At 68.2% G+C, this 230,686-nt stretch carries 206 protein-coding genes, 1 tRNA gene and 3 pseudogenes (2 of these 210 cut by a window edge); 132 read left to right on the top strand and 78 right to left on the bottom strand.

Going from position 1 to position 230,686, the window contains the following annotated elements; genetic code table 11:
- From ACXPWS_RS18240 to ACXPWS_RS18205, 8 genes are all read left to right on the top strand, one after another.
- Window positions 1-1,121: the 3' portion of a primosomal protein N' gene (locus ACXPWS_RS18240; protein WP_458713588.1), read on the top strand. The gene continues 829 nt to the left of window position 1, outside the view; the window shows 1,121 of its 1,950 coding nt (coding positions 830-1,950); its start codon lies beyond the left edge, outside the window; it ends in the stop codon at window positions 1,119-1,121.
- Window positions 1,122-1,148: 27 nt separating this feature from the next.
- The gene (locus ACXPWS_RS18235; protein WP_458708011.1) at window positions 1,149-2,969 is read left to right on the top strand and encodes a DUF2207 domain-containing protein; all 1,821 of its coding nucleotides are present in this window, start codon (window positions 1,149-1,151) and stop codon (window positions 2,967-2,969) included.
- The gene (locus ACXPWS_RS18230; RefSeq protein ID WP_458708010.1) at window positions 2,963-3,499 is read left to right on the top strand and encodes a LemA family protein; all 537 of its coding nucleotides are present in this window, start codon (window positions 2,963-2,965) and stop codon (window positions 3,497-3,499) included. The genes ACXPWS_RS18235 and ACXPWS_RS18230 overlap by 7 nt, the downstream gene beginning before the upstream one ends.
- A gap of 19 nt (window positions 3,500-3,518) precedes the next feature.
- On the top strand, window positions 3,519-4,454 hold the full coding sequence (fmt, locus tag ACXPWS_RS18225) for a methionyl-tRNA formyltransferase (RefSeq protein ID WP_458708009.1): 936 nt from the start codon (window positions 3,519-3,521) through the stop codon (window positions 4,452-4,454).
- Window positions 4,451-5,845, top strand: coding sequence for an RsmB/NOP family class I SAM-dependent RNA methyltransferase (locus tag ACXPWS_RS18220; RefSeq protein ID WP_458708008.1), 1,395 nt, complete (start codon window positions 4,451-4,453; stop codon window positions 5,843-5,845). Before fmt ends, ACXPWS_RS18220 begins: the two co-directional genes overlap by 4 nt.
- Window positions 5,846-5,868: 23 nt before the next feature.
- Window positions 5,869-6,546 (top strand): ribulose-phosphate 3-epimerase, encoded by a 678-nt coding sequence (rpe, locus tag ACXPWS_RS18215; protein WP_458708007.1) that lies wholly within the window; start codon window positions 5,869-5,871, stop codon window positions 6,544-6,546.
- On the top strand, window positions 6,543-7,550 hold the full coding sequence (gene ribD / locus ACXPWS_RS18210) for a bifunctional diaminohydroxyphosphoribosylaminopyrimidine deaminase/5-amino-6-(5-phosphoribosylamino)uracil reductase RibD (protein ID WP_458708006.1): 1,008 nt from the start codon (window positions 6,543-6,545) through the stop codon (window positions 7,548-7,550). Before rpe ends, ribD begins: the two co-directional genes overlap by 4 nt.
- 129 nt (window positions 7,551-7,679) lie before the next feature.
- Window positions 7,680-7,841: a hypothetical protein gene (locus ACXPWS_RS18205; RefSeq protein ID WP_458708005.1), complete on the top strand. Its 162-nt coding sequence runs from the start codon at window positions 7,680-7,682 to the stop codon at window positions 7,839-7,841.
- Window position 7,842: 1 nt separating this feature from the next.
- On the opposite strand, the gene ACXPWS_RS18200 is transcribed toward ACXPWS_RS18205, so the two are convergent.
- Complete coding sequence (locus ACXPWS_RS18200; RefSeq protein WP_458708004.1) at window positions 7,843-9,444, bottom strand: MFS transporter; 1,602 nt, start codon at window positions 9,442-9,444, stop codon at window positions 7,843-7,845.
- Complete coding sequence (locus ACXPWS_RS18195) at window positions 9,444-10,175, bottom strand: LppX_LprAFG lipoprotein (RefSeq protein WP_458708003.1); 732 nt, start codon at window positions 10,173-10,175, stop codon at window positions 9,444-9,446. Before ACXPWS_RS18195 ends, ACXPWS_RS18200 begins: the two co-directional genes overlap by 1 nt.
- Window positions 10,176-10,260: 85 nt before the next feature.
- Here ACXPWS_RS18195 and ACXPWS_RS18190 point away from each other — a divergent pair, with 85 nt between their 5' ends.
- Window positions 10,261-10,935 carry a riboflavin synthase gene (locus ACXPWS_RS18190; protein ID WP_458708002.1) on the top strand — a complete coding sequence of 225 codons (675 nt, stop codon included), beginning with the start codon at window positions 10,261-10,263 and terminating at the stop codon, window positions 10,933-10,935.
- Window positions 10,936-11,168: 233 nt separating this feature from the next.
- On the opposite strand, the gene ACXPWS_RS18185 is transcribed toward ACXPWS_RS18190, so the two are convergent.
- Window positions 11,169-11,933, bottom strand: coding sequence for a hypothetical protein (locus ACXPWS_RS18185; RefSeq protein ID WP_458708001.1), 765 nt, complete (start codon window positions 11,931-11,933; stop codon window positions 11,169-11,171).
- Here ACXPWS_RS18185 and ACXPWS_RS18180 point away from each other — a divergent pair.
- From ACXPWS_RS18180 to ACXPWS_RS18165, 4 genes are all read left to right on the top strand, one after another.
- Window positions 11,893-15,987, top strand: a complete 4,095-nt coding sequence (locus ACXPWS_RS18180) for a beta strand repeat-containing protein (RefSeq protein ID WP_458708000.1) — start codon at window positions 11,893-11,895, stop codon at window positions 15,985-15,987. The two genes, ACXPWS_RS18185 and ACXPWS_RS18180, sit on opposite strands and share 41 nt — an antisense overlap.
- Before the next feature lie 119 nt (window positions 15,988-16,106).
- Window positions 16,107-17,381 (top strand): bifunctional 3,4-dihydroxy-2-butanone-4-phosphate synthase/GTP cyclohydrolase II, encoded by a 1,275-nt coding sequence (locus ACXPWS_RS18175; RefSeq protein ID WP_458707999.1) that lies wholly within the window; start codon window positions 16,107-16,109, stop codon window positions 17,379-17,381.
- Entirely contained in the window at window positions 17,378-17,851 is a 474-nt protein-coding gene (ribH, locus tag ACXPWS_RS18170) for a 6,7-dimethyl-8-ribityllumazine synthase (RefSeq protein ID WP_458707998.1), read from the top strand. Before ACXPWS_RS18175 ends, ribH begins: the two co-directional genes overlap by 4 nt.
- Window positions 17,848-18,324, top strand: coding sequence for a PH domain-containing protein (locus tag ACXPWS_RS18165; protein WP_458707997.1), 477 nt, complete (start codon window positions 17,848-17,850; stop codon window positions 18,322-18,324). The genes ribH and ACXPWS_RS18165 overlap by 4 nt, the downstream gene beginning before the upstream one ends.
- Here ACXPWS_RS18165 and ACXPWS_RS18160 read toward each other — a convergent pair.
- Window positions 18,299-18,805, bottom strand: coding sequence for a GNAT family N-acetyltransferase (locus tag ACXPWS_RS18160; protein WP_458707996.1), 507 nt, complete (start codon window positions 18,803-18,805; stop codon window positions 18,299-18,301). The two genes, ACXPWS_RS18165 and ACXPWS_RS18160, sit on opposite strands and share 26 nt — an antisense overlap.
- Window positions 18,806-18,850: 45 nt before the next feature.
- Between ACXPWS_RS18160 and ACXPWS_RS18155 the strand changes: the two genes are divergently transcribed.
- The 7 genes from ACXPWS_RS18155 to whiA are packed head-to-tail and all read left to right on the top strand — an operon-like array spanning window position 18,851 to window position 27,169.
- Entirely contained in the window at window positions 18,851-19,585 is a 735-nt protein-coding gene (locus ACXPWS_RS18155; protein WP_458707995.1) for a hypothetical protein, read from the top strand.
- Window positions 19,582-20,907, top strand: a complete 1,326-nt coding sequence (locus ACXPWS_RS18150; RefSeq protein WP_458707994.1) for a hypothetical protein — start codon at window positions 19,582-19,584, stop codon at window positions 20,905-20,907. The genes ACXPWS_RS18155 and ACXPWS_RS18150 overlap by 4 nt, the downstream gene beginning before the upstream one ends.
- Entirely contained in the window at window positions 20,900-22,186 is a 1,287-nt protein-coding gene (gene murD, locus ACXPWS_RS18145) for a UDP-N-acetylmuramoyl-L-alanine--D-glutamate ligase (RefSeq protein WP_458707993.1), read from the top strand. The genes ACXPWS_RS18150 and murD overlap by 8 nt, the downstream gene beginning before the upstream one ends.
- A 9-nt stretch (window positions 22,187-22,195) precedes the next feature.
- Entirely contained in the window at window positions 22,196-24,253 is a 2,058-nt protein-coding gene (gene uvrC, locus ACXPWS_RS18140; RefSeq protein WP_458707992.1) for an excinuclease ABC subunit UvrC, read from the top strand.
- A gap of 11 nt (window positions 24,254-24,264) precedes the next feature.
- Window positions 24,265-25,140, top strand: a complete 876-nt coding sequence (gene rapZ / locus ACXPWS_RS18135) for an RNase adapter RapZ (RefSeq protein ID WP_458707991.1) — start codon at window positions 24,265-24,267, stop codon at window positions 25,138-25,140.
- Entirely contained in the window at window positions 25,137-26,195 is a 1,059-nt protein-coding gene (gene yvcK, locus ACXPWS_RS18130; RefSeq protein WP_458707990.1) for a uridine diphosphate-N-acetylglucosamine-binding protein YvcK, read from the top strand. Before rapZ ends, yvcK begins: the two co-directional genes overlap by 4 nt.
- Window positions 26,192-27,169 (top strand): DNA-binding protein WhiA, encoded by a 978-nt coding sequence (whiA, locus tag ACXPWS_RS18125; protein ID WP_458713587.1) that lies wholly within the window; start codon window positions 26,192-26,194, stop codon window positions 27,167-27,169. Before yvcK ends, whiA begins: the two co-directional genes overlap by 4 nt.
- Before the next feature lie 10 nt (window positions 27,170-27,179).
- Here whiA and ACXPWS_RS18120 read toward each other — a convergent pair whose 3' ends face one another.
- Entirely contained in the window at window positions 27,180-28,730 is a 1,551-nt protein-coding gene (locus ACXPWS_RS18120) for a cellulase family glycosylhydrolase (protein WP_458707989.1), read from the bottom strand.
- 238 nt (window positions 28,731-28,968) lie between these two features.
- On the bottom strand, window positions 28,969-29,385 hold the full coding sequence (locus ACXPWS_RS18115) for a hypothetical protein (RefSeq protein WP_458707988.1): 417 nt from the start codon (window positions 29,383-29,385) through the stop codon (window positions 28,969-28,971).
- Window positions 29,386-29,417: 32 nt separating this feature from the next.
- Here ACXPWS_RS18115 and ACXPWS_RS18110 point away from each other — a divergent pair, with 32 nt between their 5' ends.
- From ACXPWS_RS18110 to ppc, 7 genes are all read left to right on the top strand, one after another.
- Window positions 29,418-31,193, top strand: a complete 1,776-nt coding sequence (locus ACXPWS_RS18110; RefSeq protein WP_458707987.1) for an ABC transporter ATP-binding protein — start codon at window positions 29,418-29,420, stop codon at window positions 31,191-31,193.
- Window positions 31,190-32,182: a phospholipase D-like domain-containing protein gene (locus ACXPWS_RS18105; RefSeq protein WP_458707986.1), complete on the top strand. Its 993-nt coding sequence runs from the start codon at window positions 31,190-31,192 to the stop codon at window positions 32,180-32,182. The genes ACXPWS_RS18110 and ACXPWS_RS18105 overlap by 4 nt, the downstream gene beginning before the upstream one ends.
- 135 nt (window positions 32,183-32,317) lie before the next feature.
- Window positions 32,318-33,340 carry a type I glyceraldehyde-3-phosphate dehydrogenase gene (gene gap, locus ACXPWS_RS18100; protein ID WP_458707985.1) on the top strand — a complete coding sequence of 341 codons (1,023 nt, stop codon included), beginning with the start codon at window positions 32,318-32,320 and terminating at the stop codon, window positions 33,338-33,340.
- Between the two features lie 34 nt (window positions 33,341-33,374).
- A complete protein-coding gene (locus tag ACXPWS_RS18095; RefSeq protein WP_458707984.1) occupies window positions 33,375-34,598 on the top strand; it encodes a phosphoglycerate kinase in 1,224 nt (407 codons plus the stop codon).
- 3 nt (window positions 34,599-34,601) lie between these two features.
- Entirely contained in the window at window positions 34,602-35,387 is a 786-nt protein-coding gene (gene tpiA, locus ACXPWS_RS18090; RefSeq protein ID WP_458707983.1) for a triose-phosphate isomerase, read from the top strand.
- A 25-nt stretch (window positions 35,388-35,412) separates the two neighbouring features.
- Entirely contained in the window at window positions 35,413-35,649 is a 237-nt protein-coding gene (secG, locus tag ACXPWS_RS18085) for a preprotein translocase subunit SecG (RefSeq protein WP_458707982.1), read from the top strand.
- Window positions 35,650-35,862: 213 nt separating this feature from the next.
- On the top strand, window positions 35,863-38,679 hold the full coding sequence (ppc, locus tag ACXPWS_RS18080) for a phosphoenolpyruvate carboxylase (protein WP_458707981.1): 2,817 nt from the start codon (window positions 35,863-35,865) through the stop codon (window positions 38,677-38,679).
- Between the two features lie 16 nt (window positions 38,680-38,695).
- On the opposite strand, the gene pgl is transcribed toward ppc, so the two are convergent.
- The 5 genes from pgl to tkt are packed head-to-tail and all read right to left on the bottom strand — an operon-like array spanning window position 38,696 to window position 45,126.
- Entirely contained in the window at window positions 38,696-39,424 is a 729-nt protein-coding gene (pgl, locus tag ACXPWS_RS18075; RefSeq protein WP_458707980.1) for a 6-phosphogluconolactonase, read from the bottom strand.
- Complete coding sequence (gene opcA / locus ACXPWS_RS18070) at window positions 39,417-40,328, bottom strand: glucose-6-phosphate dehydrogenase assembly protein OpcA (protein WP_458707979.1); 912 nt, start codon at window positions 40,326-40,328, stop codon at window positions 39,417-39,419. The genes pgl and opcA overlap by 8 nt, the downstream gene beginning before the upstream one ends.
- A complete protein-coding gene (gene zwf, locus ACXPWS_RS18065; RefSeq protein WP_458707978.1) occupies window positions 40,325-41,869 on the bottom strand; it encodes a glucose-6-phosphate dehydrogenase in 1,545 nt (514 codons plus the stop codon). The genes opcA and zwf overlap by 4 nt, the downstream gene beginning before the upstream one ends.
- 28 nt (window positions 41,870-41,897) lie before the next feature.
- Window positions 41,898-43,016 (bottom strand): transaldolase, encoded by a 1,119-nt coding sequence (gene tal / locus ACXPWS_RS18060; protein ID WP_458713586.1) that lies wholly within the window; start codon window positions 43,014-43,016, stop codon window positions 41,898-41,900.
- 16 nt (window positions 43,017-43,032) lie between these two features.
- Window positions 43,033-45,126 carry a transketolase gene (gene tkt, locus ACXPWS_RS18055; protein WP_458707977.1) on the bottom strand — a complete coding sequence of 698 codons (2,094 nt, stop codon included), beginning with the start codon at window positions 45,124-45,126 and terminating at the stop codon, window positions 43,033-43,035.
- Window positions 45,127-45,330: 204 nt separating this feature from the next.
- Here tkt and ACXPWS_RS18050 point away from each other — a divergent pair, with 204 nt between their 5' ends.
- Window positions 45,331-46,263: a heme o synthase gene (locus ACXPWS_RS18050; protein ID WP_458707976.1), complete on the top strand. Its 933-nt coding sequence runs from the start codon at window positions 45,331-45,333 to the stop codon at window positions 46,261-46,263.
- A gap of 10 nt (window positions 46,264-46,273) precedes the next feature.
- Window positions 46,274-47,215: a DUF1254 domain-containing protein gene (locus tag ACXPWS_RS18045; RefSeq protein ID WP_458707975.1), complete on the top strand. Its 942-nt coding sequence runs from the start codon at window positions 46,274-46,276 to the stop codon at window positions 47,213-47,215.
- A 7-nt stretch (window positions 47,216-47,222) separates the two neighbouring features.
- Here the strand turns inward: ACXPWS_RS18045 and ACXPWS_RS18040 are convergent, their stop codons facing one another.
- Window positions 47,223-48,197: a quinone oxidoreductase family protein gene (locus tag ACXPWS_RS18040; protein WP_458707974.1), complete on the bottom strand. Its 975-nt coding sequence runs from the start codon at window positions 48,195-48,197 to the stop codon at window positions 47,223-47,225.
- 19 nt (window positions 48,198-48,216) lie between these two features.
- On the opposite strand from ACXPWS_RS18040, the gene ACXPWS_RS18035 reads away from it, so the two are divergent.
- The gene (locus ACXPWS_RS18035) at window positions 48,217-49,155 is read left to right on the top strand and encodes an ATP-grasp domain-containing protein (RefSeq protein ID WP_458713585.1); all 939 of its coding nucleotides are present in this window, start codon (window positions 48,217-48,219) and stop codon (window positions 49,153-49,155) included.
- Here the strand turns inward: ACXPWS_RS18035 and ACXPWS_RS18030 are convergent.
- The 5 genes from ACXPWS_RS18030 to mptB form a co-directional block, all read right to left on the bottom strand.
- Entirely contained in the window at window positions 49,105-50,025 is a 921-nt protein-coding gene (locus ACXPWS_RS18030; RefSeq protein ID WP_458713584.1) for a COX15/CtaA family protein, read from the bottom strand. The genes ACXPWS_RS18035 and ACXPWS_RS18030 overlap by 51 nt on opposite strands.
- An 84-nt stretch (window positions 50,026-50,109) precedes the next feature.
- Window positions 50,110-50,787, bottom strand: coding sequence for a DUF429 domain-containing protein (locus ACXPWS_RS18025; protein ID WP_458707973.1), 678 nt, complete (start codon window positions 50,785-50,787; stop codon window positions 50,110-50,112).
- 19 nt (window positions 50,788-50,806) lie between these two features.
- Entirely contained in the window at window positions 50,807-51,580 is a 774-nt protein-coding gene (locus tag ACXPWS_RS18020; protein ID WP_458707972.1) for an ABC transporter permease, read from the bottom strand.
- Window positions 51,577-52,509 carry an ABC transporter ATP-binding protein gene (locus ACXPWS_RS18015; protein WP_458707971.1) on the bottom strand — a complete coding sequence of 311 codons (933 nt, stop codon included), beginning with the start codon at window positions 52,507-52,509 and terminating at the stop codon, window positions 51,577-51,579. Before ACXPWS_RS18015 ends, ACXPWS_RS18020 begins: the two co-directional genes overlap by 4 nt.
- A complete protein-coding gene (gene mptB / locus ACXPWS_RS18010) occupies window positions 52,506-54,125 on the bottom strand; it encodes a polyprenol phosphomannose-dependent alpha 1,6 mannosyltransferase MptB (RefSeq protein WP_458707970.1) in 1,620 nt (539 codons plus the stop codon). The genes ACXPWS_RS18015 and mptB overlap by 4 nt, the downstream gene beginning before the upstream one ends.
- Before the next feature lie 23 nt (window positions 54,126-54,148).
- On the opposite strand from mptB, the gene ACXPWS_RS18005 reads away from it, so the two are divergent.
- The 12 genes from ACXPWS_RS18005 to ACXPWS_RS17950 all read left to right on the top strand — a co-directional run bounded on the left by ACXPWS_RS18005 (window position 54,149) and on the right by ACXPWS_RS17950 (window position 64,770).
- Window positions 54,149-54,991, top strand: a complete 843-nt coding sequence (locus tag ACXPWS_RS18005) for a helix-turn-helix transcriptional regulator (RefSeq protein WP_458707969.1) — start codon at window positions 54,149-54,151, stop codon at window positions 54,989-54,991.
- Window positions 54,988-56,415, top strand: coding sequence for a Fe-S cluster assembly protein SufB (gene sufB / locus ACXPWS_RS18000; protein ID WP_458707968.1), 1,428 nt, complete (start codon window positions 54,988-54,990; stop codon window positions 56,413-56,415). The genes ACXPWS_RS18005 and sufB overlap by 4 nt, the downstream gene beginning before the upstream one ends.
- A complete protein-coding gene (gene sufD / locus ACXPWS_RS17995) occupies window positions 56,415-57,587 on the top strand; it encodes a Fe-S cluster assembly protein SufD (protein ID WP_458707967.1) in 1,173 nt (390 codons plus the stop codon). Before sufB ends, sufD begins: the two co-directional genes overlap by 1 nt.
- A complete protein-coding gene (gene sufC, locus ACXPWS_RS17990; RefSeq protein WP_458707966.1) occupies window positions 57,584-58,366 on the top strand; it encodes a Fe-S cluster assembly ATPase SufC in 783 nt (260 codons plus the stop codon). Before sufD ends, sufC begins: the two co-directional genes overlap by 4 nt.
- A gap of 2 nt (window positions 58,367-58,368) precedes the next feature.
- Window positions 58,369-59,616 (top strand): cysteine desulfurase, encoded by a 1,248-nt coding sequence (locus tag ACXPWS_RS17985; RefSeq protein ID WP_458707965.1) that lies wholly within the window; start codon window positions 58,369-58,371, stop codon window positions 59,614-59,616.
- On the top strand, window positions 59,616-60,080 hold the full coding sequence (gene sufU, locus ACXPWS_RS17980; protein ID WP_458713583.1) for a Fe-S cluster assembly sulfur transfer protein SufU: 465 nt from the start codon (window positions 59,616-59,618) through the stop codon (window positions 60,078-60,080). Before ACXPWS_RS17985 ends, sufU begins: the two co-directional genes overlap by 1 nt.
- Window positions 60,077-60,418, top strand: a complete 342-nt coding sequence (locus ACXPWS_RS17975) for a metal-sulfur cluster assembly factor (RefSeq protein WP_458707964.1) — start codon at window positions 60,077-60,079, stop codon at window positions 60,416-60,418. Before sufU ends, ACXPWS_RS17975 begins: the two co-directional genes overlap by 4 nt.
- Window positions 60,419-60,472: 54 nt before the next feature.
- Window positions 60,473-61,549, top strand: a complete 1,077-nt coding sequence (locus tag ACXPWS_RS17970; RefSeq protein WP_458707963.1) for an NADH:flavin oxidoreductase — start codon at window positions 60,473-60,475, stop codon at window positions 61,547-61,549.
- Window positions 61,550-61,633: 84 nt separating this feature from the next.
- Window positions 61,634-61,981 (top strand): thioredoxin, encoded by a 348-nt coding sequence (gene trxA / locus ACXPWS_RS17965; RefSeq protein ID WP_458707962.1) that lies wholly within the window; start codon window positions 61,634-61,636, stop codon window positions 61,979-61,981.
- A 31-nt stretch (window positions 61,982-62,012) separates the two neighbouring features.
- A complete protein-coding gene (locus ACXPWS_RS17960; protein ID WP_458707961.1) occupies window positions 62,013-62,834 on the top strand; it encodes an enoyl-CoA hydratase in 822 nt (273 codons plus the stop codon).
- Between the two features lie 23 nt (window positions 62,835-62,857).
- Window positions 62,858-64,486, top strand: a complete 1,629-nt coding sequence (locus ACXPWS_RS17955; RefSeq protein WP_458707960.1) for an ABC-F family ATP-binding cassette domain-containing protein — start codon at window positions 62,858-62,860, stop codon at window positions 64,484-64,486.
- A gap of 95 nt (window positions 64,487-64,581) precedes the next feature.
- Window positions 64,582-64,770: a helix-turn-helix domain-containing protein gene (locus tag ACXPWS_RS17950; protein WP_458707959.1), complete on the top strand. Its 189-nt coding sequence runs from the start codon at window positions 64,582-64,584 to the stop codon at window positions 64,768-64,770.
- A 6-nt stretch (window positions 64,771-64,776) separates the two neighbouring features.
- Here ACXPWS_RS17950 and ACXPWS_RS17945 read toward each other — a convergent pair whose 3' ends face one another.
- Together ACXPWS_RS17945 and acnA are read right to left on the bottom strand one after the other, a co-directional pair.
- Window positions 64,777-65,343, bottom strand: a complete 567-nt coding sequence (locus ACXPWS_RS17945) for a TetR/AcrR family transcriptional regulator (RefSeq protein WP_458707958.1) — start codon at window positions 65,341-65,343, stop codon at window positions 64,777-64,779.
- A gap of 15 nt (window positions 65,344-65,358) precedes the next feature.
- Complete coding sequence (gene acnA, locus ACXPWS_RS17940) at window positions 65,359-68,175, bottom strand: aconitate hydratase AcnA (protein ID WP_458707957.1); 2,817 nt, start codon at window positions 68,173-68,175, stop codon at window positions 65,359-65,361.
- 161 nt (window positions 68,176-68,336) lie between these two features.
- Here acnA and ACXPWS_RS17935 point away from each other — a divergent pair, with 161 nt between their 5' ends.
- From ACXPWS_RS17935 to ACXPWS_RS17895, 9 genes are all read left to right on the top strand, one after another.
- Window positions 68,337-68,900, top strand: a complete 564-nt coding sequence (locus ACXPWS_RS17935; RefSeq protein WP_458707956.1) for an Rv1476 family membrane protein — start codon at window positions 68,337-68,339, stop codon at window positions 68,898-68,900.
- A 244-nt stretch (window positions 68,901-69,144) separates the two neighbouring features.
- Window positions 69,145-70,557 carry an NlpC/P60 family peptidoglycan endopeptidase RipA gene (gene ripA / locus ACXPWS_RS17930; RefSeq protein ID WP_458707955.1) on the top strand — a complete coding sequence of 471 codons (1,413 nt, stop codon included), beginning with the start codon at window positions 69,145-69,147 and terminating at the stop codon, window positions 70,555-70,557.
- A gap of 15 nt (window positions 70,558-70,572) precedes the next feature.
- Window positions 70,573-71,283 (top strand): NlpC/P60 family peptidoglycan endopeptidase RipB, encoded by a 711-nt coding sequence (ripB, locus tag ACXPWS_RS17925; RefSeq protein ID WP_458707954.1) that lies wholly within the window; start codon window positions 70,573-70,575, stop codon window positions 71,281-71,283.
- Window positions 71,284-71,479: 196 nt separating this feature from the next.
- Window positions 71,480-72,628, top strand: a complete 1,149-nt coding sequence (gene moxR1 / locus ACXPWS_RS17920; protein ID WP_458707953.1) for a chaperone MoxR1 — start codon at window positions 71,480-71,482, stop codon at window positions 72,626-72,628.
- Window positions 72,625-73,569, top strand: a complete 945-nt coding sequence (locus ACXPWS_RS17915; protein ID WP_458707952.1) for a DUF58 domain-containing protein — start codon at window positions 72,625-72,627, stop codon at window positions 73,567-73,569. Before moxR1 ends, ACXPWS_RS17915 begins: the two co-directional genes overlap by 4 nt.
- 30 nt (window positions 73,570-73,599) lie before the next feature.
- Entirely contained in the window at window positions 73,600-74,607 is a 1,008-nt protein-coding gene (locus ACXPWS_RS17910) for a VWA domain-containing protein (protein WP_458707951.1), read from the top strand.
- A gap of 53 nt (window positions 74,608-74,660) precedes the next feature.
- Window positions 74,661-75,401 (top strand): 3-oxoacyl-ACP reductase FabG1, encoded by a 741-nt coding sequence (fabG1, locus tag ACXPWS_RS17905; RefSeq protein ID WP_458707950.1) that lies wholly within the window; start codon window positions 74,661-74,663, stop codon window positions 75,399-75,401.
- A 37-nt stretch (window positions 75,402-75,438) separates the two neighbouring features.
- Window positions 75,439-76,248 carry an NADH-dependent enoyl-ACP reductase InhA gene (inhA, locus tag ACXPWS_RS17900; protein WP_458707949.1) on the top strand — a complete coding sequence of 270 codons (810 nt, stop codon included), beginning with the start codon at window positions 75,439-75,441 and terminating at the stop codon, window positions 76,246-76,248.
- A 3-nt stretch (window positions 76,249-76,251) separates the two neighbouring features.
- On the top strand, window positions 76,252-77,256 hold the full coding sequence (locus tag ACXPWS_RS17895) for a ferrochelatase (RefSeq protein ID WP_458707948.1): 1,005 nt from the start codon (window positions 76,252-76,254) through the stop codon (window positions 77,254-77,256).
- A gap of 3 nt (window positions 77,257-77,259) precedes the next feature.
- Here the strand turns inward: ACXPWS_RS17895 and ACXPWS_RS17890 are convergent, their stop codons facing one another.
- Window positions 77,260-78,108 (bottom strand): hypothetical protein, encoded by an 849-nt coding sequence (locus tag ACXPWS_RS17890; protein WP_458707947.1) that lies wholly within the window; start codon window positions 78,106-78,108, stop codon window positions 77,260-77,262.
- Window positions 78,109-78,186: 78 nt separating this feature from the next.
- Here ACXPWS_RS17890 and ACXPWS_RS17885 point away from each other — a divergent pair, with 78 nt between their 5' ends.
- The 3 genes from ACXPWS_RS17885 (at window position 78,187) to ACXPWS_RS17875 (ending at window position 81,348) form a co-directional block, all read left to right on the top strand.
- The gene (locus tag ACXPWS_RS17885; RefSeq protein ID WP_458707946.1) at window positions 78,187-78,618 is read left to right on the top strand and encodes an NfeD family protein; all 432 of its coding nucleotides are present in this window, start codon (window positions 78,187-78,189) and stop codon (window positions 78,616-78,618) included.
- Between the two features lie 22 nt (window positions 78,619-78,640).
- A complete protein-coding gene (locus ACXPWS_RS17880) occupies window positions 78,641-79,879 on the top strand; it encodes an SPFH domain-containing protein (protein ID WP_458707945.1) in 1,239 nt (412 codons plus the stop codon).
- Between the two features lie 140 nt (window positions 79,880-80,019).
- Window positions 80,020-81,348: a hypothetical protein gene (locus ACXPWS_RS17875; RefSeq protein WP_458707944.1), complete on the top strand. Its 1,329-nt coding sequence runs from the start codon at window positions 80,020-80,022 to the stop codon at window positions 81,346-81,348.
- 6 nt (window positions 81,349-81,354) lie between these two features.
- Here ACXPWS_RS17875 and ACXPWS_RS17870 read toward each other — a convergent pair whose 3' ends face one another.
- Window positions 81,355-82,095 carry a TVP38/TMEM64 family protein gene (locus tag ACXPWS_RS17870; protein WP_458707943.1) on the bottom strand — a complete coding sequence of 247 codons (741 nt, stop codon included), beginning with the start codon at window positions 82,093-82,095 and terminating at the stop codon, window positions 81,355-81,357.
- A gap of 200 nt (window positions 82,096-82,295) precedes the next feature.
- On the opposite strand from ACXPWS_RS17870, the gene mutA reads away from it, so the two are divergent.
- From mutA to ACXPWS_RS17820, 10 genes are all read left to right on the top strand, one after another.
- Entirely contained in the window at window positions 82,296-84,173 is a 1,878-nt protein-coding gene (gene mutA / locus ACXPWS_RS17865) for a methylmalonyl-CoA mutase small subunit (RefSeq protein WP_458707942.1), read from the top strand.
- Window positions 84,174-84,178: 5 nt separating this feature from the next.
- Complete coding sequence (scpA, locus tag ACXPWS_RS17860) at window positions 84,179-86,428, top strand: methylmalonyl-CoA mutase (RefSeq protein ID WP_458707941.1); 2,250 nt, start codon at window positions 84,179-84,181, stop codon at window positions 86,426-86,428.
- On the top strand, window positions 86,429-87,415 hold the full coding sequence (gene meaB, locus ACXPWS_RS17855; protein WP_458707940.1) for a methylmalonyl Co-A mutase-associated GTPase MeaB: 987 nt from the start codon (window positions 86,429-86,431) through the stop codon (window positions 87,413-87,415).
- A 126-nt stretch (window positions 87,416-87,541) separates the two neighbouring features.
- Window positions 87,542-88,840, top strand: a complete 1,299-nt coding sequence (gene lipL, locus ACXPWS_RS17850) for an esterase/beta-lactamase LipL (protein WP_458707939.1) — start codon at window positions 87,542-87,544, stop codon at window positions 88,838-88,840.
- 790 nt (window positions 88,841-89,630) lie between these two features.
- Window positions 89,631-95,873 (top strand): sulfolipid-1 biosynthesis phthioceranic/hydroxyphthioceranic acid synthase, encoded by a 6,243-nt coding sequence (gene pks2, locus ACXPWS_RS17845; RefSeq protein WP_458713582.1) that lies wholly within the window; start codon window positions 89,631-89,633, stop codon window positions 95,871-95,873.
- A 62-nt stretch (window positions 95,874-95,935) separates the two neighbouring features.
- Window positions 95,936-97,387: a condensation domain-containing protein gene (locus tag ACXPWS_RS17840; protein WP_458707938.1), complete on the top strand. Its 1,452-nt coding sequence runs from the start codon at window positions 95,936-95,938 to the stop codon at window positions 97,385-97,387.
- A 31-nt stretch (window positions 97,388-97,418) separates the two neighbouring features.
- Complete coding sequence (locus ACXPWS_RS17835) at window positions 97,419-98,774, top strand: wax ester/triacylglycerol synthase domain-containing protein (protein ID WP_458707937.1); 1,356 nt, start codon at window positions 97,419-97,421, stop codon at window positions 98,772-98,774.
- A gap of 11 nt (window positions 98,775-98,785) precedes the next feature.
- On the top strand, window positions 98,786-100,111 hold the full coding sequence (locus ACXPWS_RS17830) for a hypothetical protein (protein ID WP_458707936.1): 1,326 nt from the start codon (window positions 98,786-98,788) through the stop codon (window positions 100,109-100,111).
- Between the two features lie 35 nt (window positions 100,112-100,146).
- Window positions 100,147-101,904 carry an AMP-binding protein gene (locus ACXPWS_RS17825; protein ID WP_458707935.1) on the top strand — a complete coding sequence of 586 codons (1,758 nt, stop codon included), beginning with the start codon at window positions 100,147-100,149 and terminating at the stop codon, window positions 101,902-101,904.
- Between the two features lie 11 nt (window positions 101,905-101,915).
- Complete coding sequence (locus ACXPWS_RS17820; protein WP_458707934.1) at window positions 101,916-103,250, top strand: hypothetical protein; 1,335 nt, start codon at window positions 101,916-101,918, stop codon at window positions 103,248-103,250.
- On the opposite strand, the gene ACXPWS_RS17815 is transcribed toward ACXPWS_RS17820, so the two are convergent.
- The 3 genes from ACXPWS_RS17815 to ACXPWS_RS17805 are packed head-to-tail and all read right to left on the bottom strand — an operon-like array spanning window position 103,247 to window position 105,704.
- Window positions 103,247-104,494, bottom strand: a complete 1,248-nt coding sequence (locus ACXPWS_RS17815; protein ID WP_458707933.1) for a glycosyltransferase — start codon at window positions 104,492-104,494, stop codon at window positions 103,247-103,249. The genes ACXPWS_RS17820 and ACXPWS_RS17815 overlap by 4 nt on opposite strands.
- Before the next feature lie 52 nt (window positions 104,495-104,546).
- Window positions 104,547-105,281 (bottom strand): hypothetical protein, encoded by a 735-nt coding sequence (locus ACXPWS_RS17810; RefSeq protein ID WP_458707932.1) that lies wholly within the window; start codon window positions 105,279-105,281, stop codon window positions 104,547-104,549.
- A 45-nt stretch (window positions 105,282-105,326) separates the two neighbouring features.
- A complete protein-coding gene (locus tag ACXPWS_RS17805) occupies window positions 105,327-105,704 on the bottom strand; it encodes an XRE family transcriptional regulator (RefSeq protein WP_458707931.1) in 378 nt (125 codons plus the stop codon).
- Between the two features lie 134 nt (window positions 105,705-105,838).
- On the opposite strand from ACXPWS_RS17805, the gene ACXPWS_RS17800 reads away from it, so the two are divergent.
- Together ACXPWS_RS17800 and ileS are read left to right on the top strand one after the other, a co-directional pair.
- The gene (locus ACXPWS_RS17800) at window positions 105,839-106,504 is read left to right on the top strand and encodes a hypothetical protein (RefSeq protein ID WP_458707930.1); all 666 of its coding nucleotides are present in this window, start codon (window positions 105,839-105,841) and stop codon (window positions 106,502-106,504) included.
- Between the two features lie 223 nt (window positions 106,505-106,727).
- Window positions 106,728-109,871 (top strand): isoleucine--tRNA ligase, encoded by a 3,144-nt coding sequence (gene ileS / locus ACXPWS_RS17795; RefSeq protein ID WP_458707929.1) that lies wholly within the window; start codon window positions 106,728-106,730, stop codon window positions 109,869-109,871.
- Window positions 109,872-109,881: 10 nt separating this feature from the next.
- Here ileS and ACXPWS_RS17790 read toward each other — a convergent pair whose 3' ends face one another.
- Together ACXPWS_RS17790 and ACXPWS_RS17785 are read right to left on the bottom strand one after the other, a co-directional pair.
- Entirely contained in the window at window positions 109,882-110,772 is an 891-nt protein-coding gene (locus ACXPWS_RS17790; protein WP_458707928.1) for an FkbM family methyltransferase, read from the bottom strand.
- 329 nt (window positions 110,773-111,101) lie between these two features.
- Complete coding sequence (locus tag ACXPWS_RS17785) at window positions 111,102-111,314, bottom strand: RNA-binding S4 domain-containing protein (protein ID WP_458707927.1); 213 nt, start codon at window positions 111,312-111,314, stop codon at window positions 111,102-111,104.
- Window positions 111,315-111,389: 75 nt separating this feature from the next.
- Between ACXPWS_RS17785 and ACXPWS_RS17780 the strand changes: the two genes are divergently transcribed.
- Window positions 111,390-112,715, top strand: a complete 1,326-nt coding sequence (locus ACXPWS_RS17780; RefSeq protein ID WP_458713581.1) for a DNA polymerase IV — start codon at window positions 111,390-111,392, stop codon at window positions 112,713-112,715.
- Here the strand turns inward: ACXPWS_RS17780 and ACXPWS_RS17775 are convergent.
- A complete protein-coding gene (locus ACXPWS_RS17775; protein WP_458707926.1) occupies window positions 112,697-113,161 on the bottom strand; it encodes a hypothetical protein in 465 nt (154 codons plus the stop codon). The two genes, ACXPWS_RS17780 and ACXPWS_RS17775, sit on opposite strands and share 19 nt — an antisense overlap.
- A gap of 90 nt (window positions 113,162-113,251) precedes the next feature.
- Here ACXPWS_RS17775 and lspA point away from each other — a divergent pair, with 90 nt between their 5' ends.
- The 5 genes from lspA to ACXPWS_RS17750 all read left to right on the top strand — a co-directional run bounded on the left by lspA (window position 113,252) and on the right by ACXPWS_RS17750 (window position 120,775).
- On the top strand, window positions 113,252-113,896 hold the full coding sequence (gene lspA / locus ACXPWS_RS17770) for a signal peptidase II (protein ID WP_458707925.1): 645 nt from the start codon (window positions 113,252-113,254) through the stop codon (window positions 113,894-113,896).
- A gap of 11 nt (window positions 113,897-113,907) precedes the next feature.
- Window positions 113,908-114,822, top strand: coding sequence for an RluA family pseudouridine synthase (locus ACXPWS_RS17765; protein WP_458713580.1), 915 nt, complete (start codon window positions 113,908-113,910; stop codon window positions 114,820-114,822).
- Window positions 114,823-114,868: 46 nt separating this feature from the next.
- A complete protein-coding gene (rarD, locus tag ACXPWS_RS17760; RefSeq protein WP_458713579.1) occupies window positions 114,869-115,723 on the top strand; it encodes an EamA family transporter RarD in 855 nt (284 codons plus the stop codon).
- A gap of 84 nt (window positions 115,724-115,807) precedes the next feature.
- Complete coding sequence (locus ACXPWS_RS17755; protein ID WP_458707924.1) at window positions 115,808-118,978, top strand: MMPL/RND family transporter; 3,171 nt, start codon at window positions 115,808-115,810, stop codon at window positions 118,976-118,978.
- A gap of 129 nt (window positions 118,979-119,107) precedes the next feature.
- Window positions 119,108-120,775, top strand: coding sequence for a glycosyltransferase family 39 protein (locus ACXPWS_RS17750; RefSeq protein WP_458707923.1), 1,668 nt, complete (start codon window positions 119,108-119,110; stop codon window positions 120,773-120,775).
- An 11-nt stretch (window positions 120,776-120,786) separates the two neighbouring features.
- Here ACXPWS_RS17750 and ACXPWS_RS17745 read toward each other — a convergent pair whose 3' ends face one another.
- Together ACXPWS_RS17745 and ACXPWS_RS17740 are read right to left on the bottom strand one after the other, a co-directional pair.
- Window positions 120,787-121,794 carry a glycosyltransferase gene (locus ACXPWS_RS17745; RefSeq protein WP_458707922.1) on the bottom strand — a complete coding sequence of 336 codons (1,008 nt, stop codon included), beginning with the start codon at window positions 121,792-121,794 and terminating at the stop codon, window positions 120,787-120,789.
- A 332-nt stretch (window positions 121,795-122,126) separates the two neighbouring features.
- Complete coding sequence (locus ACXPWS_RS17740) at window positions 122,127-122,960, bottom strand: glycosyltransferase (protein WP_458707921.1); 834 nt, start codon at window positions 122,958-122,960, stop codon at window positions 122,127-122,129.
- A 339-nt stretch (window positions 122,961-123,299) separates the two neighbouring features.
- Between ACXPWS_RS17740 and ACXPWS_RS17735 the strand changes: the two genes are divergently transcribed.
- Window positions 123,300-124,601: a UDP-glucose dehydrogenase family protein gene (locus ACXPWS_RS17735; protein WP_458707920.1), complete on the top strand. Its 1,302-nt coding sequence runs from the start codon at window positions 123,300-123,302 to the stop codon at window positions 124,599-124,601.
- Between the two features lie 14 nt (window positions 124,602-124,615).
- Here the strand turns inward: ACXPWS_RS17735 and ACXPWS_RS17730 are convergent, their stop codons facing one another.
- The 3 genes from ACXPWS_RS17730 to ACXPWS_RS17720 are packed head-to-tail and all read right to left on the bottom strand — an operon-like array spanning window position 124,616 to window position 127,088.
- Complete coding sequence (locus ACXPWS_RS17730) at window positions 124,616-125,425, bottom strand: ABC transporter permease (RefSeq protein ID WP_458707919.1); 810 nt, start codon at window positions 125,423-125,425, stop codon at window positions 124,616-124,618.
- Window positions 125,422-126,159, bottom strand: coding sequence for an ABC transporter permease (locus tag ACXPWS_RS17725; RefSeq protein WP_458707918.1), 738 nt, complete (start codon window positions 126,157-126,159; stop codon window positions 125,422-125,424). The genes ACXPWS_RS17730 and ACXPWS_RS17725 overlap by 4 nt, the downstream gene beginning before the upstream one ends.
- Complete coding sequence (locus ACXPWS_RS17720; protein ID WP_458707917.1) at window positions 126,156-127,088, bottom strand: ATP-binding cassette domain-containing protein; 933 nt, start codon at window positions 127,086-127,088, stop codon at window positions 126,156-126,158. Before ACXPWS_RS17720 ends, ACXPWS_RS17725 begins: the two co-directional genes overlap by 4 nt.
- Before the next feature lie 150 nt (window positions 127,089-127,238).
- Here ACXPWS_RS17720 and dnaE point away from each other — a divergent pair, with 150 nt between their 5' ends.
- On the top strand, window positions 127,239-130,775 hold the full coding sequence (dnaE, locus tag ACXPWS_RS17715) for a DNA polymerase III subunit alpha (protein WP_458707916.1): 3,537 nt from the start codon (window positions 127,239-127,241) through the stop codon (window positions 130,773-130,775).
- A gap of 2 nt (window positions 130,776-130,777) precedes the next feature.
- Here dnaE and ACXPWS_RS17710 read toward each other — a convergent pair whose 3' ends face one another.
- Together ACXPWS_RS17710 and ACXPWS_RS17705 are read right to left on the bottom strand one after the other, a co-directional pair.
- The gene (locus ACXPWS_RS17710) at window positions 130,778-131,503 is read right to left on the bottom strand and encodes a hypothetical protein (RefSeq protein WP_458707915.1); all 726 of its coding nucleotides are present in this window, start codon (window positions 131,501-131,503) and stop codon (window positions 130,778-130,780) included.
- Between the two features lie 110 nt (window positions 131,504-131,613).
- Complete coding sequence (locus ACXPWS_RS17705) at window positions 131,614-131,802, bottom strand: hypothetical protein (RefSeq protein ID WP_458707914.1); 189 nt, start codon at window positions 131,800-131,802, stop codon at window positions 131,614-131,616.
- Window positions 131,803-131,902: 100 nt separating this feature from the next.
- Here ACXPWS_RS17705 and ilvA point away from each other — a divergent pair, with 100 nt between their 5' ends.
- A complete protein-coding gene (gene ilvA / locus ACXPWS_RS17700; RefSeq protein ID WP_458707913.1) occupies window positions 131,903-133,189 on the top strand; it encodes a threonine ammonia-lyase IlvA in 1,287 nt (428 codons plus the stop codon).
- Between the two features lie 5 nt (window positions 133,190-133,194).
- Here the strand turns inward: ilvA and ACXPWS_RS17695 are convergent, their stop codons facing one another.
- The 5 genes from ACXPWS_RS17695 to ACXPWS_RS17675 all read right to left on the bottom strand — a co-directional run bounded on the left by ACXPWS_RS17695 (window position 133,195) and on the right by ACXPWS_RS17675 (window position 142,348).
- Window positions 133,195-133,965 (bottom strand): methyltransferase domain-containing protein, encoded by a 771-nt coding sequence (locus tag ACXPWS_RS17695; protein WP_458707912.1) that lies wholly within the window; start codon window positions 133,963-133,965, stop codon window positions 133,195-133,197.
- Window positions 133,966-134,048: 83 nt separating this feature from the next.
- Window positions 134,049-135,767, bottom strand: a complete 1,719-nt coding sequence (treZ, locus tag ACXPWS_RS17690) for a malto-oligosyltrehalose trehalohydrolase (protein WP_458707911.1) — start codon at window positions 135,765-135,767, stop codon at window positions 134,049-134,051.
- The gene (gene treY, locus ACXPWS_RS17685; RefSeq protein ID WP_458707910.1) at window positions 135,764-138,061 is read right to left on the bottom strand and encodes a malto-oligosyltrehalose synthase; all 2,298 of its coding nucleotides are present in this window, start codon (window positions 138,059-138,061) and stop codon (window positions 135,764-135,766) included. Before treY ends, treZ begins: the two co-directional genes overlap by 4 nt.
- A gap of 11 nt (window positions 138,062-138,072) precedes the next feature.
- On the bottom strand, window positions 138,073-140,202 hold the full coding sequence (gene glgX / locus ACXPWS_RS17680) for a glycogen debranching protein GlgX (protein ID WP_458707909.1): 2,130 nt from the start codon (window positions 140,200-140,202) through the stop codon (window positions 138,073-138,075).
- 1 nt (window position 140,203) lies between these two features.
- Window positions 140,204-142,348, bottom strand: a complete 2,145-nt coding sequence (locus ACXPWS_RS17675) for an acyltransferase family protein (protein ID WP_458707908.1) — start codon at window positions 142,346-142,348, stop codon at window positions 140,204-140,206.
- 92 nt (window positions 142,349-142,440) lie between these two features.
- On the opposite strand from ACXPWS_RS17675, the gene ACXPWS_RS17670 reads away from it, so the two are divergent.
- Genes ACXPWS_RS17670 through ACXPWS_RS17655 form a run of 4 tightly spaced genes read left to right on the top strand, consistent with a single transcriptional unit; the run spans window position 142,441 to window position 146,113 of the window.
- Window positions 142,441-143,733, top strand: coding sequence for an adenosylmethionine--8-amino-7-oxononanoate transaminase (locus tag ACXPWS_RS17670; RefSeq protein ID WP_458707907.1), 1,293 nt, complete (start codon window positions 142,441-142,443; stop codon window positions 143,731-143,733).
- 31 nt (window positions 143,734-143,764) lie between these two features.
- Window positions 143,765-144,910, top strand: coding sequence for an 8-amino-7-oxononanoate synthase (locus ACXPWS_RS17665; RefSeq protein ID WP_458707906.1), 1,146 nt, complete (start codon window positions 143,765-143,767; stop codon window positions 144,908-144,910).
- Between the two features lie 7 nt (window positions 144,911-144,917).
- Window positions 144,918-145,589 carry a dethiobiotin synthase gene (bioD, locus tag ACXPWS_RS17660; protein ID WP_458707905.1) on the top strand — a complete coding sequence of 224 codons (672 nt, stop codon included), beginning with the start codon at window positions 144,918-144,920 and terminating at the stop codon, window positions 145,587-145,589.
- Window positions 145,590-145,591: 2 nt separating this feature from the next.
- On the top strand, window positions 145,592-146,113 hold the full coding sequence (locus ACXPWS_RS17655) for a 2'-5' RNA ligase family protein (RefSeq protein WP_458707904.1): 522 nt from the start codon (window positions 145,592-145,594) through the stop codon (window positions 146,111-146,113).
- A 6-nt stretch (window positions 146,114-146,119) separates the two neighbouring features.
- Here ACXPWS_RS17655 and ACXPWS_RS17650 read toward each other — a convergent pair whose 3' ends face one another.
- Window positions 146,120-146,431 carry a transcriptional regulator gene (locus ACXPWS_RS17650; protein WP_458707903.1) on the bottom strand — a complete coding sequence of 104 codons (312 nt, stop codon included), beginning with the start codon at window positions 146,429-146,431 and terminating at the stop codon, window positions 146,120-146,122.
- Window positions 146,424-146,888: a hypothetical protein gene (locus ACXPWS_RS17645; protein WP_458707902.1), complete on the bottom strand. Its 465-nt coding sequence runs from the start codon at window positions 146,886-146,888 to the stop codon at window positions 146,424-146,426. The genes ACXPWS_RS17650 and ACXPWS_RS17645 overlap by 8 nt, the downstream gene beginning before the upstream one ends.
- A gap of 79 nt (window positions 146,889-146,967) precedes the next feature.
- Here ACXPWS_RS17645 and ACXPWS_RS17640 point away from each other — a divergent pair, with 79 nt between their 5' ends.
- A complete protein-coding gene (locus ACXPWS_RS17640) occupies window positions 146,968-147,732 on the top strand; it encodes a maleylpyruvate isomerase family mycothiol-dependent enzyme (RefSeq protein ID WP_458707901.1) in 765 nt (254 codons plus the stop codon).
- Here ACXPWS_RS17640 and ACXPWS_RS17635 read toward each other — a convergent pair.
- A complete protein-coding gene (locus ACXPWS_RS17635; RefSeq protein WP_458707900.1) occupies window positions 147,688-148,314 on the bottom strand; it encodes a TetR/AcrR family transcriptional regulator C-terminal domain-containing protein in 627 nt (208 codons plus the stop codon). The two genes, ACXPWS_RS17640 and ACXPWS_RS17635, sit on opposite strands and share 45 nt — an antisense overlap.
- A 50-nt stretch (window positions 148,315-148,364) precedes the next feature.
- Here ACXPWS_RS17635 and bioB point away from each other — a divergent pair, with 50 nt between their 5' ends.
- The 5 genes from bioB to ACXPWS_RS17610 all read left to right on the top strand — a co-directional run bounded on the left by bioB (window position 148,365) and on the right by ACXPWS_RS17610 (window position 152,317).
- Complete coding sequence (gene bioB / locus ACXPWS_RS17630; RefSeq protein ID WP_458707899.1) at window positions 148,365-149,360, top strand: biotin synthase BioB; 996 nt, start codon at window positions 148,365-148,367, stop codon at window positions 149,358-149,360.
- A gap of 11 nt (window positions 149,361-149,371) precedes the next feature.
- Window positions 149,372-149,617 (top strand): biotin synthase auxiliary protein BsaP, encoded by a 246-nt coding sequence (bsaP, locus tag ACXPWS_RS17625; protein ID WP_458707898.1) that lies wholly within the window; start codon window positions 149,372-149,374, stop codon window positions 149,615-149,617.
- A 29-nt stretch (window positions 149,618-149,646) separates the two neighbouring features.
- Window positions 149,647-150,318, top strand: a complete 672-nt coding sequence (locus ACXPWS_RS17620; RefSeq protein ID WP_458707897.1) for a DUF2567 domain-containing protein — start codon at window positions 149,647-149,649, stop codon at window positions 150,316-150,318.
- Between the two features lie 133 nt (window positions 150,319-150,451).
- Window positions 150,452-151,390 carry a methionyl-tRNA formyltransferase gene (locus ACXPWS_RS17615; protein WP_458707896.1) on the top strand — a complete coding sequence of 313 codons (939 nt, stop codon included), beginning with the start codon at window positions 150,452-150,454 and terminating at the stop codon, window positions 151,388-151,390.
- A gap of 3 nt (window positions 151,391-151,393) precedes the next feature.
- Window positions 151,394-152,317 (top strand): ATP-grasp fold amidoligase family protein, encoded by a 924-nt coding sequence (locus tag ACXPWS_RS17610; RefSeq protein WP_458707895.1) that lies wholly within the window; start codon window positions 151,394-151,396, stop codon window positions 152,315-152,317.
- A 19-nt stretch (window positions 152,318-152,336) separates the two neighbouring features.
- Here the strand turns inward: ACXPWS_RS17610 and ACXPWS_RS17605 are convergent, their stop codons facing one another.
- The 3 genes from ACXPWS_RS17605 to ACXPWS_RS17595 form a co-directional block, all read right to left on the bottom strand.
- Window positions 152,337-153,905 carry a hypothetical protein gene (locus ACXPWS_RS17605; RefSeq protein WP_458707894.1) on the bottom strand — a complete coding sequence of 523 codons (1,569 nt, stop codon included), beginning with the start codon at window positions 153,903-153,905 and terminating at the stop codon, window positions 152,337-152,339.
- A 141-nt stretch (window positions 153,906-154,046) separates the two neighbouring features.
- A complete protein-coding gene (locus ACXPWS_RS17600) occupies window positions 154,047-155,402 on the bottom strand; it encodes a lipase family protein (protein ID WP_458713578.1) in 1,356 nt (451 codons plus the stop codon).
- Window positions 155,403-155,441: 39 nt separating this feature from the next.
- Window positions 155,442-156,134: an NUDIX hydrolase gene (locus tag ACXPWS_RS17595; protein WP_458707893.1), complete on the bottom strand. Its 693-nt coding sequence runs from the start codon at window positions 156,132-156,134 to the stop codon at window positions 155,442-155,444.
- 47 nt (window positions 156,135-156,181) lie between these two features.
- On the opposite strand from ACXPWS_RS17595, the gene nadA reads away from it, so the two are divergent.
- From nadA to nadC, 3 genes are read left to right on the top strand one after another with little or no spacing between them, the layout of a single operon-like run.
- The gene (nadA, locus tag ACXPWS_RS17590) at window positions 156,182-157,231 is read left to right on the top strand and encodes a quinolinate synthase NadA (RefSeq protein WP_458707892.1); all 1,050 of its coding nucleotides are present in this window, start codon (window positions 156,182-156,184) and stop codon (window positions 157,229-157,231) included.
- Complete coding sequence (locus ACXPWS_RS17585; RefSeq protein ID WP_458707891.1) at window positions 157,228-158,835, top strand: L-aspartate oxidase; 1,608 nt, start codon at window positions 157,228-157,230, stop codon at window positions 158,833-158,835. The genes nadA and ACXPWS_RS17585 overlap by 4 nt, the downstream gene beginning before the upstream one ends.
- A complete protein-coding gene (nadC, locus tag ACXPWS_RS17580) occupies window positions 158,832-159,689 on the top strand; it encodes a carboxylating nicotinate-nucleotide diphosphorylase (protein ID WP_458707890.1) in 858 nt (285 codons plus the stop codon). The genes ACXPWS_RS17585 and nadC overlap by 4 nt, the downstream gene beginning before the upstream one ends.
- Here nadC and ACXPWS_RS17575 read toward each other — a convergent pair.
- From ACXPWS_RS17575 to ACXPWS_RS17565, 3 genes are read right to left on the bottom strand one after another with little or no spacing between them, the layout of a single operon-like run.
- Window positions 159,686-160,255, bottom strand: a complete 570-nt coding sequence (locus ACXPWS_RS17575) for a TetR/AcrR family transcriptional regulator (RefSeq protein ID WP_458707889.1) — start codon at window positions 160,253-160,255, stop codon at window positions 159,686-159,688. The two genes, nadC and ACXPWS_RS17575, sit on opposite strands and share 4 nt — an antisense overlap.
- Before the next feature lie 50 nt (window positions 160,256-160,305).
- Window positions 160,306-160,950 carry a LysE family transporter gene (locus ACXPWS_RS17570; RefSeq protein WP_458707888.1) on the bottom strand — a complete coding sequence of 215 codons (645 nt, stop codon included), beginning with the start codon at window positions 160,948-160,950 and terminating at the stop codon, window positions 160,306-160,308.
- Between the two features lie 30 nt (window positions 160,951-160,980).
- Window positions 160,981-161,406, bottom strand: a complete 426-nt coding sequence (locus ACXPWS_RS17565; protein ID WP_458707887.1) for a nitroreductase family deazaflavin-dependent oxidoreductase — start codon at window positions 161,404-161,406, stop codon at window positions 160,981-160,983.
- A 68-nt stretch (window positions 161,407-161,474) separates the two neighbouring features.
- Here ACXPWS_RS17565 and hisD point away from each other — a divergent pair, with 68 nt between their 5' ends.
- The 8 genes from hisD to hisI are packed head-to-tail and all read left to right on the top strand — an operon-like array spanning window position 161,475 to window position 167,843.
- Window positions 161,475-162,800, top strand: coding sequence for a histidinol dehydrogenase (gene hisD / locus ACXPWS_RS17560; protein WP_458713577.1), 1,326 nt, complete (start codon window positions 161,475-161,477; stop codon window positions 162,798-162,800).
- On the top strand, window positions 162,797-163,921 hold the full coding sequence (locus ACXPWS_RS17555; protein WP_458707886.1) for a histidinol-phosphate transaminase: 1,125 nt from the start codon (window positions 162,797-162,799) through the stop codon (window positions 163,919-163,921). The genes hisD and ACXPWS_RS17555 overlap by 4 nt, the downstream gene beginning before the upstream one ends.
- Window positions 163,918-164,526, top strand: a complete 609-nt coding sequence (hisB, locus tag ACXPWS_RS17550) for an imidazoleglycerol-phosphate dehydratase HisB (protein WP_458707885.1) — start codon at window positions 163,918-163,920, stop codon at window positions 164,524-164,526. Before ACXPWS_RS17555 ends, hisB begins: the two co-directional genes overlap by 4 nt.
- A gap of 28 nt (window positions 164,527-164,554) precedes the next feature.
- Window positions 164,555-165,175 carry an imidazole glycerol phosphate synthase subunit HisH gene (gene hisH, locus ACXPWS_RS17545; RefSeq protein WP_458707884.1) on the top strand — a complete coding sequence of 207 codons (621 nt, stop codon included), beginning with the start codon at window positions 164,555-164,557 and terminating at the stop codon, window positions 165,173-165,175.
- Complete coding sequence (gene priA / locus ACXPWS_RS17540; protein ID WP_458707883.1) at window positions 165,172-165,906, top strand: bifunctional 1-(5-phosphoribosyl)-5-((5-phosphoribosylamino)methylideneamino)imidazole-4-carboxamide isomerase/phosphoribosylanthranilate isomerase PriA; 735 nt, start codon at window positions 165,172-165,174, stop codon at window positions 165,904-165,906. Before hisH ends, priA begins: the two co-directional genes overlap by 4 nt.
- Before the next feature lie 4 nt (window positions 165,907-165,910).
- Window positions 165,911-166,723 carry an inositol monophosphatase family protein gene (locus ACXPWS_RS17535; RefSeq protein ID WP_458707882.1) on the top strand — a complete coding sequence of 271 codons (813 nt, stop codon included), beginning with the start codon at window positions 165,911-165,913 and terminating at the stop codon, window positions 166,721-166,723.
- Window positions 166,720-167,499: an imidazole glycerol phosphate synthase subunit HisF gene (gene hisF / locus ACXPWS_RS17530; protein WP_458707881.1), complete on the top strand. Its 780-nt coding sequence runs from the start codon at window positions 166,720-166,722 to the stop codon at window positions 167,497-167,499. Before ACXPWS_RS17535 ends, hisF begins: the two co-directional genes overlap by 4 nt.
- Entirely contained in the window at window positions 167,496-167,843 is a 348-nt protein-coding gene (hisI, locus tag ACXPWS_RS17525) for a phosphoribosyl-AMP cyclohydrolase (RefSeq protein ID WP_458707880.1), read from the top strand. The genes hisF and hisI overlap by 4 nt, the downstream gene beginning before the upstream one ends.
- On the opposite strand, the gene ACXPWS_RS17520 is transcribed toward hisI, so the two are convergent.
- Both ACXPWS_RS17520 and ACXPWS_RS17515 read right to left on the bottom strand, forming a co-directional pair.
- A complete protein-coding gene (locus ACXPWS_RS17520; protein ID WP_458707879.1) occupies window positions 167,840-168,829 on the bottom strand; it encodes an IS481 family transposase in 990 nt (329 codons plus the stop codon). The genes hisI and ACXPWS_RS17520 overlap by 4 nt on opposite strands.
- Window positions 168,830-168,987: 158 nt before the next feature.
- Window positions 168,988-169,233, bottom strand: coding sequence for a hypothetical protein (locus tag ACXPWS_RS17515; RefSeq protein WP_458707878.1), 246 nt, complete (start codon window positions 169,231-169,233; stop codon window positions 168,988-168,990).
- Window positions 169,234-169,368: 135 nt separating this feature from the next.
- On the opposite strand from ACXPWS_RS17515, the gene ACXPWS_RS17510 reads away from it, so the two are divergent.
- A complete protein-coding gene (locus tag ACXPWS_RS17510; RefSeq protein WP_458707877.1) occupies window positions 169,369-170,982 on the top strand; it encodes an HsdM family class I SAM-dependent methyltransferase in 1,614 nt (537 codons plus the stop codon).
- Complete coding sequence (locus ACXPWS_RS17505) at window positions 170,972-171,958, top strand: hypothetical protein (protein ID WP_458707876.1); 987 nt, start codon at window positions 170,972-170,974, stop codon at window positions 171,956-171,958. Before ACXPWS_RS17510 ends, ACXPWS_RS17505 begins: the two co-directional genes overlap by 11 nt.
- Here ACXPWS_RS17505 and ACXPWS_RS17500 read toward each other — a convergent pair.
- Together ACXPWS_RS17500 and ACXPWS_RS17495 are read right to left on the bottom strand one after the other, a co-directional pair.
- A complete protein-coding gene (locus ACXPWS_RS17500) occupies window positions 171,955-172,752 on the bottom strand; it encodes an ABC transporter ATP-binding protein (protein WP_458707875.1) in 798 nt (265 codons plus the stop codon). The two genes, ACXPWS_RS17505 and ACXPWS_RS17500, sit on opposite strands and share 4 nt — an antisense overlap.
- Entirely contained in the window at window positions 172,749-173,420 is a 672-nt protein-coding gene (locus ACXPWS_RS17495; protein WP_458707874.1) for a FadR/GntR family transcriptional regulator, read from the bottom strand. Before ACXPWS_RS17495 ends, ACXPWS_RS17500 begins: the two co-directional genes overlap by 4 nt.
- A 188-nt stretch (window positions 173,421-173,608) precedes the next feature.
- On the opposite strand from ACXPWS_RS17495, the gene ACXPWS_RS17490 reads away from it, so the two are divergent.
- The gene (locus ACXPWS_RS17490) at window positions 173,609-175,246 is read left to right on the top strand and encodes a 2-isopropylmalate synthase (RefSeq protein WP_458713576.1); all 1,638 of its coding nucleotides are present in this window, start codon (window positions 173,609-173,611) and stop codon (window positions 175,244-175,246) included.
- Here ACXPWS_RS17490 and ACXPWS_RS17485 read toward each other — a convergent pair.
- Window positions 175,233-175,688 carry a peroxiredoxin gene (locus ACXPWS_RS17485; protein ID WP_458707873.1) on the bottom strand — a complete coding sequence of 152 codons (456 nt, stop codon included), beginning with the start codon at window positions 175,686-175,688 and terminating at the stop codon, window positions 175,233-175,235. The two genes, ACXPWS_RS17490 and ACXPWS_RS17485, sit on opposite strands and share 14 nt — an antisense overlap.
- Window positions 175,689-175,727: 39 nt before the next feature.
- Between ACXPWS_RS17485 and ACXPWS_RS17480 the strand changes: the two genes are divergently transcribed.
- The 6 genes from ACXPWS_RS17480 (at window position 175,728) to lgt (ending at window position 182,733) form a co-directional block, all read left to right on the top strand.
- The gene (locus tag ACXPWS_RS17480) at window positions 175,728-177,323 is read left to right on the top strand and encodes an anthranilate synthase component I (RefSeq protein ID WP_458707872.1); all 1,596 of its coding nucleotides are present in this window, start codon (window positions 175,728-175,730) and stop codon (window positions 177,321-177,323) included.
- Complete coding sequence (locus tag ACXPWS_RS17475; protein ID WP_458713575.1) at window positions 177,320-177,913, top strand: TIGR02234 family membrane protein; 594 nt, start codon at window positions 177,320-177,322, stop codon at window positions 177,911-177,913. Before ACXPWS_RS17480 ends, ACXPWS_RS17475 begins: the two co-directional genes overlap by 4 nt.
- Before the next feature lie 79 nt (window positions 177,914-177,992).
- The gene (gene trpC, locus ACXPWS_RS17470) at window positions 177,993-178,811 is read left to right on the top strand and encodes an indole-3-glycerol phosphate synthase TrpC (RefSeq protein ID WP_458707871.1); all 819 of its coding nucleotides are present in this window, start codon (window positions 177,993-177,995) and stop codon (window positions 178,809-178,811) included.
- Window positions 178,812-180,071, top strand: a complete 1,260-nt coding sequence (trpB, locus tag ACXPWS_RS17465; protein ID WP_458707870.1) for a tryptophan synthase subunit beta — start codon at window positions 178,812-178,814, stop codon at window positions 180,069-180,071. It abuts the gene before it with no gap.
- The gene (gene trpA, locus ACXPWS_RS17460) at window positions 180,068-180,856 is read left to right on the top strand and encodes a tryptophan synthase subunit alpha (protein WP_458707869.1); all 789 of its coding nucleotides are present in this window, start codon (window positions 180,068-180,070) and stop codon (window positions 180,854-180,856) included. Before trpB ends, trpA begins: the two co-directional genes overlap by 4 nt.
- Window positions 180,853-182,733, top strand: coding sequence for a prolipoprotein diacylglyceryl transferase (gene lgt / locus ACXPWS_RS17455; protein ID WP_458707868.1), 1,881 nt, complete (start codon window positions 180,853-180,855; stop codon window positions 182,731-182,733). The genes trpA and lgt overlap by 4 nt, the downstream gene beginning before the upstream one ends.
- Before the next feature lie 9 nt (window positions 182,734-182,742).
- On the opposite strand, the gene ACXPWS_RS17450 is transcribed toward lgt, so the two are convergent.
- The 6 genes and pseudogenes from ACXPWS_RS17450 to ACXPWS_RS17425 all read right to left on the bottom strand — a co-directional run bounded on the left by ACXPWS_RS17450 (window position 182,743) and on the right by ACXPWS_RS17425 (window position 188,664).
- Entirely contained in the window at window positions 182,743-183,864 is a 1,122-nt protein-coding gene (locus ACXPWS_RS17450; RefSeq protein WP_458707867.1) for an ABC transporter substrate-binding protein, read from the bottom strand.
- A gap of 55 nt (window positions 183,865-183,919) precedes the next feature.
- The gene (locus ACXPWS_RS17445; protein WP_458713574.1) at window positions 183,920-184,603 is read right to left on the bottom strand and encodes an HNH endonuclease signature motif containing protein; all 684 of its coding nucleotides are present in this window, start codon (window positions 184,601-184,603) and stop codon (window positions 183,920-183,922) included.
- A gap of 53 nt (window positions 184,604-184,656) precedes the next feature.
- Window positions 184,657-185,115 (bottom strand): annotated as a pseudogene (locus tag ACXPWS_RS17440) (DUF222 domain-containing protein); the annotation flags it as partial.
- A gap of 370 nt (window positions 185,116-185,485) precedes the next feature.
- The gene (locus tag ACXPWS_RS17435; RefSeq protein ID WP_458707866.1) at window positions 185,486-185,782 is read right to left on the bottom strand and encodes a Rieske (2Fe-2S) protein; all 297 of its coding nucleotides are present in this window, start codon (window positions 185,780-185,782) and stop codon (window positions 185,486-185,488) included.
- Between the two features lie 60 nt (window positions 185,783-185,842).
- Window positions 185,843-188,311, bottom strand: a complete 2,469-nt coding sequence (gene nirB / locus ACXPWS_RS17430; protein ID WP_458707865.1) for a nitrite reductase large subunit NirB — start codon at window positions 188,309-188,311, stop codon at window positions 185,843-185,845.
- Complete coding sequence (locus tag ACXPWS_RS17425) at window positions 188,308-188,664, bottom strand: molybdopterin oxidoreductase (RefSeq protein ID WP_458707864.1); 357 nt, start codon at window positions 188,662-188,664, stop codon at window positions 188,308-188,310. Before ACXPWS_RS17425 ends, nirB begins: the two co-directional genes overlap by 4 nt.
- 187 nt (window positions 188,665-188,851) lie before the next feature.
- On the opposite strand from ACXPWS_RS17425, the gene ACXPWS_RS17420 reads away from it, so the two are divergent.
- The 3 genes from ACXPWS_RS17420 to ACXPWS_RS17410 all read left to right on the top strand — a co-directional run bounded on the left by ACXPWS_RS17420 (window position 188,852) and on the right by ACXPWS_RS17410 (window position 194,812).
- Entirely contained in the window at window positions 188,852-190,282 is a 1,431-nt protein-coding gene (locus ACXPWS_RS17420; RefSeq protein ID WP_458707863.1) for a nitrate/nitrite transporter, read from the top strand.
- A gap of 121 nt (window positions 190,283-190,403) precedes the next feature.
- Window positions 190,404-194,429 (top strand): molybdopterin-dependent oxidoreductase, encoded by a 4,026-nt coding sequence (locus ACXPWS_RS17415; protein ID WP_458707862.1) that lies wholly within the window; start codon window positions 190,404-190,406, stop codon window positions 194,427-194,429.
- Window positions 194,430-194,611: 182 nt separating this feature from the next.
- Window positions 194,612-194,812, top strand: coding sequence for a hypothetical protein (locus tag ACXPWS_RS17410; protein WP_458707861.1), 201 nt, complete (start codon window positions 194,612-194,614; stop codon window positions 194,810-194,812).
- Window positions 194,813-194,866: 54 nt separating this feature from the next.
- Here the strand turns inward: ACXPWS_RS17410 and ACXPWS_RS17405 are convergent.
- Window positions 194,867-194,952, bottom strand: a tRNA-Leu gene (locus ACXPWS_RS17405).
- 24 nt (window positions 194,953-194,976) lie between these two features.
- Between ACXPWS_RS17405 and ACXPWS_RS17400 the strand changes: the two genes are divergently transcribed.
- Window positions 194,977-196,356 carry a M20/M25/M40 family metallo-hydrolase gene (locus tag ACXPWS_RS17400; RefSeq protein WP_458707860.1) on the top strand — a complete coding sequence of 460 codons (1,380 nt, stop codon included), beginning with the start codon at window positions 194,977-194,979 and terminating at the stop codon, window positions 196,354-196,356.
- A 13-nt stretch (window positions 196,357-196,369) separates the two neighbouring features.
- The gene (locus tag ACXPWS_RS17395) at window positions 196,370-196,894 is read left to right on the top strand and encodes a YbhB/YbcL family Raf kinase inhibitor-like protein (RefSeq protein ID WP_458707859.1); all 525 of its coding nucleotides are present in this window, start codon (window positions 196,370-196,372) and stop codon (window positions 196,892-196,894) included.
- Here the strand turns inward: ACXPWS_RS17395 and ACXPWS_RS17390 are convergent.
- Genes ACXPWS_RS17390 through ACXPWS_RS17380 form a run of 3 tightly spaced genes read right to left on the bottom strand, consistent with a single transcriptional unit; the run spans window position 196,891 to window position 199,213 of the window.
- Window positions 196,891-197,937 carry a quinone-dependent dihydroorotate dehydrogenase gene (locus ACXPWS_RS17390; protein WP_458713573.1) on the bottom strand — a complete coding sequence of 349 codons (1,047 nt, stop codon included), beginning with the start codon at window positions 197,935-197,937 and terminating at the stop codon, window positions 196,891-196,893. The genes ACXPWS_RS17395 and ACXPWS_RS17390 overlap by 4 nt on opposite strands.
- A 20-nt stretch (window positions 197,938-197,957) precedes the next feature.
- The gene (locus ACXPWS_RS17385) at window positions 197,958-198,203 is read right to left on the bottom strand and encodes a DUF5703 family protein (protein ID WP_458707858.1); all 246 of its coding nucleotides are present in this window, start codon (window positions 198,201-198,203) and stop codon (window positions 197,958-197,960) included.
- Window positions 198,200-199,213, bottom strand: a complete 1,014-nt coding sequence (locus ACXPWS_RS17380) for a YncE family protein (RefSeq protein WP_458707857.1) — start codon at window positions 199,211-199,213, stop codon at window positions 198,200-198,202. The genes ACXPWS_RS17385 and ACXPWS_RS17380 overlap by 4 nt, the downstream gene beginning before the upstream one ends.
- 108 nt (window positions 199,214-199,321) lie before the next feature.
- Between ACXPWS_RS17380 and ACXPWS_RS17375 the strand changes: the two genes are divergently transcribed.
- The 8 genes from ACXPWS_RS17375 (at window position 199,322) to ACXPWS_RS17340 (ending at window position 205,718) form a co-directional block, all read left to right on the top strand.
- The gene (locus tag ACXPWS_RS17375) at window positions 199,322-199,636 is read left to right on the top strand and encodes a hypothetical protein (RefSeq protein WP_458707856.1); all 315 of its coding nucleotides are present in this window, start codon (window positions 199,322-199,324) and stop codon (window positions 199,634-199,636) included.
- Window positions 199,637-199,672: 36 nt separating this feature from the next.
- A complete protein-coding gene (locus tag ACXPWS_RS17370; protein ID WP_458713572.1) occupies window positions 199,673-200,500 on the top strand; it encodes an undecaprenyl-diphosphate phosphatase in 828 nt (275 codons plus the stop codon).
- Between the two features lies 1 nt (window position 200,501).
- Window positions 200,502-201,185 carry a histidine phosphatase family protein gene (locus ACXPWS_RS17365; protein WP_458707855.1) on the top strand — a complete coding sequence of 228 codons (684 nt, stop codon included), beginning with the start codon at window positions 200,502-200,504 and terminating at the stop codon, window positions 201,183-201,185.
- Between the two features lie 33 nt (window positions 201,186-201,218).
- Window positions 201,219-201,806 (top strand): DUF3090 domain-containing protein, encoded by a 588-nt coding sequence (locus tag ACXPWS_RS17360; protein WP_458707854.1) that lies wholly within the window; start codon window positions 201,219-201,221, stop codon window positions 201,804-201,806.
- Window positions 201,790-202,623 (top strand): SCO1664 family protein, encoded by an 834-nt coding sequence (locus tag ACXPWS_RS17355; protein WP_458707853.1) that lies wholly within the window; start codon window positions 201,790-201,792, stop codon window positions 202,621-202,623. Before ACXPWS_RS17360 ends, ACXPWS_RS17355 begins: the two co-directional genes overlap by 17 nt.
- A 49-nt stretch (window positions 202,624-202,672) precedes the next feature.
- Window positions 202,673-203,470 carry a 3'(2'),5'-bisphosphate nucleotidase CysQ gene (locus tag ACXPWS_RS17350; RefSeq protein WP_458707852.1) on the top strand — a complete coding sequence of 266 codons (798 nt, stop codon included), beginning with the start codon at window positions 202,673-202,675 and terminating at the stop codon, window positions 203,468-203,470.
- A 91-nt stretch (window positions 203,471-203,561) separates the two neighbouring features.
- The gene (gene mshC / locus ACXPWS_RS17345; protein ID WP_458707851.1) at window positions 203,562-204,800 is read left to right on the top strand and encodes a cysteine--1-D-myo-inosityl 2-amino-2-deoxy-alpha-D-glucopyranoside ligase; all 1,239 of its coding nucleotides are present in this window, start codon (window positions 203,562-203,564) and stop codon (window positions 204,798-204,800) included.
- Window positions 204,801-204,827: 27 nt separating this feature from the next.
- Complete coding sequence (locus tag ACXPWS_RS17340; protein WP_458707850.1) at window positions 204,828-205,718, top strand: SDR family oxidoreductase; 891 nt, start codon at window positions 204,828-204,830, stop codon at window positions 205,716-205,718.
- Window positions 205,719-205,734: 16 nt separating this feature from the next.
- Here ACXPWS_RS17340 and ACXPWS_RS17335 read toward each other — a convergent pair whose 3' ends face one another.
- A complete protein-coding gene (locus tag ACXPWS_RS17335; protein WP_458707849.1) occupies window positions 205,735-206,592 on the bottom strand; it encodes a PAC2 family protein in 858 nt (285 codons plus the stop codon).
- Between the two features lie 82 nt (window positions 206,593-206,674).
- Between ACXPWS_RS17335 and ACXPWS_RS17330 the strand changes: the two genes are divergently transcribed.
- The 4 genes from ACXPWS_RS17330 (at window position 206,675) to ACXPWS_RS17315 (ending at window position 213,086) form a co-directional block, all read left to right on the top strand.
- Window positions 206,675-206,821: a hypothetical protein gene (locus ACXPWS_RS17330; RefSeq protein ID WP_458707848.1), complete on the top strand. Its 147-nt coding sequence runs from the start codon at window positions 206,675-206,677 to the stop codon at window positions 206,819-206,821.
- A gap of 242 nt (window positions 206,822-207,063) precedes the next feature.
- Window positions 207,064-210,858: a methionine synthase gene (gene metH, locus ACXPWS_RS17325; protein ID WP_458707847.1), complete on the top strand. Its 3,795-nt coding sequence runs from the start codon at window positions 207,064-207,066 to the stop codon at window positions 210,856-210,858.
- A gap of 11 nt (window positions 210,859-210,869) precedes the next feature.
- Window positions 210,870-211,553 carry an HAD family hydrolase gene (locus tag ACXPWS_RS17320; RefSeq protein WP_458707846.1) on the top strand — a complete coding sequence of 228 codons (684 nt, stop codon included), beginning with the start codon at window positions 210,870-210,872 and terminating at the stop codon, window positions 211,551-211,553.
- 66 nt (window positions 211,554-211,619) lie between these two features.
- Window positions 211,620-213,086, top strand: coding sequence for a sugar porter family MFS transporter (locus ACXPWS_RS17315; RefSeq protein ID WP_458707845.1), 1,467 nt, complete (start codon window positions 211,620-211,622; stop codon window positions 213,084-213,086).
- A 7-nt stretch (window positions 213,087-213,093) separates the two neighbouring features.
- On the opposite strand, the gene pth2 is transcribed toward ACXPWS_RS17315, so the two are convergent.
- A complete protein-coding gene (gene pth2, locus ACXPWS_RS17310; RefSeq protein WP_458707844.1) occupies window positions 213,094-213,438 on the bottom strand; it encodes an aminoacyl-tRNA hydrolase in 345 nt (114 codons plus the stop codon).
- A gap of 42 nt (window positions 213,439-213,480) precedes the next feature.
- Between pth2 and ACXPWS_RS17305 the strand changes: the two genes are divergently transcribed.
- The 4 genes from ACXPWS_RS17305 to ACXPWS_RS17290 are packed head-to-tail and all read left to right on the top strand — an operon-like array spanning window position 213,481 to window position 216,550.
- Complete coding sequence (locus ACXPWS_RS17305) at window positions 213,481-213,762, top strand: phosphoribosyl-ATP diphosphatase (protein WP_458707843.1); 282 nt, start codon at window positions 213,481-213,483, stop codon at window positions 213,760-213,762.
- A complete protein-coding gene (gene hisG, locus ACXPWS_RS17300) occupies window positions 213,762-214,613 on the top strand; it encodes an ATP phosphoribosyltransferase (protein ID WP_458707842.1) in 852 nt (283 codons plus the stop codon). Before ACXPWS_RS17305 ends, hisG begins: the two co-directional genes overlap by 1 nt.
- A gap of 42 nt (window positions 214,614-214,655) precedes the next feature.
- Window positions 214,656-215,156 carry a DUF4126 family protein gene (locus ACXPWS_RS17295; protein ID WP_458707841.1) on the top strand — a complete coding sequence of 167 codons (501 nt, stop codon included), beginning with the start codon at window positions 214,656-214,658 and terminating at the stop codon, window positions 215,154-215,156.
- Window positions 215,157-215,170: 14 nt separating this feature from the next.
- Entirely contained in the window at window positions 215,171-216,550 is a 1,380-nt protein-coding gene (locus ACXPWS_RS17290) for an FAD-containing oxidoreductase (protein WP_458707840.1), read from the top strand.
- Here ACXPWS_RS17290 and ACXPWS_RS17285 read toward each other — a convergent pair.
- From ACXPWS_RS17285 to ACXPWS_RS17260, 6 genes are read right to left on the bottom strand one after another with little or no spacing between them, the layout of a single operon-like run.
- Window positions 216,534-217,133 carry a flavodoxin family protein gene (locus tag ACXPWS_RS17285; RefSeq protein ID WP_458707839.1) on the bottom strand — a complete coding sequence of 200 codons (600 nt, stop codon included), beginning with the start codon at window positions 217,131-217,133 and terminating at the stop codon, window positions 216,534-216,536. The genes ACXPWS_RS17290 and ACXPWS_RS17285 overlap by 17 nt on opposite strands.
- Entirely contained in the window at window positions 217,126-217,644 is a 519-nt protein-coding gene (locus ACXPWS_RS17280) for an SRPBCC family protein (protein ID WP_458707838.1), read from the bottom strand. The genes ACXPWS_RS17285 and ACXPWS_RS17280 overlap by 8 nt, the downstream gene beginning before the upstream one ends.
- Entirely contained in the window at window positions 217,641-217,958 is a 318-nt protein-coding gene (locus ACXPWS_RS17275) for an ArsR/SmtB family transcription factor (RefSeq protein ID WP_458707837.1), read from the bottom strand. The genes ACXPWS_RS17280 and ACXPWS_RS17275 overlap by 4 nt, the downstream gene beginning before the upstream one ends.
- Window positions 217,959-218,003: 45 nt before the next feature.
- Window positions 218,004-218,498, bottom strand: a complete 495-nt coding sequence (locus tag ACXPWS_RS17270) for a hypothetical protein (protein ID WP_458707836.1) — start codon at window positions 218,496-218,498, stop codon at window positions 218,004-218,006.
- A 3-nt stretch (window positions 218,499-218,501) separates the two neighbouring features.
- Complete coding sequence (locus tag ACXPWS_RS17265) at window positions 218,502-219,299, bottom strand: thioesterase family protein (RefSeq protein WP_458707835.1); 798 nt, start codon at window positions 219,297-219,299, stop codon at window positions 218,502-218,504.
- Window positions 219,296-220,114, bottom strand: a complete 819-nt coding sequence (locus ACXPWS_RS17260) for a RecB family exonuclease (protein WP_458707834.1) — start codon at window positions 220,112-220,114, stop codon at window positions 219,296-219,298. The genes ACXPWS_RS17265 and ACXPWS_RS17260 overlap by 4 nt, the downstream gene beginning before the upstream one ends.
- A 72-nt stretch (window positions 220,115-220,186) precedes the next feature.
- Between ACXPWS_RS17260 and ACXPWS_RS17255 the strand changes: the two genes are divergently transcribed.
- On the top strand, window positions 220,187-221,017 hold the full coding sequence (locus tag ACXPWS_RS17255; protein WP_458707833.1) for a tRNA (adenine-N1)-methyltransferase: 831 nt from the start codon (window positions 220,187-220,189) through the stop codon (window positions 221,015-221,017).
- Between the two features lie 91 nt (window positions 221,018-221,108).
- Here ACXPWS_RS17255 and ACXPWS_RS17250 read toward each other — a convergent pair whose 3' ends face one another.
- Window positions 221,109-221,633 (bottom strand): hypothetical protein, encoded by a 525-nt coding sequence (locus tag ACXPWS_RS17250; RefSeq protein ID WP_458707832.1) that lies wholly within the window; start codon window positions 221,631-221,633, stop codon window positions 221,109-221,111.
- A gap of 15 nt (window positions 221,634-221,648) precedes the next feature.
- Entirely contained in the window at window positions 221,649-222,119 is a 471-nt protein-coding gene (locus ACXPWS_RS17245; protein ID WP_458713571.1) for a hypothetical protein, read from the bottom strand.
- Between the two features lie 144 nt (window positions 222,120-222,263).
- Between ACXPWS_RS17245 and arc the strand changes: the two genes are divergently transcribed.
- Window positions 222,264-224,084, top strand: a complete 1,821-nt coding sequence (gene arc / locus ACXPWS_RS17240) for a proteasome ATPase (protein ID WP_458707831.1) — start codon at window positions 222,264-222,266, stop codon at window positions 224,082-224,084.
- Here arc and ACXPWS_RS17235 read toward each other — a convergent pair.
- A complete protein-coding gene (locus ACXPWS_RS17235) occupies window positions 224,081-224,977 on the bottom strand; it encodes a LysR family transcriptional regulator (protein WP_458707830.1) in 897 nt (298 codons plus the stop codon). The two genes, arc and ACXPWS_RS17235, sit on opposite strands and share 4 nt — an antisense overlap.
- Before the next feature lie 71 nt (window positions 224,978-225,048).
- On the opposite strand from ACXPWS_RS17235, the pseudogene ACXPWS_RS17230 reads away from it, so the two are divergent.
- Window positions 225,049-225,309: pseudogene (locus tag ACXPWS_RS17230) on the top strand (EamA family transporter); the annotation flags it as partial.
- An 80-nt stretch (window positions 225,310-225,389) separates the two neighbouring features.
- Here the strand turns inward: ACXPWS_RS17230 and ACXPWS_RS17225 are convergent.
- Window positions 225,390-225,563 (bottom strand): hypothetical protein, encoded by a 174-nt coding sequence (locus tag ACXPWS_RS17225; protein ID WP_458713786.1) that lies wholly within the window; start codon window positions 225,561-225,563, stop codon window positions 225,390-225,392.
- Here ACXPWS_RS17225 and ACXPWS_RS17220 point away from each other — a divergent pair.
- A pseudogene (locus ACXPWS_RS17220) lies at window positions 225,493-225,807 on the top strand (EamA family transporter); the annotation flags it as partial. The gene ACXPWS_RS17225 and the pseudogene ACXPWS_RS17220 sit on opposite strands and share 71 nt — an antisense overlap.
- Here ACXPWS_RS17220 and ACXPWS_RS17215 read toward each other — a convergent pair.
- Window positions 225,760-227,055 carry a hypothetical protein gene (locus ACXPWS_RS17215; protein ID WP_458707829.1) on the bottom strand — a complete coding sequence of 432 codons (1,296 nt, stop codon included), beginning with the start codon at window positions 227,053-227,055 and terminating at the stop codon, window positions 225,760-225,762. The pseudogene ACXPWS_RS17220 and the gene ACXPWS_RS17215 overlap by 48 nt on opposite strands.
- 31 nt (window positions 227,056-227,086) lie before the next feature.
- Here ACXPWS_RS17215 and ACXPWS_RS17210 point away from each other — a divergent pair, with 31 nt between their 5' ends.
- A complete protein-coding gene (locus ACXPWS_RS17210; RefSeq protein ID WP_458707828.1) occupies window positions 227,087-228,463 on the top strand; it encodes a sensor histidine kinase in 1,377 nt (458 codons plus the stop codon).
- Here the strand turns inward: ACXPWS_RS17210 and ACXPWS_RS17205 are convergent.
- Both ACXPWS_RS17205 and ACXPWS_RS17200 read right to left on the bottom strand, forming a co-directional pair.
- A complete protein-coding gene (locus ACXPWS_RS17205; protein WP_458707827.1) occupies window positions 228,385-229,113 on the bottom strand; it encodes a response regulator transcription factor in 729 nt (242 codons plus the stop codon). The two genes, ACXPWS_RS17210 and ACXPWS_RS17205, sit on opposite strands and share 79 nt — an antisense overlap.
- Complete coding sequence (locus ACXPWS_RS17200; RefSeq protein WP_458707826.1) at window positions 229,110-230,348, bottom strand: hypothetical protein; 1,239 nt, start codon at window positions 230,346-230,348, stop codon at window positions 229,110-229,112. The genes ACXPWS_RS17205 and ACXPWS_RS17200 overlap by 4 nt, the downstream gene beginning before the upstream one ends.
- On the opposite strand from ACXPWS_RS17200, the gene dop reads away from it, so the two are divergent.
- Window positions 230,343-230,686, top strand: the start of a protein-coding gene (dop, locus tag ACXPWS_RS17195; protein ID WP_458707825.1) for a depupylase/deamidase Dop. It continues 1,165 nt past the right edge of the window; 344 of the gene's 1,509 nt are visible here — the first part of the coding sequence; the start codon lies at window positions 230,343-230,345; its stop codon lies beyond the right edge, outside the window. The two genes, ACXPWS_RS17200 and dop, sit on opposite strands and share 6 nt — an antisense overlap.

Below are 230,686 nucleotides of genomic sequence, written 5' to 3'. Positions count from 1 at the left end.
CGGGGCTGATCGGTGGCTACTCCAGGACCGCCGAGGCCCAAGCCCTGGTGCGCAGCCGGTGGGCGCTGGATCTGGTGGCTGCCCGCGCGGTGCTGCGCGATCGTGCACCGCGGGTGGTCGCGGTCGACGACAGCGCCTTCGACCAGGAGCGCGATCCGGCCGCTCGGACCGCCCGGGTGCCGTCGATGGCGTTGCGCGCGGCCCGGACCGCGCTGCAGGCCGGGCGCCCGGTGCTGGTCCAGGTGCCGCGCCGCGGCTACATCCCGGCGCTGGCCTGCGCGCGGTGTCGCACCGTGGCCCGCTGCAGGCACTGCACCGGGCCGCTCTCGCTGACGGACCGCGATGCCCACGGCGCGGTGTGCCGGTGGTGCGCCCGCACCGAGCTGTCGCTGCGCTGCGTGAGCTGTGGCTCCGATGCGGTGCGTGCGGTGGTGGTCGGCGCCCGCCGCACCGCAGAGGAACTGGGCCGGGCCCTGCCCGGCACGGCCGTCATCACCTCCGGCGGTGACGCGGTGCTCGCCACGGTGAGCGACGAGCCCGCCGTGGTTGTCGCCACCCCGGGCGCCGAACCGGTGGCCCCCGGCGGTTACGGCGCCGCATTGCTGCTGGACAGCTGGGCCCTGCTGGGGCGCCAGGATCTGCGCGCGGCCGAGGACACGCTGCGGCGTTGGATGGCGGCGGCGGCCCTGGTGCGCAGCCGCGCCGATGGTGGGCTGGTGGCCGTCATCGCCGAATCGGTGATTCCCACCGTGCAGTCGCTGATCCGCTGGGATCCGGTGGGTCACGCCGAGATCGAGCTCGACGCGCGGGTGGAGGTGGGCCTGCCCCCGGCCGTGCACCTGGCGGTGCTGGACGGCTCCCCTGAGGCGGTCACGGCGCTGCTGGATGCCGCGCCGCTGCCGGCCGGCGCCGAGCCGCTGGGACCGGTGGACCTGCCGCCCGGCGCCCGCCGGCCACCGGGTGTTTCGGTGGACAGCCCGATCAGCCGGATGTTGGTCCGGGTGCCCCGCGACACCGGCCTGGACCTCGCCGCGGCGCTGCGCAAGGCGGTCAACACGATGTCGGCCCGCCACGATCAGCAGCCGGTGCGTGTGCAAATGGACCCGCTACACATAGGGTAAGGCACAGCCGACACACAGGAGGTGGGTATGGGACGACTGTTCCGGTGGTCGATCCTGTTGGTACTCATCGCCTTTGGCTTTTTGTGGCCGGTGATCTTCAGCGGCGGCACGGGGTCGTCGGGGCATCCGGCCGACGATCCGGTGGAGATCGCCGACTACACCGCCACCTACCACGTCGACGTGGGCGGCCGTCTCGACGCGGTCGAGACCATCACCGGCGAGTTCCCCAGCGGCCGCCACGGCATCTTCCGCTACTGGGACGTCGCCAACCTCAACAGCCCCCGGGTGCGTCAGGTACCGCAGATCGAATCGATCCTGATGGACGGCGAACCCGCGCCCTACCGGTTGCTCTGGGAGGACGGTGAACGGTTCCGGGTGGCCAAGATCGGATCGCCGGACGTCACCCTGGACTGGGGCAGGCACGTCTTCGAGATCCGCTACCACATCGACGGGGTGCTCGACCCGGGGAAAGTGGGCGCGGACAAGCGTTTCGCGTCGGCCACCGGCCGTCCGTCGGCCGAGACGGCGTTCTACTGGAACGTGATCGCACCGTCCTGGAACAACATCATCCACCGGGTCGCCGTCACCGTCACGCTGCCGGCGAACGTGGCCGGAGCGCAGTGCTCGGTCGGTTTCGGCGCCGGCCGGCCCTGCACCGACCTGACGGTGCGCGGTGACACGGTGACGCTGCGGGCCACCGGGCTGCAACCGCGCACACCGGTCACCCTGCGCGCCGGCGTCGATGTGCCCACCCCGGCGCGTACCGAACTGTGGTGGCCCTACCAGTTCGACCGGATACTGGGGCAGTCGCCCACCCGGGTGGCGGTACTGCTGGGCTTGTCGGTGCTGGCCGGCCTGGGGGCGGTGCTGGCCTACCGAACCACCGTCGAACCACCGCCAGGATTCCCGCTGCAGTACGCGCCGCCGCCCGGGCTGGGACCGGTGCAGTGCGAGTACATCCGCACCGAGTCGGTCCCCAAGGAGGGGCTGACCGCGACGCTGTTCTACTTGGCCGAGCGTGGGCTCGTCGAATTGCGCCAGATCAGCGACAAGCACTGGAAGGTCAGCGGCATCGCGGGCGCCGGCGCGTGGGCCGACGTGGACCAGGTGAGCGTGGCGGTCGGGTCCGCGCTCAAGGTGATCGGTCCCGGCACCGAATTCTCGGCGAAGAAGGCGGCGAGCTCCGGCAAGAAGCTCAGCAAGGCCAAGACCGACATGTCGGTGGCCGTGCACAAGTGGGCGGTCGATGACGGTCTGGTGGTGAAGCGCAAGAAGGAGCTGTGGGTGCGTACGGCCAACGGGGCCGCCGCAATCCTGATGGTGTGCGGTTTCTTCCGATGGGGGTTTCCGATCACATTGTGGGCGTTGCCTTTTACGGTGTTCTTTGTGTTGTCGGTGCGCTCGTGGAGCGACGGAGTGGGCTCGCGGCGTACCGAGGCCGGCCGGCAGCTGTGGTCACAGGCCGGCGGGTTCCACCGGATGTTGTCCACCGATTCGGCCGAGACGCGTTTCGATTTCGCCGCCCGCAAAGACCTCTACACCGCCTATGTGCCGTTCGCGGTGGCTGCCGGAGCCGCGGCGCTGTGGGCGCAGAAGTACCAGGCCGCGACGGGTGCTGTTGCCCCGCAACCGGATTGGTACCACTCGTCGTCCAGCGACTCGTCGCACTTCTCCGGCGGGTCCGGTGCCCCCAGTTTCGACAGCTTCGATTCGGCACTGTCCTCGTCGATCGGGGCCTACACCGCATCGCAGGCGTCGTCTTCGTCCGGTGGCAGCAGCAGCGGTGGCTCCAGCGGCGGTGGCGGTGGCGGTGGGGGCGGCGGCGGAGGAGGAGGCGGATCATGGTGAGGTTCTTGTTGATTCTGGTACTGCTCATCGCAGTGGCGGTGCTGATCGGATTCGTGGCCGGCTTCAACAGGCTGCGTGGCGCCGAGGTGCGGGTGGCCGAAGCGCTGTCCGGGATCGACGTCGAGCTGACCAGGCGGGCTGCCCTGATCCCCAGCCTGGTGCACACCGTCGGTTCGTTCGCCGCACACGAGAAGGCGATCCTGGACCACGTGAGCGACGCGCGTGCCGAGCTGACGGCGGCCACCGCGGGCACCTCGGTCGCCCAGCGCAGCACCGCAGCACGGCACCTGGACGACGCCGTCGGCCGGGTGCTGGCGGTCGGGCAGAACTACCCGCAGCTGAATTCCTCGGCGAACTACCTGGATCTGCAGCGCAATCTCGCCGACACCGAGAACAAGCTGGCCTTCGCCCGGCAGTACTACAACGACGCGGTGGCCACCCTGAATCGGTTGATCGCCACCATGCCCGGGATGTTCGTCGCGCCGCTGGCCGGGGTGGGCGAGCGGGAGTTCTACCAGGCGCCGCGATAGCGGGCCCTACACTGGCGCGGTGCGTCTCGTCTTCGCCGGAACACCGGAACCCGCGCTGCCCTCGTTGCGCCGGCTCATCGATTCACCCCGTCATGAGGTGGTCGCCGTGCTGACCCGCCCGGACGCGGCCGCCGGACGGCGCGGTACCCCCGCACCGTCGCCGGTGGCGCAGCTGGCGACCGAACACGGCATCCCGGTGCTGCGGCCGGCCCGGCCCAACAGTCCCGAGTTCGTTTCGGAACTGGCCGAATTCGCCCCGCAGGCGTGTGCGGTGGTGGCCTACGGTGCGCTGCTGCGCGACGACCTGCTGGCGGTGCCCACACACGGCTGGATCAATCTGCACTTCTCGCTACTGCCGGCCTGGCGCGGCGCGGCGCCGGTGCAGGCCGCCATCGCCGCGGGCGATGCGGTCACCGGAGCGACGACCTTCTTGATCGAACCCGCGCTCGATTCCGGACCGGTGTACGGGGTGCTGACCGAGACGATCCGGCCGGACGACACGGCGGGGGATCTGCTGGACCGGCTGTCGGTGTCGGGTGCCGAACTTCTGGAGGCCACCATGGACGGGATCGCCGACGGTGCCCTGGTACCGGTGCCGCAGCCCACCGAGGGGGTCACCGTCGCCCCCAAGATCACCGTCGAGGAGGCCCGGGTGCGTTGGGAGTTGCCCGCGCACGCCGTGGACCGGCGCATCCGTGCGGTAACACCGAACCCCGGCGCCTGGACCACGATCGGCGAGACCCGGCTGAAGGTGGGCCCGGTGACCGTGCGCCAGGACGGCGACGCAAAGCCGTTGGCGCCCGGCCAGATCGAGGTGGGCCGTCGCGATGTCTGGATCGGCAGCGGTTCACATCCGTTGCAGCTGAGCTGGATTCAGCCGCCCGGCAAGAAGCCGATGAAGGCAGCCGACTGGGCGCGCGGTGCGCGGCTCGACGAAGGGGTACGTGCGCGATGAACCGATACCACAATCCCAAGCAGCAGAAAGCGCCCGCCAAGTCGTCGCGCCGCAAGCCGCTGGACGCGGCACGCCGGGCCGCCTTCGACGTGTTGCGCGCGGTCAGTGAGCGCGACGCGTACGCCAACCTCGCGCTGCCGGCGTTGCTGCGCGAGCGCGGCATCAGCGGCCGTGATGCGGCATTCGCCACCGAACTCACCTACGGCACCTGCCGGACACGCGGCCTGCTCGACGCGGTGATCGTGGCGGCGGCGGGCCGGCCGGTCGACCAGATCGACGCGGTCCTGCTGGACCTTTTGCGCCTCGGCGCCTACCAGCTGCTGCGTACCCGGGTGGACCCGCATGCCGCGCTGGACACCACCGTCGACCAGGCTGGTATCGAGTTCGACACGGCCCGAGCGGGTTTCGTCAACGGCGTGCTGCGCACCATCTCTGAAAGGGATGAGCAGTCCTGGCTCGCCGAGATCGCTCCGCCCGCGGCCACCGACCCGGTGGGCCACGCCGCGCTGATGCACGCGCATCCCCGTTGGGTGGCCCAGGCGTTCGTCGACGCGCTCGGTGCCGACGCCGGCGAACTGACCGAGCTGCTGGCCAGCGACGACGCCCGGCCGGCGGTGCACCTGGCGGCCCGGCCCGGGCTGCTCACCGCCGAAGAACTGGCCACCCAGGTGGACGGCACCGTCGGCCGGTACTCGCCGTACGCGGTGTACCTGACCGGTGGCGATCCCGGCGAGCTGAAGGCGCTGCGCGACCGTTCGGCCCAGGTCCAGGACGAGGGGTCGCAGCTGGTGGCCAGGGCGTTCACGCTGGCGCCCACCGAGGGCGCCGATGGCGGACGTTGGCTGGATCTGTGTTCGGGACCCGGTGGCAAGACGGCGCTGATCGCGGCACTCGCCGGCGATGCCGAGGTCGTCGCCGTCGAACCGACCCCGCACCGGGCCGAATTGGTCGAGCAGAACACCAAAGGCATGGGTGTGCAGGTGCTGCGGGTCGACGGCCGCGAATCCGGCCTGCCCGCCGGCAGCTTCGACCGGGTGCTCGTCGATGCGCCGTGCACCGGGCTGGGCGCCCTGCGGCGCCGGCCCGAGGCGCGCTGGCGCCGCCAGCCCGGCGACGTGCCGGCGCTGGGCAAACTGCAGCGCGAACTGTTGGCCGCCGCGATCGGGCTGACCCGTCCCGGTGGTGTGGTGTTGTACGCGACCTGCTCACCGCATCTGGCCGAGACGGTGGGTGTGGTGGCCGATGCGCTACGCCGCCAGCCGGTACAGGCCCTTGATGCGCGTGAGCTGTTCGAGGGCGTGGACCGCCTCGGCAACGGGCCGTATGTGCAGTTGTGGCCGCACCGGCATGGCACCGATGCCATGTTCGCGGCTGCTTTGCGGGTGAACTGAGCGGGGCAAGTACGCTGTCGGCCATGCCAGGGCCCCTCATCGCTCCCTCCATCCTGTCCGCCGATTTCGCCCGGCTGGCCGACGAAGTCGCCGCGGTGGCCGGCGCGGACTGGTTGCACGTCGACGTGATGGACAACCATTTCGTCCCGAATCTGACGCTGGGCCTGCCGGTGGTCGAGAGCCTGCTGAAGGTGACCGACATCCCGATGGACTGCCATCTGATGATCGAGGATCCCGAGCGCTGGGCACCTCCGTACGCCGAAGCCGGCGCCTACAACGTGACCTTCCACGCCGAGGCGACCACCGATCCGGTGGCCGTCGCCCGGGACATCCGGGCGGCCGGGGCCAAGGCCGGCCTGAGCGTCAAACCGGGCACCCCGATCGACCCCTACTTGGAGATCCTGCGTGATTTCGACACCTTGCTGGTGATGTCGGTCGAACCGGGCTTCGGCGGGCAGAGTTTCATCCCCGAGGTGCTGGCCAAGGTGGGTACCGTGCGCCGCCTGGTGGACGCCGGTGAGCTGCAGATCGTGGTGGAGATCGACGGTGGCATCAACGCCGACACCATCGAGGCGGCCGCCGAGGCGGGAGTGGACTGCTTCGTCGCCGGATCGGCGGTGTACAGCGCGCAGGATCCCGCGGATGCGGTGCGGCGGTTGCGCGCCCAGGCGGCGTCGGCATCGCGGCACCTGACCCTATGACGTTCGAGGTCCCCATGCGGACGGCCATCGAGGCCGCAGAACGGGTGAAGGGCACCACGTACCCGAATCCTCCTGTGGGCGCGGTGATCCTGGACGCCGGGGGACAGGTGGCCGGGGTCGGGGGGACCGAACCGCCCGGCGGCGCGCACGCCGAGGTCGTCGCCCTGCGGCAGGCCGGGGCGCGGGCCGACGGCGGCACCGCGGTGGTCACCCTGGAGCCGTGCAACCATCACGGCCGCACCCCGCCGTGTGTGGACGCGTTGCTGGCCGCGGGCGTGGCCCGGGTGGTGTACGCGGTGGCCGATCCCAACCCGCAAGCCGCCGGCGGTGCGCAGCGACTCGCCGATGCGGGGGTCGAGGTGGTCGCGGGGCTGAGTGCGGCGGAGGTGCGCAGCGGTCCGCTGCGGGAGTGGCTGCACAAGCAGCGCACCGGATTACCGCATGTGACATGGAAGTTCGCGACGAGCGTGGACGGGCGCAGCGCCGCCGCCGACGGCAGCAGCCAGTGGATCACCAGCGCGGCGGCCCGCCTCGATGTGCACCGGCACCGGGCCGCGGTGGACGCCATCGTGGTGGGCACCGGCACGGTGTACATCGACGATCCGACACTGACCGCGCGCCTGCCCGACGGCAGCCTGGCCGCGAGTCAACCGTTGCGGGTGGTGGTCGGCGAGCGCGAGATCCCGTCGGAAGCCAATGTGCTCAACGACGATTCGCACACCATGGTGATCCGGACCCGTGACCCCCTTGAGGTGATGCGGGCCCTGTCAGACCGGACCGCCGTGCTGGTGGAGGGTGGACCGACGCTGGCCGGGGCGTTCCTGCGGGCCGGTGTGATCGACCGGATCCTGGCGTATGTGGCGCCGATCCTGCTGGGCGGCCCGATCACGGCCGTCGACGATGTCGGCGTGCTGAACATCGCCGGGGCGCAGCGCTGGCGTTTCGACGCCATCGACACAATCGGCCCCGACGTGCGGTTGAGCTTGGTGCCCAACGGTTCCTGACGCCGCCGGTGTGACGGACGGCACAGCCGCGGGTCGAGTGCCCCACCAGAAATAGGTACGCCGGTACAATTCTGGCAAAGGCGCTTTCACCGACGAGTCGCGCAGAATGTCGAACAAAGGACCACGCGCATGACTGCCCTGCAGGACTGGCTGGCCATCTCCCCGGTGACTCCGCAGTCCGTCAAATCGCTGGTGTGGGGTGCCCTGCGGGCGGGTGCACCCGGCCTCGGCGGCACGCCCGCGCCGCGCCACAAGCCCAAGGCCATGCGGCGCGGCGTCGAACGCTGCTGAGTTACTTCGCGTGCCGGGGGCCGTCGCCGGCCGTGCTCTCGACGGGTTCTGCTGCCGCCGAGTCGGTTTCGGTGTCATCGGCGTGCTCGGTGCGGCCGCTGACGAACAGCGCGAACACCGCACCCACGACGCACACGATCGCGGTGATCAGGAAGATGCTGGCGTACTGCATGGTGTAGGCCTCTTTGGTGGCTTGGCCAAGGCGTGCGCCCTGGGCGATCAGGACACCGCCGGGTGTGTCGGCCTTGGGCGCGGGCAGGGCCGCCAGCCGCTCCTGCAGGAACTGGTTGAACTTGTAGAGGCCCCACGCGCTGAGCGCGGCCATGCCGATCAGCATGCCGACCATCCTGGACACGACCACCAGTGCCGAGGCGATACCGTGCTCGGCCGCGGGCACCACCCGCAGGGTTGCCGAGGTCAGCGGGCCGATCACCAGGCCCAGCCCCAGACCGGCCAAGGCCAGGTCGGTGCCGAACGTGGGCAGTGCGACCACGCCCAGATCATGGTGTGCGGTCAGCACATTGGTGTCCCAGTGCGACACCAGCCAGTAGGCGAACGCAGCGATCAGCAGGCCCACGAAGCCGACGATGCGGTCGCCGATCCGGGTGGCCAGCCAGCCGCCGATCAGCGCGCCGATCGGCAGGGCACCCAGGAACCACAGCAGCAGGAACACCGTCTCGTCCTGGCCCTTGCCGAGCACACCCTGGCCGAACAGTTCCACGTTGACCAGCGTCACCATCAGGGCGGCGCCCGCGCACAGCGAGGCACCGAGGGCGGCCAGGAACGGCCGGAAGTGCACCCCGGCGGGCTCGATCAGCCGGGTCTTGGCGAATTTCTCCCAGACGAAGAAGCCGACGGCCACCAGCGCGGCCGCGATCAGCACCGGCGGGCCGTAGCTGGGCAGCAGCTGCTTGCCGTCGGGGGACTGGTTGTACAACCCGACCACGGCCAGACCGAGCGCGACGGCCAGCAGCACGCCGCCGAGCACATCGACTTTCTGTGGTGCGGCGGTGCGGTCCCGCGAGGGCAGGCTGAAATGGATCAGCACCATCGCGATGAGCACCAGCGGCACGTTGATCCAGAACACGTCCTGCCATTTGCTCAGCGCCCACACGATGAAAACGCCGTACAGCGGTCCCAGCACGCTGCCCAATTCCTGGGCGGCGCCGATCCCGCCGAGCACGGTGGCCCGGTTGCGTGCCGACCACAAATCGGCGGCCAGTGCGAGGGTGACCGGCAGCAGCGCACCGCTGGCGGTGCCCTGGATGACCCGGCCGATGACCAACATCGTCAGATCGGTGGACAGCGCTGTGACGACGGAGCCGACGGCGAAGCCGAGCAGGCTGGCCTGCAGCACCAGCTTGCGCCCGAACCGGTCGGAGGCCCGGCCCAGCAGCGGCATGGCCGCGATGTACCCGAGCAGATACCCGGTGATGATCGGGGTGACCTGCTGAATCTGGTTCAGCGGGATGCCGATGCCCTTGGGCGGGGCGGCCATGATGTCGCGGATCACCGCGATCACCACATAGGTGTCCAGCGCGCCGAGCAGTACGGCCAAGCCACCCGCGCCGATCGCGAGGCCGCGGTTGGTGCGGGCCGGCATCAGGCGGCGGGTTTGTCGACGGTGACGGTCTTACCCCAGTCCGACAGCGTCATCTGGATGCTCTTGCCCTGCTCGATGTCGAACTTGACCTGCTGCAGCTGGTGGTCGCCGTCCTCGCGGATCCAGGCGGTGGCCGGGATCGGTCCGCCGACCTTGAGCTGCGGGGCGATCTTGTTGATCGCGTCGGCGGGCAGGGTGCCGGTGATCTTCACCGCGTCCGCGCCGTTCACCGACTCCCGGCCCTCTGCCTTGGGCTCGGAGATGTTGGTCAACACGTTGGACAGCCCGTTCACCGGGCTCAGGATGTTCGAGATGTCGTAGATGTCGGCGGCCGGCCCGAAGTTCTCCATCGCGCCGCCGGCGGTGATGGCCCCGTACAGGTTGCCGTCGGAGACCACGAACTTCACGTCCGAGAGTTTCTGGCCGAGGAACATGATGTCGGCCTTGCCCTGGGCGGCGACCGCGGGCGTCAGGGTCATGTCACCGGTGAGGACGGTGATCGGGAGGGCCTTGATATCGCCGGTCGTGGTGAGCACCACGTGCGCGCTGGTCTGCGCACGGGTGGTGTCGCTGGACTGCTTGAGCAGCGTGGCGGCGTCGGGGAGCGGGGCGTCGTTCTTCTTCGGCGACGACGAGCACCCGACGAGTCCCAGCGCGGCCAGGAACACGGCCAGGAAGGGGATCAGGAAACGGGAAGAGAATCGGACCGCACGGATTTGGCGCGTCTGCATACCCAGCATCGTAATGGGTGCGCCTGGATGGCCCGGTCCTACACCGTCGGGGGCCGGTCGAACACTTCCCACTAGCCTGGTGGTCATGTTCACCGGAATCGTTGAGGAACTCGGCGAGATCGTCGGCATCGACACGCTCGAAGACGCGGCCCGACTCGTCATCAAGGGTCCGGTGGTGACCTCCGACGCCGGCCACGGCGACTCCATTGCCGTCAACGGGGTGTGCCTGACGGTGGTGGAGGTGCGCGCCGACGGTGCGTTCACCGCCGACGTGATGGCCGAGACCCTGAACCGCTCCAGCCTGAGCGCCATCGGCGTCGGAAGCCACGTCAATCTGGAGCGCGCCGCGGCCGTCAACAGCCGGCTGGGCGGACATATCGTGCAGGGCCACGTCGACGGCACCGGCCGGGTGGTCTCGCGGTCGCCGTCGCAGAACTGGGAAGTGGTGCGCATCGCGCTGCCCGCCGACCTGTCCCGGTACGTGGTGGAGAAGGGCTCGATCACGGTCGACGGCATCTCGCTGACGGTGTCCGGGCTGGGCAGCGGGGCGAGCGCAGCGACGGGGAATGGCAGCGGGGCGAGCGCAGCGACGGGGGATGACAGTGGGGCGAGCGCAGCGACGGGGCATTGGTTCGAGGTGTCGCTGATCCCGACCACGCTGGCACTGACCACCCTCGGGCGGGCCGCCGTGGGCACCCCGGTGAACCTCGAGGTGGATGTGATCGCCAAGTACGTCGAACGGTTGATGTCGGCCCGTTAGCGGCCACAGATCCCGCTTGCTGCGTGCACAGGCGTGTCACTTCAGCAACAGGAACCTGTTCTAACTCCGGGTCACCGGCCTCCGGAAAGACCCGACTCAGTGATTTCTCAGGAAAAGCTGCCTTTCTATTGACGCGCGTGTTAACTTTCGCGGCAGTCAATTAAGAACCCGGTGGATACGCCGCTGCCGAAGCGGCGTCCGGCCGGGGAGTCGGGAAGGAAAACCGTGGCGGCTCATCGCAAGAGTTCAGCGAAAACCCGGAAGCGTGCCAGCGAGTTCGCGGTCGCGGCGTTCCTGGGGTTGTCGGTCGCTGCCGCGCCCGCCGTCGCGGCGGCGGACACCGGAGACAACAATCCGCCGAACGGCGACTCGTCGCCAGGAGCCACCGGGACCACCACCGGGACCACCACGGGGTCCGCCGGCGGCACCGGCTCGACCGAGACCACCGGCACGACCGGCACGACCGGCACGACCGGAACCGGCACCACCACCGGGCCGACGAGCGGCACCGGCACGGCCACCTCCGGCTCGACGGGCACGGGCGGATCCACCGGCACCGGCGGCACCACCACCGAGCAGACATCGACATCCGGCGCCACCGGTTCGACCACCACGACCAGTCTCAACGGCGGACCCACCACCACGGTGAGCAGCTCCGGCGGCGCGCACAGTTCGACTTCCGGCTCATCCGCGGGCGCGGGCACCTCCGGCACGTCCCCGACCTCGGGCACCTCCGGCACCTCACCGACCTCGGGCACGACAACCGGAACGGGCACCGTCACCACTGAGACCCCGATCGTCGAAGCGACCGGTACGGAAACCCCGGGGACCGCCACCGGGACGACGACCGAAACCGGCTCGGAGGGTGTCAAAGACCCCGTCATCGTCACCGGCACCGAGACCGGTTCCAAGTCCAAGTCGACAGCGACCTCGACCCCGGCGCTGATGAGCGCCTCGGTGAGTACACCGACACCCAACGCCCTCGCCTCGGCGATCACCGACCTCGTCCCGAAGCCGCCCACCATCCCAGCCTTCAAGCCGTTCGTCACCGTGATCAACGCGATCGCCACCCAGCTGGAGAAGCTGCTGCCGGCCTACGACGCCGATCCGATCCTGGCACCGTCGCAGGTCGCCGCCGGGTGGGTCGTCGCGATCAACCAGATTCTGCAGGGCACCTACTGGAACGGCGCCCCGACACCGTTCACCGTTCCGGTGTACATCCTGATGGTCGCCGCCTACCAGCGCTACGAGAAGCTGGCCACCAACCACCTGCCGGGCGCCCCCACCCTGGTGGCCACCGGACCGCTGCCGGGTACCTACAAGCTGACCAGCAACGATCCCGACGGCGACCCGCTGACCTACTGGGTGGACAGCCAGCCGAACCAGGGCGCCGTGTTGATGATCGCCGACGGTTCGTTCAGCTACGTCCCCACGCTGGCGGGCCTGCGCGACGGCGCCGACGTCACCTTCACCGTCCGGGTCAACGACAGCCTGGGTCTGCTCGCGCATCCGATCAACCCGGACGGCAACGACGCGTACTACACGGTGAGCTTCCACTACGCCGGCAGCGGACTGAACAACCTGCCCGAGTTCGACTCCGACGGCAGCCCGCACGTGATCGCCACCAACCAGGTGACCGGTGTGGTCACCGGCGCCTCGCATGCCACCGATCCGGACGGCGACCCCCTGACGTATTCGGGAATCGCGTTGTACGGCAACGTCACAGTGAACTCGGACGGCAGCTTCACCTATACGCCGACCGATCTGGCCCGCCATACCGCGGCCGGTACCCTGGCCGCTTCGCTCGGTCTGAACAAGGACCTGGTCACCATCACGGTCAACGACGGTCGCGGCGGTATCGCGTTCAAGTCGGTCACCGTCGACGTGGTGCCCTCCAACGCGGACCCCACCGTGCAGAACGTGACGGTCGGTGATCCGAATGCGTTGCTGGGCACCGTCATCGGCAAGATCACCGGTAAAGACAATGACGGCGACCTCATCTCCTACGGGCCGGTGCTGATCACCACGAGCAAGGGCACCGTCCTGGTCAGCGCACTCACCGGTGACTTCACCTACACCCCGACGCTGGCGGCCCGGCACGCGGCCGGCGCCGACGACGCCACCGCCGCTGACAAGTCGGACACCTTCACCGTGACCGTGAGCGACGCCTTCGGCGGTACTACCACGGTCGATATCACCGTCGCCGTCGCGCCCGATCTGCAGCTCAACACGTGGCCGGTGTTCACCTCCGACCCGAAGGTCACCAACATCAACCCGAGCACCGGCGTGGTGACCGGCACCTTCACCGTCAAGGATGACGACGGCGACAACCTGCACTACTCGGCGATCAACCTGCTGGGAACGCTGACCGGCTCCGTCACGCTCGGCAACGGCACATTCACCTACACACCGACGGCCGCGGCGCGGCATACCGCGGCGAGCATCCCGCTCACCGACACCGTGACGATCACCGTCACCGACGGCCACGGCGGCATCACCGTCAAATCCGTCGCCATTTCCATCGTCTCGGACAACTCGCTGCCGCAGGTCACCAATGTGCAAGTGGGTCAACCGAATTCGCTGGGCGTGGTGACCGGCAAAGTCACCGCAAGTGACCCCGACGACGGCGATATCGTCAGCTACGGCCCGATCACCTTCACCACCGGCAAGGGTGGTCTGGTCACCGTCGGGGCGCTGACCGGCTCGTTCAGCTATGCGGCGTCGCTGACCGCCCGGCACCTCGCCGCCTCGACCACCGCCACGGCGCAGGACAAATCGGATTCGTTCACCGTCACCGTCAGCGACGGGCACGGCGGCACCGTCGACGTGCCCATCGCGGTGAACATCCTGGGCAGCAACATCGACCCCGGTGGTCTGCCCAGCGTGAGCCTGCCCGACTCCAACGGCATCGTGCGCGGGAACATCCTCGGCACCGATCTGGACGGCGACAATTTGACCTACAGCCTGGTCAACGGGTCCAACCCGGCGGGCGCCAGCACCGGTTCGTCCTATTCGGTCGGGGGCGGCATCGTCCAGCTGGCCGCCGACGGGTCCTACACGTTCATCCCGAAACCCTCCACGGCTTTCATCCCCGGCCTGGACACCGACTCGTTCTACGTCACCATCAGCGACGGACACGGCGGCTCATCCACGGTGAAGGTGACACCTCTGGCCAACCTGACCATCGGCACGTCGACCACGTCGACCGGTCCCGGGGTGGAGAACGGCAAGCTCAACGTGTCGAACGCGAATGCCGGGCTGCTGAACTACAGCCTGGGCACCGGCGCGGCCAAGGGCACCGTGGTGGTCAACGCCGACGGCACCTACACCTACACCCGCAATCCGGCGCTGGGACACAACATCACCGCCGCGGACACCTTCACCATCGTCGGCACCGACGCCAACGGCCGGTCGGTCACCCTGGCCACCGTGAACGTGGCGCCGCCGCTGGCCAACAACGCCCCGGCCGGCGGCAGCGCGACCACGACGGTGTCCGACTCCTCGCTGATCAAGGGCACCGTGATCACGCCGAGCACCCAGACCACCACCGGGACGTTCACTGCCACCGACCCGGACGGTGATCCGGTGACGTTCGCCGGCGGCATCTACGGTACGAGCCGCGGCGGCACCGTCACGGTGACCTCCGGCGGCGGCTTCCTGTACAGCTGGGTCGCCTACACCGACGCCCACCACAAGGCCGGCGCCGACAATGCCACCCCCGCAGACAAGGTCGACACCGTCACCATCAACGTGTCCGACGGCTTCGGCGGCACCTCGGCGATCACCTTCTCGGTGCCGCTGGTCACCGACAACGACAAGCCGTCCTCGAATGTGTCCGTCGGCTCGGCCGACACGCTGGGCGCGGTACGGGGTTCGGTGTCGGGCTCGGACAGCGACGGTGACGCACTCACCTACAGCCTGGTCAACGCGGGTAACCCGGCCGGCGCCAGCACCACGTCCAGCTACACCACCAAAGGTGGTCTGGTGCAACTGAAGCCGGATGGATCCTTCGTCTACGTCCCGACCTCGACGGCCACCGGCAGCGACTCGTTCAAGGTGACGATCTACGACGGGCACGGCGGCAGCTCCACGGCCACCGTCAATGTCCCGATCGTCGCGGCCAGCACGACCACGCTGGGGACGGCCACCAATGTGCAGAGCGGCAAGCTCGACATCCCGACCGCGGACGTGGGCCTGTTGAGCTACGGCAAGGGCACCGACGGCGTCAAGGGCAGCGTGACGGTCAACGGCGACGGCAGTTACACCTACACCAGGAATTCGGGACTGGGACACAGCACCGACCCGACCGACACCTTCACCATCAAGGGCACCGATATCAACGGCAGGTCGGTCACGTTCACGGTGAACGTGGCACCGCCGGTGGCCAACGCGGCCCCGGCCGGCGGGTCCGTGACCATCACCAGCTCGTCGCTGAGCAACTACGCGCTGATCTACAACCGGCAGTCGACCGCTGGTTCCATCGCGACCTCGGACGCCGACGGCGATTCGGTGAGCTTCGGCACGGGATCGTTCTCGACGGTCAACGGCGGCATCGTCGACGTCAGCGCCGACGGAAAGTTCTCGTACACCATCGACAAGCTGCTGGCCAGTTCGTACTACCACGATGCGGCCAAGATCGGGGCGTCCGGAAACACCGTCGCCGACTCGTTCGACGTGACGATCACCGATGCGTTCGGCGGCAGCACGCAGTACACGGTGAAGGTGCCGATCTACGCGGTGAACAGCGCACCGACCATCGGCGACGGGCTGAAGACCAACGGAAGCAATTTCTTGCACACGTACACCACGTGGACATTCCTGTCGGGCAGCGACGGTGACAGCGATTCGCTCACCTACACCATCACCAAGCAGCCCCAGCACGGCAGTGCGTCCTACAACTCCGGTCTGTCGACTCTGAGCACCACCGGCACCGCCACCGGCGACACCATCATCCTGACGGTCTCCGACGGCTACTACGTGGTGGTCAACGGCGCCGTCACCAGCACACCGTCGTCGGTCAGTAAAACCTTCACGGCCACCCAGGGCCTCTGACCGCCTCACCTGCATCGCAATTTGATGCCCGCCGGTCCACACGGACCGGCGGGCATTAAACGTCACAGCGCTGTGGTTCATACTGAGGTGGAAATGCGAACGCGAGAAGGTGGCACAAGATGACGAGGCTCGATTCGATCGAGCGGGCTGTGGCCGACATCGCGGCGGGCAAAGCCGTCGTGGTCATCGACGACGAGGACCGCGAAAACGAGGGCGATCTGATTTTCGCCGCCGAGAAGGCCACCCCGGAGCTGGTGGCGTTCATGGTGCGCTACACCTCGGGTTATCTCTGTGTGCCGCTGGACGGTGCGGTGTGTGACCGCCTGGGCCTGCTGCCGATGTACGCGGTGAACCAGGACAAGCACGGCACCGCCTACACCGTCACCGTGGACGCCAAAGTGGGCGTCGGAACCGGGATCTCGGCCTCGGACCGGGCCACCACCATGCGTGCCCTTGCCGACCCCGCCGCGGTCGCCGACGACTTCACCAAGCCCGGCCACGTGGTGCCGCTGCGCGCCAAGGACGGCGGCGTGCTGCGCCGGCCCGGCCACACCGAGGCCGCCGTCGACCTGGCCCGGCTGGCGGGTCTGCAGCCGGCCGGCGCGATCTGCGAGATCGTCAGCCAGAAGGACGAGGGCGCGATGGCCCAAACCGATGAGCTGCGGATCTTCGCCGACGAGCACGGCCTGGCCCTGGTCTCCATCGCCGATCTCATCGAGTGGCGCCGCAAGCACGAGAAGCACATCGAGCGGATCGCTGAGGCGCGCATCCCGACCCGGCACGGCGAGTTCCGCGCCGTCGGCTACACCAGCATCTACGAGGACGTCGAGCATGTCGCCCTGGTGCTAGGGGACATCGCCGGACCGGAATCCGACGGTCACGACGTGCTGGTGCGGGTGCACTCGGAGTGCCTTACCGGTGACGTGTTCGGCTCCCGGCGCTGCGACTGCGGGCCGCAACTGGACGCCGCCATGGCGACGGTGGCCCGCGAGGGCCGCGGCATCGTGCTCTACATGCGCGGCCATGAGGGCCGCGGGATAGGCCTGCTGCACAAATTGCAGGCCTACCAGCTGCAGGATGCCGGCGCTGACACGGTGGACGCCAACCTGGAGCTCGGCCTGCCCGCCGACTCCCGGGACTACGGCATCGGTGCGCAGATCCTGGTGGACCTGGGCGTGCGCTCGATGCGGCTGCTCACCAACAACCCCGCCAAGCGGGTGGGTCTGGACGGTTACGGCCTGCACATCATCGAGCGGGTGCCGCTGCCGGTGCGTGCCAACGCCGAGAACATCCGGTACCTGATGACCAAACGTGACCGGATGGGGCACGACCTGGTTGGCCTGGAGGATTACGACGAGGTGTCCCCGCCCGGGGAGTTCGGTGGTGCGCTGTGAGCGGTGCGGGCGTACCCGATCTGCCCGATATCGACGCCTCGAGCGTGTCGCTGGCCATCGTGGCCAGCACCTGGCACACCACCATCTGTGACGCCCTGCTCGAAGGTGCACTGCGGGCCGCCAAGCAGCTGGGTGTGACCGACCCGACGATCGTCCGGGTGCTCGGCGCGATCGAGATCCCGGTGGTGGCGCAGGCATTGGCGGCCAAGCATGACGCCGTGGTGGCGCTCGGGGTGGTGATTCGCGGCGGGACACCGCATTTCGACTACGTGTGCGACGCGGTCACCCAGGGACTGACCAGGGTGTCGCTGGACGAGTCGACACCGGTGGCCAACGGCGTCCTGACGACCAACACCGAGGAGCAGGCACTGGACCGGGCCGGCTTGCCGAATTCCGGCGAGGACAAGGGCGCTCAGGCCGCGGCCGCCGCGTTGTCGACCGCATTGGTGCTGCGCGACATCCGCTCATGAGCGTCGGTGAACCGACCTGGGACCTGGACGTCAAACCCCACCTCACCCCGTATTTCGTCTATCTGGCGGCGTTCCTGATCGCCGCCGCGCACATCACCGTGGGCTTTCTGCTCAAGGTGGGGTCCAGCGGTGTGTTGTTCCGCACCTCCGACCAGATCGCGATGGGTGTGCTCGGCGTGGTGCTGGGCGGCTTGGTGCTGCTGTTCGCGCGGCCCCGGCTGCGGGCCGGTCCGTCCGGTATCGCGGTGCGAAATCTCCTCGGCTACAAGCTGATTCCGTGGTCGGACGTGATCGATGTGTCGTTCCCGCTCGGCGCGCGGTGGGCTCGGGTGGACCTGGCCGATGACGAATACACCCCGGCGATGGCGATCCAGGCGGTGGACAAGGAGCGGGCCGTGCAGGCGATGGACCAGCTGCGTGCGCTGCTGGACCGCTACCGGCCCGGGCTCAACTCACATTCAGCGACATCGTGACCTCGCCGGGGGCCGCGCCCGTGCCGGTCTCCGCGGCGCTCACCGCGAACCCCAGACTGTCGTAGACCGAGCGTGCCCTGGCGTTGTCGGCGTTGACGCGCAGGGTGACCCGGCGTACCCGCTGGGTGCGGGCCCAGCGCACCGCCTCGGCGACCAGTGTCCGGCCCAGGCCCAGCCCGCGAGCCGCCGGATCCAGCCACAGCGAGTACAGGTAGACCGCTTCCGAACCCTGCCGCTGGGCACCGATGAGACCGACCGGGCGGTTGTCGACCACCACCGCGAAGTGGGCGTGCGCCCGCAGCCGGCGCCGCCATTGGGCCGCGGTGTAGGTCGACTCCTGCCGGAACTGGGCGTCGTCGGTGCCAAACGAGTCTGTCAGCGCACGCAACCGCACGCCCGCGAACGCGCGCCAATCGGTCTCGGTCAACCGGGCCACCCGCGCGTCGACCATGCCTGTGCCCTTCCCGCCGTCCGGCCCCATGGGTCCAGTATCACCGCTGATGGCTGCGGTAGTATCGGCGTGTCGATGACTACTTTTGCGTTCGTCTCAACCTCGGCTCACGGCCTATCCGATAGCGACACCCCGCTCGTCTCGGCAGCCGCCCTCGTCGCGGGTTTGGGAACACAGCCCACGGTCACCTTTCCGGTCGTGCCGGGCCGCCGACCCGACACCGACGCCATCTGGCGCTGGCTCGCCGAGCCCGCGGAGTTCTTCGGTACCGCGATCCCCGGTGTGACCCAGTTGCGGCGCGCGGTTGCCGATTTCGCGCGAGAGCTGGGCCGCCGGCACGGGCCGGTGCCGGCCGCGGTCACCGTTGTGGTGACCGAGATCGCCGGCTCGGCGCAGTTCGTGGTCACCGGCACGCCGATCGAACCGGTCCGTACCCGGGCGGTGCACCTGCGGCTGTGCGCCATCGGCCCGGCCGAACCGCACTGGCGGCAGATGGCGGCCCGCACCACCAGCCGGGCCGCCGAGCTACTGACCCAACGCGAGTTCGCCGCGGCAGGCCATGCCGATGCGGTGCGCTGCGACGGCGACCGGATCGGGCCGCCCGTGCTGGGAGCGCTGGTGTGCGACACGCCCCGTGGCCGGGTCGGGCTGGGTGCCGACCGGCTGAGCCGGCTGGCGGCCGCCGGCCTGTCGGATGCCGACACCATCACCGACGAACCCGTCGAGCTGGCCACGCTGACCCGGGCTCGGTGGGTGTCACCGAATTTCGAGACCCACCCGGTCCGGGCGATCGGGGAGCGCCGGCTATGAGTGGATTCCGCCCGGAGAGCTTCGAGGCGTTGGTGATCGACGGTTATGACGTGGGCGGTGGTGGTGTGCTAAAGCTGCACTACACCCTGCGCGGGCCGCAACCGGTCAGCTTCACCGAGGTCATCGACTTCGGCACGAGTCTGGCCGGCGCCTCTCCGCATCCGCTGCTGACCCGGCTGCTGGCCCTGACCTGTTCGCTGAGTTACTACAAAGCGGCCGCCCCGACTCGTATCGAAATATCTTTTGCCACCACAGAATTCGAGAAGCATTATCTGCGCACCCTGATCGAGGGTGGATTGGGCGAATTCGCCTACCGCAACCAGCTGCCCGGCGCGCTGACCCCGGAGGTCACCGGACCGGACGCCGGTCCGGCCGGGAAGACGCAGGACAGTTGGGATCCGGAAGCGACCCCGCTGGTCCCCGTCGGGGGTGGCAAGGATTCGGTGGTCAGCATCGAGGCGTTCCGCCGCCACGGCGTGGCGCCGGTGTTGTTCAGCGTCAACCGGTATGACCCGATCGATCGCTGCATCGAGGTCAGCGGGCTGCGCAGTGTGCACGTCCGGCGCAGCATCGACCGCGCCCTGATCGAGGCCAACGCCAACGGCGCCCACAACGGCCACGTCCCGGTGACCGCCATCAACAGCGTCATCGGACTCATCGTGGCCGATGCCAACGGGTTCGGCCCGGTCGTGCTGTCCAACGAGCGCTCCTCCAACGTCGGCAACATCGAATGGCTGGGCCGCGACATCAACCACCAGTGGTCCAAGAGCATCGTCTACGAGACGCTGCTCCGGGACACCCTGGCCCAGCACGGGCTCAACCCGGACCGGTACTTCTCCCTGCTGCGCGGGCTCTCGGAATCCCAGATCGCCGACCGATTCGCCTCCTGCACAGACTATTTCGGCGTCTTCACTAGCTGTAACCGGCTGTTCGCGCTGGACCCGGCCCGCCGCGCCACCTCCTGGTGCGGGCACTGCCCGAAATGCCAGTTCGTCTTCGTCCTGCTGGCACCCCGGCTGGGCCGCGACACCCTGGAATCGATCTTCGGTGCCAACCTGTTCGCCGACGGTGCCCAGCGTGACGGGTTCGCCGACATCCTCGGCCTCGGCGTGCACAAACCGTTCGAGTGCGTGGGGGAGTACTACGAGGCCGCCGAGTCCATGTTGGCGGTGCTCGACGATCAGGACTGGCGCGGACTGCAACTGGTCGACGAGTTCGCCTCGCGCCGTGCCGAATTGAAGTCGGTCGCGGCCGCCGAGCAGGATCTTGCTCCGGCCGTGCATCATGTGCCGGCGCGCTACGCGAAGCTGCTCGATGACTGACCTGGCGGGCCGCGCCGTCGGAATCTGGGGGCTCGGCAAGGAAGGCCTGTCGATGGCGCGGACGGCGGCGGCGCACGGCGCGGCGCGCATCGTCGCGGTCGACGACGGTGCCGGTGGGCCGCTGGAGACCGGCATTCCCGGGCTGACGGTGCATCATGGGCCGGAATCCCTTGCCCTGTTGCGGGACACCGACATCGTCTTCGTCAGTCCCGGTGTGCCCTGGCGTAATCCGGCGTTCGAGGAGCTGCGCCGCAGCGGGCCGCCGGTGTCCAGCGCCGCCGACTGGTACCTGGGTCTACACGGAGCGCGCACCATCGGCGTGACCGGTACCAAGGGCAAGAGCACCACGGCGGCGTTCCTGGCACATCTGCTCACCGGGCTGGGCGTCCCCGCCGTGGCGGCGGGCAACATCGGCACCCCGCTGTCGGATCTCGCGGCGGACGACCCGCGGTGGGTGGTGGCCGAGTTGTCCAGCCAGCAGTGCGCGCTGCTGCGCACCTCGCCGGCGGTGGCGGTGATCACCAACCTGCATCAGGACCATCTGGACTTCCACGGCGACGTGCCGACCTACTACACCGCCAAGGCGAATATCTTCGGCCATGGCTGCCGGGCCCTGATCACCACACCGGAGGTGGTGGCCGCGCTGGAGCGGGTTGGTGTCGCCGCCGTGGCACCGGTGCTGCGTCTGGTCGATCCGGCCACCGCACGCATGCCCGCCGCCGACGGGGTGATGTCGTATCAGCACAACGTCGCCAATGCCGGGCTGGCCGCCCTGGCCGCCGCCGAGGTGCTCGGCCGGCCGGTCACCGACGCCGAGGTCGACGCCGCAGCCGCGACGTTCAGCGGGCTGCCGCACCGGCTGCAGACGGTGCGCACCACCGGGCGGATCCGGTGGATCGACGACACCCTGGCCACCACCGGTGAGAGTGTGGTCGCGGCGCTGCGCGCCATGCCCGCCGGCGATACGGTGGCGCTCATCGTCGGCGGTATGGACCGCCGGCTCGACTACCGCCAGCTCGACGATTTCCTGTGCAGCGGCCTGCGCCGGGTGACCCTGATCCAGGCGCCGTCCAACGGCGCACTGATCGGGACCCGGTTCGCCGAGGCCCATCCCGACCGCACCCACACCGCGGACAGCCTGGAACACGCGGTGACGCTGGCCGCCGACCTGCCCGGCATCGACGTGGTGCTGCTGTCCCCGGGAGCCGCCAGCTACGACATCTACCGCAATTACGAAGCCAAGGCCGCAGCATTCTGCGGCTACATCGACACGCTCTAACCTGGACCCGTGCCCGATCCAGCGACGTACCGGCCCCCGCCCGGTTCCATCCCGGTGCAGCCCGGCGTCTACCGGTTCCGGGATCCGCACGGCCGGGTGATCTACGTCGGCAAGGCCAAGAGCCTGCGCAGCCGGCTGAACTCCTACTTCGCCGATATCGCCGGGCTGGCGCCACGCACCCGGCAGATGGTGATGACCGCGGGCAGCGTCGAATGGACGGTGGTCAGCACCGAAGTCGAGGCGCTGCAGCTGGAGTACAACTGGATCAAGGAATTCGACCCCCGATTCAACATCCGGTACCGCGATGACAAGTCGTACCCGGTGCTGGCGGTCACCCTCAACGAGGAGTACCCCCGGTTGTTCGTCTACCGCGGGCCGCGGCGCAAGGGGGTGCGCTATTTCGGCCCGTACTCCCATGCCTGGGCGATCCGCGAGACCGTGGATCTGCTCACCCGGGTGTTCCCGGCGCGCACCTGTTCGGCCGGAGTGTTCAAGCGGCACAGTCAGATCGATCGGCCGTGTCTACTCGGCTATATCGACAAATGCTCGGCCCCATGCGTGGGCCGGGTCAGCGCCGAGCAGCACCGCCAGATCGTGCTGGACTTCTGTGACTTCCTGTCGGGCAAGACCGACCGACTGGTGCGTGACATGGAACGCCAGATGGCCGCCGCGGCCGAGGAACTGGACTTCGAGCGGGCCGCCCGGCTGCGCGACGACATCGGGGCGCTCAAACGTGCGCTGGAGAAGCAGACGGTGGTGCTCGGCGACGGCACCGATGCCGACGTGGTGGCCTTCGCCGACGATGACCTGGAAGCCGCGGTGCAGGTGTTCCATGTGCGCGGCGGCCGGGTCCGCGGTCAGCGGGGCTGGGTCGTCGAGAAGGCGACGGAGCCGGAGGCGACTGAAAAGGACTCAGCGCCGGGCCAATCTGATCAGGCGCGACTCGTCGAGCAGTTCCTCACCCAGTTCTACGGCGACCAGGCCGAACTCGGTGGTACCGGCCCGGAGATGCAGGACGAGGCGACGAACCCGGTGCCCAAACAGGTTCTGGTGCCGGTGCTTCCGGAGAACGCGGACCAACTCGCCGACTGGCTCTCGGGTCTGCGCGGATCACGCGTGGCGCTGCGGGTCCCGGTGCGTGGTGACAAGAAGGCGCTCGCCGAGACGGTGCAGCGCAACGCGAAGGACGCGCTGGCCCAGCACAAGCTCAAGCGCGCCGGTGATTTCAACGCCAGATCCGAAGCGCTGCAGAGCATCCAGGATGCGCTGGCGCTGAACGAGGCCCCGCTGCGGATCGAGTGTGTGGACATCAGCCACGTGCAGGGCACCGATGTGGTGGCCTCGCTGGTGGTGTTCGAGGACGGGTTGCCGCGAAAATCGGACTACCGGCACTACGCGATCCGAGAGGCCGCCGGTGGCGGCCGATCCGACGATGTGGCCTCCATCGCCGAGGTGACCCGGCGCCGGTTCGCCCGGCATGTCGCCGACGCCGAGCGGCCGATGGTGGCCGAGGGTCGGTCCCGGCGGTTTGCGTATCCGCCCAACCTGTATGTCGTCGACGGTGGTGCACCTCAGGTGAACGCCGCCGCCACGGTGCTCGACGAACTCGGCATCACCGATGTCGCGGTGATCGGCCTGGCCAAGCGGCTGGAAGAGGTGTGGGTCCCGTTCGAAAGCGACCCGATGATTTTCCCGCGCAACAACGAAGGGCTGTACCTGCTGCAGCGGGTGCGTGACGAAGCCCACCGGTTCGCCATCACCTTCCACCGCAGCAAACGGTCCAAGCGGATGACGGCGTCGGCGCTGGACGCCGTGCCGGGTCTGGGCGAGCACCGGCGCAAGGCACTGGTCACCCATTTCGGATCGGTGTCACGGCTCTCGGCGGCCAGCATCGAGGAGATCACCGCGGTGCCCGGCATCGGAGTGACCACCGCGCGGGCCGTGCTGGATGCCCTCGGCAACGGCCCGGCGGAGGCGGGCGCAGCCGATTCGGGCGCGCCAGCCGCAGATTTCGACAATGATCGGATGAACCAAGATCAACCCAGTAATCAACCAGCATCGGGGTGACAGACCAACATATGAGTGACGAATCTGGTATCGAGGTCGTCCTCGTCACCGGGCTTTCCGGTGCGGGACGCGGTACCACCGCCAAGGTGCTCGAAGACCTGGGCTGGTATGTGGCCGACAACCTGCCGCCGGAACTGATCGCCAGAATGGTCGACCTCGCACTGGACGCCGGATCGCGGATCACCCGGCTGGCCGTGGTGATGGATGTGCGGTCCAAGGGATTCACCGGTGATCTGGACTCGGTGCGCACGGAACTGGGGACCAGGGGCATCGCGCCGCGGGTGCTGTTCATGGATGCCTCTGACGAGACGCTGGTACGCCGCTACGAGCAGAACCGGCGCAGTCATCCGTTGCAGGGAAACCAGACCCTTGCCGAGGGCCTCACCGCGGAACGGGCCATGCTGGCGCCGGTGCGCGCGGTGGCCGACCTGGTGATCGACACGTCGACGCTGGCGGTGCCCGCGCTGCGGGAGAGCATCGAACGGGCCTTCGGCGGCGAAACCGTGGCCGACACCAGCGTCACCGTGGAATCGTTCGGCTACAAGTACGGCTTGCCGATGGACGCCGACACCGTGATGGACGTCCGGTTCATCCCCAACCCGCACTGGGTGGACGAGCTGCGCCCGCACACCGGTCAGCATCCGGCGGTCCGCGACTACGTGCTGGGCCAGGAAGGCGCCGCGGAGTTCCTCGACACCTACCATCGGTTGCTGGGCGTGGTGATCGACGGCTATCGCCGGGAGGGGAAGCGGTACATGACGGTGGCGATCGGCTGCACCGGCGGCAAGCACCGCAGTGTGGCGATCGCCGAGGCACTGGCCGACCGGCTGCAAGGCGGGGACCAGTTGACGGTGCGGGTGCTGCACCGCGATCTGGGGCGCGAATGACGGCGCGGGTCGTCGCCCTCGGTGGCGGGCACGGACTGTATGCCACCCTGTCGGCGGCGCGCCGGCTCACCCCGCACGTCACTGCGGTGGTCACGGTGGCCGACGACGGCGGGTCCTCGGGCCGGTTGCGCAGCGAGCTGGACATCGTGCCGCCCGGTGATCTGCGAATGGCGTTGGCGGCGTTGGCTTCTGACTCCCCGCAGGGCCGGCTGTGGGCGACCATCATCCAGCACCGGTTCGGTGGCAGCGGTGCGCTGGCCGGTCATCCGATCGGCAACCTGATCCTGGCCGGCCTCAACGAGGTGCTGACCGATCCGGTGGCCGCCCTCGACGAGCTCGGCAAGATCCTCGGTCTCAAGGGCCGGGTACTGCCGATGTGCCCGCTCGCCCTGCAGATCGAGGCCGACGTGGCCGGCCTGGAGACCGATCCGCGGATGTTCCGGGTGATCAGGGGTCAGGTGGCCGTCGCGACCACCGTCGGCAAGGTCCGCCGGGTGCGGCTGCTGCCGGGCGACCCGCCGGCCACTCGGCAGGCGGTGGACGCCATCATGGCCGCCGACCTGGTGGTGCTGGGCCCGGGGTCCTGGTTCACCAGCGTCATCCCGCACGTCCTGGTGCCGCAGCTGGTCGCGGCCCTGCAGGTCACCACGGCCCGCCGCGCGCTGGTGCTCAACCTGGCGGCCGAGCCGGGAGAGACGGCCGGCTTCTCGGCCGAGCGGCACATCCATGTGCTGGCCCAGCATGCGCCCGGTTTCACCGTCGACGAGATCGTGGTCGACTCGGCGCGGGTGCCCAGCGACCGCGAACGCGAGCAGCTGGTGCGCACGGCCACCATCCTGGGCGCCGGCGTGGAATTTGCCGACGTGTCGCGGCCTGGTACACAGTTACATGATCCGTCGTTGCTGGCCGCCGCACTGGAGCGGGTCCGGCTGCGCGGCAGGGCATCACGTCCGAATGACAGCGAATCCACCGCGCCCACCCCGGCTCGGCCGGTCGAAGGAGTGAAGGGGCAATCGACGGTGAATGTATCGAGGGGTGACGACTCGTGGCGATGACCGCTGAGGTGAAGGACGAACTGAGCCGGCTGGTCGTGAACTCGGTGAGTGCACGCCGGGCTGAGGTGTCTTCGCTGCTGCGCTTCGCCGGCGGGCTGCACATCGTCGCCGGCCGGGTGGTGGTCGAGGCCGAGGTGGATCTGGGCATCATCGCGCGCCGGCTGCGCAAGGACATCTACGACCTGTACGGCTACAACGCGGTCGTGCATGTGTTGTCGGCCAGCGGGATCCGCAAGAGCACCCGCTATGTGGTGCGGGTGGCCAAGGACGGTGAGGCGCTGGCCCGCCAGACCGGGCTGCTGGACCTGCGCGGCCGACCGGTCCGCGGGCTGCCGGCACAGGTGGTCGGTGGCAGCGTCAACGACGCCGAAGCCGCCTGGCGGGGCGCATTTCTGGCGCACGGCTCGCTCACCGAGCCGGGGCGATCCTCGGCGCTGGAGATCAGCTGCCCGGGCCCGGAAGCCGCTCTGGCCCTGGTCGGTGCGGCACGACGGCTCGGGGTCAGCGCCAAGGCCCGCGAGGTGCGCGGCAGCGACCGGGTGGTGGTCCGCGACGGTGAGGCGATCGGCGCGCTGCTGACCCGGATGGGTGCCCAGGACACCCGGCTGACCTGGGAGGAGCGCCGGATGCGGCGTGAGGTCCGCGCCACGGCGAACCGGCTGGCCAATTTCGACGATGCCAATCTGCGCCGCTCGGCCCGCGCCGCGGTGGCCGCGGCAGCCCGGGTAGAGCGGGCGCTGCACATCCTGGGCGACACCGTGCCCGATCATCTGGCCCAGGCGGGGCGGTTGCGGGTGGAGCACCGGCAGGCCTCGCTGGAGGAACTGGGCCGGCTCGCCGAACCGCCGATGACCAAGGACGCGGTGGCCGGCCGGATCCGCCGGCTGCTGTCGATGGCCGACCGCAAGGCCAAACAGGACGGCATTCCCGACACCGAGTCGGCCGTCACCCCGGATCTGCTCGACGACGCCTGACCGGTCGGCGTCAGGCGGCCTTGTGGTGCCGCCCGGAATCCGTGGTCCGCTTGGCGCCGTCGGGCGAGCCCTGGTGTGATGCGGCGTGGCGTGGCCCGCGCTTCTGGTGGGTGTTCGCCGGGCCGGTGTCCTGCGATGGCTGTGCGGCCGATGTATCTTGCGGTGCAACAGTTTTCGGCGTGCGCTTGGGCTTTTCGGTGGGTTTGGCGGTGACGCTCTCGACGGTGGCCGCCGCGGCGGTCTTCGCCGAGGTGTGCGACGCGGTGGTTCTGACCGCCGTGGACAGCGATTTGAGCAGACTGCTCACCGCGGTGACCACGCCGGTCGCGAACTGTTTGACCGCCGTCACCGCGCCGGTGACCAATGTGGTGATACCGGTGATGACGGAGTGGATCGTCTGTGCGACCGCCGCCACCAGTTGGCCGAGAAACCGTGCGGGCGTGGACGTGCCGGTGGTGATGGGATGCGCGGCGATCCAGGCCTTGATGACCGCCACCGCCTGCTTGGGCGTCCAGGTGTCGGTGAAGACGCCCAGATTGTCCTCCGCAGTGCTTGATCCGGTTGCCGTGTCGATGAGCGAGTAGATGAAGGACGGCCCGACCCCGGCCTGCGCGGCCCAGGTGGTGAGGAAGTCCTGAATGTAGGTGGCCTGGTTGGCCTCACCGGCCTGGGTGGACGGTTCGCCGTACTCGGTGGCCCAGATCAGTTTGGCCGCATCGCCGTTGGCTTCCATCACCTGACGCAGCTCGTCCAGTTGCTGTAGCGCTGAGTTGGCGAAGGTGGTGCCGGCGGAGAACAGGCTGGTGTAGTTGTACGGATGAAAGGCCAGCGCGTCGAAGAATCCGGCGGCGCCGTCGGCGTACATCTCGTTGAGGAAGGTGACCGGATCGATGGTGGCCGTGCCGATGGTGATCCCGGCCCCGAGCACCCCGCCGACGACCGTCGCTTTCGGATCAACCGCCTTGATCGCGGTGTAGGCGGCCTTCAGCAGCGCGGTGTATGCCGATGCGTCCGGCGTCGGATACCACCCGGTGAATCCGTTGGGCTCATTCCAGATCTCGTAGGCGGAGATCTTGGCAACGCCCTGGTTGGCTGCCGACCCGTAGCGGGACGCGACCGCGGCGACGAAAGAGGCGTAATCCGAGGCCGCGCTCGGCGCACCGTCGGCGACCAGGCCGCCGTACGGCGACGCCCAGGTCGGCGTGCTGGTGATCGCGGCGTCCACGGCGATGCCATAGGACGCGGCGGTGTTCAGCAGCTGGTCGGCCTGGGTCCAGCTGTAGGTGCCGTCGGCGGGTTCCATTGCGCGCCAAGGCAGGAACACCCTGATCTGGCTGACGCCCATCGACTGTAGTTGCGCCATCGCGGTGTTCAGTTCGGTCTGGGTCATGAAGTACAGGCCGGAGTCCGCCATGCCGACCGTCGTCGCGGAGGTGTCGATCGTGGCGGTCAGCTCGACCGTCGAGGCGGTGAGTGCGGGGTGGCCGTGCGACGGCCGGGGGACCGCCGTCAGCCCCGCGGAGGCGCCGACGACGGCCGCCGCCAGCAGGGGGACGGACATGGTGTGAAGCAAAGAAAAGACGTGGCGACGACCAAGCGACATGTCCCACTCCCGATGCTGGGTAAAAGGTCTCCGACCTGTTGGTCAGTGGACCTTAACCCAGTGAGATCGAGCCAGTTGACGACGATTATCAGCAACCCGCAGCGAATTGACGTGGGCGGAAAATGTCCGGTGATTCGCGTGCCGGAAATCGCAAATGTGGCAAAGAGATGGTTCGGGCAGGTCTTGGTTCGAAGGATTACGAATCATGCTGTCGATCAAGAAGAGTCGCAGAGAGGTGGCCGTGCATCGGAACGCCTCGTGTGACTACAGGCAACCATTGGGGCCGGTGGTGCAGCCTTAGCGATCGTCGACGCCGCCCGCGGCTCGCGATCTGACCGCCGTCATCGTCGGCGTCCTCGGCCAGTGAATTCTGCCGGCGGTCGAAAATGCGCCCAGAACAGCAGTTCGCGCGGAAATCGCTGAAACTGGCAATGTTCAATACCGGTTGCCAACGCAACAATCGGCCCGCCGACGCCGCCAGCAAACTGTAGGTGATTTCCCAGGCCTTGAGCAGCACATCGCGATGTGGACGCAGCGCCGGGCAGTCCGTCGGCTGCCGCTCCGGCGCCACCCTCACGTTGTACTGTGTGGCGACAAACTGGACGTCAACCACTTCATTGATCCCATAAAGAGGCGACGGTCGCGATGAGACTGATCCTTGAGTTGATCCGCCCCTACCGGTGGTTGGTCGCCGGCATCTTCGGGGTGCTCGTGCTCCAGATCGTGATGGGCTTGGCCGCGCCCTGGCCGCTGAAGATCGTGCTCGACAGCGTGGTCGGCGACCATCCGCTACCCAGCTGGCTGCACGGGATGCTGCAGCCGATGCTCGGCGGCGAGGGCCGGATGCACATCGCCGGGCTGGCGGCCATCATCGTCATCGTCATCGCGGTCATCGCCGCGGTGGCGACGTATGTCGCCAACTATCTCACCGAGACGGTGGGCCAGCGCATCGGCAACGATCTGCGCACGCGCGCCTACCACCACCTGCAGCAGCTGTCGCTGAACTACTTCGACACTCACCGCGTCGGGCCCATCCTGAGCACGCTCACCGACGACGTCGACACCATCCAGGATTTCGCATCGGCCTCGACGCTGGGCATCGCCACCGACCTGCTGACCATCGTCGGCATGTTGTTCGTGATGCTGTGGCTGCAATGGGATTTCACGCTCGTCGCGCTCGCGGTGGCGCCGCTGCTGCTGTTGTTCGTGTCCCGGATCCGCAAGGCCGTCAAGGCCGCCACCCACGAAGTGCGCCGACGGGAATCCGACATCGTGGCGGTGGCGGAGGAGGGGCTGCAGTCCATCCGGGTGGTCAAGGCGTTCGACCGCGAGGATCTGCAGGAACGTCAACTGGCCATCGCCGGACAGCAGGCAGTGGACGCCGCGCTGAACGCCCGGCGGGTGAAATCGGTGGTGTCGCCGATCGTGGCCGTGGTGGTGGCCTGCTGCACGGCGCTGGTGTTGTGGCGCGGGTCGGCACTCATCCTGGCGGGCGCGATGACGGCGGGCACGCTCACCGTGTTCATCTCCTATCTGGTGTCGTTCTTCAAGCCGGTGCAGGACCTGGCCAAGCTCACCAACACCATCGCGATGGCCTCGGTCGGGGTGGACCGCGTCAACGCCCTGCTCACCGCCCAGACGTCGGTGCAGGAGAAACCCGACGCGGTCGAACCGGCGCGCATCAAGGGCGCCATCGCCTTCGAGCGGGTGGCCTTCAGCTATGACGCCGAAACCCCGGTGCTGCGCGACGTCACCTTCGAGGTGCAACCGGGACAACTGGTGGGCGTCGTCGGGCACACCGGCAGCGGTAAATCCAGTCTGGTCAGCCTGATTCCCCGGTTCTACGACCCCAGCGTGGGCACCGTCCGGATCGACGGTGTCGACCTGCGCGACTACAAGCTGCACGAACTGCGCCGCCAGATCGCCTACGTGCTGCAGGACACGGTGCTGTTCCGCGGCACCATCCGCGACAACATCGCCTTCGGCAGGCCCGACGCCGATCACGACGAAATCGTCGAGATGGCCAAACTGGCCAACGCACACGAATTCATCTCCGAGATGCCGCGTGGGTACGACAGTGCGGTGGGGGACCGCGGACTCACCCTGTCCGGTGGTCAGCGTCAGCGCATCGGCATCGCCCGGGCGCTCATCCGGGACAGCCCGATCCTGATCCTCGACGAACCGACCGCGGCGCTGGACGCGGAATCCGAGCGTCTGGTGATGTCGGCCCTGCAGCACTTGATGGCCGACCGCACGGTGATCACGATCGCCCACCGGCTCAGCACCATTCGGGATGCGGACAAGATCGTGGTGCTGGAGGAGGGTCGTGTCGTCGAAGAGGGCACGCACAACCAATTGCTGACTGCGGGCGGCCGATACGCCGACTTGCACCGCATCCAATACGAGGACAACACACCGTGACGCGTTCGCTGATCATCCTGCCCGACGACTCGGCCAAGCCGGTGCTCGACGCGATCCACGCGGCCGAGAGATCGGTGCGCATCAAGATGTTCGCCTTCAACCACGTGCCACTGCTGGACGCGGTGGTGGCGGCGCACCGGCGCGGGGTGGACGTCAAGGTGATGCTCAACCCCGAGCGCCGAGACGGCGAGACCGACAATGACGCCGCCCGGGATGTGTTGCAGCAGTTCGGTATCGAGGTGCGGGCCAGCAATCCGGCCTTCGACCTGACGCATGAGAAGTCCATGGTCGTCGACGAAGAGCATGCCTTCGTCGAATCGCTGAATTGGACCGATGAGAACTTCACCGTCACCCGGGACTACGCCGTGGTCACCCCCAGCGCCTACGAGGTGGCCGAGATCCTGGACTGCTTCGAGGCCGACTGGGCCCGCCAGGACTTCACCCCGGGCGGGGGCGCCCATCTGATCTGGTGCCCGGCCAACGGCAGGCACCGTATCGCCGATTTCATCGACAGCGCCAAACACACCTTGTTCGTTCAGAACGAGCGCTACCAGGATCCGGTGATCATCGAGCGGCTGGTGCGCGCCGCGCACCGCGGGGTGAAGGTGCACGTGATGGCCCGCGCGGCGCATCACCTGAAGTCCGGCAAGCTGCTCGAGGGTGTCAGCGGGATGCGCATCCTCGACGACGTCGGGATCAAGATCCACCGGCTCAAGCACATGAAGCTGCACGCCAAGATGATTCTGGCCGATCACGAGCGGGCGGTGGTCGGCTCGATCAACTTCTCTCCTGGCAGTTTCGACCATCGCCGCGAGCTGGCCATCGAGGTGACCGACCACCACATCATCACCCGGTTGAACGAGGTGGCGCACCACGACTGGAAACACTCCGAGCCGCTCGATCTGTCCGACGCCGGATTGATCGCCGACCTCGTCGGCACCAATCCCCACGAGGTCGACCAACTCGCGCTGCACGACCGGGACGACTAGGCCGCCTTCCGGCTCGGCAAACCCGCTCGAGCGACAGCGCCCGGCGATCATCTGACCAGCCCGCACGCGCTGTGAGCCGCACTACTAGGCTGATATGCGAGCAGTGTCACCGCCGACTATTCAAGGAGACAACACGTGACCATCCGGGTAGGCGTTAACGGCTTCGGCCGCATCGGGCGCAACTTCTACCGCGCCCTGGCGACTCAGAAGGCCGAGGGCAAGAACACCGACATCGAGATCGTCGCCGTCAATGACCTGACCTCGAACGCCACCCTGGCCCACCTGCTGAAGTTCGATTCGATCCTCGGCCGCCTGCCCCAGGAAGTCACCCTTGAGGGCGACGACACGATCGTCGTCGGCGACCACAAGATCAAGGCACTGTCGGTCAAAGAGGGGCCCGCGGCGCTGCCCTGGGGCGACCTCGGCGTCGACGTCGTGGTCGAGTCCACCGGCATCTTCACCAAGCGCGACAAGGCGCAGGGCCACCTGGATGCGGGCGCCAAGAAGGTCATCATCTCCGCGCCGGCCAGCGATGAGGACATCACCATCGTGCTGGGCGTCAACGACGACAAGTACGACGGCAGCCAGAACATCATCTCCAACGCCTCGTGCACCACGAACTGCCTCGGCCCGCTGGCCAAGGTGCTCAACGACGAGTTCGGCATCGTCAAGGGCCTGATGACCACGATCCACGCCTACACCCAGGACCAGAACCTGCAGGACGGCCCGCACAGCGACCTGCGTCGCGCCCGGGCCGCCGCGATCAACATCGTGCCCACCTCGACCGGTGCCGCCAAGGCCATCGGCCTGGTGCTGCCCGAGTTGAAGGGCAAGCTGGACGGCTACGCGCTGCGGGTGCCGATCCCCACGGGTTCGGTCACCGACCTGACCGCCGAGCTGGCCAAGCCGGGCACCGTCGAGCAGATCAACGCCGCCTTCAAGGCCGCCGCCGACGGCCCGCTCAAGGGCATCCTGAAGTACTACGACGCGCCGATCGTGTCCAGCGATATCGTCACCGACCCGCACAGCTCGCTGTTCGACTCGGGCCTGACCAAGGTCATCGACAACCAGGCGAAGGTCGTCTCGTGGTACGACAACGAGTGGGGCTACTCCAACCGCCTCGTGGATCTGGTTGCGCTGGTCGGCAAGTCGCTTTGACGGGCGAGCGAAGCGACGGGAAGTAGATACAGTCATGGTCGCCACTCTCGACGATCTGCTCACCGAGGGTGTGGAAGGTCGGGGCGTGCTGGTGCGCTCCGACCTGAACGTCCCCCTCGACGACAACGGCGTCATCACCGATCCGGGACGCATCATCGCCTCGGTACCGACGCTGAAAGCGCTGGCCGACGCCGGCGCCAAGGTCGTCGTCACCGCCCATCTGGGCCGCCCCAAGGGCGAACCGGACCCGAAGTTCTCGCTGGCCCCGGTGGCCGCGGCGCTGGGGGAGAAGCTGGGCCGGCACGTCCAGCTGGCCGGTGACGTGGTCGGCACCGACGCGCTGGCCAGGGCCGAGGGCCTGACCGACGGCGACGTGCTGCTGCTGGAGAACATCCGCTTCGACGCGCGGGAGACCAGCAAGGACGACGCCGAACGCCTCGGGCTGGCCAAGGCGCTCGCGGCTCTGGTCGAAGGCGCCGACGGTTCGCCGGGCGCGTTCGTGTCCGACGGTTTCGGCGTGGTGCACCGCAAGCAGGCCTCGGTGTATGACGTGGCGACCCTGCTGCCGCACTACGCGGGCACGCTGGTGGCCACCGAGGTCAAGGTGCTCGAGCAGCTGACCAGCTCCACCGAGCGGCCCTACGCCGTGGTGCTGGGCGGGTCCAAGGTGTCCGACAAGCTCGCGGTCATCGAGAACCTGGCCACCAAGGCCGACAGCATCGTCATCGGTGGCGGCATGTGCTACACTTTCCTTGCCGCGCAAGGGCTTTCGGTGGGCAACTCGCTGTGCCAGGTGGAGATGATCGACACCTGTAAGAAGCTGCTGGAGACCTACGGCGACGTGATCCATCTGCCGGTGGACATCGAGGTGGCCGACGGGTTCGCCGCGGATTCGCCCCATGAGACGGTCGCCGCGGACCGGATCCCGGACGGCAAGATGGGCCTGGACATCGGCCCGGAATCGGTGAAGCGCTTCGCCGCGCTGCTGTCCAACGCCAAGACGGTGTTCTGGAACGGCCCGATGGGCGTGTTCGAGTTCCCGGAGTTCGCGGCGGGCACCAAGGGTGTCGCCGAGGCGATCATCGGTGCCACCGGCAAGGGTGCGTTCAGCGTCGTCGGCGGCGGCGACTCGGCGGCCGCGGTACGTCAGCTGGGTCTGCCCGAGGACGGCTTCTCGCACATCTCGACCGGCGGCGGTGCGTCGCTGGAATACCTGGAGGGCAAGACCTTGCCCGGCATCGACGTTCTGGAGTCTTGAGTCATGGCCCGTAAGCCGCTGATCGCCGGCAACTGGAAGATGAACCTCAACCACTTCGAGGCCATCGCGCTGGTGCAGAAGATCGCATTCGCCTTGCCGGACAAGTACTTCGACAAGGTGGATGTGACCGTGATCCCGCCGTTCACGGATCTGCGCAGTGTGCAGACCCTGGTGGACGGCGACAAGTTGCGGCTGACCTACGGGGCCCAGGACGTGTCCCAGCACGACGCGGGCGCCTACACCGGGGAGATCAGCGGGGCGTTCCTGGCCAAGCTGGGTGTCACCTTCGCTGTCGTCGGGCATTCCGAGCGGCGCACCTACCACGCCGAATCCGACGAACTGGTGGCGGCCAAGGCCAAGGCCGCACTCAAGCACGGCCTCACCCCGATCGTGTGCATCGGCGAGGCGCTGGAGGTCCGTGAAGCGGGCGAGCACGTCGAGTTCAACGTGAACTCGCTGCGCGGATCGCTGGCCGGGCTGAGTGCGGAACAGGTGGCGCAGGTGGTGATTGCCTACGAGCCGGTGTGGGCGATCGGCACCGGCCGGGTGGCCAGCGCCGCGGACGCACAGGAAGTGTGTGCGGCCATCCGAGCGGAGCTGGCCGCGCTGTCGTCGGCGGAGATCGCCGCGGGTGTGCGGGTGCTCTACGGCGGATCCGTCAACGCCAAGAACGTCGGCGAGATCGTCGGTCAGACCGATGTGGACGGCGCGCTGGTCGGTGGCGCCTCGCTGGACGGCGAGCAGTTCGCCACGCTGTCGGCGATCGCGGCGGGCGGGCCGCTGCCATGATTTCGGGCCCGGTAGGCTGATCGCCATGGAACTCGCTCTGCAGATCACCCTGGTCGTCACGAGTGTGCTGACGGTCCTGCTGGTGTTGCTGCACCGCGCCAAGGGCGGCGGCCTGTCCACCCTGTTCGGTGGTGGCGTGCAGTCGAGCCTGTCCGGCTCGACGGTGGTCGAGAAGAACCTGGACCGGCTGACCTACTTCGTGGTGGGTATCTGGGTGGTGTCCATCATCGGCATGGCGCTGCGCATCAAGTACAACGTCTAGGCGCAGGCTGTCATAGCCGGGTGCCAGCGGGCACTCAGTACCGACCCCTAGCCGCGCGGCGGTGCCCCCCGATACTCCCGGCGGTCTCGGCCGCCCGCAGTTGGGCTCCGCGCCGCCGGCTCACCCGCCGAAACCGATCGTGCCCGCCGGCAGATGACCGATACCGCCAGTCTCACCATGCACGGCGAACGGGCGACGCCGATAATCGAACACATGGCTGACAACGGGCGCGTGGACACGGTGCTGGAACCGATCGGATCGGTGCGGCGCACCCACGTCGGACGCGAGGCCACCGAACCGATGCGCGAAGACATCCGCATGCTGGGTGCGATCCTCGGCGACACCGTTCGTGAACAGAACGGCGAACTGGTCTTCGACCTGGTGGAGCGCGCCCGCGTCGGATCCTTCCAGGTGCGCCGCTCCGAGATCGACCGCTCCGATCTCGCCGGCCTGTTCACCGGGATCGACATCCACCTGGCCATCCCCGTCATCCGGGCGTTCACGCATTTCGCCCTGCTGGCCAACGTCGCCGAGGACATCCACCGCGAGCGCCGCCGCGCCGTACACGTCCAGGCCGGCGAGCCGCCACAGGACAGTAGCCTGGCCGCAACATATCTCAAGCTGGAGGACGCCGATCTGGACACCGCGGCGGTCGCCGACGCGTTGCGCGGCGCACTGGTCTCGCCGGTGATCACCGCGCACCCGACCGAGACCCGCCGCCGGACGGTATTCGACACCCAGCACCGGATCACCGAGCTGATGCGGCTGCGCCTGCAGGGCCACACCAGCACCGCGGACGGCCGGGACATCGAGACCGAACTGCGCAGGCACATCCTCACGTTGTGGCAGACGGCGTTGGTGCGGTTGTCCAGGCTGAAGATCTCCGATGAGATCGAAACCGGCCTGCGGTACTACCAGGCCGCGTTCTTCGAGGTCATCCCGCAGGTCAATGCCGAGGTGCGGACCGCGCTGGAGGCCCGCTTCCCGGGGGCCGGGCTGCTGGCCGAACCGATTCTGCGGCCGGGCTCATGGATCGGCGGCGACCGGGACGGCAACCCCAACGTCAACGCCGATATCGTCCGGCTGGCCACCGGCCGGGCCGCGTACACCGCGATCTCGCACTACTTCGACGAACTCACCGCGCTGGAACAGGAGTTGTCCATGTCGGCGCGGCTGGTGCAGGTCAGCCCGGACCTCGCGGCGCTGATCGAGCTGTGCACCGAGCCGGCCCGGGCCGACGAGCCATACCGCCGGGCCCTTCGGGTCATCCACGCCCGGCTGACCGCCACCGCGGCGGCAATCCTGGACCAGCAGCCCGAGGCGGTGCTGGATCTGGGGCTGGAGCCCTATGTCACCCCCAATGAGCTGTTGGCCGACCTGGACGTCGTCGATGCGTCGCTGCGGGCCAACGGCAGTGCGGTGCTGGCCGACGACCGGCTGAATCGGCTGCGGGAGGCGGTGCGGGTCTTCGGGTTTCACCTGTCCGGTCTGGACATGCGACAGAACTCGGAGGTACACGAGGAGGTCATCGCCGAATTGCTGGCCTGGGCCGGCGTGCACCCCGACTACGCATCACTGCCCGAGGCCGACCGGGTGACGCTGCTGGCCGCCGAGATCGCCACGCGCCGGCCGCTGGTCGGCGCGGGCGCCGATCTGTCCGAGCTGGCGCGCAAGGAACTCGGGATCGTCGCGGCGGCGGCGCGCGCGGTGAACGTATTCGGACCGCAGGCGGTGCCCAACTACATCATCTCCATGTGCCAGTCCGTCTCGGACATGCTGGAGGCCGCAGTACTACTCAAAGAGGCTGGGCTGCTTGATGTTTCCGGTGAGCAGCCGTACGCCCCGGTGGGTATCGTGCCGCTGTTCGAGACCATCGACGATCTGCAGCGCGGATCGGCGATCCTGGAGGAGGTACTGGGACTGCCGGTGTACCGGGCCATGGTGAGCGCCCGCGATGATCACCAGGAGATCATGCTCGGCTACTCGGACTCCAACAAGGACGGCGGTTACCTGGCGGCCAACTGGGCGCTGTACCGGGCCGAGCTGGATCTGGTCGAATCGGCTCGCAAGACCGGAATCCGGTTGCGGCTGTTCCACGGTCGCGGAGGCACGGTCGGCCGCGGTGGCGGTCCCAGCTATGACGCCATCCTGGCTCAGCCACCTGGCGCGGTGAACGGCTCGCTGCGCATCACCGAACAGGGTGAGGTGATCGCCGCCAAGTACGCCGAGCCGCGGATCGCGCACCGCAATCTGGAGACGCTGCTGGCGGCCACGCTGGAATCGACCTTGCTCGACGTCGAGGGCCTCGGCGACGCCGCGGAGCCCGCCTATCAGGTGCTCGACGATCTCGCCGCCCGCGCGCAGCGGGCATACGCCGAATTGGTGCACGAGACACCGGGATTCGTCGAGTACTTCAAGGCCTCCACACCCGTCAGTGAGATCGGTGCGCTCAACATCGGCAGCCGGCCCACCTCTCGCAAACCCACCACGGCGATCTCGGACCTGCGGGCCATCCCGTGGGTGCTGGCCTGGAGCCAGTCCCGGGTGATGCTGCCCGGCTGGTACGGCACGGGCGCGGCGTTCGAGGAGTTCCTGGCGCTGGACGGCCCCGAGAACGAGGGCAGCCGGCTGGAGGTTCTCCAGGACCTCTACCGGCGCTGGCCCTTCTTCCGGACCGTACTGTCGAACATGGCGCAGGTGCTGGCCAAGGCCGATATGGGCCTGGCGGCCCGGTATTCGGAACTGGTCGAGGACGAGGCGCTGCGCGCGCGGGTCTTCGACAAGATCGTCGCCGAGCACGACCGGACCATCCGGATGCACCGGCTGATCACCGGCCAGGACGACCTGCTGGCCGACAACGCGGCGCTGGCCCGCTCGGTGTTCAACAGGTTCCCCTACCTGGAACCGCTGAATCACCTGCAGGTTGAATTGCTGCGGCGGCATCGCGCGGGGGACACCGACGAATTGGTGCAGCGCGGCATCCTGCTCACCATGAGCGGGCTGGCCACCGCGCTGCGCAATTCGGGTTAGCAGCCCGAATGGGCCCTCAGAGCTTGGCGGCGGCCGCCTCGTCGAGCAGCCACACCGTCTTCGCCTTGCCGATCGCACCGGCCGCAGGCACCTCCACCGCGGTGGCGCCGCCGATGGCCGCGGCGACCGCCTCGGCCTTCTCGGAGCCGGCGACCACCAGCCACACCTCGCGGGCCCGCGCGACGGCGGGCAGGGTCAGGGTGATCCGGCGCGGCGGGGGCTTGGGGGAGTCGGTCACCGCGACCACCAGCCGGGTGGTCTCCCGCACCGCGGCAGTGTCGGGGAACAGCGAGTTGATGTGGCCCTCGCCGCCCATACCGAGCAGGTGCACGTCGAACTCGGCGGGCAGCAACTTCTCGTACGCGGCCGCGGCATCGTCGATGGCGTCGCCGAACTCACCGTCACTGGCCGCCATGGCGTGCACGTTGGCCGCCGGGATGTCGATGCTCTCCAGCAACGCCTCCCGGGTCTGCTTGTAGTTGCGGTCATCGTCGGCGGCGGGCACGAAGCGTTCGTCACCCCAGAACAGCTGCACCTTGGACCAGTCGATATCGGCACCGAAACCCGCCACGTGGCGCAGCAGCTTGATGCCCACCGTTCCGCCGGTCAACACGATCGCGGCCTCGCCGCGATTGGCGATCGCCGAGGTGATGGCCCCCACCAGCCGGGCGCCGGCGGCGGCGGCCAGTTCGTCGGCGTCGAGATACTTCTCGATCAGCCGCTCGGGTTGGATCTCCTCAGACATAAGCCACCTTGTCGATTCCCTGCAGTGCTTCGAAATAGATCTCATCGGCGTCCAGGCGCCGCATGTCCTCGGCCAGACAGTCGCGGGTTTCCCTGCGGGCCAACGGAATCTGCGCGTCCGGTTTGGTGGTGCGGGTCAGCGTCGCGGTCACCCCGTCCTGCGGGCGGCTCAGCACGATGGTCTCGTCGGCCCGGATCAGTTCGACCTTGAGGTCCCCGACCGCACGCGACACCGGGCAGTCCAGCCGGCCGGCCAACCAGCCGGCCAGCACGTCGAGGGCCGGTTCGTCCTTGAGCCCGGACACCACCACCGAGGTGACCGGCCCGTAGGGCGGCTGGTCCAGCGCCGCGGCCAGCAGCGCCCGCCAGTACGTGATGCGGCTCCATGCCAGATCGGTGTCGCCGGGGGTGTAGCCGGCCAGCCTGCTCTTGATACAGGCCAGCGGGTCGGCACCGTTGGTGGCATCGGTGATCCGGCGGATCGCCAACTTGCCCAGTGGATCCTCGGCAGGCACCTTGGGGGCCAGGTCCGGCCACCACGTCACCACCGGGGTGTCGGGCAGCAGGAACGGGATGACCACGCTGCTCGCATGATTGGCCAGCGGGCCGGACAGCCTCAGCACGACCACCTCGTTGGCGCCGGCATCGCGGCCCACCCGCAGCTGGGCGTCCAGCCGGGCGTCGGTGGTCAGCCGGTCACCGGGGATGACCACGATGACGCGGCAGGGATGCTCACGGCTGGCGGCGTTGGCGGCCTCGATCGACTCCTCCAGCAGCGATTCGCTGTCGGGGGCGATCACCAGCGTCAGCACCCGTCCGAGGGTGATGGCGCCACCCTCCTCGCGCAGCGCGACGATCTTCTTGTTGATGGCACCGGTATTGGTGTCCGGCAGGTCCACTATCACGGTCGCCTCCATTCGCGTCCGGTGCGGCGCAACATCTCGAACGCCGAATCCGGGCCCCACGTTCCGGACTCGTACGGATCGGGCTTACCGTGCGAGGCCCAGTACTCCAGTGCGGGATCCAATATCTTCCAGGCCAATTCGACCTCGGCGTTGACCGGGAACAGGGACGGCTCGCCCAGCAGCACGTCGAGGATCAGCCGTTCGTACGCCTCGGGTGACTCCTCGGCGAACGCCGATCCGTAGGAGAAGTCCATGCTGACGTCGCGGACCTCCATCAGGTGGCCGGGAACCTTGGACCCGAAGCGCAGGGTGATGCCCTCGTCGGGCTGCACCCGGATCACCAGTGCGTTCTGGCCGAGCTCATCGGTCATGGTGGCGTCGAACGGCAGATGGGGTGCCCGTTTGAACACCAGGGCGATCTCGGTCACCCTGCGGCCCAAGCGTTTTCCGGTGCGCAGATAGAACGGCACCCCGGCCCAGCGACGGGTGTCCACGTCCAGCGTGATGGCCGCGAAGGTTTCCGTCGTCGAGGTCTGGGAGAAGCCCTCCTCGTCGAGAAGGCCGACGACCTTCTCGCCGCCCTGCCAGCCCGCCGCGTACTGCCCGCGCGAGGTGGTCTGATCCAGCGGCTCGGCCAGCCGGGTCGCCGAGAGCACCTTGATCTTCTCGGCCTGCAGCTCGGCCGGGGAGAAGCTGACGGGTTCCTCCATGGCCGTCAGCGCCAGCAGCTGCAGCAGATGGTTCTGGATGACGTCGCGCGCCGCACCGACGCCGTCGTAATAGCCGCCGCGACCGCCGAGCCCGATGTCCTCGGCCATGGTGATCTGCACGCTGTCGACGTAGTGCGAGTTGAGCACCGGTTCGAACATCTCGTTGGCGAAGCGCAGCGCCAGGATGTTCTGCACCGTCTCCTTACCCAGGTAGTGATCGATGCGGAACACCGACGACTCCGGGAAGACGCTGTTGACCACGCCGTTGAGCTCCTCGGCGCTCTTGAGGTCGTGCCCGAACGGCTTCTCGATGACCACCCGGCTCCAGCTGCCTTCGGGCTTGTCGGCCAGTCCGGACTTGGACAGCTGCTCGCAGACCTGAGGGAACGCCTTCGGCGGGATGGACAGGTAGAACGCGTGATTGCCGCTGGTGCCGCGCTCCACGTCGAGCTTGTGCAGGGTGTCCTTCAATCGTTCGAAAGACGCCTCGTCGTCGAACGTGCCCTGGACGAACCGGAAGCCCTCGGCCAGCCGGTCCCACACCTCCTGGCGGAACGGGGTGCGGGCATGCTGCTGGACCGCCTCATACACGATCTTGCCGAAATCCTCGTCCGCCCAGTCCCGCCGGGCGAATCCGACCAGCGCGAAGCTGGGCGGCAGCAGGCCGCGATTGGCCAGGTCGTAGATGGCCGGCATCAACTTCTTGCGGGCCAGGTCGCCGGTGACGCCGAAGATCACCACGGCACACGGTCCCGCGATGCGGGGCATCCGCTTGTCGCGCTTGTCCCGCAACGGGTTCAGCCACGCGGGAATCGTTTTGGTGGAGCTCATCGCAACCCTCTACTCTTCGCGCGAGCGGTCATTTCTTTGCGGCGTCCAGCTGTCCCTGGGTGGCCTCGAGCAACTCGCCCCAGGACTTCTCGAACTTGTCGACACCTTCGTTCTCCAGCACCAGGAACACGTCGGTGAGGTCGATGCCGATGGCCGAGAGCTTGTCGAAGACTTCCTGCGCCTCGGCGGCGGTGCCCGAGATGGTGTCACCGGTGACGGCGCCGTGGTCGGCGACGGCCTCCAAGGTCTTCTCCGGCATGGTGTTCACCGTGTTGGCCGCCACCAGTTCGGTGACGTACAGGGTGTCGGAGTAGTCCGGGTTCTTGACTCCGGTCGAGGCCCACAGCGGCCGCTGCACGCGGGCGCCGGCTTCGGCCAGCTTGAGGAACCGCCCGCCGCCGAACACCTCTTCGTAGGCGGCGTAGGCCAGCCGGGCGTTGGCCACCCCGGCCAGCCCGCGCAGCGCCAGCGCCTCGGGCGAGCCGATCTTCTCCAGCCGCGCGTCGATCTCGGTGTCCACCCGGGACACGAAGAACGAAGCCACCGAATGGATCTTGGCCAGGTCGTGGCCCGCCTCGGCGGCCTTCTCCAGGCCGGTCAGGTAGGCGTCCATCACCGCACGATGGCGCTCCACCGAGAAGATCAGGGTGACGTTGACCGAGATGCCCTCGGCGATCACCGCGGTGATGGCGGGCAGGCCGGCCTCGGTGGCGGGGATCTTGATCAGCAGATTGGGACGGTCGACGATCTTCCACAGCTCGATGGCCTGCAGGATCGTCTTGTCGGTGTCGTGCGCGAGCCGGGGGTCCACCTCGATGGAGACCCGGCCGTCGACGCCGCCGGAGGCCTCATAGGCCTTGGCCAGCACGTCGCAGGCGTTGCGGACATCGTCGGTGGTGACCGTGCGGATGGTGGCGTCCACGTCGGCGCCCCGCTCGGCCAGTTCTTTGACCTGGGCGTCATACGCGGTGCCCTTGGACAGCGCGGCCTGGAAGATCGACGGGTTGGTGGTGACCCCGACGACGCTGCGGGTGTCGATCAGCTGCTGCAGGTTGCCGGTCTGCAGCCGGTCGCGGGACAGGTCGTCGAGCCAAACGGATACGCCCGCGGCGCTCAGTGCCGCGAGATTCGGGTTCTGCGTCATGATTTCGCTCTTTTCTGGATTAGTTGTCGAGTGAGCGTTCGGCTGCGGCGACGACGGCCTCTGCGGTGAAGCCGAACTCGCGGAACAGCGTCTTGTCGTCCGCCGACTCGCCGTAGTGCTCGATCGAGATGATCTCGCCGGTGTCGCCGACCAGCTTGTGCCACGGTTGTGCGATCCCGGCCTCGACCGCGACACGTGCCGAGACGTCGGGCGGGAGCACCGAGTCGCGGTACTCCTTGGGCTGGGACTCGAACCATTCGACGCACGGCATCGAGACCACGTAGGCGACGATGTCCTTGGCGGCCAACTGCTTCTGCGCCTCGACCGCCAGCTGCAACTCCGAGCCGGTGGCGATCAGGAGCACGTCGGCGTCATCGGCGGGATTGCCGCCACCGAGCACGTAACCACCCTTGGCCACACCCTCGCTGCTGGTGCCCTCCAGCACCGGGATGCCCTGTCGGGTCAGGATGAAACCCACCGGCCCGCTGCCGTTGCCGCGCGCGATGATGCTGCGCCACGCGTAGGCGGTCTCGTTGGGGTCGCCGGGGCGGACCACGGAGAGATTCGGGATGGCCCGCAGCGCGGCGAGGTGCTCGATCGGCTGATGGGTGGGGCCGTCCTCGCCCAGACCGATCGAGTCGTGCGTCCAGATGTAGATGGTGTCGATGTCCATCAGGGACGCCAGTCGCACCGCGGGCCGCATGTAGTCGGAGAACTGCATGAACGTGCCGCCGAAGGCGCGGGTCGGCCCGTGCAGCACGATGCCGGACAGGATCGAGCCCATCGCGTGCTCCCGGATACCGAAGTGCAGCACCCGGCCATACGGGCTGGCGGTGTAGTCCGAGGTGGAGATCGACGGCGGACCGAAGGAGTCCACGCCCTTGATGGTGGTGTTGTTGCTGCCGGCGAGATCGGCCGAGCCGCCCCACAGTTCGGGCAGCTTGGGGGCGACGTCGTTGAGCACCTGGCCGAACGCGGCACGGGTGGCCAGCGCCTTGGAGCCCGGCTCCCAATGGGTGATGTCGGCGTCCCAGCCCTCGGGCAGTTCGTTCGCCAGCAGCCGATCCAGCAGTTTCTTGCGCTCCGGTTCCCGCTGCGCCCAGGCATCGAACCCGGTCTGCCACTTCTGGTGGGCTTCCCGGCCCCGGTCGATCAGCTTGCGGGTGTGCTCGATGACCTCGGGGCGCACCTCGAAGGTCTTGTCCGGGTCGAAACCCAGCACCTTCTTGGTCGCCGCCACCTCGTCGTCGCCCAGCGCCGACCCGTGCACGCCACCGGTGTTCATCTTGGTGGGTGCGGGGTAGCCGATGATGGTGCGCACCGCGATGAACGACGGCTTGTCGGTGACCTTCTTGGCCTCCTCGATCGCCGCCTCGATGCCGGTGACGTTCTCACCGCCCTCGACCTCCTGGACGTGCCAGCCGTAGGCCCGGTAACGGGCCGCGACGTCCTCGCTCAGGGCGATGTCGGTGTCGTGCTCGATGGAGATGTGGTTCTTGTCGTAGAAGACGATCAGGTTGCCCAGCTGCTGGGTGCCCGCCAGCGAGGAGGCCTCGCTGGTGACGCCCTCCTCGATATCGCCGTCGGAGGCGATCACGTAGATGAAGTGGTCGAACGGACTGGTGCCCGGTGCCGCGTCGGGGTCGAACAGGCCGCGCTCGTACCGGGCCGCCATCGCCATCCCGACCGAGCTGGCCAGGCCCTGGCCCAGCGGGCCGGTGGTGATCTCCACGCCCTTGGTGTGCCGGAACTCCGGGTGCCCGGGAGTCTTGGACTTCCACGTCCGCAGCGCCTCGATGTCCTCGAGTTCCAGACCGAAACCGCCCAAGTACAGCTGCAGGTACAGCGTCAGGCTGGAATGCCCACAGGACAGGATGAAGCGGTCGCGGCCCAGCCAGTGCACATCGCTGGGGTCATGGCGCAGCTGACGCTGGAACAGGGTGTAGGCCAGCGGGGCCAGGCTCATCGCGGTGCCCGGATGGCCGTTGCCCACCTTCTGCACGGCGTCGGCGGCCAGGACACGGACGGTGTCGACGGCGACCGAGTCGAGATCCGTCCAGTCGTCCGGGTGGTTGGGGCGGGTGAGGGCGGAAATCTCCTCGGTGGTGGTCACTACGCGTGCTCCTAGCGTCTGCGAGATCAGCTGCTTGTTCCTCTAAAACACCCTAGTGGGACCGACTCATCCGTGGCAGACCGGTCGGCACACGTTTACTTGGCTGTTCACCGGAATTGACCCTGCGGTGTCGGGCCCACAGACCCGCGGTCTACCATCGTCTGTAGTAGAAGCCCGCGTAACGCTGCCCGAGGAGTTATTTGCGTGAGCATTCGCGAGCGCCGGTCAGCTAGCGGAGCACCCAGCCGGATCCGTACCACCTTTCTGGCCTATTTGGCGCTGACCAAACCGCGTGTGATCGAGCTGTTGCTGGTCACGGCGATTCCGGCCATGTTGCTGGCCGACCGCGGCACGGTCAATCCGTTGCTGATCCTGAACACCTTGATCGGCGGCATGATGGCCGCCGCAGGCGCCAACACGCTGAACTGTGTTGCCGACGCCGATATCGACAAGGTGATGAAGCGCACCGCGCTGCGGCCGCTGGCCCGTGCGACGGTGCCCACCCGGCATGCGCTGATCTTCGGTCTGGTGCTCTCGGCCGGCTCGTTCGGCTGGTTGTGGGCGACGACGAACCTGCTCTCGGGCGTGCTGGGTCTGGTCACCATCGCCTTCTACGTGTTCGTCTACACCCTGCTGCTGAAGCGCCGTACCTCGCAGAACGTGGTGTGGGGCGGTGCCGCGGGATGTATGCCGGTGATGATCGGCTGGTCGGCGGTGACCGGGACCATCCAATGGCCCGCGTTGGTGATGTTCGCGGTCATCTTCTTCTGGACACCGCCGCACACCTGGGCGCTGGCCATGCGTTACAAGGACGACTACAAGGCCGCCGGGGTGCCGATGCTGCCCGCGGTCGCCACCGAGCGGCAGGTCACCAGGCAGATCCTGATCTACACCTGGCTGACGGTGCTGACCACGCTGGCGCTGGCGTTGGCCACGGGATGGCTGTACGCGTCGGTGGCGCTGCTGGCCGGCGTCTGGTTCCTGGCGATGGCCCATCAGCTGTACGCCGGGGTCAAGCGCGGTGAGCCGGTGAAGCCGCTGCGCTTGTTCCTGCAGTCGAACAATTACCTGGCCGTGGTGTTCTGCGCGCTGGCCGTCGATTCCGCTCTGGGTCTTCCGACGCTGCTGGGCCACTAGATTCGTCGGTATGAGCCGACTGGTCAGCCCGGACAACTTCGCACGCGCCGAGTCCGACGGATATTTCGCCGGTATCGCCGGGGACGGCGGATTCGCCGGCTTCCTGCACTTTCGTGAGCTCAGCCCGATCGACCACCAGGTGGTGATCCGGCAGAACCGCGACACCTTGTATTCCGCCGGCGTTTTCGATCTCGACGCCGGCGACGTCACGATCACGCTGCCCGAGAGTGCGGGCCGGTTCATGTCGGTGCAGCTGATCAGCGAGGACCACTACACGATCGAGGTGGCCTACGCGCCGGCGACGGTCATCGCCTCCCGCGACATCGTGGGCACCCGGTACGCGCTGGCCGCGATCCGCACGCTGGTCGACCCGTTCGACCCCGCGGATCTGACCGCCGTGCACGCGCTGCAGGATGCGGTCGAGGTGACCCAGCCGGAGCCGGGCCGCTTCGAGATTCCGGAATGGGATCCGGTGAGTCAGAAGACGGTGCGCGATGCGCTGATCACCCTGTCGACGACGCTGACCGACTCGACCCGCACCTTCGGCGCCGTGAACGAGGTCGATCCGGTGCATCATCTGATCGGTTCGGCATTCGCCTGGGGCGGTAACCCGGAACGCGATGCGTTGTATCTCACCGTCGTGCCGCCGGCGAACGACGGTGCCACGGTGCACCGGCTGACGGTCAAAGATGTGCCGGTGGACGGCTTCTGGTCGGTGACCGTGTACAACAAGGACGGCTACTTCGAGCCGAACGCGCAGAATTCCTATTCGGTGAACAACATCACCGCCCACCCGGATGCCGACGGCGCGACGACCATCCAGTTCGGCGGCACCGGCGCGGCCAATCTGCTGCCCGTCACCGATGGCTGGAACTACATCGTGCGGTTGTACCGGCCGCGGCCGGAGATCCTCGACGGGTCGTGGACGTTCCCGGCGGCGCAGCCGGTGTAGCGACCGGCTAGGGCACCAACACGATCGACCCCACCGTCTTACGGCCCTGCAGATCGATGTGGGCACGGGCGGCATCGGCCAGCGGATAGCGCTCGCTGACCGTCACCGAGATCGAACCGTCGGCGATCGCGCTCAACAGTTCTCCTGCGCGCCAAGCGAATTCGTCGGCCGTTCGGGTGAAGTCGCCGAGTTTGGGCCGGGTCAGCAACACCGAGCCGGCCGCGTTGAGTCGCTGCGGATCGACCGGTGGCACCGGCCCGCTGGCCGCACCGAACAGCGCCAGTGTGCCGCGCACCGCCAGGCTGGCCAGGCTTGCGTCGAAGGTGGAGGCCCCGACGCCGTCGTATACCGCGGCGACGCCGGCCCCGGCGGTGAGTTCCCGGACGGCCGCGCCGAACTCGGCCGGATCCTCGGGGTAGTCCAGCACCTCGACCGCACCGGCCTGGCGGGACAACGCCGCCTTCTCCGGCGTCGACGCCGTGGTGATCACCCGGGTGCCCAGGCTGGTGGCCCATTGGGTGAGGATCAGCCCCACGCCGCCCGCGCCGGCGTGCACCAGGATGGTGTCCGACGGCTGCACGGCGTACACGGATTTGATCAGATAGTGCGCCGTCATGCCCTTGAGCAGCGCCGAGGCCACCGCTTCGGGTGCCACGCCGTCGGGCACATAGGCCACCCGGTCGCTCTTGGCGACGCAGTAATCGGCGTAGGCGCCCTCGGCGTCGGCGGTCACCACCCGGTCGCCGACGGCCAGCGCCGCGACATCCTCACCGACCGCCGCGACGGTGCCGCACACCTCGGTGCCGACCACGAACGGGACATCACGCTTGTACAGCCCGGACCGGAAGTAGGTGTCGATGAAGTTCACGCCGATGGCCTCGGCCTTGATCAGCACCTGACCCGGCCCGGCAACCGGCTCGGGCTTCTCGATGTAGGTGAGGACCTCGGGTCCTCCGGTCTCGGCGACTTCGATGGCATGCATGCCACCTATCATCCACTGGGTGAAGCTGGCCCGCCCCGACGTGTTCCATCCCCGCATCGTGTTCGCGAGTTGCCCGGCGCTGCCCGAGGGCGACAGCGACGACGACGGACTGGTCACGGCGCTGCGCGGCCGCGGGCTGCACGTGCAGTGGAAATCCTGGGACGACCCGGCGACCCTGCAGGCCGATCTGGTGATCCTGCGCGCCACATGGGATTACACCGAGCGGCTGGACGATTTCCTGGCCTGGAGCCGGCAGGTGCGCCGGTTGCTCAACCCACCCGAACTGGTGGCCTGGAATATCGACAAGCATTACCTGCTGGACCTGCGCGCCGACGGCGTGCCCATCGTGCCGACCCGCTATTTCGGCGCCGAGGACGCGGTGGTGATACCCGCGGGTGAGGTCGTGGTCAAACCCGCGGTCGGGGCGGGCTCGGCCGGTGCACAGCGGTTCGCCGACCCGGCACCGGCACACGCCCACGCGGAATCCTTGCAGGCGCAGGGCCGCGCGGTGCTGGTCCAGCCCTACGATCCGCGGGTGTCGGCGGGGGAGACGGCCCTGGTGTTCCTCAACGGGGAACCCTCGCACGCCTTCACCAAAGGCCCGTTGCTGCCGGCGCCGGGGGGCGCGCCGGTGTTCGAGGAGACCGGTACCTTCGCCGCCGAGACGTTGTGGCCCGCCGATCCGGATGAGGCGCTGTGGGATCTCGGGCACGACGCGGTGGTGTCGGTGACGCGCCGATTCGGGATCGCCCGCACCGATCTGCTCTATGCCCGGGTGGATGTCATCGGCGGCCCGGATGACCCACGTCTGTTGGAACTGGAATTGGTGGAACCCTCGTTGGGCTTCCGTCAACTCGGCGCCGCGCACAAGGCGCGCGCCGAACGGGAATTCGCCGTGGGGGTCGAATCAGCCCTGCAGCGGTTCGGTCTGGGTGCGCTGTCGCATCGACGCCCATAGCGCCGCGGTGGCCGCGGTGCACGCCGCGGCGAACGCCACGTGCAGGGCGACCAGCGCCGCGGGCACGCCGGTGTAGAACTGCACCGCGCCGACCATGCCCTGCAGGGCCACCAGGACCACCAGCACCACCAGACGCAGTCGCACCGCGCGCGGCGCCGCGACCGCCAGCAGCCCGAAGCCCAGGCCGATCAGTAGGCCCAGATAGGCCACCAGCAACGAGGAATGCACGTGCACCAAGGTGGTGATCTCCACCTGCAGCCGCGGCACCACCCGGTCCAGACTCTTGTCCCCGGCGTGCGGGCCGGCGCCGGTCACCAGCGTGCCGGCCACCAGGATCCCGGCGAGCACCAATGCGCAGAGAACGGTCAACTGGCGCAAGGGTTTTCCCACCTGCTCGGTGACCACGCCGTCGTCGGGTTCGCCGATCTTGACATAGAGCAGCACCGCCAGCCAGACCATCAGCATCGAGGCCAGCAGGTGGATGGCCACCGTCCACCACAGCAGGCCGGTGAGCACGGTGATACCGCCCATCACGGCCTGCGCGACGGTGGAGGCCGGCATCAGCCACGCGTACACCAGCACCTCGCGGCGGCGCCGGGCCCGCGTCACCGCGAGCACCGCCAGTGCGGCGGTCGCCACCACCCCGAAGGTGAACAGCCGATTGGTGAACTCGACGGCCTGATGCACGAACGCGACCTCGGCGTGCGGCACCGGCACGAAGCTTCCGGGAAAGCACTGCGGCCAGGTGGGGCAGCCCAGCCCCGACGCGGTGACGCGGACGATCGCCCCGGTGACCGAGATGCCGCCCTGGGTGAGGATCACCAGGAACGCGATGAGGCGCTGCACGCGCAGGCTGGGCAGCGGCAGCAGGTCGACGACTCTGAGAAACACCCGTCCGGCAGCCACGGCCCCGATCGTAGAGCAGCGTGAACTACGCGCCGTAGTAGGGGCGGTTCAGCACCAGATCGCGATGCGCTGGCCGCGCTCGTTGAGCTGCGGCGGATCGGGCACGCAGAAGGCGACTCCGGCGGCGATCCGGGCGGCGCTCCAGGACGCCGCCGCGGCGTCGAGGACGTCATCGGCAGGCACCTGCGCCGCCGCCCCCAGATCCTCGGGCAGGTCGATGCCGTGCGCCGCCAGCACCCGCAGCCGGGCCCGTTGGCCGCGCCAGGTTTTCTTGGTGCCGTCCTCGAACCGCAGGCCCATCTGCTGAAACGACAACTCCGGGTGCACCTCCCACAGCGCCACGGCACCGTCGTCGTGGACGGTGTTGGCGTCCAGCAGCTTGGCCCGAAGTCCCCAGGACTGGATGCTCATGCCCTTGCCCATCAGGCGACGGCTCAGCGCGCTGGCCGTGGCGTGGTCGGGCTGCTCCCAGCACGGCCGGGGCGCGATCTGGAAAATGGTGGACCGCCGCCGGCCGAGCAGGGCGCGGGCTGCCACATCGGTGCCGCGCGCGCCCGCATCCATCAGACCGAGCGGGATGTCCACTCCGATCGCCGCGGCAGCACCGATATCGCGAACCAGATCGGCAAGGCGCGCGGCGACGTGGATGCCCGCGAAGCGCCCGTCCCGCAAGGTGACACCGACCCAGCCCGCGCGGCAGGCGTCCACGCCGGCGACGGTTTTCATGCGCGTGGCCCTCGGCGCCTCAGGTGAAGCGGAACCAGCGCAGCGCGCACAGCCCGGCCACGGCGCCCCAGACCGCCAGCACGGCCACCCCGAACCAGTCCACCGACAGCGTCATCGCCTGGGTCAGCGATTCCGTCAGCGCGCCCGAGGGCGTGAGCCGGGCGATCCAGGCCACCCCGTGCGGCACCAGCCCACTCTCCAGGGTCAGCGCGCCCAGTCCGGCGAACACGAACCACATCAGGTTGCCCACGGCCAGCACGATCTCGGCTTTCAGCGTCCCGCCCAGCAGCAGGCCCAGTGCGGCGAACGACGCGGTACCCAGTGCGATGACGACCGCGCCGAGCAGCAGGCCCACCGGCGCCGGGCGCCAGCCGAGCGCAAAACCGATGGCGCCCAACAGGATCGACTGGAGAAACACCACCGTCACCACCGCCAGCGACTTGCCGGCGATGATGCCCCAGACCGGTAGGGCCGTCGCCCCGAGCCGCTTGAGAGCGCCGTAGCGGCGGTCGAAGGCCACCGCGATGGCCTGACCGGTGAACGCCGTCGAGATGACGGCCAGCGCCATGATCGCGGGCGCGAACGTCGCGGCCCGGTCGGTGCCGAACGAACCCAGCGGCAGCAGCGTCATCCCGATCAGCAGGGTGATCGGGATGAACATGGTCAGCAGCAATTGCTCGCCGTTGCGCAGCAGCAGCTTGAGCTCCAGCCCGTACTGGGCGGTCAGCATCTTGGTCACACCCGCCGGGCGCGGATCGGGGGAGAAGGTGCCCGCGGCGAAACGGTTCGTCATGAGCGAAGCTCCCGGCCGGTCAGATCGAGGAACACGTCCTCCAGGCTGCGTTGCTCGACGCGCATATCGGTGGCCAGCACGTTCACCCGCGCACACCACGCGGTGACGGTGGCCAGCACCTGCGGATCGATGTGACCCTCGACCAGATACTCGCCCGGGGCCGCCTCGGAGGTGCGGTAACTCTCCGGCAACGCCGAGACCAGCAGGGCAAGATCGAGTTTCGGCGGTGCGCTGAACCGCAACTGGTTCTCCGCGCCGCTGCGGGTCAGTTCGGCGGGCGTGCCCGCGGCGACCGTCTTGCCGTGATCGATGATCACCAGCCGGTCGGCCAGTTCCTCGGCCTCGGACAGCTGGTGGGTGGTCAGCACGACGGTGACCCCGTCGCGGCGCAGGGCATCGATCAACTCCCACACCACGATGCGGGCGTGCGCGTCCATGCCGGCCGTGGGCTCGTCGAGGAACACCAGTTCGGGACGGCCGACCACGGCGCAGGCCAGCGCGAGGCGCTGCTGCTGGCCGCCGGACAGCCTGCGGTAGGTGGTGCGGGCGGCCTCGGTGAGCCCGAGGGTGTCCATCAGCCACTGCGGGTCCAGCGGGTCGGCGGCATAAGAGGCGACCAGCTTGAGCATCTCGCCGGCGCGGGCGGCCGGGTAGCCGCCACCGCCCTGCAGCATCACCCCGATGCGCTCGCGGACCCTGCTGTTCTCGGTGGCCGGGTCCAGGCCGAGGATCTCGATGGTGCCCTCGTCCGGACGCAGGAACCCCTCGCACATCTCCACGGTGGTGGTCTTGCCGGCGCCGTTGGGGCCCAGCAGGGCCAGCACTTCGGCGCGCTCTACGTCGAGGTCGAGTCCGGACACCGCGGTGGTCGACCCATAGCGCTTGGTCACCCCGCGCAGGCGCACGGGTGGGGACGAGGCGGTGGTCACGGGGATTCAGCGTAAGCGGCGGGCCTGACGATGGCGTCGCCGGGCGGTGCCCGCCAGGGCAGCCGCCGCCAGGTCAACGCGATCAGCAGCACCACGATGACGGCGCTAGCCAGGACCGCATCCACGATCTGGAACAGGGCGAACCGGTCACCGTTGGCGGTCGGGCCGAAGATGCCGACCACCAGGGTGATCGCGATGGTCGAGCCGCGGAATCCCGGCCGGGTGGCCCAGGTGGCCAACGGGATGATCGCCCACAGCAGGTACCAGGGCTGCACCACCGGGAACAACAACACGGTGGCGCCCAGTGCGACGCCGAGCCCGCCCACCGGATGCAGCCGGCCGCGGAACACCGCCAGCAGCAGCCATGTCACCAGGATGGCGATGATGAACACGCCGATGCCACGGGTCAGGCCCAGTACCGCGGTGGTGTGGTCGCCGAGTCCGAGCAGGATGCCCACCTGCCCGGTGCCCAGCGCGATCAGCGTCGGCGGCGACATCCAGGACCGCACCACGTTCGCCGTGCCCAGGGTGAACAACCAGCCGAAGCCCAGCCCGCTGGCCCAGCCGATCACGGCCATCACCAGCAGCGAGATGGCGCCGAGGGAGAAGCTGGCGGCCAGGAAGGCCTTGACGGTGCCACCCCATTGCCACGCCAGCGCCATCCCGACGAAGCCGATGGCCAGCAGTGACGGCAGTTTCACCTGGGAGGACAGCGCGATGAGCACGGTGCCGAACACCAGCATGCCCAGCGGCTGCGGCGGCATCCGGCAGGTGCCCTTGCGTGCGCCGTCGATACCGCGCAGCGCGAATTCGGTGCCGCTGAGCATCAGGCCGAGCATCAACGCCTCGTTGTGGATTCCGGCCACCAGATGCATGAACAGCAGCGGATTGCACGGCCCCAGCCACAGGGCACCCACCTCGGTGACCCCACAGCGGCGGGCCAGCCGCGGGGTGGCCCAGACGATCAGGCCGACTCCGACGAGCACCACCAGCCGGTGGAACAGCACCGCGGCGACGATGTTCTCACCGGTCAGGGCGGAGATGCCGCGGCCGATCCAGAGGAACAGCGGGCCGTACGGCGCCGGGGTCTCGCGCCAGATGGTGGGCACCGACAAGGTGAAGACATGGTCCAGCCCGAGGCCGGGGGCGGGGCCGACCTTGTAGGGGTCCAGCCCGAGGCGGGCGATCTGGCTCTGTGCGAGATAGGAGTAGACATCCCGGCTGTACATCGGCGGGGCGATGAGCAGCGGCAGCACCCACAGCATCAGGGTGCGGTCGAGTTGGCTGCGCGACATCCGGTGCGGGCCGAGCGCGAACCGGCCCAACATCAGCCAGGCCAGCGCCATCATCACCGCACCGGTGGTGGTCATGGTCAACGACACGGTCTGGATGCGCGACGGCAGATTCAGCAGGCGCACCCCGAAGGTGGGATCCTGTACCACCGGGCGGGCGCCGGCCCCGAGAGCGCCGATCGCCATGAGTACGGTGCCGGTCGCGCCGAAAACCCTGGTACGACGGAGGGAGGCGACCTCGGCGTCGTCGAGTGGGGAGCCGACCGTTCTCTCGTCGGCGTGCCATCGGGCGACCGCGGAGCTGAAGGACCCGAGCGCGGTCATCCCAGCAGCGTAGACGTGGCGCAGTGAGCTCCTGCACAGTTAGGGTGCCCTTGCTGGAACCCCAGGTTGAATTCGGACACAATAGTGTTGTGAAATTAAATCCGGAGGTTTCGGGCGGGGCCGTGGCCACGGCCGTGCCCGCCGGATCCGGGGTTTCCGGGCTGTCTGAGGGACATACCCGCAGTGCCATCGTGCAGCTTCTGCTGGAGGGTCCCGTCACCGCCGGTGACATCGGTGAACGGCTCGGCATCTCCGCGGCCGGTGTGCGCCGCCATCTCGACGCGCTGATCGAGGCGGGCGACGCACAGGCCAGCGCCGCCGAGGCGTGGCAGCACAACGGCAGGGGCCGGCCCGCCAAGCGATACCGGATCAGCGCGGCCGGACGCGCCAAGCTGGCGCACTCCTATGACGACCTGGCCGCCGCCGCGATGCGGCAGTTGCGTGAGATCGGCGGCGACGAAGCGGTCCAGACCTTCGCGCGGCGCCGGATCGACGGCATCCTTGCCGAGGTCGTGAGCGCTCCGGCCGCCGACGATGTGGCCGAGACGGCCGATCGGGTGGCCTCCGCGCTCACCAAGGCCGGTTACCGCACCACCACCACGCCGGTGGCCGGGCCACTGTCCGGTGTGCAGATATGCCAGCATCATTGCCCGGTGTCACACGTCGCAGAGGAGTTCCCGGAACTCTGCGAGGCCGAGCGGCAGGCGTTCGCCGAGATCCTGGGCACCCACGTCCAACGGCTGGCCACCATCGTCAACGGTGACTGCGCCTGCACCACCCATGTTCCACTGGGGCCTGACCGGCCCGCATCCGTTCGACCCACAGCCCGGGCCGAATCCACCACCACACAAGGAGTGTCGTCATGACCCTCACCCCGGAGCAGTTGACTCAGGAGGAGACCATTGCCTCCCTGGGTAAGTACGGCTATGGCTGGTCGGACTCCGACGTCGCCGGCGCCAGTGCCCAGCGCGGTCTGTCCGAGGCCGTCGTGCGCGATATCTCGGCCAAGAAGAGCGAGCCGGAGTGGATGCTCGACGTCCGCTTGAAGGCGCTGCGCACCTTCGGCAAGAAGCCGATGCCGAACTGGGGCTCCAACCTCGAGGGCATCTTCTTCGACAACATCAAGTACTTCGTCCGGTCCAGCGAGAAGCAGGCCGCCACCTGGGACGACCTGCCCGCCGACATCAAGAACACCTACGACAAGCTCGGCATCCCGGAGGCGGAGAAGCAGCGTCTGGTCTCCGGTGTCGCCGCGCAGTACGAGTCCGAGGTGGTCTACCACTCGATCCGCGAGGACCTGGAGGCCCAAGGCGTCATCTTCCTGGACACCGACTCCGGTCTGCGTGAGCACCCCGAACTGTTCCGCGAGTATTTCGGCACCGTGATCCCGGCCGGCGACAACAAGTTCTCCGCGCTGAACACCGCGGTGTGGTCGGGCGGTTCGTTCATCTACGTCCCCAAGGGCGTGCACGTCGACATTCCGCTGCAGGCCTACTTCCGGATCAACACCGAGAACATGGGCCAGTTCGAGCGCACGCTGATCATCGCCGACGAAGGCTCCTACGTGCACTACGTCGAGGGCTGCACCGCACCGATCTACAAGAGCGACTCGCTGCACTCGGCGGTGGTGGAGATCATCGTCAAACCCGGTGCGCGGGTGCGGTACACGACCATCCAGAACTGGTCCAACAACGTCTACAACCTGGTCACCAAGCGGGCCAGGGCCGAGGCGGGCGCCACCATGGAGTGGGTCGACGGCAACATCGGCTCCAAGGTCACCATGAAGTACCCGGCCGTGTGGATGACCGGCGAGCACGCCAAGGGTGAGGTGCTCTCGGTCGCGTTCGCCGGCGAGGGCCAGCACCAGGACACCGGCGCCAAGATGCTGCACCTGGCGCCGAACACGTCGAGCAACATCGTGTCCAAGTCGGTGGCCCGCGGCGGTGGCCGGGCGTCCTACCGCGGCCTGATCCAGATCAACAAGGGCGCGCACGGCAGCAAGTCGAGCGTGAAATGCGATGCGCTGCTGGTTGATTCCATCAGCCGCTCCGACACTTACCCGTATGTGGACATCCGCGAGGACGACGTCACGATGGGCCATGAGGCCACCGTGTCGAAGGTCAGCGAGGACCAGTTGTTCTACCTGATGAGCCGCGGCATGACCGAGGACGAGGCGATGGCCATGGTGGTGCGCGGCTTCGTCGAGCCCATCGCCAAGGAACTCCCGATGGAGTACGCCCTGGAGCTGAACCGGCTGATCGAACTGCAGATGGAAGGCGCGGTCGGCTGATGGCGGAACTCATCCAGAACCTGGCTGACGCCAACAAGGGCGAGGCGTTCACCTCGTTCGACGTCGACGCTTTCGAGGTGCCCGCCGGCCGCGACGAGATCTGGCGGTTCACCCCGCTCAAACGGCTGCGCGGCCTGCACAACGGGTCGGCGCCGGCCACCGGCAGCGCACTGATCGAGGTCTCGCAACGGCCCGGCGTCACCGTCGAGACCGCCCACCGCGGCGACGAACGCCTCGGCCAGGCCGGCGTACCCGCCGACCGTGTTGCCGCCCAGGCATTCTCGTCGTTCTCCCAGGCCACCGTCGTGACCGTCGCCCGCGACACGAAGGTCGACGAACCCATCGAGATCACCGTCAGCGGCCCAGGCGAGGGCGCGACGGCGTACGGGCATCTGCAGATCCGGGTCGAGGAACTGGCCGAGGCCGTGGTGGTCATCGACCACCGGGGCAGCGGAACCTACGCCGACAACGTCGAATTCGTGGTCGGCGACGCGGCCCAGCTCAAAGTGGTGTGGATCGCCGACTGGGCCGACGATGCCGTGCACGTCAGCATGCATCACGCCGCGCTGGGCCGGGACTCGGTGCTGCGGCACTTCGCGGTCACACTCGGGGCCGAGGTCGCCCGGCTGACCGGGCGGGTGCAGTTCCGCGCGCCCGGTGGTGACGCCGAGCTGCTCGGGCTGTACTTCGCCGACGACGGCCAGCACCTGGAATCCCGGCTGCTGGTCGACCACGCCCAGCCCAACTGTCGCTCGCATGTGACGTACAAGGGTGCGCTGCAAGGGGATCCGTCCACCGACCGGCCCGACACCCACACCGTCTGGATCGGCGATGTGCTGATCCGTGCCGAGGCGACCGGTACCGACACCTACGAGGTGAACCGCAACCTGGTACTCACCGACGGCGCCCGCGCCGATTCGGTACCCAATCTGGAGATCGAGACGGGCGAGATCGTCGGCGCCGGACACGCCAGTGCCACCGGACGATTCGACGACGAGCAGCTGTTCTACCTGCGCGCCCGCGGTATCCCGGAGAACCAGGCCCGCCGGTTGGTGGTGCGCGGTTTCTTCGGCGAGTTGATCCAGAAGATCTCGGTGCCCGCGGTCCGCGACCGGCTCACCGCAGCGATCGAACACGAACTTGAACTGACTGAAGGACATATCCACTCATGACCACTCTCGAGATCAAAGATCTGCACGTCAGCGTCGTCTCCAAGGAAGACGGGACGGACATCCCGATCCTCAAGGGCGTCGACCTCACCGTCCGCTCGGGCGAGACGCACGCCGTGATGGGTCCCAACGGATCCGGCAAGTCGACGCTGTCCTACGCCATCGCTGGCCACCCCAAATACACCGTCACGTCGGGGTCGATCACCCTGGACGGACAGGATGTGCTGGAGATGTCCATCGATGAAAGGGCCCGGGCCGGACTCTTTTTGGCGATGCAGTACCCCGTCGAGGTGCCCGGGGTGTCGATGTCGAACTTCCTGCGCACCGCCGTGACCGCCGTCCGCGGCGAGGCGCCCAAGCTGCGGCACTGGGTCAAGGAGGTCAAGACCGCGATGTCGGACCTCGACATCGACCCGGCGTTCTCCGAACGCAGCGTCAACGAGGGCTTCTCCGGTGGCGAGAAGAAGCGGCACGAGATCCTGCAGCTCGGTCTGCTCAAGCCCAAGATCGCCATTCTGGACGAGACGGACTCGGGTCTGGACGTCGACGCGCTGCGCATCGTCAGCGAGGGCGTGAACCGCTACGCCGAGGCCGAGCACGGCGGCGTCCTGCTGATCACGCACTACACCCGCATCCTGCGCTACATCCAGCCGCAGTTCGTGCACGTCTTCTTCGACGGGCGCATCGTGACCTCCGGTGGCCCCGAACTGGCCGACGAGCTCGAAGAGAACGGTTACGAGCGCTTCACCCAGGCCTCCGATCAGGCACACGCCGGAGCTTAGCGATGACCGCGTCGATCGATCTGGACGTCACCAGGATCAGATCTGACTTCCCGATCCTGAGCCGGGTGATGCGCGGCGGAAACCAGTTGGCATATCTGGATTCCGGTGCCACATCGCAGAAGCCGCTGCAGGTGCTCGACGCCGAACGCGACTTCCTGACCACTTCCAACGGCTCGGTGCACCGCGGCGCGCACCAGCTGATGGAGGAATCCACCGACGCCTACGAGCAGGGCCGCGCCGATATCGCGGCGTTCGTCGGGGCCGCCGATGACGAACTGGTGTTCACCAAGAACGCCACCGAGTCGATCAATCTGGTGTCCTACGCGCTGGGGGACCGCCGGTTCGCCGACGCCGTCGGCCCGGGCGACGTCATCGTCACCACCGAGCTGGAACACCACGCCAATCTGATCCCGTGGCAGGAGCTGGCCCGGCGCACCGGGGCCACCCTGAAATGGTATGGCGTGACCGACGACGGCCGCATCGACCTGGACTCGCTGGAACTCGACGAGCGGGTGAAAGTCGTCGCGTTCACCCATCATTCGAATGTCACCGGCGCGGTCGCGCCCGTCGCCGAGCTGGTGTCGCGGGCCAGGGCCGTCGGCGCCCTGACGGTGCTGGACGCCTGCCAGTCCGTTCCACACCAACCGGTGGACTTCCACGGACTCGACGTCGACTTCGCGGCGTTCTCCGGGCACAAGATGCTCGGCCCGACCGGTATCGGCGTGCTGTACGGCCGCCGGGAACTGCTGGGCGCGCTGCCGCCGTTCCTCACCGGCGGGTCGATGATCGAAACCGTCACGATGGAGGCCACCACCTACGCACCGGCCCCGCAGCGGTTCGAGGCGGGCACGCCGATGACCTCCCAGGTGGTCGGGTTGGCCGCCGCCGCACGGTATCTCGGTGCGCTGGGCATGGATGCGGTGGCCCAGCACGAGAACGAATTGGTGGGCGCCGCCCTGGACGGACTGGCTGCGGTCCCCGGGGTGCGGATCATCGGGCCGGCGTCGTTGGAGCACCGTGGTTCGCCGGTAAGCTTCGTCGTCGACGGGGTACACGCCCACGATGTCGGGCAGGTGCTCGACGACGACGGGGTGGCCGTTCGGGTGGGGCACCACTGCGCCTGGCCGCTGCACCGGCGGTTCGGTATCGCGGCCACCGCGCGGGCGTCGTTCGCCGTGTACAACACCCTCGACGAGGTGGACCGGCTGGTGGCGGGGGTCAAGCGGGCCGTCGAATTCTTCGGGGCGTGATTGCCGTGAGAATGGAACAGATGTACCAGGAAGTGATCCTGGACCACTACAAACACCCACACCACCGCGGGCTGCGCGAACCGTTCGGTGCGCAGGTCCATCACGTCAACCCCACCTGCGGTGACGAGGTGACCCTGCGGGTGGCGTTGTCCGACGACGGCCAGACCGTCGAAGACATCTCCTATGACGGCCAGGGCTGTTCGATCAGCCAGGCCGCCACGTCGGTGCTCACCGATCAGCTGATCGGATCCAGCGTCGGCGACGCGCTCAAGACGGTCGCCGCGTTCACCGAGATGGTGTCGTCCCGCGGCAATGTCGAAGGGGACGAGGACGTGCTGGGCGACGGCATCGCGTTCGCCGGGGTGGCGAAGTACCCGGCGCGGGTGAAATGCGCGCTGCTGGGCTGGATGGCGTTCAAGGCCGCCGTGGCGGAAGCAAGCAACGATGTGGAGGAGCGGCTATGAGTGAGACCACCGGCGAGGAACTGCTGGCCGACGTCGAGGAAGCGATGCGCGACGTCGTGGATCCCGAGTTGGGCATCAACGTGGTGGACCTGGGACTGGTCTACGGGTTGAACCTGGAAGACGGTGACACCGGCAAGGTGGCGCTCATCGACATGACGCTGACGTCTGCGGCCTGCCCGCTGACCGACGTGATCGAGGACCAGACCCGCACGGCGCTGGTCGGTGCCGGTCTGGTCAACGAGATCAAGCTGAACTGGGTGTGGAACCCGCCGTGGGGGCCGGACAAGATCACCGACGACGGCCGCGAGCAGCTGCGGGCGCTCGGCTTCACCGTTTAGATCGCCGGTAGCGGAAAAGGAATCCGCCGTCGCGTGCGGCGGTTACAACACTGCATGGCCGACCTGTTCGCACCACTGCGCGTCAAGAACCTGACGCTGCCCAACCGCTTCGCCATGGCTCCGATGACCCGCGCGGCCTCGCCGGGCGGCATCCCCGGGCCCGACGTGGCCGCCTATTACGCACGCCGGGCGCAGGGCGGGGTGGGCCTGATCATCACCGAGGGCGTGCGGATTCCACACCAGGCCGCCGGCTACCCGCCGCGGATCCCGACGCTCGACGGCGCCGACAGCCTGTCCGGCTGGCAGGCCGTCACCGCGGCGGTGCACGCGCACGGTGCCGCGATCGCCGCGCAGCTGTGGCATCAGGGCGCCGAGCGCGATGACAGCGACGGCGTGGTCCCGGTCAGCCCGTCGGCGCTCAACAGTGTCGGCGCGGTCAAGGGGCGGGCGCTGGAGGCCGCGGAACTCGACTCCGTGCGGCAGGCCTATGCCACCGCCGCCCGCAGTGCCCGCGCCGTCGGTTTCGACGCGGTCGAATTGCACGGTGCACATGGTTACCTGCTCGACCAGTTCCTCTGGGACCGGACCAATGTCCGCGAGGACGGCTACGGTGCCGAGCGCACCCGGTTCCCCGCCGAGGTGGTGGCCGCGGTCCGGGACGCCGTCGGCCCGGACTTCCCGATCATCTTCCGGTTCTCGCAGTGGAAGGCGAACGCCTACGACGCGCGCCTGGCGGCCGACCCGGCCGAGCTGGAACGGGTGCTGACCCCGTTGGTCGAGGCCGGGGTCGACGTCTTGCACCCATCGACCCGCAGGCACTACGCCCCGGCATTCCCCGGCGATCCGCTGACCCTGGCGGGCTGGACCAAGAAGCTCACCGGCATACCGGTCATCGGGGTGGGCTCGGTCGGGCTGGCCACCGAGTTCAAACCCGGTACCGCGGGCACCGGTCGTATCGAACCGGCCCCGGTCGACCGGTTGCTGGAGCAGTTCGACGCCGGCGAGTTCGACGTGATCGCCATCGGCCGGGCGCTGCTGGCCGAGCCCGGTTGGGTGAACCGGTTGCGCACCAACACCCTTGGCGAATTCGCCGGATATGACGCCGAGCGTGCGCTGGCGGAGTTGCACTGATTTTCGGCCATCGCCGGCACGCCGCGCCGCGGACGGCGAAGATTGTCCTGGAACAACCAGGATTGGGAAAACGTTAGGACAAACGTGGGTACACAAGACATCACCGCAGCCGAATTCAAGGGCATCCTCGACGACAACGAGATCGTGATCGTCGACTTCTGGGCGTCGTGGTGTGGCCCGTGCCGGGCCTTCGCGCCGACCTACGGCGCCTCCGCGGAGAAGCATCCCGATGTGGTGCACGCCAAGGTGGACACCGAGGCCGAACCCGAGCTGGCCCAGGCCGCCGAGATCCAGGCCATCCCGACGCTGATGGCGTTCAAGAAGGGCCACCAGGTCTTCCGGCAGTCGGGCGCCCTGCCGCCGGCGCAGCTCGAGGAACTGATCGCCAAGATCAAGGACTTCGACATCGACGCGGCCATCGCGTCCCAGTAGTACCGACGCGGGCACGCGCTAGCGTGCACGTGTGAGTGAGCACAGCGAATTCGTACTCGTCGACCGACCGCTCCCGGGCGTGGCGTTGATCACGCTGAACCGGCCCGAGCGGATGAACTCGATGGCCTTCGACGTGATGGTCCCGCTCCGCGCGGTGCTGGACGAGGTGCACGTCGACAACGACGTCCGGGTGGTGGTGCTCACCGGTGCGGGCCGCGGTTTCTCCTCGGGGGCCGACCACAAGTCGGCCGGATCCGTACCGCATGTGAGCGGCCTCACCCGCCCGTCGTTCGCGTTGCGCTCCATGGAGGTCCTCGACGACGTCATCCTGACGCTGCGCAAATTGCATCAGCCGGTGATCGCTGCGGTCAACGGCGCGGCCATCGGCGGGGGCCTGTGCCTGGCCCTGGCCTGCGATATCCGGGTCGCCGCCACCGGCGCCTACTTCCGGGCCGCAGGCATCAACAACGGGCTGACGGCCAGCGAGCTGGGTCTGTCCTACCTGTTGCCGCGGGCCATCGGTGCGTCGCGGGCGTTCGAGATCATGCTCACCGGTCGCGACGTGGACGCCGCCGAGGCCGAGCGGATCGGACTGGTGTCGCAGGTGGTGCCCGACGGCGATCTGCTGCAGACGTGTTACGCCATGGCGGAGCGGATGGCCGCGTTCTCCCGGCCCGGAATCGAGTTGACCAAGCGGACGCTGTGGAGTGGACTGGACGCCGGGAGTCTGGAGGGCCACATGCAGGCCGAGGGCCTCGGCCAGCTGTACGTGCGTCTACTCACCGCCAACTTTGAAGAAGCGGTCGCTGCGCGCAAAGATAAGCGGTCGCCGGTGTTCACCGACGACAGATAGTTCACTCATGAGGAGGTAGTTGCGTGATCACCGCAACGGACCTGGAGGTCCGCGCCGGGGCGCGCACACTGCTGTCCATCGAGGGCTCGGCGCTGCGCATCCAGCCGGGCGACCGGATCGGCCTGGTCGGGCGCAACGGCGCCGGAAAGACCACCACCATGCGCATCTTGGCCGGTGAGGGCGAGCCCTACGCGGGCAAGGTCGAGTCCACCGGTGAGATCGGCTACCTGCCGCAGGATCCCCGCGAGGGCGACCTGGACGTGCTGGCCCGCGACCGGGTGCTCTCGGCGCGCGGCCTGGACACCCTGCTGTCGGACCTGGAGAAGCAGCAGGTGCTGATGGCCGAGGTGGCCGACGACGCCGCCCGGGACAAGGCCGTGCGCCGCTACGGCGAGCTGGAGGAGCGCTTCGCCGCCCTGGGTGGCTACGCCGCCGAGAGCGAGGCCGGCCGGATCTGCGCCAGCCTGGGCCTGCCCGACCGGGTGCTCACCCAGCCGCTGCGCACCCTGTCCGGTGGTCAGCGCCGCCGGGTGGAACTGTCGCGCATCCTGTTCGCCGCCAGCGATACCGGATCGGGATCGGCCACCACGCTGTTGCTCGATGAGCCCACCAACCACCTCGACGCCGACTCCATCGGATGGCTGCGGTCCTTCCTGCAGAACCACACCGGGGGACTGGTGGTGATCAGCCACGATGTGGAGCTGCTGGCCGACGTGGTGAACCGGGTGTGGTTCCTCGATGCGGTGCGCGGTGAGGCCGACGTCTACAACATGGGCTGGCAGAAGTACCTCGACGCCCGCTCCACCGATGAACAACGTCGCCGCCGGGAACGCGCGAATGCCGAGAAGAAGGCGGGCGCGCTGCGGGTGCAGGCCGCCAAGATGGGCGCCAAGGCCACCAAAGCCGTTGCCGCCCAGAACATGTTGCGCCGTGCCGAACGGATGATCGCCGAGCTGGACGCCGAGCGGGTGGCCGACAAGGTGGCCCGGATCAAGTTCCCGACACCGGCCCCGTGCGGCAAGACCCCGCTGGTGGCCAAGGGACTGACCAAGACCTACGGGTCGCTGGAGATCTTCACCGGCGTGGACCTGGCCATCGACCGGGGCTCGCGAGTGGTGGTGCTGGGCCTCAACGGCGCGGGCAAGACCACGCTGCTGCGGCTGCTCGCCGGCACCGAGACACCCGACGCGGGTGGACTGGAGCCCGGCCACGGACTCAAGATCGGCTACTTCGCCCAGGAGCACGACACCCTGGAGAACGACGCGACGGTGTGGGAGAACATCCGGCACGCCGCCCCGGACACCGGGGAGCAGGACCTGCGAGGTCTGTTGGGTGCGTTCATGTTCACCGGGCCGCAGCTCGAGCAACCGGCGGGCACGCTGTCCGGTGGCGAGAAGACCCGGCTGGCGCTGGCCGGTCTGGTTGCCTCCACCGCCAACGTGCTGCTGCTCGACGAGCCGACCAACAACCTCGATCCGGCGTCCCGCGAGCAGGTGCTCGACGCGCTGCGCAGCTATCAGGGCGCGGTGGTGCTGGTGACACACGACCCGGGTGCGGCCGAGGCGCTGGATCCGCAACGCGTCGTGCTGCTGCCCGACGGCACCGAGGACTTCTGGTCGGCCGAGTACCGGGACTTGATCGAACTCGCCTGATATCGCGGCTCTTTGCCCGAAATTCACACATCAGGTTTGACCGCTTCTTAGGCTGTGTACCCGCGGGGATGTATTCGGTAGTGGGGAGACATCTGATGAACGAGAGCGACAGGTCGCGGGACCAAGTGCTGACAGAGCTGCGCACCGCCTACGAGCGCGGGGCCAGTATCCGATCGCTGGTCGCCATCACCGGCCGGTCCTACGGTTCCGTGCACAGCATGTTGCGGGAATCGGGCACCACGATGCGCAGCCGGGGCGGCCCGAACCACCGCAGGATCGGATAACCCCGCTCAGCCCCGCTGGCGCACCGACTCCTCGACGAGGTCCAGTACCGCGCTGAGGTTTTCGGTGGTGTCACCCGACGCCAGCCGGGCCACCAGTCCGTCGAGCACCAGATCCAGATAGTTCTGCAGAACCGGACCGGGCACATCGTCGCGCAGCCGGCCGGCCCGTTTCTGTTGGCGTAACCGCTCGGAGGTCGCGGCGGACAGTTCCGCGGACCGTTCCGACCACCCGGCGTGAAAGGCCGGGTCGTTGCGCAGCTTGCGCGCGATCTCCAGCCGGGTGGCCAGCCAGTCGAACTGCTCCGGTGCGGCGATCATGTCTCGCATCACCTGGATCAGCCCCTCGCGGGAGGCCACCTCGGCCATCCGCTCGGCGTCCTCGCGGGCCAGCTCGAAGAACAAGGTGTCCTTGTCGCGGAAGTGGTGGAAGATGGCGCCGCGCGACAGCCCGATGGTGTGTTCGAGCCGCCGCACGGTCGCCTTCTCGTATCCGTACTCCGCAAAGCACCGCCGGGCACCGTCGAGAATCTGGCGCCGGCGCGCCGTCAGATGGTCGTCGGTGACCCGCGGCATGTTGTGCGCCGCTACCTAGTTCGCCTTGAGCATGTTGCGCAGCACGTACTGCAGGATGCCGCCGTTGCGGTAGTAGTCCGCCTCGCCGGGGGTGTCGATGCGCACGACCGCGTCGAACTCCACCTTGCTGCCGTCTTCTTTGGTGGCCGTGACCTTGACCGTCTTGGGCGTCTTGCCCTCGTTGAGCGCGGTGATCCCGGAGATGTCGAAGGTCTCGGTGCCGTCCAGCTTGAGGCTCGCCGCCGATTCACCGGCGGGGAACTGCAGCGGGATGACGCCCATGCCGATCAGGTTCGACCGGTGGATGCGCTCGAACGACTCGGTGATGACCGCGCGCACCCCGAGCAGGGTGGTGCCCTTGGCCGCCCAGTCCCGTGACGAACCGGAGCCGTACTCCTTGCCGCCCAGCACCACCAGCGGGATGCCCGCGGCCTGGTAGTTCACCGAGGCGTCGTAGATGAACGCCTGCGGGCCGCCCTCCTGGGTGAAGTCACGGGTGTAGCCGCCGGACACGTCGTCGAGCAACTGGTTCTTCAGCCGGATGTTGGCGAAGGTGCCGCGGATCATCACCTCGTGGTTGCCGCGCCGCGATCCCAGCGAGTTGTAGTCCTTGCGCTCCACACCGTGCGCGTCCAGGTACTGGGCCGCCGGAGTGCCCGGCTTGATGGCGCCGGCCGGGCTGATGTGGTCGGTGGTCACCGAATCACCAAGCAGGGCAAGCACTCTGGCGCCGGTAATGTCCTTGACCGGCTGCGGCTCGGCGGGCATGCCGTCGAAGTAGGGCGCCTTGCGGACGTAGGTCGAGTTCTCGTCCCATTCGAAGGTGTTGCCCTCCGGGGTCGGCAGGCTGCGCCAGCGCTCGTCACCCTTGAACACGTCGGCATAGGAGTCGGTGAACATCTCCCGGTTGATCGAGGACGCGATGGTCTCCTCGATCTCGGCCGCGGTGGGCCAGACGTCTTTCAGGAAGACGTCGTTGCCGTCCTGGTCCTGACCGAGCGGATCGGATTCGAAGTCGAAGTCCATGGTGCCCGCGATGCCGTAGGCGATCACCAACGGCGGCGAGGCCAGGTAGTTCATCTTCACATCGGGGGAGATGCGGCCCTCGAAGTTGCGGTTGCCCGAGAGCACCGCGGTCACCGAGAGGTCGTTCTCGTTGATGGCGGCCGAGATCTCGTCGGGCAGCGGACCGGTGTTGCCGATGCACGTGGTGCAGCCGTAACCGCCCAGGTAGTAGCCCAGCTTCTCCAGGTAGGGCCACAGACCGGCCTTGTTGTAGTAGTCGGTGACCACCTGCGAGCCGGGTGCCATGTTGGTCTTCACCCACGGCTTGGAGGTCAGCCCCTTCTCCACGGCCTTCTTGGCCAGCAGGGCTGCGCCGATCATCACCGTCGGGTTGGAGGTGTTGGTGCACGACGTGATGCCGGCGACGACGACCGCACCGTGATCCAGCACGAAGTCGCCGCGCTCGTCCGAATGGACCTGCACCGGCTTGGTCGGCCGGCCTTCGGCGCCGTTGGCCGCGGACGGCCGCGCGTCGACCGCGCCGTCGTCGGCGAAGGACAGCGACACCGAATCGCTGGCCGGGAAGGATTCGTCGACGGCCTCGTCCAGCTTCGTCTCCGGCGCCGGGTGGTTCTCTTCGACGTAGTTGTGGATGTCCTTGCGGAAGGCATTCTTGGCGTCGGTCAGTTCGATCCGGTCCTGCGGACGCTTGGGACCCGAGATCGAGGGCACCACGGTGGACAGGTCCAGTTCGATGTACTCGGAGAACGCCGGCTCGTGATCGGCGTCGTGCCACAGCCCCTGGGTCTTGGCGTAGGCCTCGACCAGGGCGAGCTGCTCCTCGGTGCGCCCGGTCAGCCGCAGGTAGTTGATGGTCTCCTCGTCGATCGGGAAAATCGCTGCGGTGGAACCGAATTCGGGGCTCATGTTGCCCAGCGTGGCGCGGTTGGCCAGCGGCACCTCGGCCACGCCCTTGCCGTAGAACTCGACGAACTTGCCGACGACGCCGTGGCGGCGCAGCATGTCGGTGACGGTGAGCACCACGTCGGTGGCGGTCACGCCGGGCTTGATCTCGCCGGTCAGCTTGAAGCCGACGACGCGGGGGATGAGCATCGAGACGGGCTGGCCCAGCATGGCCGCCTCGGCTTCGATGCCGCCGACGCCCCAGCCCAGCACGCCCAGGCCGTTGACCATGGTGGTGTGGCTGTCGGTGCCCACACAGGTGTCGGGGTAGGCCTTACCGTTGCGCACCATGACCGTGGGGGCCAGGTATTCGATGTTGACCTGGTGCACGATGCCGGTGCCGGGCGGGACGACCTTGAAGTCGTCAAACGCGCCCTGACCCCAGCGCAGGAACTGGTAGCGCTCGCCGTTGCGCTCGTATTCGAGTTCGACGTTGCGCTCGAAGGCGCCGGCATTGCCGAAGACATCCAGGATCACCGAGTGGTCGATGACCAGTTCGGCGGGGGACAACGGGTTCACCTTGTCCGGGTCGCCACCGAGTGCGGCGACGGCTTCACGCATGGTGGCCAGGTCGACGATGCACGGCACACCGGTGAAGTCCTGCATGATCACCCGTGCCGGGGTGAACTGGATCTCGATGCTCGGGTCGGCCGAGGGATCCCAGTTGGCGATCGCCTGGATGTGGTCTTTGGTGATGTTGGCGCCGTCTTCGGTGCGCAGCAGGTTTTCGGCGAGCACCTTGAGGCTGTAGGGCAGTTTCTCGGTTCCGGGTACCGCATCCAAACGGTAGATCTCGTAACTGTTGTCCCCGACCGTCAGTGTGTCGCGGGCACCAAATGAATTGACCGAATCTGTGCTAGTCACATCAACTCCCGGTTAGTCATCGCCGCGACGGGCTGTGTCGACGGCGCCGATAATCCTAACAGTACGCTTGTCCTGTGAATCGCCCGAGGGGCGGTTTCAGTCTTGTCTCCTCGCGCGCGTGGTGCCAGTCGGTTGGGTGAATTTCCAGTACCGTCTGGCACGTGACGATCGAGTTCGCGCCCGCCTACATCCCGCCCGATGTCTGTTCCACCGTGGGCCTCGGCCTGACCACACCGGTGGATCAGTGCATGGCGCAGGTGCTGGCCGATGTCCGCGAGGACGGGGTGAGCGCACCCGCGTCCGCCGACCCCGCCGCGTTGGCACAGGTGGTGGCCGACGCCAAAGGCAAGGGGATCGACCTCAAGCTGGTGGTGCTGCCGACGAGTCCGCCGATCGACACTCCGCTGCGCGATATCGCCGACCAGGTCGGCACGTCCTACCCCGGATCGACCGTGCTGGCGATCAGTCCGGGGTTCGCCGGTACCTACAGTCCTGTTTATGACCGGGTCACCTTGGAAGCCGGTCAGGATTTGGCCAAAACCGGCAACGCCGTCCAATCTTCGAAGAATTTCGTCACGCAGTTGTCGACCCCCGACTTTCCCTGGACGCCGTTTACCATTGCGCTCGTGCTAGGGGTAGCTGTGGCGGCGGTCGGTGCGCGCTTGCTGCAGGTTCGCGCGCGGCGCCAGGTAGCTGGCGAGATCGCTGCCGACTCCGTCGAGTAATAGCGACGGGAAAGTCGGCGAATTCGAATATCACCGTTCGGTCACGGTGCTTTCAATTACATTCGTGTAATTTGTTACTAAAGTTTCTTTAGCGCCCGCTGTGACGTACGGTGCCAACAGTGCCTGTTGTTGCACCTGTGGTTCATGTGGCCCATGTGGTTAGGGAACCGGCCGCAGATCCGACTTTCAGACACTGCGTGACGTGCCGTGACGTTCGCGTCGAGCCCTAGGAGACTTTGGTCCAATGAGACGCACCCCTGGCGCCTCCCGGCTGTGCGGTCGACTGTGCGCAATCCCGCTGACCTTCGGCGTGCTGCTGGCGGGGACGATGCCGAATGGCGCCATTTCGAGCGCTGAACCGGCCAATCCGGAGGGCATCGCGAGCCTGGTCGCGGCCGTCGCCGACGTCGACCAGAAGCTGCAGGATCTCGGCGCGGCCGTGCAGACCCAGCAGGAGAGCGTGAACAAGGCCCTCGTCGAGGTGCAGAACGCGCGGGACAACGTCACCGCCGCACAGCACAAGCTCGAGGACAGCAGGCGCGGTGTCACCGAAGCCGACGCGCGGATCGCCGACGCCCAACAGCGTTTCGACCACTTCGCCGCGGCCACCTATGTGAACGGCCCGTCGGCCTCCTACCTGACCGCGGCCGACCCGGCCGAGGCGCTGCGCACCGCGGCCGCCGGCCAAGCCCTGACCATCAGCTCGCAGCAGGTGATGACCGACCTGCAGAAGGCCCGCACGGAGCGGGTCAACCAGGAGTCTGCCGCCCGGCTTGCCAAGGAGGCCGCCGACAAGGCCGCGGTCGACGCGCAAGCCAGCCAGGACGCCGCCGTGGCCAGCCTGACCCAGGCACAGCAGACCTTCGGCACCCAGCAGCAGGAACTGGCCAAGCTGACCGCAGAACGCAGTGCGGCGCAAGCGAAGCTGGCCGCGGCGCGCCCCCAGCCGGCTCCCGCCCAGGCCGCCGCCGGCGCACCCGCACCGACGTCGACCGCCGGACCGTCGGCCGCCGACTGGGACCGCGCCCCGGCAAACGCCGCGAAGCCCGAGGCCAGCCAGTGGGACACCACCCTGCCGATGGTCCCCAGCGCCTTCGTCAGCGGCGATCCGATCGCGGTCATCAACGCGATCCTCGGCATCATGAACACCTCGGCCCAGTTGACCGCGAACATGGGCCGCACCTTCCTGCAGAAGCTCGGCCTGATCCCCACCCCGACCGGCTACACCAACGGCGCCATCCCACGGGTGTACGGGCGCCAGGCCTCGGAGTACGTGATCCAGCGCGCCATGGCGCAGATGGGCGTGCCGTACTCGTGGGGTGGCGGAAATGCCGCCGGTCCCAGCCGGGGCATCGACTCCGGTGCCGGGACAACCGGTTTCGACTGCTCGGGGCTGATCCTGTACGCCTTCGCAGGCGCGGGCATCAAGCTGCCGCACTACTCCGGTTCGCAATACGACATGGGCCGCAAGATCCCGTCCTCGCAGATGCGCCGCGGCGACGTCATCTTCTACGGCCCCGGCGGCAGCCAGCACGTCACCCTCTACCTCGGCAACGGGCAGATGCTCGAGGCGCCCTACACCGGGTCCAATGTGAAGGTCTCCCCGGTGCGTACCGGCGGCATGACACCGTACGTCATCCGCTACATCGAATATTAAATCGTAGGGATCTCCGTGTTCTCCAAGCGCTCCAAAGCCTTTCGACTCAAGCTGGCCATCGCCTCGGTGCTCGCGGGGGCGGCGTTGGTGGCCGGCGCGGTGGCGCCGGCGGCGGCCGCACCCGACGACGGGCAATGGGATCCGACCCTGCCCAAGACCGTCAGTTCCGGCGCGCCGGGCGACCCGGTGGCGATGGCAAACGCGGGCTTCCAGGTGAGCAAGATCGCCCTGGAGACGACGTCCAATCTGGGGCAGCAGTTCCTGCAATCCATCGGCTTGGCGCCCAAATCCGCGGCGGCCCTGCCGGGCGGGCGGGTGCGCGGCCCACAGGCCATCGAATACGCCATCCGCCGCGCCGGCTCGCAGATGGGCGTGCCGTACTCCTGGGGCGGTGGCACCCTCACCGGTCCAGGGCCGGGCGTCGACTACGACGCGGGCAAGATGGGCTTCGACTGTTCGGGCCTGACCCGGTACGCCTTCGCCGGGGTCGGGGTGCAGATCCCGAAGTACTCCGGCGACCAGTACAACACCGGCAGGGCCATCGCGCCGTCCCAGGCCAAGCGCGGAGACCTGATCTTCTACGGGCCCGGCGGCAGCCAGCACGTCGCGATCTACCTGGGCGGCGGCAAGATGCTGGAGGCCTCCGGAAGCGCGGAGAAGGTGACCATCAGCCCGGTGCGGATGGCCGGGATGTCGCCGCACCTTTCGCGCATCATCGAATCCTGATCGACACCCGCGCAACCTGAGGACAGCCTGAGCAGGGCACCCGGGGCGTCGACGGATCCACAAGTGCCTGGAATAGTTGACGGCGGGCGTGTCGCCGCAGCGGCGGGCGCCCTGGTAGTCCAGGGTTAACCAGCACGAGGTCCCCGCCGGGTCACAGGCCGGCCGGGTACACACAACGACTGTGGGAGGAAGCTAGATGACGTCACCGAGTGGGCCGCCGCAGGGCGCCGGAGGCTACCCAGGCCCGGCCCCGACGCAGGGCTACCCGCCCGGAGCGCCGACGCAGACCTCCGCCAACGCCTCGAACAATCCGGGGCTGCAGAACGAAGTGCACACCCTCGAACGCGCCATCTTCGAGGTCAAGCGCATCATCGTCGGCCAGGACCAGCTGGTCGAGCGGATGCTGGTCGGGTTGCTGGCCAAGGGCCACGTGCTCCTCGAAGGCGTGCCCGGCGTCGCCAAGACGCTGGCCGTGGAGACCTTCGCCAAGGTGGTCGGCGGCACCTTCGCGCGCATCCAGTTCACCCCCGACCTGGTGCCCACCGACATCGTCGGCACGCGCATCTACCGGCAGGGCAAGGAGGAGTTCGACATCGAGCTCGGCCCGGTGGTGGTCAACTTCCTGCTCGCCGACGAGATCAACCGCGCGCCGGCCAAGGTGCAGTCGGCCCTGCTCGAGGTGATGGCCGAGCGCAAGATCTCGGTCGGCGGCAAGACCTTCCCGCTGCCCAGCCCGTTCCTGGTGATGGCCACCCAGAACCCGATCGAGCAGGAAGGCGTCTACCAGCTGCCCGAGGCGCAGCGGGACCGCTTCCTGTTCAAGCTCAACGTCGACTACCCGTCGCCGGAAGAAGAGCGCGAGATCATCTACCGGATGGGCGTCAAGCCGCCGGAGCCCAAGCAGATCCTCAACACCGGCGACCTGTTGCGGCTGCAGGAGGTGGCGGCCAACAACTTCGTACACCACGCGCTGGTCGATTACGTGGTGCGGGTCGTCACCGCCACCCGCGAGCCGGAGAAGTTCGGCATGCCCGACGCCAAGGCGTGGATCGCCTACGGCGCCTCACCGCGCGCCTCGCTGGGCATCATCTCGGCCTCGCGCGCGCTGGCGCTGATCCGCGGCCGCGACTATGTCGTGCCCCAGGATGTCGTCGAGGTCATCCCCGACGTGCTGCGGCACCGGCTGGTGCTCACCTACGACGCGCTGGCCGACGAGGTCTCCGCGGAGACCGTGGTCAACCGCATCCTGCAGACCGTGGGCCTGCCGCAGGTGAATGCCATTCCGCAGCAAGCTCATTCGGCTCCTCCGGGGGTTCCTGCAGCGGCGGCGGCCGGCGGTCGGTGACCAACTCGTCCGGCCGCACCGTCGATCTGCCGTCGCTGCGGCGCGGTGAGATCCGTGACCCGCAGCTGTCGGCCGCGCTGCGCAAACTCGAGCTCACGGTGCGCCGCAAGCTCGACGGGGTGCTGCACGGGGATCACCTCGGGTTGATCCCCGGCCCGGGATCCGAAGCCGGCGAGTCCCGGATGTACCAGCCCGGTGACGATGTGCGCCGGATGGACTGGTCGGTGACCGCCCGCACCACCCATCCGCACGTCCGGCAGATGATCGCCGATCGAGAGCTGGAGACCTGGCTGGTGGTCGACGTGTCGGCCAGCCTGGACTTCGGCACCGCGGGCTGTGAGAAACGTGATCTCGCGGTGGCGGCCGCCGCCGCGATCGCGTTCCTCAACAGTGGCGGCGGTAACCGGCTGGGCGCGTTGATCTCCAACGGCGACACCTTGCGGCGGGTACCGGCGCTGTCCGGCCGGCTGCACGAGCAGGAACTTCTGCGCGCCATCGCGACCACACCCCAGGCGCCGCCCGGGGTGCGCGGTGACCTGGCCGCCACCATCGACGCGCTGCGCCGCCCGGAACGCCGGCGCGGGATGGCGGTGATCATCAGCGACTTCCTCGGCCCGATCGACTGGATGCGTCCGCTGCGTGCCATCGCAGGCCGGCACGAGGTGCTGGGCATCGAGGTCATCGATCCGCGCGACGTCGAGTTGCCCGATATCGGCGATGTGATCCTGCAGGACACCGAGACCGGCGTGACGCGCGAGTTCACCATCGATGCCAAGCTGCGCGACGACTTCGCCGCGGCCGCCGCCGCGCACCGCGCCGAAGTGGCCCGCACGCTGCGCCGCTGCGACGCACCGCTGCTGACCTTGCGCACCGACCGGGACTGGATCGCCGACGTGGTCCGGTTCGTTGCCAGCCGGCGCCGCGGCGCCGCTGCCCGATAGACGTACCGAAACGGAAATGACAAGTCGCACATGAACTTACCGCTGCTCGGGCCGATGTCTCTGACGGGTTTCGAACACAAGTGGTTCTTCCTGTTCCTGCTGGTGATCGCCGGGCTGGTCGGGCTGTACATCGTGGTGCAGCTGGCCCGGCAGAAACGCATCCTGCGCTTCGCCAACATGGAACTGCTGGAGAAGGTGGCGCCCAAACAGCCCACCCGCTGGCGTCATCTGCCCGCCGTCCTGCTGGTCGCGTCGCTGCTGCTGTTCACCGTCGCGATGGCCGGGCCCACCCATGACGTCCGGATCCCGCGCAACCGGGCCGTGGTGATGCTGGTGATCGACGTGTCGCAATCGATGCGGGCCACCGACGTGGCGCCCAGCCGGCTGGTCGCCGCGCAGGAGGCGGCCAAGCAGTTCGCCGATCAGCTCACCCCCGGTATCAATCTCGGGCTGATCGCCTACGCCGGAACCGCCACCGTGCTGGTCTCGCCGACCACCAACCGCGACGCCACCAAGAACGGCATCGACAAACTGCAGCTGGCCGACCGCACCGCGACCGGCGAGGGCATCTTCACCGCGCTGCAGGCCGTCGCCACCGTCGGCGCCGTCATCGGTGGCGGGGACGAGCCACCGCCCGCGCGCATCGTGCTGATGTCCGACGGCAAGGAGACGGTGCCGTCCAACCCGGACAACCCCAAGGGCGCCTACACCGCGGCGCGCACCGCCAAGGACCAGGGCGTGCCGATCTCGACGGTGTCGTTCGGCACGCCGTACGGCTACGTCGAGATCAACGACCAGCGCCAGCCGGTGCCCGTCGACGACGAGATGCTCAAGAAGATCGCCGACCTGTCCGGCGGCGAGGCGTTCACCGCCTCCAGCCTCGAGCAGCTCAAGGCGGTGTTCACCTCGCTGCAACAGCAGATCGGCTACGAGACCATCAAGGGTGACGCGAGCATGGGGTGGCTGCGCCTCGGCGCCCTGGTGCTGGCGGTGTCCGCGCTGACCGCGCTGCTGATCAACCGCAGACTGCCCGGCTGAGTGCGACCACCGCGATTTCGGCGAACAGCAGGCGAGACGATAAGTTTGCGGTCATGAGTGACAGTGCAGCCACCACCCGGCCGGCTTTCGTACCGCGTTCCGTACTGGTCACCGGCGGCAACCGGGGCATCGGCCTGGCCATCGCCCAGCGGCTGGCCGAGGACGGGCACAAGGTGGCCGTCACGCACCGCGGGTCGGGCGCACCCGAGGGTCTGTTCGGGGTGGTGTGCGACGTCACCGACAACGAGGCCGTCGACCGCGCCTTCAAGGAGGTCGAGGAGCACCAGGGCCCCGTCGAGGTGCTGGTGTCCAACGCGGGCATCTCCCAGGACGCGTTCCTGATGCGGATGACCGAGGAGCGGTTCGAGAACGTCATCAACGCCAACCTCACCGGCGCGTTCCGGGTGGCCCAGCGAGCCTCGCGCAGCATGCAGCGCAAGCGCTTCGGCCGGATCATCTTCATCGGTTCGGTCTCGGGCATGTGGGGGATCGGCAACCAGGCCAACTACGCCGCCGCCAAGGCCGGCCTGATCGGCATGGCCCGGTCGATCTCGCGGGAACTGTCCAAGGCCGGCGTCACCGCCAACGTCGTCGCGCCCGGTTACATCGACACCGAGATGACCCGCGCGCTCGATGAGCGGATTCAGGCCGGCGCACTGGAATTCATCCCGGCCAAGCGGGTCGGCACCGCCGAGGACGTCGCCGGCGCGGTCAGCTTCCTGGCGTCCGAAGACGCGCGCTACATCGCAGGCGCCGTGATCCCGGTCGACGGCGGCATGGGTATGGGGCACTAGAACTTCTCGAAACCGCGCGAACAGTAAGGACTTTCACATGGCAGGCATTCTCGAAGGCAAGCGCATCCTCGTCACGGGGATCATCACCGACAGCTCGATCGCGTTCCACATCGCCAAGGTGGCTCAGGAGGCCGGCGCCGAACTGGTGCTCACCGGGTTCGACCGGCTCAAGCTCATCCAGCGCATCGCCGACCGGTTGCCCAACCCGGCCCCGCTGCTGGAACTGGATGTGCAGAACCCCGAGCACCTGGACTCGCTGGCCGGCCGGATCACCGAGGTGATCGGCGAGGGCAACAAGCTCGACGGGGTGGTGCACTCGATCGGCTTCATGCCGCAGACCGGGATGGGCGTCAACCCGTTCTTCGATGCCCCCTACGAGGACGTCGCCAAGGGCATCCACATCTCCGCATACTCGTATGCGTCGCTGGCCAAGGCCACCCTGCCGGTGATCAATTCCGGTGGTTCCATCGTCGGCATGGACTTCGACCCGACCCGTGCGATGCCGGCCTACAACTGGATGACGGTGGCCAAGAGCGCACTGGAATCGGTGAACCGCTTCGTCGCGCGTGAGGCCGGGCCGTTCGGGGTGCGGTCCAATCTCGTTGCCGCAGGACCGATCCGGACCCTGGCCATGGCCGCCATCGTCGGCGGCGCGCTGGGCGCCGAGGCCGGTGACCAGATGCGGCTGCTGGAAGAGGGCTGGGACCAGCGCGCACCGGTCGGCTGGAACATGAAGGATCCGACGCCGGTGGCCAAGACCGTCTGCGCGCTGCTGTCGGACTGGCTGCCCGCCACCACCGGCAGCATCATCTACGCCGACGGCGGCGCCAGCACCCAGCTCCTGTAACGCATGGAGTTCGACGCGCTGCTGTTGCTGTCGTTCGGGGGACCCGAAGGGCCGGAGCAGGTCATGTCGTTCCTGCAGAACGTCACCCGCGGGCGAAACATCCCACCCGAACGGCTGGCCTCGGTGGCCGAGCACTATCTGCATTTCGGCGGCGTGTCACCGATCAACGGCATCAACCGGGCGCTGCTCGAGCAGCTGCGCCTGCAATTGCCGGATATGGCGGTCTATTTCGGCAACCGCAACTGGGAGCCCTACGTGGAGGACACCGTCACCGCCATGCGCGTCGACGGGGTGCGCCGGGCGGCGGTGTTCACCACCTCGGCCTGGGGTGGCTACTCCAGTTGCAGGCAGTACGTCGAAGACATCGCCAGGGGCCGGGCCGCGGCCGGGCCGGGCGCGCCCGAACTGGTGAAGTTGCGCCAGTATTTCGACCATCCGTTGATGATCGAGATGTATGCCGAATACGTCTCGCAGGCTTTGCGTTCCGCGTCCCCGGGATCGCGGCTGGTATTCACCGCACACTCGATTCCGGTCGCCGCCGACGAGCGGTACGGCCCGCGGCTCTACAGCCGTCAGGTCGGCTACACCGCCGGCCTGGTGGCAGCCGCGACCGGCGTGTCCGACTACGACCTGGTGTGGCAGTCGCGGTCCGGGCCGCCCCAGGTGCCGTGGCTGGAACCCGATGTGGCCGAACATGTTCGGGTGCTGGCCGGGCGCGGCGTCGGCGCGGTCACGGTGTGCCCGATCGGTTTCGTCGCCGATCACATCGAGGTGGTGTGGGATCTGGATTGCGAGCTGCGCGAGGTCACCGACGAGCTCGGCGTGGAGCTCACCCGGGTGGCCACCCCCAACGCCGACCCCCGCTACGCGCGGCTGGCCGTGGAGCTGATGTCGGAGCTGCGTGACGGCCGTGCGCCCGACCGCGTCGTCGGCCCAGATCCGGTGCCCGGCCACGGAATCAGCGTGGACGGGGCGCCGTGCGCGCTGACCTGTCCGCGCGAGCTCTGAGCGTCAGCGCCGCCAGGCCGAGTACATGATCGCGCCGACGGCCGCCAGCCGCGCCGTGCGCACCACCGAGGACAGCGGCCGCAAGGTGTCGCTGGCGATCTGCATCGCCGACGAACTCTGTAGTCCGATCGGCATCAGGCCGGAACTGACGGTGATGATGGCGTCCACGTGGGCCGCGTTCTCCAGCACCCGCAACGCCCGCTCGGGGGCGTGATCCGGAGCGCGGTGCAGCCGGCCGGCCTCCAGTAGCTGTTCCACCATGCCGCGGGGGTCGTCGACGTCGGCGGCGCCGGCGCCGGCCCGCAGCGCCCCGAGCGCATCGGCGGCCGAACGCACCGCCGAGCGCAAGGTGAACTCGGCGTCGCCGAGATCGAGGTGTTCCGCGACGCCCGGTGCCGGAACCGAGTACACCGTCCAGGCAAGGGAAATGGGGTCGGGTTCGTAGTCCGGGTCGTCGAGATCCTCGTAGTCGAATTCGGGTACCAGCCCGACCGCGCCGGCCGGGTCGCTGCCGACGATGATGGCCTCGCCGACGGTGATGGCATCGCGCTGGAACTGCGTGCCCGCGGGCAGCCCACGAACATCGCCGGGGACGGGCAGTACCAGTGCCAGTGGCGGAGTGCCCGCGGGTGGGCCCGCGGCGGTGCGCATGGTCTGCAACAGCGACATGGTGCCGGAATGGAACAGGTCGGGCCAGGGCAGGCCGGTGCAGCCGGCGGCCACCGAGTCGTAGGCGGTCACCGAATGCTTTGGTGCCCATTGAGATAACGCGTCCAGCACGTCATCGGGCGCGGCAACTCCCGCAAGCCAGGAATTGACCCACACCGTCAGAGAAGCACTCGGGCACCACATGATGCTCGCAGTGTAATTGCTGGTCTGACATACGGCCTGATTGCCCGCGGCCGGGTCGTGAAACGCTAGTCTTCTGCTATGCCCGCACTGATCTGGCTGGTCGCAGCACTCGCCTTCGCGGGTGCCGAGGCACTGACGGGTGATTTCTTCCTGCTCATGCTCAGCGGCGGAGCGCTGGCCGCCACCGGGACCAGTTTCTTCTTCGACTGGCCGATCTGGGCCGACGGTGCGGTGTTCCTGGTCGTATCGGTGCTGTTGGTGGTGCTGGTGCGCCCGGCGCTGCGGAAGCGGTTCACCGCGGGTACCGGGCTGCCGGAACCGGCCAAGGCGTTGGAAGGCAAGAGCGCGCTGGTGCTGGACAAGGTGGCCCGCCACGAGGGCCAGGTGAAGCTTGACGGCGAGGTCTGGACGGCGAGGCCCCTCAACGACGACGATGTATTCGAGCCCGGTGACCACGTCACCGTGATCCGGATCGACGGTGCCACCGCGGTCGTCTACAAGACCATCTGATCCCCTCGGGAAGGAACTCGCCATGGAAGGTGCTGTCGCCGGCCTCGTGCTGTTGGCCGTACTGGTGGTGTTCGCCATCATCGTCGTCGCCAAATCGGTCGCCCTGATTCCGCAGGCCGAGGCGGCCGTCATCGAGCGGCTGGGCCGCTACAGCAAGACGGTGTCCGGTCAGCTGACCCTGCTGCTGCCGTTCGTCGACAAGATCCGCGCCAGGGTGGACCTGCGCGAGCGGGTGGTGTCCTTCCCGCCGCAGCCGGTGATCACCGAGGACAACTTGACGGTCAACATCGACACCGTCGTCTATTTCCAGGTCACCAACCCGCAGGCCGCGGTCTACCAGATCAGCAACTACATCGTCGGCGTCGAGCAGCTGACCACCACCACGCTGCGCAACGTCGTCGGCGGGATGACGCTGGAGCAGACCTTGACCTCCCGCGATTCCATCAACGGTCAGCTGCGCGGGGTGCTCGACGAGGCCACCGGCCGATGGGGTCTGCGCGTCGCCCGCGTCGAGCTGCGGTCGATCGATCCGCCACCGTCGATCCAGGAGTCGATGGAAAAGCAGATGCGCGCCGACCGGGAGAAGCGCGCCATGATCCTGATGGCCGAAGGCAGCCGGGAAGCGGCCATCAAAGCGGCCGAGGGCCAGAAGCAGGCCCAGATCCTTTCGGCCGAGGGCGCCAAACAGGCCGCGATCCTGGCCGCCGAGGCCGACCGGCAGTCCCGGATGCTGCGCGCCCAGGGTGAGCGGGCCGCCGCCTACCTGCAGGCCCAAGGTGAGGCCAAGGCCATCGAGAAGACGTTCGCCGCGATCAAGAACGGCAGGCCCACCCCCGAGATGCTGGCCTACCAGTACCTGCAGACCCTTCCCCTGATGGCCAAGGGCGAGGCCAACAAGGTGTGGCTGGTGCCCAGCGACTTCGGTTCGGCGCTACAGGGTTTCACCAAACTGCTCGGTGCACCCGGCGAGGACGGCGTGTTCCGCTACACCCCTTCGCCGACCGACGACACACCGGTCAAGGACGACGACGACGAGGTCGCCGACTGGTTCACCACCCAGACCGACCCGGAGATCGCCAGGGCTGTCGCGCGCGCCGAGGCCGAGGCGCGGTCCACCACGCCGCCGCTGGGCAGCAACACCGCGGCTCCGGCCACGCTGCCGCCCGGCCCGGCGCCGGGAGTCGAGGACACCACGCAACAGCTGTCCGGTGGTCAATTCGGCCAGCCGCCCTACAACCCGGGTGGTTCGCACCGCGCCTAGCGGCAGGTGTCAATTCGCGCAGATTTCGCTGAACAGATCGATAATTTGTCCGCGGTGACATATCTTGTGAGTGCCGACAGCCCGTCATAGTGAATGCGGCCGGTCTTCGGCGACCGTCGAAACAGGGGTACGAGGGACAAATGCCAATGACGCGTATGCGCAGTGCTGCCGGCGTGTGCGTGTTGTCGGCCACCCTGTTCCTGGGCTCAGCGGCCGTCGCCGTCGCCGACACCGGCAGTGAGGGCGGGGGATCGTCCTCGCAGACGAGCACCGGTGGCACCGAGTCGTCGTCGCCGACGTCCTCCGGCTCTGCGACGTCCATCACCAAGAATGTGCGGCCGGGTGCCGTCCTCGCCGGCGCCATCCAGGATCGGGTGCGCACCACCGTGCGCGACTTCACCGGGGCCCTCAACGGGCTCGGCCAGCACCAGGTGCCGAAGGTCACGATCTTTCCCAAGCCGCGCACCCAGCAGACGGCCACCGACAGCTCCACGGTGAGTGCGACGGCGCCGACCGGCTCGACCGAACCGAGCGCGCCGGTGGACGACCCGACGACGCCGCTCACCGACCCCGCCACCCCCCTGGCTACCACGCTGGACGCACCGGCCTCGACGAGTCCGGCAGCCACTTTCCCGACACTCAAGGTGACACCGCCGCCGGTGTCCAAGCTCGCCGCCTCGCTGACGGGATCGATGAACTCCGCGGCCAATTCCGCCAAGGACGCGATCGATGCGCTTCCGGCTCTGCTGGCGTCGCTGCCCACCTCGACCAACCCGGTCGGAGACGTGCTCGCCACGGTGCAATCGGTGCTCACCTCGGTGGGTGAATCGGTGACCACCATCTCCGAGATCCCGGGTGACCTGTCGACGCTGCTCGGCTTCCCGCCGTCCACGGCGCCGACCGCGACCATCGGTGGCACTGCGGGAGCGCTGCGGACGGCCCCCGCCCCGGCCACCGCATCGCCGATCGACCTGCTGCCGGCCATGCTGGCCCAGGCGCCGGCCGTCACCTCCGGGGGCAGCGCCGCGGGACCTGTCACGGCACCGCCCGCCTTCGCCGGCACCGTCGCGGCCGGCCTCAGCCAGGAACTGGCCAACACCGCGCCGCTGTCACTACACGGCGTCAGCTCGGCCGGTTCGACCGCCTCGGTCCTGGAGCGCGCCGTCAGCAAGATGCTGGTGCCGGTGTCCATCGCGGCACTGGCCGCGCTGGCCCTGCCCGGTGTCGGCGGTCTGCTGGTGGTGAGCGCGCTCGGCGTGCGCATCGGCTACCGCCAGGCCAAGGCCAACTTCGTGTTGCAGGCCTCGGGAATCTCCCGTTTCGCCGGCCCCGGACCGTTGGGCGTCGTGCGCTCGGGTTCGTTCATCTCGCTGCACGAGCGCACTGGGCGCACCCGGGTGGCGCGCACCGGCAGGCCGGCCACCGCGCAGTTGCGGGCCGTCCGGTCGGTGCTCGACCGTGCCGCTTAAGGCCCCTTAAGTCTGCTGGACTTCGGCCGGCTGGCCGTCTGAGCGCTGCACCCGGTGATGGCGCCGGTGTGCCCGTACCTCGAAGATCAGCCCGCCGAATCCCACAGCCGCCGTGCAGAGCGACACCAGGAACAGCAGCGGGCTGATATTGCCGGTCATGGCGTCGCCCAGGATGACGATCGCGGCGGTGCCCGGGGTCAGTCCGACGATCGTCGCCAGCGTGTACGGCACCGGCCGCACCGCGGAGGCCCCGGCGGCGTAGTTGAGCACCGAGAACGGCACGGCCGGGATCATCCGCATGGACAGCACGGACACCCAGCCCCGTTCGCGCAGCCGGGCGTCCAGGGAATCCACCCGCGGATGCCGGACCAGTCTGCTCAGCTGCCAGCCTGCCGCGCGCACCAGGATCAAGGCCAGCACCGCGCTCAGCGCACTGGCGACCACGGCGATGGTCACCCCCAGCCACGGCCCGAACAGCAATCCGGCCGCGAGGGTGAATGCGGTGCGGGGGAACGGGAAGACCGTCACCACCACATGGGCGGCGAAGAAGGCCAGCGGGAACCACGGACCCACCGAAGTGGCCCAGTCGCGCAGCTGCACGGCGTTCGGCAACGGCACCAGCAGCACCAGTGCGACGAGAATCACAATCGCCGCCGAGATGACCATCACCCGGCGCCGGGGTATTTGCGCCGCTGTCGAGGTCACCGCGGCCCAGACCGCGCGCAACGTGGGGGCGACGGGTTTCACGTCTGCCAAGCCTACGGGGCGCACCGGTGTGGTGCCGATAACGCTACTGATCAGTAGCCTTTGCCCGCCGTACGCTGCCGTGATACCGATCATTTAGCCTCAGAGAACAAGGGGCCAGTCACACCTGGCTAGTCTAACTAGGTCAGATAGGGCTACCCCCAAGCTTTTTGTCCGAAGCCGCGAATACCCAGGAGCCGCGAGTGTCCTCGAGCGTCATTGAATCGGATCGCGCGCGCTGGCGTTCCGGAGTGGCCGGTGTGCTGGCCAAGAGCAGCCGCCGTGATCCCGCGGAGCTGCCCGCCGAGCCCGAACGACTGCTCGACTCGCCGACCTACGAGGGCTTCCCGGTCCGGCCGCTCTACACGGCCCTGGATGGCCATGACGAGGCGCCACTGCCCGGCCGCTGGCCCTTCACCCGCGGCGGTGACGCGCTGCGCGATGTGCAGGCCGGCTGGAAGGTCGCCGAGGTGTTCCCGCTGCCCGGGCAGTCCACCGTGGCCGACGGCAACGGCGCGGTGCTGGGCGCCCTGACCGACGGTGTGAGCGCCCTGCAGCTGCGGGTCGGGGCCGGGGCGAGCGCAGCGGAGCTCGACCGCCTGCTCGAAGGCGTGTTCCTGGATCTGGTGCCGGTGCTGCTCCAGGCCGGTGCCGACTACCTGGCCGCCGCCGAATCGGTGCTGGCACTGATCCACGGATTCGACGACGAGCAGCGGGCCCGGCTGTCGGTCGATCTCGGTGCCGACCCGTTGACCGCCGCGCTGACCGGCGCGCCGTCCGCCTCCATCGACGACGTGATCGTGGCGGCCGGCAAGGCCGCCGGGTACCGCGGCGGGGTGCGCGCCATCACCGTGGACGGACTCGCCCTGCACAACCTGGGCGCCAGCGCGTCATGGGAACTGGCCGGCGCCATCGCCGCAGGCGTCGGCTACCTGCGCACCCTGACCGAGGCCGGCCTGCCGGTGGCCGAGGCCGTCGCGCAGATCAGCTTCCGGTTCGCCGCCGATGACGACCAGTTCCTCACGATCGCCAAACTGCGGGCCGCGCGCACCCTGTGGGCGCGCGTCGCCGAGGTGGTGGGGGCCGGTGAAGCGGGCGCCGCCACCATCCACGCCGTGACCTCGTCGCCGATGATGTCTCAGCGCGACCCGTGGACCAACATGTTGCGCACCACGGTCGCGGCGTTCGCCGCCGGCGTCGGTGGCGCGGACACCGTGCTGGTGCAGACCTTCGACTCCGCGATCCCCGGCGGGCTGCCCGGCACTGCAACCAGCTTCTCCCGCCGGATGGCGCGCAACACCCAGTTGCTGCTGCTGGAGGAGTCGCACCTCGGCCGGGTGCTTGATCCCGGCGGCGGTTCCTGGTTCGTCGAGGACCTCACCGCGAACCTGGCCGAGCAGGCCTGGGCGCACTTCCAGGACTTGGAGAACAGGGGTGGATTCGCCGCCGCCCAAGACCACCTGACCGGCCAGATCGCCGCCGTCGCCGAGCAGCGGGCCGCCGACGTCGCGCACCGCAGGAAGGCGCTCACCGGCGTCAACGAGTTCCCGAACCTCGCCGAAGCCGCGCTGCCGGCGGTGCCGGCGGTGCCGGCGATTCAGCCGGAGGCGGCGGACGATTCGGTCCCGACGGTGGTGCGTTACAGCGCAGGCTTCGAGGCGCTGCGCGACCGCTCCGACGCCTACCTGAGCGCACACGGTGCGCGCCCGAAGGTGCTGTTGCTGCCGTTGGGCCCGCTCGCCGAGCACAACATCCGCACCACCTTCGCCGCCAACCTGCTGGCCTCCGGTGGCATCGAAGCCGTCAACCCCGGCGCCGTGGACGCCGGCACGCTGGCCGCGGCAGTCAACGGTCTGGCCGTCGCGGTGATCTGTGGTACCGATGCCCGCTACGGCACCGACGCCCGCGATGTGGTGGCGGCCGCCAGGGCGGCCGGCCTGACGCAGGTCTACCTGGCCGGGCCGGAGAAGGCGCTGGGGGAGGCCACCGCGGATGCCGAATCCGGACCGGACGGCTTCCTGACCGCGAAAATCGATGCGGTCGAAGTGCTTTCGACCCTGCTGACCCGATTGGGGGCCTGAGCATCATGACCGCCACGACAGGAATCGGTAGTTTCGCCGAGGTACCCCTGCGCAGCGACAGCACGCCCGCGGCGCCCACCGCGGGCGACGTCGCGCAGTTCACCGCCGCCGCTGCCGCCGCGCACGGCTACACCCCCGCGCAGCTGGACTGGGTGACGCCGGAGGGCATCGAGGTCAAACCGGTCTACACCGCCGCCGACCGCGATGAGGCGGTCGGCCAGGGCTACCCGCTGGACAGCTTCCCGGGTGACCCGCCGTTCATCCGCGGCCCGTATCCGACGATGTATGTCAATCAGCCGTGGACCATCCGTCAGTACGCCGGGTTCTCCACCGCCGCCGAGTCCAACGCCTTCTACCGGCGCAACCTGGCCGCGGGCCAGAAGGGGTTGTCGGTGGCGTTCGACCTGGCCACCCACCGCGGCTACGACTCCGACCATCCCCGGGTCGCGGGCGATGTCGGGATGGCAGGCGTGGCGATCGACTCGATCCTGGACATGCGCCAGCTCTTCGACGGGATCGACCTGGGCAGCGTCTCGGTGTCCATGACGATGAACGGCGCGGTGCTGCCGATCCTCGCCCTCTACGTGGCCGCCGCCGAGGAGCAGGGGGTGCCGCCGGAGAAGCTGGCCGGGACCATCCAGAACGACATCCTCAAAGAGTTCATGGTCCGCAACACCTACATCTATCCGCCGAAACCGTCCATGCGGATCATCTCCGACATCTTCGGCTACACCAGCGCCAAGATGCCCAAGTACAACTCCATCTCGATCTCCGGCTATCACATCCAGGAGGCGGGGGCCACCGCCGATCTGGAGCTGGCCTACACGCTGGCCGACGGCGTGGAATACCTCAAGGCCGGCCTGGATGCCGGCCTTGACATCGACAAGTTCGCGCCCCGGCTGTCGTTCTTCTGGGGTATCGGGATGAACTTCTTCATGGAGGTGGCCAAGCTGCGCGCGGGCCGGCTGCTGTGGAGCGAACTGGTTTCGCAGTTCGACCCCAAGAGCTCGAAATCCCTTTCCCTGCGTACGCATTCGCAGACCTCGGGATGGTCGCTGACCGCCCAGGATCCGTTCAACAACGTGGCCCGCACCTGTATCGAGGCGATGGCCGCCACCCAGGGGCACACCCAGTCGTTGCACACCAACGCCCTGGACGAGGCACTGGCATTGCCGACCGACTTCTCGGCCCGGATCGCCCGCAACACCCAGCTGGTGCTGCAGCAGGAATCGGGCACCACCCGCCCGATCGATCCCTGGGGCGGCTCGTACTACGTCGAGTGGCTCACCCACCAGCTCGCCGAGAAGGCGCGTGCGCACCTCACCGAGGTCGCCGAGCACGGCGGGATGGCGCAGGCCATCGGCGAAGGCATCCCGAAGCTGCGCATCGAGGAGGCCGCCGCCCGCACCCAGGCGCGGATCGACTCGGGTGCGCAGCCGGTGATCGGCGTGAACAAGTACCAGGTCGCCGAGGACCAGGAGATCGAGGTCTACAAGGTCGAGAACAGCCGGGTGCGCGCCGAGCAGCTGGCCAAGCTCGAGCGGCTGCGTGCCGACCGTGATGAAGGCGTCACCCAGGCCGCGCTGGCCGAGCTGACCCGCGCCGCGGGTGTGCAGGGGTCCGCCGGTGTGGACGGACTGGGCAACAACCTGCTGGCCCTGGCCATCGACGCGGCCCGCGCGCACGCCACCGTCGGCGAGATCTCCGATGCGCTGGAGAAGGTGTACGGCCGGCATCAGGCCGAGATCCGGACCATCTCCGGGGTGTACCGCGACGAGGTGGGGAAGGCGCAGAACGTGGGTGCGGCAACGGAATTGGTGCAGAAGTTCGCCGAGGCCGACGGTCGCCGGCCACGCATCCTGGTCGCCAAGATGGGCCAGGACGGTCACGACCGCGGCCAGAAGGTGATCGCCACGGCCTTCGCCGACATCGGTTTCGATGTGGACGTCGGCTCGTTGTTCTCCACTCCCGAGGAGGTGGCCCAGCAGGCCGCCGACAACGACGTACACGTCGTCGGGGTGTCGTCGCTGGCGGCCGGCCATCTGACCCTGGTGCCGGCCCTGCGCGACGCACTGGCCGCGGTGGGTCGGCCCGACATCATGGTGGTGGTGGGTGGTGTCATCCCGCCGGGCGATTTCGATGAGCTCTACCAAGCCGGTGCCACCGCGATCTTCCCGCCGGGCACCGTGATCGCCGACGCCGCGATCGGTCTGCTGGGCAAGCTCGCCGAGCGACTCGGCTACACCCTGAACTAGATGACGCAGACTGTCGCTGACCTCGCATCGGCCATCCGCAACGGGGAGCGTGCCGCGCTGGCCCGGGCAATCACCCTGGTCGAGTCCACCAGGGCCGATCACCGCGAGCAGGCTCAGCGGCTGCTGCTGGAGCTGATTCCCGATGCGGGCAAGGCCATGCATGTGGGGATCACCGGCGTGCCGGGGGTGGGGAAGTCCACCACCATCGAGGCACTGGGGATGTATCTCATCGAGCGCGGGCACCGCGTCGCGGTGCTGGCCGTCGATCCGTCGTCCACCCGTACCGGGGGATCCATCCTCGGCGACAAGACCAGGATGGCCCGGCTGGCGGTGCACCCGGACGCCTACATCCGGCCCTCGCCGACGTCCGGCACGCTCGGTGGGGTGGCGCGTGCCACCCGGGAGACCATCGTGCTGCTGGAGGCGGCCGGTTTCGACGTGATCCTGGTCGAGACCGTCGGCGTCGGTCAGTCCGAGGTGACCGTTGCCGACATGGTCGACACGTTCGTCTTTCTCACCCTGGCCCGTACCGGCGATCAGCTTCAGGGCATCAAGAAGGGCATCCTCGAGCTCGCCGATGTGGTGGTGGTGAACAAGGCCGACGGGGAGCACACGATGGAGGCCAAGGCAGCCGCGCGAGAGCTCACCGCCGCGCTACGGTTGATCTATCCACGCGAAACACTTTGGCGCCCACCAGTTCTCACGTTGAGCGCGTTGACCGGGGATGGCTTGGAGCAGGTGTGGGACACCGTCGAGAAACACTGCGCCACGCTGCGAGCTGCAGGCGAGTTCGAGGCGCGCCGGCGGGCCCAGCAGGTCGACTGGACCTGGGCGATGGTGCGCGACACGGTCCTGGACCGGGTGCTGTCGCATCCGGCGGTCCGTGGTGTGCGTGCGGATGTCGAGCGCCGGGTGCGCGACGGGGAACTCACACCGGCGCTGGCCGCAGCCGAGATCCTGGAAGCCGCCGAGCGTCCTCGGGACTGATCGGCGACTGCCGGGGCGTTCCGGCCAGACTGGCCGGCGCCCGTGTCCCAGGGCCGAAACCGCACCACCTCACGGATGGGTAACACCCCTCGATAGTTAGCTGCACCTGCGGGTAAATTTCATGGTGTGACGCACGCGATAGACGGAGGGCGCAGCGCGGCGCCCGCCCACGACGAGCTCGATGGCGCGGCGCTGCCGCACGGTGTGCACGGTGCCGCCGACCCCAGCTTCTCCTGTGCGGTCCGGGCCTTCTCGCAATTGTTCGGTCACCGCCGCTTCGGCGGGGGTGCGCTGACGGTTTACCTGGACGGTGTCCCGGTCGTGGATGTGTGGACCGGTTGGTCGGACCGGCGCGGCACCCGGGCGTGGACGGCCGATACCGGCGCCATGGTGTTCTCGGCGACCAAGGGGGTCGCCTCCACGGTCATCCACCGTCTTGTCGACCGCGGGCTCATCGACTACGACGTCCCCGTCGCCGATTACTGGCCGGAGTTCGCCGCCAACGGCAAGGCGGACATCACCGTCCGCGACGCCATGCGGCACCGTGCCGGGCTGTCTGCACTGGGCCCGGTCACCACGGCCGATCTGCTCGACCACGAACTGATGGAGCATCGGGTGGCGGCCGCGCCCACCGGGCTGTTCCTCGGCCGTCCGGCCTACCACGCCCTCACCTACGGGTGGCTGCTGGCGGGTCTGGCGCGAGCGGTCACCGGATCGGGGATGCGCGAACTGTTCCGATCCGAGCTGGCCGCCCCGCTCGGTGTCGACGGCATCCACCTTGGCCGCCCGCCCGGCGCGGCGCCGACCCAACCGGCCCGGATCATCGGTCCGCAGGGCGCGTTGGTGAACCCCGTCTTCGACGCCATCGCACCGCATGTCGCCGCGCTGCCGTTCTCGGGTGGATTCGGGGCCATGTACTTCCCGGGCATGCGATCCATGGTGCAGGGGGACATCCCGCTGCTGGACAGCGAGATGGCCTCCGCGAACGGGGTGGTGACCGCCCGTGCGCTGGCCCGGATGTACGGCGCCATCGCCAACGGTGGTGAGCTCGACGGAACCCGCTTCCTGTCGCCCGGGCTCGTCGACGGGCTCACCGGCCCGCCCAGCCTCCATCTGGACGGCTCGATGCTGATGCCGATGTCGTTCCACCTCGGCTACCACGGGCTGCCGATACCGGGGGTGCTGCCGGGTTTCGGTCATGTCGGACTCGGCGGCTCGATCGGCTGGGCCGATCCGGCCACCGGACTGGCGTTCGGGTACGTGCACAACCGCCTGCTGACTCCCATGCTGGTGCCGGACCAGGCCGGCTTCGTGGCGACCGCGGCGTTGATCCGGCACGCCGCCGGCCGGGCCCGGCAGCGCGGATTTTCGGCGATTCCGCAGTTCGGCGCGGCTTTCAGCTACCCCGCTTCAGCGGCCGTCTAGGACCCGCGCAACCGCGGCTCCAAATTTTGCTTGGGCTCGCAACTAACTCGTCAGTAAGGTCAGAAACCGATATTGCTAGGGGTCTGCCGGGCCCCCGCCGGGCGGGGCCGACGGAGCGTCGGTGACTCATCTCACTGCCGGATGCCCCCGAGTTTCCTGGGCGCTTTGCGACACCGTTATTCGTTACTTACCGTTGCGTTGCCGACGGTCGGGATTTCGGGCGGGCCGACCGCCAGGACCGAACCCGTGAGAGTCCATAGCTGGGGCGCGTGGTGCTCATGTTTCTGCTGCTAGTAGCGATGAACGCCATTGTGTGGCGATGGGTGAACACTCGTTCCGGTATGTAGCATCCGGGTTACAGCAACCCGTCTACATTAGCTCTACTTATTAGCTGAGATGTGGCTTGGCTAATGCTCCACGAGGCTAAGTGACGTACGCCACATTTACTGCAACGTCAATTTCTTGGCCTCCGTGCAGGTTGTGGGCATATCCGCAAGTAGCTAGGCGATCTTGATATTGCTCGTGTAGCCTGCGCGTCGCGGCCTTTGAAACTGTAAAGTCCTTAAAGGATTTGCTCGGTTTTTAACGCCATCGTCAACGCAGACGACTACGCTACCGACTCACTGACGAGTTTTCGGCACTGGGGCGGAGGAAGGATCCGGGCAGCGCGGTGCGGCGCACATGAGATCCAGACGCCGTACCTGTAGCTCGCTCGTCTTTGAGATACCCGTCCGAAAGAGGTTGGAACTACGTGGTTGAGACACCTGTCACAGCAGTCGCCGTCATCGGAATGGCGGTTCGATTGCCGGGCGGAATCGACTCACCTGAGCAGATGTGGCAGGCACTGCTCCGCGGCGACGACTTCGTCACCACCGTTCCCCTGGAGCGCTGGGATGCCGAAGAGCATTACGACCCCGAGTTGGGCGTGCCGGGTCGCTCGGTGTCGAAGTGGGGCGCCTTCCTCGACGACGTCGCCGGGTTCGACGCCGAATTCTTCGGCATCAGCGACCGCGAGGCGACCGCCGCCGACCCGCAGCACCGCCTCCTGCTGGAAACGGCATGGGAGGCCGTCGAGCACGCCGGCATCGATCCCACCACCCTGGACGGCTCGCAGACCGGCGTCTTCATGGGCTTGACGACCAACGACTACCAACTCATCGCGGCTGACGCACACGCCATCGAAGGCCCGTACGGCCTCACCCACAACAACTACAGCATGGCGTCGGGGCGGATCTCGTACCATCTCGGCCTGCGCGGTCCGGCGTACACCGTCGACTCGGCATGCTCGTCGGGCCTGCTGGCGCTGCACATGGCCACCCGCAGCCTGCACCTCGGGGAAAGCGACATGGTGCTGGCCGGCGGCGCCCACATCATCCTGGATCCGCGCAAGTACGCCTCGGCCTCGGCGCAGGGCATGCTGTCGGGCACCGGACGCTGCCACGCGTTCGACGTCAACGCGGACGGGTTCGTCTTCGCCGAGGCCAGCGCCGTACTGCTGCTCAAGCGACTGTCGGACGCCGAGCGCGACGGCGACCGCATCCTGGCGGTCGTGCGGGGGTCCGCCGCCAACCAGGACGGTCACACCGTCAACATCCTGACTCCCTCGAACGCGTCCCAGACGGCGGTGTACCGCGCGGCACTGGACTCCGGCGCCATCGACCCGGGCACGGTGGGATATGTCGAGGCCCACGGCACCGGCACGCCGGTCGGCGACCCGATCGAGTTCAAGAGCCTCGCCGATGTCTACGGCGGCACCGGGCCGATCGCGATCGGCTCGTCGAAGACCAACTTCGGCCACAGCCAATCGGCGTCCGGCGTGGTGGGTGTGGTCAAGAGCGTGCTGGCGCTGCAGCACGGCATCATCCCGCCCAACCTGCACTTCACCCGGCTGCCCGAGGAGATGGAACGCCTCGGCACCGAATTCTTCGTACCCACCGAGACCACCCCGTGGCCGGACAAGGGCGACCGGCCGCGCCGGGCCGCGGTGTCGGCGTACGGGATCTCCGGCTCCAATGCGCACGCGGTCCTGGAGCAGGCCCCGGCAACGGGAAACGCGCCCGTGGCGGCCGACCAGGGGCCGCTGCTGTTCCCGCTGTCGTCCACGTCGGCCGACGAACTGCGCCGCACCGCGGGCCGGTTGGCCGACTGGGTTGCCGCACACCCGGATGTGGATCTGCACGACCTCGGCTACACCCTGTCCAGGCGCCGGTCCCACCGCCCGGTGCGCACCACCGTGATCGCCGATTCCACCGAGACGCTGATCGCCGCGTTGCGTGAGGTCGCCGACGGGGGCGAGCCGTACCAGGCCGCCGTGGCCACCGACGGGCGCGGTCCGGTGTGGGTGTTCTCCGGCCAGGGCTCGCAGTGGGCCGGGATGGGTGCCGCCCTGCTGGCCGCCGAACCCGTGTTCGCCGCCACCGTGGCCGAACTGGAGCCGCTGATCGCCGCGGAGTCCGGCTTCTCGGTCACCGAGGCGATGTCCGCGCCGGAGACCGTCACCGGGATCGGCAAGGTGCAGCCCACCGTCTTCGCGGTCCAGGTGGCGCTGGTCGCCACCCTGAAGTCCTACGGAGTGCAGCCCGGCGCCGTGATCGGTCACTCGATGGGGGAGATCGCCGCGGCCGTGGCCGCCGACGTGCTGACCCTTGCCGACGCGGTCAAGGTGATCTGCCGCCGGTCGGCGCTGATGAGCCGTGTCGCCGGCACCGGCGCGATGGCCTCGGTCGAGCTGCCGGCCAAGCAGGTGCTCTCCGAACTCCAGGCCCGCGGCGTGAACGACGTGGTGCTGGCCGTGGTGGCCTCGCCGACCTCGACCGTGGTGGGTGGCGCCAAGGAATCGGTCCGTGAGCTGGTGGCCGAATGGGAACGGCGCGAGATCATGGCGCGCGAGGTGGCCGTCGACGTTGCCTCGCACACGCCGCAGGTCGACCCGATCCTGGACGACCTCGCCGATGCCCTCGAAGACCTCGATCCGGGCGAACCCAGCGTCGCCTACTACTCGGCGACCCAGTACGACCCGCGCGACCTGGTCGACTGGGATGCCGACTACTGGGTGGACAACCTGCGCCACACCGTGCGCTTCGCCGCGGCCGTCCAGGCCGCCCTGGAGGATGGCTACCGGGTCTTCAACGAACTGTCCCCGCACCCGCTGCTGACGCATGCGGTGGACCAGACCGCCCGCTCGCTGGACATCGCCTTCGCCACGCTGGCCAGCGTCCGCCGCGAGCAGGAGATGCCGCACGGCCTGCTCGGCGTGGTCGCAGCCCTGCACAATGCCGGGGCCAAGGTGGACTTCGCACTGCTGTACCCGGCCGGCCGGCTGGTGGACGCGCCGCTGCCGACCTGGACCCGGCGTCCGCTCATGCTGGTCCGTGACCCGAACGAGCTGCCCCCCGGCGGCGCCACCCTTGCGGTGCACCCGCTGCTGGGTGCCCACGTGCGACTGCCGGAAGAGCCGGAACGGCACGCCTGGCAGGCCGACGTGGGTACCGGCACCCAGCCGTGGCTGGCGGACCACCAGGTCCTCAGCGTGGCTGCGTTGCCCGGCGCGGCGTTCTGCGAGATGGCTCTTGCGGCGGCCAAGACGGTGCTCGGCGACACCGCCGAGGTGCACGACATCAGCTTCGACGAGATGCTGCTGCTGGAGGACAGCACCGTGGTGTCCGCGGCCTCCACGGTGGCCGCGCCCGGCCGGGCCGGTTTCCTCGTCGAGACCTACGAGCAGGGTGAGCAGACCCAGCGGGCGGCCGCGCTGCTGCGGACCGCCACCGACGCCGAAGCGCCGGCGGCCTACGACCTCGACGCGGTGCTGGCGGCCCACCCCACCCGGCTGGACGGCGCCGAGCTGCGCGCCTGGTACAGCCAGCGCGGCATCCAGTACGGCCCCGCCTTTGCGGGCCTGGTGGCGGCGTATGTGAACACCGGCGAGGACGGGCCGCAGGACTCCGTGCTGGCCGAGGTCGCGCTGCCCGGATCGATCCGGTCCCAGCAAGCCGCCTACGGGGTGCATCCCGCCCTGCTCGACGCCGCCTTCCAGGCGGTCGGTGCGCACCCGGCGATCTTCGGCGACAGCTCCGGCGCGTTGCTGCTGCCCCTCGGCGTACGCACGCTGCGCGCTCACGGGTCGACCCGCAACGTGCGGTACTGCTACGCCCGGCTGACCAGCGTCACCACCTCCGGCGTGGAGGTCGACCTGGAACTGCTCGACGAGGACGGCAACGTCGCGCTCTCGGTGAACGGGCTGCGGCTGGGCACCGGCGTGTCGGACACCGGTCAGCTGGAGCGCACCTTCAACGACCGGCTGCTCACCATCGAATGGAACGAGCAGGACCTGCCGCAGGTGGATTACGCGAACCCGGGCAGCTGGCTGCTGATCAGCACCTCGGATGCCGCGGATCTGCTGGCCACCAAACTGGCCGATGCGCTCAAGGGACACGGTGTCGACGTCACCACCATGGTGTGGCCGCAGCACTCCGACCACGACGCGCACGCGGTGCGGTTGCGTGAACTGCTGGCCACCCACGCGTTCGGCGATGTGCTGGTGGTGACCCCGCCGCGGCGGGGCGTCACCGACAAGCTGTCCGGCGTGCGCGGCGGGGACAACGTGCGCCACCTCGTGCACATCGTCCGCGAGCTACCCGAGGTTGCCGCCCAGGCGCCGCGCCTGCACGTCGTCACCCGCAACGCCCAGACCGTGCTGCCCGACGACGTCGCCAACCTGGACGAGGCCGGCCTGCGCGGCCTGGTGCGCGTGATCAACACCGAGTACCCGCAACTGCGGCCCACCCAGATCGACGTCGACGACTACACCGACGCCGCGCCCGTCGCGGCGCAGCTGGTGGCCGGATCCGACGAGGACGAGTCGGCTTGGCGCAGTGGCAAGTGGTACTCGGCCCGGCTGGTGCCCGGCCCGCTGCGTCCCGAGGAACGCCGCACCGCGGTGGTCAACCCGGCTCGCGACGGGCTGCGGCTGCAGATCCGGACACCGGGGGACATCGAGACCCTGGAGCTCTCGGCGTTCGAGCGCGTCGCGCCCGGGCCGGGTCAGATCGAGGTCGCGGTGACCGCGTCGAACCTGAACTTCGCCGACGTGCTGATCGCCTTCGGCCGGTACCCCTCCTTCGAGGGGCGCCAGCCCAAGCTCGGCGGCGACTTCGCCGGCGTGGTGACGGCTGTGGGCCCCGGCGTGGTGGGCCACAAGGTGGGCGACCGGGTCGGCGGGCTGTCCGCCGACGGGACGTGGGCGACGTTTGTCACCTGCGACGCCAACCTGGCCGTCACGCTGCCGCCGGGGCTGCCGACCAACCGGGCCGCCGCGGTGCCCAGCGCGCACGCCACCGCCTGGTACGGGCTGCACGACCTGGCCCGCATCTCGGCCGGTGACAAGGTGCTGATCCACTCCGGCACCGGTGGTGTCGGCCAGGCCGCGATCGCCATCGCGCGGGCCGCCGGTGCCGAGATCTTCGCCACCGCGGGTAGCGAGGCTCGTCGGGAACTGTTGCGCGGCATGGGAATCGAGCATGTGTACGACTCCCGCAGCATCGAGTTCGCCGAGCGGATCCGGCGCGACACCGACGGGTACGGCGTGGACATCGTGCTCAACTCGCTGACCGGCGCGGCGCAGCGGGCCGGGCTGGAGCTGCTGTCCTTCGGGGGCCGCTTCGTCGAGATCGGCAAGCGCGACATCTACGGCGACACCCGGATGGGGCTGTTCCCGTTCCGGCGCAACCTGTCGTTCTACGCCGTCGACCTGGCGCTGCTGTCGCTGACCAACCCCGACACGGTGCACCGTCTGCTGGAGATCTGCTACCAGCAGATCGCCGACGGGGTGTTGCCCCTGCCGGAGACCACGCACTATCCGCTGCAGGACGGCGCCACCGCGATCCGGGTGATGGGTGCCGCCGAGCACACCGGCAAGCTGGTGCTCGACATTCCGCACGGTGGACAGATCACCGCGGTGGTCCCGCCCGAGGAGGCGCAGGCGCTGCGCAGCGATGGCGCCTACGTCATCACCGGTGGCCTGGGCGGGCTGGGGCTGTTCCTGGCCGAGAAGATGGGCACCGCGGGCGTCGGCCGGATCGTGCTCAACGGCCGGTCCGCACCGTCGCAGTACGCACAGGACGTCATCGAGCGGATCCGTCGGGGCGGCACCGAGGTGGAGGTGTCACTGGGTGACATCGCCGAGCCGGAGACCGCCGATCGGCTGGTGGTGGCCGCCTGCGCGACCGGCCTGCCGCTGCGCGGGGTGCTGCACGGGGCGGCCGTCGTCGAGGACGCCGCGCTGGTCAACATCTCCGACGAACTCGTCGAACGTGACTGGGCGCCAAAGGTTTACGGTGCCTGGAACCTGCACACCGCCACGGCGAAGCAGTCGCTGGACTGGTTCTGCGTGTTCTCCTCGGCGGCGGCGCTGGTCGGTTCGCCCGGTCAGGGCGCCTACGCGGCGGCCAACAGCTGGCTGGACGCGTTCACGCACTGGCGGCGCAACAAGGGCCTGCCGGCCACCGCCATCGCGTGGGGCCCGTGGTCGGAGATCGGTGCCGGCACCGGGCTGGCCACCGACAGCGGAGACGCGGCGATCAGCCCCGAAGAGGGTGCCTACGCCTTCGACATGCTGCTTCGGCACGACCGGGCCTACAGCGGCTACGCTTCGTTGACGGGGACGTCCTGGATTACCGCGTTTGCTCAGAACAGCCGGTTTGCCGAGGCGTTCCGGTCCACCGGTCCGCGGATCGGGAGCACCAGCAGCGCGTTCCTGGCGGAACTGCACGATCTGCCGCACGACGAATGGCCGGCCAGGATGCGCAAGATGGTTGTCGAACAGGTCAGCCTGATCCTGCGCCGGACGGTGGATCCCGACCGCCCGCTTGCCGAATATGGTCTCGATTCGCTGGGGACTCTAGAGGTACGCACCCGCATCGAGGCGGAAACAGGTATTCGTATTGGTTCAGCAGATATCAGCACCGTGCGGGCGCTGACGGAGCGCCTCGTCGGCGCTCTTGCGCCCGACTCGTCCATATCGGTCCCGTCGTGAGAGCGGACAGCGCATCGATGCGCACCCCGTCCTTCGACGTCGTCCAGGTAGGAGACCAATAAGTGGTTGCGATGAAGCCGATTCAAGAGTGGATCGGTGAACCAGGTGTAGTGATCTCGTGGCATCCGTCACGGGCGTCGCTGTCGAAGGTGCGCGAGGCTCCCGTCAGTGATGTGCCGACGAGCTATCAGCAGGAACAGCATCTGCTTGCCTATCGCAAGCATCTGGACGAGGGCACCGACATGGCGCGCCTCATCATCCCGGGCTGGGATGTGCCCGGTCAGTGCGATGTGCGGGCGATGACCCATGTGATCAACGCCTATCTGCGCCGGCACGACACGTTCCACAGCTGGTTCGAATTCTCGGACGCCGGCGAGATCGTCCGGCACACCGTCACCAACCCGCGCGACATCAAGTTCGTGGCCACCGAGCACGGCGAGATGGCGGCCGCGCAGTGGCGCGACCATGTGATGTCCACCCCGGACCCGTGGCAGTGGGACTGCTTCCACTTCGGCGTCATCCAGCGGGCCGATCACTTCACCATCTACATCAGCGTCGACCACGTGCACACCGACGCGATGTTCATCGGGCTGGCGTTCGTCGAGATCCACATGATGTACGACGCGCTGGTACGCGGCGAGGCGCCGTTGCAGCTGCCCGAGGCGGGCAGCTACTCCGAGTACTGCATCGCCCAGCGCCAGTACACCGCCGGTCTGACCACCGAATCCGACGAGGTGCGCGGGTGGATCGACTTCCTAGAGCTCAACGGCGGAACCCTGCCCGGATTCTCGTTGCCGCTGGGCGACGCGTCGGTGCCGCACTCCGGTGACGTCATCACCGTGCAGCTGCTCGACGAAGAGCAGACCGACAAGTTCGAGGCGGCCTGCACGGCCGCCGGCGCACGGTTCAGCGGTGGTGTCTTCGCCTGCGGTGCCCTGGCGCACGCCGCGCTGACCGGCCAGGACACCTATTCGGTGATCACCCCGACCACCACCAGGCGGACCCAGGCCGACTTCATGACCACCGGCTGGTTCACCGGGCTGGTTCCCATTGCCGTCCCGGTGGACGTGACGTCGTTCGCCGACACCGCGCTGGCGGCCCAGGCGTCCTTCGACGGTGGACTGGATCTGGCGCACGTCCCGTTCGAGCGGGTGCTGGAACTGGCCTTCGACGAAGGGGTCGAGGGTGTCCGCGCACCCGATCCCGGTACACCGATGTTGTCGTTCATCGATGTCGGCATGCTGCTGCCGGGTGTCATCGAGCACTTCCAGAGCCTGGGCGGCCGGATCTACAGCGATCCGCGTTCGGCCTACCAGGTCGGCATGTGGGTCAACCGCGGGGAGAAGGAGACGACGGTGACCGTCGCCTTCCCGAACAACTCCATCGCCCGTGAGTCGGTGCTGCGGTACGTGGAATCGATGCGCGAGGTCTATCTGCGGGTGATCGACGGACTGGTGCCGGTGGAGAGCCTCGGTGCCGCCGAGGCCGCCGATCTCGATCTCAAGACCGCCTGATTCACTTTTCGCCATGGGAGCTGACGGTGCGATGACGCGTGCCACGAACAACTCGGACGATGTGCTCACGTTCACCGACCAGGTGATGTTCCTGGCCCTGCGTGCCACCGGCGCGGAGGCTGTCGCCCAGGCCAACTGGATCTATGAACATCCCGTCGACTACGACGGCCTGCGCAAGTTCTTCGACGAGGTCGGCTACGGGCTGATGGGCCGCCGTATCGAGCCGTCCCCGCTGCCGTTCGGCCGGCACCGTTGGGTGACGGTGCACGGTCCGCAGCGCGAGCTGGACATCGCCGAGCCGCGGCCCCGCGCCGAACTCGGCGACTGGATCGATGAGCGGACCTCGATGCCGCTGGATCCCGAGCACGGACCGAGCTGGCATATGGGCGTGCTGCCGATGACCGACGGCTCCACCGCGGTGTCGCTGACGGCCTCGCACTGCATCGGCGACGGCAGCGCGGGCGTGCTCGCACTGCTGGAGGGCGTGCACAAGGCACGGCTGGATCACGGCTGGGGGCCGCCGGGGGCCCGTACCAGGCGGCAGGCGATCGTCGAGGATCTGCGCGTGACGGCGCGCGGGTTGCCCGAGCTGGGGCGCACCCTGGTCGCCGCGGCGAAACTCGCGCGTGCCCACCGCCATGAGATCTCCCGCTCGGGTGCGTCGCGGGTGGCCAAGCCGACGGGTCCCGATCACCCGGTGCAGGTGCCCACGCTGCACGCGTTCATTCCCACCGACGAGTGGGATGCGCGAGCGAAAGAACTTGGTGGCAACAGTTATTCGCTGGTGGCAGGTTTTGCCGCCAAGCTCTCCGAGCGGCTGGGCCGGCACCGCGCCGAGGATGGCCTGGTCACGCTCAACGTGCCGCAGGCCGACCGTCAGTGGGGCGACACCCGGGCCAATGCGGTGATCCTCTCCGATGTCGTGGTCGATCCGACCAAGGTCACCGCCGACCTGGGCCCGGCACGCTCGGCGCTGAAGGAGGGCATCACCAAGGCCCGCGAGGTGCCCGACGAGATGCTGGCGCTGCTGCCGCTGGTGCCGTGGGTGCCCAAGCGCGCCGTGCACGCGGTCGCCGACGCGCTGTTCGGTTTCTCCGCGGACATGCCGGTGTCGTGTTCGAACATGGGTGACCTGCCCTCGGATGTCGCGCTGGCCGACGGAACCGCCGCCGAGTACATGTTCTTCCGCGGGGTGGACCGCACCATCACCCGGCACTCGCTGGAGAAGCGTGGCGGCCTGCTCACCGTGGTGGCGCTGCGGGTCAACGGCAAGCTTTCGCTCGGCGTGGTGGCGTATCAGCCCGGCGCCGGGAACACCAAAGCGTGGTTGCGTGAGTTGATCACCGGCACCCTCGCCGATTTCGGGCTGACCGGGCACATCGAGTGACGGAGGCACAGATGGACAACCGCCTGGCCCTCTTCGACGAGGGCATGGTTCGGTCGTTGAACGCCACCGGCCGGATGCAGGCGATTCAGTGCGTCTGGGTCTACGAGCGTCCGATCGACATGGAGGGGGTGCGGCGCTTCCACCGCAACTTCGGGTACGGGATGGCCGGTCGGCGCATCGAGCGCTCGCCGCTGCCGTTCGCCCGGTACCGGTGGGTGTCCACACCCGGCCCGGCATCCCCGCTGGAGATCGCGGACACGCCGATCCCGCGCGAGAAGCTCAACGATTGGATCGATTTCCGGTCGCAGATCCATGTCGACGCCGAGGAAGGCCCGGGCTGGCATATCGCGGTCCAGCCCCTGGACGACGGTGCGACGGCGGTCTGCGTGGTGGGTACCCACTGCCTCGGTGACGGGGTGGGCGCCGCACTCGCGGTGTGGGCGGCCGTCATCGGCACCAAGATCGAGATCGGTTATCCCGCACCGTATTCCCGTCGTACCGGGCGCGCGATCCTGGCGGATCTGCGGGACACCGTGCGGGAGCTGCCGCCGGCCGCCAAGGCTGCGGTCAAAATGGTGAAGCTCGCCCGCCAGGGCGCCAAGGACGGCGCCAAGGCGGCCGCGAAACCGAAGTTCACGGGCCCCGATGAGCCCGTCGTGGTGCCCTGGACCTCGGTGTGGATCGAGCCCGCGCTCTGGGAGGAACGGGCCCATGCCCTGGGTGGCAACACCTACGCCCTGCTGGCCGGGATCGCGGTCCGGCTCGGCGAGCGGCTGAACCGCCGCGGTCCCGACGGCCAGGTGACCCTGTCGATCGCGATGGCCGACCGTGGCGACAAGGACTACCGCGCCAACGCGATGTCGCTGACCAATGTGAAGGTCGACCCGACGTCGGTGACCAAGGATCTGACCGGCGCGCGTGCCGCGGTCCGCGAGGCGATCAAGATCAACAAGGACACGCCCAATCCGCTGCTGGATTTGCTGCCGCTGGTGCCGTTGCTGCCCCGCAAGGCGGTCAGGCTGCTGGCCGACAGCATCGTCGGCGCCAATGAGCTGCCGGTGACGTGCTCGAATGTCGGCGCCATGCCCGAGGCGCTGGCCTCGGTGGATGGCACTCCGGCGGACTTCACCGTGTTCCGCGGCGTCGATCAGGGACTCACCCGCAGCTTCCTCGAGCTCGCCGGAGGCCAGTTGGTTGTGGTTTCTGTGCTGGTAAGTGGCAAAATCAACATCGGCGTCGAGGCCTATGAGCCCGGCGCCGAAAACTCAAAGGCGCGTTTGCGGGAACTGGTCGCCGAGACGCTGGCCGAATTCGAACTCACCGCCGAGATCAGGTAGCAGTACGCCGTGATGACTGATAAAGGTTGATGCCCATGACACAGAGTTCCCTTGTCGGTGTGCTGCGCGAGCGCGCCAGCCTGCAGCCGGACGACCCGGCGTACACCTTCATGGACTATGACGTGGACCCCGCGGGCGTGGCGACCACCCTGTCCTGGGCGCAGCTGTACCGCCGGGTGCACAGCCTGGCCTGGGAGCTGCGCCAGATCGCCGAGATCGGTGACCGCGCCGTTATCGTGGCCCCGCAGGGCCTGGAGTACGTGATCGCGTTCCTGGCCACCCTGCAGGCCGGCATCATCGGTGTCCCGCTGTCGGTGCCGCAGGCGGGCAAGGGCGGACGCCACGACGAGCGGATCGCCGCCGTCATCGAGGATTCCGCGCCTGCCATCCTGCTGACCACCTCCACGGTCACCGAATCACTCTCGGGATACGCAGTGGCACAAGGTGATCGGCCGGCCCCGGTGATCGTCGAGATCGACCGACTCGACCTGGACGAGCGCCGCAAGAACCTGAAATCGCGCGAGGAGTTCGCGGAGACGGCGTACCTGCAGTACACCTCCGGATCGACGCGCACGCCGGCCGGGGTGATGGTCGCCGGTGCCAATCTGTCGGCCAATTTCGAGCAGTTCGTACACGACGTGTTCGACGGATTCGGGAACATGGCGCCCGCGGGCACCACCGTCGTGTTGTGGCTGCCGTTCTACCACGACATGGGTCTGGTGATCGGCATCGTGTACCCGATCCTGGGTGGCTGGCACACGGTGTTCACCACCCCGGCGTCGTTCGTGAACCGGCCGTCGCGCTGGGTCCAGCTGATGGCCAGTTACCCGAACGTGCTCACCGCCGGACCCAACTTCGCCTTCGAGCTGTCGGCCGCCAAGACCACCGACGAGGACATGGCCGGGCTGGATCTGGGCAATGTGATCGCCATGGTCAGCGGCGCCGAGCGGGTGCACGAAACCACCCTGCGCCGGTTCGCGCAGCGCTTCGCCAAGTTCAACTTCGCACCGGAGGTGTTCAAGCCGGGCTACGGGCTGGCCGAGGCCACGCTCTGGATCACCACCCGCGCCGCGGGCGGACCGCCGACGGTCGTGGCCTTCGACGCGGACAAGCTCGCCGCCGGGCATGCCGAGCGCTGTGCGCTGGAAGACGGCACCGCGCTGGTCAGTTACGGCGTGCAGACCTCGCCCCTGGTGCGCATCGTGGACCCCGAGACCCGGGTGGAATGCCCGGCCGGGGTGATCGGCGAGATCTGGTCGAAAGGCGAGAACAACTGCTTGGGCTACTGGCGTAAGCCCGAACAGACCGAGCGGGTGTTCCGGGCGACTCTGGTGGAACCCAGCGAAGGCACGCCGGAAGGCCCGTGGCTGCGCACCGGTGATCTGGGCGTCATCTCCGAGGGCGATCTGTTCATCATCGGCCGGATCAAGGATCTGCTGATCGTGCGCGGGCGCAACCACTACCCGGACGATATCGAGTCCACCATCACCGAGATCACCGGCGGCCGGGTGGCCGCGTTCTCGGTGGAGGAGGAGCGCGCCGAGCAGTTGGTGGCGTTCATCGAGATCAAGAACCGCAACGGCGAGTTCACCGGCGAGAAGCTCGAGACGATCAAACGCGATGTGGCGACGGCGGTTTCGGAGACGCACGGGATCAGCGCCGCCGACCTGGTGCTGGTCGCCGGTGGTTCCATCCCGCTGACCACCAGCGGTAAGGTGCGGCGGTCGTCGTGCGCCGAGCAGTACCGCAACCGGCAATTCACCCGGCTCGACGACAAAGTGCAGTCCGCCTAGACCGGCGCGGCGTGTCCGACATCGACAACACCCTGGCCTATATCGACCAGGCGTCGTTTCATGGTCTGCAGGCCCTGGGTCGCGGCCCGATCATGCAGTACATCTGGATCTACCGCCATCCGGTGGACATGGACGGACTGCGCCGGTTCCACCGCAACCTGGGCAACGGACTGCTCGGCCGGCGGATCGAATGCTCGCCGCTACCCGGCGGCAGGCACCGCTGGGTGGCCTCGCCGGGTCCGGCCGGTATCGACCTGGCCTCGGCCGAGCGGTCCAGCGCGCAGCTCTGGGACTTCATGGACGAGCATGTCGCGCTGCCGATCGACCCGCGTGACGGTCCGTCGTGGCGCCTGGGCGTGCAACCACTCACCGACGGCGGCGCCGCCGTCAGCCTGACCGCGTCCCATTCGGTGGCCGACGGGCAGGGTTTCACCATCGCCGTCACCGACGCGGTCAACGGTGTGGACCGGCGGCTGGGCTACCCGGAGCCGGGATCGCGGCCGCGCGCCGCGGCGGTGCGCGCGGACGCCCGCGCGGTGCTGCGCGCGGTGCCGTCGATGGGCCGGGCGGTCGCGGCCACCGTTGCGGTGGCCCGCAGTGAGCGCGCGGATCTGGCGACCTCGTTCCAGACGATGTCGCGGGTGGCGCCCACCGGTGACGACCGGACGGTGGTGGCACCCAACGTATCCGCATTCATCGATGTGTCGGATTGGGATCGAATCGCCAGTTCCCTAGGGGGAACTAGCAATTCACTGTTCGCCGGGTTGGCGTCGCGGCTGGGTGCACGGCTGGGCCGGGTATCGGCCGACGGGTCGGTCAAGTTGTCCTGGCCGGTCAGCGAGCGGGCCCCCGGCGACACCCGCGCCAACGCGCTGATCGCCACCAACATGACGGCCGATCCCGCGGAGGTGACCCGCGACCTGGCCGGGGTGCGGGTGGCGATGAAGCAGGCCCTGTCGGAGTCGGCGGAGATGTCGGCCCGGCTGATGGCGCCGCTGCCGCTGACCCCGCTGATCCCCAAGGCGCTGGTGCGCCGCCTGGAAGCCATGGTGGTGTCGGTGAACAGCCCGATCGGCTGCTCGAACATGGGGGAGCTGGATCCCGCGGTGAACCGGCCGGACGGCACCGACGCCGATCGTGTCTCGCTGCGCCTGCTGGAGCCGCGGATCACCGCACGCGAACTCGATCAGATGAACGGCTACCTGGGGCTGGTGTCGGGCCGGCTGAACGGGCGCGTCTTCGTTGCGGCGGGTGGCTGGACGGCCGGCGGCGACAACTCGCACCCGGCCATGCGGGCCGCGCTGGCCGGCGCGCTGGACGATTTCGGGATACCTGCGACGTTCTAACCGGCCCGGACGGCGCGTGAGGCGTGCTCGATCAGGTCGGCGGCCGAGGCCACACTCTGGGCCGGGCTGGCCAGTCCGGCGGCGAAATCACGGGCCCGGTCCGCGACGGCGGGGTCCAGCACGGTGCGCAGCGCGTTGGTCAGCGACTTCTTGTTCAGCGACGTGAACCGTTGCGAGGTACCGATTTTGAGCTTGCGGACGGCCCTGGCCCAGACCGGCTGATCGGCGGAGACCCACAGCACCAGGGTGGGCACGCCCGCCCGGGCGCCGGCCGCGGTGGTGCCGGCGCCGCCGTGGTGCACCACGGCCCGGCAGGCCGGGAACACCGCCGAGTGGTTCACCGCGCCGACCAGCTTGACGTGGTCGGCCAGCGGGATGTCGTCGAGTTCCCAGACGCCCGCGCTGATCAGTGCGCGTTCACCCAGCTCGGCGCACACCGCGGTGATCATCGCGACGGCGTCGGCGGGGGACTGCACCGGCATACTGCCGAAGCCGAAGTAGATCGGCGGGCTGCCCGCGTTGATCCACGAGGTCACTTCCTCGTCGATCGCCGTCTCCAACTGCAGCGTGATGGCCCCGACCAGGGGCCGGCTGCCGCCCCACTCCTGCGCCAGGCCGGGGAAGAAGGTGGGGTCATACGCCTGGATCTCCAGTGCCCCGGCGTCGACGATGCGCCGCGCCGACCGGACGTTGGTGGCCGGCAGGCCCAAGGTCCGCCGTTGCGCATCCTCGGCCGACTTACCGAGTCGCCACAGCGCCCATTCGCCCACCGCGAAGCCCGGTTTGATGGCCCATGTCGGCAACGGCACCGGGAGCAGGTGGCTGTTGGGCCGGGCCGGGAAATAGTGCAGCGCGGCCATCGGGATGCCGTAGCGTTCGGCGACGTTGGCGGCGACTTCCTGGTAGGTGGTGCCGGTCAGGATGATGTCGGCGTCCGCGGCCAGCGTGGTCAGCGTGGCATTCATATCGGCCCAGCCGTCGGTGTAGTAGGCGATGCCATCGCGGATGGCGGCGACCGGATTCTTCACCTTCCAGTAGTTCTGGAAGGCCTCGCTTTCCACCTGCTTCTGCGAGTCGACGCCGTAGCTGACGGCCGGGCCGAGGCCGACCGATTCCACGAATCCGATCAGGTTGGGTGGGACGGCCATCTTGACCTGGTGGCCGCGGTTGCGCAGTTCGCGGGCGACGGCGGCGCAGGGTTCGACATCACCGCGCGTGCCGTGGACGGCCACAACGATTCTCATGAGCAGAAAGTCTATTCGGTGGCGCGAGACGACCGGTCGGCCGACCGGTCCGTCAGTAACTGGCTTTGGAGAACCATTTCGTCTTGATGCGCCAGGAATGCGCGGAGGCGAGCGCGAAACCTGCCGCGCACCCGCAGGCGAAGATCCACACCAGGGTGCCGCCGTCCCAGATCTGCAGCGGCGTGACGTACGCGGACAGGATGCGGATGGTGCAGGCCAGGATGCCGCTGGCGGAGGCCGCGATGTAGACGTTGGCGATGGTGCGCGACTTCGGGTCCTTGCGCAGCACCAACAGCGCCCGCGAGCCGTAGCCCAGCAGGTAGATGAGCATGCCGCAGAGCACCAACCAGTAGAAGCTGAGCCAGAAATCGGTGGGTACCTCGAAGAAGTCCGCCCGGTAGACGGTGGCCCCGTTGCCCAGCGAGAAGGCGGCGAGCAGCAGCGGGATGCACAGCGTGGCCGGCCGTTCGATGTACTGCTTGAAGGCGCGCTGCATGGCGTGGTCGTCCTGCAACCGGCCGACGGCGTTGTAGACGATGGCCGACGCCGCGACGATGTAGCAGTCGTGGCCGATGTAGTCCTCGAGGTTCCACATCCCGGTCATCGCGTGCAGCGCTTTGCCGATGGTCTCGGAGGCGAACGGCGACATCAGCAGTACCGCCAGGCCCTGCAGCGCGATGTTGAGGGTGGCGGCAACCTCCCACCGGCACGACCATGTCACACGACGGATCCACAAGCTCCACGCGATACACACCATGGTGATCGCTATGAGAATGGTCAGTTCCATCTGATGTCGCCTTCGGGCTGAATTGTCGTCAGCAAATACTACTGCTTACAGCGGCGGAGCGTCGCTTCGTGGCTTCAATTCGGAGAGTCGGGGCGGGCGCGTCTGCTGGCGGGTGAGGGTGTCCTCGCGCACCCCTTCCGTCACCGCGGTCACGGTGAACGGTGTGGATTCGATGTAGTTCCACACCTCCTGGCGGCTCATCAGCCCGAACCGCACCTGCAGGTCGGGGTAACTCAAGGTGAAGCGGTCGGCGACGCGGCGCAGTTCTTCGGCGTCCGGGTAGCTGGTCTCCTTGATGCGGCGGTAGTACGTGCTGCTGGAGATTCCGAGCGCGTCGTAGATGTCCTTGGCTTCGACGTCGCCGTCGAGCAGGTAATCGAGCAGCGCTTTGAGTTGGCGACCGTTCTCATCGGTACGAGGCACCCACACACAATAACGCGATCCCGGCACTGGGCACCAGCAACCAAAATTTGGACATAAATTCCTTAATTGACACTGCCGTCACAGTTTCGGGAGTGATGTCCCAAAGTTGGGACACAGGCGGTACCCTCATCCTCATGGCTGCTCCACTGTTCACGGACCGGGTCGAGACCGGCGAATTTCCACCCGCGCACATCGAGTTCGCGCTCGAAGTGGTTGCCACCGACCCGGTGTCCACTCTGACGCTGACCGATTACGACGTCGAGGGCGCTCCGCTGCCCGATGACCTCGGCCGGCTGTCGGCGCCGTTGTCGGCCACGCTCAGCGAGGAGCTCGACGGCGCAAGCCGCCACCTCGGCGTACCCGCCCAGGAGATCCTGCTGGCGGCGCTGGGCCGGGCCGTGCACCGCACCATCGGGTCCGGCGTGGTCGCCGTCGATGTCGTCTCCGACGCGGGCGCTGTACTACACGGTGTGGCGCTGAACTGTGTCGGACCCGATCAGGTCGACGCCACCGGGATGCTCGCCGGCGTGCACGCGTCGATCGCCGATCCGGCGGGGCCGTGTGCGGCCGAGGTGACCTTCAGCTACGCCGAGTCCAGCCCGGCGATCGAGATCATCCCCGGACAGGGCCATGCGCTGGAGTTGCGTGCCCACCACAACGCCGGCGTACTGGCGCTGGACTGGTGGTACGACACCCGCCGGTTCGAGCAGTACACGATCGAGGAACTCACCGAGCAGTTCCCGCTGGCGCTCATCGAGATCACCTCGGAGGCGGTCCCCGCCGCTGTCGAGGCCGCCTGACGTTAGACTTGGCCCAACGGCACCGATCCGGCCATCACCGGGGAGCCTTCGGAAGAAAAGCCAGTAGCGCCCAGTAGAACCGAACGGGTGGGCCCGTCATCGCCCGCAGTTGAGTGGCGCGCTTTTCCGGGTGCGCAAGCGGGGTGGTACCGCGGAAGCTCGCGCACCGGCGCGAACGTTCGTCCCCGTGCCTGATCCTTGGCACACAGGAGACGACACGGCAGTGGCCAGCTATCCGAAGCCCGCGGGCGGTTCGCCCAACTTCCCGGCGCTGGAAACCGAGGTCCTGGCCTACTGGGAGGCCGACGACACCTTCCGCGCGAGCATCGCGCGCCGCGACGGGGCACCCGAATACGTCTTCTACGACGGCCCGCCGTTCGCCAACGGCCTGCCGCACTACGGCCACCTGCTGACCGGCTACGTCAAGGACATCGTTCCGCGGTACCGCACCATGCGCGGTGACAAGGTGGACCGCCGATTCGGCTGGGACACCCATGGCCTGCCCGCCGAGCTCGAGGTGCAGCGTCAGCTCGGGATCGCCGACAAGGCGCAGATCGAGGCGATGGGTATCGGCGCGTTCAACGACGCGTGCCGGGCCTCGGTACTCAAGTACACCGGCGAGTGGCGCGCCTACGTCACCCGCCAGGCCCGCTGGGTGGACTTCGACAATGATTACAAGACACTGGATCTCGGCTTCATGGAGTCGGTCCTGTGGGCATTCAAACAGCTGTGGGACAAGGGCCTGGCCTATGAGGGCAACCGGGTGCTGCCGTACTGCTGGAACGACGAGACGCCGCTGTCCAACCACGAGCTGCGGATGGATGACGACGTCTATCAGAGCCGGCAGGACCCGGCGCTCACGGTCGGGTTCAAGGCGCTGGACGGTCCGGTCGCGGGTGCGCACCTGCTGATCTGGACCACGACGCCGTGGACCCTGCCGTCCAATCAGGCCGTCGCGGTCAACCCCGACGTGGCCTACGTCGTGGTGGAGGGGCCCGACGGACATCGCTACGTGCTGGCCGAGGCCCGCCTCGGCGGCTACGCGCGCGAACTCGGGGAGGAGCCCGTCGTGGTCGCCGGCTTCACCGGTGAGCAGCTGCTGGGCACGCGGTACGCGCCGCCCTTCCCGTATTTCGCCGACTCCGAGCAGGCCGGGAACTCCTTCCAGGTGCTGGGCGCAGAGTTCGTCAGCACCGAGGACGGCACCGGCATCGTGCATCTGGCCCCGGCCTACGGCGAGGATGACAAGGCCACCGCCGACATCGCCGGCATCGTCGCCGTCACGCCGGTGGACTCCAAGGGCCGGTTCGACGCGACGGTGCCCGACTACACCGGCCAGCACGTGTTCGACGCCAACGCGCAGATCATCCGGGACCTCAAGAACGGCACCGGGGCCGCGGCCGCCAACGGCGCGGTGTTGCTGCGGCAGGAGACCTATGACCACTCCTATCCGCACTGTTGGCGCTGCCGCAACCCGCTGATCTACCGGGCGGTGTCGTCCTGGTTCATCAAGGTCACCGAATTCCGGGACCGGATGGTGGAGCTCAACCAGCAGATCACCTGGTATCCCGAGCACGTCAAGGACGGCCAGTTCGGCAAGTGGCTGTCGAACGCCCGGGACTGGTCGGTGTCGCGAAACCGGTACTGGGGCAGCCCGATCCCGGTGTGGAAGTCCGACGACCCGGCCTATCCCCGGATCGACGTGTACGGCAGCCTCGATGAACTGGAACGCGATTTCGGGGTGCGCCCGGACAACCTGCACCGGCCCTACATCGATGAGCTGACCCGGCCCAACCCCGATGACCCGACCGGCAGGTCCACCATGCGCCGGATCGAGGACGTCTTCGACGTGTGGTTCGACTCCGGATCGATGCCGTATGCCCAGGTGCATTACCCGTTCGAGAACAAGGACTGGTTCGAGGGCGGAGCCGGGGGAGGCGAGGACGCACATTTCCCCGGCGACTTCATCGTCGAGTACATCGGCCAGACCCGCGGCTGGTTCTACACCATGCACGTGCTGGCCACCGCACTGTTCGACAAGCCGGCCTTCAAAACCTGTGTGGCGCACGGGATCGTGCTGGGCAACGACGGCGCGAAGATGAGCAAATCGCTGCGCAACTACCCGGACGTGTCCGAGGTGTTCGACCGCGACGGGTCCGACGCGATGCGCTGGTTCCTGATGGCCTCGCCGATCCTGCGCGGCGGCAACCTGATCGTCACTGAGCAGGGTATCCGCGAGGGCGTGCGCCAGGTGCAGCTGCCGTTCTGGAACGCCTACTCGTTCCTCACGCTGTACGCACCGGCGCGCGGCACCTGGCGAACCGACTCCACCCATGTGCTGGACCGGTACATCCTGGCCAAGTTGGCCGCGCTGCGCGATGACCTGACGGCGGCCCTGGATGTCTGCGATATATCCGGGGCCTGCGAGCAGCTGCGGCAGTTCACCGAGGCGCTGACGAACTGGTATGTGCGACGGTCGCGTTCGCGGTTCTGGAACGAGGACGCCGATGCCATCGACACCTTGCACACGGTGCTGGAGGTGATGGGCCGGCTCGCCGCGCCGCTGCTGCCACTGGTTTCGGAGGTGATCTGGCGCGGGCTGACCGGTGAACGGTCGGTGCACCTGACCGACTGGCCCGAAGCCGGCATCCTGCCCGCCGATCCGGAGCTGGTCGCGGCGATGGACCAGGTGCGCGAAGTGTGCTCGACGGGGTCCTCACTGCGTAAGGCCAAGAAGCTGCGGGTGCGCCTACCCTTGCCGAAACTGACTGTGGCGGTGGAGAATCCGTCGGCGTTGGCGCCGTTCGCCGATTTGATCGCCGACGAGCTCAATGTCAAGGCGGTGCAGCTCACCGACGCCATCGACACCTACGGCCGGTTCGAGCTGGCGGTGAATGCGCGGGTGGCGGGCCCGCGGATCGGCAAGGATGTGCAGGCCGCGATCAAGGCCGTCAAGGCGGGGTCGGGTGTGGTCAATCCCGACGGCACGCTGAGCGCCGGGCCGGCCACCCTGTTGCCGACCGAGTACACGGCCAAACTGGTTGCCGCGGATCCGGAATGGACCGCGGCGCTGCCGGACGGCGCGGGACTGGTGGTGCTGGACGGCGCCGTCACCCCGGAGCTGGAGGCCGAAGGTTGGGCCAAGGATCGGATCCGTGAGCTGCAGGAGCTGCGCAAGTCCAGCGGTCTTGAGGTGTCCGACCGGGTGTCGGTGGTGATGGCGGTGCCGCAGCAGTACGCAGGCTGGGCCGGCGCTCACCGCGACCTGATCGCGGGGGAGATCCTGGCCACCAGTTTCGAATTCGGTGAACCGCAAGACGGCACCGAGATCGGTGACGGTGTGCGGGTGGCGCTGGTGAAAGCCTGAGCGCGACGACTCAGAGCGCGCAGCGGCGGGTCAGCAACAGATCGCACCTGGTGTCCGGCGCCACGTCGAGGCGGCGGGGCGGGGTGGCCCGCCACCGCAGATACCACCCGTTGCTGTAGCGGTTCTGGATCTCCCAGGCGGTGAATCCGGCGTGCTGCAGCCGGCCGAACAACGCGCTGAACCGTTCGCGGTCGTCTTCTGGGTTGGCCTCGATGATGATGTCCATCCGGGCGGGGTAGTCGTCGAGGTGGTCGAGGATGTCGCCGAGGATCGCCGGTTCGGCGCCCTCGACGTCCATCTTGATCAGCCGGACGCCGCCCCGCTCGGGCGCGGTGAGGATCTCCCCGAGGCGGGCCGCGGCGACGGTGCCGCACTTGGTGCCGTGCCGTGCTGCGATCGTGGTGGTGGCGCCGGAATTGGACGGACCGAACTCATAGAGGTCCAGCCGGCCGGGCCGGTCGGACACCGCGACGTTCACCGTCCGGATCTTGGCGTCCAGGCCGGGATTGCGCTCGACGTTCTGTGTCAGCCGGTCGTAGATGCGCGCGGAGGCCTCCACCGACACGACGTCCGCGCCGCGGCTGGCGGCCAGCAGGGTGTCGTACCCGACGTTCGCGCCGATGTCGACGAACACGTCACCGGGTTGCAGGCTGTCCTCGATCACCGCCGAGATGCCCGGCTCCCACACCGAGAACAGCAAGACCATCCGCTGGATGGTGTCCACCGGGTTGCAGCGCATGGTGGCCCCGAAGTACGTCACACCGTCCTGTTCGGGTGCCCACCGGCGCAGGGCTGCGGTGTACAAGTCGAGCAGGCCGCCGCCGATCAGGCCCGGAACACGCCACCCCCTGAGCCGTTCCACGATCCTGCGGTGCTGTTGCTGTGCGTCGAACTTCCCCATGTGCGGAAGCTAACCACAGGCTGTGTCGCATCTGTGTGCGGGTCGAGAATCTTTCGGCGGCAGCACTATTGGATATCGCCGGGCTATGTTCCCGCGCAACCGTGTCCCCGGTTTTGCTGATTCTGCAGTTTGCTCGCGGGTCCACCCGGCTCGGCGGTCGAGGGTCGGCGTCGCCCGTCGGTTTCGGCAAAGGAGGTGCGCCGTCGCTGCTGTCCGGCATCGGGTTCGGCGCCGGCCGCCGCGGTTGTCGGCAAAGGTTGGTGAGCCGCGTCCGGGCCTACTTCGATCCCGGCCGGTACGCGGGCCGGCCCGTTGCTGTCAGAGGCTGTTCAGGGTTGGGCAACCCGGGCGCTGTGTCCGGCGAAACTCACCACGTCGCCGGGCCGCAGCTGCCGGCCGCGCCGCGTGTCGACCTCGTCGTTGACACTGACCAGTCCGTCGGCGATGACGGATTTGGCATCGGCGCCGGAGTCGATCAGCCCGGCGAGTTTGAGGAACTGCCCGAGGCGGATCGTCTCATCGCGGATGGGCACGTCGTTCATGGGCAGTCAGCGTAGCCACGTCGGACCCGCCGCATAGCATCGACAACCGTGGAGCGCTGGGTCCTGCACCTCGACATGGACGCGTTCTTCGCGTCCGTCGAGCAGCTGACCAGGCCCACGCTGCGCGGGCGTCCCGTGCTGGTCGGCGGTCTGGGTGGGCGCGGCGTGGTGGCCGGCGCCAGTTATGAGGCGCGGGTGTTCGGCGCGCGCTCGGCGATGCCGATGCACCAGGCGCGCAGGCTGGTCGGTGCGCCCGCGGTGGTACTGCCGCCGCGTGGCGCCGTGTACGGGGTGGCCAGCGGACGCGTGTTCGACACGGTGCGGTCCGTGGTGCCGGTGCTCGAACAGCTGTCCTTCGACGAGGCGTTCGGGGAACCGGCCGAACTCGCCGGTGCCGGCCCGGCCGAGGTCGAACGGTTCTGTGAAGCGTTGCGCGCCAAGGTGTCCGCGGAGACCGGGCTGGTCGCGTCGGTCGGTGCGGGCTCGGGCAAGCAGGTCGCCAAGATCGCCTCGGGCCTGGCCAAGCCGGATGGCATCCGGGTGATCGACCGCAGCCGCGAGCGGACGCTGCTGGACGGTCTGCCGGTGCGGCGGCTGTGGGGGATCGGCCCGGTCGCCGGGGAGAAGCTGAACCGGCTCGGCATCGAGACCATCGGCGCGTTCGCCGCGCTGACCGACGGCGAGGTCGCCGACATCCTGGGCGGCACCGTGGGGCCCGCCCTGCATCGGCTGGCCCGCGGCATCGACGACCGGCCGGTCGCCGAACGTGCCGAGGCCAAGCAGATCAGCGCCGAGTCGACCTTCGCCGAGGACCTGCGCACCCTCGATCAGCTCCGCGATGCCACCGGCCCGATCGGTGAACACGCGCACCGGCGGCTGACCAAGGACGGCCGCGGCGCCCGCACCGTCACCGTGAAGCTGAAGAAATCCGATATGAGCACCCTGACCCGCTCGGCGACGCTGCCGTATGCCACCACCGATGCGGCGACGCTGATCTCCACCGCCCGCCGGCTGCTGCTCGACCCCGTCGAGGTCGGACCGATCCGCCTTGTCGGAGTGGGCTTTTCGGGTCTGTCGCCGGTGCAGCAGGAGTCACTGTTCCCCGATCTCGACCAGAGCGGCGACGATATCGCCGAACAACCGGCTCCGGCGCCACCGACCATTGCCGCCGCGCTCACCCCGTGGCGGATCGGCGACGATGTGTCGCACGCCCGCTACGGGCACGGCTGGGTGCAGGGCGCCGGACACGGGGTGCTGACGGTGCGGTTCGAGACGCGGGCCAGCGGGCCCGGCGTGGCCCGGACGTTCGCCGCCGACGATGACGAAATCACCCGCGCCGACCCCATCGACAGCCTGGACTGGCAGGCCTATCTCGATGCGCTCTACCAGAGCACCGAATAGGTGGCCGACAGCGTGAAGCCATGGCCGCCGTAGGTTTTACAGGTCACGGTGCCCTGATAGCCCACACCGCAACCGGCGCCCCAGTTCTCCAGCCGGTGCCCCTCCGGCAGCACGTCGACGTCGCGGGTGAACGTCCTGGTGCCGGACTTCTGGTAGCCGGCCGGACCCCACGAGTTCACCACCGTCTGATCGAAGTCGGTGACGTCATGAGGCACTGCGTCGCAACCGACCGGGCCGCCGTTCGGCCCGATCCCGCAGGCTCGGCCGTCCGGCGTCTTGAAGAACACCCAGTAGAAATCGCCGGGGGCAGGCGATGAGTAATTGCCCTGTGCGACCGGATAGGAATCGACGGCATCGGCGCCGACGGGGGGTTGCGCGCCGGCCGGGGCGACCGGCAGCACGACCGAAATCACCGCTGCGATGGCGATCCGCCGAACCCGCTCCACGACTCATGGATACCCGGCCGCCGCGACGCTGTCAGCCACTTCGGGCGGCGCGTTTCCCGCCACCGCCGCGGCGTTTGGGATGATGGACGCGTGACTGACGAAACAGCGGCTGGATCGAGCGCGAACAGTGCGGCGGGCTCGGCCGTCCCCGTCGCTGCGGAGAGCCGCATCGGACCGCGAACGCGGCGGCGACTGCCCCTGCTGCTCACGGTGGCCGGCGTGGTGCTGGCACTGGACATCGTCAGCAAGGTGCTCGCGGTGCACCTCCTGACGCCGGGGCAGCCGGTGTCCATCATCGGGGACACCGTGACCTGGACTCTGGTGCGCAATTCCGGCGCCGCGTTCTCCATGGCCACCGGCTACACCTGGGTGTTGACCCTGGTGGCCACCGGCGTGGTGATCGGCATCATCTGGATGGGCCGCCGGCTGGTGTCGCCCTGGTGGGCGCTGGGGCTGGGCATGATTCTCGGTGGTGCGCTGGGCAACCTGGTGGACCGCTTCTTCCGGTCGCCCGGGCCGCTGCGTGGTCACGTCGTCGACTTCCTGTCCATCGGCTGGTGGCCGGTGTTCAACGTGGCCGACCCCGCCGTGGTGGGCGGTGCCATCCTGCTGGTGGTGCTGTCGTTGTTCGGCTTCGATTTCGACACCGATGGCCGGCGCCGGCCGGACCGGCCCGCTGCCGCGGGACCGGAGGCGGCGCCCGCTCAGGGCGACGACGCCGAGTCGCCGGAGTGACGACCCGCTCGATGCCGGTGCCCGAGGGCTTGGCCGGGATGCGGGTGGACGCGGGTCTGGCGCGGTTGCTGGGCCTGTCCCGCACTGCGGCCGCCGCGATCGCCGAGGAAGGTGGCGTCGAGTTGGACGGCGCCGCCGCCGGGAAGTCGGACAAACTGATCGCGGGCGCGTGGCTGGAGGTGCGTATCCCGGACGCCCCGGCACCGATCGAGAACACTCCCGTCGACATCGAAGGCATGTCGATCCTGTACTCCGATGCCGACATCGTCGCCGTCGACAAGCCCGCCGGGGTGGCCGCGCACGCGTCCGTCGGCTGGACCGGCCCGACGGTGCTGGGCGGGCTGGCGGCGGCGGGCTACCGCATCACCACCTCGGGTGTGCACGAACGGCAGGGCATCGTGCACCGCTTGGACGCCGGCACGTCCGGTGTGATGGTGGTGGCGATCTCGGAGCGGGCGTACACGCTGCTCAAGCGGGCCTTCAAGGAACGCACCGTCGACAAGCGCTATCACGCGCTGGTGCAGGGCCATCCGGATCCGTCCAGTGGCACCATCGACGCGCCGATCGGGCGGCACCGCGGGCACGACTGGAAGTTCGCGGTCACCGAACAGGGCAGGCACAGCGTCACCCATTACGACACGGTGGAAGCTCATGTCGCGGCCAGCCTGCTGGATGTGCACCTGGAAACCGGTCGCACCCACCAGATCCGGGTGCACTTCTCGGCGCTGCACCATCCGTGCTGCGGTGACCTGACCTACGGAGCCGATCCCAAGCTCGCCAAGAAACTGGGGCTGGAGCGGCAATGGCTGCACGCCCGCTCGCTGGCTTTCGCGCATCCCGCCGACGGCCGGCGGATCGAGATCACCAGCCCGTACCCGGCTGATCTGCAACACGCCCTGGACGTGCTGCGCCACCACGAGCCGTGACGTGACCCGCCGATCCGGACTGCTGTTCGGCGCCGGCGCGTACGGCATGTGGGGACTGTTTCCCGCGTTCTTCCCCCTGCTCAAACCCGCCGGCGCGATGGAGATCCTGGCGCACCGCATCGTGTGGAGTCTGGTCCTGATGGCGGCGGTGATCATGTTGGTCGGCCGGCTGGGCGACCTGCGCACGATGACCGGGCGGACGTGGTCGTTGCTGGCCGGTGCGGCGGTGCTGATCTCGGCAAACTGGGCCATCTACGTGTACGCGGTGAACAACGGTCATGTGGTCGACGCCGCGCTGGGATACTTCATCAATCCGCTGGTGACGGTGGCGCTGGGCGTGCTGGTCTTTCGGGAGCGCCTCAACCGCGCGCAGCTGGCCGCCCTGGGCATCGCAGTGGCGGCGGTCGCGGTGCTGACGGTGGAGGTCGGGTCGCTGCCTTATATCGGGCTGGGGCTGGCGCTCTCTTTCGCGCTGTACGGGGCGGTGAAGAAAACGGTCGACGCCGACCCGCGGGTCAGTGTCGGCGTCGAGGCCGGCCTCGCGGCGCCGTTTGCTCTGGGCTATCTCGCGGTGCTCCAGACGGCGGGGCACGGCACGTTCCTCGGGCACGGCGCGGCGCACGTCGTGCTGCTGGTGCTCTCGGGTGTGCTCACCGCAATCCCGCTGTTGTTGTTCGCCGCGGCGGCCCAGCGTTTGCCGATGGTGACAATGGGGCTGTTGTTCTATCTGACGCCGATCATGCAAATGACGTGGGGTGTGCTGGTGGGCCACGAGCCGATGCCACCCGCGCGCTGGCTCGGGTTTGCGCTGATCTGGGTCGCACTGGCGGTGTTCAGCGTCGATGCCGGCCTCCGGACGCGGTCAGCGCGCCGGCCGCTTTCCGGGGACGGCAATGTATAAACAACCTGAGAAGATTGCTGAGCGGCGCCGGTATTACCCGAGCCGCGGTCAACTCAGCAGCGGAAACCTGTAGCCTGGTCCGCAATGTTCAAACGTCCCAACGTGAGCGCCCATGCCTTCTTGGCGGGCAGTGGCCGACTTATCGTCCGCCATCCGGTGCTCATGATCGTCACGTGGTTGGTGGTCTGCGGCGCCTTGTTCGCTGCACTGCCACCCCTGGCGACCGTCGCCGCGCGGAATCCGCCGGACTTCCTGCCCAAGGACGCGCCCGTGCTGGCCGCCGGCAAGCAGATGAAGGAAGCGTTCAACGAGGCCGGGGCGAGCAATATGGTCGCCGTCATTCTGGTCAATGACAACGGGCTGTCCAAGGACGACGAGGTCACCTACCGAACCTTGGTCGACAAGCTGCGGGCCAAGACCGACTCGGTGATCGGCACCCAGGATTTCGTGCACATCCCCGAGCTCCGGCAGGCGATGCAGAGCAAGGACGGCAAGGCGTGGAACCTGCCGGTCAGCCTGTTCGGGACGATGGGCACGGGCCGGGGGCAACAGGCGTACCGCGACGCCATGAAGATCATCGACGAGGTGACGGCCAACACCACGCTGAAACCGAGTGTGGTCGGCGCGGCGGCGACCATGGAGGACGTCACCGGCATCGCGCTGCGTGATCAGCACATCATCGAGACGGCCACCGTTCTCACAGTGCTGCTCATCTTGATCATCGTCTACCGCAATATCGTCGCGATGCTGATCCCGCTGCTGACCATCGGCATTTCGCTGGGCACCGCACAACAGGTCGTTGCCGGTCTCGGTTTGATCGGCCTGGGCCTGGGCCCGCAGACCCTGATGCTGATCACCGGCATGATGATCGGTGCCGGCATCGACTACTCGGTCTTCCTGTTCAGCCGATATCAGGAGTACATCCGCGGCGGAATGGCCTCCGACAAGGCGATCATCGCCGCCCTGGTGTCGATCGGCGAGGTGATCGCCGGCTCGGCGGGCACCGTCGCCATCACCTTCATGTCGCTGATGTTCACCAAGCTGGCGGTCTTCTCGACGATCGGCCCGGCGCTCGCGGTGACCATCTTCATCGGTTTCCTGTCGTCGGTGACCCTGCTGCCGGCGTTCATCGTGCTGGCGGGCCGGCGCGGCTGGGTGAACCCGCGTAAGGACATCACCGGCCGATTCTGGCGGCTGTCCGGCGTGAACATCGTGCGCCGGCCCTGGCTCAATCTGGTCGCCAGCCTGATCCTGCTGATCACGCTGGCCAGCTGCGCGCTGTTGGTGAACTTCAACTTCGACGACCGCAAGAACCTGCCGGTGAAGTCGGCGAGCAACGACTCCTACGAGACGATGAACGCCCACTTCCCGGTGAGCAACTCGATGCAGCAGTTCATCGTGATCCATTCCGACGCACAGGATCTGCGGTCGCCGCGGGCGCTGGCCGATATGGAACAGATGGCCGCGCGGGTGGCTCAGCTGCCGAACATCGACGCCGTCCGTGGCATCACCCGGCCCAACGGCGAGATGCTGACCGAGGCCAGAGCCACCCATCAGGCCGGTGAGGTCGGCGAAAAGATGGAAGAGGCCACCAACCTCATCTCGCAGAACGACAGCAACCTCACCGCGCTCACCGATGGTGCGCGCCAGCTCGCCGACGCGCTGAACAAGCTCCGGGAGCAGGTGCTTCAGTCCGCCGGTCCGTTGACCACCATGCTGAATGCACTGGTGGAGATAGACAAGGAGTACGGGGGCACCGGCACGATCAAACGAGCCAGCGCCAGCGCCCAGTTGGTGGACGGCCTGCACAACCTGGGCAAGCAGCTGGGCATCGGGATGGACGCCGTGGTCACCAACGCCGTCTGGCTGCAGCCCGCGCTGCAGGTACTGAACTCGGTGCCGTGGTGCTCGATCGACCCCGCCTGCCGCGCGGTACGGACCGATATGACGAGTCTGCTCAACGCCTATCAGGACGGCACCATGATGCAGATCAAGGTGGCGGCACAAGAGCTGGAGACCACCGACGACGCGTCCCTGCACGACCAGCTATCGGGCATCGACTCCAATTTGAACACGGCGCTGACCGCCGCCGACGAGCTGAAGGCCACCGATCCGGTGGCACTGAAGAGTCAACTGGAGACGCTGACCAAGGGTGCCAACCTGCTCGCCGACTCCAGCGAGAAACTGGCTCAGGGCGTCAAGGTGCTGGTCGACCAGACCCGGCAGATGGGCGGCGGCCTCGGCCAAGCGTCAGATTTCCTGCTGGCGATGAAGCGCGACGCCGCGGACCCGTCGATGTCGGGTTTCTACATCCCGCCGCAGATCCTCACCCGGCCGGAGTTCGAGAAGGCCGCCAAACTGTTCATCTCGCCGGACGGGCACACCGCCCGGTATCTGGTGCAGACCGCGCTCGACCCGTTCGGCACCAAAGCCATGGACCAGGTCGAGGACATCATCACGGCAGCCGAAAGTGCCCGTCCCAACACCACTTTGGCCGACGCGCAGGTGACGATGGTCGGATTCACCCGCGGCCAGAACGACATCCGGGACTACTACAACGCCGATATCCGCTACATCGTGTTGGTGACGCTGGTCGTGGTGTTCCTCATCCTGGTGGTGCTGCTGCGGGCCATCTTGGCGCCGCTGTACCTGGTGGTGACCGTGGTGTTGTCGTACATGTCGGCCCTCGGGATCACCGTCGTGTTCTTCCAGTTCATTCTCAAACAACCCATCTTCTGGAACATCCCTGGCGTGACGTTCCTGGTGCTCGTCGCGGTGGGCGCCGACTACAACCTGTTGCTGATCTCCCGGATCCGAGAGGAGGCGCATCGGGGTATCCGCGCGGCCGTCATCCGCACGGTCGGTGCCACCGGCGGTGTCATCACCTCGGCCGGTCTGATTTTCGCCGCATCCATGCTGGCGCTCACCGTCAGCAGCATCGCGGCGATCGTGCAGATGGGTTTCATCATCGGCGTCGGTCTGCTGCTGGACACCTTCCTGGTCCGCACCATCACCGTGCCGGCCATCGCGGTTCTGCTGGGGGACAAGAACTGGTGGCCGGCGTCGCCCCCGGTCAAGGAGTTCGCCCGACGGCGACGGATCGCCGCGCCGGTGGCCGCCACCGTGGGCGCGGCGGCTGCCGGCGGCGGCAGTGCCGAGTGGCTCGATGACTTCGACGATGACGATGCCGACACCGATTTCGGACAGGCGGCCGCCAACGCGTCGCTGGTCACCCGGGCCTGGCGCATCGAATAAGCCCGGATAAAGCCCGCGCTCATAATTGACGTTGCTGTTGCAGTGCCGCCGACGGCGTGAGAGTGTGATGCCCGTCGGTCGCCGATGCGCCGTCACATCCCTGGTCCGGGCTCTGTGACCGCCGCGGTCATGAGCGGATGGGACGGTCACATTCTCGGCTCAGTGATGGAACGCAGCGGCGAGTTGACCGTCAGGCTGCATACGCGGGTCCTGCGGACGTCTTCGCCGTATCGCATCGCCGCCGTGTTCGTGGTCATCGTCGCGGTCACCTTGATCGTGCGCGCGCTGTCCTCGAACTTCCTGGCGCATGACGACGGCATCACCATGCTGGGTGTCACCTGCAATCAGGGTCGCTACGCCGGTGGGATCCCGACCCAACAATGGATCCAGGCCAGCGCATGGCAGGACTACTGGCGTCTACACATCCCGGGCTGTTTTGACCAAATCCGCACGGACATGGCCGATTTCGATATTCATCCGTCGTTGTACTTCTGGGTGCTACATCTCTGGTTCGTCGTGTTCGGCGTGTCGATCCCCGGTGCACTCACGCTGAACGTGCTGCTCATCGCCGTGGCGGGATTGCTGATCTTCGCGACCTGTTCGGCGCTGTCGGTGCCGGCGGGCATCAGCGTCACGGTCGTGCTGACCTGGGCGGTGACGATGTCGGCGCGGTCCGCGGGCGCGGCGATTCGTCCGTATGCGCTGCTCACCGTCTTCGCGGCCGCGTTGCTGCTGCTGACGGTGCTGTGGTTTCGGCGCGGTCGGGGGCGCTATCTGGCGGCGATGGCCCCCGTGGTCGCCGGCGGCATGCTGACCCAGTTCCTGTTCCTGGTGCCCGCCACCGCGGTGCTGCTGGTGATCGGCGCCTCGTTGGTCACCGGCCGACGCTACCGGGACCTGGCATTGCTGTTGGGGGCCTATGTGGTGGCCGCGATCGCATTCGTGGTGGTCGAGCCGGAATTCATGAACTCGGTGCACCGTGGCGGGGCGCAGGCGCAGCCGTTCACCTGGGCCGGTTTGCCGGTGCGCGTGGCAGGAGTGCTCGCCGCGGTGTTCGAGACGTTCGTGCCGCTGGATCCGGCCTACCAGATCGACGCGGTGTCGATCGCCGGATGGCTCATCACCGCCGTGGTGATGGTTCCGGTACTGGTCGTCGCGGTCCGGTTCTTGTGGCGGCATCGGCATGGGCGCCTCGCTTACAAGGTCACCGCCGACTCGGCGCCACTGCAGCTGTTCGTGGGCTGCTGGCTGGCGATGGTCGCCCTGTTCCTGCTGTGCGTCAGTCCGGAGCATTCGATGCGCCCGGTGTATCTGTTCTTCCTCACCCCGTTCCTGTTCGTCGGTCTTGCCGTTGCCGCGCAACGGTCCGCGACGGTGATCGGTGTGCTCGCGATGCTGTTCGTGTACCAGCTCGTCGGCGTGATCATCGGGACTGCGGTGTTCGTGTCCTCGCAGCATCAGGGCGCGTCGCTGGTGCCCGGCGGGAATGCGGCGATTGTCCTGGATTCGGACCGCCGCGGTATCGTCCCGCCCGCGTTGTGGCCGGTCGCGCCGACGGTGCCGACCTATGTGGCCAGCCAGGACCAACTGCTCCAGGACTTTCCCGATCTGTCGGGCACCCGGGACCGCGACCTCTATTACGTGAGCAAGGTGATGTTCGGTGACACTTACGGCAACACCATCGCCAAGCGGCGGGCCATCCTGAAGGAGTTCGCGGACCGTGGCTACGTGGCCGACCATCTGGGTGTCAGCGCCTCGATGGGCGGCGCCGAGGTGTATCGGCTCACCCGGCACTGACCGATGACGGGTCAGCCGCGCAGCACGCTCGCGGTGCGGGTGGCCGCGTCGCGCCAGTTGCCGTAATGCATCGTCCATTCGCGAACCTTGCTGTGGTCGATGACCGGGGCGGCTGCCCGTGCGGCCGCGAGGCCACCGGCCAGGCCCTGTGCGGTCGGCTCGACGGCGAAGAGCCGCTGCGCGCCGGCCAGGTCGGCGAGTTGATGTAATGCCGGCCCGACCACGGGGCAACCCATGCTGAGCGCCAGGACGGCGCTGCCGGAGGTGAAGAACTCGCGCTGGGCGATCACCGCCGCGTCGGCCGCGCCGTAGTACATCGGCACCGCGTCGGCGGGAATGTGCTTGGCGTGCACGATGATTCGTGAATCACCGGCCGCGGCACCCAATTCGGCGCTGACATCTCCCTGCGGTGGTCCCGCGATGATCAGACGATCCCGGTCACCGGCGATGTCCTGGAATGCCGTGATGACGTTTCGCACGCCCTTGTAGGGACGGATACGTCCGAACGCCAGCGCGACGAATCCATCCGGCGGGATGTTCAGCCGCGAGCGTGCCTCCGCGCGCGGCGGCGGGGCCGGATAGTCCTCGACGTAGTGCGGATGATGAACGGTGGTACACGGCCCGCGGTAGCCGAACCGCTCGGCCAACTCGGCACGGGCGCCGTCGAAGTGTACGAAGACGTGATCGGTGACGGCGAGCAGATCGCGGCGGGCGCGGTGCCCCAGGTCCGGATGCGGATCGTCGTGCGGCACGAGGTTGTGTGCGGTCCACGCGATGCGCACGCCTCGCCGCTTCAGCGCGTGTAACCGGGTCCGGATCGCCGCGGCCCTGGTCTGGTAGAGCCACCGGTTCCGATGCAGGTGCGTCTCTCCTGGCCAGTGCAGGTGCAGCCAGTCACCTGGCCGGAGCCGGTTGGCACCCAGATACAGCAGGGGAGAGGAACTCGCGTCGACACCCTCGGCGCACAACGAATCGATCAGGCTGGGCAGGTAAGGGTTCTCGACCCACTGTGGCCACATGTGCACGCGTACCGGCGATGCCGAAGAACGGCTCAGACCTGGCGTGGCGGATCGCCACGCCTGGGCCCGCGATACCGGGTGTCTGCCGACAAGCGCTCTCTTGACCGTCCCCCGCGTCGTCATGGCCGGACAGTAGCAACCCAACGTGGCTGGTACTAGGCGGTTTTTGGGCCACCGGGTGCGCTCATCGCACCGGCGATCTGCTCGTGATTTTGCTGGCGGGAGACCCTTGGGTGGAACGACCAGGCTGTGAGCGCGCTATGTGGCGCCCGTCACTTTTGCCTACATTGCGTGGGATCGCCCAAAAGATTTTTCTGCGTGAAACGCCCGGGTCAGCGGTAGGTCCCGGTGAGCCACGCCTTGGGCCCGTGCTTGCCGAGCAGATAGCGCAGCGATTCGTACTGTTGCTTCTTGCGCTTCTTGCCACGGACGTCGATGTAGTGGTGGACCACCTCGATGCTCGGGTCGAACCACCGCTTGATGCCTTTTTTCTCCAACCGGATGGCGAGGTCCTGGGCGCCATGGTTGCGCATGTTGACGTCGTAACCGCCGATGGACTTGTAGACGTCGGCGTAGATCAGCATGTTGCCCTCGTGCAGCCAGAACGTCTGCTGCGGCTGCGGGGCATCGAGGACGTTCGGGTAGTTCTTCACGATGGGACGGACCGTCCGCTGGATGGTGCGGGCCAACTGGGGCCGATCCCGGAGTCGGTCGAGCACCGGGGGCACACCGGTGAGGTGGGTCTCCAGCGAGAATGCGGGCCCGAAGTTGTACGGCTCCTGGCTGCCGTCGGCACGGCTGACGAGGCCGCCGATCGCACCGACGCCCCGGTCGGCATACCGCGCGGCCAGCTCCCGCGCCACGTCGGCGATGTTCTCGGTTTCCAGATCCATGTCGGCGTCGATGAAGTGGATCAACTCGTCGCCGTCGATGACCTTGAGCACCTGATTGCGGTTTGCGGTGCACCCTTGATTCGTGTCGGCCACGATCATCTCGACCTTGCCGCCGAATTCCTTGACCACCTCGACGCTGTCGTCGGTGGAGCCGTCATCGAAGACGTACACCCGGTCGTAACCCTGCGCAAGCACCTGCGGCAGCAGTTTGCGCAGGTGATGACCCATGTTGTAGTTGGGAATGGCGGCGATCACGGGCAACTGGCTAGACATGGCGGTAACTGGTCCCTCTCATGGCGCGGTGCGGCTCAGTCTGGAGTCAGTGGATGCGAAAGATCGTCCGCGGCGCGATCGGCCCTCGTTGGCCGCTGTTGCTGCGACACGTCACATTGTCGTTTCCCGGAAATGGTACCCGTTGCCCCGGCCGTGGCCGGTGACTGCCCGTGGCAGCCGGTGGAGCTGCGCAGCTGCAACCATGCCGCAACTTCGGCACGGTTGATGAAGTAGTCTCATCGGAGTCGGCTGCCAGAGTTTGCCCGCCGATTTCGCAGCGGCGGCCCGCCGACCCGGCTCGGATGTCGGCGATCACAGCGTGGACAGGGAGATCGATTCGTGCGTCTGACTGTTTTTGGTCTGGGTTACCTCGGACTGACCCATGCTGTGTGCATGGCCGAACTGGGCCATGACGTCCTGGGCGTGGAGGTCGACCCGAAACGGGTCGCCAAACTGGGCAACGGCGAGGTGCCGTTCTATGAGCCCGGGCTGGCCGACCTGCTGTGCAAGCATCTGGAGTCGGGCAAGCTGACCATCACCGACGACTACGCCGTCGCCGCCGAGTGGGGCGAGCTCTACTTCATCGCGGTCGGTACGCCGCAGAAGAAGGGCGAGTCCGCGGCCGATCTGCGCTATGTCGAGGCCGTCATCGACAACCTCGCCCCGTTGGTGCGAAACGACGTTCTGATCCTCGGTAAGTCCACGGTGCCGGTGGGCACCTGCGCCAAACTGGTCGAACGGGCCGAGGCGCGCTCCCAGGGCGCGACCATCGAAATCGCCTGGAACCCCGAGTTTCTGCGGGAGGGCTACGCCGTCCAGGACACGGTGCGCCCGGACCGGATCGTGCTGGGTTGCCGCGAAGGCGGCCGGGCCGAAACGCTGACCCGCGAGGTCTATGCCGACATCCTCAAACTCGAGACGCCTTTCATCGTCACCGATCCGGAGACCGCGGAACTGGTCAAGGTGTCGGCCAATGCCTTTCTGGCGACCAAGATTTCGTTCATCAACGCGATCGCCGAGGTCTGCGATGTGGTTGGCGCGGATGTGCGGGCGGTCGCCGACGCGATCGGGTACGACGCGCGCATCGGTCGCAGGTTTCTCAACGCCGGTATCGGTTTCGGCGGTGGCTGCCTGCCCAAGGACATCAGGGCCTTCATGGCCCGGGCGGGGGAGCTGGGCGCTTCGGAGGCGCTGACTTTCCTGCGTGAGGTGGACAACGTCAACATGCGCCGCCGGACCCGGATGGTGGACGTCGCGCGCAAGGCGTGCCAGGGCTCGCTGCTGAACGCCAACATCGCGATCCTCGGTGCGGCGTTCAAACCCGATTCTGACGACGTGCGGGACTCACCCGCGCTCAACGTGGCCGGGCAGCTGCAATTGCAGGGTGCATCCGTGACGGTCTACGACCCCAAGGCCATCGAGAACTCCCGCGCGGTGTTTCCGACCCTTTCGTACGCGGCCTCCGTGCAAGAGGCGTGCGAGAAGGCCGATGTGGTCATGGTGCTCACCGAATGGTCCGAATTCGTCCAGATCAACCCGGCCGATCTCAGCACCATCGTGCGGAACAGGACCGTGATCGACGGCCGGATGTGCCTGGACCGTGAATGGTGGATCAAGAACGGCTGGACCTACCTGGTCTGAGCCGGCGACCGGGGTCAGTCCCCGACTTTGCCCGTCTCGGCTGCCTGGCGATAGTTGCGGACCGCCAGCGGTCCGAAAGCCGCGCTGATGACGATGATCCAGACCACGGTCACCGCCAGCGGCAGCCAGATCCCATCCGCTCCGTGTGACAGCGCGCGCATGGCCTCGATGGCGGGGGCGACGGGTTGGTACTGCGCTATCGGGCGAAACACCGCCGGAATCTTGTCGACCGGGATGAGTGCGCAGAACGCCAGTCCCATACTGCCGGTGCCGACCCAGGCGAGAATGGTGCGGCCCTCGGCGCGCAGGGCGAGCGATACCACGATCATCGCGAAAGCGACGACGACGAGGCTCGGGATGAGCAGGTAGACCAGGAGGGCCAGGAAGTTACCGTCGAACCGGAAACCCAGACTGTAACCGGTGGCCAGGATCAGTCCCGTTCCGGCGAGCGTGCGTACCCCTTCGGCCAGCAGCGTCCCGGCCAGTGCGCTGGCACGCTGCACCGGCATGACCCACAGCCGGGTCAGCAGACCGCTCTCCCGGTCGTACGGCATCGTCATGCCGGCCCCGAGGGAACCCGACAGCGCCCCCGCCACCGCACATACCGGGATCAACAGGTCCAGGCCGCTGCTACCGGTGAGCCGCACCATCGATTTGCCGACCAGCAGGCTGTAGGTGATCAGCAACACCGTCGGAAACAGCAGGGACTGCAGCGGCACGGTCGGATACCGGCGCCACTGGATGAACAGCCGGCCGGCAAAGATCCAGCTCTCGGTGAGCATCGAATTCTGGTGCGGCACGGCGGAAGTCACTGCGTCACTCACTGGGTCCGCCTTTGCAATCGGAGCGCGATCCAGCCGAACACGATGAGCAGGCCCGCACACCAGGTCAGGCTGGCGAGCAGGTTGCCCGCAACGACGTGACCACTGGTGAACCCGCGGAGCGTCTCGGTGATCTGCGAGATGGGTTGGTAGCGCACAAACGGTTGCAGCCACGTCGGGAAAGATTCCAGGGGTGCCACTCCGGTCGACAGCAGGACCAGCAGCAACTGGGGCACCATCAGCAGCTGGCTGGCCACTTCGGTCCGGCCCGCCTTGGCGCCGGTGGCGTCGGCGCCCAGGGACAGCGCCAGGGTCAGAATCAGGGCCAGCGCGAAAAATGCTGCCACGTAGCCCAGTCCGGTGGTGAACCGGAAACCGAACACCAGCGCCGCGATGACGGAGGCAGCAGTTGCCAGCGCGCCCCGGATCACGCAGTAGTTCATCCTGGCGATCAGCGAGGAGTACTGCGAGATGGGCAGCGTGCGCAGCCGGATGCCCATCCCACTCGATTTCTCGTGTGCGGCACGGTCGGTGGTGGTCAACGCACCGAACAGCATCGCCTGCACCACCACGGCGGGCAGCACATACTGCGCGTAACTCATCTCACCGGTGTTGATCACCCCGCGCAGCAGAAACGTCAGGCCGACCAATCCCAGCAACGGCGCCACCACCGCGAAGATGAGGTCCACCCGGCTGCGGCTGACGATGCGGGCGGTGAGGATGGCTTGTGCGTTCACGCGGTGGCGGCCGGTGTCGTCAGGTGAAGGAACACCTCGTCGAGCGACGGACGTCGCAACGAGATGTCGAGCAGTTCGACACCGAGTTCATCGAGACGGCGGAACACCTCGGACAGCGTCGCCACGCCCTGCGGTGCAGGGACCGAAACCGAGCTGGTGTCCGCGTCGATCTCGACCTCGGCGAAGTCCGCCAGCGCCGCCGCGATCCGGGGCAGGTCCTCGGAGCTCACCGCGGTCATCTGGCAATAGCTGCTGCCGGTCTGGCTCTTGAGCTCATCGGCGGTGCCGCTGGCGACGATCTGACCGTGATTGAGGATCACGATGGAATCGCTGAGGATGTCCGCTTCTTCCAGGTACTGGGTGGTCAGCAGGACGGTGATGTCCTGCGCCTTCAGCGAGGACACCAGATTCCAGACATCCCGCCTGCTGCGGGGATCCAGCCCGGTGGTGGGCTCGTCGAGGAAGAGCACCTTGGGTGGCACGACGAGTGACACCGCGATGTCGATACGCCGCCGCATCCCGCCGGAGTAACCGCTGACCTGACGGTCGGCGGCGCTCTCCATGTCGAACTGGGTGATCAGTTCGTCTGCCCGGCTGCGGGCCTCGGCGCGGCGCAGGCCACGCAGCCGGCCGAACAGCACCAGATTCTCCCGGCCGGTGAGGCGCAGATCCAGGGCCGCGTCCTGGCCGGTGACGCCGATGCTGCGACGGACCTCTGCCGATTCGCGCACCACGTCGTAACCGGCGACGACCGCTGTGCCCGACGACGGTTTCAGCAACGTGGAGAGAATGTTGACCGTCGTCGTCTTGCCCGCGCCGTTATGCCCCAGCAACGCGCACACGGACCCGGTCGGAACAGAAAAGCTCACGTCACGAAGGGCGGGAACGCTACCGCCGAATGTCTTGGCGACATTATTGAGCTCGATCACGGAGTCATACGATACAGCCGTCGCCGGTTATGTGAGACCTACGGTCGCGGGGTTGCGCCGTACCCCGCCGGGCGTCCCCACGCCGGATGAGCAGACACGTCACGCGACACGCCGAGAACTGTCGGTGGGCACCCATAAACTGGCGTTCCTATGAGCTCATCCTTCGTGCACCTGCATAACCACACCGAATACTCCATGCTCGACGGTGCGGCGAAGGTCAAGCCGATGATCGCCGAGGCGCAGCGCCTTGAGATGCCCGCGATCGGGATGACCGACCACGGAAACATGTTCGGCGCCAGTGAGTTCTACAACATCGCCACCGACGCCGGCATCAAGCCGATCATCGGCATTGAGGCCTATATCGCGCCGGCTTCCCGGTTCAACACCAAGCGCGTGACGTGGGGCGACCCCAGCCAGAAGGGCGATGACGTCTCGGGCAGCGGCTCCTACACCCACATGACGATGGTCGCCGAGAACGCGACCGGGCTGCGCAACCTGTTCAAGCTGTCCTCGATGGCTTCCTTCGAGGGACAGCTGGGCAAGTGGTCCCGGATGGATGCCGAGCTGATCGCCGAGAATTCGGCGGGCATCATCGCCACCACCGGCTGCCCGTCCGGTGAGGTGCAGACCCGGCTGCGGCTGGGTCATCAGAAGGAGGCCGTGGAGGCCGCCGCCAAATGGCAGGACATCTTCGGCAAAGAGAACTTCTTCCTGGAGTTGATGGACCACGGCATCGAGATCGAGCGCCGGGTCCGCGAAGGCCTGCTCGAGGTCGGCCGCCAACTCGGCATCCCGCCGCTGGCCACCAACGACTGCCACTACGTGACCCGCGAGGCCTCGCACAACCACGAAGCCCTGCTGTGCATCCAGACCGGTAAGACGCTGTCGGACCCGGCCCGGTTCAAGTTCGACGGCGACGGCTACTACCTGAAGTCGGCGGCGGACATGCGGGCGCTGTGGGACCCGCAGGTGCCCGGGGCGTGTGACTCCAGCCTGCTGATCGCCGAGCGGGTGCAGTCCTACGCCGATGTGTGGGCCCCGCGCGACCGGATGCCGATCTTCCCGGTGCCCGATGGCCACGACCAGGCCAGCTGGCTGCACCACGAGGTCCGCGCCGGGCTGGCCCGCCGGTTCCCCGACGGCGTGCCGCAGGAGTACATCGACCGCGCCGACTACGAGATCAAGGTCATCTGCGACAAGGGTTTCCCGTCGTACTTCCTGATCGTGGCCGACCTGATCAACTACGCCCAGTCGGTCAACATCCGGGTCGGTCCCGGCCGTGGTTCGGCGGCCGGTTCGCTGGTCGCCTACGGCATGGGCATCACCAATATCGACCCGATACCGCATGGCCTGCTGTTCGAGCGGTTCCTGAACCCCGAACGCCCGTCGGCCCCCGATATCGACATCGACTTCGACGACCGCCGCCGCGGCGAGATGGTGCGCTATGCCTCGGAGAAGTGGGGCAGTGACCGGGTGGCCCAGGTCATCACCTTCGGCACCATCAAAACCAAAGCGGCGCTGAAGGACTCGGCCCGTGTGCACTACGGTCAGCCGGGCTTCGCGATCGCCGACCGGATCACCAAGGCGCTGCCGCCGCCGATCATGGCCAAGGACATCTCGGTGGCCGGGATCACCGATCCCACCCACGAGCGGTACAAGGAAGCCGCCGAGGTGCGGGCGTTGATCGACACCGATCCCGACGTGCGCACCATCTACGAGACCGCGCGCGGGCTCGAAGGCCTGGTCCGCAACGCCGGCGTGCACGCCTGCGCGGTGGTGATGAGTTCCGAGCCGCTCGTCGACGCCATCCCGATGTGGAAGCGCGCGCAGGACGGCGCGATCATCACCGGCTGGGACTACCCGTCGTGTGAGGCCATCGGCCTGCTGAAGATGGACTTCCTGGGGCTGCGCAACCTCACCGTCATCGGGGATGCGCTGGAGAACATCAAGGCCAACCGCGGTATCGACCTGGACATGGATCACCTGCCCCTCGATGATCCGGCCACCTACGAATTGCTCTCCCGCGGAGACACGCTGGGCGTCTTCCAGCTGGACGGCGGCCCCATGCGGGATCTGCTGCGCCGGATGCAGCCGACCGGATTCAACGACATCGTCGCCGTGCTGGCGCTGTACCGGCCTGGTCCGATGGGCATGAATGCGCACAACGACTATGCGGATCGCAAGAACGGCCGTCAGCCGATCAAGCCGATCCACCCGCAACTGGAGGAACCGCTCAGGGAGATCCTGGCCGAGACGTATGGCCTGATCGTCTACCAAGAGCAGATCATGTTCATCGCCCAGAAGGTCGCCGGCTACAGCATGGGCAAGGCCGACGCGCTGCGAAAGGCCATGGGTAAGAAGAAGCTCGAGGTGCTCGAAGCCGAGTACAAGGGCTTCAAAGAGGGCATGACGAACAACGGCTTCTCCGAGGCCGCGGTGAAGGCGCTGTGGGACACCATCCTCCCGTTCGCCGGATACGCGTTCAACAAATCCCATGCCGCCGGCTACGGGCTGGTGTCGTTCTGGACCGCCTATCTCAAGGCCAATTTTCAGGCCGAGTACATGGCCGGGCTGCTCACCTCGGTCGGGGACGACAAGGACAAGGCCGCGATCTACCTGTCGGATTGTCGCCGGCTCGGAATCACGGTTCTCCCACCGGATGTCAACGAATCGGTGCACAACTTCGCCTCGGTGGGCCACGACATCCGGTATGGGCTCGGCGGCGTGCGCAACGTGGGCGCCAACGTGGTGCAGTCGATCATCAACGGGCGCAACGAGAAGGGCAAGTACACCGACTTCTCGGACTATCTGAACAAGATCGACATCACCGCGTGCAACAAGAAGGTGACGGAATCGCTGATCAAGGCCGGGGCGTTCGACTCGCTCGGGCATCCGCGCAAGGGCCTGTTCCTGGTGCACGCGGACGCGGTGGATTCGGTGCTGGGCACTAAGAAAGCCGAGGCGATCGGCCAGTTCGACCTGTTCGGCGGCGGCGACGCCGATTCGGGGATCGAGTCGGTGTTCACCATCCCGGTGCCCGACGGTGAGTGGGACGGCAAGCACAAGCTGGCGCTCGAGCGCGAGATGCTGGGGCTGTATGTGTCCGGGCATCCGCTCGACGGTGTCGCGCACCTGCTGAACGCCCAGGTCGACACCCAGATCCCGGCGATCTTGGAAGGGGATATCGCCAACGACACCCAGGTGCGCATCGGCGGCATCCTGGCTTCGGTCAACCGTCGCGTCAACAAGAACGGGTTGCCTTGGGCCTCAGCGCAATTGGAGGATCTCACCGGCGGTATCGAGGTGTTGTTCTTCCCGCAGACCTATTCGGCCTTCGGGGCCGATATCGCCGACGATGCCGTGGTGCTGGTGGGTGCCAAGGTGGCCATCCGCGATGACCGCATTTCGTTGATCGCCAATGACCTTGTGGTGCCGGACTTCTCGAATGCCCAGGCCGACCGGCCGCTGGCGCTGAGTCTGCCCACCCGCCAGTGCACGCAGGACAAGGTCACCGCGCTGAAACAGGTGCTGGCTCGGCATCCCGGTACCGCGCAGGTGCATCTGCGGTTGATCAGCGGTGAGCGGATCACCACGCTGGAGCTGGATCAATCGCTGCGGGTGACACCGTCGTCGGCGCTGATGGGAGACCTCAAGGCGCTGCTGGGGCCGGGCTGTCTGGGCGGCTGACGCTATTTCAGCACGTTCACCGCGCGAGCGATGACCAACGCGATCGTCGACATCGACACCAGTGACTGCACGGTCATCAGCATTTTCGCCCACCGCGCCAGCGGCATGGTGTCGGTGGGGGAGAAGGCCACCACGTTGGTGAAGCTGACGTAGAGGTAGTCGACGAAGGTCGGTCGCCACCCGGGTTTTGCTTTGTCCGGGTCCGACATCTGCGGGAACAGGAAATCCGGGTAGGGCTGCTCGGCCGCGTGCCGGGCGAACGGCCCGCCGCGGTCCAGCTCCCAGTACCACAGCGCGAAGGCCAGCACGTTCGTGATGAAGATGGCACCGCCACTGCCGAGCAGGACGGCCGCATCGTTGCTGACGTCTCCACTGAGGATCCGGTAGTCCAGCACCACCGCCGAGGCGGTGTTGTCGATGGTGATGGCCGCGGTCAGAGCCAGGCTGCCCCAGCGGGCGGCGGTGGTACGCCGAGACAGTCGCAGCGGGTTGATCGCCACCAGAACGAGCACCAGCAGTAATTCCATGACCAGCAGCGGCCACCTCGGCACCACGGTGTAGCGCTCGGGTACGGCGCGTTGCAGTGCGACCGCCAGCAGGATCGCCGCCAGTACCGGCAGCCGGTTTTCCGGTTCGCCGGGACGCAACCAGGACGGCACATGATGCTCGGCGTCCGCGGCGATGCGTTCGGCTCGCTTGACGAACGCTTCCGAGGGGGTCGGTTCCATCGGTCAAGTGTGGGGGCCGGGGCTGACTGCCCGCTGGATCTTCCGCGGCGAGCCGCGAAGGGCTGGGAAGCGGCGAGCCGCGAAGGGCTGGGAAGCGGCGAGCCGCGTGGTCAGCGCCGGTTGCGGCCGAGGACGACCCAGGCCACGGAGGAGATTGCGGCCGCGCTGAGCACGGCGGCGGGCGCACTGGCGGTGGCCACTCCGACGACGATCAGCACCAGCGCGCCCACCAGGAGGGCGATCAGCTTGTACGTCGGCCAGGGCACCCCGGCGATACGTACTTCGGCTGGCGTGGTCATAGGTCGACGATAGCGCGTAACCAAGAGTTCGGACAACCGAAACACTGGATCAAGCTGCCCACTTTTTCGCCTGGGCGCCCGTTGGTGGCACCATGAGGCGGTGTCTGCCGAACTGAGCCAGGATTCACGTCGGACGCCGCTGCCCGTGACAGCGGCCGATATCGACGAGGCCGCTCAGCGAATTTCCGGCGTGGTCACCGTGAGCCCGCTGCAATTCAGCGATCGGCTGTCGGCCATCACCGGCGCGCAGGTGTACCTCAAGCGGGAAGATCTGCAGGCGGTGCGGTCCTACAAGCTGCGCGGTGCCTACAACCTGCTGATGCAGCTGACACCGGAGGAACTGGCCGCCGGTGTGGTGTGCTCCTCGGCGGGCAACCATGCCCAGGGCTTCGCGCTGGCCTGCCGGTCCATCGGCGTGCACGGCCGGGTGTACGTGCCGGCCAAGACGCCCAAGCAGAAGCGGGACCGGATCCGCTATCACGGCGGTGAGTTCATCGAATTGATCGTCGGCGGCAAGACCTATGACATGGCCGCGGCGGCCGCCATCGACGATGTCGCACGCACCGGTGCGACGCTCGTTCCGCCCTATGACGACCCGCGGACCATCGCCGGGCAGGGCACCATCGGTGCGGAGATCTTGGCGCAGCTGCCCGAGGAACCTGATCTGGTCATCGTGCCGGTCGGTGGCGGCGGCTGCATCTCCGGCATCACCACCTACCTGTCGGCGCGCACCACGAATTCCGCGGTGCTGGGGGTGGAGCCCGCAGGCGCCGCCTCGATGATGGCGGCCCTGGCTGCCGGCGAACCGGTCACGCTCGACGACGTCGACCAGTTCGTGGACGGGGCGGCCGTGGCGCGGGCCGGGACGCACACCTACGCGGTACTGGCCGCTGCCGGGGACATGGTGTCGATCACCGCGGTGGACGAGGGCGCGGTGTGCACCGCGATGCTCGACCTCTACCAGAACGAGGGCATCATCGCCGAGCCGGCGGGTGCGCTGTCGGTGGCGGCGCTGCTGGAGGCCGACATCGCACCGGGGTCGACGGTGGTCTGTGTCATCTCCGGTGGCAACAACGACGTGTCCCGGTACGGCGAGGTACTCGAGCGCTCACTGGTGCACCTCGGCCTCAAGCACTACTTCCTGGTCGACTTCCCGCAGGAACCGGGTGCGCTGCGCAACTTCCTCGACAGCGTGCTCGGGCCCAACGACGACATCACGCTGTTCGAATACGTCAAACGCAACAACCGGGAGACCGGGGAGGCGCTGGTCGGAATCGAGTTGGGCTCGGCGACCGATCTGGACGGGCTGCTGCACCGCATGCGGGACTCCGAGGCGCACGTCGAACTGTTGGAGCCGGGTTCGCCGACCTACCGCTACCTGACCTGACCGCCCTACCCTTTGCGCAAGGTCAAGCAGGTGAAGGTGTAGCGCAGATCCATCCGCTTCCAGTGCACGGGGCGCTCCGTGCAGTCCAGGTCCACCTCGTGGGTCGGCGTGAGCCCGACGCCGGCGGCGAAATCGAGCGCATCCAGGATCTCCTGGCGGGTGAAGATCTTCACCGGTACGCCGTAGGCGACCTTTCCGCCGGTGTCGACGGGTTCGGGGAAATAGTCCGTAGACGTGGAGAGCACACCTCCCGGGCGCAGGATCCGGGCCATCTCGGCGAAGTATGCGTGCAGGTCCACCCCGTGTTCGACGACGCTCTGGCAGGAAATTCCGGCGAACGTCTCGTTCGCGAATCTGGTCCGGGTGATGTCGCCCGGCTCGAATCGGATCGGTCCGCGCCGAAATGGCCTGTCGAACACCAGGTTGACGCCGGTGAGGTCGCGCCGGCCGTAGAGATAGAGTGCCGCCAGCACCATCGAGTAGGTCTCCGCGCCGGCATCCAGGATCGGCCCGTCCGTGGAAAGCATTGCCGCGGTGATGATCTGGGTGTCCCAGTTCTTGGGTCCGTCGTTGTGTGCGGGCAATCCGAGGTTGCGGAGGTCGGCCAGCGCCTGCTGCCATTGGGCCGTCGATTTCAGCGTCGTGCACCAGGACGGCGCGGTGACCGGGTCCTGCGGCCTGGCGGCACCGTTACCTTGCAGCCACAGCCGATACACCGCTTCAGGTGCGAAAGCCTGCGCGGTGACGCGTTGTAGCAAAGCCGATCCGACGCTCATTCGTTCTCCCGGTTCGTGTTTCGTGTTACACGTTAACGCAGAACGGTGGCCGGGTTGTCGGGATCGTCAATTCGCCGAAAGTGCTATTGCGCGCGGCGCAACACCGCAAACGAGTGCCCGGGCAGCCGGGTTCCCGAGCCATCGGGGGTGGGATCGTCGGAGGCCAGCACCGTGGCGCCGGCGACCGGGACCGTCACCGCCGCCGTGCCGAGGTTCGCGGCCACCGTCAGCGCGCCGCGGTGCATGACGATCCAGCGGGCGTCCTCGTCGTACTCGATGTGCAGATGGGTCAGCCAGGGATCGGCGAGGTCGGACTCGCTCGCTCGCAATTCGATCAGGTCGCGGTAGACCTGCAGTAGCCGGGCGTGCTCACCGACGGACGGCTCGCTCCAGTCCAGCTTGGAGCGCTCGAAGGTGGCCGGGTCCTGCGGATCGGGAATGTCGTCGGCGTCCCATCCGTGCGCCGCGAACTCGGCCTTGCGTCCCTCTGCGGTGGCCCGGCCGAGTTCGGGCTCGGGGTGCGAGGTGAAGAACTGGAACGGGCTCGACGATCCCCACTCCTCGCCCATGAACAGCATCGCGGTGTAGGGGGAGCCCAGCACCAGCGCCGCCTTCACCGCCAGCTGGCCGAACGTCAGGTTCTGCGACGGCCGATCACCGACGGCCCGGTTGCCCACCTGGTCGTGGGTCAGTGTGTACGCCAACAGCCGGGTGGCCGGGATGGTGGCGGTGTCCAGCGGGCGGCCGTGCCTGCGATGCCGGAACGACGAATAGGTGCCCGCATGGAAGTATCCGTGCGCCAGTGTCTGCGCCAGCGTCTGTATCGAGCCGAAATCGCCGTAGTAACCCTGCCGTTCACCGGACACCGCGGAATGGATGGCGTGGTGGATGTCGTCGTCCCACTGCGCCGTCATCCCGAGTCCGCCGTGCTCGCGCGGAGTGATCAGCCGAGGATCGTTGAGGTCGCTTTCGGCGATCAGCGACAACGGCCGGCCCAGTTCGGTTGCCAGCGCATCGGTTTCGGCGGCCAGCTCCTCCAGGATGTGGATGGCGGTGGTGTCCACCAGGGCGTGCACGGCGTCCAGGCGAAGACCGTCGGCCCCGAAATCGCGCATCCAGCGCAGTGCGCAGTCCAGGATGTACCGGCGCACCTCGTCGGCATCGGCGTCGGCGATGTTGATCGATTCGCCCCACGGATTGCTGCCGCGCGACAGATAGGGGCCGAACCGCGGCAGGTAGTTGCCGGACGGACCGAGGTGATTGAAGACGGCGTCGATCAGCACGCCCAGGCCACGGGCGTGGCACGCGTCGACGAAGCGCAGCAGTCCGTCCGGGCCGCCGTAGGGTTCGTGCACGGCGTACCACAGCACGCCGTCGTAGCCCCAACCGTGCGTCCCGCTGAACGCGTTGACGGGCATCAATTCGACGAAGCCCACCCCGAGTTCGACCAGGTGATCCAGCTTCTCGATCGCCGAGTCGAAGGTGCCGCCCGGCGTGAACGTGCCCAGGTGCAATTCGTAGATCACCGCGCCCTCGATGGACCGGCCGGCCCACGGTGCGGGTGTGGACCGCGGAGTCCACACCGCGGAGCGGGCGTGTACCCCATCGGGTTGGCGTGCCGAACGCGGGTCCGGCAGCACGGTCTCGTCGTCGTCGAGGACGAAGCCGTACCGGCTGTCGGGCCCGGCGGGCACCTCGGCGCGCCACCAGTCGTCGGCCCCGCGGACCATCGGGTACGTCGTCGCGTCGACGTCCAGGCGCACCCGCTGCGGGCGCGGCGCCCACACCGCGAACTCGGTCATGGCGTCCGCTCCAGCAGCGCCACCGGCAATTCTCCGAACAGGTCGGCGACCCGCACCGCTCCGGAGTGGGTGCGACCGCTGATCCGGTCCGACCAGGTGCCCTCGGGAAGGTCGAGTTGTGTTTCCCCCCAGCCGGTTTCGCCGAGTTTCGCGGTCCAGCGGGTCACCGCAACCACCACGTCGTCACCGCGCCGGAACGCCACCACGTGATCGCCGGCCGGCCCGCGCGCCAGCAGTGGGTGATGCCCGCCGGTCAGAAAGGTGTCCGGTTTGTCGCGGCGCAACCGCAGCGCCGCGTGGACCACCCGGATCTTGGGATCGGTACCGCCGGACAGTGCCGACCGCCGGACCGGGTAGTCGACGGTCCGGCGATTGTCCGGGTCCACCAGGCTGTCATCGGTTAGTTCGGTGCCTTGATAGATATCGGGGATCCCGGGCACCGTCAGCGCCAGCAGTTTCTGGCCCAGCACATCGTTGACCGCGTGCGTTTGCAACTGTGCCACCAGCCCGGTCAGTTCGTTACCGACGGGCCCGTCGATGATCGAGTCCAGCCATGCGTGCACGCCGGACTCGAATTCGGTGTCCGGATCGTCCCACGAGGTGTGCGTGCCGGCCTCCCGGATCGCCTTCTCGGTGTAAGCGTGCAACCGGTCGCGCAGCTCGTCGGTCACCTCGCCATCGACCGGCCACACCCCGAAGATGTTCTGCCACAAGAACAGTCCGGTGGCTTCGTCGGGCGCGATGACCACCCGCGACCAGCGACCGATCCGGTCGGCCCACAACGCCGGGATCTGGGACAGCACACCGATCCGGGCCCGGACGTCCTCGCCGCGCTTGGTGTCGTGGGTGGAGGTGGTGACCATGGCGCGCGGCCACAACCGGGCCCTGGTCGCGGCACGCAGCTGGAATTCGGCTGCGCTCACCCCGAACCGGTCGGGTTCCCCGCCCACCTCGTTCAGCGACACCAGGCGGGCATCGCGGTAGAACAGGCAGTCCTCGACCGATTTGGCGGTCACCGCACCGCACAGCTGCTGGAGGCGCTTGGCCGCCTCGCCGCCTTCGGCGAGGGCGTCGGCGACCAGTTGCAGCGGGTCGGCGAGTTCGGGGCGGTCGGCGGCGGTTCGGGCGATCGCGACGGGACCGACGGCGGCCAGGACGGGGTAGTCGAACCGGTACACCCCGACGTGGGTGAGCAGCGCCGTGATCGCCTCGGGCAGCAGCGGGTGGTCGGTGCCCGAGGCGGCCGCGATGGCGCGCCGCAGCCGGGCCAGTTCGCTGCCCAGCGTCGTGGCGGCGGTGGTGGCCTTGAGCTGGCTGATCTGCTCGGCGGTGTGCGCGGCCGGTGGGTAAAGCGCGGTCAGTTCCGGCTCGCCGGAGGGATCGATGAACACCCCGCCGATCTCGCGCAGGGCGTCGTATCCGGTGCTGCCGTCCACCGGCAACGCGGTGTCCAGCGGTTCGTCGGGCGCCAGGATCTTCTCGATCACGATCCAGGCATCCGGCCCGACCAGTGCGCGCAACGACGTGAGGTAACCGGCCGGGTCGGTGAGCCCATCCGGATGATCGATTCGCAGGCCGTCGACCAGGCCCTCGGTGAACCAGCGGCCCACCTCGGCGTGGGTGGCGGCGAACACGTCGGGGTCCTCCTGGCGCAGGCCGGCCAGCGAGGTGATGGAGAAGAACCGGCGGTAGCCGCAGATGCCGTAGCTTTGCCCCGTCGCTTCGCTCGCCCTGGCCTGCCACCCGATGAGCTTGTAGTGCTGACGGTCGTGCACCTGCGCGCCGGTGCCACCTCCGGTACCCGGCGCGATCGGCCACACCCGGTCACCGAGGCGCAGCTGCTCGCCGTCGACCGTGAGCGAGTCGACGTCGTCATCCGAGCCGAGTACCGGCAGCACGATCCGGCCGTGGTCCAGCTCCCAGTCGATGTCGAAGAAGTGTGCGTAGGCCGACTTCCTGCCGTGCCTGAGCACGTCCCACCACCACGCGTTCTGCGCCGGATCTTCCACTCCGACGTGGTTGGGCACGATGTCAACAATGAGGCCGATCTTCCGACTACGTGCCGATTCCGAAAGTCTGCGCAGCCCTTCGGGTCCGCCGAGGGCGGCGGACACCGTCGTCGGGTCGGTGACGTCGTAGCCGTGCGTCGATCCGGCGGTCGCGGTGAGAATGGGGGACAGGTACAGGTGCGACACCCCGAGATCGGCCAGGTAGTCCAGCAGGTTCTCGGCGTCGGCGAAGGTGAACGAATCGCCGCGCAGCTGAAGGCGATACGTCGACAGGACAGGGGTCACAGTCGGTCCGTTCAGTTTTTCTTCTGCAGCACCAGCAGCGACCGCGCCCGCAGCGAGATCTTCTCTCCCGCGGCGGCGACGAGATCGTTGGTACCGCCTGGGTCGGCCGTGTCGAGGGCTGCCGTCCACTGTTGGGCGTACGCCTGCGCAGGCAACACGAAATCCAATGCCTCGTCATGCGCGTTGAAGCACAACAGGAATGAGTCGTCGGTGACGCGTTCGCCACGCGAGTTGGGTTCCGGGATGGCGTCGCCGTTGAGGAACACCGCGATGCTCTTGCCGAACCCGGAACCCCAGTCCTGCGGTGTCATCTCGGTTCCGGCCGGCGTCAGCCAGGCGATATCGCGTTCCTGCTCTGCGGTCCGGATGGGTGTTCCGTCGAAGAACCGGCGGCGCCGGAACACCGGGTGGTTCTTGCGCAGCGCGACGACCTTGCGGGTGAAGTTCAACAGGTCGGCGTTGGACTCGCACATCGACCAGTCGATCCAGGCGATCTCGGAGTCCTGGCAGTAGGCGTTGTTGTTGCCGCGCTGGGTGCGACCGATCTCATCGCCATGGCTGATCATCGGCGTGCCCTGCGACACCATCAGGGTGCCCAGAATGTTGCGCATCTGCCGGTGCCGCAGTTCGAGGGTCGCCTGATCCTCTGTGGGGCCCTCGACGCCACAGTTCCAGGACCGGTTGTGGCTCTCGCCGTCGCGGTTGTCCTCACCGTTGGCCTCGTTGTGCTTCTCGTTGTAGGACACCAGGTCGTTCAACGTGAAGCCGTCGTGGCAGGTGACGAAGTTGATGCTCGCACTCGGCCGCCGCCCGGTCGCCTCGTACAGGTCCGAGGAACCGGTCAGCCGGGAAGCGAACTCGCCCAGGGTTGCGGGCTCGCCCCGCCAGTAATCGCGCACAGTGTCGCGGTATTTCCCGTTCCACTCCGTCCACAAACCTGGGAAGTTCCCGACCTGGTAGCCGCCCTCGCCGACATCCCACGGTTCGGCGATCAATTTCACCTGGCTGATCACCGGATCCTGCTGCACCAGGTCGAAGAACGCGCTCAGGCGATCCACGTCGTAGAACTCGCGGGCCAGCGTCGAGGCCAGATCGAAGCGGAACCCGTCCACATGCATATCCATCACCCAGTACCGCAGCGAGTCCATGATGAGCTGCAGGGTGTGCGGATGCCGGGCGTTGAGACTGTTGCCGGTGCCGGTGAAATCCTTGTAGTACTGCGGCTGGCCGTCGAGCAGTCGGTAGTACGCGGCGTTGTCGATACCACGGAAGTTGATGGTCGGGCCGAGGTGGCTGCCCTCGGCGGTGTGGTTGTAGACGACGTCGAGGATGACCTCGATACCGGCGTCGTGGAAGGACCGCACCATCGCCTTGAATTCGGCGACCGCTCCGCCCGCGTGCTGATTGGCCGCGTATTGATAGTGCGGCGCCAGGAAGCCGAAGGTGTTGTAGCCCCAGTAGTTTCGCAGTCCCAGATCCAGCAGCCGGTGATCGTGCAGGAATTGGTGCACCGGCATGAGCTCGATGGCCGTGACGTTGAGCGCCTTGAGGTGATCGATGATCACCGGGTGCGCCAGGCCGGCGTAGGTGCCGCGCTGCTCCTGCGGGATTCCCGGATGCAACTGCGTCATGCCCTTGACGTGGGCCTCGTAGATGACGGTCTCGTGGTAGGGCGTCTTGGGGGCGCGGTCGGATCCCCAGTCGAAGAACGGGTTGATCACCACGCTGGTCATGGTGTGGCCCAGCGAGTCGACTCCCGGCAGGTCACCGGTCGCTCCGGGATCCTCGGCGGTCAGGTCATAGGAGAACAGCGCCTGGGTGAAGTCGAAGGCACCGTGAAAGGACTTGCCGTACGGGTCCAGCAGCAGCTTGCTGGCATCGCAGCGGTGACCGGCGGCGGGATCCCACGGACCGTGCACCCGGAAGCCGTAGCGCTGGCCGGGCGTGACGGTGGGCAGATAGGCGTGCCAGACATAGCCGTCGACCTCGTCGAGCGCAATGCGCTCCTCGCTGCCGTCCTTGGCGATCAGGCACAGCTCGACCTTCTCGGCGACTTCGGAGAACAGCGAGAAGTTGGTGCCCGCACCGTCGTACGTGGCGCCCAGGGGATAGGCGGTTCCCGGCCAGACCGTGGTCACCATGTCACCACCAGCCCGTCGCGGCGGCCATCTGGCGTCCCAGCTCGTTGGTCATGGTCCGCATGTAGGTGGTCGAAAGATGGTGAGAATCGTGATACATCAAGACATTTCCCTCCACAACTCGGCAGATGTCGGGTCGGCACACCGCGTCACTCATATCGAGCGGTTTGAGGTTGGGAAACTCCTTGACGAAATCCAGGGTCGGGTTGTGGTCGGACAGTACCTCAGCGCGCTTCATGCCGCACGAGATGGAATCGCCGCCGTCGGCCAGGCAATCGGCGGCGAAATAGGGCTTGCCGTCGCGCACCAGCCACGGTGTGTCACGCATCGCGAGAACATTGATCCCGGCGTCGGCGAACGCCTGCCAGATGCCGATGTAGAAGCCGGGCATCACGTCGCCGTCCTTGATGTTCCATGGCCGAGTCGAGGTGGTGAAGACATAGTCCGGGTGGTCGGCCAGCAGCCTCGGCATCACCTTCTTGTTCCATTCCCTGCAGTTGGGGTAGGCCCGGTTGTCGCCCATCACCAGGGGGTTCTCCTCGGTGGTCAGCGGACAACCCATCTTGAGATAGGTGACGATCTTGAAGTGGTGCAGCCGGCCGAGCAAATCGAGCGCGGTGATCCAGTGTTCGGCGTGCGAGCCGCCGGCCAGCGCGACGGTCCGGGTGGCGTCCTTGTCACCGTAGGTGCAGTTGAGGATGTCGACATTGTCGAAATCGGAGATGCAACCGTCATCGGTGGTTTCCGGCAGGTCGTTCTTGGCCTCCAGCACGGTGGGCCGCATCGGCAGCTTGGGCACTTTGGCGTGGTTGATCAGGGCCCGCGCGCCGGGGTAGTCGCGCGACGACAGCCCGGACAGTTCCTTGCCGCTGGCCCGCTGCACGGTGACGTGCTCGCGCCAGGTGAACGATGTCGCCGTCAACGCCACACCCAGCAGGGTGACCGCGGTGCCCAGGGCGATGGTCGGGCGGCGTAACCGGGTCTGCCACGCCATCACCTGCGCGGCCGCGGGGCGCTGTGCCGGGGCGCGGTACCGCAGCGGCGTCTCGATGTAGCGGGTGGTCAGCCAGGCCAGCACGCCGGACACCAGCAACACCACCGATCCGTCCAGCAGGCCGGCATGGGATCCGCCGCTGTAGGCCAGCCAGAAGATCAGCAGTGGCCAATGCCACAGGTACAGCGCGTAGGCCATCGACCCCAGCGAGACGAACGGTTTGGTGGCCAGCAGCCGGTTGGGTGCCGGCAGAGCGGCGTCGCCGCGGTTGGCTGCCGACAGGATGAACAGCACGGTGGCGCCGACGGGCACCAGGGCCCACGGACCGGGGAACTCGCGCACTCCGTCGATCAGCGCACCGCACCCCGCGATGGCGGCCAGCGCCACGGTCGCGATCACGGTGCGCAGCCACATCGGCCACCGCACCCGCGGTACCAGGGCGCCGGCCAGCACGCCCGCCGTCATTTCCCAGCCGCGGGCGAAGCTGTCGTAGTAGGCGGTGGCCTGGTCGGCGTTGTGGGCGAAGATCGCGTAGACGAACGAGGCAACGGTGAGCGCGCCGATGACGATGACAAAGGCGGTACGCAGGTGCCGGCGCATGCGGTTGCGCAGCAGATAGGCGAACCCGAAGACCAGCGCCAAGAACGCGATGTAGAACTGGCCCTGCACCGACATCGACCAGATGTGTTGCAGCGGGCTGACCGCCTCTCCGGCGCGCAGGTAGTTCGACGCCGAATCGGCCAGTTCCCAGTTCTGGTAGTAGCCCAGACTTGCCAGGCTCTGGTCGGCAAAGGTCTCCCAGCGCGTCTCGGGCTGCACCAGGATGGTCAGCACCGCCGCGGCCGCCAGCACCACCACCAGGGCCGGCAGCAGGCGGCGCACCAGCCGGATGACCTCGGGGCCGGGCCGCAGCGAAGCCCCCGGGCGCAGGGCGGTGCGCAGCAGCCTGCCGCCGAAGAAGAACCCGGACAAGGCCAGGAACACGTCCACACCCCCGGACACCCGGCCGAACCAGACGTGGAACACCGCAACGAGCGCGATGGCGACCCCGCGCAATCCGTCCAGATCGTGCCGATAGAAACCCGATGTGCGGGTGCCCATTTCGGCACGATCGGCGGCGCCGGACGGGGTCCGGCTGAGGGTGGGGGTCTTCATGGTCGGTGACTCAATCTACCTAAGATCCCTGCAAGGCTCAGGTCACGGGCGTCACGTCGGCCTCGGCGAGCAAAGCGATAGTGTCGGATGCCATGCCCGCGTTGACACCCGACGAGATCAGCGCGATCGATGCCGCACACGTCTGGCACCCGTACAGCACCATCGGCTCGGAGGCGTTGGCGCCGGTGGTCGCGGTCGGCGCCAAGGGCGCGTGGCTGACGCTGGTGCATGACGGGCAGCACATCCAGGCCTTGGACGCGATGAGTTCGTGGTGGACGGCGGTGCACGGGCACGGTCACCCGGTACTCGACGCCGCGGTCACCGCGCAGCTGGCCACCATGAACCACGTCATGTTCGGCGGGCTGACCCACGAGCCGGCCGCCCGGCTGGCGCAGCTGCTCGTCGAGGTCACCCCGGCCGGGCTGGACACGGTGTTTTTCAGTGATTCGGGTTCGGTGGCCGTCGAGGTGGCGGCCAAGATGGCCTTGCAGTACTGGCGCAGCAAGGGCCGACCGGCCAAACACCGGCTGATGACCTGGCGCGGCGGCTATCACGGCGACACGTTCACCCCGATGAGCGTGTGCGACCCGGACGGCGGCATGCACGAGTTGTGGACCGATGTCCTGACGCCGCAGGTGTTCGCCCCGCAGGTGCCGACCGGGTACGACCCCGCCTACAGCGCGGCCTTCGAAGCGCAGCTGGCCGACCACGCCGATGAACTGGCCGCCGTCATCGTCGAGCCGGTGGTGCAGGGCGCCGGCGGGATGCGGTTCCACGATCCGCGCTACCTGACCGACCTGCGGGGCGCCTGCGACCGGCACGGCGTGCTGCTCATCTTCGATGAGATCGCCACCGGATTCGGCCGCACCGGTGCGCTCTTCGCGGCCGATCATGCCGGTGTCAGTCCGGACATCATGTGCGTCGGCAAGGCGCTGACCGGGGGATATGTCACCCTGGCGGCGACGTTGTGCACGGCCGGGATTGCCCGGACCATCAGCTCCGGAGAGCCGGGCGCGCTGATGCACGGGCCGACGTTCATGGCCAACGCGCTGGCGTGCGCGGTGTCGGTGGCATCGGTGGAGTTGCTGCGCAGCGGAGACTGGCAAACCAGGGTGCGCGAGATCGAGACCGGGCTGCGGGACGGGCTGGCGCCGGCCCGGGACGTGGCGGGGGTCGCCGATGTCCGGGTGCTCGGGGCGATCGGCGTCATCGAGATGGCCGAGCCGGTCGATATGGCGGTGGCCACCGAGGCGGCGCTTCGGCACGGGGTGTGGCTGCGGCCGTTCGGCAGGCTGGTCTACGCGATGCCGCCGTTCATCTGCACGCCGGCCGAGGTGGCTCAGATCGGTTCGGCGATGGTGGCCGTGGCGCGTGCGTTAACCTGAACGGTGTTCAAGTCCTGAAGGGATTGCATCCGTGACGCGCACCGGTCTTTCACCGCTGGCCTGGCTGGCCGATGTCGAACAGCAGCGCCGCGACGCCGGGTTGCGACGTGCACTGCGGGTCCGCCCGCCCGTCGGGACCGAACTCGACCTGGCCTCCAACGACTACCTCGGTTTGTCCCAGCATCCCGCCGTGCTCGACGGCGGCATCCAGGCCCTGCGCACCTGGGGGGCCGGCGCGGGGGGATCCCGCCTGGTCACCGGCAACACCGAACTGCACGAGGAGTTCGAGACCGAGCTGGCCCGGTTCACCGGGGCCGAGGCGGCGCTGGTGTTCTCGTCGGGCTACACCGCCAACCTCGGTGCGTTGGTCGCGCTGACCGGGCCGGGTGCACTGATCGTGTCCGACGCGTTGTCGCATGCCTCACTGGTGGACGCCTGCCGGTTGTCGCGGGCCCGGGTGGCGGTGGCCCCGCATCGCGATGTGGCCGCCGTCGAGCAAGCGCTAGCGGGGCGCTCCGAGGAGCGTGCCGTGGTGGTGACCGAGTCGGTGTTCTCCGCCGACGGCGTGCTGGCCCCGCTGCGCGAGCTGCACGAGGTGTGCCGCAGACACGATGCGCTGCTGTTGGTGGACGAGGCGCACGGGATCGGTGTGCGCGGCACCGGCGGTCAGGGACTGCTGTACGAGGCCGGCTTGTCGGGCGCACCCGACGTGGTGATGACCACGACGCTGTCCAAGGCGCTCGGCTCCCAGGGTGGTGTGGTGCTGGGACCCGAGGCGGTGCGTGCGCACCTGATCGACGCTGCCCGGCCGTTCATCTTCGACACCGGACTGGCTCCGGCGGCCGTCGGTGCGGCGCTGGCCGCGCTGCGGGTGCTGATCGCCGAACCGCAACGCGCGGCCGCGGTGCTGACCCGCGCCGCCGAACTCACCGAGTGCTGCGATGTGCCGGATGCGCCCACCTCGGCAGTGGTGTCGGTGATCCTGGGGGAGCCCGAGGTGGCCGTCGCCGCCGCCGCGGCCTGCCTGGACCGCGGCGTGCGGGTGGGCTGCTTCCGGCCGCCGAGTGTGCCCGCGGGCACGTCCCGGCTGCGGCTGACCGCGCGGGCCTCGCTCACCGATGACGAGATGGCTCTGGCCCGCGGGGTGCTGACCGAAGTGCTGGCTTCGGTTCGATGAGGGCACGGTGAGCCTGCTGTTGGTGACCGGCACCGACACCGGTGTAGGTAAGACGGTGACCACCGCGGCGCTGGCATGCGCGGCCCGGCTGGCCGGACTCGATGTCGCGGTGTGTAAGCCGGTGCAGACCGGCACCATCGATGGCGACGACGACCTCGGGGAGGTGGGCCGGCTGGCGGGCGTCACGGCGCTGCACGGCGGTTGGCGCTATCCCGAACCGCTGGCGCCGGTCGCCGCGGCGACCAGGGCCGGGCTGCCGTTGCCGACCAGGGCCGAGCTGGTCGAGTCGGTGCGCGCGGTGGCGCAACCGGGTGCCCTGACCCTCGTCGAGGGCGCGGGTGGCCTGCTGGTCGAACTGGGCGCCGGCGGGGTGACGCTGCGCGATCTCGCGGCCGATCTCGGCGCGCCGGTGTTGCTCGTCGTCGCAGCGGGGCTGGGGACGCTCAACCACACCGCCTTGACTTTGGAATCGCTTGCAGCGCATGGTATTCCGTGTGCCGGATTGGTGATTGGCGCTTGGCCGGCACAACCCGGTGTGGCCGAACTGGGCAACCGGTCCGCGTTGGAAAGCCTCGCGCCGGTGCGCGCCGTGCTACCTGCGGGCGCCGCCGTCGGTGCCGATTTCGCGGCGATCAGTGCCGCGGCGTTCGACCGGGACTGGATCGCGGGCCTGGTGTAGCGGTGGCGCACTCGGTGGAGTTGCTGCTGGATCCCGATGCCGACCACGCGGTCCGGCTGGTCTGGGATGCCTTGGCCGACGCCGGTGTGCCCAGCCAGGCAGCGCATCGCGCTCCGTCCAATCGTCCGCACGTCACCATGACGGTGGCCGGCGCACTGTCCGCGGATGTCGATGCGGAGTTGTCCGCAATGACAGAGGCGCTACCGGTGCGGTGCCGTCTCGGGGCGCCGATCTTGTTCGGCCGGGGCCCGTTCACGTTGGCGCGGCTGGTGGTTCCCTCGGCCGAGCTTCTCGGCCTGCACGCGCAGATCCATCGGATCTGCTTGCCGCACATGCCATCCGGTGCATACGCCCATGCCGCGGTGGGGCACTGGACCCCGCATGTGACGCTCGCCCGGCGCCTGGACGCCGCGCTGCTGGACCGCGCGCTGTCGGTACCCGGTGTCGGGATCGAGGTGGACGGGGCGTTCGTGCGCCTTCGGCGCTGGGACGGCGAGGCCAGGCGCGAACACCTGGTCGGCTGAGCCGGGTCAGCTCTGCGGCTGCGCCAACTGCCCGGCCACGATGGCGTTCAGCGCGGCGACATGGCCGGCGAAGGCGCCGCGGCCGGCCGGGGTCAACCGGGCGCGCACCTTGTGCCTGCTGCCTTCCAGTCGGCGCTCGGTGTGCAGATACCCGGCATCCTCGAGCACGGTCAGCTGTTTGGACAGCGCGGAGTCCGACAGTGCGAGATGTTCCTTGAGATAACCGAATTCGGCCCAGTCGGCGGCGGCCAGGGTCGCCATCAGGGTGAGTCGGGTACTGGGGTGGATCAGCTCGTCGAACCGCGCCGGCTCAGGCATGTGCCCACCGGCGCGTGACCCGCAGGATGTCCGGACCTCCGAACCCGATGATCGCCGCGGCGAGCAAGGCCGCCCAGGCCCCGGCGTGTCGCACGCCGTCCGCGTGCAGCGCGAAGCCTGCCGCGATGGTCAGCAGCACCAGCCCGAGCAGGATGCCGATCACCACCAGCGGTATCCGCGAACCCGCGGTGTCGGCGCTGACCTGCATCCGATCGGACCGGCGCCGGCCGCTGAGCAGACGCGACGCCACCGTGCTGTGCCCGACGGCGAAGCCCACCGTCGCCACGGTGGTCAGCCAGCGCGGGCCGTAGTCACCGAGGACACCGAGTGCCACCCACACCGCCGCCAGGGCCCACCAGTATCCGCGCGGCAGCCCGATTTCCTCGGCCACCCGTTGCCGCGCCCGCTCTGCGACCTCGAGTGCGTGCCGCGCGCTCTCCGGCGTGATCTCGTCCATCCCGGTTCTCCTTTCCTGGTTGGAAACAAGCCTCCACTTTCCCGCTTGGAAAGTCAAGGGTGTCTGGAATGCTGGAGGCATGGACCGCGCTGCGATCATCCGCGCCGAATCCCAGCGGCTGGCCGAGGTGCTCGGCGCCGCCGAACCCGAGGCGCAATGCCCGACCTGTCCGGATTGGAATGCGCTCGATCTGCTGTGGCACCTCACCGAGGTGCACTGGTTCTGGGCGCAGATCCTGGCCCGCGACGCCCGCACCGAGGCCGACGTCCACGCCGTCGAGCAGGCCAAACCGCCACGCCCGACACGGGTCGCCGACCTGCAGGCGTTGCGCGACTCCAGCACCCGGGCACTGCTTCACCAGCTCGGGCGCCTCGACGATGCCGAGCCGCGGTGGACCTGGTGGGAGCCGGATCAGACCGTCGGCTTCACCCGGCGGATGCAGACCTACGAGGCGACCATGCACAGGGTGGATGCCGAACTGACGGCTGGGATGGCGGTCGGCCCCATCTCACCCGGGGCGGCGGCCGGCGCGGTCGATCACGCTGTCGACGTGATGTGGGGGTGGCTACCGGCCGGGGCCCGCGATGAGCCATCGGCCGTCGCCGAATTCGTCGCCTCGGACGTCGATCGGAGCTGGCTGGTCGACGTCAGGCGGTGGACGGCAGCGTCGGGGGCCTCGGGGTGCTACGCGCGCAGGGCCGCCGCGGGTCGCGCCGATGTGACGGTCACCGGTCCGGTCCAGGACCTGGCGCTGTGGGCGTGGACCCGCGGCGGATCGGTTGCCGTGGCGGGAAAGCCGTCAGCCGAGGCGGCGCTGCGCGAGGTCGTCGCCAACGGCATGTAGTGCGCCGGAGCCGTCGTGCGCGGCCAGTCCGTCGATCAGCACCGCCAGGCCGAAGGCGAAGCGCCGGGACGGTTCGGCCGTCAGCACGGACTGCCCGTCGGGCAGGGTGGCACCCGCGGCGTCCCACTGCAGGCGGGACTGTTCGTCGGCGGTGAAGCCCAGCACGTAGTAGACGACGGTGCGGGCGGCCAATTCGGTGTCGGGGCCGGCGATCCCGGCTTCGCCCGCGGCGGCCGACAGCTGGGCCACGATATCGGTCATGGCCTGCGACTGCCCCGCGGCGAAACTGGCGGACACCAGTTCGGCACCGTCGGTGTGCGACAACAGCGCGTCCCGCAACCGGTGGCAGCCGTCGGTGATCTGATCGCGCCAGCCGCCACCGAGGTGTCGCGCCAGGGCGGGCGCCAGGATTTGGTCGGTCACCGCGCCCAGCAGCTCCTGCTTGTTGGCGAAGTGCCAGTACAGCGCGCCCGGACTGACGGCGAGTTCGCGGGCCAGTCTGCGCATGGTGAGGTCGGCCATTCCGAAGTTGTCCAGGATGGCCGTCGCGGCTTCGACTACGTCACGTTTGTGCAGCTGCACACCGTTACTCTAACCTGAACGGTGTTCAAGAGGCTGATGGAGGCAAATCGGTGAGCGACATTCTGGTTCAGGCACGCGAGCAGGTACTCGACCGCGGCGTGGGCCTCGATCAGGATCAGACCCTGCAGGTGCTGCAACTGCCCGACGATCAACTCGACGAGCTGCTGGCCCTGGCCCACGAGGTCCGGATGAAGTGGTGCGGGCCCGAGGTCGAGGTCGAGGGCATCATCAGCCTGAAGACCGGTGGCTGCCCCGAGGACTGCCATTTCTGTTCGCAGTCCGGGCTTTTCGCTTCCCCGGTACGCAGTGCATGGCTGGACATTCCCAGCCTGGTGGAAGCCGCCAAGCAGACCGCCAAGACCGGTGCCACCGAGTTCTGCATCGTGGCCGCGGTGCGCGGCCCCGACGAGCGGCTGCTGGCCCAGGTGGCGGCCGGCATCGAAGCCATCCGCAATGAGGTCGACATCCAGATCGCCTGCTCGCTCGGCATGTTGACCCAGGAGCAGGTGGACCGCCTCAAGGACATGGGCGTGCACCGCTACAACCACAACCTGGAGACCGCGCAGTCGTACTTCCCCAACGTCGTCACCACGCACTCCTGGGAGGAGCGGTGGGGCACGTTGGAGATGGTCCGCGAGGCCGGCATGGAGGTGTGCTGCGGCGGCATCCTCGGCATGGGCGAGACGCTGGAACAGCGTGCGGAATTCGCCGCCAACCTCGCCGAACTCAACCCGCACGAGGTGCCGCTGAACTTCCTGAACCCGCGTCCGGGCACGCCGTTCGGCGATCTCGAGGTGCTGCCGGCCGCCGACGCACTGCGCGCCGTCGCCGCGTTCCGGCTGGCGCTGCCGCGCACCATGCTGCGGTTCGCCGGTGGTCGCGAGATCACCCTGGGCGACCTCGGCGCCAAGCAGGGCATCCTCGGCGGGATCAACGCCGTCATCGTCGGTAACTACCTGACCACGCTGGGCCGGCCCGCCGAATCCGATCTCGAACTTCTCGATGATCTGCAGATGCCGATCAAGGCCCTCAACGCCACCCTGTAGAACCAGTGGTGATGATCAGTGAAGGTTCCGTGAGCCCCGCGTTGCCCGCACCCGTGGGTGCCGGCAACTTCAACGTCTACACCGGCGGTCCGGCGGGCAGTGCCAGCCCGACCACCGCGCAGCTCGGTCTGGAACCGCCGAGGTTCTGCGCCGAGTGCGGGCGCCGGATGATCGTGCAGGTCCGGCCCGACGGCTGGTGGGCCAAATGCTCGCGGCACGGACAGGTCGACTCCAAGGATCTGGACACCCGGCGATGAGCCTCTCGGGCGAAGAGCAAAGTGCCCCGATGAGCCTCTCGGACTCCAAGGCTGTTGATGCGCCCAAGGTTTCACGTGCCGCCGCGGCCGTGCGGGTCGTCGTCGGCGTGGGCCTGTCCGGTGTGCTCGTCGGTGCGCTGTGGGCCTGGCTGGCGCCGCCCATCCACGGCGTCGTCGCGTTGACCAAGAGCGGCAACCGCACCACGGCCTATCTGGGCAACGAGTCCGACAACTTCTTTCTGGGCGAGGTGCTGCTCATCGGCATGCTCAGTGCGGTGGCCGTCGTGGCGGCGGTGCTGGTCTGGCAGTGGCGTCCGCACCGCGGGCCCGTGCTGCTGGCCGCGCTGACGGTGGGTGCGGCGGCTGCGGCCGGCGCCGCCGCCGGGATCGGGGCGGTACTGGTGCGCTGGCGCTACGGCGTCATCGACATCGCCGCGGCGCCGGTGTCTCCGGAGCACCGGATCCACTATGTGACCGAAGCTCCCGCGGTGTTCTTCGGGCATGGCCCGCTGCAGATCGCGGCGACCATCCTGCTGCCTGCCGCCGTGGCGGCACTGGTCTATACCCTCCTCGCGCTGTCCACGCCGCGCGACGATCTGGGCGGGTGGCCGCCCGTGGAATACACCGGCGTCTATCCACCGATCCCGGCCGCGGCCGGCGGTGGCGTCGGCCATCCCGCTGCGGCCGGCCCAGCGTCCTAACTGGACTTATGTCCGGGTGCTGCGGTTCCCGCAAACGTAGCCCCCACAAAACGCACCCTCATAGGTAAATTGACGTGCTCATAGCTGTTTCACAGCAAATTGCAGCGACGACAAATTCGAGTGAGGTTTCGCAATGCGCATCGTGTCCTTCGGGTTCCAGACATGGGGAGTGAAGACACTTCAAGCTTTGATCGATCTGGGTCACGACGTCGCGCTCGCGGTCACCCACCCGGCCAGCGACGACTCGTACAAGGGCATTTTCTCCGATTCGGTCGAGGAGCTGGCGCGCAGTCTCGGTGTCCCTGTGCACCTCACCGAGCGGGTCGGCAACGACACCATCGAGCTCGTCAAGCAAGCCCGGCCCGACGTGATCGTGGTCAACAGCTGGTACACCTGGATGCCGCCGGAGCTCTACGAGCTCCCGCCGCACGGCACGCTGAATCTGCACGATTCGCTGCTGCCGAAAGGCACCGGATTCTCGCCGGTGCTGTGGTCGCTGATCAGTGGCGAGTCACAGATCGGGCTCACGATCCACCGGATGGATCAGGATCTGGACACCGGGGACATCCTGGTCCAGCACGCGCTGCCGATCGGCCCGAAGGACACCGGCACCGCACTGGTGGAGCGCGGGATCGAGCTGATTCCGGGCGCCCTGAAGGAAGCGCTGACGGCGCTCGAGTCCGGCACCGCGGAGTGGCGGCCGCAGAACAAGGCCGAGAGGACCTACTTCCACAAGCGCTCCGAGCGCGACAGCCTGATCGACTGGAACTGGCCGGCCGAAGTGCTTGAGCGGCTGGTGCGTGCCCTGTCCGAGCCTTATCCGCCCGCCTACACGTTCTACCGCGGCGAGCGGATCGAGGTGCTGGAGGCCAAGATCTCCGAGATCCGGTACGGCGGCACCCCCGGCCGGGTGGTCGTCCAGGAAGACGGCGGCGCCGTGGTCTCCGGGCCGGAGTCCTACCTCGGGCGAAACCGCGGACTCGTCATCACCCGGGTCCGTTCCGCGGACGGGGCCGAGCACAGCGGCGACAAGTTCTTCCGTCGCGGCGGCTATCTCACCAGCCAGGCCTGACCCATGCCGCTGCTGCAGAAGCCGTTGTTGAAGAACAGGACTGCACCACCGAAACTCGTTGCTGCGCATCGACGTCTGATCGGAACGTTGCCGGTGCCGGTGCTGCGCCAGCTGTACCACCTGACGATGATCCACCGTCTGGGTGACTTCCGCACGCCGTCGACCTTCAACGAGAAGGTGAACTGGCGGATTCTCAACGACCGGCGGGACCGGATCATCGCCGCGTGCGACAAGGCCAGGATGAAGGAGATGGCCCGGGCCGCTTACCCGGGCGCGGAGCTGCGGATTCCGGTCACCTACTGGTCGGGCACGGATCTGCGCGACGCCCCGGACCTCGGCGAGTTGCCGCCGTGGGTGCTCAAGCCCAACCACAGCAGCGGTCACGCGCTGTTCGGGCCCGATGCGACCACCGATCTCGCCGCGCTCACGGCGCAGACCCGGTCCTGGTGGCAGCGCACGCCGGCCGAACTCGGCGAATGGGGATACAGCGAGGCAACCCCGGCGCTGCTGCTCGAAGAGAAGATCCTCACCGCGGACGGCGCACCACCGCCCGACTACAAGTTCTTCGTGTTCGACGGGCAGGTTCAGTTCGTCCAGGTGAACAGAGGGCGGTTCGGCGACCAGACCGCGACCTTCCTGGACGCCGAGTGGAACCGGCTGCCGGTGCGTTGGCGGATCCGGCCGGTGGCCGATGAGCAGCGGCCGGCCGAGCTGGCCACGATGATGGAGATCGCCGGCATCCTGGGTGCGGGCTGGGACTTCATCCGCGTCGACCTGTACGCGGTCGACGGCGACGTGTGGTTCGGCGAGTACACCCCGTACCCGGGGGGCGGATTACTTCGATACAAGCCAAAGCAATTCGATCTGGAGTCGGGCCGCCATTGGAAGCTGCCGACACTCGAGCAGGTGCGGCCCGGTCAACCCTGACCGAGCCGCACCGCCGCAACTAGACCCCGGAGCCGCCGGGAGATCCGGTGCCGCCGCCCGGCGTGCCGAGACCGCGGCCGTCGCCGCCCGTACCGCCCTGGCCGCCCGCCGATGTGCCGCCGGAGGAGGTGTGGGTGCCGGTGCCGCCGTTGCCTCCGCGCCCGCCACCTCCGACGACGCCGCTGTTGCCGCCGCGCCCACCGGTGCCGCCGGTGCCGGTGCCGGTCGCGGTGGTACCGGAACCCCCGTCGCCGCCCCAGCCACCGTTGCCGGCGATGGCGTTGCCGCCGCCCGCTCCGCCGGTGCCACCGGAGCCCTGGCCCGCGCCGGCATGGCCGTTTCCGCCCGTACCGCCGGAGCCGGCCACGCCGAGCTCCACGATGCCGCCACGGCCACCGGCGCCGCCGGTCGCGGTGTCGTCCGCCGTGTCCGAGTCCGGGGTGTAGGCGTCGCCGCCGCGACCGCCCCGGCCCGGCGCGTAGAGCGACTGCGCACCGTCGCCGCCGCGCCCGCCGGTGGCGGTGCTGGCACCGGAACCGGCGACGCCCTGAGCGCCACCGCCGTTCCCGCCGCTGCCACCGGCGCCGAGAGTGCCTGCGGTGCCGCCATTTCCGCCGCTTCCACCGACCGCGTTGAGACCCGTGGCGTCGGCACCGTCCCCACCCCGGCCACCGTTGCCCGCGATGATGCCGCCCGCGCCGCCGTGGCCGCCGTTGCCCGCGGTCTCCAGGCCGGCGGTGTGGTCGCCGTCCCCGCCACGGCCGCCGTCGCCGAGCAGGCCGCCGCGTCCGCCGTCACCGCCGTCGGCATTGAGTCCGGCGCCGTCCCCGCCGCGTCCGCCGTTACCGATCAGCAGGCCGGCCGCGCCGCCGTCGCCACCGCCCGCGCCGCCGCGTCCGCCGTTGCCGATCAGTCCGCTCGCGCCGCCGTTGCCGTAGAGGCCCCCGCTGCCGCCGTTGCCCAGCAGCAGCCCACTGCGGCCGCCGTTGCCGCCTTCGGCGGTCACGTTGTAGCCGTTGCCGATCAGCAGCCCGGCGTCCGGGTTGGCCGCGGTGCCGTTGCGCACGAAGACCGCGACGATCGGGATGTTGCCACCGATGGTTCCGAGTACCCCGGCGATCGAACCGGGCAGGTCGGCGAGCGTGACCGTGGTGGCCAGGGTGGCCGCGCCGGCGGGTGCCGCGCCGGTGGCCGCCGTGGCGAACCCGGTGCCGAGCGCCGAACGCCGGGTGGTGAGCGGATTGGCGGTGCGCTGCCCGGAGATCGCCGGTGTGGCGGCCGGCGAGCGCGCCGGTCCGATCGCCGCGGAGGTGAGCGGGATGAGGACCACGGAGGTGGTGTCACCGACGGCCAGGCTGATCGGCGCGATGGCACCGGGGTCGGCGGACCAGGTGGATGCCACGGCGGCCAGCAGGGTGGTCGGCGTCGCCAGCCGGGCGATGGCCGGCTCGGTGCCGATCATCGACTTCGCGGCGGGGGCGTCCGGAACATGTTGGACGGCAACCACTGCCGTGCCGGCGAGGACCATCGCCCCGACCGCCGTCGTCGCGGCCGTCTTCGCGGTGATTCCCGTCAGTCTGCCTGTCATCCATCGGCTCCCTGTTTGCTCGACCGCCGACGTCCGGCGGATGCCTCCGACATGATGCCGTTCGCACAGCAATTTTGCAGGGATTTCACAGCCGCTTGCTGAGAGAAACTCACAGCTTTGCTCGCCGGCAGGCGTCGGTCCTCAGCGATCGAAAACGGACAAGGGTAGGTGCTGGATCCGTTGTCCGGTAATCACTTTCGCGGCGATCACGGCCAGCCTGGCCATGCCGCGGTAGGTGGAGGGATTCAGCAGCGTGGGCCAGGTGGTCCGACGCAGATTGGTGTCAAGCGGCCGGCCGGCGAATCGGTCGGAGAGCCACCGCAACGCCATCGGGGCCGACATCGGGTGCAGCAGCAGGTGTTCGCTGAGCGGATCACGGTGATAGGTCACCCGCGCGCCGCCGGAGGAGTACGTCTCGGCCAGTTCGTCGATGCCGCCGACCGAGATGATCTCGTCGTGCACGGCCTGGATGATCAACACCGGCGGTGTGGGCACCGCGGCGCCGAGTTTGATGTCGTCGAAGACGTGCCGGACCTCGGGGGTGGACAGGATCTGTTCCAACGGCTGGTCCAGCATGTCGCCCATATCGGTGCGCATCAGCCGGAGCACGGCCTCGACGGTGGTCATGTGGTGCAACCGCTCGAGCAGTTCGCGGCCCTCGTCGTCGGCGTGCTCGTCGATGATGCGGCGCAGGCCCGGATAGACGTCGGCCAGTGCGGCGACCACCAGGGCCGGCAGGGCGGCGGCGAAGGTGCCGTTGAGCCGGCGGAAGGTGTGGCCGAGGTCGCCGACGGGTGAGCCGAGGACGGCGCCCACGATGTTCAGTTCGGGTGCGTAGCTGCCGCTCATCTCGGCCGCCCATGCGGTGGCGAGCCCGCCGCCGGAATACCCCCACAGCCCGATCGGCGCGTCGGGTGACAGGTCCAGCCGCTCGGAGCCGAGGGCGGCGCGCAGCCCGTCCAGGATCCGGTATCCCGGCTCGTAGGGCGTGCCCCAGTTACCGGCGCGGCCCTCGTGGTCGGGAACCGACACCGCCCAGCCTTCGGCGATCGCCGCGGCGATGAGCAGCAGTTCGAACTGGGGGACCGCGCCAGGTGCCACCGACCGGCGGCGCAGCGCGTACGACGGGAAGCAGCGCGAGGTGATGGCGTCGATGGCGCACTGGTAGGAGATCAGCGGCGCCGAGCCGGCATGTTCACGGTCGGCGGGCAACAGCACCGTGCTGGCCGCCGCATCCGGGCGGCCCTTCATGTCGGTGGTCCGGTAGAGCAGTTGGATCGCGCGCACCTGCTGCGGAATCAGCCCCAGGAAGGCGACCTCGACATCGCGGCTGCGCAGCACCGTCCCTGGCTCGGCGTGTTGGAAACCGGTCGGCGGATCGTAGAACGCGTCATCCCGGGGCAGCGCCGGGCGGACGCCGCGTTCGAGCTGCTCATGCGGGACGCGCCCGATCCACTCGGCACCGGTGGCGCTGGCCGCACTGCCCAAGTCCATCAGGGCATTGTTGCTTAAGAATGGTCTAAGAAGCCAGCCGACTCACCCAGGTGGGCGCAATGCGGCGAATTCGTCGGTCACCCGGTAGCGCGAATCGGTGAACCGGTAGAGCGCCGCCGGCCGGCCGCCGCTGCGGCCGGACCGGGCCGTGGTGCCGGTCCGGGTGATGACATGGCGCCGTTCCAGGACGCGCTGCAAGTTGGTCGCGTCGACCGGGTGCCCGAGCGCGGCGCTGTAGATGTCGCGCAGTGTAGAGAGTGCGAATTCCTTTGGAGCCAAGGCGAACCCGATGTTCGTATAGGACAGTTTGGCGATCAGCCGGGTGTGCGCGTGGGTCACCATCGGCCCGTGGTCGAAGGCCATCGGCGGCAGCGCGGAGACGGGATGCCAGCGGGTGTCCGGCGGCAGCTCCGGGGTGGCAGGGGAGGGCACCAGGCCCAGGAAGGTCGACGCGATGGTCCGTGGGCCGGGCACCCGGGCGGGGTCGGAAAACACCGCAAGTTGTTCCAGATGTGTGAGCTCGCGCAGGTCGACCTTCTCGGCGAGTTGGCGGCGGACCGAACTGATCATGTCCTCGTCGTGACGCAGCCGGCCGCCGGGCAGTGACCACGCGCCACGCTGAGGGTCCATCGCGCGTTGCCACAACAGTGCGCTGAGCTGCGGTGTCTTAGACGACAGCTGGCGCACCTGGAACACGACGGCGAGCACTTCGTGGTCGGTGCTAGTATGTGGCATGTTTTCGATTGTAAGTCGAAAACCTGGATTGGCATAAGGAGACGGCCATGACGGTCCTGGATCGCACAGCGGAGCACTCCAGCGTGCTGGCATCGCGCGTTGTCGACGGCCCCGGCGGCTACAGCGGCGTCGTGGGCGACGGTCAGTGGGCCGACGAGATCCGCCGCCTGCTCAAGTTGCGCGGCGCGACACTGCTGGCGCACAACTATCAGCTGCCCGAGATCCAGGATGTCGCCGATCACGTCGGTGACTCGCTGGCCCTCTCGCGAATCGCCGCCGAGGTGCCCGAGGACACGATCGTGTTCGGCGGTGTGCACTTCATGGCCGAGACCGCCAAGATCTTGTCCCCGCACAAGACCGTGCTGATCCCGGATCAGCGCGCCGGCTGCTCGCTGGCCGACTCGATCACTGCCGAGGAACTCCAGGCCTGGAAAGACGAGCATCCCGGCGCCGTCGTGGTGTCCTATGTCAACACCACCGCCGCGGTGAAGGCGCTCACCGATATCTGCTGCACCTCGTCCAACGCGGTCGAGGTGGTGGCCTCCATCCCCGAGGACCGCGAGGTGCTGTTCTGCCCGGACCAGTTCCTCGGCGCGCATGTCCGCCGGGTCACCGGCCGCAAGAACCTGCACGTGTGGGCGGGCGAATGCCACGTGCACGCCGGCATCAACGGTGATGAGCTGGCCGACCAGGCCCGCAGCCACCCGGATGCCGAACTGTTCGTACACCCCGAATGCGGTTGCGCCACCTCGGCGCTGTATTTGGCCGGTGAGGGCGCGGTACCCGAGGACCGGGTCAAGATCCTGTCCACCGGCGGCATGCTCGACGCCGCCCGCGAAACCAAGGCGCGACAGGTCCTGGTGGCCACCGAGATCGGCATGCTGCACCAATTACGCCGCGCCGCACCAGATGTCGACTTCCTGGCGGTCAACGACCGGGCCTCGTGCAAGTACATGAAGATGATCACCCCCGCCGCGCTGCTGCGCTGCCTGGTCGAGGGCGCCGACGAGGTGCACGTCGATCTGGAGACGGCCACGTTGGCACAGCGCAGCGTGCAGCGCATGATCGAGATCGGGCAGCCCGGCGGCGGGGAATGACCGCCGTCTCGGCCTCCTGCGGCGGCGCGGGTTTCTGGCAGCAGCGCGCTGACGTCGTCGTCGTCGGCACCGGTGTCGCCGGGTTGGTCGCGGCGCTGGCGGCGGTCCGGGCCGGCCGCAAGGTCGTGGTACTCAGCAAGGTGGCCGAGACGGCCACGTTCTACGCCCAGGGTGGGATCGCGGTGGTGCTGCCGGATGCCTTCCGTGCGGACGACGATTCGGTGCAGACCCATGTCGCTGACACGCTGGCCGCCGGCGGTGGATTGTGCGACGCCGAGGCGGTGCGCTCCATCGTCGCCGACGGATACGGCGCGGTGGCCGATCTGGTGGCCGACGGTGCCCGCTTCGACGAGGCAGCACCGGGGCGGTGGTCGCTGACCCGCGAGGGTGGGCACACCTGGCGCCGGATCATCCACGCCGGCGGTGACGCCACCGGCGCCGAGGTGCAGCGCGCGCTCGACCACGCGGCCCGCCGGCTCGATATCCGGCGCAGCCATGTGGCGCTGCAGATCTGTCACGACGGCGATCAGGTGACCGGGGTGCTGGTACACAGCGCGGACGGGCCGGGTGTCGTGCACGCGCCGTCGGTCATCCTGGCCACCGGAGGACTGGGTCATCTGTACGCGGCCACCACCAATCCGGATGGATCCACCGGTGACGGTGTGGCACTGGCACTGCAGGCCGGCCTGGCTGTCAGCGATCTGGAGTTCATCCAGTTCCACCCGACGATGCTGTACTCGGACTCCGGGCCTGGGCGGGCCGGCGGACGGCGTCCGCTGATCACCGAGGCGATCCGGGGCGAGGGCGCAGTCCTGGTCGATGGCCGGGGTGATTCGGTGACCGCAGGCACGCACCCGATGGGGGACTTGGCGCCGCGCGATGTGGTGGCCGCCGCCATCGATGCCCGGCTGCGGGCCACCGGAGATCCGTGTGTCTACCTGGACGCCACCGGTGTTCCCGACGTCGCGCAGCGGTTTCCGACGGTCACCGCGGCCTGCTTGGCGGTCGGGATCGACCCCGCGCGCCGGCCCATTCCGGTGGTGCCCGGTGCGCACTACAGCTGCGGCGGGGTGGTGACAGATGTGCACGGCCGCACCGAGTTGGCCGGCCTGTTCGCCGCGGGCGAGGTCGCCCGCACCGGCATGCACGGGGCCAACCGGCTGGCCTCCAACAGCCTGCTGGAGGGGCTGGTCGTGGGTGGCCGGGCCGGGCGCGCCGCGGCGGCACACGCGGTGGCCGCGGGCCCGGTGCGGGCCCGGACTCCCGAGCGGGTCGGCCGCCCGGCGCTGGACCGCGCCACCCTGCAACGGGCGATGAGCTCGGATGCTTCTGTGGTGCGCGATGCGGAGGGGCTGGCGCACCTGAGCGGTGTGCTGGCCGAGGCGCGCCCGCGCATCATCACCGACCGCGTCGACTTCGAGGATGTCGCCTTGACCATGACCGCCCGCGCGGTGGCGGTGGCCGCCGCCGAACGCACCGAATCACGTGGCTGCCACCACCGCTCCGATCACCAGGAAACCGTTGCGGCGCAGGCCAAGAGCATCGCGGTACGGGTCGACGAGGCCGGCGTCCCTGCGATCGTCGCACCGGCGGGGGCACTGTGAAACTCTCTGCCGAGGAGCTCGTCGAGGCTCGCGCCGTCATCGCCCGCGGCCTGGATGAGGATCTGCGCTACGGACCCGACATCACCACGTCGGCCACCGTGCCGGCCGGTGCGGTCACCGAGGCATCGATGGCCACCCGTGAGCCCGGCGTGGTCGCCGGCATCGATCTCGCGCTGCTGGTACTCGACGAGGTGCTGGGCGCCGACGGCTACACGGTGACCGACCGCGTCGAGGACGGGGCCCGCCTGGCGGCCGGGCAGGCGCTGCTGACCCTGCGCGCGCCCGCCCAGGGTCTGCTCACCGCCGAACGGACCATGCTCAACCTGGTCTGTCACCTGTCCGGGATCGCGACCGCCACCGCCCGCTGGGTCGACGCGGTGCAGGGTTCGCACGCCAAGATCCGCGACACCCGAAAGACCCTGCCCGGTCTGCGTGCCCTGCAGAAGTACGCCGTGCGTGTCGGTGGGGGAGTCAACCACCGGATGGGCCTCGGCGATGCCGCGCTGATCAAGGACAATCACGTCGCCGCGGCAGGATCCGTGCTCGCCGCGCTGAACGCGGTCCGTGCCGCGGCACCCGGCCTGCCGTGCGAGGTCGAGGTCGACTCGCTGGAGCAACTCGACGACGTGCTCGGCGCCGACGTGGAGTTGGTGCTGTTGGACAACTTCCCGGTGTGGCAGACCCAGATCGCCGTCCAGCGTCGCGATAACCGTTGTCCAGCAACAAGACTCGAATCATCCGGCGGGCTGTCCCTGGAGTCGGCGGCCGCGTATGCCGGGACCGGGGTGGACTACCTGGCCGTCGGGGCGCTCACCCATTCGGTGCGGGTGCTCGATATCGGGCTGGACACCTAAGGACGCTCGAGAAGCGACCGCGCCGCCGCCCTGGCGGCGAGCAGGGCGCTGGGTTCCCCAGATACCCGGGACAGCATCAGGGCCCCTTCGATCAGCGCGATGACCGCGCGGGCGGTGTCTTCGGCGTTGCCGGATGGCCGGCCGTCGGCACGCAACCGGTCGGCGACCGCACCGATCCAGTCGCCGAACACCCGCGCCGACGCGGCCCGGATGCTCGCGCTGGCAGTCACCGACTCGGTGGCGATCGGCTCGATGGGGCAGCCGTCGCGCTCGTCGGCGGACAGATTGGCGGCCATCACGTCCACCCAGCGATCCACGATGTCGGTGATCGGTTCCTCGACGGCCAGCAGTTGGCGCAGCAGCTCGCCGATGCCGCCGCCGACCGTGTCCACCACGGCGGCAGCGAGTTCGGCTTTGCCGTCCGGGAAGTGGTGATACAACGAACCGGCCCGCACCTGCGCGACCTCGAGAATCTGGTTGATCCCGGTGGCCGCGTAGCCCTGTCGGCGGAACAGCAGCGCCGCGGTGTCCAGCAGGGCGGCGCGGCTGCGGTCGGGACGGGGCATGGCTCAGATCGTACCTGCGGTTCTGGAGTGGTCGTTCAAGAACTTCGGTGTCAGGCCGCCACGCCGCGGCGCACGAACGACAGCACCACCGCGGCGGTGGCGAACAGCCCGGAGAACACCCGGTTCAGAATCGTCTGCTGGCGTGGCGTCTGCAACCAATCGACCAGTCGCACGGCCAAGCCGGTATAGAGGCCCATCACCACGATGTCGACGATGATCATGGTCGCCCCGATCGCCAGATACTGCGGCAGCAGCGGCGCGGCCGGGACGACGAACTGCGGCAGCACCGCGAGGAAGAACACCAAACCCTTCGGGTTGGTGGCGTTCACCAGGAAGCCACGGACGGTCAGCGCAAGCCGCCCGCCGGAGGTCTGCTTGCCGGTCCGCCCGACCTGTTCACGCAGGTCGGTGGTGACGGTGCGCCATTGCTTGATCGCCAGATAGGCCAGGTAGGCGACACCGATCCACTTGATCACCGTGAACGCGATGACCGACCTGGTCACCACGGCACCCAGGCCGGCCGCGACCAGGGCCAACTGCAGCATCAGCCCGATTTCCAGGCCGAGGATGCTCCAGTAGCCGCGGCGCAGCCCGTGTGTCATCCCGGTTGCCATCGACTGCACCGCGCCGGCGCCGGGGGACACACTGATCGCGATCGCGGCGCCCAGAAACGCCAGCCACACCTGCCAGGTCATGGCACCAGTCTGACCGAGTCAGTCAAGCCGTTATCCGTCGATGTCCGCCACGAATACGCCCGACCTGCGGGCGACCATGCGGGCCATCCGGGGCAACGACGGGTCGTCGGTCCCGGCGGGCAGCACCCGCGGGTTGGTGATGTGGATGTCCCCGCTGAACAGATGCACGTCGGCGCCACCGGCTGCCAGCACGTTCTTCACCCAGTTGGTCTTGCCGTGGATGAGCCCGATGGCCAGGATGTTGCCCTTGCGGAAGCTGGTGACGGTCGTCTCATACGGCGTGCCGGATTTGCGGCCCCGGTGCTTGACGACGGTGAACCCCGGCAGCCGTTTGGCCAGCGGAGCGATCACCGGGTTGATGAACCGGATCTGGAAGTTCTCCAGCGCCGGCGGTACCAGCATCGGCACGCCGGGTGCGTTGTTCGGATGGTTCCCACGAGACTGCGCAGCGGACATATTGGCTCCCCCGAATTCGATTTGGCCTGCTCTGGGACAATAGCCCTGTGACCGCACCGCAACCCTTCATGGCCCGCATCGACCTGCGGGGCGCGCAACTGTCGGCGGCCCGGCTGCGGACCGTTCTGCCGCGCGGCGGCGTCGATGTCGATGCCGTGCTGCCCAAGGTCGCGCCCATCGTGGCCGACGTCGCCGAACGAGGCGCCGTCGCGGCCCTGGAGTACGGTGCCTCCTTCGACGGCGTGCGCCCCGAGACGGTGCGCGTACCTGTCGCCGCCCTTTCCGCGGCGCTGGCCGAACTACCGGTCGACGTCCGGGTGGCCCTCGAGGTGGCGATCGAGCGCACCCGCGCCGTGCACGCCGATCAGCGCCGCACCGACACCACCACCACCCTCGGGCCGGGTGCCACGGTCACCGAGCGCTGGCTGCCGGTGGAGCGGGTCGGCCTCTACGTACCGGGCGGCAACGCCGTCTATCCGTCCAGCGTGGTGATGAACGTGGTGCCGGCGCAGACCGCCGGCGTCGACTCCCTGGTGATCGCCAGCCCGCCCCAGGCCGCCAACCCACCCGCTTTCGCGGGCCTGCCGCACCCGACCATCCTGGCCGCCGCCGCGCTGCTCGGCGTCGACGAGGTGTGGGCCGTCGGCGGCGCGCAGGCCGTCGCGTTGCTGGCCTACGGCGGCACGGATACCGACGGCGCCGAGCTCGCCCCGGTGGACATGATCACCGGACCGGGCAACATCTATGTCACCGCCGCCAAGCGCATCTGCCGCTCCCAGGTGGGCATCGACGCCGAGGCCGGCCCCACCGAGATCGCCATCCTGGCCGACCACACCGCCGACCCGGTGCACATCGCCGCCGATCTGATCAGCCAGGCCGAACACGATGAGATGGCCGCCAGCGTGCTGGTCACCGACAGTGTGGCGCTGGCCGACGCATCCGATGCCGAGGTGCTCGACCAGCTTCGCACCACGGTGCACCGCGAACGGGTGACCGCCGCGCTCACCGGCAAGCAGTCGGCGATCGTGCTGGTCGACGACGTCGATGCCGGGGTGCGGGTGGTGAACGCCTATGCCGCCGAGCACCTGGAGATCCAGACCGTGGACGCGTCCGCGGTGGCCGGCCGGATCCGTTCGGCCGGAGCCATTTTCGTCGGCGCCTGGTCGCCGGTGAGCCTGGGTGACTACTGTGCGGGCTCCAACCACGTGCTGCCCACCGCGGGTTGCGCCCGGCATTCCAGCGGGCTGTCGGTGCAGACCTTCCTGCGCGGAATCCACGTCGTCGAGTACGACGAGGCGGCCCTCAAAGATGTGGCAGGCCATGTGATCACCCTGTCGCAGGCGGAGAATCTGCCCGCGCATGGCGAAGCGGTTCGGCGGAGGTTCGAGAAGTGACCAAGTCCGGTATATCCCTGAACGACCTGCCGCTGCGGGAGAACCTGCGCGGCAAGACGCCCTACGGCGCGCCGCAACTGCATGTGCCGGTGCGGCTCAACACCAACGAGAACCCGCATCCGCCGAGCCAGGCACTGGTCGACGATGTCGCGGCCTCGGTGCGCGACGCCGCCTCCGATCTGCACCGCTATCCCGACCGCGACGCCGTCGGCCTGCGCACCGAACTGGCCGCTTACCTGACCGGTCAGACCGGCGTTCAGGTGGACACCGAGAACGTCTGGGCGGCAAACGGTTCCAACGAGATCCTGCAGCAGTTGTTGCAGGCGTTCGGCGGGCCCGGCCGCACCGCCATCGGATTCGTCCCGTCCTATTCGATGCACCCGATCATCGCCGACGGCACCCAGACCGGGTGGCTGCAGGCGGCCCGCGCCGAGGACTTCGGGCTCGACACCGCCGTCGCGGTCGCCGCGGTCAAGGAACACCAGCCCGACGTGGTGTTCCTGGCCAGCCCGAACAACCCGTCGGGTCAGAGCATCACCATCGACGAACTGCGCCAGCTGCTCGAGGTGGCCCCCGGCGTGGTGATCGTCGACGAGGCATATGGCGAGTTCTCGTCGCAGCCCAGCGCCATCGGGCTGATCGAGGAGTACCCGGCCAAGCTGATCGTCACCCGGACCATGAGCAAGGCGTTCGCCTTCGCCGGCGGGAGGCTGGGCTATCTGGTCGCCGATCCCGCCGTCATCGACGCGCTGCTGCTGGTCCGGCTGCCGTATCACCTGTCCTCGCTGACCCAGGCCGCCGCCCGGGCCGCGCTGCGGCACGCCGAGGACACCCTCGGCAGCGTCGCGCTGCTCATCGCCGAGCGCAACCGGGTATCGAAAGCGCTGTCCGAGATGGGCTTCCGCGTGATCCCCAGCGACGCCAACTTCGTGCTCTACGGCGAGTTCGCCGACGCCGCCGCGGTGTGGCAGCGTTACCTGGACGCCGGGGTACTCATCCGCGATGTCGGGATTCCCGGCTATCTGCGTGCCACCGTCGGCCTGGCCGAGGAGAACGACGTGTTGCTCGATGTGAGCGCCGATATCGCCGAGTCCGCCTTCCCTGCACAAGGAGCCTCATGAGCCGCCGCGCCAAGGTCGAACGCAAGACCAAGGAGTCCGACATCGTCGTCGAGATCGACCTGGACGGCACCGGACAGGTCGACATCAGCACCGGCGTGCCGTTTTTCGACCACATGCTCACCGCGCTGGGCAGCCACGCCAGCTTCGACCTGACTGTGCACGCCAAGGGCGATGTCGAGATCGAGGGCCACCACACCGTCGAGGACACCGCCATCGTGCTGGGCCAGGCACTCGGCCAGGCGCTCGGCGACAAGAGAGGCATCCGCCGGTTCGGTGACGCCTTCATCCCGATGGACGAGACGCTGGCCCATGCCGCGGTCGACGTGTCGGGCCGGCCGTACTTCGTGCACACCGGCGAGCCGGATTACATGGTCGAATTCACCATTGCGGGCTCCAGCACGCCCTATCACACCGTGATCAACCGGCACGTGTTCGAATCCCTGGCGTTCAACGCCCGCATCGCGCTGCACGTGCGCACCATCTACGGCCGCGACCCGCATCACATCACCGAGGCCGAGTACAAGGCGGTGGCCCGGGCCCTGCGCCAGGCCGTCGAGTACGACCCGCGGGTCAGTGGGGTGCCGTCCACCAAGGGCACTCTGTGACGGCGATGGGCGAGCGGAGCGACGGGGAGTGAACAAGAAAAAAGTGGTGGTGCTGGACTACGGGTCCGGCAACCTGCGTTCGGCGCAGCGTGCCGTGCAGCGCACCGGTGCCGACGTCGAGGTGACCTCCGACGCGTCCGCGGCCTATGAGGCCGACGGTCTGCTTGTGCCAGGGGTCGGCGCGTACGAGGCCTGCATGGTCGGGCTGCGCGGTATCGGCGGCGAGCAGATCATCGAGAAGCGCCTCGCCGCGGGCCGTCCGGTGCTGGGAGTCTGTGTGGGCATGCAGATCCTGTTCGCCCGCGGCGTCGAGTTCGGCGTCGAATCCACCGGGTGCGGTCAGTGGCCGGGCGCGGTCACCCGCATCGATGCCCCGGTGGTGCCGCACATGGGCTGGAATGTGGTCCAGGCCCCCGCGGGCAGTACCTTGTTCCGGGGCCTGGACGCCGGTACCCGGTTCTACTTCGTGCACTCGTATGCCGCACAGGAGTGGCAGGGCCGGCCCGAGGCGCTGGTCACCTGGGCCACCCACCATGTGCCGTTCATTGCGGCCGTCGAAGACGGTCCCTTGTCGGCGACACAATTTCATCCGGAGAAAAGTGGTGACGCCGGTGCGGCGCTGCTAGCGAATTGGGTTGAGGGACTGTGAGTTTGATTCTTTTGCCGGCCGTTGACGTGGTCGAGGGCAAGGCCGTGCGACTGGTGCAGGGCAAGGCGGGCAGCGAGACCGATTACGGCTCGGCGCTGGAAGCGGCGCAGGCCTGGCAGCGCGACGGCGCCGAGTGGATCCACCTGGTGGATCTGGATGCCGCCTTCGGCCGCGGCTCCAACCGCGAACTGCTCGCCGAGGTGGTCGGCAAGCTCGATGTCGCCGTCGAACTGTCCGGTGGTATCCGTGACGACGAGTCGCTGAAGGCGGCGCTGGCCACCGGGTGCGCCCGGGTGAACATCGGCACCGCCGCGCTGGAAAACCCGGCCTGGTGCGCCGCCGCAATCGCCGAGTACGGCGACAAGGTGGCCGTCGGCCTGGACGTCCAGGCCGAGGCCGGCGACTATCGGCTGCGCGGGCGCGGCTGGGAGACCGACGGCGGCGACCTGTGGGAGGTGCTGGAAAGGCTTGAGCGCGAAGGCTGCTCGCGCTACGTCGTCACCGACGTCACCAAGGACGGCACCCTGACCGGTCCCAACCTGGAACTGCTGGCCGCGGTCGCCGAACGCAGCGGGGTGCCGGTGATCGCGTCGGGCGGGGTGTCCAGCGTCGCGGACCTGCAAGCCATCGCCACCCTGACCGACCGTGGCGTCGAGGGCGCCATCGTCGGAAAGGCGCTGTATGCCGGGCGGTTCACGCTGCCCGAGGCGCTGGCCGCGGTCAGCGGATAACGCGATGGATCAGACTCGGCTGGCCGCGCTGGTCGCCACCGCGACCGAGATCCTCGACGGCGCCTCCGATCAGTTCGTGGCCGGGCACCGTGCCGACTCGGCCGTCCGCAAACAGGGCAACGACTTCGCCACCGAGGTCGATCTCGCCATCGAACGCCAAGTGGTGGCGGCGCTGCTGGAGCAGACCGGTATCGGGGTACACGGCGAAGAGTTCGGCGGGGAGCCCATCGATTCCGAACTGGTGTGGGTGCTCGACCCGATCGACGGCACCTTCAATTACGCCGCGGGATCCCCGATGGCCGCGATCCTGCTGGGTCTGCTGCACCGCGGTGAGCCGGTCGCGGGGCTGACGTGGTTGCCGTTCATGGGTCAGCGCTACACGGCGGTGGCCGGCGGACCGTTGCGAGACGGCGAGACGGCGCTTCCCGCATTGGCGGCGCCCACGCTGGCCGACTCCATCGTCGGCATCCAGACCTTCAACATCGACTCGCGGGGACGCTTCCCCGGCCGGTACCGGGCCGCGGTGCTGGCCAACCTGAGCCGCGAATGCTCCCGGGTCCGGATGCACGGTGCCACCGGGGTGGACCTGGCCTATGTCGCCGCCGGGATCCTCGGAGCCGCCATCAGTTTCGGACACCACATCTGGGATCACGCGGCCGGGGTGGCGCTGGTGCGGGCCGCCGGCGGTGTGGTCACCGACCTGGCCGGCGACCCGTGGACCGCCGAGTCCAAGTCGGCCCTGGCCGGCGCGCCCGGCGCGCACGAACGCATGCTGGAGATCGTCGCCTCGGCGGGCAGCCCGCAGGACTACCTGTGACCAGCGACGTCGCCACCCGCGTCATACCCTGCCTGGACGTGGACGCCGGACGGGTGGTCAAGGGTGTCAACTTCGAGAACCTCAGGGATGCAGGCGATCCCGTCGAACTGGCAGCCGCGTACGACGCCGAGGGCGCCGACGAGTTGACCTTCCTGGATGTCACGGCGTCCTCATCGGGCCGGTCCACCATGCTGGAGGTGGTGCGCCGGACCGCCGAGCAGGTTTTCATCCCGCTCACCGTCGGCGGCGGGGTGCGCTCGGTCGAGGATGTGGACATCCTGCTGCGTGCCGGGGCGGACAAGGTGTCGGTGAACACCGCGGCGATCGCCCGGCCGGAACTGCTGGCCGAGTTGGCACGCCAGTTCGGTTCGCAGTGCATCGTGCTGAGTGTGGACGCCCGCACCGTCCCTACGGGTTCGCAGCCGACGCCCTCGGGCTGGGAGGTCACCACGCACGGCGGCCGTCGCGGCACCGGGATCGACGCCGTCGAATGGGCAAGGCGCGGAGCCGAACTCGGGGTGGGGGAGATCCTGCTGAACTCGATGGACGCCGACGGCACCAAGGCCGGTTTCGATCTGGCGATGCTGCGCGCGGTCCGTGCGGCGGTGACGGTGCCTGTCATCGCCAGCGGCGGGGCCGGTGCGGTCGGCCATTTCGCGCCCGCGGTCGCGGCAGGCGCCGACGCGGTGCTGGCCGCCAGCGTGTTCCATTTCCGGGAGCTGACCATCGGACAGGTGAAGGCGGCCATGGCGGCAGAAGGGATCACCATCAGATGAGTCTCGACCCGACCATCGCCGCCCGGCTCAAGCGCAACGCGGACGGACTGTTCGCGGCGGTCGTCCAGGAACACGGCACCGGCGATGTGCTGATGGTGGCGTGGATGGACGACGCGGCACTGGCCCGCACTCTGGAAACCCGTGAGGCGACCTACTTCTCCCGGTCCCGCGGCGAGCAATGGGTCAAGGGCGCCACCTCGGGGCACACCCAGCGGGTGCACTCGGTGCGGCTGGACTGCGACGGTGACACCGTGCTGCTGGAGGTCGACCAGGTCGGCGGCGCCTGCCACACCGGCGATCACAGCTGCTTCGACGCCGACCTGCTGCTGCCGCCGGACGCCTAGGTGTACTGACCTGAAAGGTTAGGTACGCGGGTGGCGGGTGGTTGGCCGCCGAGTGCGGTGTGGCCGCGGTGATGATTGTAGGTGTGTAACCAGCGCGGGTATTCGGCGCAGCGTTCAGCGTCGCCGGTGTAGAGCCGGGCGTAGGCCCATTCGTCGGCCAGGGTGCGGTGGAAGCGTTCGACCTTGCCGTTGGTTTGTGGTCGATACGGTCGGGTGCGGCGGTGTTCGATATCGCCGAGTGCATCCCGAAAGGCATGGGATCGGTAGCAGGAACCGTTGTCGGTCAGTACTTTCCGGACCGTAATCCCGCATTGGTTGAACCAGGTGTTAGCCCGGGTCCAGAACGCGGCGGCGGTCTCTTTGCGTTCGTCTGCCAACAGTTCGCTGTAGACCAGCCGCGAGTGCGCGTCGATGGCGGTGTGTAGGAAGTGATAGCCGCGAACCGGATGACCCGGCGAGCGGAACTGTCCTGAGCTCTTGTCGGCCTGGGAGTTGCGCCTGCCGCGGCTGCGCCCGAGTGCCCGCCAGCCCCCGCCCGCAGGGATCTTGCCGACCTTTTTGACATCCATGTGGACCAGTTCGCCTATCGCAGCCGTTTCGATGCGGCGCACGGTCCTGCCGGTCGGGCGGTCCAGCCAGCGCAGTCTGGCCACGCCATATCGGGTCAGCACTCGGTGCACGGTTGAGGGATGAATGCCGAGTAAGTAACCGATCCGGGCTGGTCCCCATCGGCGGATGACCCTGACTTTGATGATTCGGCGCTCGGTGCGGGTCGGCGTCTGGTGCGGGCTTCGGTGTGGTCGGGAACTGCGATCGGCCATGCCGGCCTGGCCCAGTTCGCGATAACGAGCAGCCCACCGTTGCGCGGTGGTGACCGCGACCTGGAACCGCTCAGCGGCACGGCGCAGCGACCACCCATCCTCAACAACACAACGAGCCAGGCGCAGACGACCGGTTTCAGACAAAGGGGCATTACGGTGGGACACGAAGACCTCCGAGTGTGGCTGGTGCGTTCCTAGACAGCTCGCACTTCACCCGGAGGTCTTCTTCATGTCACCACGCCACGCCGTCCCTAACGTCCGTGGTCAGTACACCTAGGGCAGGTTTCGAGTACCCGGGTGTGCTCCCGCGGTGCGGGCGACGATCAGGTGAAGGGCAGGAACTGCCCGTTGGTCCAGACGCCCCAGTGGCCGCCGGAGCCCCAGTCCCACCACACCATCGGGTGACCCTGCCAGAACTCGGCGGGCTTCTTCGGTGCGTTGGCCGGCGCTTCCAGTGTGGGCCCGCCCGCATCGACGGGCGGCTCGGCGTGTGCGATACCCACGCCGAGTCCGATGGACGACCCGATGATCGCCCCTGCGACCGCTGCTGCCGCCTTGGTCATTCTCATGCCTTGCCACCTCGGTATCCGTGAACAGATCAGATACCAAAAGCTTAGCCAATCGAATCGATTCGTGGGTGGCGGCCCCGGCGCGGCGGCGTGGGCTGCGCGGACTTGTCGGTGCGGTCGGACAGAATGACCAGCGTGATCGATTCCGCCGGGGCCCGCAAAGCGCGCGGTGCGTTCTTCACCCCACCGGAGATCACCCGTTATTTGGCCGAGTGGGCGGTACGCACCCCGGACGACCGCGTTTTCGAACCATCGGCAGGGGAAGCGGCATTCCTGGTCGCCGCGGCCCGGCGCCTCACCGATCTGGGGGCCCCAGCGCCGGCGCTCGACGGTGTGGAGATCCATCCGGCCAGCGCGCGGGCCGCCCGTAAGCGGGTGGCCGAGGCCGGGGGCAGCGCCCGGATACGCACCACGGACTTCTTCGCCGTCGACCCGCGGCCGTCCTACACCGCGGTGCTCGGTAACCCGCCCTATATCCGCTACCAGGATTTCCGTGGCCAGGCGCGGGCCCAGTCCCGGCGGGCGGCGCTGCAGGCCGGCGTGAGCCTGTCCGGCCTGGCGTCCAGCTGGGCGGCGTTCACCGTGCACGCGGCGCTCTTCCTGCGGCCCGGTGCGCGGATGGCGCTGGTGCTGCCCGCCGAACTGCTCAGCGTCAACTACGCGGCGCCGGTGCGTAAATTCCTGTTCGACCGCTTCGCCGCGGTCGAGCTGGTGATGTTCGACGAACAGGTCTTCCCAGAAGCCGAGGCTGATGTCGTACTGCTGCTGGCCGACGGTTTCGGCGGCGGTCCGTCGGGGCACGCCGTCATCCACCGGGCCCGAAACGCGGCGGCCCTGACATCCGAACTGGCGCAGCGTCATTGGTCGCCACGGGACCCCGCCGACAAATGGGTCAGCGGACTGGTGGGCGCCGCGCCGGTGGAGCAGCTGCACCTGCTGCACGACACCGGCCGGTTCGTCACCCTGGACCAGTGGGGTGACACCACCCTGGGCATGGTGACCGGAAACAACGGTTTCTTCGCACTGTCGCCGGAGCGAGTGCGCGAGTTGGGGCTGCGACCCGCCGATCTGTTGCCGCTGTCCCCGCCGGGTAGTGCGCACCTGCGCGGTCTCACCCTGACCGACGCACAGCTGCGGCGGCTGGGCCAGGACGGCAAGTCGATCCACCTGTTCCGGCCGGGCAGCACGGCTTCCGTTGCTGCGCAACGGTATATCGACGCCGGTTATGCCGCCGGAGTGCACCTGGCCTACAAATGCCGGGTCCGCAACCCATGGTTCACCGTCCCGCTGGTGCCACCCGCGCATCTGCTGCTCACCTGCATGAACGCCGACACGCCGCGGCTGGTCACCAACCGCGCCGCGGCGCACCACCTGAACTCGGTGCACGGCGTGTATCTGCGCGACGAGGTGTGCGCGCTCGGGCAGGACCTGCTGCCGCTGGCCGCGCTGAACTCGGCGACGGTGCTGCATGCCGAGATCGTCGGCCGCTCCTACGGCGGCGGGATCCTCAAAGTCGAGCCGCGGGAGGCGGACCGGTGGCTGGTGCCGTCCGCGGAATTGATCGCCGCGCGAGCCGGCGAGCTGCGGGCCGCCCGGCGTACGGTGGCGGGCCTGCTGGGCCGCGGCAGGTTGCTCGACGCCGTACAGGCGGTGGATGCCGCACTCGGCCTCGGTGAGATGGATTCGATTCGGGCAGCGCGTGATTCGCTGGCCACCCGGCGCGCGGTAAGGTCGCGGCGTGCCCGCTGAACCGTCCACGAAGGCCACCGCGTGGGCCATCTTCGACCGCATCGTGGCCGATGCCGCACCCCACGGACAGCACACCAATCCGTGGCGGCGCGCCGAGGACGCGCTGGTCTATCAACCCGACTTCCGGGTGCTGCGGCGTCTGCTCGGCGTGCCGCTGTATCTGGACGCGCCGTCGACCACCGGGGTGCCCGCCCTGGCGCTGGACGTCTGGATGGCCTACGAATTGCGCCGGGCCGGCTTCGATTCCAACGCGGTGTGGCCACGGGCCACCGAACCGCGCATCATGCCCAGCGCCATCGCCAATCTGCTCGAGGCGCTGCCCATCAAGGAACGTCAACTCATCGAGCACCGGCTGCAGCGCTCGATGAAGGGGGTGGCCGGGTCGAGCGCCAGCGTGCTCGGCAAGCACTACATGAAGCAGGTCGACATCGTGATGTCGGACTGGGACACCGGGCCCGAACTGTTGATCAGCACCAAGCGGATGGACTCCAGTTTCGGCAAGAACGCCGCCAACCGGGTCGAGGAGAGTTACGGCGACGCCAAGAATCTGCGGCTGCGCCATCCGCTGGCCGCGCTCGGATTCCTCTATGGTCTGCGCTCGACCATCCTGACCTCCGAACCGGACAAAGCCGAATGGCTGATCGATCTGCTGGCCAAACTCGGTACCGAGGATGACGCCTACCACGCGGTGGCGCTGGTGATGATCGATTACGACGCCGATATGGCCGACACCGTCGAGGACGAGGTGGACAGCCTGGAAAAGGCCGAGCCCGACGCACTCTTCACCATCGTCGACGTGGAGACGTCGGCGGTCGACGAGGCGCTGGCGGCCCTGCCGGATATCGCCATCCGCCACGACACCGTGCCGCCGCAGCTGCAGCCGGCCCGGTTCCTGGCCACCATGGTGAACCGGGTACTGGACACCACGCCGGTCACCCGGCATCGCGAAGCCCGGCGGCGCCGGCGCGAGGTTTAGCGCACCCGGCTGCTGGCCTTGGCTCGTGCCGTCCAGCGACCGTCGGAGAAGCCGACCGAAACGGGGTGGTCGAACGCCGTCGTCACATGGTCGGTCGTGACGGTCTCGCGCGCGCTGCCGCTGGCCACCGTGCGTCCGTGCGCGATCAGGAGGGCGTGCGTGGTGGACGTCGGCAGTTCCTCCAGGTGATGGGTCACCAGGATCGATGCCATCTCGGGATGCGAGTCGTCCAGGGTGTCAAGGGTTTCCAGCAGCTGTTCGCGCGCGGCGACATCGAGGCCGGTGGTGGGTTCGTCCAGGAGCAGCAGCCGGGGCTCGGCGATCAGGGCGCGCGCGATCAGGGTGCGTCCCCGTTCACCCTGGGACAGGGTGGGCCACACCGAGCCGGCGCGGGCCGACAATCCGACGGTGTCGATCAACTCGTCGGCGCGGGCCACCTGCTCAGCGGTCGGGGTCCAGCGTGCCGCGGTGTCGATGGTGGCGGTGATCCCGGTCAGCACCACCTCGCGCACGGTGAGCGGGTACTGCAGCCGGTGCCGCGGATTCACGTGCCCGATCCCGCGGCGCAGCACCGCCAGGTCGGTCTTGCCCATCTGGTTACCGAGCACCCGCACCGTTCCGCTGGTCGGAAAGGTCACGGCCGCACAGAAACCCAGTAACGTGCTCTTTCCTGCGCCGTTGGGACCCAGCAGAGCCCAGTGTTCGCCGGACTGCACGGTCAGCGACATGCCGTCGATGATCTGCTTGTTGTCGCGACGGAACGTGACGTCGGTGATCTCCAGGACGGGGGTCATGTAAAGGACTCCATCAGTGCGGTCAAATGGGTGCGGCTGGCTGCGGCGGCGGCTGCGGGGGAGCGGGCGGCGATGGCCTCGGTCAGGTCCTGGTGGCAGGCGTGATCGCCGGCCTCGCTGGCCACCGGCGTGATCTTGAGCATGTCGATCATGGCGGTGCGGAGCCGGGGCAGGAATGCGTCGAACAGTCCGGTGAGCACCTCGTTGTGTGCGGCGGCGATCACCGCCCGGTGAAACGCCATATCGGCGTCGACGTGCTCGGGCACCGATTGGTTCTGGATTCCGCGCGCGGCCAGGGTGCGCCGGATGACGCGCAGGTCGGCCGGTGTGCGCCGGGTGGCGGCCAGAGCCGCGGCCTCGGCCTCGATGGCAATGCGGGCCTCGATGACCGCAGCGATCGTGGTACGCCGCAGCACGGTGTCCCAGTCCTCGGTGACATCCACCGCGGTGACGAAAACGCCTGCGCCCTGGCGACTTTCCAGCACACCTTTGCCTGCCAGTTCGCGGATGGCCTCGCGCAGCGTGGAGCGGCCGACGCCGAGCTGGGCGGCCAGCGTGGTTTCGCCGGGCAGCCGGTGACCCAGCGGCCACTCGCCGGCGTGGATGCGGGTCAGTAGCAGCTCTGCGACCTGGGTGGCCAACGGGTGGCGCTGAACCTGGGCGACCATCTCGACCTCTCTACTTGTCTGAGGAGTTGTGTATAGTCTAACCATCATGACGCGCCAGCTCCTCCTTAGCCGCCTCGGCAGGGCCGCAACGACCGGCCCCCTGTCGTAGGGCTTCGTCGCGCCGGTCGGACTCTTCGTCGACCGAACAGGAAATCCGCATGGACTGGAACCGCCAACAACCCGCGCCGATGCCGTGGCACAGATACTCCGACGTTTACCGCCGCGTGGAAGTGCCTCTGCAGCAAAGACATTGGCCTGACGCCCGGCTCGCCGAGGCCCCGCTGTGGGTGCCGGTGGACCTTCGCGACGGCAACCAGGCCCTGGCCGAACCGATGGACCCGGCCCGCAAGAAACGGTTCTTCGAACTGTTGGTGACCATGGGTTACAAGGAGATCGAGGTGGGCTACCCGTCCGCGTCGCAGACCGACTACGACTTCGTCCGCCTGATCGCCGAATCCGATATCGCACCGCCCGATGTCACCATCGTGGTGTTCACCCCGGCTCGGCGTGACCTGATCGAGCGCACCGTGGAATCCGTGCGCGGCATCGGCAACGACGTGGTGATCCACCTGTACACCGCAACCGCGCCGGTGTGGCGCGAGACCGTGCTGGGCAAGGCCCGCGACGAGTTGCGTGAGCTGATCCTGGCCGGCGGCCGCGATGTGCTGGAGCTGGCCGGAGACCGGCCCGATACCCGGTTCGAGTTCTCTCCGGAGGTGTTCAACCTCACCGAACCCGACTATGTGCTGGAGATCTGCGATGCCATGACCGGCCTGTGGGACGCCAGCCCGCAGCGGCCGGTCATCCTGAACCTGCCTGCCACCGTGGAGGTCGCCACCCCGAACGTGTACGCCGACCAGATCGAGTACATGCACCGCAATATCGCCCGCCGGGACAGCGTCATCCTGTCTGTGCACCCGCACAACGACCGCGGCACCGGGATCGCCTGCGCCGAGCTCGCGGTGCTGGCCGGCGCACAACGGGTGGAGGGCTGCGTGTTCGGCAACGGTGAACGCACCGGCAACGTCGACATCGCCACGCTGGCGCTCAACCTGTACGCCCAGGGCGTCGATCCGAAGATCGACTTCTCCGATATCGACGAGATCGCCCGCACCGTCGCGCACTGCACCCGGATGCCGATCCACGAACGCCATCCCTACGTAGGCGATCTGGTGCACACCGCGTTCTCCGGGACTCACCAGGACGCCATCAAGAAGGGGCTGGCCGAACACCGCGCAAGGGCCGTCGCGACCGGACGCGCGGAGAACGACATCGATTGGCGGGTGCCGTATCTGCCCATCGACCCGGCCGATGTCGGCCGCAGCTACGACGCGGTGATCCGGGTCAACTCGCAGTCCGGCAAGGGCGGGATCGCCTACCTGCTGCACACCGACTACGGGTTGGACCTGCCGCGGCGGCTGCAGATCGATTTCGCCCGGCACGTCCAGGCGCACACCGACGAAACCGGCGCCGAGATCGGCGCGACGCAACTGTACGAGCTGTTCGAGGCGGCCTATGTCGATGCCGACGGCCCCGTGGAACTGAAGGACTGGCGTACCGGCAGCGACGGGACGACGGTGATCACCCTGGTCGCCGATGGCCGCACCCATACCAGCACGCACCGTGGGGTGGGACCCGTCGAAGCCCTGACCGCGGCGCTGGCCGAGGCCGGTCACCCGGTGCAGATCCTCAGCCTGACCCAGCAGTCGATCGGCGCGACCGCCGTGACCTATCTGGAGTACCGCGGCGGCTGGGCCTGCGGGCGCAGCGATTCGGTGCTCGGGGCATCCATGGCTGCGGTGCTGCGGGCGGTCAACGCGCCTTGAGGGTCTCCAAGGCCTTGTCCGCGTGGGTGTCCATGCTGACCTCGCTGGCGATCACCTGGAGCACCGTGCGATCGGTGTCGATGACGAATGTGGTGCGCTTGACCGGCATCAGTTTGCCCAGCAGACCACGCTTCACCCCGAACTGGGTGGCCACCGCACCGTCGGCGTCCGACAGCAGCGGATAGTCGAAGTTCTGCTTTTCGGCGAAGCGGGCCTGCTTGTCCACCGCGTCGGTGCTGATCCCCACCCGGGACGCGCCGACCGCGGCGAACTCGCCGGCCAGATCGCGGAAGTGACAGGCCTCCTTGGTGCAACCCGGCGTCATGGCCGCCGGATAGAAGAACAGCACCACGGGACCGTCGGCCAGCAACCCCGAAAGGGTGCGCGGCGTGCCGGTCTGGTCGGGCAGTTCGAAGTCGGCCACGGTATCGCCAGGTTTCATGGCTGCAACGCTACTGGGCGGGCGAAGCGACGGGGGGACATGCGCGCCGAACCCCGGTTGGCCGTCTGGGAGGATTGGGCCGTGGAGACGCTCGCATCAACGACCTCGCGTGAGGACTTCCGGGCGCTGGCGGCCGAGCACCGGGTGGTCCCGGTGACCCGTAAGGTGCTCGCCGACAGTGAGACCCCGCTGTCGGCGTACCGGAAGCTGGCCGCCAACCGTCCCGGGACGTTCCTGCTGGAATCGGCCGAGAACGGCCGGTCCTGGTCGCGATGGTCGTTCATCGGCGCCGGCGCACCGTCAGCGCTGACGGTGCGCGACGGTGAGGCGGTGTGGCTGGGCACCACCCCGCAGGGCGCCCCGTCCGGGGGTGACCCGCTGCAGACGCTGCGCACCACGCTGGACGTGCTGGCCACCGCGACGGTGCCGGGTCTGCCCCCGCTGTCCTCGGGTCTGGTCGGGTTCTTCGCCTACGACCTGGTCCGCCGGCTGGAACGGCTACCCGAACTCACCGTCGATGACCTGCACCTGCCGGACATGCTGCTGCTGCTGGCCACCGATATCGCCGCGGTGGACCACCACGAGGGCACGATCACGCTGATCGCCAACGCGGTGAACTGGAACGGCACCGATGAACGCGTGGACTGGGCCTACGACGACGCAGTGGCCCGGCTGGACGTGATGACGGCCGCGCTGGGGGAGCCTCTGCCCTCGTCGGTGGCCACCTTCGCCCGGCCCGCGCCCCAGCACCGGTCGCAGCGCACCGTCGCCGAGTACACCGCCATCGTCGACGGCCTGGTCGAGGAGATCAAGGCCGGCGAGGCGTTCCAGGTGGTGCCCTCGCAGCGCTTCGAGATGACCACCACCGCCGACCCCATCGATGTCTACCGGATGCTGCGGGTCACCAACCCGAGCCCGTACATGTATCTGTTCAACGCCCCCAATGCCGAAGGGGGCCTGGACTTCTCGATCGTCGGGTCCAGTCCCGAAGCCCTGGTGACGGTGCACGACGGCAAGGCCACCACCCATCCCATCGCCGGGACCCGGTGGCGCGGTGACACCGAAGAGGAAGACGTCCTGCTGGAGAAGGAGCTGCTCTCCGACGACAAGGAACGCGCCGAACATCTGATGCTGGTCGACCTCGGCCGCAACGATCTGGGCCGGGTGTGCGAACCCGGCACGGTGCGGGTCGAGGACTACAGCCACATCGAGCGTTACAGCCACGTCATGCACCTGGTGTCGACGGTCACCGGGCAGCTCGCCGACGGCGCTACCGCGCTGGACGCGGTGACCGCATGTTTCCCGGCCGGGACGCTGTCCGGCGCGCCGAAGGTGCGGGCCATGGAGCTCATCGAGGAGGTCGAACTGACCCGGCGCGGCCTGTACGGCGGCGTGCTGGGCTATCTGGACTTCGCCGGGAACGCCGACTTCGCCATCGCCATCCGCACCGCACTGATGCGCGACGGCACCGCGTATGTGCAGGCCGGCGGCGGCGTGGTGGCCGACTCCAACGGACCGTACGAGTACAACGAGTCGGCCAACAAGGCCAAAGCGGTCCTCGCCGCGGTGGCGGCAGCCGAGACGCTGGCTGTGCCCAATCCCGGGTCGCTTCGCTCTTGCCCGCCGGTCCGATGATCCGGATCGCGCAGGCGCTGCTGGCGCTGGCCGCGTTGGCGCTGTGGGGGGCGTCGAAGCTGGCGTGGGTCCAGGTGCAGTCCTTCGACGGCCTGGGCCAGCCGAAGTCCTCGACGCTGTCCGGCGGCCAGTGGTCGACGGCGCTGGTGCCGCTGGCGCTGCTGGTGCTGGCGGCCGGGGTCGCCGCGCTGGCCGTACGGGGTTGGGCGCTGCGGTTGTTGGCGCTGTTGGTGGCCGTGTCGAGTGCCGCGATGGCCTACCTGGGGATCAGTCTGTGGGTGGTCCGCGATATCGCCGTGCGAGCCGCGGATCTGGTGCAGGTGCCGGTTGCGGCGCTGGTCGGGTCGTCGCGACACTATGTCGGTGCCGGGATCACGGTGGCTGCGGCGGTGCTCACCCTGGCTGCGGCCGTGCTGCTCATCCGGGCCGCCGCGACCGCGCGTCATACCGCCGCCAAGTACGTCGCTCCGGCCGCTCGGCGGGAAGCGGTGACCGGTGACGGTGCCGCCGACGGGATGTCCGAGCGGATGATCTGGGACGCGCTCGACGAGGGAACCGATCCGACCGATCCGGACAGCAAGGGTCGGTGACGGGGGGTACACCCCCGGCGACTAACCTCTATTCAGACCAGTCCGGGTTTGTCCCGGCCGACGGAAAAGGACATGGCTCATGAGTTCGGGGACCGTGCTCGACTCCATCATCGAAGGAGTTCGCGCCGACGTTGCCGCCCGTGAAGCCGCGGTTCCGTTTGCCGACATCAAACAACGCGCCAAGGATGCACCGCCGCCGCTCGACGTGATGGCGGCACTGCGTGCCCCAGGCATCGCGGTCATCGCAGAGGTGAAGCGCGCCAGCCCGTCGCGCGGGGAGCTGGCGTCCATCGCCGACCCGGCCGAGCTGGCCCGGGCCTACGAGGACGGTGGCGCCCGCGTCATCAGCGTGCTGACCGAGGAGCGCCGCTTCCACGGCTCGCTCGACGATCTGGACGCGGTTCGCGCCGCGGTGTCGATTCCGGTGCTGCGCAAGGACTTCATCGTCGGCCCGTACCAGATCCACGAGGCCCGCGCGCACGGCGCCGACATGCTTCTGCTGATCGTCGCCGCATTGGAACAGCAGGCACTGGAGTCGATGCTGGACCGCACCGAGTCGCTGGGGATGACCGCGCTGGTCGAGGTGCACACCGAGGAAGAGGCGGACCGCGCCCTGCAGGCCGGTGCCAGCCTGATCGGCGTCAACGCCCGCGACCTCAAGACCCTCGAGGTCGACCGTGACTGCTTCGCCCGGATCGCCCCCGGTCTGCCCAGCAACATCATTCGTGTGGCCGAGTCCGGGGTGCGCGGCACCGCCGACCTGCTGGCCTACGCCGGTGCGGGCGCCGACGCGGTGCTGGTCGGTGAGGGACTGGTCACCAGCGGTGATCCCCGCAGCGCCGTCGCAGATCTGGTCACCGCGGGCGCTCACCCGTCCTGCCCCAAACCCGCCCGGTAGATGGCCGATATCTCCGGCCCCCAGCTGCCGCGGATGAGCGCGGCGGTGGCCGAACCCACCAGTCATGACCCGGACGCCAAGGGCCATTTCGGCCCGTACGGCGGACGCCTGGTCCCCGAAGCGTTGATGGCCGTCATCGAGGAAGTCACCGCCGCCTACGACAAGGTGCGCCGGGACCAGGGGTTTCTCGACGAACTCGACCGATTGCAGCGGCACTACACGGGCCGGCCGTCCCCGCTGTATGAGGCGAGCCGGCTCAGCGAGCACGCCGGCGGTGCGCGGCTGTACCTCAAGCGTGAGGATCTGAACCACACCGGCTCGCACAAGATCAACAACGTGCTCGGGCAGGCGCTACTGGCCAAGCAGATGGGCAAGACCCGCGTCATCGCCGAAACCGGCGCCGGCCAGCACGGCGTGGCCACCGCCACCGCGTGCGCGCTGATGGGGTTGGACTGCGTCATCTACATGGGCGCGGTGGACACCGCACGCCAAGCCCTCAACGTGGCCCGGATGCGGCTGCTGGGTGCCCGGGTGGTGTCGGTGGAGTCCGGCTCCAAGACGCTCAAGGACGCCATCAACGAGACGTTCCGGGACTGGGTCGCCAATGCCGATGACACCTACTACGCCTTCGGCACGGCGGCCGGACCGCACCCGTTCCCGCTCATGGTGCGTGATTTCCAGCGGATCATCGGGCTGGAGGCGCGCGCACAGATCCTGGAGCAGGCCGGTCGGCTGCCCGACGCCGTGACAGCGTGCGTGGGCGGCGGGTCCAACGCGATCGGTGTTTTCCACGCCTTCATCGACGATCCCGGTGTGCGCCTGGTGGGTTTCGAAGCCGCCGGTGACGGGGTGGAGACGGGTCGGCACGCCGCCACCTTCACCGGTGGATCGCCGGGTGCCTTCCAGGGTTCGTTCTCGTATCTGCTCCAGGACGAGGACGGCCAGACCGTCGAATCGCATTCCATCTCAGCGGGTTTGGACTATCCCGGGGTGGGTCCTGAGCACGCTCTGCTCAAGGATGTGGGCCGCGCCGAATACCGGCCGATCACCGATACCGAGGCGATGGACGCCTTCTCGCTGCTGTGTCGCACCGAAGGCATCATCCCGGCCATCGAGTCCGCGCATGCGGTCGCCGGTGCGCTGAAACTCGGTGTGGAACTGGGCCCGTCCGGGCTGATCGTGGTGAATCTGTCCGGTCGCGGTGACAAGGATGTCGAGACCGCGGGTAAATGGTTCGGCCTATTGGACGGTGATTCGTGAGCCGATTGGGGCCTCTGTTCGGCACGTGCCGCGCCGAGGGGCGCTCCGCGCTCATCGGCTACCTCCCGACCGGCTATCCCGATGTCGACACCTCGATCTCGGCGATGACGGCCCTCGTCGAGTCCGGTGCCGACATCGTGGAAGTCGGCGTGGCGTACTCCGATCCCGGAATGGACGGGCCGACGATCGCGCGGGCGACCGAGCGGGCATTGGCCGGTGGCGTGCGGGTGCGCGATGCCCTGCGGGCCGTCGAGGCAATCAGCAATGCCGGCGGGCACGCCGTGGTGATGACGTATTGGAATCCGGTATTGCGCTGGGGCGTGGACGCTTTCGCCCGCGACCTGGCAGCAGCCGGCGGATTGGGTTTGATCACGCCGGACCTGATTCCCGATGAAGCGGGGGACTGGATGGCGGCGTCCGAACAGCACGATCTGGATCGCATCTTCCTGGTGGCTCCGTCGTCCACGCCGGAACGGCTGGCCGCTACGGTCCAGGCGTCCAGCGGGTTCGTGTACGCCGCCTCGACGATGGGCGTGACCGGTGCCCGCGACGCGGTGTCGAACATGGCGCCCGAGCTGGTGCAGCGCATCAGGGAGATCTCGGACATCCCGGTCGGCGTCGGGCTGGGTGTGCGCTCGCGCGCGCAGGCGGCCGAGATCGGCGCCTACGCCGACGGTGTCATCGTCGGCTCCGCCCTGGTGTCCGCCCTCGATGACGGGATACCCGCGCTGCGGGCGCTGACCGCCGAACTTTCCGAAGGTGTGCGGCAGGGGATTCCGGCATGACCGAGACCATCCTCGCCTTCATCCCGAGCCCGTCGCAGGGTGTGTGGCATATCGGGCCGGTGCCGATCCGTGCCTATGCGCTGTGCATCATCGCCGGTATCGTGTCCGCGCTGATCCTCGGCGACCGCCGGTGGGTGGCGCGCGGTGGCGAGCAGGGTGTCATCTACGACATTGCCTTGCTGGCGGTGCCGTTCGGTTTGGTCGGTGGACGGCTGTACCACGTCATGACCGATTGGAAGACGTACTTCGGTGACGGCGGTGCCGGGCTGGGTGCGGCGTTCCGGATCTGGGACGGCGGCCTGGGTATCTGGGGCGCTGTGGCGCTCGGCGCGGTGGGTGCCTGGATCGGCTGCCGAATGCGCGGAATTCCGTTGCCCGCGTTCGGCGATGCGATCGCGCCCGGCATCATCTTGGCGCAGGCGATCGGGCGGCTGGGCAACTATTTCAACCAGGAGTTGTACGGCCGTGCCACCACGCTGCCGTGGGGGCTGGAGATCTATGAGCGCCGCGATGCCAGCGGTGCGCTCAATACGTTGAACGGTGTGTCCGACGGACAACTCGTCGGGGTGGTGCATCCGACCTTCCTGTACGAGTTGCTCTGGAACCTGCTGATCTTCGCGCTGCTGTTGTGGATCGACAAGCGCTTCAACATGGGTCATGGTCGGCTGTTCGCGCTGTATGTGGCCGGCTACTGCGTGGGCCGGTTCTGGATCGAGCTGATGCGCAGCGATCCGGCGTCCATGCCCGTGGATGGCATCCGGGTCAACACCTTCACCTCGACGTTCGTCTTCGTCGCGGCGGTGGTGTACGTGATGGTGGCGCCGAAGGGCAAAGAGGATCCGGAGTCGTTGCGCGGTAAGCAGGACGAGGATTCGCCCGTTGACGATCTGCTGGCCAAGGAGCTGGCGACCGTGGCGGCAGCCTCTGGCGTGGTGGCCGCCGCGACCGTGGCGGGGGCGGACGAGGCCGAGGACGCCGCGGCAGTGGGCGACAGCGCGGATGCGGACGTCGCCGAGGAGGCGGAGGCTGCCGACGAGGCCGAAGAGCCCGTCGACGCGGACACGCTCGAGGTGGTTGACGATTCGGCCGAGCCCCAGTCTTCTGACGTCGGTTTCGAGTTGGAGAAGGCCGCGGAATCGCTGGCGGTTGCGGAGTCTGCCAGTGAGGCTGAGCCCGACGCAGACGCTGAGCCCGAGACAGGAGTTGGTTCTGACGAGGATTCCGCCGAGGTCGAATCTGCAGTAGTGGAACCGCCGGCTGATGGTGACGAGGCCGAGGTTGCGGAACCGCCTGCTGATGGCGACGAGTCGACGGAGTCCGTCGGGGACGACGAGCCGGATACTGAGACCGCAGAAGGCGACTCGGCCGACTCCGAGTCTTCCGACGTCGGTTCGGAGTTGGAGAAGGCGTCGGAGTCGCTGGCGGCAGCGAAGTCGACAGAGCCCGTCGGTGATGATGAGCCCGAGGCTGACGAGACTGCGGTCGAAGCCGGCGCCGAGGTTGCCGAAGGCGATTCGGACGGGGTCGAGCCCGCCGAGGCTGAGTCCGCTGACGAGGCCGAAGCGGACGCCGAGACCGAGGTCGCCGAAAGTGATACGGCTGAGGACGAGTCCGCCGAGGCTGAATCTTCTGAAGACGCGGAAGCACCGGTTGGTGGGGAGGAGCCTGAAACCGAAGCTGTCGAAGGTGAACCTACCGACGATGAATCTGCCGAGGCCGAGGATGCTCCGGCGGCAGACACCGAACCAGAGGCGGAAGCTGTCGACTCCGCAGCGGACAACGAGCCCAAGCCCGAGGTGAAACCTCAACCGGCCGCCCCGCCGCCCGTGACGTCTGGTACCGGACGCAAGCCCCGTTGGTGGCGTCGAAACCGCTGACCAGAGCGGTTATTTCAGGTGTTTCCGCAGTCTTTCCCGTGACCACGGAGTCAGATGGAACCCACCGTCGCGAATGGCCGCTATAGCAACGTCGTCTGCGACGAGGCCGGAATGGTCGTCGGGAGAAAAGTTGTATTCCCCCTCGGGCGTGAGGCAGCTCAGCGAATCCATGGCTTGCTGAATCGCATGAGGAGCGTCGGTACCCGCAGTTTCGACCGCGGCGGCGATCAGGACTGCCGCGGTATATCCGTCGACGGCGAACTGGGAAGGCGGCGCACCGTGGCGGCGCACGAATGGTTCGGTCACCGCATCGATCACGGTACGCGTCTGCGATCTCGGCAAGTCTGAGCTCACGCCGACCAACGATGTCGCCACAATGATCCCGTCTGCCGCGGGGCCAACCGATTCCACAAAGGCCGGACTGGCGGCTCCGAGCCCTGCCACCATAGGGATGGTCAGTCCGGCGGCGCTGGCGGCCAACGCCAAACCAGTCGCCGGCGGGCCGGTGACCCACGCCATCACGGCCTGGGCATTGCTCTCCTCTATCGCAGCCAGGGTCGGTGCAAAGTTCTCGGTGTCGACCCTGATGGCTTCGATCGCTACGGCCTCAATACCGAACTGTCCGAGCATGCTCTCCTGCTCGGCCCAGGCGACGCGATTGAAAAGGCTGTCGGCGTCAAAGACCACCGCGATCCGACTGATGACGCTGTCACGCAGGTACCTCAACACCTGCAGGGCGACAAGCCGACCGGTCGGCGGTGTCATGAATACGTAGGGCCGCACAGGGTCAACCTGCGTATGTGCGGCCCCTGTCGAGACGTACACAAGCCGGTGTTGATCGGTGTACGGCAGAACGGCCAGGCTCGCGTTGGAGTAGGAAGTGCCGATAACCGCCACCACACCTTGGTCGGCCAATGTGCGGTAAGCGTCGATCGCGCCCTGCGGGAGACTGCGATCGTCTTCTATCAAGAGCTCAACGCGACGCCCGAGTACCCCGCCAGCTGCATTGAGCTGATGAACCGCCAGCTCAGCTCCATCGCGGTTCTCCAAGCCCATGTAGTTGGAACCGGTCAGCGAAGTCACCTGCCCGAAGACGATAGGCGGCTGCGTGCCGTTCACCTCGCGGGACATCACGCGCCCTTCACCTCCAGTTCCAACACTCAAACCTCACAACGGATATCGGCCATCACGGATCGTCATCCTCATCTTGCTCGTCGGGTGGGTTGAGGAGTTCTTCGGGGTGGAAGTGGTGGTTGGTGCGGTCTTGGCCGGTGTCCAGTAGCGGTGGTGGGTGCCATTGGGCGCGGCCGGTGGTGGGGTTGATGGTGGTGCTCCATCCGGTGTTGTAGGGCAGTCGGTTCTCGGGTCCGCAGCCCAGGATGATGACGTCGGCATCGGTGTTGCCGCCGGCGGCCCAGTCTTTGACGTGGTTGGCCTGGCATCGGTCAGCAGGGGCGAAGCATCCGGGTCGGGTGCAGCCACCGTCCCGGGCGATCGCGACCAGACGCTGGGCTTTGGAGGCCAGGCGTTTGGTGCGCCCGAGGTAGAGCGGTTGGGCGGTGTGCTTGGCGAAGAGTAGGAAGTAGTGGTGCGCTTGGGAGGCCAGGCCCATCAGATCGGGGATCGAGATCTTCACTCCGCTGTTGCTGTGGGCCACCCCGCAGCATTTCTCCAGGTCGGCCAAGGTCGCGGTGATGACCACGGTGACCGGAAGCCCGCCGTGCTGTCCGAGTCTCTTGGACAGCAAGGTCTCCCGGCACAGGGATTTGAAGGCGTCCTGGCTGCGCCGCGACGGGCTGCGGGTGTCGCGTTCGGCAGCCTCGGCGAACGCGTCCTGGGCTGCCGGTTGGGCCGGCGTCTCGGGATCCAACGGGTTAGGCCTCGGGTTGGGGATCGGTTCGGTGTCGGCGGGATTGTTGCCCCCCCGGGGGCGGCCCAGACGGATTCGATGGTTTTCCAATACGCGGCGGTTTCGGCGTCGAGGTAGCCGCTGAACCGGTAGTTGCCGTAGGCGTCCTGGGGTCCCAGGCGTAGGCCGGGGTGGTGGACGGCCAGGTCGGGGCTGGTGCCGTCCTGATTGAGCAGATAGAGCAGCTGCGCACCGGCGTCTTTGACCGTTTCGGGTGGGTTGGTGGTGGCGATGCCTACCAGGGTGTCTTCCCACTCGGCGCGGTCGGTGGGGGTGAGGTAACGATCGGCCTTGCCGAGCACGTCGCGGATCGCGTCGGTGTGTTCGAGGTTGATCGCCCGCACGGCCAACGCTTCGGCACACGCAGGCAGTGCCGGTGCCAGGATGTCCCCGCCGATGACGTGCCGGGGACCGAGGTGCTCGGCGTCTTTGACCCTGGCTTTGGCTGCTGCCTGACTGATACCCAGCCGCACGGCCAGGATGTCGGGTCAGGATTTGGCGCCGATCTCTCACGCGGTGGTCTGGCACTGCAGGCCGGCCAGGATGTGGTGATCCACACCAGCTGTCGGGATCAGATGTTCACGCCGGGATTGCAGTTCGAGCAGTTCCGGGACCATGAACCCGGTGAAGTCCGTACCGGCGAGCTGACCACACGCGAGGTCGAACGCATTCCGCTCTGCCTCTCTGTGATGTCTTGGCAGATGACACCTGCTCTGCCTCTCGATCCGACACACCACACTCGCAAGCATGTTCGAATGATATCGCGACACGCAGACACCCGCAGAAAATTATCCACAAGGAAAAAGTTATACACAACAACGCAATTCACTCTTGCGCGACAAGTCAGGTCGTGATCTGAATCTGCCCATCCACGTCCGCCACGGAATAGCTGCGCACCGGTTCGCCACCACCGGCCTCGACGCCTGTACACATGTCATAGGTCGCGCCGTGCAGTGGGCAGACCACCACGCCGTCATCGGCCAAGCCGTCGGCCAGCGGCCCACCCTTGTGCGGGCACACCGCGTCCAGGGCCCGCAGCGAACCGTCCCGCAGCCGGAACACCGCGATCTGCGCGTCGGCGACCGCGAAGGTCCGGCCCTCACCGACCGGGATCTGCGACACCGGCCCCAGAATGCTCATCGGGATCCTCTGCTCTTCGCGCAAGCGCTCATCGGGATCCTCTGCTCTTCGCGCAAGCGCTCATCGCACCGGCACCTGGGGGAGTGGCAACAGCGGCAGCGCACTGCGGAACTGCCCTGCGCTCACCGGTTCACGCCCGTCGAGCCACGGATCACGGTACGCATCAATCGATTTCTGCATGCGCGCATCCAGATCCGCTGCCAGGCCTTCGGCATCGTCGACCACCACCGCGCGGATGCGATCGATTCCGACTCGCGGCACCCACGCATATGTCCGCTCCAGCCATCGGGCGTCCTCTCGGTAGAACTGCAGGAACCGACCGGTCAGCGTCATCACCACGGCCGGATCGTCGACCGTGGTGAGCAGGTCACCCTTGCGGATATGCGCACCGGCCGCGCCGCCGACGTAGATCTCCCAGCGCCCGCCGTCGACAGCCACCACACCGAGGTCCTTGCACAAGGCCTCCGCGCAGTTGCGCGGGCAACCCGTCACCGCCAGCTTCATCTTCGCCGGACTTGCCAGCCCCTGGTAGCGCTCCTCCAGGGCGATCCCCAACGCGGTGGAGTCACCCACTCCGTAACGGCAGAAGTCGCTGCCCACACAGGTTTTCACGGTCCGGAAGCTCTTTCCGTACGCGTAACCCGAGGGCATGTCCAGATCTGCCCATACCGCAGGCAGATCCTCCTTACGCACGCCCAGCAAGTCGATGCGCTGTCCGCCGGTGCATTTGATCATCGGGATCGCGTATTTGTCCGCGACGTCGGCGATCTTGCGCAACTGAGCCGAGTTGGTCACGCCGCCCTTCATCTGCGGCACCACCGAGAATGTGCCGTCCCGCTGGATGTTGGCGTGCACCCGGTCGTTGATGTATCGGGCATCGCGCTCGTTGACGAACTCGTCCGCCCACATCATCTCCAGCAGGGAAGCCAGTGCCATCTTCGATCCGGCGTCGACCCGGCCGTCGGGGGCCAACGCGGCGAACACCGAAGACACCGAATGCAGTCGGAGTTCACGTACCAGGTGCATCAAGGAGGGCTTGTCGTAGGGAATACCGGGGACGTACCACGACGCCGACGGGTCTTCGGTGATTGCGCCGCCGGCCGCCCACTCGACGATCTGCCCGACCAATTCCTTGCACGAACCGCACCCCTTGCCGGCCTTGGTGGCGCCCATCACGCCGGACACCGTCGTCTCACCGGAACGCACACACGCCACCAGCGTGCCCTTGGACACCCCGTTGCAATTGCACACCTGGGCGTCGTCGGCCAGTTCCGAAACCCCCACCGCCACATCCGGAGTGCCGATATCGAACATCAGCGAGACGCGTTCCTCGGGTAGCGGCAAGCCACTGTCGAAGGCCTGGGTCAGAAACGACACCTTGGACACGTCGCCGACCAGGGTGGCGCCCACCAGTTTGCCGTCACGGATCACGATGGTCTTGTAGATGCCGTGTCGCGGTTCGGAGTACTGAACGAACTCGTCGTCGGGCAGTTCGGGTGCCTTGATGCCCATCGACGCCACATCGACGCCGGCCACCTTGAGTTTGGTCGCGGTCCGCGAACCGCGGTACGCCGCAGCGGTGTCGACGCCGGTGAGGTGGTCGGCGAGCACTCCGGCCTGCTCCCACAGCGGCGCCACCAACCCATACACCTGGCCGCGATGCTGGGCGCATTCGCCGACCACGTAGACCCGGTCATCATCGACGGAACGCATGTGGTCGTCGACGACGATGGCGCGCTCCACCGTCAGCCCGGCCCGTTGTGCGAGGCCGACATTAGGCCGGATGCCGGCCGCGATCACCAGCATGTCGCAGTCCAGTGTGCTGCCGTCGGAGAAGACGATGCCGGTCAATTTGCCGGCCTCGTCGACCCGGACCTCGGTGGTGCGTTTGTCCGTGTGCACGGTGATGCCGATCCGCTCGACGGAACGGCGCAGGATGGCCCCGGCGGCGTCGTCGAGCTGGGCGTTCATCAGGGTCGGCCCGGCATGGATGACGTCGACGGCAAGCCCCCGGTTCTGCAGCCCGCGTGCGGCTTCCAGCCCCAGCAAGCCACCCCCGATCACCACGGCCTTCGTCCGGCTGGCCGCTTCGGTGATCATTCCCATGCAATCGTCCAGGGTGCGGAAACCGAACACCCCGTCGGCCAGGTTCTTGTCGTCGGCCCACAGACCGGTCATCGGCGGGAAGAACGACCGGCTGCCGGTGGCCAGGACCAGATGGTCGTAGCGGATGGTCGACCCGTCGTCGGCGTGCACCAGCCTGGCGAAGGTGTCCAGGCGCACGACGCGCACCCCGGCCCGCAGGTCGATCGCGTTGTCGATGTACCAGTCCAGTGCGTTGAGGTAGATCTCTGCCGAGTCATCGCTGCCGGCAAGCACATTGGACAGCAGGATCCGGTTGTAGTTGCCGTACGGCTCGTCCCCGAACACGGTGATGTCGAAAAGATCCGCACCGCCGCGGGCCAGGATCTCCTCGATCGCCCGGACGCCCGCCATCCCGTTGCCGACGACGACCAGCCTGCGCTTCACGGGATCTCCACCAAGCCGAGGTCGACCACGACGGTGCCGGTCGTGCCGGCCGGTGCCGCGACGTAGAGTTCCAGCACCGTGTCGCCGAGCAGATCCTCGACCACCCGCAGGGCCACGTGGGTGGCCCCCTTGGCCGCGATCGGGAAGTAACGCATCGGGGCGCCGTCCCGGAACAGCACCACGGTGATCAGCTCATCGCTGGAATTGCCGCCGCGGAAGTACACCGGCTGGGCGACGACGCCGGGCGGCACCACATACCGCAGTGCATCGTCGATCAGCTCTGGCTTGTCGAGTCCGGCACCTTCGAATGCATAGGCGCCCTGCAAAAATCGTGGTGCACTGCCATCGGTCATGCTTCAGCCAAGCGCCCCTTTGTTTCTGAATCGTTTCGTGGGTGCAACGTCGGTGAATACCGTTGCGCACCGCCGGTGATCCACACCGTGAGTAGGTGTTGACAGAGCCGACACGGTGGTGCAACGGGTGCGGAATGGCGCGACCCTAGTTTTCTGGGTAACTGATCCGCACTGTGGAAGGGACCCCGTGAGCGTATTGACCCGTGACCGTGACATCGAGCACTGGGACGCCGAGGACGTAGAGGCGTGGGAGGGCACCGGCGGTAAGACTCCGGGAAAGAACATCGCGAAACGCAACCTGATCTGGTCGATTTTCGCTGAGCACGTCGGCTTCTCGGTGTGGTCCATCTGGTCGGTGATGGTGCTGTTCATGCCACAACCCGTCTACCACATCGACGCCGCAGGCAAGTTCTACCTGGTGGCTGTTCCCACGCTGGTCGGCGCCTTCATGCGGATCCCGTACACGGTTGCGCCGGCCCGGTTCGGCGGCCGCAACTGGACGGTGGTCAGCGCGCTGCTGCTGCTCATCCCGACGCTGCTCACCTGGTGGGCGATGAAGAGTCCGGGCACCACCTACACCCAGTTCCTGGTGATCGCGGCGTTCGCCGGGTTCGGTGGCGGCAACTTCGCCTCCTCGATGACCAACATCAACGCCTTCTACCCGCAACGTCTCAAGGGTTGGGCGCTCGGCCTGAACGCCGGCGGCGGCAACATCGGCGTCCCGGTGATCCAGCTGATTGGCCTGCTGGTCATCGCGACGGTGAGCAACACCGCGCCCGAAATCGTCTGCGCCATCTATCTTGTGCTCATCGGTCTGGCCGCCATCGGCGCGGCGCTGTTCATGGACAACCTGCGGAATCAGAAATCCAACATGGGCGCCATGGTGGAGGCCATGCGGTTCAAGCACTCCTGGGTGATGAGCTTCCTGTACATCGGCACGTTCGGCTCCTTCATCGGGTTCAGCTTCGCGTTCGGACAGGTGCTGCAGATCAACTTCCTGGCCGGTGGATCCACCGCGGCTCAGGCCTCGCTGCACGCCGCCCAGATCTCGTTCCTCGGGCCGCTGCTGGGTTCCATCTCCCGGCCGATCGGCGGCAAGTTCGCCGACCGGATCGGTGGCGGCAAGATCACGTTGTACACGTTCATCGCGATGATGTTCGCCGCCGGCATCCTGGTGGCCGCAGGCACACTCGACGACGCCCACAAGGGTGCGCCCACCGGTGGCCAGATGGCCGCCTATGTCACCGGGTTCATCCTGCTGTTCATCCTGTCCGGGCTGGGCAACGGATCCACCTACAAGATGATCCCGTCGATCTTCGAGGCCAAGGCCGCCGACCACGACGAGTGGACCCGTGAGGAGAAGGCGTCCTGGGCGCGCCGGATGTCCGGTGCACTGATCGGCTTCGCCGGTGCGGTCGGCGCGTTGGGCGGCGTGTTCATCAACGTGGTGCTGCGGGCCTCCTATGTCGGCGACGCGAAGTCGGCGACGAACGCCTTTTGGGTGTTCCTGGCCTTCTACGTCATCTGCGCGGTGGTGACATGGGTGGTCTTCCTGCGCATCGCACCGGTCAAACCGAAGGTCTCCGACGAGCTGCCAGAATCGGTGGCGACCGCCTGACCACCACATACTCGGCCTCACGGCGCGCTCACCACGGGGGTGGGCGCGCTGTGAGGCCGAGTTTTCTTTGCGCTAACGTCGCCTCAAAGGAACCGGAACAGTGGCAGAAGACGATGTTGCCATGTCGGTGAAAACGCGGACCGCGTGCTCGTATTGCGGGGTCGGCTGCGGCATCGAAGTCACCACCAAAGCCGACCCGGTCAGCGGCCTGCCGGTGATCGCCCAGGTCAGCGGGGACAAGCTGCACCCGACGAACTTCGGCCGGCTGTGCACCAAGGGGGCCACCCACGCGGAGCTGATGGCCGCCACCGAGGGCAGGTTGACGACGGCGCTGGTACGCGCCGAACGCGGAGCCGAGGCGGTCTCCACGCCGGTCGACGTGGCCATTGCCGAAGCGGGCCGACGGCTGCGCGCCATCATCGACGAACACGGGCCCGACGCGGTGGCACTGTACGTGTCCGGCCAGATGTCCATCGAGGCCCAGTACCTGGCCACCAAACTCGCCAAGGGCTACCTGCGCACCGTGCACATCGAGTCGAATTCGCGGCTGTGCATGGCCAGCGCGGGCACCGGCTACAAGCAGTCGTTGGGTTCGGACGGGCCGCCGGGCTCCTACACCGACTTCGACCTCGCCGACCTGTTCTTCGTCATCGGCGCCAACATGGCCGACTGCCATCCCATCCTGTTCCTGCGGATGGCCGATCGGATCAAAGCCGGCGCCAAGCTGATCGTGGTCGACCCCCGACGGACCGCCACGGCCGACAAGGCCGATCTGTACCTGCAGATCAAACCGGGTACGGATCTCGCGCTGCTGAACGGGCTGCTGCACCTGCTGGTCGAAAACGGTGCCATCGACGCCGAATTCATCGCAGAACACACCCAGGGCTGGGCGGACATGCCGGCCTTCCTGGCCGACTACACCCCGGAGCGGGTGGCCGGGATCACGGGCATCCCGGAGTGCGACATCCGCTCGGCCGCCGCCATGATCGCCGACGCCGGCGAATGGATGAGCTGCTGGACCATGGGGCTGAACCAGAGCACCCACGGCACCTGGAACACCAACGCAATCTGCAACCTGCACCTTGCCACCGGCGCGATCTGCCGCCCGGGCAGCGGTCCGATGTCGCTGACCGGTCAGCCCAATGCCATGGGCGGTCGCGAAATGGGTTACATGGGGCCAGGTCTGCCCGGCCAGCGCTCGGTGCTGTCGGCCGAGGACCGCGCGTTCTGCGAGGACCAGTGGGAACTGGAGCCAGGCACCATCCGTACCGACGTCGGCCCGGGCACCGTCGCGATGTTCGAACAGGCGGCTGCCGGTGATATCAAGGCGTGCTGGATCATCTGCACCAACCCGGTGGCCACGGTACCCAACCGCAAGACGGTGATCACCGGCCTGGAGACCGCCGAACTCGTCATCACCCAGGACCCGTATCACGACACCGCGACCAACCGGTATGCCGACATCGTGTTGCCTGCCGCGCTCTGGGCCGAATCCGATGCCGTGATGATCAATTCGGATCGCAATCTGACGCTGCTGCAGCAGTCGGTGCCCCCGCTCGGCGATGCCCGGCCGGATTGGGAGCTGATCTGCGCGGTGGCCGAAGCCCTCGGCTTCGGTGACGCCTTCGACTACAAGTCCAGCTCGGCGATCTTCGACGAGATCCGCCGGTTCGCCAACCCGCGCACCGGTTACGACCTTCGCGGCGCCAGTTACGAACGCCTGCGCGAGACGCCGTTGCAGTGGCCGTGCCCGCCGGAGGACGCCGAGGACCGCCATCCCATCCGCTATGTCAACGACGGTGTGTCGCAAACGCTTTTCGTCGACGACACCGGCCATCGGCCGCGGCTGGCATTCGCGACGCCGTCGCGCAAGGCGGTCTTCTTCGCCCGCCCGCACATGGATGCCCGCGAACTGCCCGATGACGATTACCCGATGGTGCTCAACACAGGACGCCTGCAACATCAGTGGCACACCATGACCAAGACCGGTCGGGTCACCAAGCTGAACAAGCTCAACGCGGCGCCGTTCGTGGAGATCCACCCGGATGACGCAGCCGCGCAGGGCATCACCGAGAACTGCCAGGTCGAACTGACCTCACGGCGCGGGCGCGCGGTTCTGCCGCCGGTGATCACCGACCGGGTGCAACCCGGCAATGTGTGGGTACCGTTCCACTGGAACGACGAACACGGCGAGTATCTGACGATCAATGCGCTCACCAACGACGCCGTCGATGCCGATTCGCTGCAGCCCGAACTGAAGGTTTGTGCGGTGGCCCTGCGGCCCATCGCCCCGGCGCTGCCGACAGGTGCTGGCCACCCGCTTGCCGAGTCACTCGGACTGCAAGGTCTCACCATGGAGCTCACCGACGACGAAAAGATTTATGTCGCAGGCTTTCTGAGTGGCGTGACGGATGGTTCGCCGGGAACGCCGGTACTGCCCGGCACGGCGCCGGTCCGGCCGCGGGCGCGGTTGTGGATCGACGGCCTGCTGGCCGGCATGTACTCCAGGACGGCGGGGTCCACCGCGAGCCTTGACGCGTCGGCGCCGGGACCGCTGGTGCTCTGGGCGTCACAGACGGGCACCGCCGAGGAGTTCGCGGCCCAGGTGGCCGCGCGGATCACCGGTGCCCGGCTGGTGACGATGGATGAGGTCACACTCGAGGAACTGGCGTCGGCCACCGATGCCGTGATCGTGACGAGCACCTTCGGCGACGGCGGCCCACCGGACAACGGCGCCGACTTCTGGCGGCGTCTGGAATCGGCCGACGCCCCCACGCTGCCCGGTCTGCGCTACGCCGTGTTGGGTATCGGGGACAAGGCCTACGACAACTTCTGCGGACACGCCAAGGCGCTGGACGCCCGGCTGGGCGCGCTCGGTGCGACCCGGGCGCTCGAGCGGATCGAATGCGAGGCCTACGACGCCGAACCGATGACCGCCTGGGCCGACCGCATCGCCGATCTGGTCGGGGCGGACCAGGCCCCGCCCGCGGCCGCGACGTCGGCCACGCCCGTCCCCATTCCGGCGCCGGCCCCGCTGACGCGCAATGCGCCCCTGCTGGCGCCGCTGAGCCGAAATGTCCGGCTGACCCCGGAATCGGCCCGAAAAGATGTGCGCCAGTTCGGGTTCGACATCTCCGAGCATGTCGCCGAACACGGACCGAGCTACGCGGCAGGTGATTCCCTCGGTGTGTTCGTCGCCAATTCAGACGAGGCGGTCACCGCGTGGCTGGCCGCTACCGGACTGACCGGCAGCGAGGTGGTCGAGGTCGACGGTGCCGAATCGGATCTGCGCGGCGCGCTGACGACGTCCTACGACATCTGCCGGATCACGCCGAATCTGCTGCGGTTCATCGCAGAACGCCGGCCGAAGGCGGCCAAGCGGCTGCGTGGGCCGCGTGGCGAACTGGACACCTGGCTGGACGGCCGCAACGGACTGGACATCGTCGAGGAGTTCGGCGTGCGGGCCGACCCGCAGGAGTGGCAGGACGCGCTGGTGCGGCTCACCCCACGGCAGTACTCCATCTGCTCGAGCCCGCTGGTGAGTCCCACCGAAGTGCAACTGACGGTGTCAGTCGTGCGCTACCGGAGTGCGCGCGGTGCGCACCGGCACGGTGTGGCGTCCACGTTCCTGGCCGATCGCGCCCACGCCGCGCCCGTGTTCATCCAGCGCTCGCCCAACTTCCGCCCGCCGACCGAGTCGCAGACGCCGATGATCATGGTGGGTCCGGGTACCGGCATCGCACCCTTCCGAGGTTTCCTGCAGGAACGGCGTGCGCTAGGCCACACCGGACGCAACTGGCTGTTCTTCGGGGACCAGCACCGCACCGAGAACTTCTACTACCGCGACGATCTGGAGCACATGGTCGCCGACGGCCTGCTCAACCACCTCGATCTGGCGTTCTCCCGGGACCAGGCCAAGCGGATCTACGTCCAGCACAAGATGGTCGACGCCGGTGCCGAGCTGTGGCGGTGGCTGGAGGACGGCGCCCATTTCTACGTCTGCGGGGACGCGACACACATGGCCAAGGATGTCGACGCGGCCCTGACGGCCATCATCAAGAAGCACGGCGGGCTTTCCGATGAGCGGGCCCACGACTACAAACGCGAACTCGTGGCCGAAAAGCGTTACGTACGCGACGTGTACTGATTCGGACCGAGGGCGGGATCTGCTCACAATCCCGCCGAGTGACCAAGGCCACCGGCCAAATCCCTGAAGCGACCCCGCTTTCCCGCTCAGAGCCGAATAAATCGCTCGCCGTGATTGTTACTACGACGTAACAGTGAGCGATGCCCGGACCGCGAAGTCGGAACGGGGAAGGGGAGATAACGATGAGTTGGCATCGAGGCGACTCTGTCACCGCCTGCCGGCAGATCGAAGATATGGATGTGCCGGCGGTGCCCGAGGGTGCCGAAGGCACGATCGAGAAGACGACGGTGTTCGGCAGGCCCAAGCGGGTGTGCTTCACCGTCCGGACCATTTGGGGCAAGAAGCGGGCGTGCGTGAACGTACACCGCGGAGACGTCGGGTAGTAGCTGACCCGGGTGGTACCTGATCGGCGATCTCGCCGATCAGGTACTTCTGGGTGTCCGAGGGGGGACTTGAACCCCCACGCCCGTTAATAGGGCACTAGCACCTCAAGCTAGCGCGTCTGCCATTCCGCCACTCGGACCTTGCGAGCGCTTAAGGCTAACGGATGGCCCCGGGTTGGCCCAAACCGAGTGGCCTGCCAGGTGGTAGGAAAGGGGACGTGACAAGACCCGAAGACGAAGTGGTCGATCTCGTCAGCAGCCTCATCAGGTTCGACACCTCCAACACCGGCGATCCGGCCACCACCAAGGGCGAGGCCGAATGCGCCCACTGGGTGGCTGCCCAGCTCGAGGAGGTCGGATATCAGACCGAGTACCTCGAGGCGGGTGCACCGGGGCGGGGCAACGTCTTCGCTCGCCTGCCCGGCGCCGACCGCAGCCGCGGCGCGCTGCTGATCCACGGCCATCTCGACGTCGTGCCCGCCGAACCGGCTGACTGGAGCGTGCACCCGTTCTCCGGGGCCGTCGAGGGCGGTTACGTCTGGGGCCGCGGCGCCGTCGACATGAAAGACATGGTCGGCATGACGCTGGCCGTCGCCCGCCATCTCAAGCGCGAGGGCATCGTGCCGCCCCGGGATCTGGTGTTCGCCTTCGTCTCCGACGAGGAGCACGGCGGCACCTACGGCTGCCAGTGGCTCGTCGACAACCGGCCCGAGCTGTTCGATGGCATCACCGAGGCCATCGGGGAGGTCGGCGGATTCTCCCTGACCGTGCCCACCCGGGACGGCGGTGAGAAGCGGCTCTACCTGATCGAGACGGCCGAGAAGGGGCTGTCCTGGATGCGGCTGGAGGCTCGCGGGCGGGCCGGGCACGGCTCGATGGTGCACGACGACAACGCCGTCACCACCATCGCCGAGGCCGTCGCCCGGCTCGGCAAGCATCAGTTCCCCATCGTGCTCACCCCGTCGGTTGCCGAGTTTCTCACCGCGGTATCGGAGGAGACGGGATATGAGTTCGACCTCGACTCACCGGACCTCGACGGCACCATCGCCAAGTTGGGTGGGATCGCCCGCATCGTCGGCGCCACGCTGCGCGACACGGCGAACCCGACCATGCTCAAGGCCGGCTACAAGGCCAACGTCATCCCCGGCACGGCCGAGGCAATGGTGGACTGCCGGGTGCTACCGGGCCGCAAGGAGGCCTTCGAGCGCGAGGTCGACGAGCTGATCGGGCCGAACGTCAGCCGGACCTGGGAACGTGACCTGCCCTCGGTGGAGACCACCTTCGACGGAGACCTGGTGGACGCCATGAACGCCGCGCTGCTGGCCGCCGACCCCGGCGCCCGCACCGTGCCCTACATGATGTCCGGCGGCACCGACGCAAAGGCATTCTCCCGCTTGGGTATTCGTTGCTTCGGCTTCGCGCCGCTGCGGCTGCCGGCGGATCTGGACTTCGCCGCGCTGTTCCATGGTGTCGACGAACGGGTACCCGTGGACGCACTACAGTTCGGGACGAGAGTCCTGCACCAATTCCTGACGAACTGCTGACCGAGAGGACGCAATGCCCACCTCCCCGTATGAGAACCTGCCGCAGTTGCCGACGTTCACGTTGACCTCCGAGTCGGTGAAAGACGGCCAGCCGCTGGCCAACGACCAGGTCAGCGGGATCATGGGGGCCGGCGGCTCCGATGTGTCACCGCAATTGAGCTGGTCCGGATTCCCCGAGGAGACGCGCAGCTTCGCCGTCACGGTGTACGACCCCGACGCCCCCACCGCGTCCGGCTTCTGGCACTGGGCGGTCGCCGACCTGCCTGCGGATGTCACCTCGCTGCCTGCGGGCGCCGGCAACGGCGACCCGCTGCCCGGCGGTGCGATCACCCTGAGCAACGACGCCGGCGTCAAACGCTTCATCGGTGCGGCCCCGCCGGCCGGGCACGGCCCGCACCGGTACTACATCGCCGTGCACGCGCTGCCCGTCGAGAGCCTTGAGCTGCCCGACGGCGCCACCCCGGCTTACCTGGGCTTCAACCTGTTCGGCCAGGCCATTGCGCGTGCCGTCATCTACGGCACATACGAACAGAACTAGTCACGACGAGCGGCTGACCCGACCGCCGCGGCCAGTGAATCGAATCCACCGGCCCGCAGGCGGTCGGCGATGCCGTCGTGAATGTGCTTGGCCCACAGACCGCCGCCGTAGATGAAGCCGGTGTAGCCCTGCAGCAGCGAGGCGCCGGACACGATCCGTTCCCAGGCATCGTCGGCGGTCTCGATGCCCCCGACACTGATCAGCACCAGACGCTCGCCCACCCGGGCGTACAGCCGGCGCAGCACTTCCAGAGACCGCTGCTTGACCGGCGCGCCGGACACCCCGCCCGAGCCCAGTTCGGCAACCCCGGGGGTGCGCAAGCCGTCCCGGGAAATGGTGGTGTTGGTCGCGACAATGCCCGCCAAGCCCAATTCAACTGCCAGGTCGGCGATTTCGTCGATATCAACGTCGGAGAGATCGGGGGCGATCTTCACCAGCACGGGGGTCGAGGTGGCCGCCCGGACCGCGGCCAGGATCGGTCGAAGGGCCGACACCGCCTGCAGATCGCGCAGGCCGGGCGTATTCGGCGAACTGACGTTGACCACCAGGAACGCCGCCAGCGGACCCACCAGACGCGCGCTCTCGGCGTAGTCGGCCACCGCACCCTCGGGCGGGGTCACCTTGGTCTTGCCGATGTTCACCGCGATCGGCACATCGGGATCGTGGCGCGCCAACCGAAGCGCCAACTGGCCGGCACCGTGGTTGTTGAACCCCATCCGGTTGAGCAGGGCCCGGTCCTCGGCGAGGCGGAACAGCCGGGGCGCCGGATTGCCCGGCTGGGCTTGCGCCGTCACCGTGCCGACCTCGGCATAGCCGAAGCCCAGCGGCCCCCACGCCCGCAGTCCACGGCCGTCCTTGTCGAAGCCGGCGGCCAGGCCGAGCGGGCCGGGAAAGGTCACGCCCAGCACCGTGCTGGCCAAGATCGGATCGGTGGGGGACAGCGCGCGGCCGAGCATCTTGCGGCCGATGCCGAAACCGGTGGCCGCGCGCAGGGCCGCAAACACCCAGGTGTGAATCCGCTCCGGATCGACGAGGAAGAACATCCGGCGTAACAGGTGGTAGATCACAGCGCCGGCTGATCCCCGAGAGCGGCCTTCTTGCGGCGCAGCAGCACGCGCCGGCTGCCGTCGGTGTACAGGCGCACCCGAGTCAGCTCCCACCCGCGGTATTCGGCTTCGATGGACAACCGGATGGAGGCCGACAGCCGGGTCACATCCGGTGGCAGCCGCAGCGGCACCCACTCGTACTCATCGGACAGCTCACCGGCCCAGCCGGCGGGCATCCGGCCGCGTTGCACTCCGGCACTCATTTGCCCGCGTCCTCGATCACCTGGACACCGGCACCCGATCCGGACACCACGTAGAGGGTGCCGGACGCGTCGTCGTAGGCCAGGGAGTTGGGTTGCTGCACGGTTCGATAACGCACCTTCTCGACAGGTATTCCAGTGGCCAGATCGTAACCAACGACGGTGTTGGCGGCAGTCTGTGACACCCAGGTCAGTGTGCCGGATCCGGTCAGCCCATACGGTGCGTCGTGCACCGGGTAGGCCTGGCGCAGGATCAACGGTTCGGTCCCGTAGACCATCAGGGCACCGCCGCGGGTGTCGGCGACCAGGACCCGCCCGGCTGGGTCGGCGGCGATGGTCGTCGCACCTTCGCCGGCGCGCAGTGCCTGCTCAGCCTTGGTTCCGTCGTCGTCCACCTCGGTGACCGACGTCTGGCTGCGGTCCAGCACGACCACCGAATTGCCTTGCGCCACAAGCCCGTCGACGCGGGCGAAGATCTTCAGACTCGCACTGACCGAATCGCTCGCATCACCGGGGGCCAGCGTCAGTACGGCCCCGTCGGCACTACCCAGGACCAGACGGCCGTCCGCACGCCGGGCGATCGCGGTGAACTCGGTCTGGGCCTGGCCGGCCACGGCCACCCTGGTCACCGTGCCGGTGGCCAGGTCCGCCCGCAGATACTCGCCACGGGCGGCCAGGTACACATGTCCGGCGTTGTCCGCGGCCAGCGCACGCGCCGCGGACGGCAGCGCCAGGGTCCGGGGCCGCTGGCCGAACACCGTCAGCCGGTCAGGGGGGCCGAGCACCGACAGCGAGGCCGTCGCGGTGTCGAACGCGGCGGCCAGGCCGGGGCCGGCCAGCGGGCGAACCACACCCTCGGGCGGTCCCGTCACCGGCGGGGACGCGGCGGCGGATGCGGGCGTGATGGTCGGTGGTGGCGAATCCGCGGGGCTCTTGGAGCATCCCGCGGTCGAGGCGATAACCAGGGCGAATACGGCACTGATCAGTGAAAGGGCAGCGGATTTCGTATGCAAAGGCCCGTTCGACTCCTCAATGCGTGGCAGTGGTTGTTTCGTTTTCAATTTTTCGGCAAACGTTGGTAAGGCCGGACGTGGTCGTCAATATGGCGGTAGGGTTCGGCTATGGCTCTCGTGCCGGACTTCTTTCTGATCGATGATGAGTTTGCCATCGAAGACCTTTCGACCGGCGTGCACGCAAGCGGTTTTGGCATGCTCGCAGGTGGGCGGAGTTTTTCCTTCCATGTGGCGGATCGTCAGGCGCTGGTGGTCGAGGTGTACCGGCCCCGGCGCAGCGGGCTGGTACCCCATGAGGAGGACGTCGTGGCGACGGCCAGCCGCAGCGTCATCGATATCGATCTCTGCGACGAACGCAGCCTGGTGGCGGCCGTGCGGGACGCCATCTCGGGCGCCGAGCCGGTGGAACGCAACGCACGCTGACAGCAGACCCACGGTACGGTCTTCGGCGTGACTGACGTGTCGTGGCTGCAGGTGGTGGTGTTGTCGATCGTCCAGGGCCTGACCGAGTTCCTTCCGGTGTCCTCCTCCGGGCATCTGGCGATCGTGTCCGAGGCGTTCTTCGGCCGGGATGCCGGCGCATCGTTCACCGCGGTCATCCAGATCGGCACCGAGATCGCGGTCCTCATCTACTTCGCTCGCGACATCGGCCGGATCCTCACCGCCTGGTTCGGCGGCCTGTTCGACGCCGCCAAACGCACCGCCGATTATTGGCTGGGCTGGTGGGTCATCCTCGGCACCATCCCGATCGGCATCGCCGGCCTCGTCTTCAAGCACTACATCCGCGACGACATCCGCAACCTGTGGATCATCGCCACCGCCCTGGTGGTGTTCTCCGCGGTGATCGCCGCCGCCGAGTATTTCGGTAAGCAGACCCGAGATCTCCAACAGTTCACCTGGAAGGACAGCCTGATCGTCGGCACCTCCCAGGCGCTGGCCCTGATCCCCGGTGTGTCGCGGTCGGGGGTCACGATCAGCGCCGGGCTCTTCCTGGGGCAGAAGCGGGAAGCCGCCGCCCGCTTCGGGTTTCTGCTCGCCATCCCGGCGGTGCTGGCGTCGGGGTTGTTCTCGCTGCCGGACGCCTTTCATCCCGAAGGCGCCGGCCAGAGCGCGACCGGGCCGCAACTGCTGGTGGGCACCGCGATCGCGTTTGTCATCGGCTACGCCGCGATCGCGTGGTTCCTGAAGTTCCTGGTCCGGCACAGCATGTACTGGTTCGTCGGCTATCGCGTCGTCGTGGGTGTGACCGTGCTCATCCTGCTCGGCACCGGCGTGATCGGCGCCTGAGATGACCGTGATCCTGCTGCGGCACGGACGATCCACCTCCAATACGGCGCACACGCTCGCGGGCCGCTCCGAGGGTGTCGACCTCGACGACTTCGGCCGCGAGCAGGCCGCGGCCCTGGTGGACCGGATCGGCACCCTCCCGGTGAAGGCGATCGTGCGCTCGCCACTGCTGCGGTGTGCCAGCACCGTCGCCCCGCTGGCCGCCGCGCTGAACCTCGAGCCGGCCGTCGAAGACCGGATCTCCGAGGTGGACTACGGCACCTGGACCGGGCGCAAGATCGGTGACCTGTTCAAGGAGCCGCTGTGGACGGTGGTCCAGCAGCAGCCCAGCGCGGCCGTCTTCCCCGAAGGGGAGGGCCTGGCCCAGGTGCAGGCCAGGGCCGTCGCGGCGGTGCGCGATCACGACCGCCGGCTGGCAGCCGAGCACGGGGCCGATGTGCTCTGGCTGGCCTGCACGCACGGTGACGTGATCAAAGCGGTGCTGGCCGACGCGCTGGGCACGCACCTGGACAGCTTCCAGCGCATCACCGCCGACCCGGCTTCGATGAGTGTGATCCGCTACACCGACACCCGGCCGTTCGTCCTGCATGTCAATCACACCGGAAACGGCCTGACCGCGGCGCTGACCGCCAAGCCGGCCGCCGTGCCCGCCACGGATGCCGTCGTCGGCGGCTCCACCGACTGAGGCCGGGCCGCTACCGGTATTTTGAAAGGTGCCATGCCTCGCGCAATTCACGTCTTCCGCACACCCGACCGTTTCGTGGCCGGGACCGTCGGGCAGCCCGGGAACCGCACGTTCTACCTACAGGCGGTGCACGACAAACGGGTGATCTCGGTGATGCTGGAAAAGCAGCAGGTCGCGGTGCTCGCCGAGCGGATCTCGGCGCTGCTGGTGGAGATCAACCGCCGCTTCGGCACCCCGATACCACCGGACACCGGCGTGGTCGACGATCTCAGCCCGCTGCTCACCCCCGTGGATGTCGAATTCCGCGTGGGCACCATGGGTCTGGGCTGGGACTCCGAGGCGCAGACCGTGGTGGTCGAGCTGCTGGCGGTGTCCGAGACGGAGTTCGACGCCTCGGTGGTGCTCGACGATGCCGAAGAGGGACCCGACGCCGTGCGGGTGTTCCTGACCCCGGAGTCGGCGCGCGAGTTCGCCAACCGGTCCAACCGGGTGATCTCCGCGGGCCGGCCACCCTGCCCGCTGTGCGATGAGCCCCTGGACCCCGAGGGCCACATCTGCGTGCGCACCAACGGCTACCGGCGCGGCGCGTTCGGCGGAACCGACGATGAACCCGACACCTGAGCGGGCGCACCCGGTCATCGCGCACGGCGAACTGACCGTCATCGGACGGATCCGCTCGGCCAGTAACGCAACGTTCCTGTGCGAGGCCCAGCTCGAGGACGGGCAGGCGCACTGCGTGTACAAGCCGGTGGCCGGCGAGGCCCCGTTGTGGGATTTCCCCGACGGCACGCTGGCCGGTCGCGAACTCGGCGCCTACCTGGTGTCCGCGGCGCTGGACTGGAATGTAGTGCCCTACACCATTATTCGGGATGGTCCCGCCGGCCCGGGGATGGTGCAGCGCTGGGTGGACCAGCCCGGTGACGCCCTGTCCGAGGATGCGGCCGACGACACCGGGGACAGCTGCCCGGAGCTGGTCGACCTGGTGCCCGCCGGCCATCTGCCGCCGGGCTACCTACCGATCCTGCAGGCCTATGACCATGCCGGGAACGAGGTCACCCTGGTGCACGCCGACGACGACCGGCTGCGCAGGATGGCGGTCTTCGATGTGGTGATCAACAACGCCGACCGCAAGGGCGGGCACATCCTGGCCGGGGTGGACGGCGGGGTGTACGGCGTCGACCACGGCGTCAGCCTGCACACCGAGGACAAGCTGCGCACCGTGCTGTGGGGCTGGGCCGGCAAGCCGGTCGACGACACCACCCTGACCGCGCTCGCGCGGCTGGGCGAGCAGTTGCGCGGCGAGCTCGGGACGCAACTGCGCGAGCACATCACCCGCCGCGAGGTGACCGCTCTGCACGCCAGAGTCGCTGCGCTACTGGATAATCCGGTGATGCCGACGCCGGACCGACATCGGCCCATCCCATGGCCGGCGTTCTAGGCGCACCGTGGCGTCGGTGTCCGTTTCGGCGGCACGACATACTGATCCGGTGAATCTTGCCGAGCAGACCGACGCCGAGGTGGCCGCGACGGTCGCCGCCGAGGCAGGCCGGCTGCTGCTGGCGGTGCGTGAGGAGATCGGTTTCTACGATCCCTACGATCTCGGCGACGCCGGCGACCGGCGGGCCAACACGCTGATCCTCAAGCGGCTGCGGGAATTGCGCCCCGGCGACGCGGTGCTCTCCGAGGAAGCCACCGACAATCTGGCCCGGGTGCATGCCGATCGGGTGTGGATCGTCGATCCGGTGGACGGCACCCGCGAGTTCTCCATGCCCGGGCACGCCGACTGGGCGGTGCACATCGCCCTGTGGCAACGCGACAGGACCGCTCCGGCGGCCACCTCGGACACCGACGCCACCGGCTCGATCACCGATGCGGCGGTGGCGCTGCCGGCCGTCGGCGAGGTCTACCGCACCGACACCGTGAAACCGCCGCCCCCGCGCGAGGAGGGCCCGATCCGGATCACCGCCAGCACCTACCGCCCGCCGCCGGTGCTGTGGTGGCTGCGCGACCACCTGGACATCGAGCTGGTGCGGATCGGTTCGGCCGGCGCCAAGGCGATGGCAGTGGTGCGTGGCGATGTGGACGCCTACATCCACGCCGGCGGGCAATGGGAATGGGACTCGGCCGCTCCGGCCGGGGTGGTCCGGGCCGCCGGGATGCACGCGACACGCCTGGGCGGGGATCCGCTGCTGTACAACCGCCGCGACCCGTACCTGCCCGACCTGCTGATGTGCCGGCCCGAGGTGGCCGGGGTGCTGCTGGACACCATCAGGTCGGCGTCCTGACCGGGAATGAAATGCCCGCCGACGTTGTCGGTATTCGTTGAGTACGGGCCGACGGGAGAGCACGCTGACCGCACACCTTAGAGTCGACGCCATGCAGTCGTGGCCGGCGCCGACCGTTCCCAAGTTGCCCGGTTCCGGCGTTCCGTTGCGGCTCTACGACACCGCCGACCAGCAGGTGCGGCCGGTATCGCCGGGGGAGACGGCCACCATGTACGTCTGCGGAATCACCCCGTACGACGCCACGCATCTGGGCCATGCGGCCACCTACCTGACCTTCGACCTGATCCACCGGTTGTGGCTGGACGCCGGTCACGGCGTGCACTACGTGCAGAACATCACCGACGTCGACGACCCGCTGTTCGAACGGGCGGCCCGCGACGGGATCGGCTGGCGTGAACTGGGCGACCGTGAGACGCAGCTGTTCCGCGAGGACATGACCGCGTTGCGGGTGCTGCCGCCGCGCGACTACGTGGCCGCCACCGACACCGTCAATGAGGTCGTCGAACTGGTGGAGAAGCTGTTGGCCTCCGGCGCGGCCTACGTCGTGGACGACCCGCAGTACCGCGACATCTACTTCCGCGCCGATGCGACTGAGCAGTTCGGTTACGAATCCGGCTACGACCGCGACACCATGTTGCGCTTCTTCACCGAACGCGGCGGCGATCCGGCCCGCCCCGGCAAAACCGACCCGCTCGACGCGCTGCTCTGGCGTGCGCAGCGGCCCGACGAACCCAGCTGGCCGGCCTCCTTCGGGCCGGGCCGGCCCGGCTGGCACATCGAGTGCGCGGCCATTGCGCTGAACCGCATCGGCAGCGGATTCGACGTCCAGGGCGGTGGGTCCGACCTGATCTTCCCGCACCACGAATTCTCGGCCGCCCACGCCGAATCCGTCACGGGGGAGCGCAGATTCGCCCGGCACTACGTGCATTCCGGGATGATCGGCTGGGACGGTCACAAGATGAGCAAGAGCCGCGGCAACTTGGTGCTGGTGTCCCGGCTGCGCGCCGACGGCATCGACCCCGCCGCGGTACGGCTGGGACTTTTCGCCGGCCACTATCGTGCCGACCGATACTGGAGCGACGAGATCCTTGGCGCCGCCCAGGCCCGGCTGGCGCGCTGGCGAGAGGCGGCGGCACTGCCCGCCGGCCCGGACGCCACCGACGTGCTCGGCCGAGTCCGGCATTACTTGGCGGATGACCTCGATACCCCGAAAGCCATTGCTGCCCTTGATGGTTGGGCCACCGATGCACTCACCTACGGCGGAGCGGACCCCGATGCTCCGACGCTGGTACGGGCAATCACCGACGCGCTGCTTGGTATCACCCTGTAACCGTCGGTACGGGGTAGTTTGAGCGGTATGCACGCCAGAAACACCGTCAACGGCAAAGTCGTATTCATCACCGGAGGCGCCCGCGGCGTCGGCGCGGAGGTCGCCCGCCGGCTGCGGGCCAAGGGCGCCCGGCTGGTGCTCACCGACCTCGACGCTGCGCCGCTGGCCGAGTTGGCGGCCGAGCTGGGCGGGGACGACCATGTGCTGACCGCCCTGGCCGACGTGCGGGACCTGCCGGCCATGCGCAAAGCCGCGGACGCCGCCGTGCAGCGGTTCGGCGGGATCGACATCGTGTTGGCCAACGCCGGCATCGCCAGTTTCGGCTCGGTGCTGCAGGTGGATCCCGAGGCATTCCAGCGAGTGATGGATGTCAATGTGGTCGGTGTCTTCAACACGGTGCGAGCCACCCTGCCGGAGGTCATCGCGCGCCGCGGGTATGTGCTGGTGGTGTCCTCGCTGGCCGCGTTCACCTCGTCACCGGGGCTGTCCCCCTATCACGCGTCCAAGGCCGCGGCCGAGTATTTCGCCAACACCTTGCGCCTGGAAGTCGCCCACCACGGTGTCGCCGTGGGATCGGCACATATGAGCTGGATCGACACCCCGCTGGTCCAGGACGCGAAAGCCGATCTGTCGGCGTTCCGGGAAATGCTGTCCAAGCTGCCGGCCCCGCTGAACCGGACCACCACAGTGCAAGCCTGCGGGGAGGCGTTCGTGAAGGGCATCGAGGGCCGCCGCAAGCGCATCTACTGCCCGGGCTGGGTGGGGGCCTTCCGCTGGATCCGGCCGTTCGTGACCACCTCGGCGGTCGAACACCGGATCGGTGCGCTCACGCCGGAGCTGTTGCCCAGGCTGGACACCGAAGTCGCGGCGCTGGGCCGCTCACTCAGCGCCCGCACCGAAGCGCTGGAGAAAAACTGACGGCCGCTGTACCCGTCTACCGGCCTCGGCGCCGCAGGTAACGCTCGAACTCCGCGGCCAGCGCGTCGCCGTCGATCTTGCCCAGCGCCTCGTTCATGTCCACATCGGCGTCTCCGCGTTCCTCCAGCGACTGGACGTACTCGGCGATCTCCTCGTCCTCGGTGGTCATCTCGGTGACCGCCTGCTCCCATTCCTCGGACTGGGTGATCAGGTCGCCGAGGGGCACCTCGATGTCGAGCACATCCTCGACCCGGCGCAGCAGCGCCACGGTGGCCTTCGGATTGGGCGGCTGCGAGACATAGTGCGGCACAGCCGCCCAGAAGGTCACCGCGGGGATGCCCGCCTGCACGCACGCGTCCTGGAACACCCCGGCGATACCGGTGGGGCCCTCGTACCGGGTCTCCTCCAGGCCGAAGAACTTCGCCGAGTCCGACGAGTACGCCGCACCCGACACCGGCACCGGCCGGGTGTGCGGCGTGTCGGCCAGCAACGCGCCCAGGATGACCACGGTGTCGACGTTGAGCTTGTCCGCGATGGCCAGCAACTCGGCGCAGAAGGTGCGCCAGCGCATGTTCGGTTCCACCCCGTGCATCAGCACGATGTCACGGTCGCTACCCGGCGGACGACAATGTGAGATCCGCATCGACGGCCACACCAGTTCTCGGGTGACACCGTCCACCTGGCGGATCACCGGGCGATTCACCTGGTAGTCGTAATAGGCCTCGTCGTCGATCTCGACGATGGTCTCGGCTTCCCATATCGCGTCGAGGTGTTCCAGAGCGTCGCTGGCTGCGTCTCCCGCGTCGTTCCAGCCTTCGAAGGCCGCGACGATGATGGTGTTGCGCAGATCGGGCAAGCCTTCCGACGGGGTCACACCATCAGCGTAAGCCCTGCCAGGGGTGCAGGAGCGGCATCGCCCCGCCAGTGAATTTGAGTAGACCGACTACTCTGTTGTTGTGATTGCCCGTACCGAACACTCCTGCGACACCGACCTGCTCGACGTGCCCGCCCGGCGCGTCATGGCGGCCGACGGTGGCATCGGGATGCGGGTGCGGACGGCGTGCGCGGCGGCAATGAAATACGTTCGGCCGCAGTCTGGTTAACGATGGGGACTGCGATATTGCCGACACGACAGCGGGCTGTCGGGCAAGGGCAGCGCGATCGCCGGGCAGGTAGGCGATGATCGCGGCGGTGAACTGGGCGTCCAGACGTCGATCCGGTGACGACGTAGACTCATCGAGGTCGAGAGGCGTTGCAACGGTTACGTGGGGGGACGGGGGTCCCACCTCGGTATCCGCCACGCTCGGCAGAGTCAAGGACGCCTTCCGTTACGGAAGGAGTGCGTGTGAACTCGTCTGAGTCGAACACCGCTGAGTCGAACACTTTTGCGCCGAACATCCGCCCCGACTGCACCGACGAACTGACCGCTGCCCTGCGCCGGCGCATTCTGGTGATCGACGGCGCGATGGGCACGGCGATCCAGCGGGACCGGCCGGACGAAGAGGGCTACCGCGGTGATCGGTTCCGCGAGTGGCCGACCGCGCTTCAGGGCAACAACGACCTGCTCACCCTGACCCAGCCGCAGATCATCGAGGCCATTCACCGCGAATACCTCGAGGCCGGTGCGGACATCCTGGAGACCAACACGTTCAACGCGAACGCCGTCTCGCTGTCCGACTACGACATGCACGAGCTCGCCTATGAGCTGAACTACGCCGGCGCCGCCCTGGCCCGCAAGGCCGCCGACGAGTTCAGCACCCCGGACAAGCCCCGCTACGTCGCCGGCGCCCTCGGGCCGACGACGCGGACCGCGTCGATATCGCCCGACGTGAACGACCCCGGTGCCCGCAACGTCTCCTACGACCAGCTGGTCAGTGCCTACCTCGACGCCGCCAACGGCCTCGTCGACGGCGGTGCCGACCTGCTCATCGTCGAGACGATCTTCGACTCGCTGAACTCCAAGGCCGCGGTGTTCGCCATCGAGACGCTGTTCGAGCAGCGCGGACGCCGGTGGCCGGTGATCATTTCGGGGACCATCACCGACGCCTCCGGGCGGACGTTGTCCGGCCAGGTCACCGAGGCGTTCTGGAACGCCATCCGGCATGCGAAGCCCCTCGCCGTCGGCCTCAACTGCGCTCTCGGTGCCCCGGAAATGAGGCCCTACATCGCCGAGGTGGCGCGGATCGCGGACACCTTCGTGTCTTGCTACCCGAACGCCGGCCTGCCCAACGCCTTCGGTGAGTACGACGAGTCCCCGGAGGCTCAGGCCGCCTACCTCGCCGAGTTCGCCGAGGCCGGCCTGGTCAACCTGGTCGGTGGGTGCTGCGGCACGGCGCCACCGCACATCGCCGAGATCGCCAAGGTGGTCGAGGGCAAGCCGCCGCGCGAGCTGCCGGAGATCCCGGTGGCCACCCGGCTCTCGGGCCTGGAGCCACTCAACATCACCGCGGACTCCCTGTTCGTGAACATCGGTGAGCGCACCAACATCACCGGGTCCGCCCGGTTCCGCAACCTGATCAAGGCCGAGGACTACGACACCGCCCTGTCGGTCGCCCTACAGCAGGTCGAGGTCGGTGCACAGGTCATCGACATCAACATGGACGAGGGGATGATCGACGGCGTCGCCGCGATGGACCGGTTCACCAAGTTGATCGCGGCCGAGCCGGACATCAGCCGCGTCCCGGTGATGATCGACTCCTCCAAGTGGGAGGTCATCGAGGCGGGCCTGAAGAACGTGCAGGGCAAGCCGATCGTCAACTCGATCTCCATGAAGGAGGGCGAGGAGAAGTTCGTCCGCGAGGCACGGCTGTGCCGCAAATACGGCGCCGCCGTCGTCGTGATGGCCTTCGACGAGCAGGGGCAGGCGGACAACCTGGAGCGCCGCAAGGAGATCTGCGGCCGCGCCTACCGGATCCTGACCGAAGAGGTCGGCTTTCCGGCCGAGGACATCATCTTCGACCCGAACTGCTTCGCGCTGGCCACCGGTATCGAGGAGCACGCGACCTACGGGATCGATTTCATCGAGGCCTGCGCCTGGATCAAGGAGAACCTGCCCGGGGTGCATATCTCCGGCGGTATCTCGAACGTGTCGTTCTCGTTCCGGGGCAACAACCCGGTCCGCGAGGCGATCCACTCGGTCTTCCTGTTCCACGCCATCAAGGCCGGTCTGGACATGGGCATCGTCAACGCGGGAGCGCTGGTGCCCTACGACTCGATCGACCCCGAGCTGCGGGACCGCATCGAGGATGTCGTGCTCAACCGTCGTGAGGACGCGGCCGAGCGGCTGTTGGAGATAGCCGAACGCTTCAACAGCAAGGACAAGCCGGACGACCCGGTAGCTGCGCAGTGGCGCAGCCTTCCGGTCCGCGAACGCATCACGCACGCCCTGGTGAAGGGCATCGACGCCAACGTCGACGAGGACACCGAGGAATTGCGGGCCGAGATCGAGGCCGCCGGCGGGCGGCCCATCGAGGTTATCGAGGGGCCGCTGATGGACGGCATGAACGTCGTCGGTGACCTGTTCGGCGCGGGCAAGATGTTCCTGCCGCAGGTGGTGAAGTCGGCCCGGGTGATGAAGAAGGCCGTCGCGTACCTTTTGCCGTTCATCGAGGCGGAGAAGGAGCAGAACGTTGCCTCCGGGGCGAGCGAAGCGACGGGAAATGGCAAGGCGAGTAAGGACACCAACGGCACCATCATCATGGCGACGGTCAAGGGCGACGTCCACGACATCGGCAAGAACATCGTCGGGGTTGTCCTGCAGTGCAACAACTACGAGGTGATCGACCTCGGTGTGATGGTGCCCGCCCAGAAGATCCTGGACGCGGCCAAGGAGCACGATGCCGACATCATCGGGCTGTCCGGCCTGATCACCCCGTCCCTGGACGAGATGGTCAACTTCGCCGTCGAGATGGAACGGCAGGGGCTGCAGATCCCGCTGCTGATCGGTGGCGCGACCACGTCGCGCGCCCACACCGCCGTCAAGGTGGCGCCGCGTCGCAGCGGCCCGGTGGTCTGGGTCAAGGACGCGTCCCGTTCGGTTCCGGTGGCCGCCGCGTTGCTGGACGACAAGCAACGGCCGGCCCTGTTGGAGGCCACCGCAACCGATTACGCGGCACTGCGCGAACGGCACGCCCAGAAGAACGAGCGGCCGATGCTGACGCTGGAGAAGGCCCGCGCCAACCGGACTCCGATCGAGTGGGACGGCTACACGCCGCCGGTGCCCGCGCAGGGCCTCGGCGTGCGCGAATTTCTGGACTACGACCTCGCCGAGCTACGCGAGTACATCGACTGGCAGCCGTTCTTCAACGCCTGGGAGATGAAGGGCCGCTTCCCCGACATCCTCAACAACCCGGTCTCCGGCGAGACGGCCCGCAAGCTGTACGACGACGCCCAGGAGATGCTCGACACCCTGATCAAGGAGAAGTGGCTGACTGCCAACGGGGTGATCGGCTTCTTCCCGGCGAACGCGGTCGGTGACGACGTCGAGGTCTACACCGATGAGACCCGCACCGAGGTGGCCACCACGTTGCACAACCTGCGCCAGCAGGGCGAGCACCGCGACGGCATCCCGAACCGCAGCCTCGGCGACTTCATCGCGCCCAAGCAGACCGGCCTGGCCGACCACGTCGGCGCCTTCGCCGTCACCGCGGGGCTGGGCAGTGCCGACAAGATCGTCGAGTTCAAGGCGGCGCACGACGACTACAACGCAATCCTGCTGGAGTCGCTCGCGGACCGCCTGGCCGAGGCGTTCGCCGAGCGGATGCACCAACGGGTCCGCAAGGAGTTCTGGGGATACCAACCCGACGAGCAGCTGGACAACGAGGCGCTCATCGGCGAGAAGTACCGCGGAATCCGTCCGGCGCCGGGCTACCCGGCCTGCCCGGAACACACCGAGAAGGCCACCCTCTGGGAGTTGATGGACGTCCAGACGCGCACCGGCATCGAGCTGACCGAGTCGATGGCGATGTGGCCCGGTGCCGCCGTCAGCGGCTGGTACTTCTCACATCCGCAGTCGCAGTACTTCGTGGTCGGACGGATCGCCCAGGATCAGGTGGCCGACTACGCCAAACGCAAGGGCTGGACCCTTGCCGAAGCCGAACGGTGGCTGGCCCCCAACCTCGGCTACAACCCGGAGGACTGATTCCGCACGTGATGAAAGCGGTGCTCAGCGCCGTCCTCTTCGATATGGACGGCACGCTGGTCGACAGCGAGAAGCTGTGGGATGTCGGCATGCACGCGTTGTACGCGCGCATGGGCGGGGTGATGACCGAGGAATTCCGGGAGTCCACGGTCGGCGGCTCGGCCGAGAGTGTGATGCTGCAGACCTATCAGGATCTGGGCCTGGAACCACATCCGGCGGCGATGGCCGAGTCCATCGAGTGGTTGCACTCCTACGTGGGCGGCCTGTTCGAGGGCGGATTGCCGTGGTGCGACGGCGCCCGCGAACTCCTCGATGCGCTGCACTCGGCCGGGATTCCGATGGCCCTGGTCACCAACACCCGCCGCGACCTCACCGAGAAGGCCCTGGACAGCATTGGCAGGCACTACTTTTCGACCACGGTGTGCGCCGATGAGGTGCCGCGTGGCAAACCCGCGCCCGATCCGTACCGGCGGGCCGCACACCTGCTGGGGCTGGCGCCGGCACATTGTCTGGCGGTCGAGGACTCCATCACCGGGACCACCTCCGCCGAGGCGGCCGGCTGCCCGGTGCTGGTGGTGCCCAACGATATTGCGGTGCCCGCCAGCGCACGCCGGCACCTCATCTCCGCCCTGACCGACGTCGATGTGGCCGCCTTGGCCGATATCCACTCGGGACTCGTCACCGAAGTGGCCTGACACCGGTCCGGTCTGTGCGATGGTGATTGCTGCACCATCACGCAACGGCGCGGGGAAGGACTGCTCATGTCTCACGGTCCGGTAGGGGGAGACGGTCCGTCCGCCTTCGGCGACGAGAAGTTCACGTCGGGCACCAGCGCCGTACGCATCGCCTCGGTGGCGGCCCTGGGTGGTCTGCTGTTCGGCTACGACAGCGCCGTCATCAACGGTGCCGTGGCGTCCATCTCACAGGATTTCGGCATCGAGGGCCTCACGCTGGGCAACGCGGTCGCCTCGGCGCTGCTCGGCGCCGCGGTCGGCGCCATGACCGCAGGCCGGATCGCCGACCGCATCGGACGGATCACGGTGATGAAGATCGCCGCGGTGCTGTTCTTCATCAGCGCCATCGGCACCGGTCTGGCGCCGAGCGTCTGGGTACTGGTCGTCTTCCGCGTCATCGGTGGCATCGCCGTCGGCATCGCATCCGTCATCGCGCCCGCCTACATCGCGGAGACGTCGCCGCCACGGATCCGAGGCAGACTCGGCTCGCTCCAGCAGCTGGCCATCGTGTCCGGCATCTTCCTGTCGCTGGCCGTCGACTACGTCCTGGCACAGATCGCCGGTGGCGCCAACGAGACGTTGTGGCTCGGGCTCGATGCCTGGCGCTGGATGTTCCTGGTCATGATGGTGCCCGCCGTCGTCTACGGGCTGTTGACGTTCACCATTCCCGAGTCGCCGCGTTATCTTGTTGCCAGCCACAAGATTCCGGAAGCCCGCAAGGTGTTGAGCATGCTGCTGGGCGAGAAGAACCTGGAAATCACCATCGACCGGATCAAGGAGACGCTGGAACGCGAGGACAAGCCGTCCTGGCGCGACCTGCGTAAGCCGGGCGGTGGCTTCCTCGGCCTCTACGGCATCGTATGGGTCGGTCTGGGCCTGTCGATCTTCCAGCAGTTCGTCGGCATCAACGTGATCTTCTACTACTCCAATGTGCTCTGGGAAGCGGTCGGGTTCTCCGAAGGCGACTCGTTCGTCATCACCGTCATCACCTCGGTGGTGAACATCGTCACCACACTCATCGCGATCGCCCTGGTCGACAAGATCGGACGCAAACCGCTGCTGTTGATCGGTTCGACGGGCATGGCGGTCTCGTTGATCACGATGTCGGTCATCTTCGGCACCGCGTCGCTGGACGCGGCGGGCAAGCCGTTCCTGGGTGACGTGGCCGGACCGGTGGCACTGGTCGCCGCCAATGTGTTCGTCATCGCCTTCGGCATGTCGTGGGGTCCGGTGGTGTGGGTGCTGCTCGGCGAGATGTTCCCGAACCGCATCCGCGCGGCGGCGCTCGGCGTGGCCGCCGCCGGCCAGTGGGCGGCGAACTGGTTGATCACCGTCTCGTTCCCCAAGCTCAGCGACCACCTGGGCGTGGCCTACGGGTTCTACGGACTGTGCGCGGTGCTGTCGTTCGTGTTCGTCTTCAGGTGGGTACGCGAGACCAAGGGAGTGTCCCTGGAGGACATGCACGCCGAGGTGTTGCACGAGGCCAAGGGCTAGCGGAGCCTCACAACAACCGCAGACCGCCGGTGATCGGGTCCAAGCGCTCGGCGGTATCCGGGCCGATGGCCGCGCAGGTGGGCGTCGGCACCCCGCCGAACTCGGTACGGCCGGAGTCGACGATGCCACGGGTGATCAGCCCCGCCGCCTGTGCCGTGGCCATCACCTCGGACAGCTCTTCTGCGCTGCCGACGCCGACACAGATCTTGGTGAAGTGACTGTTCAGCCATTCGGCGACGCGCGGATCGCCGAGGTTCTCGACGACGGCGGCCACGGCCGCGTGGGCGCCCTGGGCGACCATCTTGCCCTTGCGCATGTTCAGATCGGTGCGCATCACGATGATCTGTTTCACGGCCCCCATCATGGCGGCCCCTGCGAATCCGGTCGCGCGCGCATGAAAGAATCGCAGGTCGTGAAGACCTTCGACGGCCTGTTCGCCGAGCTCAGTGAGAAAGCGCAGTCCCGCCCCGCGGGCAGCGGTACCGTCGCCGCGCTGGATGCCGGCGTGCACGGACTCGGGAAGAAGATCCTGGAGGAGGCCGGCGAGGTCTGGCTGGCGGCCGAGCACGAGTCCGACGAGGCGCTCGCCGGGGAGATCAGCCAGCTGCTGTACTGGACGCAGGTGCTGATGCTGTCCCGCGGCCTGACTCTCGACGACGTCTACCGGAAGCTGTGATGACTACTCTTCGCGTCGCCGTGCCGAACAAGGGCGCGCTCAGCGAATCGGCCGCCGAGATCCTGTCGGAGGCGGGCTACCGCCGCCGCACCGACCCCAAGGACCTGACCGTCGTCGACCCGGCGAACAATGTCGAGTTCTTCTTCCTGCGGCCCAAGGACATCGCCATCTACGTCGGGTCCGGCCAGCTCGATCTCGGCATCACCGGGCGGGATCTGGCCGCCGAGTCCGACGCCCCGGTGCGTGAGCGGTTGGCACTGGGCTTCGGCGGATCGACCTTCCGTTATGCGGCACCCAAGGGCCGCGACTGGACCGAGAGCGACCTCGCGGGCAAGCGGATCGCCACGGCCTATCCGAGTCTGGTTCGGAAAGACCTGGCCGCCAAAGGGATCGACGCCACGGTGATCCGGCTGGACGGCGCGGTGGAGATCTCCATCCAACTCGGGGTGGCCGATGTGATCGCCGATATCGTCGGTTCCGGTCGCACCTTGGGCCTGCACAATCTGGTCGCCTTCGGTGACTCGCTGTGTGATTCCGAGGCCATCCTGATCGAACGCGCCGACACCGCCCCGGACCCCGCGCGCGATCAGCTGGCCGCCCGGGTGCAGGGCGTGGTGTTCGGGCAGCAGTACCTGATGCTCGATTACGACTGCCCCCGCGACGTATTGGAGCGGGCCACCGCGGTGACACCGGGGCTGGAGTCGCCGACCATCGCACCGCTGGCCGACCCGGACTGGGTGGCCGTTCGCGCGCTGGTCCCGCGGCGCGAGGTCAACTCGATCATGGATCGGCTGGCCGCCATCGGCGCCAAGGCGATCCTGGCCTCCGACATCCGGTTCTGCCGATTCTGATACACCCGGAACAATGACTGGGAGCGTGTTAGCGTCCCGGGTATGACCGTGGTGGTGGTTCTGCTGCTCGCGTTGTTGATCGGTGTGGTGGCCGGACTGCGGGCGCTCACCCCGCCGGCCGTGGTGGCCTGGGCCGGGGCGCTCGGCTGGATCTCGCTGGAGGGCACCTGGGCCGGGTGGATGACCCACCCGATCACCCTCACGGTGCTCACCATCCTGCTGGTCGTCGAACTGGTCACCGACCAGCTGCCGTCGACCCCGAGCCGAAAAGTGCCGCCGCAGTTCAGCGCTCGGTTGCTGACCGGTGGGTTCGCCGCGGCCGTACTGGTCACCGGCGCGATCTATCAGGCCAAGACCGGCACCATCATCTCCGGCATCGGCGCGGGCATCGTCGGTGCGGTGCTGGGCACCCTGGGTGGATCCGAGGCACGCACCCGGCTGGTGGCCCGCATCGGCGGACGCGACCTGCCGATAGCCCTGACCGAAGACGTGATCGCCGTCGTAGGCGGCCTCGCCGTCGTCGCCGCCGCGTCACTGCTCTAGGCTGCGGGAACACGATGGTCAGCGACACAACGACTTTCGACGCCATCATCATCGGCGCGGGCCAGGCCGGCCCGCCGTTGGCCGGCCGGCTGACCGACGCCGGCCAACGGGTCGCCGTCATCGAACGCAAACTGGTCGGCGGTACCTGTGTCAACAGCGGGTGTATCCCCACCAAGACGCTGGTGGCCAGCGCGCACGCCGCACACTCGGCCCGGCGCGGGGCCGAATACGGGATCGGCACCGGTGCCGTCACCGTCGACATGGCAAAGGTGAAGGCCCGCAAGGACAAAATCATGCTCGACGACCGCCACGGCGTCGAGGATTGGCTCGACGGCATGGACGGGGCCACGCTGATCCGCGGGCACGCCCGGTTCGTCGACCCGCACACCATCGACGTGGACGGCACCCTGCTGCGGGCCGACCGGTTCTACCTCAACGTCGGTGGCCGCGCATCGGTGCCCGACCTGCCGGGCCTGGACGGTGTCGACTACCTCACCAATGTGTCCGTCCTGCAACTGGACGCGGTGCCCGAACATCTCATCGTCATCGGCGGCAGTTACATCGGGCTGGAGTTCGCGCAGATGTACCGGAGGTTCGGCGCCGAGGTGACGATCATCGAACGCGGTCCCAGGCTGGCCTCCCGCGAGGACGAAGACGTCTCCGAAGCGATCAGGTCGATCCTGGAGGCCGAGGGCATCGCGGTACACACCGGCGCCGCCGACATCCGATTCGCCAAGCGTGACAACGGGATCGCGGTCACCCCGAAGGCCGATGCCGAACCCGTGCTGGGCAGCCACGTGCTGGTGGCCGTGGGGCGCAGGCCCAACACCGACGACCTCGGACTCGAGCACGCCGGGGTGCAGACCGACGCCCGGGGCTATGTCGTGGTGGACGACCAGCTGCGCACCAGCGTCGAGCACATCTGGGCGATGGGGGATTGCAACGGAAAGGGTGCGTTCACCCACACCTCGTGGAACGACTACGAGATCGTCGCCGCCAACCTGCTCGACAACGATCCGCGCCGGGTCAGCGATCGCATCACCACCTACGGCCTGTTCATCGATCCGCCGTTGGGACGCGCCGGGATGACCGTCGAGGAGGTGCGCCGTTCCGGGCGCAAGGCGCTGGTGGGCAAGCGTCCGATGACCCGGGTGGGTCGTGCCGTCGAGAAGGGCGAAACCCAGGGCTTCATGAAGGTCGTTGTCGACGCCGAGACCGACGAGATCCTGGGGGCCGCCATCCTCGGCGTGGGCGGGGACGAGGTGGTGCACCTGATTCTCGACGTGATGACTGCGAAGCTGCCCTACACCGCCATCTCGCGCACCATGCACATCCATCCCACGGTCAGCGAACTGGTGCCGACGGTGCTGCAGGAGCTCACGCCGCTGCAGTAGCGGCCCGGCCGGCGAGCAGCTGGGCGGTGACCACCGTGACCCGGTGTCCGAGGTGTTCGCAGGTGCGCACATCGGCCGGGTGCACCTGGTCGGAATTCGCGTCGACATCGGTCTGCGCGCCCGCGCCGAGCCAGAAACCGAGCCGGTTCAGGTCGTGCTCGCTGCCACCGGCGCCGTTCCAGCCTGGGCTCAAACCCAAACTGACCCAATGCATATGGTGTTGGGCGGCGAACACCGACAACGAGATGAGGGCGGCCACCTTGTCGCCGCTCTTGGCACCGGAATTGGTGAACCCCGCCGCGACCTTGTCGCGCCATGTGCCTTCCATGCAGCGCCGGCCGGTCTGCTCGGCGAAGGCCTGGAATCCGGCCGAGACATTGCCCATGTAAGTCGGCGTGCCGAAGATGACCGCATCGGCGGCATCGAGGGTGCCCCAATCGGCGGCGGTCAGCTCGTCGACCCGCAACATGGCGACCTGTGCGCCGCCCCGTCGTGCGCCTTCGCCGACCGCCCGGGCCAGGGTGGTGGTGTGCCCGAAGCCGGAGTGGTAGGCCACCGCGACGGTGGGTGGGATGTCAGCCATGGTGGTCGTCTCCTTTGATGGCGTAGATCGATTGGGCGAGTTGCTGATAACGCTGCGACCAGGCGGGCAGGGGTGTGCCCTGCAGATGGGCGGCCAGCCGGTCCAGGAAGGCGTGGGTGCCGGGCCGGAAGCCGCCGGCATTGCGCACGCCGAGCCCTCGGTGGATCAACCGGAGCCGGGTGCCGTCATTCTCGGGATGCAGTTCGTAGCGCACGAATCCGGGTTCGACGATGCGCTGATTCCATTCGTGTTCGAAGACCCGCGGCGGGTCCCAGACGGTGATGCGCCCGGTCATCCGCTTGGCCTCGGTGGGTGCGGGTGGGTCGGCGGGGACCATGTCGATCCGACCGCCCTCGCGAGGGTCGATGACGGTGTGGCCCATCCACTGGGCACGTTCGGCCGGTTCGGTGATCGCCGCCCAGACCGCTTCGACCGGATGCGGTAGCCATCGTTCGAAACGCAAGGTGGCGCGATCCCCGTCGATGACGAGTTCGCCTGGGATGTCGGTCATTTCGGTTCTCCGTGCACGGTATCGAGGTGTCGTTGCAGGGCATCGAGGTGATCGGACCAGAAGTGGCGGTAGCCGTCGATCCATTGATCCATCTCGGCCAGCCCGTCGGCGCGCAGCGCGTAGACCCGGCGCTGGGCGTCGGCGCGCACCTCGACGAGGCCGACCTCGCGCAACACCTTCAGGTGACGCGACACCGTCGGCTGGGTCAGGCTCGGCAGCGTCGCGACGAGTTCACCGGCGGTGCGCTCACCGGTGCGCAGCGCGTCGAGCAGGGTGCGCCTGCTGGGTTCGGCGACGGCCTCGAACACATCCATGTGCCCATATATTACATTGCGTCTATATAGACGCAAGAGAATATTCTAGTCTTGCGCGGCCGGAACCGCGATGGCACCGGCCGCAACCTGCGCCGACAGTTCGTCGCGCAGGGTCTCGGCGGCGGCAAAACCGTTGGCGTATTCGGTGCGGACATGCTTGTACTCGCGTTCGACCTGGACCGGCCAGCGCGCCAGGCCGCACGCCCGGGCGACCAGCATCAGCGGCAACACCAGCAGCTGCAACGCAGCATCGACCAGCCAGATGACCAGGACCAACACCACCGCGAGTGAGTAGAAGACCAGCTTGCCCGCGCCGATCGCCAGCCAGAGCACGACACCGACCGTCAGCTGCAGTACCTGCAGCACGATCCCCGGCTCTTTCGTCTCCTGCGCCGGTGCAGCGTCAGCTGCGTCGGTGGCCGCGGCGTCGGATGGACTGTGCAGCATCTCCCGCAACGAGATGGGACGTCGCCACGGCAGCACGCGCCGCCGGACGGTCCAGGTGGCGCCGTCCGGGCCGTCGATGCGACGTTCGGCCACCGGCTATCTCCGCTGCACCAGTAGCGTCTGCGCGGACGTCCCGATGAATCCGTGGCGGTCGAAGATCTCGGCGTTCGTCACACCGATGCCGTCCGGGCCGATCGAACCGCGCGAGCGCAACGCGAAGTCACCACCCACCGGGGCGCGGTGCAGATGCACGGCGGTGTCGGTGTTCATGAACACGAATTCGTCAGGGTCCAGCGCCGCGCCCACACCGTTGGCGGAGTCGACCACCATGGCCATCCGCTGCAGATCGGTGAGCGGTTCGTCGTCGACGAGGGGGACCAGGGGGCTCATCCACGTCACCGCCGCCTCACCGGGCCCGGTGTGTTGGGCACGCCAGCTCACCGTCTCCAGATAGCCGGGGGCACCCGCCCAGCCGTGCGGGTTGTCCCTCGCCTCGCCTTCCACCAGCGGTGGATAGCGGTCGGTGACGGCGTCCCGGGTGTCGCTGGTGGCGAGCAACCAGGCGCTGACGGTGGCCACCGCACGGTCCGTCCCGTCCGGCCGGGTGGCCAGCATCTCGGCGTCGACCTTGGCGATCCGCGCGCCCGGGCGCACCACCCGGGCGCGCACTTTCACCGGCGCCACCGGAATGGCGCCCAGGATGTCCAGCAGCAGCCGCCCGACGCGCAGCTCGGGACGGTCGGCACACAGCTGCTCGATGGCCTTGGTCATCAGCGCCAGCGGCGGTGAGCCGTGCTGGATCGCGCAATCCCAATTGCTCGCCGTACCGAGGGTGGACTCGAACACCTCGAGGTCGCCGTCCGAACCGGCCCGGCGGTAATGGCAGTCGATCATGCGGCCGGCTCGCCCGCGCCCGGCCAGCCGGGATACACCGGGGGAGTGCCGCCGAAGGCCGGACAAAGCTTCTGATGGCTGCACCAGTCACACAGCCGGGACGGCTGCGCGCGGAAATCGCCTGTCGCGCCCGCGGATTGGATGGCCCGCCAGATCGCCGTCAGGGTGCGCTCGAAACGCTCCAATTCCGCCAGCTCGGGGGTGTAGTCCAGGATCTGTCCGTCGGCGAGGTACACCAGCCGCAGTCGCGCGGCCAGCACGCCGCGCGACCGCAGCAGCGCCACCGCATAGAACTTCATCTGAAACAGTGCCTTCGCCTCCGCGAAGGGAACGCGGCCGGTCTTGTAGTCGACGACCCGCAGCTCGCCGGTGGGCGCAACGTCGATCCGATCGACGAAACCGCGCAACAGCGTGCCGTCGGCCAGTTCCACCTCGACCCGTTGCTCGCAACTCTGCGGGTCGAACCGGGTCGGATCCTCCAACCGGTAGTAACCCGACAGCAGCTTGCGGGCGTCAGCCAGCAAGGCGTCCCGCTGCGCGGGCTCCAACTCGGACAGCTCGGGCGACTCGGCCAGCACCCGATCCCACGCGGGGCCCACCAGTGCCAGCGCGGCATCCTGGACCCGTTCGGCGGTGGGCAGCGTGTAGAGCTGCTCCAGCACCGCGTGCACCACCGATCCGCGGACCTGTGCCGTCGACGCCGGCTCGGGCAGGCGGTCGATCGCCCGGAACCGGTAGAGCAGTGGGCACTGCTTGAAATCTGCGGCGCGCGACGGCGACAGCGCCGGCCGGCGCAACGTCAGGGGCTCGCTCATGACCCTCAGCCTAGGTTCACCCACCGACAACGGTTAGCAGGTGCGGCGGCGTTTCTGGCAGGCTGACACTCCGTGTCCATTACCGGTCCTTTCGTCGTCGGCGATCGTGTTCAGCTCACCGACGCCAAGGGGCGGCATTACACGATGGTGCTGGCCCCCGGTGCGGAGTTCCACACCCACCGCGGAGCCCTTGCCCATGACGACGTGATCGGGCAGCCCGAGGGCAGCGTGGTGAAGTCCGCCAACGGCGACCCGTTCCTGGTGTTGCGCCCGCTGCTCATCGACTATGTGCTGTCCATGCCGCGCGGTGCCCAGGTCATCTACCCCAAGGATGCCGCCCAGATCGTGCACGAGGGCGACATCTTCCCCGGTGCGCGGGTACTCGAGGCCGGCGCCGGGTCCGGCGCCCTGACCTGCTCGCTGCTGCGGGCGGTCGGACCGACGGGTCAGGTGGTCTCGTACGAGGTCCGCGACGACCACGCGGTGCACGCGATCCGCAATGTCGAGACGTTCTTCGGCGAGCGGCCGGCCAACTGGGATCTGCGGATAGCCGACTTGAACAGCCACAGCGGTGACGGCGAGATGGATCGCATCGTGCTGGACATGCTCGCGCCCTGGGACGTGCTCGGCACGGTGGCCGGCGCCCTGGTGGCCGGTGGTGTGCTGATCATCTACGTGGCCACCGTGACGCAGTTGTCGAAGACGGTGGAGGCGTTGCGCGAACAGCAGTGCTGGACCGAGCCGCGGTCCTGGGAGACGCTGCAGCGCGGCTGGGACGTGGTCGGCCTGGCCGTCCGCCCGCAACACAACATGCGTGGCCACACCGCATTCCTGATCAGCGCCCGCAAGCTGGCGCCGGGCACGGTGACCCCGACGCCGCTGCGCCGCAAACGCCAGGTTTGAGCCGGCTACTCGTCGGTGCTGCGGCGGAATCCGCGCCGCACCGAGTGCAGCTGGAACTCGGGATGGTCACACTCCAGCCAGCCGATCCACATCAGCGCGGCGGGTCGGCGGGGCCGGGCAACGGTGTCTGCCGGCTCATCTCCAGCAGCTGATCGGCCGTGCTGCGGGTGAGCTGCCAGCCGCTGCCGGCGCGGGTGAACTGCATCGGGTACACGAAGGGCGCCGCCTGCGGGCCGGCCGAGGTGACCGTGATGGTGGCCACCACGTCGCCGGGCTGGCCCTGCGCCCAGGCGAGGTCGGCGGCCAGGAAGGTCAGCGGGGCGAGGCCGTTGTCGGCCAGCGCCCGGCCGAAACTGTCCAGCGAGGCGGCATCATCGGGCGTCGCATACTGCACGAGCGGGACCTTCTGCGCACCGGGAACCGAAGGGTCGGCGAGTCGGACGAGCACGTCGGTGAGTGCCTCGGGGGCGGGCAGGGCCGCCTGGCCCGGCGGCGGCGCAATAGAGCTGACGGTGGCGGTGGGCGCCGGCGGGACGGTGTCGGCACCGCACCCCGACAGCCCGAGCGCCGCCATCGAGATGGCGGCGCTCAGAACTGCTACCGGGTAGCGGCGCAATTGCTCGGCTTGTGGTCAGACCGCCGACAGCAGTGCCAGCGCCGAGTCCTTGGAGACCTGCCAGCCGGTCGGGCTGGGACCTGCGACGAAGGTCACTGCCTGGGAGGCCGAGGCGCCGGTGGCCGCGGTGGCGGTGACGTTGGCCGTCGCGAAGCCTTCGCCCTCGTCGATCCCGTCGAGGGCGAAGGTCAGCGGGAACTGGCCCTTGGCCGCGGCGTTCCGGTAGGCGCGATCTGCGGCGATGGTCTCGAAACGGCCCAATCCGCCTTGGATGTAGGCAGCTTTGCCGGAGAACGATCCGGGGCCCGCCAGGGCGTTGAGAGTCTGTGCCAGCGGTGACTCCAGCTGCGGTGCCGGGGCCTGCGGCATCGGCGTCTGCCACCCGGCCGGAGTGACGGCGGGGGCAACGGAAGTCAGAGTCCCTGCCGCGGCGGCGGCCACGACTGCGGCCGCGGCCATACCGGTAACGAGGGATTTCAGGATCACGGTGGTCCTTTCCATGGGGCCAGCTCATCAAAGGTTAACAAGCGTTGCTGGTGTGTCGAATTCCTAGACCGCACACAAAGGCTGAATCGCCGGTAGCTTTGAAGTTGTTACTGCGCCAACATTCGGTGCGGGAGGGAGCGCAACATGAGCGAGTCAGAGCGTCCTGACGAAATCGGAACGTCCATCTCCAGTGACGAGGCTGCCGAATTGGAGCAGCTGCGCCGCGAAGCGGCCGCGCTGCGGGAGCAGCTCGAAGATGCCGTCGGAGCGTCGAGCGGATTGCGGACCGCTCGCGATGTACACCAGCTCGAGGCCCGTATCGACTCCCTGGCGACCCGCAACGCCAAGCTGATGGACACCCTCAAGGAGGCCCGGCAGCAGCTGCTGGCCCTTCGCGAAGAGGTCGACCGGCTGGGGCAACCGCCCAGTGGTTACGGCGTCCTGCTGGCCACCCACGAGGACGACACCGTCGACGTGTTCACCTCCGGGCGCAAGATGCGGCTCACATGCTCGCCCAACATCGAGACCAGCAGCATGAAGCAAGGGCAGACCGTGCGCCTCAACGAGGCCCTGACGGTGGTCGAGGCCGGCGCCTTCGAGGCCGTCGGTGAGATCAGCACGCTGCGCGAGATCCTGTCCGACGGGCATCGCGCCCTCGTCGTCGGTCATGCCGACGAGGAACGCATCGTCTGGCTCGCCGAGCCGTTAGTGTCGGCGGAGTTCCTGCCCGAGGGTGTCGAGGTCCAGCTCGACGAGGACGACAAGCCCCGTAAGTTGCGGCCCGGCGACTCGCTGCTGGTCGACACCAAGGCCGGGTACGCCTTCGAGCGAATCCCCAAGGCCGAGGTCGAGGATCTGGTGCTGGAGGAGGTGCCCGACGTCAGCTACGGCGACATCGGCGGCCTGACCCGCCAGATCGAGCAGATCCGGGACGCCGTGGAACTGCCGTTCCTGCACAAGGATCTCTACAAGGAGTACGCACTGCGGCCGCCCAAGGGTGTGCTGCTCTACGGTCCGCCCGGGTGCGGCAAGACGCTGATCGCCAAGGCCGTGGCCAACTCGCTGGCCAAGAAGATGGCCGAACTACGCGGCGAGGAGTCCCGGGAAGCCAAGAGCTACTTCCTGAACATCAAGGGTCCCGAGCTGCTGAACAAGTTCGTCGGTGAGACCGAGCGGCACATCCGGCTGATCTTCCAGCGCGCCCGGGAGAAGGCGTCCGAGGGCACCCCGGTCATCGTCTTCTTCGACGAGATGGACTCGATCTTCCGCACCCGCGGCACAGGCGTCAGCTCCGACGTGGAGACCACTGTTGTCCCGCAGCTGCTTTCGGAGATCGACGGTGTCGAAGGCCTGGAGAACGTCATCGTCATCGGCGCCTCGAACCGGGAAGACATGATCGACCCGGCCATCCTGCGGCCCGGCCGCCTGGACGCCAAGATCAAGATCGAACGCCCGGACGCCGAAGCGGCACAGGACATCTTCAGCAAGTACCTCACCGAGAACCTGCCGGTGCACGAGGAGGATCTGGCGGAGTTCGGCGGTGACCGTCAGCTGACCATCAAGACGATGATCGAGAAGGTCGTCGAGCGGATGTACGCCGAGATCGACGACAACCGGTTCCTGGAAGTCACCTACGCCAACGGTGACAAAGAGGTCATGTACTTCAAGGACTTCAACTCGGGCGCCATGATCCAGAACGTGGTGGACCGGGCCAAGAAGTACGCGATCAAGTCGGTGCTGGAGACCGGCCAGCGTGGCCTCCGGATCCAGCATCTACTGGACTCGATCGTCGATGAGTTCGCCGAGAACGAGGACCTGCCCAACACCACGAATCCCGATGACTGGGCCAGGATCTCGGGCAAGAAGGGCGAGCGGATCGTCTACATCCGCACGCTGGTCACCGGCAAATCGTCCAGTGCGAGCCGGGCGATCGACACCGAGTCCAACCTCGGGCAGTACCTCTAACGGTCGGCCACCCCGGCGGCGATCGCGCGTAGCTCCTCGAGCACCAGCGCGATCGCCGGCCGGGCATCCGCACCGGCGCGGGTCACCGCTTCGATTCGCCGGGCCAACCGGATGTCACCGATCGGCCGGCGCACCAGGTCGCGCGCCAGGGTGACATGACGGGGCATCAGCGCGATGCCCACCCCCGCCGAGACCAGTTCCTCTACCACCCGGAAGTCGTTGACCCGCTGGGTGATCCGCACCGGCACCCCGGTCAGCGTGGCAATCGAATTGAACACGTCGTCGACCATCAGCCCGCCTTGCACACCGATCCAATCGGCCGAGGCAAGATCGGACAGCTGCACCCGCTCCTGGGCGGCCAGCGGATGGCCCGGCGGCAGCAGCACATCCAACGGTTCGCGCATCAGCGGGATTGCGCTGTACCGCGCACCCCATGGCGCCGCATCGCGGTCATCGCGGTGCACCACCACGACATCGAAGTCGGTCAGTTGGGTGGGAGCCCGCGCGGCGGGGACGTCGATATCGCGGCCGACGACATCGACGCCGCGACGGCCGGCGCGGATGATCAACGGCGCCAACAGCATCGCCGCCCCGGACGGGAAGAACGAGACGCTGACCTCGCCGCGCGCAGTGGTCCGGTAGGCGTCCATCTCGGCCACTGCGCGGTCCAGCGCGGCCAACACCGCGTCGGCGTGGCCGACCAGCACCCGCCCGGCGTCGGTGAGCCGCACCCGCCGCCCGGCCGGTTCGATGAGCGGCATGCCCGCTTCCCGCGCGAGGACCTTGAGCTGTTGGGAGACCGCGGACGGGGTCATCGACAGTACGTCGGCGACGGCGGCCACGGTGCCATGGTCGGCGAGCTCGCGGAGCATGCGCAGCCGGTGAACATCCATGTAGCGATGCTACATGGATGAGTAAGAATCATTAGATTGACTGAAGACTGGGCGGCATCCAGGCTGAGCGCATGCGTTCGGTCGATCTCGCCCTGCTTGCGGTGGCCGCGGTGTGGGGTTCCAGCTATCTGGCAGCAAAGGAGACAGTCACCGCGGATTCGGTGTTCGCTTTCCTGGCGCTGCGTTTCGGTCTCGCGGTGCTGGTGCTGGCGGTGCTGCTGGGTGGTCGAGTGCGCCGGATCGGCCGGCCCGAGTTGCGCTCCGGCGTACTGTTCGGCACGGTGCTGACCGCCGTCCTGATGTGCGAAACCTACGGCGTCACCATGACATCGGCGTCCAACGCCGGATTGATCATCGCCCTGACCGTCGTCATCACCCCGATGCTGCAGCGTGCCGCCGTACCACCGATCTTCTACCCGGCCGCCGGCGCCGCCGTGCTGGGATGTGCGCTGCTCACCCAGTCCGGTGGACTGTCCCCGCCCGGCGCCGGCGACGCCCTGGTGGCCACCGCGGCCGTGCTGCGGGCGGTGCATGTCACCGTCATCGACCGCAGCACCGCCCGCCGCCGGAGCGGCTCTGCCGCCACGACTCTGGTGCAGCTGGCAACGGTCGCCACCCTGTCGGCGATACCTGCGGCCGCGGACGGTCAATGGGCGTCGGTGGCGCACATGTCCGCAACCGATTGGGCCCTGACGGTGTATCTGGCCGTCGCGTGCACCGTATTCGCGTTCGGGGTACAGATGTGGGCGTTGCGGCGGACCAGCCCGGCACGGGTCAGCCTGCTATTGGGCACCGAGCCGCTGTGGGCCGTGCTCGTCGGCATCGGGCTGGCCGGGGACCGGTTGTCGGCCGTCGGTGTGCTGGGTGCGGTCCTGCTGCTCGGCGGAACCAGTTGGGGCCGTGTTGTTCTGACCCGCTTCCAACTCCAGGTAGGCGTCCCGGCCGGCGAGGCTGACCGCGACATCGGCGATCAGCGGATCGAAGAACCGCTGCCGGTACAGCGGGTCGACACTGGTACTGACGGTGAAGTACAGCCCGGACAGCACCGCGACGAACAGCGAGGTGTGCACGACGGTCTGCGGTATCGGGATGTGCACGCCGAACCACGTCCCGGCGCACGGCGGTGCGCCGACTGCGCAGGTCTGCTCCGCCGACCACAACACCGTCACCTCGTCGGGGACCGCGATGATGCCCAGCGCCAGGAAGAACGCGAACAGCCCGGCGGTGAACAACACGACCTGAATCGCCTGTGATACCACCATGATCGCCACCACGTTGATGTTCTCGGCCGTCGACAACGGTGTGCGGGCGGGCTGGTGCCCGGGCGCCGGCTGCAGCACGGTGCCCGCCAGCAACCGGGCCGGATCGGTCTGCTCGGCCCGGTCGTCGCGCAGTGCCTGCACCTCGTCGCGGATGGTGGTGACGACGAAGACCAGGGCCACCAAGGCCAGGAAGCCGATGGTCTGCCAGAGTCGCTGCCGCGTCATCCGGGCAGCCAGCTGCCACAGCTCGCCGGTGAAATAGACCACCACGGTCAGCATCAACAGCGGCAGCGCCCGACTCATCAGTGTGCCCAGTGCGCCGAGCTGGATCCAGGCGAACCGGAAGGCCCAGGCCGCGATGGACCCGAAACCCAGATAGGTCAGCCAGATCGCCACCAGCGATATCACGATGAACAACGGGGCCTCGGCGGCCGCCGCGCCGGACCAGCCGTTGACCGTGACCGGCATGACCACCACGAAGAGCGCCATCACCACCCAGGCGCCCGACCGCCGGCCGGAGTCACCGAGTCGGCTGTCCAGCCGGTGCAGCATCGTCAGCGCGAACGGCGCGGCCAGCAGTACCGCCGCGATCACCCCGAGCCGCACCGCGTACCCGTAGTCGGGACTCTCGTCGGTGATGTCTGCCAGCAGCATCATCACCGCGGTCAGTGCGCCGACGGCGGAGATCATCGGTGCCGAGCGCTCGACGAGCGCGCGGGACCGAACCCGCCGGGCCAGCACCAGCGGCAGGCCGCGATGCAGGAACCACTCGTGCACCTGTGCTTTGTCGGCTACCACGGCGGAGGACACCGCCATATTGTCGGCGATCTGGTGCAATCTGGGGGAGATGCGACGAGAACTCCTGCGACCGGCGAACTGGGGGATCTCCGCCCGGTCGGCCTTCGTGGCGGCCAGTGTGGTCTTCGTCGCGCTCGGTATCGCCGGGCTGGTGCTGTCCGCGGTGCTCTACCGGTCCATGCTCAGCGGGGTCGACAACGCCGCCGCCGCGCGGGTGGCCGAGGTGGCCGCGGGGATCGCCGGCGCCGGCCCGGCCGCCCTGGACGACGAGTTACTGGCCACCGATGAGCGCATCGTGGCGGTCCAGGTCATCGACTCCCAGGGCCGGGTGGTGCTGCGGTCGGCATCGGCACCCGACGCCCCGCTGATCCCGGTCGGCGAGCTCGGCACCGGCACCCGGATCGGGATGCCCGAGCTCGCCTCGCAGTACGGGCACATCCGGTTCAGCGCCCAGTCGGTGGACGACCCGCAAGGCCTCGGTTACACCGTGCTCGTCGGTGAGGGCAGCAGGGTGGTGACGGCCACTGTCGGCACCGTCGTGGTGGCGCTGGCCATCGCCGCGCCCGTCGTCATCGCCGTCTCGGCGGCGGTCACCTACCTGCTGGTCCGCCGGTCGCTGCGGTCGGTGGACGAGATCCGATCCCGGGTCGCCGCCATCACCACCTCCGATCTCACCGGCCGGGTGCCGGTACCCGACAGCCGCGACGAGATCGCCGCACTGGCGGTGACGATGAACGAGATGCTGGCCCGGGTCGAGGCCGGGCATGCCGCCCAGCAGCGCTTCGTCGGCGATGCGTCACATGAGCTGCGCAGCCCGCTGGCCACCATCATCTCGGCGCTCGAGGTGGCCCAGGCCCACCCCGACCTGTTGGATGCCGACCTGGCTCAGCACACCCTGATGCCCGAGGCGCAGCGGATGGCGGCGCTGATCGACGATCTGCTGCTGCTGGCCCGCGCCGACGAACGCGGGTTGACCGTGCAATTCGGCGATGTCGACCTCGACGACCTGGCCACCGGCGCCGCCCGGGAGTTGCGGCGCAGCACCGACTTCACCGTCGACTGCGAGGTGCAACCGGCGCGGGTCACCGGGGACGCCGCTGCCCTGGCCCGGGTGCTGCGCAACCTGTCGGACAACGCCGCCCGGCACGCCGCGTCCGTCATCGAGATCACCGTGCGATCCACCGACGGCACCGCCGTGCTCACGGTCGGCGACGACGGGCCGGGAGTGCCGGAGCAGGATCGCCTGCGGGTGTTCGACCGCTTCGTGCGATTGGACGGCGACCGCTCACGCAGCGCGGGCGGAAGCGGCCTCGGGCTGGCCATCGTCGCCGAAATCGTTGCGGCGCATCACGGCCGGGTCTGGCTGGAGGCACGGCCGGGTGGCGGCACCCGGGTGCTGGTCGCGCTGCCGACAGCCAGCCGGTAGCCGACCCCGCGGACGGTCTCGATGGTGTTGGTGCCGAACGGCACATCGATCTTGCGGCGCAGATAACCGACATAGACCTCCACGACGTTGTCCGGCCCGTCGTAGTGGGTGTCCCACACGTTGTGCAGCAGTTCGGACTTGGTGACGGCGACGTCCTTGTTGCGCATCAGGTACTCCAGCACGCCGTATTCGCGCGGGGTCAGTGCGATCGGCGTGTCCGCGCGGGACACCACCCGGTGCACCGGGTCCAGTGTCAACGTGCCCGCGGTGATCACCGCGGGCCGCTGTGCGGTGCTGCGGCGCACCAGGGCACGCAACCGCGCGACCAGCACGATGAACGAGAACGGTTTGGTGAGGTAGTCGTCGGCACCCAGGTCGAACGCATCGGCCTGGTCGTAGTCACCGTCCTTGGCAGTCAGCATGAGCACCGGCGTCCATACCTCGCGGCCGCGCATCCGGCGCAGCACCTCGTAGCCGCTGAGGCCGGGCACCATGATGTCCAGCACGATGACGTCGAACTGGTGCTCGGTCGCCTGCCGCAGCCCCTCGATCCCGTCGGCCGCCTCGGTCACCGTGAATCCTTCGGCACGCAGCCCGACGGAGAGGGTGGATCGCAACCTGGCTTCGTCCTCGACGATCAGTAGTCTCATGGCGCTTTCATGTCTACCTGCCCCGGCGCCGGGCGGGTCCGCAGCCGATAGCGGTCGCGGGCGTCCAGGGTGAGGGTGAGGTCGTCGATCAACGGGTCCAGGAACCGGCGGCGGTAGTCGGTATCGCCGGCGGCGCGCGCGCTGATGTACATGAACGTCATCGCACCGAGGAACATGCTGGTCTGGATCAGCGCCTGGGGGATGGGCAGTGTCATCCCGAGGATCACCCCGTCGCTGGCCCCGTTGCGGGTCCACTCGGCCAGCAGCCTCGGCGTCAGCAGGATCAAGCCCAGTACCCCGAAGATGACGGTGGTGACCAAGGACACCGCCAGCACCTGCAGCACCTGGGACATCACCAGGACGAACACCACGTTTACCCGTTCCAGACCGGACAGCCGCACCCGCTGCGCCGGGGCGGGCAGTCCGTGGAACGGCGTGTCCAGCAGGGCGCCGTCGACCTTCTCCGGCCTCGTCGACGAGGTCAGGATCGGACGGACCCGCTCGATGGTGGCCGACGTGATGAACGCGACGGCGATGGCGCCCAGGAAAATCAACGCCAACCAGAGCCTGGGACGCGGCACGTAGGCCGCCATCAGCCACACATAGGTGTTGAAGAACACCAGCACCGTCAGCAGGATCACCGGCAGCGCCCGGGCCAGCAGCCCGCCGATCAGCGACAGATTGTGCAGCGTCGCGCCGAGCGCCAGCCCCAGGATCGAGCCGATACCGGTCGCCGTCAGCGCCAGGATCACCACGATCAGCGCGGCGACCAGCAGCAGGTTGGGTACGACATACGCGCTGGGACCGCCGAAGACGGCACCGGCCAGGCACACCAGCACCGACACCGCGGCGGCGCCGGTGCGTCCGCGCCAGCTGCCGATCCGGCTGACCCGCCAGCCCACCACCGCCGCCACCGGCAGCACCAGGACCAACAGCCCCAGAATGAACCACTCGCCACGGGTCGGCGTGCCGTCGATATCGATGGTGTGCTGGTGGGTGAGCGTGACCACGGCGACCGAATTGGCCATGAACACCGCCAGCATCGACAGCGCGGCAGCGCTGCGCTGCCAGAGGTGGCTTGCCAGGACCCCGGGTCGCAAGACGGTGGGCAGCCCCCGTCGCAGGAACCAGGCGTGCGCCTCGACCAGGTCCACCGTCTCGTCTCCTTCGTCGTGGCCCCGGCGGCCCTCGCTGACATCGGCCGGGCAGGCGTCGCTAGGGTGCAACTTATGCAACGGATTATCGGAACCGAGGTGGAATACGGCATCTCGTCGCCGTCGGACCCCACCGCGAATCCGATCCTCACCTCGACCCAGGCGGTGCTCGCCTACGCCGCAGCGGCCGGCCTGCAGCGTGCCAAGCGCACCCGGTGGGATTACGAGGTCGAGTCCCCCTTGCGCGATGCCCGCGGCTTCGACCTGTCCCGGTCCTCGGGACCGCCGCCCATCGTCGACGCCGACGAGGTGGGCGCGGCCAACATGATCCTGACCAACGGCGCCCGGTTGTACGTCGACCACGCCCACCCGGAGTACTCGTCACCCGAGGTGACCGATCCGATGGACGCCGTCATCTG

It is taken from the genome of Mycobacterium sp. BMJ-28 (assembly GCF_054404835.1).
The sequence above is the reverse complement of the archived record's forward strand: the minus strand, read 5'-3'. Positions and strand labels throughout refer to the sequence as shown.

Coding starts and splice junctions, on each gene's coding strand:
- ripA (WP_458707955.1), top strand. CDS start 69,145: ATGAGACGCACCCCTGGCGCCTCCCGGCTGTGCGGTCGACTGTGCGCA.
- treZ (WP_458707911.1), bottom strand. CDS start 135,767: ATGACCGAGTTCGCGGTGTGGGCGCCGCGCCCGCAGCGGGTGCGCCTG.
- nadA (WP_458707892.1), top strand. CDS start 156,182: ATGACGGTCCTGGATCGCACAGCGGAGCACTCCAGCGTGCTGGCATCG.
- ACXPWS_RS17565 (WP_458707887.1), bottom strand. CDS start 161,406: ATGTCCGCTGCGCAGTCTCGTGGGAACCATCCGAACAACGCACCCGGC.
- moxR1 (WP_458707953.1), top strand. CDS start 71,480: ATGACGTCACCGAGTGGGCCGCCGCAGGGCGCCGGAGGCTACCCAGGC.
- ACXPWS_RS17340 (WP_458707850.1), top strand. CDS start 204,828: ATGCACGCCAGAAACACCGTCAACGGCAAAGTCGTATTCATCACCGGA.
- ACXPWS_RS17610 (WP_458707895.1), top strand. CDS start 151,394: ATGCCGCTGCTGCAGAAGCCGTTGTTGAAGAACAGGACTGCACCACCG.
- ACXPWS_RS17210 (WP_458707828.1), top strand. CDS start 227,087: ATGCGACGAGAACTCCTGCGACCGGCGAACTGGGGGATCTCCGCCCGG.
- ACXPWS_RS17710 (WP_458707915.1), bottom strand. CDS start 131,503: ATGGAACCGACCCCCTCGGAAGCGTTCGTCAAGCGAGCCGAACGCATC.
- ACXPWS_RS17395 (WP_458707859.1), top strand. CDS start 196,370: ATGCCCACCTCCCCGTATGAGAACCTGCCGCAGTTGCCGACGTTCACG.
- trpC (WP_458707871.1), top strand. CDS start 177,993: ATGAGTTCGGGGACCGTGCTCGACTCCATCATCGAAGGAGTTCGCGCC.
- ACXPWS_RS17260 (WP_458707834.1), bottom strand. CDS start 220,114: ATGAGCGAGCCCCTGACGTTGCGCCGGCCGGCGCTGTCGCCGTCGCGC.
- ACXPWS_RS17450 (WP_458707867.1), bottom strand. CDS start 183,864: ATGTCCCGCGAGGTGAACGGCACGCAGCCGCCTATCGTCTTCGGGCAG.
- ACXPWS_RS17615 (WP_458707896.1), top strand. CDS start 150,452: ATGCGCATCGTGTCCTTCGGGTTCCAGACATGGGGAGTGAAGACACTT.
- ACXPWS_RS17945 (WP_458707958.1), bottom strand. CDS start 65,343: ATGCCGCGGGTCACCGACGACCATCTGACGGCGCGCCGGCGCCAGATT.
- ACXPWS_RS17280 (WP_458707838.1), bottom strand. CDS start 217,644: ATGACCGACATCCCAGGCGAACTCGTCATCGACGGGGATCGCGCCACC.
- ACXPWS_RS18120 (WP_458707989.1), bottom strand. CDS start 28,730: ATGTCCGTCCCCCTGCTGGCGGCGGCCGTCGTCGGCGCCTCCGCGGGG.
- ACXPWS_RS18110 (WP_458707987.1), top strand. CDS start 29,418: ATGAGACTGATCCTTGAGTTGATCCGCCCCTACCGGTGGTTGGTCGCC.
- ACXPWS_RS17830 (WP_458707936.1), top strand. CDS start 98,786: ATGGACAACCGCCTGGCCCTCTTCGACGAGGGCATGGTTCGGTCGTTG.
- ACXPWS_RS17480 (WP_458707872.1), top strand. CDS start 175,728: ATGCGCGCCGAACCCCGGTTGGCCGTCTGGGAGGATTGGGCCGTGGAG.
- tpiA (WP_458707983.1), top strand. CDS start 34,602: ATGGCCCGTAAGCCGCTGATCGCCGGCAACTGGAAGATGAACCTCAAC.
- ACXPWS_RS18235 (WP_458708011.1), top strand. CDS start 1,149: ATGGGACGACTGTTCCGGTGGTCGATCCTGTTGGTACTCATCGCCTTT.
- ACXPWS_RS17495 (WP_458707874.1), bottom strand. CDS start 173,420: ATGGTCGCCCAGGTTCAGCGCCACCCGTTGGCCACCCAGGTCGCAGAG.
- ACXPWS_RS17875 (WP_458707944.1), top strand. CDS start 80,020: ATGCCAATGACGCGTATGCGCAGTGCTGCCGGCGTGTGCGTGTTGTCG.
- ACXPWS_RS17320 (WP_458707846.1), top strand. CDS start 210,870: ATGAAAGCGGTGCTCAGCGCCGTCCTCTTCGATATGGACGGCACGCTG.
- ACXPWS_RS17295 (WP_458707841.1), top strand. CDS start 214,656: ATGACCGTGGTGGTGGTTCTGCTGCTCGCGTTGTTGATCGGTGTGGTG.
- ACXPWS_RS17890 (WP_458707947.1), bottom strand. CDS start 78,108: ATGTGGTGCCCGAGTGCTTCTCTGACGGTGTGGGTCAATTCCTGGCTT.
- ACXPWS_RS17595 (WP_458707893.1), bottom strand. CDS start 156,134: ATGCCACATACTAGCACCGACCACGAAGTGCTCGCCGTCGTGTTCCAG.
- mshC (WP_458707851.1), top strand. CDS start 203,562: ATGCAGTCGTGGCCGGCGCCGACCGTTCCCAAGTTGCCCGGTTCCGGC.
- bsaP (WP_458707898.1), top strand. CDS start 149,372: ATGATCAGTGAAGGTTCCGTGAGCCCCGCGTTGCCCGCACCCGTGGGT.
- ACXPWS_RS17570 (WP_458707888.1), bottom strand. CDS start 160,950: ATGACCTGGCAGGTGTGGCTGGCGTTTCTGGGCGCCGCGATCGCGATC.
- rapZ (WP_458707991.1), top strand. CDS start 24,265: ATGAGTGACGAATCTGGTATCGAGGTCGTCCTCGTCACCGGGCTTTCC.
- sufC (WP_458707966.1), top strand. CDS start 57,584: ATGACCACTCTCGAGATCAAAGATCTGCACGTCAGCGTCGTCTCCAAG.
- scpA (WP_458707941.1), top strand. CDS start 84,179: ATGACCGCCACGACAGGAATCGGTAGTTTCGCCGAGGTACCCCTGCGC.
- ACXPWS_RS17950 (WP_458707959.1), top strand. CDS start 64,582: ATGAACGAGAGCGACAGGTCGCGGGACCAAGTGCTGACAGAGCTGCGC.
- rarD (WP_458713579.1), top strand. CDS start 114,869: ATGTGGGGACTGTTTCCCGCGTTCTTCCCCCTGCTCAAACCCGCCGGC.
- ACXPWS_RS17885 (WP_458707946.1), top strand. CDS start 78,187: ATGCCCGCACTGATCTGGCTGGTCGCAGCACTCGCCTTCGCGGGTGCC.
- ACXPWS_RS17755 (WP_458707924.1), top strand. CDS start 115,808: ATGTTCAAACGTCCCAACGTGAGCGCCCATGCCTTCTTGGCGGGCAGT.
- ACXPWS_RS17415 (WP_458707862.1), top strand. CDS start 190,404: ATGTCGGTGAAAACGCGGACCGCGTGCTCGTATTGCGGGGTCGGCTGC.
- ACXPWS_RS17365 (WP_458707855.1), top strand. CDS start 200,502: ATGACCGTGATCCTGCTGCGGCACGGACGATCCACCTCCAATACGGCG.
- ACXPWS_RS18040 (WP_458707974.1), bottom strand. CDS start 48,197: ATGCATGCCATCGAAGTCGCCGAGACCGGAGGACCCGAGGTCCTCACC.
- lgt (WP_458707868.1), top strand. CDS start 180,853: ATGACCGAGACCATCCTCGCCTTCATCCCGAGCCCGTCGCAGGGTGTG.
- ACXPWS_RS18095 (WP_458707984.1), top strand. CDS start 33,375: ATGGTCGCCACTCTCGACGATCTGCTCACCGAGGGTGTGGAAGGTCGG.
- yvcK (WP_458707990.1), top strand. CDS start 25,137: ATGACGGCGCGGGTCGTCGCCCTCGGTGGCGGGCACGGACTGTATGCC.
- ppc (WP_458707981.1), top strand. CDS start 35,863: ATGGCTGACAACGGGCGCGTGGACACGGTGCTGGAACCGATCGGATCG.
- ACXPWS_RS17605 (WP_458707894.1), bottom strand. CDS start 153,905: ATGACAGGCAGACTGACGGGAATCACCGCGAAGACGGCCGCGACGACG.
- ACXPWS_RS17375 (WP_458707856.1), top strand. CDS start 199,322: ATGGCTCTCGTGCCGGACTTCTTTCTGATCGATGATGAGTTTGCCATC.
- ACXPWS_RS18220 (WP_458708008.1), top strand. CDS start 4,451: ATGAACCGATACCACAATCCCAAGCAGCAGAAAGCGCCCGCCAAGTCG.
- ACXPWS_RS17640 (WP_458707901.1), top strand. CDS start 146,968: ATGGACCGCGCTGCGATCATCCGCGCCGAATCCCAGCGGCTGGCCGAG.
- ACXPWS_RS17575 (WP_458707889.1), bottom strand. CDS start 160,255: ATGCCCCGTCCCGACCGCAGCCGCGCCGCCCTGCTGGACACCGCGGCG.
- ACXPWS_RS18155 (WP_458707995.1), top strand. CDS start 18,851: ATGACTACTTTTGCGTTCGTCTCAACCTCGGCTCACGGCCTATCCGAT.
- ACXPWS_RS17790 (WP_458707928.1), bottom strand. CDS start 110,772: ATGGGGAAGTTCGACGCACAGCAACAGCACCGCAGGATCGTGGAACGG.
- ACXPWS_RS17425 (WP_458707864.1), bottom strand. CDS start 188,664: ATGACCGATGGCAGTGCACCACGATTTTTGCAGGGCGCCTATGCATTC.
- ACXPWS_RS17515 (WP_458707878.1), bottom strand. CDS start 169,233: ATGAGAATGACCAAGGCGGCAGCAGCGGTCGCAGGGGCGATCATCGGG.
- ACXPWS_RS17400 (WP_458707860.1), top strand. CDS start 194,977: ATGGCCCCGGGTTGGCCCAAACCGAGTGGCCTGCCAGGTGGTAGGAAA.
- ACXPWS_RS17815 (WP_458707933.1), bottom strand. CDS start 104,494: ATGAGAATCGTTGTGGCCGTCCACGGCACGCGCGGTGATGTCGAACCC.
- ACXPWS_RS18020 (WP_458707972.1), bottom strand. CDS start 51,580: ATGACGAACCGTTTCGCCGCGGGCACCTTCTCCCCCGATCCGCGCCCG.
- ACXPWS_RS17705 (WP_458707914.1), bottom strand. CDS start 131,802: ATGACCACGCCAGCCGAAGTACGTATCGCCGGGGTGCCCTGGCCGACG.
- ACXPWS_RS17800 (WP_458707930.1), top strand. CDS start 105,839: ATGGCTGCTCCACTGTTCACGGACCGGGTCGAGACCGGCGAATTTCCA.
- ACXPWS_RS17235 (WP_458707830.1), bottom strand. CDS start 224,977: ATGGATGTTCACCGGCTGCGCATGCTCCGCGAGCTCGCCGACCATGGC.
- ACXPWS_RS17985 (WP_458707965.1), top strand. CDS start 58,369: ATGACCGCGTCGATCGATCTGGACGTCACCAGGATCAGATCTGACTTC.
- ACXPWS_RS17780 (WP_458713581.1), top strand. CDS start 111,390: ATGGACGCGTTCTTCGCGTCCGTCGAGCAGCTGACCAGGCCCACGCTG.
- ACXPWS_RS17435 (WP_458707866.1), bottom strand. CDS start 185,782: ATGAGCATTCTGGGGCCGGTGTCGCAGATCCCGGTCGGTGAGGGCCGG.
- inhA (WP_458707949.1), top strand. CDS start 75,439: ATGGCAGGCATTCTCGAAGGCAAGCGCATCCTCGTCACGGGGATCATC.
- trpB (WP_458707870.1), top strand. CDS start 178,812: ATGGCCGATATCTCCGGCCCCCAGCTGCCGCGGATGAGCGCGGCGGTG.
- ACXPWS_RS17650 (WP_458707903.1), bottom strand. CDS start 146,431: ATGCCTGAGCCGGCGCGGTTCGACGAGCTGATCCACCCCAGTACCCGA.
- hisB (WP_458707885.1), top strand. CDS start 163,918: ATGAGCCGCCGCGCCAAGGTCGAACGCAAGACCAAGGAGTCCGACATC.
- hisI (WP_458707880.1), top strand. CDS start 167,496: ATGAGTCTCGACCCGACCATCGCCGCCCGGCTCAAGCGCAACGCGGAC.
- ACXPWS_RS17205 (WP_458707827.1), bottom strand. CDS start 229,113: ATGAGACTACTGATCGTCGAGGACGAAGCCAGGTTGCGATCCACCCTC.
- ACXPWS_RS17355 (WP_458707853.1), top strand. CDS start 201,790: ATGAACCCGACACCTGAGCGGGCGCACCCGGTCATCGCGCACGGCGAA.
- ACXPWS_RS18205 (WP_458708005.1), top strand. CDS start 7,680: ATGACTGCCCTGCAGGACTGGCTGGCCATCTCCCCGGTGACTCCGCAG.
- ACXPWS_RS18025 (WP_458707973.1), bottom strand. CDS start 50,787: ATGAAAACCGTCGCCGGCGTGGACGCCTGCCGCGCGGGCTGGGTCGGT.
- ACXPWS_RS17215 (WP_458707829.1), bottom strand. CDS start 227,055: ATGGCGGTGTCCTCCGCCGTGGTAGCCGACAAAGCACAGGTGCACGAG.
- ACXPWS_RS17500 (WP_458707875.1), bottom strand. CDS start 172,752: ATGACCCCCGTCCTGGAGATCACCGACGTCACGTTCCGTCGCGACAAC.
- dnaE (WP_458707916.1), top strand. CDS start 127,239: ATGAGCTCATCCTTCGTGCACCTGCATAACCACACCGAATACTCCATG.
- ACXPWS_RS17305 (WP_458707843.1), top strand. CDS start 213,481: ATGAAAGAATCGCAGGTCGTGAAGACCTTCGACGGCCTGTTCGCCGAG.
- ACXPWS_RS17750 (WP_458707923.1), top strand. CDS start 119,108: ATGAGCGGATGGGACGGTCACATTCTCGGCTCAGTGATGGAACGCAGC.
- ACXPWS_RS17475 (WP_458713575.1), top strand. CDS start 177,320: ATGATCCGGATCGCGCAGGCGCTGCTGGCGCTGGCCGCGTTGGCGCTG.
- ACXPWS_RS17620 (WP_458707897.1), top strand. CDS start 149,647: ATGAGCCTCTCGGACTCCAAGGCTGTTGATGCGCCCAAGGTTTCACGT.
- pks2 (WP_458713582.1), top strand. CDS start 89,631: ATGGCGGTTCGATTGCCGGGCGGAATCGACTCACCTGAGCAGATGTGG.
- ACXPWS_RS17315 (WP_458707845.1), top strand. CDS start 211,620: ATGTCTCACGGTCCGGTAGGGGGAGACGGTCCGTCCGCCTTCGGCGAC.
- ACXPWS_RS18045 (WP_458707975.1), top strand. CDS start 46,274: ATGAGCCGACTGGTCAGCCCGGACAACTTCGCACGCGCCGAGTCCGAC.
- rpe (WP_458708007.1), top strand. CDS start 5,869: ATGCCAGGGCCCCTCATCGCTCCCTCCATCCTGTCCGCCGATTTCGCC.
- ACXPWS_RS17835 (WP_458707937.1), top strand. CDS start 97,419: ATGACGCGTGCCACGAACAACTCGGACGATGTGCTCACGTTCACCGAC.
- ACXPWS_RS17285 (WP_458707839.1), bottom strand. CDS start 217,133: ATGGCTGACATCCCACCCACCGTCGCGGTGGCCTACCACTCCGGCTTC.
- hisG (WP_458707842.1), top strand. CDS start 213,762: ATGACTACTCTTCGCGTCGCCGTGCCGAACAAGGGCGCGCTCAGCGAA.
- mptB (WP_458707970.1), bottom strand. CDS start 54,125: ATGACCGCGCTCGGGTCCTTCAGCTCCGCGGTCGCCCGATGGCACGCC.
- secG (WP_458707982.1), top strand. CDS start 35,413: ATGGAACTCGCTCTGCAGATCACCCTGGTCGTCACGAGTGTGCTGACG.
- ACXPWS_RS18175 (WP_458707999.1), top strand. CDS start 16,107: ATGACGAGGCTCGATTCGATCGAGCGGGCTGTGGCCGACATCGCGGCG.
- ACXPWS_RS18200 (WP_458708004.1), bottom strand. CDS start 9,444: ATGCCGGCCCGCACCAACCGCGGCCTCGCGATCGGCGCGGGTGGCTTG.
- ACXPWS_RS17785 (WP_458707927.1), bottom strand. CDS start 111,314: ATGAACGACGTGCCCATCCGCGATGAGACGATCCGCCTCGGGCAGTTC.
- ACXPWS_RS17765 (WP_458713580.1), top strand. CDS start 113,908: ATGCCGGTGCCCGAGGGCTTGGCCGGGATGCGGGTGGACGCGGGTCTG.
- ACXPWS_RS17695 (WP_458707912.1), bottom strand. CDS start 133,965: ATGAGCGTCGGATCGGCTTTGCTACAACGCGTCACCGCGCAGGCTTTC.
- ACXPWS_RS17745 (WP_458707922.1), bottom strand. CDS start 121,794: ATGTGGCCACAGTGGGTCGAGAACCCTTACCTGCCCAGCCTGATCGAT.
- ACXPWS_RS18160 (WP_458707996.1), bottom strand. CDS start 18,805: ATGGGGCCGGACGGCGGGAAGGGCACAGGCATGGTCGACGCGCGGGTG.
- zwf (WP_458707978.1), bottom strand. CDS start 41,869: ATGAGCTCCACCAAAACGATTCCCGCGTGGCTGAACCCGTTGCGGGAC.
- ACXPWS_RS17975 (WP_458707964.1), top strand. CDS start 60,077: ATGAGTGAGACCACCGGCGAGGAACTGCTGGCCGACGTCGAGGAAGCG.
- ACXPWS_RS17290 (WP_458707840.1), top strand. CDS start 215,171: ATGGTCAGCGACACAACGACTTTCGACGCCATCATCATCGGCGCGGGC.
- ACXPWS_RS18165 (WP_458707997.1), top strand. CDS start 17,848: ATGAGCGTCGGTGAACCGACCTGGGACCTGGACGTCAAACCCCACCTC.
- ACXPWS_RS17895 (WP_458707948.1), top strand. CDS start 76,252: ATGGAGTTCGACGCGCTGCTGTTGCTGTCGTTCGGGGGACCCGAAGGG.
- ACXPWS_RS17970 (WP_458707963.1), top strand. CDS start 60,473: ATGGCCGACCTGTTCGCACCACTGCGCGTCAAGAACCTGACGCTGCCC.
- ACXPWS_RS18195 (WP_458708003.1), bottom strand. CDS start 10,175: ATGCAGACGCGCCAAATCCGTGCGGTCCGATTCTCTTCCCGTTTCCTG.
- murD (WP_458707993.1), top strand. CDS start 20,900: ATGACTGACCTGGCGGGCCGCGCCGTCGGAATCTGGGGGCTCGGCAAG.
- ribD (WP_458708006.1), top strand. CDS start 6,543: ATGACGTTCGAGGTCCCCATGCGGACGGCCATCGAGGCCGCAGAACGG.
- fabG1 (WP_458707950.1), top strand. CDS start 74,661: ATGAGTGACAGTGCAGCCACCACCCGGCCGGCTTTCGTACCGCGTTCC.
- ACXPWS_RS17265 (WP_458707835.1), bottom strand. CDS start 219,299: ATGATCGACTGCCATTACCGCCGGGCCGGTTCGGACGGCGACCTCGAG.
- ACXPWS_RS18190 (WP_458708002.1), top strand. CDS start 10,261: ATGTTCACCGGAATCGTTGAGGAACTCGGCGAGATCGTCGGCATCGAC.
- ACXPWS_RS17360 (WP_458707854.1), top strand. CDS start 201,219: ATGCCTCGCGCAATTCACGTCTTCCGCACACCCGACCGTTTCGTGGCC.
- ACXPWS_RS17385 (WP_458707858.1), bottom strand. CDS start 198,203: ATGAGTGCCGGAGTGCAACGCGGCCGGATGCCCGCCGGCTGGGCCGGT.
- ACXPWS_RS17585 (WP_458707891.1), top strand. CDS start 157,228: ATGACCGCCGTCTCGGCCTCCTGCGGCGGCGCGGGTTTCTGGCAGCAG.
- ACXPWS_RS18230 (WP_458708010.1), top strand. CDS start 2,963: ATGGTGAGGTTCTTGTTGATTCTGGTACTGCTCATCGCAGTGGCGGTG.
- ACXPWS_RS17880 (WP_458707945.1), top strand. CDS start 78,641: ATGGAAGGTGCTGTCGCCGGCCTCGTGCTGTTGGCCGTACTGGTGGTG.
- ACXPWS_RS17670 (WP_458707907.1), top strand. CDS start 142,441: ATGCCCGCGTTGACACCCGACGAGATCAGCGCGATCGATGCCGCACAC.
- sufB (WP_458707968.1), top strand. CDS start 54,988: ATGACCCTCACCCCGGAGCAGTTGACTCAGGAGGAGACCATTGCCTCC.
- ACXPWS_RS17810 (WP_458707932.1), bottom strand. CDS start 105,281: ATGGAACTGACCATTCTCATAGCGATCACCATGGTGTGTATCGCGTGG.
- ACXPWS_RS17910 (WP_458707951.1), top strand. CDS start 73,600: ATGAACTTACCGCTGCTCGGGCCGATGTCTCTGACGGGTTTCGAACAC.
- ACXPWS_RS17410 (WP_458707861.1), top strand. CDS start 194,612: ATGAGTTGGCATCGAGGCGACTCTGTCACCGCCTGCCGGCAGATCGAA.
- ACXPWS_RS17490 (WP_458713576.1), top strand. CDS start 173,609: ATGCCGTGGCACAGATACTCCGACGTTTACCGCCGCGTGGAAGTGCCT.
- hisD (WP_458713577.1), top strand. CDS start 161,475: ATGGCCCGCATCGACCTGCGGGGCGCGCAACTGTCGGCGGCCCGGCTG.
- ACXPWS_RS17485 (WP_458707873.1), bottom strand. CDS start 175,688: ATGAAACCTGGCGATACCGTGGCCGACTTCGAACTGCCCGACCAGACC.
- sufD (WP_458707967.1), top strand. CDS start 56,415: ATGGCGGAACTCATCCAGAACCTGGCTGACGCCAACAAGGGCGAGGCG.
- ACXPWS_RS17390 (WP_458713573.1), bottom strand. CDS start 197,937: ATGTTCTTCCTCGTCGATCCGGAGCGGATTCACACCTGGGTGTTTGCG.
- ACXPWS_RS17675 (WP_458707908.1), bottom strand. CDS start 142,348: ATGAAGACCCCCACCCTCAGCCGGACCCCGTCCGGCGCCGCCGATCGT.
- ACXPWS_RS18150 (WP_458707994.1), top strand. CDS start 19,582: ATGAGTGGATTCCGCCCGGAGAGCTTCGAGGCGTTGGTGATCGACGGT.
- ACXPWS_RS17740 (WP_458707921.1), bottom strand. CDS start 122,960: ATGTCTAGCCAGTTGCCCGTGATCGCCGCCATTCCCAACTACAACATG.
- whiA (WP_458713587.1), top strand. CDS start 26,192: ATGACCGCTGAGGTGAAGGACGAACTGAGCCGGCTGGTCGTGAACTCG.
- ACXPWS_RS17645 (WP_458707902.1), bottom strand. CDS start 146,888: ATGGACGAGATCACGCCGGAGAGCGCGCGGCACGCACTCGAGGTCGCA.
- ACXPWS_RS17535 (WP_458707882.1), top strand. CDS start 165,911: ATGGATCAGACTCGGCTGGCCGCGCTGGTCGCCACCGCGACCGAGATC.
- ACXPWS_RS17825 (WP_458707935.1), top strand. CDS start 100,147: ATGACACAGAGTTCCCTTGTCGGTGTGCTGCGCGAGCGCGCCAGCCTG.
- ACXPWS_RS17275 (WP_458707837.1), bottom strand. CDS start 217,958: ATGGATGTGTTCGAGGCCGTCGCCGAACCCAGCAGGCGCACCCTGCTC.
- pgl (WP_458707980.1), bottom strand. CDS start 39,424: ATGTCTGAGGAGATCCAACCCGAGCGGCTGATCGAGAAGTATCTCGAC.
- meaB (WP_458707940.1), top strand. CDS start 86,429: ATGACGCAGACTGTCGCTGACCTCGCATCGGCCATCCGCAACGGGGAG.
- arc (WP_458707831.1), top strand. CDS start 222,264: ATGAGCGAGTCAGAGCGTCCTGACGAAATCGGAACGTCCATCTCCAGT.
- glgX (WP_458707909.1), bottom strand. CDS start 140,202: ATGGTGACCACGGTCTGGCCGGGAACCGCCTATCCCCTGGGCGCCACG.